At 64.4% G+C, this 226505-nt stretch carries 205 protein-coding genes, 2 other RNA genes and 1 pseudogene (2 of these 208 running past the window's edge); 71 read left to right on the forward strand and 137 right to left on the reverse strand.

The features are described 5' to 3' along the window. The 3 genes in view from ACLFLU_RS31100 to ACLFLU_RS31110 are tightly spaced (at most 38 nt apart) and all read right to left on the reverse strand, a layout consistent with a single transcriptional unit that may run on beyond the window. Positions 1-401, reverse strand: partial view of an MSMEG_0568 family radical SAM protein gene (locus ACLFLU_RS31100; protein ID WP_426408541.1) — the start only. The gene continues 718 nt to the left of window position 1, outside the view; the window shows 401 of its 1119 coding nt (coding positions 1-401); its start codon is at positions 399-401; its stop codon lies off the left edge, out of view. Continuing rightward, positions 328-1383, reverse strand: a complete 1056-nt coding sequence (locus tag ACLFLU_RS31105) for a Nit6803 family nitrilase (protein WP_426408542.1) — start codon at positions 1381-1383, stop codon at positions 328-330. The genes ACLFLU_RS31100 and ACLFLU_RS31105 overlap by 74 nt, the downstream gene beginning before the upstream one ends. 38 nt (positions 1384-1421) lie before the next feature. Continuing rightward, positions 1422-1904, reverse strand: a complete 483-nt coding sequence (locus ACLFLU_RS31110) for an MSMEG_0572/Sll0783 family nitrogen starvation response protein (protein ID WP_426408543.1) — start codon at positions 1902-1904, stop codon at positions 1422-1424. Positions 1905-2236: 332 nt separating this feature from the next. Between ACLFLU_RS31110 and ACLFLU_RS31115 the strand changes: the two genes are divergently transcribed. After that, positions 2237-3625 carry a PLP-dependent aminotransferase family protein gene (locus tag ACLFLU_RS31115; protein WP_426408544.1) on the forward strand — a complete coding sequence of 463 codons (1389 nt, stop codon included), beginning with the start codon at positions 2237-2239 and terminating at the stop codon, positions 3623-3625. Positions 3626-3651: 26 nt separating this feature from the next. On the opposite strand, the gene ACLFLU_RS31120 is transcribed toward ACLFLU_RS31115, so the two are convergent. The 4 genes from ACLFLU_RS31120 to ACLFLU_RS31135 all read right to left on the reverse strand — a co-directional run bounded on the left by ACLFLU_RS31120 (position 3652) and on the right by ACLFLU_RS31135 (position 8449). Further along, positions 3652-4611 (reverse strand): ABC transporter permease, encoded by a 960-nt coding sequence (locus ACLFLU_RS31120; RefSeq protein ID WP_426408545.1) that lies wholly within the window; start codon positions 4609-4611, stop codon positions 3652-3654. Next, positions 4608-5714, reverse strand: coding sequence for an ABC transporter permease (locus tag ACLFLU_RS31125; RefSeq protein WP_426408546.1), 1107 nt, complete (start codon positions 5712-5714; stop codon positions 4608-4610). The genes ACLFLU_RS31120 and ACLFLU_RS31125 overlap by 4 nt, the downstream gene beginning before the upstream one ends. After that, positions 5707-7254: a sugar ABC transporter ATP-binding protein gene (locus ACLFLU_RS31130; protein WP_426408547.1), complete on the reverse strand. Its 1548-nt coding sequence runs from the start codon at positions 7252-7254 to the stop codon at positions 5707-5709. Before ACLFLU_RS31130 ends, ACLFLU_RS31125 begins: the two co-directional genes overlap by 8 nt. Before the next feature lie 64 nt (positions 7255-7318). Then, on the reverse strand, positions 7319-8449 hold the full coding sequence (locus tag ACLFLU_RS31135; RefSeq protein ID WP_148755974.1) for a sugar ABC transporter substrate-binding protein: 1131 nt from the start codon (positions 8447-8449) through the stop codon (positions 7319-7321). A 467-nt stretch (positions 8450-8916) separates the two neighbouring features. Between ACLFLU_RS31135 and ACLFLU_RS31140 the strand changes: the two genes are divergently transcribed. Both ACLFLU_RS31140 and ACLFLU_RS31145 read left to right on the forward strand, forming a co-directional pair. Then, the gene (locus ACLFLU_RS31140) at positions 8917-10227 is read left to right on the forward strand and encodes an ABC transporter substrate-binding protein (protein WP_426408548.1); all 1311 of its coding nucleotides are present in this window, start codon (positions 8917-8919) and stop codon (positions 10225-10227) included. Positions 10228-10581: 354 nt separating this feature from the next. After that, complete coding sequence (locus ACLFLU_RS31145; protein WP_426408549.1) at positions 10582-10761, forward strand: hypothetical protein; 180 nt, start codon at positions 10582-10584, stop codon at positions 10759-10761. A gap of 215 nt (positions 10762-10976) precedes the next feature. Here the strand turns inward: ACLFLU_RS31145 and ACLFLU_RS31150 are convergent, their stop codons facing one another. The 8 genes from ACLFLU_RS31150 to ACLFLU_RS31185 form a co-directional block, all read right to left on the reverse strand. Beyond that, complete coding sequence (locus tag ACLFLU_RS31150; protein ID WP_426408550.1) at positions 10977-11291, reverse strand: septal ring lytic transglycosylase RlpA family protein; 315 nt, start codon at positions 11289-11291, stop codon at positions 10977-10979. Positions 11292-11392: 101 nt separating this feature from the next. Further along, positions 11393-12238, reverse strand: coding sequence for a CmcJ/NvfI family oxidoreductase (locus ACLFLU_RS31155; RefSeq protein ID WP_426408551.1), 846 nt, complete (start codon positions 12236-12238; stop codon positions 11393-11395). Between the two features lie 327 nt (positions 12239-12565). Then, a complete protein-coding gene (locus ACLFLU_RS31160; protein ID WP_426408552.1) occupies positions 12566-13504 on the reverse strand; it encodes an ABC transporter substrate-binding protein in 939 nt (312 codons plus the stop codon). Beyond that, on the reverse strand, positions 13501-14595 hold the full coding sequence (locus ACLFLU_RS31165) for an LLM class flavin-dependent oxidoreductase (RefSeq protein WP_426408553.1): 1095 nt from the start codon (positions 14593-14595) through the stop codon (positions 13501-13503). Before ACLFLU_RS31165 ends, ACLFLU_RS31160 begins: the two co-directional genes overlap by 4 nt. A gap of 27 nt (positions 14596-14622) precedes the next feature. Next, the gene (locus ACLFLU_RS31170; protein ID WP_426408554.1) at positions 14623-15795 is read right to left on the reverse strand and encodes an acyl-CoA dehydrogenase family protein; all 1173 of its coding nucleotides are present in this window, start codon (positions 15793-15795) and stop codon (positions 14623-14625) included. Further along, a complete protein-coding gene (locus ACLFLU_RS31175; protein ID WP_426408555.1) occupies positions 15789-16589 on the reverse strand; it encodes an ABC transporter ATP-binding protein in 801 nt (266 codons plus the stop codon). The genes ACLFLU_RS31170 and ACLFLU_RS31175 overlap by 7 nt, the downstream gene beginning before the upstream one ends. Beyond that, on the reverse strand, positions 16583-17605 hold the full coding sequence (locus ACLFLU_RS31180; RefSeq protein ID WP_426408556.1) for an ABC transporter permease: 1023 nt from the start codon (positions 17603-17605) through the stop codon (positions 16583-16585). Before ACLFLU_RS31180 ends, ACLFLU_RS31175 begins: the two co-directional genes overlap by 7 nt. Then, positions 17583-18683 (reverse strand): ABC transporter substrate-binding protein, encoded by a 1101-nt coding sequence (locus ACLFLU_RS31185; RefSeq protein WP_426408557.1) that lies wholly within the window; start codon positions 18681-18683, stop codon positions 17583-17585. The genes ACLFLU_RS31180 and ACLFLU_RS31185 overlap by 23 nt, the downstream gene beginning before the upstream one ends. Before the next feature lie 518 nt (positions 18684-19201). Between ACLFLU_RS31185 and ACLFLU_RS31190 the strand changes: the two are divergent. Further along, positions 19202-19330, forward strand: a pseudogene (locus ACLFLU_RS31190) (aliphatic sulfonates ABC transporter substrate-binding protein); the annotation flags it as partial. A gap of 115 nt (positions 19331-19445) precedes the next feature. Here ACLFLU_RS31190 and ACLFLU_RS31195 read toward each other — a convergent pair. After that, positions 19446-19865 carry a hypothetical protein gene (locus ACLFLU_RS31195; protein ID WP_426408558.1) on the reverse strand — a complete coding sequence of 140 codons (420 nt, stop codon included), beginning with the start codon at positions 19863-19865 and terminating at the stop codon, positions 19446-19448. A gap of 349 nt (positions 19866-20214) precedes the next feature. Between ACLFLU_RS31195 and glgC the strand changes: the two genes are divergently transcribed. From glgC to ACLFLU_RS31210, 3 genes are all read left to right on the forward strand, one after another. Next, positions 20215-21477 (forward strand): glucose-1-phosphate adenylyltransferase, encoded by a 1263-nt coding sequence (gene glgC, locus ACLFLU_RS31200; RefSeq protein WP_426408559.1) that lies wholly within the window; start codon positions 20215-20217, stop codon positions 21475-21477. Next, on the forward strand, positions 21474-22904 hold the full coding sequence (gene glgA / locus ACLFLU_RS31205) for a glycogen synthase GlgA (protein WP_426408560.1): 1431 nt from the start codon (positions 21474-21476) through the stop codon (positions 22902-22904). Before glgC ends, glgA begins: the two co-directional genes overlap by 4 nt. Before the next feature lie 208 nt (positions 22905-23112). Next, positions 23113-24855 carry a serine hydrolase gene (locus tag ACLFLU_RS31210; protein ID WP_426408561.1) on the forward strand — a complete coding sequence of 581 codons (1743 nt, stop codon included), beginning with the start codon at positions 23113-23115 and terminating at the stop codon, positions 24853-24855. A gap of 79 nt (positions 24856-24934) precedes the next feature. Here the strand turns inward: ACLFLU_RS31210 and ACLFLU_RS31215 are convergent, their stop codons facing one another. Then, the gene (locus tag ACLFLU_RS31215; RefSeq protein WP_426408562.1) at positions 24935-25729 is read right to left on the reverse strand and encodes a DODA-type extradiol aromatic ring-opening family dioxygenase; all 795 of its coding nucleotides are present in this window, start codon (positions 25727-25729) and stop codon (positions 24935-24937) included. A gap of 157 nt (positions 25730-25886) precedes the next feature. Here ACLFLU_RS31215 and ACLFLU_RS31220 point away from each other — a divergent pair, with 157 nt between their 5' ends. Continuing rightward, positions 25887-26066 (forward strand): hypothetical protein, encoded by a 180-nt coding sequence (locus ACLFLU_RS31220; protein ID WP_027519499.1) that lies wholly within the window; start codon positions 25887-25889, stop codon positions 26064-26066. Positions 26067-26073: 7 nt separating this feature from the next. Here the strand turns inward: ACLFLU_RS31220 and ACLFLU_RS31225 are convergent, their stop codons facing one another. Together ACLFLU_RS31225 and ACLFLU_RS31230 are read right to left on the reverse strand one after the other, a co-directional pair. Further along, on the reverse strand, positions 26074-27543 hold the full coding sequence (locus ACLFLU_RS31225; RefSeq protein ID WP_426408563.1) for a carboxylesterase/lipase family protein: 1470 nt from the start codon (positions 27541-27543) through the stop codon (positions 26074-26076). Between the two features lie 163 nt (positions 27544-27706). Then, positions 27707-27916 carry a hypothetical protein gene (locus tag ACLFLU_RS31230; RefSeq protein WP_426408564.1) on the reverse strand — a complete coding sequence of 70 codons (210 nt, stop codon included), beginning with the start codon at positions 27914-27916 and terminating at the stop codon, positions 27707-27709. Positions 27917-28143: 227 nt separating this feature from the next. Here ACLFLU_RS31230 and ACLFLU_RS31235 point away from each other — a divergent pair, with 227 nt between their 5' ends. The 3 genes from ACLFLU_RS31235 to ACLFLU_RS31245 all read left to right on the forward strand — a co-directional run bounded on the left by ACLFLU_RS31235 (position 28144) and on the right by ACLFLU_RS31245 (position 31658). Beyond that, on the forward strand, positions 28144-30834 hold the full coding sequence (locus tag ACLFLU_RS31235; protein ID WP_426408565.1) for a flavin-containing monooxygenase: 2691 nt from the start codon (positions 28144-28146) through the stop codon (positions 30832-30834). Positions 30835-30960: 126 nt separating this feature from the next. Next, a complete protein-coding gene (locus tag ACLFLU_RS31240; RefSeq protein WP_426408566.1) occupies positions 30961-31233 on the forward strand; it encodes a hypothetical protein in 273 nt (90 codons plus the stop codon). A 122-nt stretch (positions 31234-31355) separates the two neighbouring features. Beyond that, the gene (locus ACLFLU_RS31245; RefSeq protein ID WP_426408567.1) at positions 31356-31658 is read left to right on the forward strand and encodes a hypothetical protein; all 303 of its coding nucleotides are present in this window, start codon (positions 31356-31358) and stop codon (positions 31656-31658) included. 31 nt (positions 31659-31689) lie between these two features. On the opposite strand, the gene ACLFLU_RS31250 is transcribed toward ACLFLU_RS31245, so the two are convergent. From ACLFLU_RS31250 to ACLFLU_RS31285, 8 genes are all read right to left on the reverse strand, one after another. After that, complete coding sequence (locus ACLFLU_RS31250) at positions 31690-31842, reverse strand: hypothetical protein (RefSeq protein WP_212298790.1); 153 nt, start codon at positions 31840-31842, stop codon at positions 31690-31692. Positions 31843-31945: 103 nt separating this feature from the next. Next, positions 31946-32470 carry a septal ring lytic transglycosylase RlpA family protein gene (locus ACLFLU_RS31255; protein ID WP_426408568.1) on the reverse strand — a complete coding sequence of 175 codons (525 nt, stop codon included), beginning with the start codon at positions 32468-32470 and terminating at the stop codon, positions 31946-31948. A gap of 253 nt (positions 32471-32723) precedes the next feature. Continuing rightward, the gene (locus ACLFLU_RS31260) at positions 32724-32879 is read right to left on the reverse strand and encodes a hypothetical protein (RefSeq protein WP_426408569.1); all 156 of its coding nucleotides are present in this window, start codon (positions 32877-32879) and stop codon (positions 32724-32726) included. A 156-nt stretch (positions 32880-33035) separates the two neighbouring features. Beyond that, a complete protein-coding gene (locus ACLFLU_RS31265; protein ID WP_426408570.1) occupies positions 33036-35555 on the reverse strand; it encodes a M56 family metallopeptidase in 2520 nt (839 codons plus the stop codon). Further along, the gene (locus ACLFLU_RS31270) at positions 35552-35944 is read right to left on the reverse strand and encodes a BlaI/MecI/CopY family transcriptional regulator (protein ID WP_148753097.1); all 393 of its coding nucleotides are present in this window, start codon (positions 35942-35944) and stop codon (positions 35552-35554) included. The genes ACLFLU_RS31265 and ACLFLU_RS31270 overlap by 4 nt, the downstream gene beginning before the upstream one ends. A gap of 367 nt (positions 35945-36311) precedes the next feature. Then, positions 36312-37907, reverse strand: a complete 1596-nt coding sequence (locus ACLFLU_RS31275) for an NAD-dependent malic enzyme (RefSeq protein ID WP_426414114.1) — start codon at positions 37905-37907, stop codon at positions 36312-36314. A gap of 372 nt (positions 37908-38279) precedes the next feature. Next, the gene (locus ACLFLU_RS31280; protein ID WP_426414115.1) at positions 38280-39278 is read right to left on the reverse strand and encodes a tripartite tricarboxylate transporter substrate-binding protein; all 999 of its coding nucleotides are present in this window, start codon (positions 39276-39278) and stop codon (positions 38280-38282) included. A gap of 104 nt (positions 39279-39382) precedes the next feature. Beyond that, a complete protein-coding gene (locus ACLFLU_RS31285) occupies positions 39383-41722 on the reverse strand; it encodes a mechanosensitive ion channel family protein (protein ID WP_426408571.1) in 2340 nt (779 codons plus the stop codon). A 243-nt stretch (positions 41723-41965) separates the two neighbouring features. On the opposite strand from ACLFLU_RS31285, the gene ACLFLU_RS31290 reads away from it, so the two are divergent. After that, positions 41966-42589 carry a hypothetical protein gene (locus ACLFLU_RS31290; protein ID WP_426408572.1) on the forward strand — a complete coding sequence of 208 codons (624 nt, stop codon included), beginning with the start codon at positions 41966-41968 and terminating at the stop codon, positions 42587-42589. Between the two features lie 417 nt (positions 42590-43006). Further along, positions 43007-43891 (forward strand): MBL fold metallo-hydrolase, encoded by an 885-nt coding sequence (locus ACLFLU_RS31295; protein ID WP_426408573.1) that lies wholly within the window; start codon positions 43007-43009, stop codon positions 43889-43891. 181 nt (positions 43892-44072) lie between these two features. On the opposite strand, the gene ACLFLU_RS31300 is transcribed toward ACLFLU_RS31295, so the two are convergent. The 8 genes from ACLFLU_RS31300 to ACLFLU_RS31335 form a co-directional block, all read right to left on the reverse strand. Then, on the reverse strand, positions 44073-44990 hold the full coding sequence (locus ACLFLU_RS31300) for a polyphosphate kinase 2 family protein (RefSeq protein ID WP_426408574.1): 918 nt from the start codon (positions 44988-44990) through the stop codon (positions 44073-44075). Next, positions 44950-45969: a branched-chain amino acid ABC transporter permease gene (locus ACLFLU_RS31305; protein WP_426408575.1), complete on the reverse strand. Its 1020-nt coding sequence runs from the start codon at positions 45967-45969 to the stop codon at positions 44950-44952. Before ACLFLU_RS31305 ends, ACLFLU_RS31300 begins: the two co-directional genes overlap by 41 nt. After that, positions 45966-46847: a branched-chain amino acid ABC transporter permease gene (locus ACLFLU_RS31310; RefSeq protein ID WP_148754197.1), complete on the reverse strand. Its 882-nt coding sequence runs from the start codon at positions 46845-46847 to the stop codon at positions 45966-45968. Before ACLFLU_RS31310 ends, ACLFLU_RS31305 begins: the two co-directional genes overlap by 4 nt. A gap of 4 nt (positions 46848-46851) precedes the next feature. Then, positions 46852-47556 (reverse strand): ABC transporter ATP-binding protein, encoded by a 705-nt coding sequence (locus tag ACLFLU_RS31315; RefSeq protein ID WP_426408576.1) that lies wholly within the window; start codon positions 47554-47556, stop codon positions 46852-46854. Continuing rightward, positions 47556-48326 carry an ABC transporter ATP-binding protein gene (locus tag ACLFLU_RS31320; RefSeq protein WP_426408577.1) on the reverse strand — a complete coding sequence of 257 codons (771 nt, stop codon included), beginning with the start codon at positions 48324-48326 and terminating at the stop codon, positions 47556-47558. The genes ACLFLU_RS31315 and ACLFLU_RS31320 overlap by 1 nt, the downstream gene beginning before the upstream one ends. A gap of 15 nt (positions 48327-48341) precedes the next feature. Continuing rightward, entirely contained in the window at positions 48342-49652 is a 1311-nt protein-coding gene (locus tag ACLFLU_RS31325; RefSeq protein WP_426408578.1) for an ABC transporter substrate-binding protein, read from the reverse strand. A gap of 91 nt (positions 49653-49743) precedes the next feature. After that, complete coding sequence (locus ACLFLU_RS31330) at positions 49744-50448, reverse strand: NUDIX hydrolase (RefSeq protein WP_426408579.1); 705 nt, start codon at positions 50446-50448, stop codon at positions 49744-49746. A 29-nt stretch (positions 50449-50477) separates the two neighbouring features. Then, a complete protein-coding gene (locus ACLFLU_RS31335) occupies positions 50478-51503 on the reverse strand; it encodes an ABC transporter substrate-binding protein (protein ID WP_426408580.1) in 1026 nt (341 codons plus the stop codon). A 137-nt stretch (positions 51504-51640) separates the two neighbouring features. Here ACLFLU_RS31335 and ACLFLU_RS31340 point away from each other — a divergent pair, with 137 nt between their 5' ends. After that, the gene (locus ACLFLU_RS31340; RefSeq protein ID WP_426408581.1) at positions 51641-52090 is read left to right on the forward strand and encodes a cupin domain-containing protein; all 450 of its coding nucleotides are present in this window, start codon (positions 51641-51643) and stop codon (positions 52088-52090) included. A 70-nt stretch (positions 52091-52160) separates the two neighbouring features. On the opposite strand, the gene ACLFLU_RS31345 is transcribed toward ACLFLU_RS31340, so the two are convergent. The 6 genes from ACLFLU_RS31345 to ACLFLU_RS31370 form a co-directional block, all read right to left on the reverse strand. Then, entirely contained in the window at positions 52161-52934 is a 774-nt protein-coding gene (locus ACLFLU_RS31345; protein ID WP_426408582.1) for an anti-sigma factor family protein, read from the reverse strand. Next, positions 52931-53452, reverse strand: a complete 522-nt coding sequence (locus ACLFLU_RS31350; protein ID WP_426408583.1) for a sigma-70 family RNA polymerase sigma factor — start codon at positions 53450-53452, stop codon at positions 52931-52933. Before ACLFLU_RS31350 ends, ACLFLU_RS31345 begins: the two co-directional genes overlap by 4 nt. Before the next feature lie 40 nt (positions 53453-53492). Continuing rightward, positions 53493-54962: a YncE family protein gene (locus ACLFLU_RS31355; RefSeq protein ID WP_426408584.1), complete on the reverse strand. Its 1470-nt coding sequence runs from the start codon at positions 54960-54962 to the stop codon at positions 53493-53495. Between the two features lie 9 nt (positions 54963-54971). Continuing rightward, positions 54972-55508, reverse strand: a complete 537-nt coding sequence (locus ACLFLU_RS31360) for a DUF305 domain-containing protein (RefSeq protein ID WP_426408585.1) — start codon at positions 55506-55508, stop codon at positions 54972-54974. Between the two features lie 95 nt (positions 55509-55603). Beyond that, positions 55604-56389, reverse strand: coding sequence for an ABC transporter permease (locus ACLFLU_RS31365; RefSeq protein WP_426408586.1), 786 nt, complete (start codon positions 56387-56389; stop codon positions 55604-55606). Next, complete coding sequence (locus ACLFLU_RS31370; protein WP_426408587.1) at positions 56389-57207, reverse strand: ABC transporter ATP-binding protein; 819 nt, start codon at positions 57205-57207, stop codon at positions 56389-56391. The genes ACLFLU_RS31365 and ACLFLU_RS31370 overlap by 1 nt, the downstream gene beginning before the upstream one ends. Positions 57208-57326: 119 nt before the next feature. Between ACLFLU_RS31370 and ACLFLU_RS31375 the strand changes: the two genes are divergently transcribed. Both ACLFLU_RS31375 and ACLFLU_RS31380 read left to right on the forward strand, forming a co-directional pair. Beyond that, a complete protein-coding gene (locus ACLFLU_RS31375; protein ID WP_426408588.1) occupies positions 57327-58109 on the forward strand; it encodes an ATP-binding cassette domain-containing protein in 783 nt (260 codons plus the stop codon). Continuing rightward, entirely contained in the window at positions 58106-59659 is a 1554-nt protein-coding gene (locus tag ACLFLU_RS31380) for an ABC transporter permease/substrate-binding protein (RefSeq protein ID WP_426408589.1), read from the forward strand. The genes ACLFLU_RS31375 and ACLFLU_RS31380 overlap by 4 nt, the downstream gene beginning before the upstream one ends. Before the next feature lie 164 nt (positions 59660-59823). Here ACLFLU_RS31380 and ACLFLU_RS31385 read toward each other — a convergent pair whose 3' ends face one another. Together ACLFLU_RS31385 and ACLFLU_RS31390 are read right to left on the reverse strand one after the other, a co-directional pair. Beyond that, complete coding sequence (locus ACLFLU_RS31385; RefSeq protein WP_426408590.1) at positions 59824-61536, reverse strand: sulfatase-like hydrolase/transferase; 1713 nt, start codon at positions 61534-61536, stop codon at positions 59824-59826. A gap of 190 nt (positions 61537-61726) precedes the next feature. Beyond that, positions 61727-62395: a TetR/AcrR family transcriptional regulator gene (locus ACLFLU_RS31390; protein ID WP_426408591.1), complete on the reverse strand. Its 669-nt coding sequence runs from the start codon at positions 62393-62395 to the stop codon at positions 61727-61729. Positions 62396-62501: 106 nt separating this feature from the next. On the opposite strand from ACLFLU_RS31390, the gene ACLFLU_RS31395 reads away from it, so the two are divergent. Then, positions 62502-63122, forward strand: a complete 621-nt coding sequence (locus ACLFLU_RS31395; RefSeq protein WP_426408592.1) for a hypothetical protein — start codon at positions 62502-62504, stop codon at positions 63120-63122. A gap of 8 nt (positions 63123-63130) precedes the next feature. On the opposite strand, the gene ACLFLU_RS31400 is transcribed toward ACLFLU_RS31395, so the two are convergent. The 8 genes from ACLFLU_RS31400 to miaA form a co-directional block, all read right to left on the reverse strand. Continuing rightward, entirely contained in the window at positions 63131-63982 is an 852-nt protein-coding gene (locus ACLFLU_RS31400; RefSeq protein WP_426408593.1) for an SDR family oxidoreductase, read from the reverse strand. 524 nt (positions 63983-64506) lie between these two features. After that, positions 64507-65526 (reverse strand): ketol-acid reductoisomerase, encoded by a 1020-nt coding sequence (gene ilvC, locus ACLFLU_RS31405; protein WP_028145443.1) that lies wholly within the window; start codon positions 65524-65526, stop codon positions 64507-64509. Between the two features lie 132 nt (positions 65527-65658). Continuing rightward, positions 65659-66261 carry a LysE family translocator gene (locus tag ACLFLU_RS31410; protein ID WP_426408594.1) on the reverse strand — a complete coding sequence of 201 codons (603 nt, stop codon included), beginning with the start codon at positions 66259-66261 and terminating at the stop codon, positions 65659-65661. Positions 66262-66268: 7 nt separating this feature from the next. Continuing rightward, the gene (locus ACLFLU_RS31415) at positions 66269-67177 is read right to left on the reverse strand and encodes an EamA family transporter (RefSeq protein ID WP_426408595.1); all 909 of its coding nucleotides are present in this window, start codon (positions 67175-67177) and stop codon (positions 66269-66271) included. Between the two features lie 49 nt (positions 67178-67226). Next, positions 67227-67922 (reverse strand): class I SAM-dependent methyltransferase, encoded by a 696-nt coding sequence (locus tag ACLFLU_RS31420; protein WP_426408596.1) that lies wholly within the window; start codon positions 67920-67922, stop codon positions 67227-67229. A gap of 3 nt (positions 67923-67925) precedes the next feature. Next, the gene (gene ilvN / locus ACLFLU_RS31425) at positions 67926-68468 is read right to left on the reverse strand and encodes an acetolactate synthase small subunit (protein ID WP_426408597.1); all 543 of its coding nucleotides are present in this window, start codon (positions 68466-68468) and stop codon (positions 67926-67928) included. A gap of 59 nt (positions 68469-68527) precedes the next feature. Further along, positions 68528-70303, reverse strand: coding sequence for an acetolactate synthase 3 large subunit (locus ACLFLU_RS31430; protein WP_426408598.1), 1776 nt, complete (start codon positions 70301-70303; stop codon positions 68528-68530). Between the two features lie 327 nt (positions 70304-70630). Next, on the reverse strand, positions 70631-71572 hold the full coding sequence (gene miaA, locus ACLFLU_RS31435; protein ID WP_426408599.1) for a tRNA (adenosine(37)-N6)-dimethylallyltransferase MiaA: 942 nt from the start codon (positions 71570-71572) through the stop codon (positions 70631-70633). Positions 71573-71583: 11 nt separating this feature from the next. On the opposite strand from miaA, the gene serB reads away from it, so the two are divergent. Continuing rightward, on the forward strand, positions 71584-72489 hold the full coding sequence (serB, locus tag ACLFLU_RS31440; RefSeq protein WP_426408600.1) for a phosphoserine phosphatase SerB: 906 nt from the start codon (positions 71584-71586) through the stop codon (positions 72487-72489). A 143-nt stretch (positions 72490-72632) separates the two neighbouring features. On the opposite strand, the gene ACLFLU_RS31445 is transcribed toward serB, so the two are convergent. The 12 genes from ACLFLU_RS31445 to ACLFLU_RS31500 form a co-directional block, all read right to left on the reverse strand. Next, positions 72633-74144: a Do family serine endopeptidase gene (locus ACLFLU_RS31445; RefSeq protein WP_426408601.1), complete on the reverse strand. Its 1512-nt coding sequence runs from the start codon at positions 74142-74144 to the stop codon at positions 72633-72635. Positions 74145-74288: 144 nt separating this feature from the next. After that, positions 74289-74495: a DUF2065 domain-containing protein gene (locus ACLFLU_RS31450; protein ID WP_057747247.1), complete on the reverse strand. Its 207-nt coding sequence runs from the start codon at positions 74493-74495 to the stop codon at positions 74289-74291. Between the two features lie 70 nt (positions 74496-74565). Beyond that, positions 74566-75462 (reverse strand): protease modulator HflC, encoded by an 897-nt coding sequence (gene hflC, locus ACLFLU_RS31455; protein WP_426408602.1) that lies wholly within the window; start codon positions 75460-75462, stop codon positions 74566-74568. Beyond that, entirely contained in the window at positions 75459-76595 is a 1137-nt protein-coding gene (gene hflK, locus ACLFLU_RS31460; RefSeq protein WP_426408603.1) for an FtsH protease activity modulator HflK, read from the reverse strand. Before hflK ends, hflC begins: the two co-directional genes overlap by 4 nt. 160 nt (positions 76596-76755) lie before the next feature. Continuing rightward, on the reverse strand, positions 76756-77271 hold the full coding sequence (locus tag ACLFLU_RS31465) for a dihydrofolate reductase (protein WP_426408604.1): 516 nt from the start codon (positions 77269-77271) through the stop codon (positions 76756-76758). Next, positions 77271-77756, reverse strand: a complete 486-nt coding sequence (locus ACLFLU_RS31470; protein ID WP_426408605.1) for an N-acetyltransferase family protein — start codon at positions 77754-77756, stop codon at positions 77271-77273. The genes ACLFLU_RS31465 and ACLFLU_RS31470 overlap by 1 nt, the downstream gene beginning before the upstream one ends. A 4-nt stretch (positions 77757-77760) precedes the next feature. Further along, entirely contained in the window at positions 77761-78555 is a 795-nt protein-coding gene (locus tag ACLFLU_RS31475) for a thymidylate synthase (protein WP_074118390.1), read from the reverse strand. A gap of 171 nt (positions 78556-78726) precedes the next feature. Beyond that, entirely contained in the window at positions 78727-79707 is a 981-nt protein-coding gene (locus ACLFLU_RS31480; RefSeq protein WP_426408606.1) for a tripartite tricarboxylate transporter substrate-binding protein, read from the reverse strand. 154 nt (positions 79708-79861) lie between these two features. Further along, complete coding sequence (locus ACLFLU_RS31485) at positions 79862-81376, reverse strand: tripartite tricarboxylate transporter permease (RefSeq protein WP_426408607.1); 1515 nt, start codon at positions 81374-81376, stop codon at positions 79862-79864. Between the two features lie 7 nt (positions 81377-81383). Beyond that, positions 81384-82145 (reverse strand): tripartite tricarboxylate transporter TctB family protein, encoded by a 762-nt coding sequence (locus ACLFLU_RS31490; protein ID WP_426408608.1) that lies wholly within the window; start codon positions 82143-82145, stop codon positions 81384-81386. 93 nt (positions 82146-82238) lie between these two features. Continuing rightward, entirely contained in the window at positions 82239-82769 is a 531-nt protein-coding gene (locus ACLFLU_RS31495; RefSeq protein WP_426408609.1) for a chromate transporter, read from the reverse strand. Next, a complete protein-coding gene (locus ACLFLU_RS31500) occupies positions 82766-83371 on the reverse strand; it encodes a chromate transporter (protein WP_426408610.1) in 606 nt (201 codons plus the stop codon). Before ACLFLU_RS31500 ends, ACLFLU_RS31495 begins: the two co-directional genes overlap by 4 nt. 96 nt (positions 83372-83467) lie before the next feature. Between ACLFLU_RS31500 and ssrA the strand changes: the two genes are divergently transcribed. The 8 genes from ssrA to ACLFLU_RS31540 all read left to right on the forward strand — a co-directional run bounded on the left by ssrA (position 83468) and on the right by ACLFLU_RS31540 (position 89691). Then, positions 83468-83842: a transfer-messenger RNA gene (ssrA, locus tag ACLFLU_RS31505) on the forward strand. Positions 83843-83956: 114 nt separating this feature from the next. Then, positions 83957-84475, forward strand: a complete 519-nt coding sequence (locus tag ACLFLU_RS31510; protein WP_426408611.1) for an SspB family protein — start codon at positions 83957-83959, stop codon at positions 84473-84475. Between the two features lie 88 nt (positions 84476-84563). Beyond that, positions 84564-85997, forward strand: coding sequence for a class II fumarate hydratase (gene fumC / locus ACLFLU_RS31515; protein WP_426408612.1), 1434 nt, complete (start codon positions 84564-84566; stop codon positions 85995-85997). 275 nt (positions 85998-86272) lie between these two features. Continuing rightward, complete coding sequence (locus ACLFLU_RS31520; RefSeq protein ID WP_426408613.1) at positions 86273-86461, forward strand: DUF4169 family protein; 189 nt, start codon at positions 86273-86275, stop codon at positions 86459-86461. Then, entirely contained in the window at positions 86458-86712 is a 255-nt protein-coding gene (locus ACLFLU_RS31525; RefSeq protein ID WP_027529561.1) for a ribbon-helix-helix domain-containing protein, read from the forward strand. Before ACLFLU_RS31520 ends, ACLFLU_RS31525 begins: the two co-directional genes overlap by 4 nt. A 113-nt stretch (positions 86713-86825) precedes the next feature. Next, positions 86826-87101: a FeoA family protein gene (locus ACLFLU_RS31530; protein WP_426408614.1), complete on the forward strand. Its 276-nt coding sequence runs from the start codon at positions 86826-86828 to the stop codon at positions 87099-87101. Positions 87102-87125: 24 nt separating this feature from the next. After that, positions 87126-88997, forward strand: a complete 1872-nt coding sequence (feoB, locus tag ACLFLU_RS31535; RefSeq protein ID WP_426408615.1) for a ferrous iron transporter B — start codon at positions 87126-87128, stop codon at positions 88995-88997. A gap of 196 nt (positions 88998-89193) precedes the next feature. Then, a complete protein-coding gene (locus ACLFLU_RS31540) occupies positions 89194-89691 on the forward strand; it encodes a GNAT family N-acetyltransferase (protein WP_426408616.1) in 498 nt (165 codons plus the stop codon). Between the two features lie 158 nt (positions 89692-89849). Here ACLFLU_RS31540 and ACLFLU_RS31545 read toward each other — a convergent pair whose 3' ends face one another. Together ACLFLU_RS31545 and ACLFLU_RS31550 are read right to left on the reverse strand one after the other, a co-directional pair. Beyond that, positions 89850-90278 carry a universal stress protein gene (locus tag ACLFLU_RS31545; RefSeq protein WP_426408617.1) on the reverse strand — a complete coding sequence of 143 codons (429 nt, stop codon included), beginning with the start codon at positions 90276-90278 and terminating at the stop codon, positions 89850-89852. Between the two features lie 125 nt (positions 90279-90403). Beyond that, on the reverse strand, positions 90404-90772 hold the full coding sequence (locus ACLFLU_RS31550) for a cupin domain-containing protein (protein WP_426408618.1): 369 nt from the start codon (positions 90770-90772) through the stop codon (positions 90404-90406). 95 nt (positions 90773-90867) lie between these two features. Here ACLFLU_RS31550 and ACLFLU_RS31555 point away from each other — a divergent pair, with 95 nt between their 5' ends. Beyond that, positions 90868-91458 carry a hypothetical protein gene (locus tag ACLFLU_RS31555; protein WP_426408619.1) on the forward strand — a complete coding sequence of 197 codons (591 nt, stop codon included), beginning with the start codon at positions 90868-90870 and terminating at the stop codon, positions 91456-91458. Positions 91459-91696: 238 nt separating this feature from the next. Here the strand turns inward: ACLFLU_RS31555 and ACLFLU_RS31560 are convergent, their stop codons facing one another. Then, positions 91697-92917: an MFS transporter gene (locus ACLFLU_RS31560; protein WP_426408620.1), complete on the reverse strand. Its 1221-nt coding sequence runs from the start codon at positions 92915-92917 to the stop codon at positions 91697-91699. Between the two features lie 125 nt (positions 92918-93042). Here ACLFLU_RS31560 and ACLFLU_RS31565 point away from each other — a divergent pair, with 125 nt between their 5' ends. Continuing rightward, a complete protein-coding gene (locus ACLFLU_RS31565; protein WP_426408621.1) occupies positions 93043-93837 on the forward strand; it encodes an AraC family transcriptional regulator in 795 nt (264 codons plus the stop codon). 41 nt (positions 93838-93878) lie between these two features. Here the strand turns inward: ACLFLU_RS31565 and ACLFLU_RS31570 are convergent, their stop codons facing one another. Further along, the gene (locus ACLFLU_RS31570; protein WP_426408622.1) at positions 93879-94478 is read right to left on the reverse strand and encodes a TetR/AcrR family transcriptional regulator; all 600 of its coding nucleotides are present in this window, start codon (positions 94476-94478) and stop codon (positions 93879-93881) included. A gap of 98 nt (positions 94479-94576) precedes the next feature. Between ACLFLU_RS31570 and ACLFLU_RS31575 the strand changes: the two genes are divergently transcribed. Together ACLFLU_RS31575 and ACLFLU_RS31580 are read left to right on the forward strand one after the other, a co-directional pair. Beyond that, entirely contained in the window at positions 94577-95314 is a 738-nt protein-coding gene (locus ACLFLU_RS31575; protein WP_426408623.1) for a 3-oxoacyl-ACP reductase family protein, read from the forward strand. Positions 95315-95451: 137 nt separating this feature from the next. Then, positions 95452-95814, forward strand: coding sequence for a hypothetical protein (locus ACLFLU_RS31580; protein WP_426408624.1), 363 nt, complete (start codon positions 95452-95454; stop codon positions 95812-95814). 97 nt (positions 95815-95911) lie between these two features. On the opposite strand, the gene ACLFLU_RS31585 is transcribed toward ACLFLU_RS31580, so the two are convergent. The 4 genes from ACLFLU_RS31585 to ACLFLU_RS31600 form a co-directional block, all read right to left on the reverse strand. Beyond that, positions 95912-96157, reverse strand: coding sequence for a hypothetical protein (locus ACLFLU_RS31585; RefSeq protein ID WP_426408625.1), 246 nt, complete (start codon positions 96155-96157; stop codon positions 95912-95914). Positions 96158-96182: 25 nt separating this feature from the next. Then, positions 96183-97307: a DUF2336 domain-containing protein gene (locus ACLFLU_RS31590; RefSeq protein WP_426408626.1), complete on the reverse strand. Its 1125-nt coding sequence runs from the start codon at positions 97305-97307 to the stop codon at positions 96183-96185. Between the two features lie 391 nt (positions 97308-97698). Beyond that, complete coding sequence (locus tag ACLFLU_RS31595) at positions 97699-101331, reverse strand: AsmA family protein (protein WP_426408627.1); 3633 nt, start codon at positions 101329-101331, stop codon at positions 97699-97701. 158 nt (positions 101332-101489) lie between these two features. After that, positions 101490-102719: a cytochrome P450 gene (locus ACLFLU_RS31600; protein WP_426408628.1), complete on the reverse strand. Its 1230-nt coding sequence runs from the start codon at positions 102717-102719 to the stop codon at positions 101490-101492. A gap of 130 nt (positions 102720-102849) precedes the next feature. Between ACLFLU_RS31600 and ACLFLU_RS31605 the strand changes: the two genes are divergently transcribed. After that, a complete protein-coding gene (locus tag ACLFLU_RS31605) occupies positions 102850-103461 on the forward strand; it encodes a TetR/AcrR family transcriptional regulator (protein WP_426408629.1) in 612 nt (203 codons plus the stop codon). Positions 103462-103565: 104 nt separating this feature from the next. Next, positions 103566-103898: a hypothetical protein gene (locus ACLFLU_RS31610; RefSeq protein ID WP_426408630.1), complete on the forward strand. Its 333-nt coding sequence runs from the start codon at positions 103566-103568 to the stop codon at positions 103896-103898. 113 nt (positions 103899-104011) lie between these two features. Here ACLFLU_RS31610 and ACLFLU_RS31615 read toward each other — a convergent pair whose 3' ends face one another. The 4 genes from ACLFLU_RS31615 to ACLFLU_RS31630 form a co-directional block, all read right to left on the reverse strand. Beyond that, positions 104012-104311, reverse strand: a complete 300-nt coding sequence (locus ACLFLU_RS31615) for a hypothetical protein (RefSeq protein ID WP_426408631.1) — start codon at positions 104309-104311, stop codon at positions 104012-104014. A 219-nt stretch (positions 104312-104530) separates the two neighbouring features. Then, positions 104531-107116: an EAL domain-containing protein gene (locus tag ACLFLU_RS31620; RefSeq protein ID WP_426408632.1), complete on the reverse strand. Its 2586-nt coding sequence runs from the start codon at positions 107114-107116 to the stop codon at positions 104531-104533. Positions 107117-107273: 157 nt separating this feature from the next. Next, positions 107274-108566, reverse strand: a complete 1293-nt coding sequence (locus tag ACLFLU_RS31625; protein ID WP_426408633.1) for an MFS transporter — start codon at positions 108564-108566, stop codon at positions 107274-107276. Positions 108567-108657: 91 nt separating this feature from the next. Next, positions 108658-111048 carry a putative bifunctional diguanylate cyclase/phosphodiesterase gene (locus ACLFLU_RS31630; protein WP_426408634.1) on the reverse strand — a complete coding sequence of 797 codons (2391 nt, stop codon included), beginning with the start codon at positions 111046-111048 and terminating at the stop codon, positions 108658-108660. 325 nt (positions 111049-111373) lie between these two features. Between ACLFLU_RS31630 and ACLFLU_RS31635 the strand changes: the two genes are divergently transcribed. Then, on the forward strand, positions 111374-112540 hold the full coding sequence (locus tag ACLFLU_RS31635) for an ABC transporter substrate-binding protein (protein WP_426408635.1): 1167 nt from the start codon (positions 111374-111376) through the stop codon (positions 112538-112540). 6 nt (positions 112541-112546) lie between these two features. Here ACLFLU_RS31635 and ACLFLU_RS31640 read toward each other — a convergent pair whose 3' ends face one another. From ACLFLU_RS31640 to ACLFLU_RS31655, 4 genes are all read right to left on the reverse strand, one after another. Continuing rightward, the gene (locus ACLFLU_RS31640) at positions 112547-113524 is read right to left on the reverse strand and encodes an NAD(P)-dependent oxidoreductase (RefSeq protein WP_426408636.1); all 978 of its coding nucleotides are present in this window, start codon (positions 113522-113524) and stop codon (positions 112547-112549) included. Positions 113525-113537: 13 nt separating this feature from the next. Then, positions 113538-115412, reverse strand: coding sequence for a TRAP transporter large permease subunit (locus ACLFLU_RS31645; protein WP_426408637.1), 1875 nt, complete (start codon positions 115410-115412; stop codon positions 113538-113540). Position 115413: 1 nt separating this feature from the next. Further along, a complete protein-coding gene (locus ACLFLU_RS31650; RefSeq protein WP_426408638.1) occupies positions 115414-116445 on the reverse strand; it encodes a TRAP transporter substrate-binding protein in 1032 nt (343 codons plus the stop codon). Between the two features lie 363 nt (positions 116446-116808). Further along, positions 116809-117252, reverse strand: coding sequence for a DoxX family protein (locus ACLFLU_RS31655; RefSeq protein WP_426408639.1), 444 nt, complete (start codon positions 117250-117252; stop codon positions 116809-116811). A 95-nt stretch (positions 117253-117347) separates the two neighbouring features. Here ACLFLU_RS31655 and ACLFLU_RS31660 point away from each other — a divergent pair, with 95 nt between their 5' ends. The 3 genes from ACLFLU_RS31660 to ACLFLU_RS31670 all read left to right on the forward strand — a co-directional run bounded on the left by ACLFLU_RS31660 (position 117348) and on the right by ACLFLU_RS31670 (position 121747). Next, the gene (locus tag ACLFLU_RS31660; RefSeq protein ID WP_426408640.1) at positions 117348-118268 is read left to right on the forward strand and encodes a LysR substrate-binding domain-containing protein; all 921 of its coding nucleotides are present in this window, start codon (positions 117348-117350) and stop codon (positions 118266-118268) included. 144 nt (positions 118269-118412) lie between these two features. After that, a complete protein-coding gene (locus ACLFLU_RS31665) occupies positions 118413-119927 on the forward strand; it encodes a caspase family protein (protein WP_426408641.1) in 1515 nt (504 codons plus the stop codon). Positions 119928-120079: 152 nt separating this feature from the next. Beyond that, on the forward strand, positions 120080-121747 hold the full coding sequence (locus tag ACLFLU_RS31670; protein ID WP_426408642.1) for a SulP family inorganic anion transporter: 1668 nt from the start codon (positions 120080-120082) through the stop codon (positions 121745-121747). A 55-nt stretch (positions 121748-121802) separates the two neighbouring features. On the opposite strand, the gene ACLFLU_RS31675 is transcribed toward ACLFLU_RS31670, so the two are convergent. The 3 genes from ACLFLU_RS31675 to ACLFLU_RS31685 all read right to left on the reverse strand — a co-directional run bounded on the left by ACLFLU_RS31675 (position 121803) and on the right by ACLFLU_RS31685 (position 126425). Then, on the reverse strand, positions 121803-123056 hold the full coding sequence (locus ACLFLU_RS31675; protein ID WP_426408643.1) for a thiolase family protein: 1254 nt from the start codon (positions 123054-123056) through the stop codon (positions 121803-121805). Between the two features lie 32 nt (positions 123057-123088). Next, positions 123089-124312 (reverse strand): cytochrome P450, encoded by a 1224-nt coding sequence (locus ACLFLU_RS31680; protein WP_426408644.1) that lies wholly within the window; start codon positions 124310-124312, stop codon positions 123089-123091. Between the two features lie 91 nt (positions 124313-124403). Further along, a complete protein-coding gene (locus tag ACLFLU_RS31685; RefSeq protein WP_426408645.1) occupies positions 124404-126425 on the reverse strand; it encodes a class I adenylate-forming enzyme family protein in 2022 nt (673 codons plus the stop codon). Between the two features lie 69 nt (positions 126426-126494). Here ACLFLU_RS31685 and ACLFLU_RS31690 point away from each other — a divergent pair, with 69 nt between their 5' ends. Next, positions 126495-127127: a TetR/AcrR family transcriptional regulator gene (locus ACLFLU_RS31690; RefSeq protein ID WP_426408646.1), complete on the forward strand. Its 633-nt coding sequence runs from the start codon at positions 126495-126497 to the stop codon at positions 127125-127127. 58 nt (positions 127128-127185) lie between these two features. On the opposite strand, the gene ACLFLU_RS31695 is transcribed toward ACLFLU_RS31690, so the two are convergent. From ACLFLU_RS31695 to ACLFLU_RS31705, 3 genes are all read right to left on the reverse strand, one after another. Next, positions 127186-127545 carry a hypothetical protein gene (locus tag ACLFLU_RS31695; RefSeq protein WP_426414116.1) on the reverse strand — a complete coding sequence of 120 codons (360 nt, stop codon included), beginning with the start codon at positions 127543-127545 and terminating at the stop codon, positions 127186-127188. A gap of 123 nt (positions 127546-127668) precedes the next feature. Then, positions 127669-128961, reverse strand: coding sequence for a Spy/CpxP family protein refolding chaperone (locus ACLFLU_RS31700; protein ID WP_426408647.1), 1293 nt, complete (start codon positions 128959-128961; stop codon positions 127669-127671). Between the two features lie 105 nt (positions 128962-129066). Next, positions 129067-130491 (reverse strand): FAD-binding oxidoreductase, encoded by a 1425-nt coding sequence (locus tag ACLFLU_RS31705; protein WP_426408648.1) that lies wholly within the window; start codon positions 130489-130491, stop codon positions 129067-129069. Positions 130492-130579: 88 nt separating this feature from the next. Between ACLFLU_RS31705 and ACLFLU_RS31710 the strand changes: the two genes are divergently transcribed. Next, positions 130580-131086: a thioesterase family protein gene (locus tag ACLFLU_RS31710; RefSeq protein ID WP_426408649.1), complete on the forward strand. Its 507-nt coding sequence runs from the start codon at positions 130580-130582 to the stop codon at positions 131084-131086. Between the two features lie 2 nt (positions 131087-131088). Here the strand turns inward: ACLFLU_RS31710 and ACLFLU_RS31715 are convergent, their stop codons facing one another. Beyond that, complete coding sequence (locus tag ACLFLU_RS31715; RefSeq protein ID WP_148775805.1) at positions 131089-131259, reverse strand: DUF1328 domain-containing protein; 171 nt, start codon at positions 131257-131259, stop codon at positions 131089-131091. Positions 131260-131499: 240 nt separating this feature from the next. On the opposite strand from ACLFLU_RS31715, the gene ACLFLU_RS31720 reads away from it, so the two are divergent. From ACLFLU_RS31720 to ACLFLU_RS31755, 8 genes are all read left to right on the forward strand, one after another. Continuing rightward, complete coding sequence (locus ACLFLU_RS31720) at positions 131500-134142, forward strand: UvrD-helicase domain-containing protein (RefSeq protein ID WP_426408650.1); 2643 nt, start codon at positions 131500-131502, stop codon at positions 134140-134142. Positions 134143-134149: 7 nt separating this feature from the next. Next, positions 134150-134440 carry a type II toxin-antitoxin system HicB family antitoxin gene (locus tag ACLFLU_RS31725; RefSeq protein WP_426408651.1) on the forward strand — a complete coding sequence of 97 codons (291 nt, stop codon included), beginning with the start codon at positions 134150-134152 and terminating at the stop codon, positions 134438-134440. Positions 134441-134528: 88 nt separating this feature from the next. Then, positions 134529-134945 (forward strand): hypothetical protein, encoded by a 417-nt coding sequence (locus tag ACLFLU_RS31730; protein ID WP_426408652.1) that lies wholly within the window; start codon positions 134529-134531, stop codon positions 134943-134945. Beyond that, on the forward strand, positions 134945-135613 hold the full coding sequence (locus tag ACLFLU_RS31735; RefSeq protein ID WP_426414117.1) for an OmpA family protein: 669 nt from the start codon (positions 134945-134947) through the stop codon (positions 135611-135613). Before ACLFLU_RS31730 ends, ACLFLU_RS31735 begins: the two co-directional genes overlap by 1 nt. Positions 135614-135785: 172 nt before the next feature. Then, positions 135786-136304 carry a DUF962 domain-containing protein gene (locus tag ACLFLU_RS31740; RefSeq protein ID WP_426408653.1) on the forward strand — a complete coding sequence of 173 codons (519 nt, stop codon included), beginning with the start codon at positions 135786-135788 and terminating at the stop codon, positions 136302-136304. A 32-nt stretch (positions 136305-136336) separates the two neighbouring features. After that, on the forward strand, positions 136337-137368 hold the full coding sequence (locus ACLFLU_RS31745) for an NAD-dependent epimerase/dehydratase family protein (protein WP_426408654.1): 1032 nt from the start codon (positions 136337-136339) through the stop codon (positions 137366-137368). 30 nt (positions 137369-137398) lie between these two features. Then, positions 137399-138025: a methyltransferase family protein gene (locus tag ACLFLU_RS31750; protein ID WP_426408655.1), complete on the forward strand. Its 627-nt coding sequence runs from the start codon at positions 137399-137401 to the stop codon at positions 138023-138025. 424 nt (positions 138026-138449) lie between these two features. Then, positions 138450-139754: a PQQ-dependent sugar dehydrogenase gene (locus tag ACLFLU_RS31755; RefSeq protein ID WP_426408656.1), complete on the forward strand. Its 1305-nt coding sequence runs from the start codon at positions 138450-138452 to the stop codon at positions 139752-139754. Between the two features lie 3 nt (positions 139755-139757). Here ACLFLU_RS31755 and ACLFLU_RS31760 read toward each other — a convergent pair whose 3' ends face one another. Further along, positions 139758-140582, reverse strand: a complete 825-nt coding sequence (locus ACLFLU_RS31760) for an aspartate dehydrogenase (RefSeq protein ID WP_426408657.1) — start codon at positions 140580-140582, stop codon at positions 139758-139760. A gap of 37 nt (positions 140583-140619) precedes the next feature. After that, entirely contained in the window at positions 140620-141537 is a 918-nt protein-coding gene (locus tag ACLFLU_RS31765) for a LysR family transcriptional regulator (RefSeq protein WP_426408658.1), read from the reverse strand. A 135-nt stretch (positions 141538-141672) separates the two neighbouring features. On the opposite strand from ACLFLU_RS31765, the gene ACLFLU_RS31770 reads away from it, so the two are divergent. Together ACLFLU_RS31770 and ACLFLU_RS31775 are read left to right on the forward strand one after the other, a co-directional pair. Continuing rightward, complete coding sequence (locus ACLFLU_RS31770) at positions 141673-142971, forward strand: MFS transporter (protein ID WP_426408659.1); 1299 nt, start codon at positions 141673-141675, stop codon at positions 142969-142971. 20 nt (positions 142972-142991) lie between these two features. Beyond that, positions 142992-144065, forward strand: coding sequence for a tartrate dehydrogenase (locus tag ACLFLU_RS31775; protein WP_426408660.1), 1074 nt, complete (start codon positions 142992-142994; stop codon positions 144063-144065). A gap of 44 nt (positions 144066-144109) precedes the next feature. Here the strand turns inward: ACLFLU_RS31775 and ACLFLU_RS31780 are convergent, their stop codons facing one another. The 4 genes from ACLFLU_RS31780 to ACLFLU_RS31795 form a co-directional block, all read right to left on the reverse strand. Then, a complete protein-coding gene (locus ACLFLU_RS31780) occupies positions 144110-145060 on the reverse strand; it encodes a LysM peptidoglycan-binding domain-containing protein (RefSeq protein WP_426408661.1) in 951 nt (316 codons plus the stop codon). A gap of 145 nt (positions 145061-145205) precedes the next feature. Then, positions 145206-145532, reverse strand: a complete 327-nt coding sequence (locus ACLFLU_RS31785; RefSeq protein WP_426408662.1) for a hypothetical protein — start codon at positions 145530-145532, stop codon at positions 145206-145208. Between the two features lie 53 nt (positions 145533-145585). Continuing rightward, a complete protein-coding gene (locus tag ACLFLU_RS31790) occupies positions 145586-145849 on the reverse strand; it encodes a hypothetical protein (RefSeq protein WP_426408663.1) in 264 nt (87 codons plus the stop codon). Positions 145850-145905: 56 nt separating this feature from the next. After that, positions 145906-146757, reverse strand: a complete 852-nt coding sequence (locus ACLFLU_RS31795) for a DUF3313 domain-containing protein (protein ID WP_426414118.1) — start codon at positions 146755-146757, stop codon at positions 145906-145908. A 188-nt stretch (positions 146758-146945) separates the two neighbouring features. Here ACLFLU_RS31795 and ACLFLU_RS31800 point away from each other — a divergent pair, with 188 nt between their 5' ends. Further along, on the forward strand, positions 146946-147599 hold the full coding sequence (locus ACLFLU_RS31800) for a TetR/AcrR family transcriptional regulator (protein WP_426408664.1): 654 nt from the start codon (positions 146946-146948) through the stop codon (positions 147597-147599). A 20-nt stretch (positions 147600-147619) separates the two neighbouring features. On the opposite strand, the gene ACLFLU_RS31805 is transcribed toward ACLFLU_RS31800, so the two are convergent. Continuing rightward, positions 147620-148237, reverse strand: a complete 618-nt coding sequence (locus ACLFLU_RS31805; protein WP_426408665.1) for a CGNR zinc finger domain-containing protein — start codon at positions 148235-148237, stop codon at positions 147620-147622. Positions 148238-148363: 126 nt separating this feature from the next. Between ACLFLU_RS31805 and ACLFLU_RS31810 the strand changes: the two genes are divergently transcribed. Continuing rightward, on the forward strand, positions 148364-149215 hold the full coding sequence (locus ACLFLU_RS31810) for an alpha/beta fold hydrolase (RefSeq protein WP_426408666.1): 852 nt from the start codon (positions 148364-148366) through the stop codon (positions 149213-149215). A gap of 103 nt (positions 149216-149318) precedes the next feature. Here ACLFLU_RS31810 and ACLFLU_RS31815 read toward each other — a convergent pair whose 3' ends face one another. Next, on the reverse strand, positions 149319-150035 hold the full coding sequence (locus ACLFLU_RS31815) for a hypothetical protein (RefSeq protein ID WP_426408667.1): 717 nt from the start codon (positions 150033-150035) through the stop codon (positions 149319-149321). Positions 150036-150316: 281 nt separating this feature from the next. On the opposite strand from ACLFLU_RS31815, the gene ACLFLU_RS31820 reads away from it, so the two are divergent. Continuing rightward, positions 150317-151240, forward strand: a complete 924-nt coding sequence (locus ACLFLU_RS31820; RefSeq protein WP_426408668.1) for an ABC transporter ATP-binding protein — start codon at positions 150317-150319, stop codon at positions 151238-151240. Beyond that, positions 151237-151998: an ABC transporter permease gene (locus ACLFLU_RS31825; protein WP_426408669.1), complete on the forward strand. Its 762-nt coding sequence runs from the start codon at positions 151237-151239 to the stop codon at positions 151996-151998. Before ACLFLU_RS31820 ends, ACLFLU_RS31825 begins: the two co-directional genes overlap by 4 nt. A gap of 103 nt (positions 151999-152101) precedes the next feature. On the opposite strand, the gene ACLFLU_RS31830 is transcribed toward ACLFLU_RS31825, so the two are convergent. Further along, positions 152102-152425 (reverse strand): hypothetical protein, encoded by a 324-nt coding sequence (locus ACLFLU_RS31830; protein WP_426408670.1) that lies wholly within the window; start codon positions 152423-152425, stop codon positions 152102-152104. Between the two features lie 360 nt (positions 152426-152785). Here ACLFLU_RS31830 and ACLFLU_RS31835 point away from each other — a divergent pair, with 360 nt between their 5' ends. Continuing rightward, a complete protein-coding gene (locus tag ACLFLU_RS31835; protein ID WP_426408671.1) occupies positions 152786-153577 on the forward strand; it encodes a L,D-transpeptidase in 792 nt (263 codons plus the stop codon). A 2-nt stretch (positions 153578-153579) separates the two neighbouring features. On the opposite strand, the gene ACLFLU_RS31840 is transcribed toward ACLFLU_RS31835, so the two are convergent. Next, positions 153580-154842 carry a hypothetical protein gene (locus ACLFLU_RS31840; RefSeq protein ID WP_426408672.1) on the reverse strand — a complete coding sequence of 421 codons (1263 nt, stop codon included), beginning with the start codon at positions 154840-154842 and terminating at the stop codon, positions 153580-153582. Between the two features lie 53 nt (positions 154843-154895). Then, positions 154896-158087 (reverse strand): tetratricopeptide repeat protein, encoded by a 3192-nt coding sequence (locus tag ACLFLU_RS31845; protein WP_426408673.1) that lies wholly within the window; start codon positions 158085-158087, stop codon positions 154896-154898. 300 nt (positions 158088-158387) lie between these two features. Here ACLFLU_RS31845 and ACLFLU_RS31850 point away from each other — a divergent pair, with 300 nt between their 5' ends. After that, the gene (locus tag ACLFLU_RS31850; protein ID WP_426408674.1) at positions 158388-159245 is read left to right on the forward strand and encodes an alpha/beta fold hydrolase; all 858 of its coding nucleotides are present in this window, start codon (positions 158388-158390) and stop codon (positions 159243-159245) included. Between the two features lie 198 nt (positions 159246-159443). Next, on the forward strand, positions 159444-160379 hold the full coding sequence (locus ACLFLU_RS31855; RefSeq protein WP_426408675.1) for a glycerophosphodiester phosphodiesterase: 936 nt from the start codon (positions 159444-159446) through the stop codon (positions 160377-160379). Between the two features lie 136 nt (positions 160380-160515). Here the strand turns inward: ACLFLU_RS31855 and ACLFLU_RS31860 are convergent, their stop codons facing one another. Further along, on the reverse strand, positions 160516-162798 hold the full coding sequence (locus ACLFLU_RS31860; RefSeq protein WP_426408676.1) for a spermidine synthase: 2283 nt from the start codon (positions 162796-162798) through the stop codon (positions 160516-160518). Positions 162799-162970: 172 nt separating this feature from the next. Between ACLFLU_RS31860 and ACLFLU_RS31865 the strand changes: the two genes are divergently transcribed. Both ACLFLU_RS31865 and ACLFLU_RS31870 read left to right on the forward strand, forming a co-directional pair. Next, positions 162971-164581 (forward strand): phytoene desaturase family protein, encoded by a 1611-nt coding sequence (locus tag ACLFLU_RS31865; protein ID WP_426408677.1) that lies wholly within the window; start codon positions 162971-162973, stop codon positions 164579-164581. Positions 164582-164767: 186 nt separating this feature from the next. Then, positions 164768-164953 carry a hypothetical protein gene (locus ACLFLU_RS31870; protein ID WP_426408678.1) on the forward strand — a complete coding sequence of 62 codons (186 nt, stop codon included), beginning with the start codon at positions 164768-164770 and terminating at the stop codon, positions 164951-164953. Between the two features lie 110 nt (positions 164954-165063). Here ACLFLU_RS31870 and ACLFLU_RS31875 read toward each other — a convergent pair whose 3' ends face one another. Next, complete coding sequence (locus ACLFLU_RS31875; RefSeq protein ID WP_426414119.1) at positions 165064-165219, reverse strand: Flp family type IVb pilin; 156 nt, start codon at positions 165217-165219, stop codon at positions 165064-165066. Between the two features lie 164 nt (positions 165220-165383). Between ACLFLU_RS31875 and ACLFLU_RS31880 the strand changes: the two genes are divergently transcribed. Further along, the gene (locus ACLFLU_RS31880) at positions 165384-166271 is read left to right on the forward strand and encodes a 50S ribosomal protein L11 methyltransferase (RefSeq protein ID WP_426408679.1); all 888 of its coding nucleotides are present in this window, start codon (positions 165384-165386) and stop codon (positions 166269-166271) included. Positions 166272-166387: 116 nt separating this feature from the next. On the opposite strand, the gene ACLFLU_RS31885 is transcribed toward ACLFLU_RS31880, so the two are convergent. Continuing rightward, complete coding sequence (locus ACLFLU_RS31885; RefSeq protein ID WP_426408680.1) at positions 166388-166561, reverse strand: hypothetical protein; 174 nt, start codon at positions 166559-166561, stop codon at positions 166388-166390. Positions 166562-166746: 185 nt separating this feature from the next. Between ACLFLU_RS31885 and ACLFLU_RS31890 the strand changes: the two genes are divergently transcribed. Together ACLFLU_RS31890 and ACLFLU_RS31895 are read left to right on the forward strand one after the other, a co-directional pair. Then, positions 166747-168573 (forward strand): aminopeptidase P family protein, encoded by a 1827-nt coding sequence (locus ACLFLU_RS31890; protein ID WP_426408681.1) that lies wholly within the window; start codon positions 166747-166749, stop codon positions 168571-168573. Between the two features lie 218 nt (positions 168574-168791). Further along, entirely contained in the window at positions 168792-170072 is a 1281-nt protein-coding gene (locus tag ACLFLU_RS31895) for a multidrug effflux MFS transporter (protein ID WP_426408682.1), read from the forward strand. A gap of 141 nt (positions 170073-170213) precedes the next feature. Here ACLFLU_RS31895 and ligA read toward each other — a convergent pair whose 3' ends face one another. From ligA to rsmH, 20 genes are all read right to left on the reverse strand, one after another. Further along, complete coding sequence (gene ligA / locus ACLFLU_RS31900; RefSeq protein ID WP_426408683.1) at positions 170214-172361, reverse strand: NAD-dependent DNA ligase LigA; 2148 nt, start codon at positions 172359-172361, stop codon at positions 170214-170216. 161 nt (positions 172362-172522) lie between these two features. Then, on the reverse strand, positions 172523-174196 hold the full coding sequence (gene recN / locus ACLFLU_RS31905) for a DNA repair protein RecN (protein WP_426408684.1): 1674 nt from the start codon (positions 174194-174196) through the stop codon (positions 172523-172525). A 24-nt stretch (positions 174197-174220) separates the two neighbouring features. Continuing rightward, the gene (locus ACLFLU_RS31910) at positions 174221-175108 is read right to left on the reverse strand and encodes an outer membrane protein assembly factor BamD (RefSeq protein WP_426408685.1); all 888 of its coding nucleotides are present in this window, start codon (positions 175106-175108) and stop codon (positions 174221-174223) included. A 235-nt stretch (positions 175109-175343) separates the two neighbouring features. Then, entirely contained in the window at positions 175344-176306 is a 963-nt protein-coding gene (gene lpxC, locus ACLFLU_RS31915) for a UDP-3-O-acyl-N-acetylglucosamine deacetylase (RefSeq protein ID WP_426408686.1), read from the reverse strand. A gap of 363 nt (positions 176307-176669) precedes the next feature. Next, positions 176670-178457 (reverse strand): cell division protein FtsZ, encoded by a 1788-nt coding sequence (gene ftsZ / locus ACLFLU_RS31920; protein ID WP_426408687.1) that lies wholly within the window; start codon positions 178455-178457, stop codon positions 176670-176672. A gap of 87 nt (positions 178458-178544) precedes the next feature. After that, complete coding sequence (gene ftsA / locus ACLFLU_RS31925; protein WP_426408688.1) at positions 178545-179867, reverse strand: cell division protein FtsA; 1323 nt, start codon at positions 179865-179867, stop codon at positions 178545-178547. Then, positions 179864-180880, reverse strand: coding sequence for a cell division protein FtsQ/DivIB (locus ACLFLU_RS31930; RefSeq protein WP_426408689.1), 1017 nt, complete (start codon positions 180878-180880; stop codon positions 179864-179866). The genes ftsA and ACLFLU_RS31930 overlap by 4 nt, the downstream gene beginning before the upstream one ends. A 348-nt stretch (positions 180881-181228) precedes the next feature. Further along, positions 181229-182215 (reverse strand): D-alanine--D-alanine ligase family protein, encoded by a 987-nt coding sequence (locus ACLFLU_RS31935; RefSeq protein ID WP_426408690.1) that lies wholly within the window; start codon positions 182213-182215, stop codon positions 181229-181231. A gap of 21 nt (positions 182216-182236) precedes the next feature. Further along, positions 182237-183157: a UDP-N-acetylmuramate dehydrogenase gene (gene murB, locus ACLFLU_RS31940; protein WP_426408691.1), complete on the reverse strand. Its 921-nt coding sequence runs from the start codon at positions 183155-183157 to the stop codon at positions 182237-182239. Positions 183158-183161: 4 nt separating this feature from the next. Beyond that, positions 183162-184565, reverse strand: a complete 1404-nt coding sequence (murC, locus tag ACLFLU_RS31945; RefSeq protein WP_426408692.1) for a UDP-N-acetylmuramate--L-alanine ligase — start codon at positions 184563-184565, stop codon at positions 183162-183164. A 137-nt stretch (positions 184566-184702) separates the two neighbouring features. Further along, positions 184703-185803: an undecaprenyldiphospho-muramoylpentapeptide beta-N-acetylglucosaminyltransferase gene (gene murG / locus ACLFLU_RS31950; RefSeq protein WP_426408693.1), complete on the reverse strand. Its 1101-nt coding sequence runs from the start codon at positions 185801-185803 to the stop codon at positions 184703-184705. A gap of 177 nt (positions 185804-185980) precedes the next feature. After that, positions 185981-187132, reverse strand: coding sequence for a putative lipid II flippase FtsW (gene ftsW / locus ACLFLU_RS31955; protein ID WP_426408694.1), 1152 nt, complete (start codon positions 187130-187132; stop codon positions 185981-185983). Positions 187133-187377: 245 nt separating this feature from the next. Next, on the reverse strand, positions 187378-187776 hold the full coding sequence (locus ACLFLU_RS31960) for a hypothetical protein (RefSeq protein WP_426408695.1): 399 nt from the start codon (positions 187774-187776) through the stop codon (positions 187378-187380). A gap of 2 nt (positions 187777-187778) precedes the next feature. Further along, complete coding sequence (gene murD, locus ACLFLU_RS31965; protein ID WP_426408696.1) at positions 187779-189176, reverse strand: UDP-N-acetylmuramoyl-L-alanine--D-glutamate ligase; 1398 nt, start codon at positions 189174-189176, stop codon at positions 187779-187781. A gap of 11 nt (positions 189177-189187) precedes the next feature. Further along, positions 189188-190291, reverse strand: a complete 1104-nt coding sequence (gene mraY / locus ACLFLU_RS31970; RefSeq protein ID WP_426408697.1) for a phospho-N-acetylmuramoyl-pentapeptide-transferase — start codon at positions 190289-190291, stop codon at positions 189188-189190. A 176-nt stretch (positions 190292-190467) separates the two neighbouring features. Continuing rightward, positions 190468-191847 (reverse strand): UDP-N-acetylmuramoyl-tripeptide--D-alanyl-D-alanine ligase, encoded by a 1380-nt coding sequence (locus tag ACLFLU_RS31975; protein WP_426408698.1) that lies wholly within the window; start codon positions 191845-191847, stop codon positions 190468-190470. Beyond that, complete coding sequence (locus ACLFLU_RS31980) at positions 191844-193301, reverse strand: UDP-N-acetylmuramoyl-L-alanyl-D-glutamate--2,6-diaminopimelate ligase (RefSeq protein WP_426408699.1); 1458 nt, start codon at positions 193299-193301, stop codon at positions 191844-191846. Before ACLFLU_RS31980 ends, ACLFLU_RS31975 begins: the two co-directional genes overlap by 4 nt. Before the next feature lie 80 nt (positions 193302-193381). Further along, positions 193382-195133, reverse strand: a complete 1752-nt coding sequence (locus ACLFLU_RS31985) for a peptidoglycan D,D-transpeptidase FtsI family protein (protein ID WP_426408700.1) — start codon at positions 195131-195133, stop codon at positions 193382-193384. Continuing rightward, positions 195130-195522, reverse strand: coding sequence for a cell division protein FtsL (ftsL, locus tag ACLFLU_RS31990; RefSeq protein WP_426408701.1), 393 nt, complete (start codon positions 195520-195522; stop codon positions 195130-195132). The genes ACLFLU_RS31985 and ftsL overlap by 4 nt, the downstream gene beginning before the upstream one ends. Before the next feature lie 3 nt (positions 195523-195525). After that, positions 195526-196515, reverse strand: a complete 990-nt coding sequence (gene rsmH, locus ACLFLU_RS31995) for a 16S rRNA (cytosine(1402)-N(4))-methyltransferase RsmH (protein ID WP_426408702.1) — start codon at positions 196513-196515, stop codon at positions 195526-195528. 456 nt (positions 196516-196971) lie between these two features. Here rsmH and ACLFLU_RS32000 point away from each other — a divergent pair, with 456 nt between their 5' ends. Then, positions 196972-197835, forward strand: a complete 864-nt coding sequence (locus tag ACLFLU_RS32000) for an N-acetylmuramoyl-L-alanine amidase (protein ID WP_426408703.1) — start codon at positions 196972-196974, stop codon at positions 197833-197835. A gap of 113 nt (positions 197836-197948) precedes the next feature. Here ACLFLU_RS32000 and ACLFLU_RS32005 read toward each other — a convergent pair whose 3' ends face one another. The 3 genes from ACLFLU_RS32005 to ACLFLU_RS32015 all read right to left on the reverse strand — a co-directional run bounded on the left by ACLFLU_RS32005 (position 197949) and on the right by ACLFLU_RS32015 (position 199970). Then, positions 197949-199184 (reverse strand): RNA polymerase sigma factor, encoded by a 1236-nt coding sequence (locus tag ACLFLU_RS32005; protein ID WP_426408704.1) that lies wholly within the window; start codon positions 199182-199184, stop codon positions 197949-197951. After that, positions 199181-199531 (reverse strand): YciI family protein, encoded by a 351-nt coding sequence (locus tag ACLFLU_RS32010; protein ID WP_426408705.1) that lies wholly within the window; start codon positions 199529-199531, stop codon positions 199181-199183. Before ACLFLU_RS32010 ends, ACLFLU_RS32005 begins: the two co-directional genes overlap by 4 nt. An 88-nt stretch (positions 199532-199619) precedes the next feature. After that, positions 199620-199970: a YciI family protein gene (locus ACLFLU_RS32015; RefSeq protein WP_426408706.1), complete on the reverse strand. Its 351-nt coding sequence runs from the start codon at positions 199968-199970 to the stop codon at positions 199620-199622. Positions 199971-200120: 150 nt separating this feature from the next. On the opposite strand from ACLFLU_RS32015, the gene rnpB reads away from it, so the two are divergent. After that, an RNA gene (rnpB, locus tag ACLFLU_RS32020) (RNase P RNA component class A) lies at positions 200121-200551 on the forward strand. 63 nt (positions 200552-200614) lie between these two features. Here the strand turns inward: rnpB and ACLFLU_RS32025 are convergent. Next, complete coding sequence (locus tag ACLFLU_RS32025) at positions 200615-201328, reverse strand: alpha/beta fold hydrolase (RefSeq protein ID WP_426408707.1); 714 nt, start codon at positions 201326-201328, stop codon at positions 200615-200617. A gap of 74 nt (positions 201329-201402) precedes the next feature. Then, on the reverse strand, positions 201403-201834 hold the full coding sequence (locus tag ACLFLU_RS32030; RefSeq protein ID WP_426408708.1) for a DUF983 domain-containing protein: 432 nt from the start codon (positions 201832-201834) through the stop codon (positions 201403-201405). A gap of 79 nt (positions 201835-201913) precedes the next feature. Here ACLFLU_RS32030 and ACLFLU_RS32035 point away from each other — a divergent pair, with 79 nt between their 5' ends. After that, positions 201914-203284 carry a PLP-dependent aminotransferase family protein gene (locus tag ACLFLU_RS32035; RefSeq protein ID WP_426408709.1) on the forward strand — a complete coding sequence of 457 codons (1371 nt, stop codon included), beginning with the start codon at positions 201914-201916 and terminating at the stop codon, positions 203282-203284. A 99-nt stretch (positions 203285-203383) separates the two neighbouring features. Here the strand turns inward: ACLFLU_RS32035 and ACLFLU_RS32040 are convergent, their stop codons facing one another. After that, positions 203384-203719 carry a hypothetical protein gene (locus ACLFLU_RS32040; protein WP_426408710.1) on the reverse strand — a complete coding sequence of 112 codons (336 nt, stop codon included), beginning with the start codon at positions 203717-203719 and terminating at the stop codon, positions 203384-203386. 147 nt (positions 203720-203866) lie between these two features. On the opposite strand from ACLFLU_RS32040, the gene ACLFLU_RS32045 reads away from it, so the two are divergent. Then, complete coding sequence (locus ACLFLU_RS32045) at positions 203867-204610, forward strand: sulfite exporter TauE/SafE family protein (protein WP_426408711.1); 744 nt, start codon at positions 203867-203869, stop codon at positions 204608-204610. A gap of 53 nt (positions 204611-204663) precedes the next feature. Here ACLFLU_RS32045 and ACLFLU_RS32050 read toward each other — a convergent pair whose 3' ends face one another. From ACLFLU_RS32050 to ACLFLU_RS32065, 4 genes are all read right to left on the reverse strand, one after another. After that, complete coding sequence (locus ACLFLU_RS32050; protein WP_426408712.1) at positions 204664-206067, reverse strand: MATE family efflux transporter; 1404 nt, start codon at positions 206065-206067, stop codon at positions 204664-204666. A gap of 68 nt (positions 206068-206135) precedes the next feature. Further along, the gene (locus ACLFLU_RS32055; RefSeq protein WP_426408713.1) at positions 206136-207935 is read right to left on the reverse strand and encodes an ABC transporter ATP-binding protein; all 1800 of its coding nucleotides are present in this window, start codon (positions 207933-207935) and stop codon (positions 206136-206138) included. Positions 207936-208325: 390 nt separating this feature from the next. Next, complete coding sequence (locus tag ACLFLU_RS32060; RefSeq protein ID WP_426408714.1) at positions 208326-209912, reverse strand: DHA2 family efflux MFS transporter permease subunit; 1587 nt, start codon at positions 209910-209912, stop codon at positions 208326-208328. Between the two features lie 28 nt (positions 209913-209940). Beyond that, positions 209941-211248, reverse strand: coding sequence for an HlyD family efflux transporter periplasmic adaptor subunit (locus ACLFLU_RS32065; RefSeq protein WP_426408715.1), 1308 nt, complete (start codon positions 211246-211248; stop codon positions 209941-209943). Between the two features lie 196 nt (positions 211249-211444). Here ACLFLU_RS32065 and ACLFLU_RS32070 point away from each other — a divergent pair, with 196 nt between their 5' ends. Together ACLFLU_RS32070 and ACLFLU_RS32075 are read left to right on the forward strand one after the other, a co-directional pair. Then, entirely contained in the window at positions 211445-212080 is a 636-nt protein-coding gene (locus ACLFLU_RS32070) for a TetR/AcrR family transcriptional regulator (protein WP_426408716.1), read from the forward strand. 54 nt (positions 212081-212134) lie between these two features. After that, on the forward strand, positions 212135-212476 hold the full coding sequence (locus ACLFLU_RS32075) for a DUF6665 family protein (RefSeq protein WP_426408717.1): 342 nt from the start codon (positions 212135-212137) through the stop codon (positions 212474-212476). Positions 212477-212561: 85 nt separating this feature from the next. On the opposite strand, the gene ACLFLU_RS32080 is transcribed toward ACLFLU_RS32075, so the two are convergent. Beyond that, complete coding sequence (locus tag ACLFLU_RS32080; protein WP_426408718.1) at positions 212562-213758, reverse strand: extensin family protein; 1197 nt, start codon at positions 213756-213758, stop codon at positions 212562-212564. 408 nt (positions 213759-214166) lie between these two features. Beyond that, entirely contained in the window at positions 214167-214985 is an 819-nt protein-coding gene (locus tag ACLFLU_RS32085) for a DUF2147 domain-containing protein (RefSeq protein ID WP_426408719.1), read from the reverse strand. A 187-nt stretch (positions 214986-215172) separates the two neighbouring features. On the opposite strand from ACLFLU_RS32085, the gene ACLFLU_RS32090 reads away from it, so the two are divergent. Continuing rightward, the gene (locus ACLFLU_RS32090; protein ID WP_426408720.1) at positions 215173-215907 is read left to right on the forward strand and encodes a DUF2147 domain-containing protein; all 735 of its coding nucleotides are present in this window, start codon (positions 215173-215175) and stop codon (positions 215905-215907) included. 181 nt (positions 215908-216088) lie between these two features. Then, on the forward strand, positions 216089-217567 hold the full coding sequence (locus ACLFLU_RS32095) for a FecR domain-containing protein (RefSeq protein WP_426414120.1): 1479 nt from the start codon (positions 216089-216091) through the stop codon (positions 217565-217567). A 232-nt stretch (positions 217568-217799) separates the two neighbouring features. On the opposite strand, the gene ACLFLU_RS32100 is transcribed toward ACLFLU_RS32095, so the two are convergent. Both ACLFLU_RS32100 and asd read right to left on the reverse strand, forming a co-directional pair. Beyond that, positions 217800-218363 carry an NUDIX hydrolase gene (locus ACLFLU_RS32100; protein ID WP_426408721.1) on the reverse strand — a complete coding sequence of 188 codons (564 nt, stop codon included), beginning with the start codon at positions 218361-218363 and terminating at the stop codon, positions 217800-217802. Between the two features lie 63 nt (positions 218364-218426). Beyond that, positions 218427-219290 (reverse strand): archaetidylserine decarboxylase, encoded by an 864-nt coding sequence (asd, locus tag ACLFLU_RS32105; protein WP_426408722.1) that lies wholly within the window; start codon positions 219288-219290, stop codon positions 218427-218429. A gap of 35 nt (positions 219291-219325) precedes the next feature. Between asd and ACLFLU_RS32110 the strand changes: the two genes are divergently transcribed. Further along, on the forward strand, positions 219326-220990 hold the full coding sequence (locus ACLFLU_RS32110) for an aminotransferase class III-fold pyridoxal phosphate-dependent enzyme (protein WP_426408723.1): 1665 nt from the start codon (positions 219326-219328) through the stop codon (positions 220988-220990). A 263-nt stretch (positions 220991-221253) separates the two neighbouring features. Here ACLFLU_RS32110 and ACLFLU_RS32115 read toward each other — a convergent pair whose 3' ends face one another. From ACLFLU_RS32115 to ACLFLU_RS32125, 3 genes are all read right to left on the reverse strand, one after another. Next, positions 221254-221913, reverse strand: a complete 660-nt coding sequence (locus ACLFLU_RS32115) for a hypothetical protein (protein WP_426408724.1) — start codon at positions 221911-221913, stop codon at positions 221254-221256. Positions 221914-222063: 150 nt separating this feature from the next. Continuing rightward, the gene (locus ACLFLU_RS32120; protein WP_426408725.1) at positions 222064-222753 is read right to left on the reverse strand and encodes a methyltransferase domain-containing protein; all 690 of its coding nucleotides are present in this window, start codon (positions 222751-222753) and stop codon (positions 222064-222066) included. Positions 222754-222785: 32 nt separating this feature from the next. Further along, complete coding sequence (locus ACLFLU_RS32125) at positions 222786-223838, reverse strand: glycosyltransferase family 4 protein (protein ID WP_426408726.1); 1053 nt, start codon at positions 223836-223838, stop codon at positions 222786-222788. Positions 223839-224112: 274 nt separating this feature from the next. On the opposite strand from ACLFLU_RS32125, the gene ACLFLU_RS32130 reads away from it, so the two are divergent. Beyond that, positions 224113-224808: a L,D-transpeptidase gene (locus tag ACLFLU_RS32130; RefSeq protein WP_426408727.1), complete on the forward strand. Its 696-nt coding sequence runs from the start codon at positions 224113-224115 to the stop codon at positions 224806-224808. Between the two features lie 254 nt (positions 224809-225062). Continuing rightward, positions 225063-226505: the 5' portion of a hypothetical protein gene (locus ACLFLU_RS32135; protein WP_426408728.1), read on the forward strand. 132 nt of this gene lie beyond the right edge of the window; the window shows 1443 of its 1575 coding nt (coding positions 1-1443); it begins with the start codon at positions 225063-225065; its stop codon lies off the right edge, out of view.

Genomic DNA, 226505 nt, shown 5'->3' on the forward strand with positions numbered 1-226505 from the left:
CGGCTCTGGTAGCGGATGCAGGTCTGCAACACGGTGGTGGCGAGAACGTCGCGCCCGTGCAGGGTCGCAATCTTCCAATAGGGAACGCCGTCCTCGGTGGTGCGGTCGTAGAATTTGGGTCGCATCGGAAACGAGACGTCGGCAAGCACCACGCCGTCGCGCGAGATGCGGCTGCGCCCGGCTTCGTCCGGGCGCTCGACGAGATAGGGGCTCTCGAACGCCGGCGCGTTGTGAACCGGAATCATCACGGTCGCGCCGTCGATGGTGAACGGCGTGTGGTCCGACGGCCCGGCACCGCCGCGACGGCCGGTTCCCGCGGTCTTGGGATCAGCGAGCCGGACCCCGAAGGATTGCAACTCGTTGATCAGCTGCTCCGTCGGCATCGCCTTGGGTTGCGGCATCTGCGGTCTCATCTGATGGGTCTCCGGGAATGGGCGCGAGGCGGTTCGGGTGAAAGCCGTGCATCGGACGCGCGGCCTGGTCGTTCAGCACCAGCGAAAGCAGCTCCGGCCGGGCGTAGTGGCCGACCGAGTCCATCATCCGCTTGCGTTTGGTGATCAAAGCGAGATCGAGATCGGCGACAAGGATGCCCTCGCCGCTGGTCAGCGGCGGCACCAGATGATTTCCTTCGGGGGAGACGATCGCGGTCATGCAGCCGCCGCGCAGGCCTTTGCGCAGGCCTTCCTCGGGCGAGATTTTCGCAATCTGCTCCTCGGTCAGCCAGCCGGTGGCGTTGACGACGAAGCATCCGCTTTCAAGCGCATGATGCCGGATCGTCACCTCGATCTGGTCGGCAAAGACCTGCCCGACCAGCGATCCCGGAAACTGGGCCGCATGGATTTCTTCGTGCTGGGCCATCAGCGCGTAGCGGGCGAGCGGGTTGTAATGCTCCCAGCAGGCCAGCGCGCCGACCCGGCCGATCGCGGTCTCGACCACCTTCAGGCCGGCGCCATCGCCCTGCCCCCAGATCATGCGCTCATGAAATGTCGGCGTGATCTTGCGGCGCTTCAGGACGAGCGCGCCGTTCGCGTCGAACACGAGCTGGGTGTTGTAAAGCGAGCCGTGATCGCGCTCGTTGACGCCGAGCACCACCACCATGCCGTGACGCCTGGCCGCTTGCGCAACCGCATCCGTCACGGGACCCGGCACGACGACGGCGTTGTCGTAGAGCTGGATGTGCTCGGCGCCGCTCAGGACCGGCGGACGGACAAAGGAGAAATACGGGTACCAGGGAACGAACGTCTCCGGAAAAACGGCGAACTGGACTCCCTTGCCGGCCGCCTCCGCGATGGCCGCCAGGATCCGGTCGACCGTTCCGGTCGGCGTCTCCAGATCTGGCGCGATCTGAATCGCGCCAGCCCTGATCGTGCGCTTCGCTGTCACTGTGCTCCTCCCTCGTCCGTCGCGTGAGCCAACCGAGGTCAGACGGTCCAGGTGTGGATCATGAACGCGTCGTCCCTGCGATGAATCAGCATGAGGTCGAGCACATCGAGCGGATTGATCGGCCGGATGCCCGGAATCAGCGACGGTTCGCCATGGCCGTAGAGCGCCTGCAGCGCGAACCGGCAGGCATAGACCTTGCCGCCTTCATCCATGAACTTTGCGAGCTGGTTGTTGAAGTTCTGCGCGCCAGGGAAGGCTTCGTCGCCGATCTTCGGAAAGCCGCGCTGAATACCGAGCGTGACACCGGGACCGTAAAGCAGAACCGAGGTCTCGAAACCCTTCCGCTTCAGGCGCAGCGCCTGGAGAATATTGACGAGGCCGATGGAGCCCTCGAACGCGACGGTGTGGAAAGTGACGAGCGCTTTCTCACCGGGCCTTGCTTTGACGTCCTCGAAAACCTTCTCTTCGTAGTCGACAAGAAAGTCGCCCTTCTGACGCGCGGGCATGTTCACTGCTGGCATAGACATCTCCTGTTCACGTCCGGCCCTCCCGGATCGAGATCAGGTTTTGCAATCAATGTGCCAAGCGACGTTCTGCACTACAAATCATCAAACCATACAATTTGCAGTCATTGATGCATTCAATGTGGAATGGAGACCTGACTGGATCGGGATCGGCTTGCGCGATGGTCGAAAAATACTGCCTGATAAATGCTGGGCAGCGCGCTCGATCAGTGTGCAGCGCGCCCTGACAAACCCTCTTCCCCAAGCCACCAACAGCTGCGATGCAATTGCCTCGACGCTTGCAACAATATACAGTCAATTCTACTGACGTAACTTGACGGAACCGAGCAATGGCCGACTGGCGACCCGATCTATCGAACAGCGACAAGCCGCGCTATCTCGCAATCGCAGACGCGATTGCCGACGACATCGCGGCAGGACGGCTCGTGATCGGTGATCGTTTGCCGCCACAGCGGAAACTTGCCAAGCGCCTCGATGTCGATTTCACCACCGTCGCACGCGGCTATGTCGAGGCGCAGAAGCGCGGGCTGATCCAATCGAAGGTCGGACAGGGAACCTTCGTTCGCGACAAGCCGCGACCGCGGCGCGCGGCGACGAGCTTTCCGCCGCGTCCCGTCGACTTGTCCATGAACCTGCCGCCCGAGCCCGATGATCCCGAATTGATCGAGCGGATGCAGGCCGGCGCCGAACATGTGCTGCGCGACATCGCACCGCTGCTGCGCTACCAGGGCTTTGGCGGCACGCAGGCCGACAAGGATGCCGCGTCGAGCTGGCTCGGCCGCCGTGCGCTGGTGCCGGCACAGAGCCGCATTTTCGTCTCGCCGGGGGCACATCCGGCGCTGCTCGGCATTCTCTCGATCCTTGCGAAAGCAGGCGAAGTGGTGCTGTGCGAGGCCATCACCTATCCCGGGATCAGGTCCATCGCCGCGCAGCTCGGCATCACGCTCATCGGCCTGCCGATGGATGGCGACGGCATTGAGCCACAGGCGCTGACCGATGCCTGCAAGAAGCTGAAGCCCAAGGCCATCTACCTCAATCCGACGCTGCAAAATCCGACGACGCTGACGATTCCGGACTCGCGGCGGCGCGAGATCGTCGCGATCGCACGACGCTTCAAGCTGCCGATCATCGAGGACGATGCCTATGGCTTCATACCCGAGCACGGCCACGGCCACGCGCCCTTCGCTGCCATCGCGCCGGATCTGACCTGGCACGTCGCGGGACTGGCAAAATGCATCGGAGCGGGCTTGCGCGCCGCCTACGTCGTCGTGCCCGACACGCGCTCGGCCTGGCCGTTTGCCTCGGCGCTCCGTTCAGCGACCGTGATGGCATCACCCCTTACCGTGGCGATCGCGACGCGCTGGATCGAAGACGGCACCGCGGACACGATGTTGCGCTTCATCCGCGCCGAGACTTCGGCGCGGCAGAAGCTCGCCGCCGAAATCCTGCCCAAGGGGTCCTATCGCGGCGATCCCCTCAGCTTCAACCTGTGGGTTGAGCTGCCCACACCGTGGAGACGCTCGGCTTTCGTGGAGCATATGCGGCAGACCGGCATCGGTGTGGTCGCAAGCGACGCCTTTGTCGTGAGCGATCCGCCTCCCGAGGCCGTGAGAGTCTGCATCTGCGGTCCTTCAACGCGGGCACAGATCAGATCCGCGCTTGAATACGCCGCTCACGCGCTGGTCGAAACGCCGGCCTTGGCGTCGCCCTTTCTCTGATCCACCAGGAATTTGATAGCGCGGCGTCAACTCGTGACACGCTCGCCGCGCCCGTACACCAGCAGCATGAAGATGATGACGAGGCCGTAGATCACCTGGCGGCCGGCCTCGGGCATGTCCATGATCGACAGCACGCTGTTGAGCAGCACGATCAGCACGACGCCGATCAGCGTGCCGAGATAGCGGCCGCGACCGCCGAGGATGTTGGTGCCGCCGATCACGACGGCTGCGATCGACGGCAGCAGATAGGCATCTCCCATACCCTGATAGGCCTTGGTGGAGTAGCCGGCGAGCAGAACGCCGGCGAGCGCGGCTGCGACACCGCACAGGACGAAGCAGATCACGGTGATGCGGCGGGTGTCGACGCCGGCGAGATACGCGGCTGCCTCCTTGTTGCCGATGGCATAGACGTAGCGGCCGAGCGCCGTGCGCTGGAGAACGATCGTGACGAGCACCGACACGGCGGCCCAGACGAACAAGGCGTTGGGAATACCGAATGTGCGATCGCCGGCGAGCGTCCGCATCAGGTCGGTGGCGGCGGTCTGCGGCGCGTAGCCGCCGGTATGGGCGACCATCAGGCCGCGCATCACCGCGTTGACGCCAAGGGTGAAGATCATCGAGGGCACGCGCAGATACGCAACCCCGATGCCGTTGACGAGACCGACCAGAAGCCCGACCCCGAGCCCGACCGGAATTGCGAGCGGCCCGCCGATCGATGTCGCCATCATGGCGGCCGCCGCGAGCGTCCACGGTACCGACAGGTCGATCTGGGCGATCAGGATCACCATCATCATTCCGGCGGCCACGATGCCGAGGAAAGCGCCGATCTGAAGCTGCTGCAACAAATAGGTCGGTGACAACAGCGGCGCGCTGCCGAAGCGCGCAAAGGTATAGACCGTGCCCGCCACCAGGATGACGAGGATGAACAGTGCCGCGATCAGGATCGGGCGGTCATCGCGCGAGAGACTGAGTGAGGCCGAACTCATCGGAACAGCTCCAGCGTGTTCTTGACGCGCAGGACGCCCAGCGCGCCGATGCTAACTGCCGCCAGCAGGATCAGGCCCTCGAACAGCGGTTGCAACAGCGGTGCGATGTCGAAGATGCGGAAGAAGAACGAGATGACGCGCAGGACCATCGCGCCGAAGATCGAGCCGATCGCGCTGCCGGTCCCGCCGAGCAGCGAGGTTCCGCCGATGACGACGGAGGCGATCGAGTTGAGCGTGTAGGCGCCGGCCTGCGGGATGTCGGCATTCCCTGACGATGTCTGGATGGCGAGGAACAGGCCGCCACAGCCGGCGAAGAAGCCGGCGAGCGTGAAGGCCGCGATCTTGGCACGCTCGATCGGAAGGCCGGACATATAGGCCGCGCCTTCGGCCGAGCCGACCGCATAGACGGCCCGGCCGAGCACGGAGCGGCGGAACGGCACCCAGACCACAAGCGCGATCAGCACGAGCAGCACGAACGGCACCGGTATCCAGGCCACCGGCGCAAACCAGGGCGCTGCGCCATCATCGAAGATGTGGACGGTCGCGGCGAAATCGCCGAGCGAGTTGGTCAGCGCCCAGTTGAGATCCTCGTCGATCTTGCCGCCCGGTGTCGGCCGCAGGAACAGCGCGATGCCGATATAGATCGCGCCGGTCGCAAGCGTCGCGATGATCGGTTGAATGCGTCCATAAACGACGACGCAGCCATTGACGAAGCCTGCCAGCGCGCCGGTCGCAAGACACACGACGATCCCGAGCAGGATGCCGCTGACCCCGCCGGGAAAGGTGCCGAGGCCGAGATGCAGACCGAAGATGTCGAGATGCAACGCCGTGCCCGCCCCCGTGAGCAGATAGCTCGCAAAACACCCCACCATGGTCATGACAGCGCCGACGGAGAGGTCCAGCCCCGACGCCAGCACCGGCACGGTCTGGGCCATCGCCAGCATGGCGAGCGCAAAGATCTCGTCGCCGTTCTGCACCAGAACCGCTGACGAGAAGCCCTTGGGGTGGGCGAAGTTGTAGAGCAGATAGAGGATGGAGAACAACAGGACGGCGGTGACGATGCCGATGTTCTGGCGAATCCGGATGACGACATCGTCAAGCATGGGCGGCTCCGGGAATGTCCGGCGCCGCCGCGTCGATGTTCAGAGCGCTCGCGATGATGTTGGTCTCGGTGAGCTCGTCGCCTTGGAGCTCGCGCACGATGCGCCCGTCATACATGATCGCCACGCGGTCGCAGCAGCCAATGAGCTCGTCATAATCGGTCGAGTAGAACAGGATGGCGGCGCCCTGGTCGGCAAGCTCGCGCATCAGCCGGTAGAGCTCCTGCTTGGTGCCGACGTCGATGCCGCGCGTGGGATCGTTGAGCAGGATGAGCTTGGGATCGGTCATCAGCCATTTGGCGAGAACGACCTTCTGCTGATTACCGCCGGAGAGCGTGGCGACCGCGTCGCCGGGCGCGCCGATCTTGATCTGCAGCCGCGCGATGGCGCGCTTGATCGCCTCGGTCTCGCGCGCGCGGTCGACCAGAGGTCCGGTCGAGATCGCGTCGAGCGAGGCGATCACCAGATTGTCGGCGATCGACATCGGCAGCATCAGGCCTTCGGTCTTGCGATCCTCCGGCACGAGCGCGATGCCGACCGACTTGGCCGCCGCCGGAGATCCCGGACGCACCTCGCGGCCTTCAACGGTAACTTGCCCGGAGACGCCGCGCAGCACCCCGAACAGTGCCAACAGCAAGGATTTTTGCCCTTGGCCGTCGAGCCCGCCGAGGCCGACGATCTCGCCGGCGCCGACGCGGAGCGAGATGCGATCGAGACTCTTGTCCCAGCTCAGATTCTCGACAGCCAGCATCGGCTTCGGCGATCCGCGCGCGGGCTTAGGCGGATACTGGGTGGCGATGTCGCGCCCGATCATGAGCTGAACGATATCGGCGGTCGAGCGCCGGCCCTTGTCGAAGGTCTCGATATGGCGCCCGTTGCGGAACACCGAGGCGCGGTCGGCCAGCGCCTCGACCTCGTGCATCCGGTGCGAGATGTAGAGAATGGCAACGCCCTCGGCCTTGAGCCGCGCCAGCATGGCATACACCTTCTCGACGTCGGCGCTGGTGAGGGCCGATGTGGCTTCGTCGAGGATCAGGAGCTGCGGCCTCTTGCCGAGCGCCTTGGCGATCTCCACCACCTGGCGGCGCGACAGCGGCAGATCGCGCACCCGCATCAGGGGATTGACGTCCTCGCATCCGATCTCGGCCAGCAGCTGCTCGGCGCGGCGGCGCTGCGCCCGCGCGTCGATGAGGCCGAAGCGGCGCGGCGGCGACGCGATCGAGATGTTGTCCGCGACCGAGAGGTCGGGCATCAGCGACAATTCCTGGAAGATGCAGACGACGCCGGCTGCATTGGCCGCCGACGGCGTCGCGAAGCTCACATCGGATCCGCCCAGCCGCATGGTGCCGGTATCGGGCTGGACGACGCCGGCGATGATCTTGATCAGTGTCGACTTGCCGGCGCCGTTCTCGCCCAGCACCGCGTGGATCTTGCCGCGCTCGCATGCGAAGTCGACGCCTTCGAGCGCGCGCACGCCGGCGTAGCGCTTGGAGATTCCGGACAGGGTGAGGAAGGCGGATTGGCTCAAGGTGGCGTCCGGCATGGCCGCGCTCACGCCGCCGCGGCCCGGCCGAGGCCGGGCCGCAACCGGGGCATCTCCGGTGCGCTCACTGGGTGTTCTTCTCGCTCTGCGACATGATCTCCGGCGCCGTGAAATTGACGCCACAGGGCGCGAACTGGTTCGGCGCGAAGAAGTTTGCGTTGAGGTCCGGCCAGTAGTTGGTGCCGGGCTTCAGGTCCTTGTAGGTCGCGACCGGGATCGGGATCGAGATCAGCTGCGGCATCACATTGCCTTGCAGCGCGGAGATCGCCGCCTTGGTGGCGATGGCAACCAGCGCCGGAGACTGGCCGTAGGACATGCCCTTGAGCCCGTCCTTGGCGTGATCGGCAATCTGCTTGCGGTACTCGTTCTCGCCCTCGCCCGACATCGGGACGAACGGATGCTTTGCCGACATCATCGCCTGCACGGTGCCGTCGGAGCCGCCTTGCGTGAACACGCCGTCGAAATGGCCGTGCACCGCGAGCGCATCCGCCGTCACCTTCTGCGAGGTGCCGGTATCCCAATTGCCGACCACTTCGGTGATCTTGAAGCTGTTGCCCGGCGCTTCCATGACCTCGCGGAAGCCGAGATGGCGGTCCCGATCGACCGAATTGCCCGGCAGGCCGCGGACCTCGAGGATGTCGCCCGCCTTCTTGCCGCTCTCATCGATGAGCCACTTCGCCGACATGCGGCCCATCTCCTTCTGGTCCTCGTTGACCATCATCACCTTGTCGGTGTCGAGGACGTTGTCGAAGGGAACCACGACCACGTTGTTCTTGTCGGCGAGACGTATAATGCGATCGAAGCCATCCGGAGCCACCGCGATGGTGACAATGGCGTCGAAGCCCTGATTGATGAAGTCCTCCATCGCGCCGAGTTGCGCTGCAACATCGGTGCCGGTCGAGACGACCTTGAACTCCTTGATGTTCTCCTTGATGCCCGGCTGCGAGGCGAAGGCTTTTGCAGTCTTCACCATCTGAATGCGCCAGGTATTGCCGACGAAGCCGTTGACGAGCGCGATCTTGTAGGGACCGGGCTTCTTGTCCCACTGAAAGAACTTGGTTTGAGCAGACCAAGGCTTGAAGCAGCCGGGATCGGCGCCCGGACCGGACACGACCTTCGGCCCTGCCAAGGCACTGACCGGGGACAGCAACAGGCCAACGCAGGCGAGCCCCGCAAAACGAAGCGTCCACACCATGTCTCTTCTCCTGAGCTTTTGTTTTCCACCCTTAACGCGGCGCAATGGCCGAGCCGGGAATTGGGCTTCCCGTGCAATTTACCCCGCTAGGATGGCACGCAACCTCCGATGCGCACAAGCCGAATGCCGGTCGCAAGCCTGGCCGGCGGCGAACGCCCGGGAGCGAAACCATCACAATTGCGGGAGAGGATGAAGTGCCCGGGCGAAGCTGAAAGCACACGCACGACAAGCGGATGTTCGCGTCCGGCATGATGCAGGGCAATCGAACGATCCGTGGCGAGGGACAGCGGAGCGGTCTTGTCCTGAGCGCTCCGCAAAAAGAATGATACTCAGGGAAAAATGCCGGTCTGATCGCGCACGGCCGCGATATGCCTGGTGCGGTGCATGTTGACTTTCACAAGTGCCCTCCAAATACTCGAAAGAAACATAAAACCAGTCGCAAACGACGGTTCGGAGGGAGGGATAGGATGCCGACTTCACGCAGGCAGCTGCTGAAGGGTACGGCGGCTGCCGCCGCCACACTCAGCCTTGATTGGACCCGGGCCCAGGCGCAAGCCGAGACGTTACGCATGGGCGTGATCTACGATCTCACCGGCCCGTTTGCCGCGGGCGGCTCGGTCGCCTCGTCCGTCGGAACGCAGATCGCGATCGATCTCGTCAACGAGAAAGGCGGCATCGGCGGCAAGACCAAGATCGTGCCCGTCCCCGCCGACTCCCAGAGCAAGGCCGATGTTGCCATCAACGAGGCCGAACGGCTGATCAGCCAGGAGAAGATCGACATCATCAACGGGGTCTATTCGAGCGCGCACGCCGTGCCGATGGCGGCGAAGGTCGAGCAGCAGAAGAAGATCCTCTGGATCACGACCGCGGTGTCGACCGCCGTGTTCAAGGACAAGAACCTGCAATACGTCTTTCGCGCGCAGATCCATTCGGATCAATACGGCCAGGCGTTTGCCGGCTTCATCGCCGAGCACGCGAAAGCAAAACTCGGCATGGACCCCAAGGAGGTCAAGGTTGCGCTGATCCACGAGGACGGTCCTTACGGCGTCGGCGTCGCCGCAGCAGACGAGGCCTATGCCAGAGAGGCCGGCATCCAGGTCGTGTTGCGCGAGGGCTATTCGGCCTCCGCGCCCGATCTTTCGGTGCTCGTCACAAAGCTCAAGCGCGCCAAGGTCGATGTGATCTCGCACGCCGGCTACAATCCCGACATCACCCTGTTTCTGCGGCAGGCGCGCGAGAGCGGATTGCGTTTCAAGATGCTGTTCGGCGCCGGCGCCGGCTACAGCCAGCTCGACAAGCTGCGCACCGCCTTCGGTGCTGACATCGACAATTTCTGCAACATCGATCCGGTGCCTGCACAACTGCTCGATCCGTCGAAGCTCGCACCCGGCATGGGCGATCTGATCAAGATCATGGTCACGCGTTACCAGGCCAAGACCGGCGCGACCGACGTGCCGCCGCACTGCTCGATGGGTTTTAATCAGACCTGGGTGCTGCTCAACAACGTGCTGCCGAGGGCGAAAGAGAAATATGGCAGCTTCGAGCCGGAGGCCATTCGCAAGGCCGCGCTCGACGTCGACATTCCTCCCGGCGGCACCATCCAGGGCTACGGCGTGAAATTCTTCCCGCCGGGCACGCCTCTGTCCGGCCAGAACGAACGCTCGACGCCGGTGGTGATGCAGAACGCCGGCGAGCACATCTCGGTGGTATGGCCAACGAACATTCGAACACAAGACCCGGTGTTTCCGCTGCCGAAGGGTTCGACTTACGGGACGTAGCTAGAGCGCGACGATGACGGCGCGCTCCCTCGCCCCGCCCGTGCCTAATAACTCTACCCGCAGCAACAATCGCGTTGCAGATCAGAGCGTTTGCACCCACCGGTCATTCTTTTCGCGCTGTAGTTGGATTTTCGATGACCGAGCAACTCGTGCTGGTTGCGAGACGAAGTTTTTCTGAAACAAAAGCTTTCTAAAGTGTGATCTGGGTAACGAGCCCCGCTTCGTTTCATGCGTACAAGCCGATCAGCCGATCGCGCTCAGCACTGGCACAACCGGCAAACCGGCTCGCATTTCGAAGCCGTCCAGCGCGGATCAGACATTTTCAGATCGTGAATTCCAGCGATGGGGGTGACAATGCCCGCCATATTCGAATTGCTCTACAGGGAATTCTGCCGTGCTCGGCTTGCCGAGATGCGCAAGCAGCTTCTGCTCACGGGCAAACATCCAAAACTCTTTCTGCCGGATGACGATTCCGCCGAGCCGGATGGGATGGACCCGCAACACGAAGCCGAATCGAAGCGCGCGCGGGAATAATCCCGCCACAGCAACGGTATTTTAGAAAGGCAGTACATTTTCAGGAGGCGAGATTGAATACGCCCGAATTCTATACTGCGTCGATTGCCTGCCTCTCTTGCCTGACCATTGTCGTGATGATCGCGGTCGGAGCCTGGTAGGCGACGGCCGGCGAGTAGATCCAGTCCTCGGCATACATGAAGAGCTTTCCGGTGCGCTCGATTGCGCTGAAGGAGCTATTCCACCGAGACCCGCACCACGCCTGCGCTCATCATGCCGAGCGCGCGGGCGGCGGGCACCGAGAGATCGACGATGCGGCCGCGGATGAAGGGGCCACGATCATTGACGCGGCATTGAATCGTCCGCCCGCTGTAGGACACCCTGAGCACGCTGCCGAACGGGCGCGTCCGGTGCGCGCAGGTCAGCTCGCCGTTCCTCGCGGCTTTCCCGTATCCATAATATGAGGCAAGTCCGCTTTCGGCATTTGCAATGGAGATGAAGGCGAGAGAAGAAGTCGTTACACCAAACAATAATGTTGTCAGCGCTCGCACGGCACCGCTCCCGGTTGGCCCTGCCCCGCGCTGCAACGTCGCCCGGTTCCACTTGGTTCCGGGAACTGCCGGGCAACGCCCGGCAGTGCCATCACACATTGTTACTGTTTGTGAAAGACCAGCGTACGCACCTCGATGCTCTCGCGCGGCGCGGCATCGGCCGGCGTGGTCGGATCGATGAAGGCGGTGTGCGGCCCGAAACGGGTGCGTCCGTCGGTTGCTGAATCATAGCATTTGAGCAGCAGCGCCTCGTCCGCCGTCATCTCCGGGAAATAGAACCAGCGGTGGTTCGGATTGTATTTCACCGAATAGGTTTCGCCGCGACGATTGGGATAGATCAGGTCGGAGGCGACGAAGTCGTCGGGCGACACCGTGGTGCCGTCGACCATCGCCAGCGGTGAATCGCGCAAGGGACCGCGGATCGGCCGCCAGAGGTTGATCACCTGGACGCGGCCCTTGAGCAGCTCTTCGGCCTCGTCAGGCACATGCTCGCGCACGCGGTTGGCGCCGGAGACGGCAGTCTGGTCGACGTGGACGCGCGTCGCAGGCTGGCGCGGACCACCGTCGCGAATATCCGCGGCGCCCTCGACGCGCCTGCGCACCGTGTGATCGAAGATCACGACGCGATCGGCTTTCAACGTCGCGCGAAGGAAGGCCTCGACAGCGGGATAGTAGACCGCACGTATCTCTTCGTCGTTGTAAAAGTCTTTCACCTGGTTTGGGTGGCGCACCAGCGCAAAGCCCTCGCGATCAAGCGAGATATTGTTTGCGATCAAGCGCGCATCGAAGATCGGGACCTGATGCGGCTCGGGCAGCGATGTGCTCTTCGGTTCGCCCAGCGGCGGATCGAAGGCGTAAGTGCGTGGCTTGCCGGACACCGGCGCGAGGTAGTTGAGTTCAGCAGTGACGAAGGGAAGCGATTCGATTTTTGTTTCTTGCAGGCCCATGGCCGGTCTCCCGATGTGGTCGTCTGGATGATCTTTGACGGGACGGACGGCGGTGCAAGAGGAGCGATACAAATAGCAATGAGGGTGTTGTCGCGACGCGGGAATGCAGAAGGAACGTTTCGAGTATGGCAATCGAATAGAGAATGCTCTTCCGGCCTCACGATTGCTTGAATGCTTGTGAGGTCTCGTGCCCCGGACGCAGCGCATCACGCAGTGGTGCGCTGCTGAGTCGGAGCCCATATGACTGAAAGCAACATGTGCGGCCTGGGTCCCGGCTCTGCGGAGCAGCGCTACGCGCTGCACTGCGTCCGGGACACGAGGGCACCGCTAAAGGCCCGCCTTCGCGATCGCATCCGCAAAGGTGCGGTCGACAATCTCCGCCGCAACGAGCTTCTGCTTGATCAGGCCCCAGCGGAAATAGAGATCAATCGTGCTCTGCTCGTCCGCGACCACGCCGTCGTCGATCGGCGCGATACGGATTTTTGCGCGCGAGAGCCAGTTTTGCGGGATCGCGGTCGGGATGTTCATCAGCCTGCCCCAGGTTTCCGCATAACCGTTGGCATTGGTCTGCGACCACGCGCGCGCCACCGTGAGGCGGCGGATGAAGTCGGTCAGCTCTGCGCGCTTGTCACGGATTGCGTCCGGCCGCGCCACCTGAAAGCTCAGCCCCGGCGTCAGGCCATCCGCTGTGATGATACGGCGCGACTTGAACAGCACCTCCTCCTGGCTCACGTAAGGCTCCCAGGTCGACCACGCATCGACCGAGCCTTGCGTGTAGGCGATCTTGGCATCCGACGGCGCCAGGAACGCGATCTGCACGTCGTTCGCGGCCCAGCCGTTCTTTTCCAGTGCGGCGAGGATCAGCTGATGGCCGATCGACCCGCGGCCGGTCGCGATCTTCTTGCCGCGCAGATCGGCAAAACTCTTGATCGGCGATTTTTCGGGCACGAGGATCGCGAGCCCCTCGCCGGTCTGCCGGATCGCGGCGATCGCCTTCACCGGCGCGCCCGAGGCGTCGGCGAAGGTGAAGGGCGCGTCGCCGACGAGCCCGGTCTCGATCGCGCCGGCGCTCAGCGCCTCCAGCAGCGGTGCGGCCGCCGGAAACTCCTTCCACTCGATCTTGTAGGGAAGATCCTTGAGCACGCCTGCGGCTTCCATCACCGCCTGCGAATTGCCCTTCTGGTCGCCGACGCGCAGCGTTGTCTGCGCGGCCGCGAGATCAGCGCCCGCAAATGCGAGCGCTGCAGCAATGACGAGCCGGATCATTCCGCCGCGATCCCGCGCTGCTGGTCGCGTTCGGCGATCAGCTTGCGCGTCAGCGGGATCAGCTCGCGGCCGTAGTCGATGGCATCGGGAAGCGGATCGAAGCCGCGGATCAGGAAATGGCTGACGCCGAGATCGTAATAGTCGGCGAAGACCTCGGCGACCTGCTCCGGCGTGCCGACCAGCGCGGTGGTGTTGCTGTTGGCGCCGGTGAGCTTTGCGATCTCCGTCCACAGCCGCTTGTCGATGCGCGCGCCCTGGTCGGCCGCCGCCAGCAGCCGCTTGGCGCCCTCGGTCGCGTGATTGGGCCGGCGATAACCGGTCTGGTCCTGCAGCGCGGTGGCGCGCTCGAGGATCCCTTCGGCCTTCTTCCAGGCCTTCTCCTCGGTGTCGGCAAGGATCGGCCGCACCGACAGGCTGAAGCGTGGGCTTGGCCGCCCGTGCTTCGCGGCTGCCGCACGCACCCTCGCGGTGACGTCACGCACCTGGGCATAGGATTCGCCCCACAGCGCAAAAGTGTCGGCATGCTTGCCCGAGACCTCGATCGCGGCATCGGAGCCGCCGCCGACGAAGGTGTAGATGCCGCCCTTCTGCAGCGGCTTCACCTGCGAGAAGCCGTTCTCGACGGTGTAGTACTTGCCGCTGTAGTTGAACGGCTTCTCGCTGGTCCATTCCAGCCGCACCACATCAAGGAATTCGCTGGTGCGGGCGTAACGCTCATCCTTGTCATCGAGCGTGTTGCCGTCCTGCCGCAGCTCGATGGCGTTGCCGCCGGTGATGACGTGCAGGGAGACGCGGCCGTCATAGAGCTGGTCGAGCGTGGCGAGCTGGCGCGCCAGCAGCGTCGGCGCCGTAAAACCCGGGCGCTGCGCGATCATCACCTTGAGCTGCCTGGTGACGGTCAGCACGTGCTGCGCGATCTGGAGCGCATCCGGCGTGGTCGAATGGAACGCGAGCAGCGCACGGTCGAAGCCGGCAAGCTCATGCGCCTTCGCCACCGTCTCGATATAATGTGGATCGAGCACCGGCCCCTGGCGCACGATGGTCTCGGAAGCGTTGCTGTTTGCGATAAAGCCGATGAACTCGACCGACATGATGGTCTCCCTGTTGTTTTCTGAAAGCTAGAGGCCCAATGCGGCGCGGCCGAGGCCGGTGCGCGTCGCATCGTCCTGCGGCGTATGCACGCGTCCGCACAGGACATCGCGATAATGCCGCTCCAGCGGATTGCTGCGGGACAGGCCGTGATTGCCGGTCAGGGACAAGGCATCCTCGACCGCGGCGACGGCATTATTGGTCACCGTCAGCTTGACGACGTTGGATTCGCCGGTGGAAAGATCGACGCCGTCGTCGAAATCGCGGGCGAAGGTGTCGAGCAGCCGCGCATTGACCGCGAGCCGGGCCTCGATGGCACCGAGGATCTCCTGCGCGCGCGGCAAGGTCGCAAGCGGCGCGCCGAGGCTGGCGGGAACGCGCTGCTTCAGGAACTGAACGAACCAGTCCCGTGCTGCACGGGCGATACCGTCATAGATCGCAGCGACGAAAACCGTATGGACAGTCGCCTGCGCGACGTCGGGCGCACGCCAGTCAGCGGGCTTGCGAACATCGACCTCGGCATCGAGCGGGATCACGACGTCGTCGAAGATGACATCGTGGCTGCCGCTGGCACGCAGGCCGTGATGATCCCAGGTCTCGACGATGCGCGTGCCCGGCAGGCCCGCCGGCACCAGGAACTGGCCGACGCGCGGCTCGACCTCGTCGGTCCGGGCCCAGACCAGGTACCATTTCAGGATCGGCGATCCCGTCGAATAGATCTTATGGCCGGTCAGGCGCCAGCCGGTTTCGGTGCGGCGCACGATCGTCGCCGGGAGGCCGCCGCGCGACGGCGAGCCGAGCTCGGGCTCGACGCGCAATGCGTTGATCAGCGCGACGCCTTCGATCGTCTCGCGCGCAAGCTTGCGCGACAGCTTTGCCGGCCAAGTCGGGCTCCGCCCCATCACCAGGTGGTTGATGTAGTGCATCGACAACACCAGCGCGGTCGACGGATCGGCGTTGCCGATGATGCCGAGGACGCGCGCGGTGTATCGCGCCCCCGCGCCGGCCCCGCCGAGCGCCGCCGGCACCGTCAGCGAGAGCAGGCCGGCCTCGGACAGCTCGCGAAAATTCTCGAAGGGAAAGCTGCCGGTGCGGTCATGCGCGGCCGCTCGCACAGCAAAGCCTGGCGCAAGCGCCTCGGCGCGCGCGATGTAATCGGGCTCGCTATGGGCCACCCGTCCCTGAACTGCTGAAGTCACCATGTCGCATCCAATCCCAAGAGGCCAAGAATCTGACGGCGCAGATCGGCCAGATACGGGTCGCCGCGATGACGCGGATAGGGCCGATCGACGCGGATGTCGGCCTTCACGCGCGCGGGGCGTTCGCTGAAGACGATGACTCGGTTGGCGAGCACCAGCGCCTCCTCGGCATCATGCGTGACGAGCAGCGTGGTAAAGCCCTTGCGCTGCCACAGCGACACCAGCTCGGCCTGCATGGTGATGCGCGTGAGCGAGTCGAGCTTTCCCAACGGCTCGTCCAGGATCAGGATTTTGGGATCGTTGACCAGCGCGCGCGCCAGCGCCACGCGCTGCGCCATGCCGCCGGAGAGCTGATGCGGATAGGCGGTACGGAAGTCTGACAGCCCGACGAGATCGAGCGCGGCATCGACGCGGTGGCGCTGGCTCTTCAAAACGCCCTGCGCCTCCAGCCCCAGCGCGACATTGTCCCAGACCGTGCGCCACGGAAACAGCGTCGGGTCCTGGAATACGACGACGCGCGACGGATGCGGCCGGGTGATGCGGACTTCGTCTTCGCGCAGGCTTCCGGCTTTGGGCTTGTCGAGGCCCGCCACGAGCCGCAGCAAGGTCGACTTGCCGCAGCCGGACGGGCCGAGCAACGCGACGAATTCGCCGGGCTCGACGGCGATGCTGACGTCGCTGAGCACGGGGAGCTCGGCGCCGTCGATGTCGAAGGCGTGGCTGACCTGCTCGATGTCGAGCGCGGCACCGGCGGCCGAATGAGTGGCGACTTCGGCCAGTGCGGCTGCGGCTACCATTTCACGGTACCCTTCTGCCAGACCAGCAGGCGGTCGCGGATCGCAAACAGCAACGTGATTGCGCCGGAGCAGAGCAGCGACATCACGATCAGCGCCGCATACATGTTGGCGTAGGCCGCCCACCCCTGCGCCCATTGGAGGTACCAGCCGAGCCCGGCCTTGACCCCGATCATCTCGGCGACGACGAGCACGGCAAAGGACGCGCCGAGCCCCATGAACAGGCCGACGAAGACATGTGGGAGCGCGGCGGGAATCGCGACCTTCAGAACCAGGAAGGACGGCTTTGCGCCGAGCGTGCGGGCGACGTCGTAATAGGCCGTGCTGACACTCGCGACGCCCGACCAGGTCAGCACGGTGACGGGGAAGCCGGTTGCCAGCGCGATCAGGAAGGTCGAGGCACTCCAACTCGACGGAAAGGTGAAGAAGGCGATCGGCAGCCAGGCGGTCGCCGGCAGCGGGCCGATGAAACGCAGCACCGGATGCACCCAATAGCCGACCGCACGCGACCAGCCGATCGAGACGCCGGTCAGGAAGCCGACCGTGGCGCCGATGAGATAACCGCCGAGTTGAAGCTTGACCGAGGCGAACACGCTGTCGAGCAGCTTTGGCAGATCGTCGGTATAGACCTCGATGATCGATTGCGGCGGCGGGAAAAACGGCAGCGGCAGCCAGGCAAATTTGGCGGTCGCGACCTCCCACAACGTCAGGAACGCTCCGAGCGCAATCAGCCACGGCGCACGCTGGCGCAAGGCCCGGCCGGCCGAGCCGAGATAGTCCGCACCGGCGGTCCCGAACAGGGCGATGGCGGCAATGACGAAGGCGGCGATGCCGAGCGAATGCGTGCGCGACCAGTCGCCGACATCCTCCCACCACAGGCAGGAGAGACCGAAGGCGATCCAGGCGGCGCTGGCGGCCACGCCCGCTCCGGATTCCCGTAGCCACGTCGCAAACCATGGCGCGCGCGAGAGCCGCGGCGCACCGGATGCGAGCCGGTCAGACAGAGAATACGTCGACATAGATGCGCTCCGCGAATTTCGTCGTGTCAGTGCTCTGCTTGAAGACCTGCACGCTCTTGAGATCGTCGGCATAGGCCTTCAATTCGCGCTTCAACACCTCACCGGTGGGGTGATGATGGTGCGTGTGGTAGCGCACCATGCCCTCAATATCGGCGAGCGATGCGGCCTTCGGCGCGTAGGGCTGGAACGATTTTGCAGCGACAGCCGGGTTCTGCGAGGTGAACATCGCGGCATCGAGCAGCGCCTGCGTGATGGCGCGGGCGACCTGCGGCTCCTCACGCACCAGGCTGCCGCGCAGGCCGACGATGCAGCAGCTCTTGTCGCGATAGTCGCCGTCGAGATTGGAGGCGACCTCCTTATACTGAGTGTCCTTCAGCCAGAGATAGGCGAGCGGATCGGACGACAGGAAGGCCTGCACCTCGCCCTTCTCGACCGCGACGTTGAGGAGGTTCCCGGGATAGGCGCGCCAGTCGACGTCCTTGTTCGGATCGATGCCGAGCTTTGCAAGCTGGATCGAAAAGAAGTTCTTGTCGGGCCCGGCGAGATCACCGACCGCAACGACCTTGCCCTTGAGATCGGCGAGCCTGGTCACGCCGGAATCGGCGCGGCTCAGCACGCGCATGCAGCCGCCATGGGTGCCGGCGGCGATCTTGACGTCAAAGCCCTGCTCCAGCGGCTTGAGCCAGCGCAGCGCCATGCCGAGACCGGCGTCGCTCTTTCCGGTGGCGATCGCCTCGAGCAGCTGGTCGGTCGAGCCGGAATAATTGACGAGCTCGACGTCGAGATTCTGCTTCTGGAAGAAGCCGTGCTCGATCGCGACCGGCAGCGGCGCGAGGCAGACCGCGCCGGCATTCCACGACAGCTTGAGCTTGCGTGGCGCGCCTGATAGCACCGGGCCATCCGCAGCCGTCCGGCAGAGCGGGAATTCCGAGAAGTCGATGCCGGACGCGGGCGCCTGCGGCACAAACGCCTGCGCGCCCAACGCGCCGAGCGGCGCCGCGAAGGCGGCTGCAAGCCCCGCCCGCAGCAAATGGCGCCGATCGAGGCCCGAGCCGCCGCGCTTGTTGTCGTTGCCCATCAGTCCCACTCCTGCATTGGCACGGCTCCGCTATTCGCGCGACGCTTCGCGTTGCGCATGTTCCGTACGGAGCTGCGTTGAGAGAATAATTTTCGCCGGCGCTTTCCGCGCCGCTTTGATGCGATGCGCAAATCATGCGGCGCGGGTGCCGCATCGTCAATGAAATGGAATTTCGAATGTGGCGCGATGCGAAGTCATTCTCTCCATCAGCGCGCGGAACAACGATGAAACGATTTTCGTGGATGCATCATCCGCAATCACACGCTGCGGCTACGCCGACTGCCGGATTCTTGCGCAACTTCGGCCGCACACGCCGCACATTCTCGAAAGCGTCGCCGCGCTGAAACGTCATTGCCCGACGCATCCGCAATACGGATAGCCATTTCATTGACTGCGCACCGCGCGATCATAGACTTGCAAATGTAGACTTGAATCTCTCGCTGCATCACGCGCTCACGTGTCGTGAGCCAGGGTAACAAGCAGGCAACAAGACAGATCACATGAGCATCAATTCCCACGAGAGCGTGGTGAAGGAGGTGCAGGAAGCATCCGACCGCTCGACGCGCTACGGCATCCTGCCGAAGGCGCTCGACGTAAGCAAAGCCGTCGACCGCAGCTTCACCGCCGCGGCCGCGGGATCGAACTAAGGCGGAGCGGGCGAGATGCGCAGGCTTCGCCTCAAAGCCGGCCCGCTGCATCTCGCCGTGATCGTGCTCGGGCACCTCGCCTGCATGAGCTTGATCGTGTGGCTATCGCTCTAACTTACCAATAGCCGCGGTAATAAGGACGGTAGTATGGGCGGTACGGCCGGTAGTAGCCGTAGCCATAGCCGTAATACGGACGGTAGGGCCGATAGTATCGCGGATAGGCCGGCCCGTAGCCGTAACCATAATAGGCCGGCGCATAGCCATAGCCCGGCCCGTAGCCGCCACCGTAATACGGCCCACCGCCGTAATAGCCGTAAGGCGCGCTGGCGATGGCGCTGCCGATGATCGCGCCGGCCGCAAGGCCGCCAAAGCCCCATCCCCAGCCACGCCAATAGACCTGCTTGACGTCATCGCCGGCCGCGGCCTTCATGGTCGCGACATTGGTCGGCAGCGGGGCCGCTGTCGCCTGTCCGACCTGGCCCGCCACGACCGCAGCCGTGAGCGAACAGGCAATTGCCGTTTTCCAGATATTCATCGCCTTCCTCCCTGTCTGACCTTTCGTTTAGGAAAAGGATCGCAAGCCATGATTTAGGCATCCCGGCGTTGAGTCAAAGCGTCGACCTTGCGTGCAGCGCACAAGATGCCGCGCGCGCCTGAAATGTGATCATCCGCCACGCCGATATGACGCCGGGACGACGGCGCGGCAGAGGTGAGATCGGCGGCAAAGCGTTAAGCTTCCCACGCGTTCGCAACCAACAAGCACCTTCCCGATTACCTATTCGTACCGTTACTATCGGTTCCAATGATGCGCGGCCGGAAGGCACTTCGCGAAGGCCTTGGTTTACGCCAGAATTTGGCTTGCGCCAGACGAGTGGGAGGATGACATGAGTGCCGCCGGAAATGAGCCGCTTGCCCGCCAGGCTTTGGCGTTTGTCCTGGCCGGCGGTCGCGGCAGCCGGCTGCTGGAATTGACCGACCGGCGCGCCAAGCCCGCGGTCTATTTCGGCGGCAAATCCCGCATCATCGATTTCGCGCTGTCGAACGCGGTGAACTCCGGCATCCGCCGTATCGCGGTTGCCACCCAGTACAAGGCGCACAGCCTGATCCGGCATCTCCAGATGGGCTGGAACTTCTTCCGCCCCGAACGCAACGAGAGCTTTGACATCCTGCCTGCGAGCCAGCGCGTCTCGGAGAACATGTGGTATGTCGGCACGGCGGATGCGATCTACCAGAACATCGACATCATCGAGTCGCACAACGCCCGCTTCATCGTGGTGCTCGCCGGCGACCACATCTATAAAATGGATTACGAGGTGATGCTGCGACAGCACGTCGACAGCGGCGCCGACGTCACCGTCGGCTGCCTCGAAATGCCGCGCGCGGAATCCTCCGGCTTCGGCATCATGCATATCGACGAGAACGGCTGGATCCAGCAGTTCCTCGAGAAGCCCAAGGATCCGCCGCCGATGCCCGGCAAGCCGGACGTCTCGCTGGCCAGCATGGGCATCTACGTGTTCGATGCAAAATTCCTGTTCGATCAATTGAAGCGCGACGCGGAAGACCCGAACTCGAGCCACGATTTCGGCAAGGACATCATCCCGTACATCGTCAAGAACGGCCGCGCCATCGCGCACCAGTTCTCGACCTCCTGCGTCCGCTCCGGCGACGACCCCCGCTCCTACTGGCGCGACGTCGGCACTGTCGACGCCTATTGGGCTGCCAATATCGACCTCACTGACGTGGTGCCGGAACTCGATTTGTTCGACCGCGCCTGGCCGATCTGGTCCTATTCGGAGATCACCCCGCCTGCGAAATTCGTCCATGACGAGGAAAGCCGGCGCGGTTCGGCCGTGAGCTCGCTGGTCTCCGGCGGCTGCATCATTTCTGGCGCCGCGCTGCGCCGCTCGCTGCTGTTCACCGGAGTGCGCATCAACTCCTATGCCAATGTCGAGAACGCCGTGATCATGCCTTACGTCAACGTCGGGCGCGGCGCGCGGCTCAAGAACGTCGTGATCGATCGCGGCATCGAAATCCCCGAGGGGCTTGTCGTTGGCGAGGATCCCGAGCTCGACGCAAAACGCTTCCGCACCACCGAGCAGGGCATCTCGCTCATTACCCAGACGATGATCGACAGGCTCAATACATGACGCCTGTTCGCGTCCTCGCGGTCGCTTCTGAGGTCTACCCCATCGTCAAGACCGGCGGCCTCGCGGATGTCGCCGGTGCGCTGCCGATCGCGCTGAAAGCGCACGGCGTCGAGATGCGCACGCTGATGCCGGGCTATCCGGACGTGATGCGGCGGCTCTCAGGCGCGGACGAAATCCGGCGCTGGCCGGATTATTACGGCGGTCCGGGCCGGCTACTCGCCGGCTCGCACGATGGGCTCGACCTGTTCGTGCTCGACGTGCCGCATCTCTATGCGCGGCCGGGCAATCCCTACGTCACCACCGAGGGTGTGGATTGGCCGGACAACGGCGTGCGCTTCGCAGCGCTGTCGCGCATCGCGGCCGATATCGGCCACGGTCTCGTCGCAAGCTTCGTGCCCGATGTCGTGCATGCCCATGACTGGCAGGCCGGGCTGGCGCCGGCATATCTGCACTACGATGGCGGGGCGCGGCCCAGCACCGTCATGACCATTCACAACATGGCCTATCAAGGCAAGTTCGACCGCACGCTCGCGGGCGCGATCGGCTTGCCCCGGGACGCGTCGTTCGACGTCCACGGCCTCGAATATTTCGGCGGCATCAGCTTTTTGAAAGCCGGGCTTCAGCTGGCCGATCGCATCACCACGGTGTCGCCGACCTATGCGCAGGAGATCCAAAGCGACGAGGGCGGCATGGGGCTCGGCGGCCTGCTGCGCGAGCGCGCCAGCGTGCTGAGCGGCATCCTCAACGGCATCGACACCTCGGTGTGGAATCCACACACCGATCCGCACATCGCCTATCGCTTCAGCGCCGAGGAGCTGTCTTTTCGCTCGGCCAACAAGGCGGCGCTGCAGCAGCGGCTCGGCCTCGATCCGCGGCCGGATGCGCTGCTGCTCGGCGTTATCAGCCGCCTGTCATGGCAGAAAGGGCTCGATCTGTTGCTCGATTCCATGCCCACCATCCTGGGCGATGGGATGCAATTGGCGCTGCTCGGCAGCGGCGATGCCGAACTGCAGGATCGCTACCAGGGAACTGCACGCGGACATCCGGGCCGGATCGCGGCCGTGATCGGCTATGACGAGGCGCTCGCGCATCTGTTCCAGGCCGGCTCGGATGCCCTGATTGTGCCATCGCGGTTCGAGCCGTGCGGGCTAACCCAGCTCTGCGCGCTACGCTATGGCGCCGTGCCAATCGTGTCGCGCGTCGGCGGCCTCGCGGATACCGTGAATGAGACGACCGGCTTCACATTCGGGCCCGTGACATCGGCAAATCTCTCGGCAGCGCTGGGGCGCGCGAGCATCATCTTCCACGACAAGGCGGCGTGGCGGCAATTGCAGCTCGCGGGCCTTGCGACCGACGTGTCCTGGCGCAACCGGGCGGGCGAGTACGCAGCGCTCTATCGCGGCCTGATGGCATCCCGCCGCGCGTAGGGCGGATTAGTTTTGTTGCATCATGGGTTCTCCGCGCGCGCGTTGCACGAGGCGGACTTGTCCGCCGTAGCTCGAAGAGCGAAGGCGGAAGCGACGACCCGTGTCGCCTCGCCCGCAGCTTGCATCGGTCAGCCGCAAGTGCTACAGCTTGTAACATTACGGGTCCTCATCCAGTCGTTGTGGAGACGAGCGGAAGAAAGAGTGTGCCATGTCCAACCGATCTACCCGAAGCGACATGACCATCACAGCCCTCATCCCCGAGCTCGACGCGCTGGTCACGGAGGCGATGGCGGAGTGGCAGGTGCCGGCCGTGACGCTCGCCGTCGTGCAGAACGGCGAGACGGAGCTGCTCAGGGCATGGGGTCAGCGCGACGTCGAGTCCGGGCTGCCCGCGACGCCGGAGACGCAGTTCCTGATCTGCTCGATCACAAAAACGTTCACCGCCACGGCGTTGGCGCTGCTGGTGGACGAGGGACGGCTCGACTGGACAAAGCCGGTCCGCGACGCCATTCCCGAATTCCGCCTGCATGACGCGATCGCGACCGAGCGCGTCACCGTGCGCGACCTGCTCAGCCACCACTCCGGCCTGCCTCGACACGACTGGATATGGATTCCAGCCGATCTCTCGCGCAGCGAGATGATGACGGCGCTGCGTCACCTTGAGCCGGCCCGGGACATCCGCACCGAATTTCAATACAACAATCTCGCCTACAATGCCGCCAGCCTTGTCGTCGAGCGCATCAGTGGTCAGAGCTATGAAGATTTCATTCGCACCCGGCTGACCGATAAATTGCGGATGCCGGTCGGCTTTTCGGCCGAGGAGTACACCGCGGCAACTGACGCCGCCGTTCCCTACCTGGTGGAACGCGGCGACGTGCGCTCGCGCAGCAAATTCTTTCCCATCACCACGACGGGCGCCGGCGCCATCGTCACCTCGGTTGCCGCCCTCGCCAACTGGATGAAATTCTTGTTGGCAGAAGGCGAATTCGCCGGCGAGCGCCTGCTGTCGTCCACGCTGATCCGGCAGATGCAATCGCCGCGCGTCTTCGCAGGCGCTGCCGAGTGGGAGGAGTTCGGCCATTCGCATTACGGGCTGGGCTTCAACCACACCAGCTACCGCGGCGAGCCCGTGGTCGGACACTCTGGCGGCTGGCTCGGCTGGAGCACGCTGATGCGCCTTATCCCGGCGCGAAGCACCGGTATCGCTGTCTTCACCAACACCGGCGGCAATCCGGTGTCCAGCATCCTGATCAACCGAGTTCACGATCATCTCGCCGGCAACGAGCCCGTGCCATGGCTGGATCGCCTGCGCGATATGCGCCGCAAGGCGCTGGCGCAACAGAAGACCGACGAGGCGGCGAAGCCGACGGCGCGCAAGCTGAACACGAAGCCCAGCCATGATCTCGCAGATTTTTGCGGCGCCTATGAACACCCGGCCTATGGCCGGGTGGTCATCACGCAAGACGGCGACAGCCTGCAATGGGCCTGGCGCGGCACGAAGGCGAAGCTCGCACACCGGCACTACGATTCGTTCCAGCTGCCGTACGTTTTCGGAGACCTCAATCCGGACGATCTCGTGATTACCTTTGCGACCGACCGCGACGGCAACATTGCGAGTCTTTCGGCCCAGCTCGAGGTGCTGGTGCCGGACATCGTCTTCACGCGCGCCGCCGCCGGCGAATGCATGGACCCTGCGTTCCGGTTAGCTTGCGTCGGCGAATACATTCGCGGCGATCAGACCCACGTCGTCACCAAGGATGCCGAGGGCCAGCTTACGCTGAAAATCCCGTTCGTGCCGCTCTACCAGTTGCGGCCCTACCAGGCCACGACGTTCAGCATCGTCCCGCTCGACGGCTATCGCACCGAATTCCGCCGCGGCCCGTCCGGCGCGATCGAGGAACTCGTGTATCACCAGCCGAACGGCACCTTCATCGCGAAGCGCAGCCGGTAGGGCGGATCGGCTAGCGATGCGTAATCCGCCACCTACGTCTTAGCCCGAGGATTACGCTTCGCTAATCCGCCCTACGAATTCATCCAAACACGTACGACGCCATCGCCACATTCGCGACCTCGTCGACGAAGACGCGCTTGCCGACGTCGCTGCCGGCGGCGCCTGCCGCGACCATCAGCGGCAGCAGATGATCCTCGCGCGGATGGGCGAGACGCGCGCTCGGCGCATTCTCCCAGTCGACCAGCATCGCGTTGCGGCGCGCGGCATCCGGGTTGCCGATCGCCTCGTTCAGATAGGCCTCGAAATCGTACGAGACGGGCTTGGACTCCGCACGGCCAAAGCCGCGCATGTTGTGATAGGTCAGCCCGCTGCCGACGATCAGAATGCCCTCGTCGCGCAACGAGGCGATCGCCTGCCCGACCTTGATGTGCTCGGCCGCGTCGTAGCTCGACTTCAGCGACAGCAGCACGATCGGCATGTCGGCATTCGGATACATCAGCCCAAGCGGCACGAAGGTGCCGTGGTCAAAACCCTGATTGGGATCTTCCCGGCAATCGAGGCCCGCGCGCGTGAGCAGCGCCCTCACCTCCGCAGCCAGCGCGGGCTGGCCCGGCGCCGGATATGTGATGTGGTAGGTATGCTCGGGGAAACCGTAATAGTCGTACACCATCGGCGGATGCGCCGAGGTCGACACGGTGAAGGCGTCAGCCTCCCAATGGCCGGTGATGACGAGCACGGCCTTCGGCTTTGCAGGCAGAAGCTGCGGCAGCCGTCCGAACTCCGCGGCGGTCTTGGCATATTGCACCCGCCGGTCCTCCATGAAGGGCCAGGGGCCGCCGCCGTGGGACAGGAACAGGGTCGGAAATCGCGTCATTTGTGCCAGCTCGTTTCGTTGACAACATGCGCGTGTACCAGCCGCGCAATCGGCGGCGAGCATAGGCAAACCGGTATGGTTAGCAAGTCGTTAACGATTTGCCGCCCACAATCCGGCGTGGCCGAAGGAATCGGCCTGAAGACATGTGAGACGTGAGATGAAGAAGTTTGCGCTGGGGGACGTCGTCAACAGTGACAAGGGCCGGCGCGGCGTCGTTCGCGCCGCCTACCGCTCGAAGGAAGGCCAGCAATTCTATGCCGTCGAGAAGGACGGCGCGATGGACTATCTGGAAGAAGACCGGCTGAGCCCGGCGCCGCGCGTCGAGCTCGCGGCCTAAGTCCACCTCATTTTTTGCTCTCGCGCGCGAGCCGGTCCAGACGCTCCACCCAGGGGTCGGCGCCGCTCGCAATGCGATCATTCGTGATCAGCAGCAGATGGTCGTGGTCCGCGGCCACATCCCAATGCGGCAGCTCCGCGCCGTTGGGGTCGCCGCTCCTGGCAAAGTTGATCCAGTAGGCCCGCATGCGATTTGCGACCTCGCGGTCCCGTCGCGAGAAGATGCCAGCACCGGGCACGCCCTCCACACCGAAGATGAACTGCAACTCCCGCCCGTGTCCTTCGTCGGGATTGCCGCGCCGTGCTTCCGGGACATAGGCAAAGCGATAGCGGAAGGTCGGCGCGCCGGTCGCGGCATGAAGCCGGGCGAGCATTCGCACCGGCTCGGAGAAAATCTTGTCGGTGTAGAAGCTCGCCGCAACGTCTGACGGCCTCGCGGCACGGGGGTAGAGCTTGCGCAGCTCATCGATGCTCTCGCCGGAGGCGGCCAGCATCTCCTTGACCTCCAACTCGCTGTCGAAGCGGGTCTCGTCGTCGTTCGAGCCGATGATCAGGGGGATGTGGCTCTCATGTGCTGCCATAAATCCCGCAGCGATGTCTTCCGTCACCAGATGTCCATCCATCGCGGGCGCAAAGCTGCGTGGCGATTTCTCGAGCAGACGCTTTTCGGCAGCAAGCAGACGCACCGGTTGGACGGCGCGCAGATCCGCCTCCTGCCCGAGCGCGGCGGCAAATTGCCGGCCTGCGGCCTCGGCCTCCTGCAATGACGGCAGGCGCGCGCGGCCGGGTACTGATTGCAGAATGGCTTTCTGGAAGAGACCGCTGGATTGGGCGCATAGCATCAGCAGCGCGATCGACGTTGCGCCGGCGCCGTTGCCGAATAGCGTGACGTTGTTCGCATCGCCGCCGAAGGCCGCGATGTTGTCGTGCACCCAGCGCAGCGCCGTGACCTGGTCCATCAGGCCGAAATTGCCGGAGCCGCCGTCCGACAGCGCGGGATGCGTCAGCCAGCCCAGCGCGCCGAGACGATAATTCAAGGTCACGACGATCAGCCCGGCTTGCGCAAGCCTTGAGCCGTCGAACAGCGGATCGCTGGCGGTGCCCGTAACGAAACCGCCACCATGGATGAACACCATCACCGGCAGCGGCCCGTCGACGCCGAAGGGACGAAACACGTTGAGCGTGAGGCAATCCTCGCCGGCGGCCGGCAGCGATGGCTGGAGACAGGGCGCGCCATAGTCGTAGGCCATGCTCATCTCCGAGCTCTCGGGCAATGACTGCGGCGGACGCCAGCGCAGGCTGCTGACCGGCGGCGCTGCATAGGCAAGCCCCTTGAACGACGCCACCTCGCCTTCGACGGCGCCGAGCATCTGGCCTTCGCGCGTCAACGCAAATGGAAACTGGCCGACCGGCTGCGCCACGGCCGCGCCGGTGCAGAGCGATACAAGGACTGCAATGAGCGCAAGCAGGGATCGCATCTTCGGAGGATCTCGATGCGCGGAAATGTTCCCCGGCAGGTTACGTCCGAGCCCCGCAGCGAGGCAAGCTATCTTACCTCGCCCCGCTTGCAACAGTCGTCATGCCCGGGCTTGTCCCGGGCATCCACTTCAGCGCACCAAACGTGCGGCCAAATTGATCTGCCTAACCGTCCTTGGCAATAATCTCCGCCAGCGCACGTCGCGCGATGATGCCGAGTTCGCCGAGCGTGGAGTGGCCGGATTGCGCCGCCTCGATCAGGCGCTCGGCGATGAGCCTGCGGCTGTCGTGATCGCCGCCATGCGGCAATTGGCGGCACGTCTCCTCCAGGACGACGTCCATGTTGGCTTTGGTTCGCTCACTCAACTCTGTCATGGCGCCTTGGGTACGCGTGGCTTGTAGCCGCAAGCATACACAGACGGATCGCGCATGATTAGCCCGGGCAATCACGGCCATTGTGCATCGCGATGCGTGCATTGAAGCAGGGTTCGCGCCGCCACGATGACGCCGCAAACGACTACCGAAGATTGCACATGCTCTGATGACAATCCGGGCCTGCAGGACTAGCCTGCCGGCAAAACAAAATACACGGGAGGAATACCATGCCTGAAGCGATGGTCGCCGCACGTGAGTCCAAGGCGGCGAATGGAACAGCCCAACAGGTCGATGTTGCCGTGGTCGGCGCCGGGTTTGCCGGCCTCTATCTTCTCCATCGCCTGCGCAAGGCCGGCCTCTCGGCCGTCGGCCTCGACGAAGCCGGCGACGTCGGCGGCACCTGGTACTGGAACCGCTATCCCGGCGCGCGCTGCGATATCCAGACCATCGACTACAGCTACACATTCGATCCGGAACTCGACAAGGTCTGGACCTGGTCGGAGAAATACGCGACCCAGCCCGAGATCCTGCGCTATCTCGGCTTCATCGCCGACCGCTACGATCTGCGCCGCGACATCCGCTTCAAGACCAAGGTCACCGAAGCCAGATGGGACGAGATGGCCGAGCGCTGGCAGCTCACCACCGACAACGGCGCGCCGGTCTCCTGCCGCCATTACATCATGGCCACCGGCTGCCTCTCCGCGCCAAAACCGCCGGAGATCGACGGCGTCAAGGACTTCAAGGGCGAGGTCTACTTCACCGGACGCTGGCCGCATGACGGCGTCAATCTCGCCGGAAAACGCGTCGCCGTGATCGGCACCGGCTCGTCGGGCATTCAATCGATCCCGCTGATCGCCGAGCAGGCGGCACATTTGACCGTATTCCAGCGCACGCCGAATTTCGCGCTGCCCGCGCATAACGGCCCCTCGCCGGCCGATCGCAGGGATATGTTCCACAGCGACCGCGCCGCCTATCGCGAACAGGCGCGCCAGTCGATGACAGGTGTGCCCTATCCGCAGCAAACCGTCGTGAGCTGGCAATTGAGCGATGCCGAGCGTCGTGAGCGGTTCGAACGTGCTTGGGCAGCCGGCGACCTCGTCCACATCTTGACGCAGCTCTGGGCCGATCAGGGCGTCGATGTCGACGGCAACAAGATCGTCCAGGATCTCATCCGCGAAAAGATCTCGGCGGCCGTGAAGGATCCGGAGACCGCAGCAGCGCTGATGCCGCACGATCATCCCTTTGGCGCCAAGCGTCCATGCCTCGATACCAATTACTACGCGACCTACAACCGGCCGAACGTGACGCTGGTCAATCTGCGCCAGGAGCCGATCAAGGCGATCACCGCAGGCGGCATCACCACCGGCAAACGCAATGTCGACGTCGACGTCATCGTGTTCGCGACCGGCTTCGACGCCATGACCGGCGCGATCCGCGCCGTGCATCCGATCACCGGGCGCGGCGGCAAGTCGCTCACCGATGTCTGGGCGCAGGGACCGCAGAGCTATCTCGGTCTCACGGTCGAGGGCTTCCCGAACTTCTTCATGATCACCGGACCCGGCAGCCCGTCGGTGCTGTCGAACATGGCGGTGTCGATCGAGCAGCATGTCGACTGGGTCGTGCATCGTCTGGCAGCGCTCCGCGACGCCGGCTTCACCACGATCGAGCCGACCGAGACGGCGCAGGCTGGCTGGGGCCGGCACATGGCCGACTGCTCGATGGTGACGCTGCATCGGCTCGCCAACACCTGGTACACGGGCGCCAACGTGCCCGGCAAGGTGCAGGGCCTGATGCCCTACACCGGCGGTGTCGGTCCCTATCGCAGCATCTGCGACGAGGTCACGAGCCGCGGCATGCTCGGCTTCAGGCTCACTGGGCCGGACGTCGCCGCGCAATGCAATGACGGCGAGGTGGTGCGGCTGCAGCCGGACGTTCGGCTGGTGCTGAACCTGCTGGCGTCGCTGAACCTGCCGCCGATCGAGTCGATGGGCGCGATCGGCGCGCGCGCCTTCGTCAACGAGTTCAACAAGGGCCGGCCCGCGGGACGGCCGGTCGGCGACATCGTCGACGGCACGCTGCCCGGCGCGGATGGCCCGCTGCCTTATCGCGTCTACAAGCCGGCAACGCCGGGGCCGCATCAGGTCGTGGTCTATTTCCACGGCGGCGGCTGGGTGCTCGGCGACGAGCAGACGGACGAACCGTTCTGCCGCGACATGGTGCGGCGAAGCGGCATGACCTTTGTCAGCGTCGGCTATCGCCATGCGCCGGAGCATCGCTTCCCCGCCGCGGCCGAAGACGGCTATGCAGCGACGCGCTGGATCGCCGAGCATCTCACCGAACTCGGCGGCAAGCCGGGCCCGGTGCTGGTCGCAGGCTGGAGCGCCGGCGGCAACATCGCCGCGGTCACCTGCCAGCTCGCGCGCGACCGCGGCGGGCCTGAGATCGCAGGCCAGCTGCTGGTGTGTCCGGTCACCGACTGCAGCTTCGACCGTCCCTCCTACAACGACAATGCAATCGGCTACTTCCTGACGCGGTCGCTGATGTACTGGTTCTGGGACCTCTACTGCTCGCCGGCCGACCGCACCGATCCGCGCGTCTCGCCGCTGCGCGGCAAGGTCGCCGGCCTGCCGCCGGCCTTCGTCGTCACCTGCGAGTTCGATCCGCTGCGCGACGAGGGCATCGCCTATGCCGAGGCGATGGCGGCCGCCGGCGTCCCGGTCGAGCAGCTCAAGGCTCACGGCCATTTCCACTCGTCCTTTCCAATGGTCGACGTGGTGATCACCGGGGTCCAGGGTCGGCTACAGATGGCCGAGGCCTTGCGGCGCTTTGCAGGGCTTCCGCCCGAGGTCAGCCGCGGCGACGACACCAACCATGGCCATGCCAGCCCGGGGCACAGGATCGCAGCGGCCGCGAGTTAAGCCGCCATCGGCCGGGAACCTTTTCCCGGCCACCGCGTTGGTTCGCGTGGCTTTAAGATGCAGCGATGGGTGTGGGCCCCGGCACGCGAGTTTGTGTGCTGGGGTTCTTTTGCGTGAGGCGGGACGATGGGTGGCGTATCAGTTGTTTCAAAGGTCGATTTCAGCGCGCGCGCCGCGCTACATAAATGGCCGTCGCTCGGAAACCAGCGCCGGCCGGACCGCGCATCTTATCAGGTGAGCGAAGGCACGCTCGACGAATGCATCTCGGCCTTCATGGAGAAGCCCGCGCCGACCCGGCATCTCTATGATATCCACACGGCGCCGCAGCCGCCGCTGGTCACGGACATCCTCTCGCCAGAGCACATCATCGAGCTATCGCGGCTACGTGAATATCTCTGACGGCATCGTCGCGGCGGGCTTCTCAAAAAGGCAGGAACCTTCTTCCGGTTGTTCCCGTTGTTGGGGATCGGAAGCCAGGAATCCAAAGCCAAGAATCCGACCCCAAGGCGTGAGTGCCTCAGATGCTTGAAGCCGTGCCAAGTCAAAACGTGCCCTATGGCGCAGACCAGACCCTGTTCGTGGTGATCGATCGCCGCGACAAGGGCACTGAAATTCGCGTCGAACGGAGCGACCTCGAAGCCACGATCGGCGAACTCGTGGCCGGCTGCTTCAACGACCCCATCAAGGTGATCTCGTTCAACACGCTCGAGCACTGGATGAAGGACATCTCGACCGACGTTGCCGGCGAGATCCGGGCGCGCTGCGATCTCGATGGCGTGACGCTGCCCGACTATCTCAGCGATTTTGTCGAGAGCCACAGCTGAGCGCGCTTCGTGCTCATCGCACTGACAGTCGCTAGCCGCGTCGCCTGCCGGCGATGACCTCGATCTCGCGGCGGCGTTCGCCGGCGAAGGTCAGGAGCTTTTCGATCGTCGGCGTATCCGTGATCCGTTTGGCAAGTCGCTCGGCGCGCGCCGCCTGATCTTCGAGATACTGGATCGTGTTCAAGCGCCGTCTCCCCCAAAGCCCCGATTGGCCGGGCACTCATGGTGCGTGACAGCAGCTAACAGCCGGTTAAGCGCGGCGTGTCGATCTCACAACGAGCGGCGCTTTATTGCACGACGTCGAGCCGGACGTTGGCGAGGCCCTTGTCGACCATGCCGAGCGCCTCGGCCGCGGAGGGCGAGATGTCGACCACGCGGCCGCGGACGAAGGGCCCGCGATCGTTGACCCTGACGGTCACGAAGCGGCCGGAGGAGACATCGGTCACGCGCAGCTTGGTGCCGAACGGCAGGGTCGGATGGGCCGCGGTCAATTCGCTCTTGTCGAACTTCTCGCCGCTTGCGGTCTCCGTATCCGAGTAGAAGCTCGCAACGCCATGCGACGCCGTCTGCTTCGCGCTCGCTACGTCATGAGACGGACGTGGCCTGTAGATCGGATGCGAATGCAGCGCCGCAACCCTATGCGGACGCTCGATCGCGGCTTGCCTTGTGGTCGAAGCGAGATCGGCCCGTTGCCGGCCAGAAGGTGATTGCGCGCACGCGGCGAGCGAGGCGGCGCCGATGATGGCGAGCAGCAACCGGCTCGAGGTTGCCAGCGAAATCCGGGCAGTTTCGGCACTTGCAAAGCGAGACATGATGCGCCCTCCGAACAACCCTGAGTTTCGGTGGGCAATGAGGGCAGAACCTTGGCTGAACAAAAGCGGCCTTGCGGCCACCATCGTTTCGCGCCGGCTGTGATGAATCCATCACAGTCGATGTCCTGAATCGATACAGATTCGCGGGGAGTTAGAGCGTTTTCGAGCGAAGTGGGTACCGGTTCGCGTAAAGAAAACGCGTTAAAACAAGAATCTAGAGCCCCGTTCCGATTCCATCGGAACGGAAAGGGCGTTAGTTCGATACGACGCGCCAGATGATCGGGCGTGCCTCCGGCCGCGCCTCGCTCTCGACGCCGCCCCTGATGAGCCGCATCAGCTCGCGCCGATAGAGCAGCCGCCAGCCGGTTTTCAGGCTGGCGAGAAAGTCGAGCTCCCGTTGCGTCAGCATGCACATCATGGACCCGGTCAGCTTGCGAGGGCCGCGCCGAATTCCCAGGGCCCACGGCCGGCTACCTAATGTAATGTTACATATCGTAGCGTTCGCAGCGCTCATGCGCAAGCCGCGATTGGCGCAATCGCGGCGCCGTCCCGGCACGCCGCGCTGCTAGAAATTCGGCCCCAGCGCGATCTTGGTGATCGTTCCGTTCCTGACGCCGATGCGCCATTCCGCCGAGCCGTTGGCGAACTGTGCGACATAGATGTCGCTGTCGAGCGCGGTGACGCCGCGGAACGAGACCGCGCGCAACGCGCCGAGCCGCGCCAGAATGGCCTGGTCGAACGGAAGCTGCGCACGCGTGATGTTGGCCACCTCTGTCGTCATGTGGTCGTAGTCGGGCTGTCCCTTGCCGATGCCCGCGAGATATTGCCGCAGCATCGCCTCGCCATTGGCGATCGGGACGGCGCGACGCGCCGCGCGCACCGGCCGTGCCGCGACGTTCGCGGCCTCGACATTATGGAAGCGCGTCTGCCGGCCCGGCACCAGGATCTCCATGCACTTCCCCGACTTGTCGGCAATGACCCATGGACTGTTCACGGTGGTCAGCGCGGCCCAGCTCATGTCTGACCTGACGACGCTCTGCGCCTTGCGCTCGCCGTTCGCACCGAGATTGAAGACCTTAATATCGTCCTCCGTCTCGTTGTAGAGCATGATCCTGATCGGCGAGGTGCCGGCACGGCCGCGCAAATTCGTCTCTTCCGCGCAGGAGACGATGCCGCCGAGTTCGTCATTGCCGTCGGGCCGGAAGATCACGTCGCCGGCCTTGCCGTCGGGCTCGAGCAGCAGGCGGAATTCCGCCGTGCCGTTCTCGAACTTGGCGCCATAGATGTCGTAGCCGCCGGGCCCGACGCCGCGGAAGAAGATCGTCTCGACCGCACCAAGCGCTGCGACGGTCGCGCGCAATTCGTCGACCTGACGGTGGATTTTCGCTGCGAGCGGCGCGCTCATGCGATCGTAGTTCGGTGTACCGCGGCGCAAATCCTCGATCCCGGTCAGGATCGCTTCCTTGCCGCCGGCAACCGGGACCTGCTCCCTGAATCGATCAGGCACTTCCGCCAGGCGGCGCGCGAAGTCGGCCTCGATCGCCTGAGCCTGCGCCGCATCGATCCGCTGCGCGAGACGTGCGCCGGAGCTGGCGTTCTGGACCAGCACATGCGAGACGCTGGCCGCATCATCGCGCAGGAAGATCAGGAGATGATCGCCGTGGAGGGAAAAGGCATCAGCGCCTTCGGCGAGAATCTTCGATCCACCCTGCCCGGTCTCCTGCACCTGCAGACGATCGCCATCGCGCCGCACGGTGAGCACGCGGTTCGACGCGACCTTGTACCAGCCGACATATGGATCGAGCGACATCGGATCGGTGGCCGGCTCCGGCATCTCGGCAACGCGCACGGCGCGCACGTCGCGGCCATTCATGCGCAGCGTCAACTCGGACGAGCGACGCTCCGCATCGATCGGGAACGTGACCTCACCGAACGACGCCGCATAGGACGCAGTGCCGTCGTTGGCGACGGTCAGGCGCAGCCTGCGTTGCCCGGTGAGCTGCCCGTAGATGTCGTCGCCCTCGCGGAAGATGGCGAACACCGAGGCGGGACCCATGGCGTAGAAATTGACGAACGGACGGTAATGCTGGGCCGGCACATCGCCGAGATCTGCGCCGGCGGGCACGGGATCCGGCGTGCGATAGGCAATCATGCCGGCCGACACGATGACCACCGGCACGATCGCGGCCGCGATCCACAGCCGCTTGCGCCAGCCGACCGCCACGGGCATGGCGGCGGCTGCGATGATGCGTTCGACCCGCGCGCGCACGGTCGACACCTGCGCCATCGCAAGCTCCATCGGCCGCGGCTTCACGGAGGAAGCAACGTCGAGCAGGATCTCGGCATAGGACAGCCGGTCGTCGATCATCTCGATCGCCCGGGCATCGCTGATGATCTCGGCAAGCTCGGCAAGCCGCGCCAGCTGCCACCAGGAGAACGGGCTGAACCAGAATACCGCGCGGTTGAGCGAGGCGAGCAAGAGGACGTAGAAATCGCCATTGGCGACATGCGCGCCCTCATGGGCGAGCACCGCCAGGCGCTTCTTCGCGTCCCAGCCGAAAAACTGCGGCGGCACCAGGATGGTCGAGCCGAAAGTGACGGGGCCGCCGACGTCGCCGCTGACGCGCACATCGGCATCGATCATCTCACGGCTCTTCACCGGCTTCGCCGCGCGCGCAAGACGCCAGGTCAGGCAGAGGCCGATGGCCAGCCGCAGCAGCAACAGGCCGGCGACGCAGGCATAGGTGGTGGTCGCGACCATCCACCAGTCGATCGAGACACCTCGCTTCACCATCGGCGCGATAACCGTAGCGGCCGCGATCGGCAGGGACGGCTGCGGTCGCTCCAGCATCGCGAAGTCGGCCGGCCACGCGTCGTCCGGCACCGGCACGGACAAGGGCATCCGGTCGATGGTGAGCGTCGGCCAATGCATCACGAACGGCATCGCCAGCGATGCCAGCAGCACGACCACCCACGCCGTCATGTGGACGTGCGGATTGCGCACACGAAACAGGATGAGACCGATCCAGACGACGCCTCCCAGCGCGAAGGAGCGTAACGCCGCCTCAGCCAGAGCCGCGATCATTCTTTCTTCACTCCCCTCGCCTTCTTCGCCTTGGCCACCTGGTCCGCCAGCGCACGCAATTGCTGCTGGTCGAGCATCGCATTGTCCACCATGCCGACGAGGACCTCCTCCATCGAGCCGTTGCAGAACCAGTCGACGATGCGCTGCACCGCCTTGGCCGCAACGCGGGCCCGCTCTTCGGCGGCGTGGTAGACGTAGGTGCGGCCGTCCACGGTGTGGCGAGCATAGCCCTTTTCTTCCAGCCGGCGCAGCACCGTCCGCACCGTCGATTCCTTCAGGCGTCGCGATAGCCGCTCGCGCACGATTTCGGCCGTGACCGGCCCATGGGCCCATACCAATTGCATGACCTCGTGCTCGAGATCGCCCAGGTCGGGCAAACGATCGTCCATGGTGGCTTACCTAGCGGCTTGAGTTTCTTGTAACGCTACGAACCGTCGCACATCAGGCGGCGGCAAACAACGGCTATTCCGGCTGAACCAGGATCGCCGTGCGCGGCCGGAAAAAGGCGCTTGCGAGTCGGATAGGCTCTTGATCTGGCAGGCAGGGTGCCTCGCCCCTCACCCGGATTGCCCCGGACGATGCTTCGCATCGCCGAGTTAATCCGACCTCTCCCCGCAAAGAGCGGGGAGAGGTTAAGCACATCAATTCGGCTCTCCCAGTAAGGGGCGCACCGCTCTCTCACTCCCTCGCCCCGTTCTTACGGGGAGAGGGTGGGGTGAGGGGCTGCCTCCGCAGATTCGACCGGCATTGTGAGCGTCAATACTTCGGCTCGTACATCTGCGACTGGATCAGGCCCTTGACGTCGTTGGGCGCGGGTCCGTCGGCGAGCCCGCGTTGATAGGCAACGTCAGCGACGGCCACCGCGATGCGGGCCGAAACCTCCCGGATGCGGGGCAGCGCGGGATAGAGGCTGCCCTGATCCAAATCCTCCTTGCCGACGCAATTGGCGAGCGTGTGGGCGGCCGCCATGAACATCTCGTCGGTCACAAGCCGCGAGCGGCTGGCGATGACGCCGAGGCCGACGCCGGGGAAGATGTAGGAGTTGTTGCCCTGGCGCGGCACGAAGGTGCGGCCGTTGAGCTTGACCGGATCATAGGGGCTGCCGCAGGCGAACAGCGCGCGGCCGGCGGTGTAGCGATAGGCATCCTCCGCCGAGCACTCGGCCTTCGAGGTCGGGTTGGACAGCGCGAACACGATCGGCTGCTCGTTGAGCTCGGCCATCGCCTTGAGCACCTCGGGCGTGAAGGCGCCACCCACCGCGGCAACGCCGATGATCGCCGTCGGCTTCAGCGTCTTGATCGCGGTGAGGAAGTCGGCGATCGGCGCCTGATCCTTATGCGCATAACGGAGCTTGTGGCCGTGCAAACCATCACGGCCGCTGACGACGAGGCCGCGGGAATCCACCAGCCAGTTGCGCCGGAGCGCATCGGCTTCCGTTGCGCCCTCCGCCATCATGGCGGAGACGACGAGATCGGCGATGCCGGTCGCAGCCTCGCCTGCACCGAGAAACAGGATGCGCTGATCCCGAAGCTTGCCGCCGCTCACCCGCAGCGCCGAGAACAGGCCGGCGAGCGCGACCGCCGCGGTGCCCTGAATGTCGTCGTTGAAGACGCAGGCTTCGTCGCGGTATTTGTGCAGCAGCTTGAACGCGGAATGGTTGGCGAAATCCTCGAACTGGATCAGCACATCGGGAAACGTCTTTCGCGCGGCCGTCATGAACTCGTCGACGAAGCTGTCATAGGCCTCGCCGGTGAGCCGCCGCTCGCGCAGGCCGAGATAATAGGGATCGTTCAACAGCTCTTCGTTGTTGGTGCCGACGTCGAGCACGATCGGCAGACAATGCTCGGGATGCACACCGGCACAGGCCGAATAGAGCGAGAGTTTTCCAACGGGAATGCCCATGCCGTTGGCGCCGAGATCGCCGAGGCCGAGAATCCGTTCGCCGTCGGTGACGACGATGAGCTTTGCGGGATTGGGCCAGTTCTTCAGGATGTCCGCGATCTGGCCGCGATCGCGCGAGGAGATGAACATGCCGCGCGGTCGCTGGTAGATCAGGCCGTATTTCTGGCAGGCAAGCCCGACCGTCGGGGTGTAGATGATCGGCTGGATCTCGTCGATATTGTCGACCACGACGCGGAAGAACAGCGCCTCGTTGCGGTCATGCAGTGCGTTCAGCGCGACGAATTTTTCGAGGTCCGTCGGCAGCGTGCGCAGATTGGTCAGCACGCGCTCGACCTGTGTCTCCATCGTCAGCACGCAGGGCGGCAGCAGGCCGCGCAAGCCAAGCGTATCGCGCTCCGCTTCGGTGAAGGCCGTACCCCTGTTGAGCAGGGGGTCGCGCAGCAAGGCCATGCCGTGCGCGGAATCGGATGATGTCGAATGGGTGCTGACCCGAGCAGGTCTATTCACGAATTCCCCCAGGGAGTTTCTTATTGAAGGGCAATCATTGTCGGCCAGCGCATGCTCGAGATCAAGGACGTTGCCCCTTGCGCTGCGATTGTGATCTCGCACCGCAGCGAGACTTTCGCGAACTATCCGCAGGTTGCTCTCTCCCCTCGTCATTCCGGGGCGCGACGAAGTCGCGAGCCCGGAATCCATCGAGCCGCAGCTACCGCCGCACAATGGATTCTCAGGTGCGCAATTGCGCACCGTAGTTCGCGCTGACGCGCGCCCCGGAATGACGAGAAATCCTCAGGGATGAGGGAGTGATATGCCGCAATAGCCCTATTCCGGCTTGATGTCCGCAGCCTTCACGACCGGCCACCATTTCTCGGTCTCGGCCTTCTGGAAGGCGGCAAGCGCTGCGGGCGATTGCTGGTCCGCCGGCAGAATCTCCTGGCCCAGTTCGGCAAAGCGCTGCTTGACGGAGGGATCGGCAAGGGCCGCGACAATGGCCGTGTTGAGCCTTGTGACGATCTCCTTCGGCGTGTTCTTCGGTGCCCAGATGCCGTGCCAGTAGGCGATGTACAGGCCCGGCAGGCCCGCTTCGTCGACGGTCGGAATGTCGGGCGCGGACGCAAGCCGCGTCGGTGATGTCACCGCGAATGCCTTGATCGCACCGTTCTTGTATTGCGGCAGCGAGTTCGAGGCCTGGTCGAACATGATGTCGATCTGTCCCGCGACGAGGTCGATCATCGCGGGCCCCGCACCGCGATAGGGCACGAACTGGAAGTCGGTGCCGGTCTTCTCCTTGAAGAAGACACCCGCAACATGCGCGCCGCTGCCGGCGCCGGCGGTCCCAGCAGTGGCCTTGCCGGGATTGGCCTTCAGCCACGCGATCATCTCCTTCAGATTGTTGGCCTCGAGCGACTTTCGCCCGACGATCAGTTGCGTGCCCATCGCGACCAGTGCGACCGGCTCGAAATCGGAGACCACATCATACGGCAGCTTGAAGATCCCGCCATTGAGCACATGGGTGCCCCAATGGCCGATGGTGATGGTCGTGCCGTCGGGCGTTGCACGTGCGACGCGGGCGCCGGCGATGCTGCCGGACGCACCGGCGACGTTCTCGACCACGATGGTCGCATGCAGCTCGGCTGCGATCCGTTCCGACAGGATCCGCGCCAGCGTATCGGTCGGCCCGCCGGCCGCGAACGGCACCACCAGCGTGATCGGACGGGACGGGAACGGCTGGGTGTGGCCGGGTGCGCTCCACGCCGCACATCCGATCAACGCGCAAATGACGATTACATGACCGCGCAACCCGGCCCACAGCCCCCGCACCATTCTCTTCCCACCCTTTTTGTTGCCCGCATGTCATCAGCGGACTGGAGGGCGAGTGAACGCTGCCGCGTGAGCGGAGGCAAGCCGGAAATTTTGCGGCGCGGCTATCCCGCCGCCCGCCGCGGCGTCAGATTCGCAGCGACATCGGCTGGCGGCGCGACATGCATCAAGATCGTCTGGGTGGCGGATGCGACCTCGATGCCGTTTTGCTGGAAGCGCTGCTTCATGCGGCGGTTGAATTCGCGCTGAACCGGCCAGCGGCCGGCCTCGGTGCAGCGGATCTGGCCAACGATCGACACCATGGCACCATCGACCTTGTCGATGCCCCAGAGATCGAGGTCGCCGCGGATCAACGGGCGGAATTCCGTCTCGCGGCGCATCTCCTCGACGATATCCTTGAGGATCTGGCCGGCGCGGTCGGTGTCTACCTTGTAGGCGACATTGACACTGACGGAGGCATTGCCGGCACCACGGCTGGCATTGGTGATGGTCGTCACCGCGCTGAACGGCACGATATGCACGGCGCCGTCGCCGGCGCGCAGCCGAATGGTGCGGATCGAGACGTTCTCGACCACACCTGACAGGCCTGACACGCTGACGGTATCGCCGACCTGAACCGTGTTCTCCAGCAGCAAAAACAGGCCGGTGATGAGGTCCTGCACCAGCTTTTGCGAACCGAAGCCGATGGCAATGCCGACGATGCCGGCCCCTGCGAGCAGCGGCGCGACATTGACGCCGATTTCGCTCAGCGCCGTGAGGCCGACGACCGTGGCGATCATGCACAACAGCGCCGTGCGCAGCATCGGCTGGAAGGTGCGCAGGCGTGCCGCGCGGGCATAATGTCCGTCGCGCGACAGCGTGTTGATCTGCCGGTCCAGCAGCGCATTGCTGGCCTCCCAGATCGCCGCAGCGATGGCGACAGCGACGCCGATCGTCGCCACCGCTGCGAGCAGCCGGCTGCCGATCTGGCCACCATAGAACCAGACGATGGCATCGACGCCCCAGACCTCGAGCACGGCCACGAAGCCGATGAAGGCAATCACGCCGGAGACGATCTTGCGCAGCAGCGGCAGATAGCGGTTGGCGCGGATCTCCAGTCCCGGAAAGCGGTGGAGGATTTCCGGCTGGATCCGGAAGCCGCGGTCGATCAGGCTCAGCGTTACCATGATCGCGACCCGCGTGATCAGCACCACCGCTATGGTGCCGACGAAATATTGCAGCAGCAACGAATAGCCGTTGCGGATGTTCAGCGCCCAGACCGCCCACAGCGCCAGATCGAGCGCAATGGCCAGATAATGCCAGCCGCCGGCGATGCGATTGCGCAGCCGCGCCGCAATCCCCTGCCGGTCCGCAGGCGCGCGGATGGCGTCGGCGACCTGGCGGCGGCACTGCAGGATAATGACGACGACGAAGAGATGCACGACCAGCATCACCATGCGTATGAGCGCGGCATAGCCGGCACGATGCAGGCCGAGCAGCAGCGCCACGTTGGCGAACGCAATGCCGGTTACACCGACGCCGACGATGCGGCGCGCCCAGATCTCGATATAGGCTGCCGTCTCTGCGCGCACCGGAAACAGGCCGAACGGGCCGGCCAGCGCACGGACGACGCAAATCAGCCCGCGTGAGAACGCATAGGCGTTGACGACGGCAAGGATCACGAGGCGGACAGTCGCGGGCTCGCCGATCTCCGTTCCGAGCAGTGCGGTCGCGATGCCAACGAAAACGACCACTGGAAGCAGTTCGAGCAACAGCCGCCCCAGCACAAACGGTAACCGCAGCAACAACTGCCAGACCCGCGCGAGGCTGTGCCTGCGCTTGTGCAATTCCGGCGACGGGGTGACATCGGCGACCGATGACGGGGGATCGGCAATAGGCAGCACCTGCGCCGGCAGCCGCGCGGTTTGCGGCGCGCGCCCTTCGAGGAAGGCGACCGGACGCCGGATCAGGCGGACAATCACCCATTCGGCCGCAAGCGCGCAGCCGAACACCAGCGCCAGCTTCCAGGCGATCTCGATCAGGAGATTATAGGCGTCGGGATCATTCGCGGTCTGCACGATCCAGTAATAGAACGCCGGAAAATGCGTGAGCGTCCGCGCCATGTCGGCGACATCGCGCGAGATCTCGCCGATCTCCTCTGACACGGTGAGCAGAAGCTGCGCGCCGAGGCCGTCAGCCGACAGCGGGATCGGTGACTTCTGCTCGGGCGCGGGGGCCGGCTGCTGCGGACCGGACGCATTCGCGATCGCGCGCAGCGTATCGATCATCTGAGCGCGCTTCTTGTCGTCCTGAAGCGTCTCCAGCGCCCGCCTGGCCTCGTCAGGCGACAGCGCGGCCGCGCTACTGGTGGCGGCCGGCGCAGGCGGCTCTGCGTGGGCTGGGGAGAAAGAAGAAATGGCGAGGAAGAGCGCTGCGGAAAGCGCGGAGACAAACTTATGCGACACGCGGATTCCCCAAAATAAATGAAATGCGCCGGCGGAATCGGGACCGCGCGAAGCACTGCGTCATGTCGGATGGGGCTATTCGCCCCGATCATGTGTCGGAAGTTTGCCGATCAGGCGACCATCTCTTGGCATTTCCGCTGGCATTCTCTTGGGCATTTCCCGCAACGCAGATGTGATGGAACCGCACCGTGGTCAATGTCGCAAAAGCATGCGAGATTACAGGCGGGAACTTGGGGGCATCACATGACAGATTTCGACCGGCGCCAGCTCATGCTTGCGGGGGCTGCCGTCCTGCTCGGCACGCGATCGGCGATCGCACAGAGCGGACCCACCTTCACCTATCGGGGCATCACGGCCGACACCAGCGCCGCGCAGAGCCAGCCTAACATCAAGGAGGTCGTCGCGTCGCTGAAGCATCAGATCGACATTGTCGTCGAATGCGGCGCGAAGCCCGAGATCATGACCTTCTTCAAAAGCCAGCCTGTCTCGGTCAAGCCCGGACAGGGCGACGGCGGCGGGCACTTCTCGACCAAGGTCGCGGGCGTCACGGTTGACGCGGCGGTCGATGCGCCGGAGAAGCCGGTGCTGCTGCACGAGCTGCTCCACGCCTATCATTTTCGCGTCCTGCCGGGCGCGCTGCAGAACCCTGACCTCGTTCGCTTCTACGGCATCGCCAGGCAGAACGAGCTTTATCCACCGGACTCTTATGTGCTGAAGAACGTGCAGGAGTTCTTTGCCGTGACCGGAAGTCTCTATCTCTGGGGCAATGTCGACCGTCCCCCCAACAACCGCGCCACGCTGCATGACAAGCAGCCGGTCTACTATCAATGGCTCGGTGATCTCTTCGGCGTGCAGAAGAAGGCATGATTCACGCGGCGGGCGCAAAACGCACAGCGCCGGGTAGGTAGGGGCTATGCCACACTGATGCAGCCCTCTAGACCTTTACCCGGCGTGCCGTTCGCGGTTTTTGCCGCTATGCGATAGTCCGAACGAGCTCCATCGCACTTAACGCGGCTGGATCTGCGGAGGTGGAGTCATAGACCTCCCCTTGCTCATGAGGTGGACGTTACGCGTCGCTTGTTTGCGACCATGTGCATGCTCCTCCCGTGACATAAAACTGTCAAGCAGGATCGATGTCTTTCAAATCACATTTGGCGATGTGTTCCATGTTGTTCCCGCGATAGATTGGCTGCTTGCAACGATGGAATAAATCGTTGGCGGCAGCGTTTGTGTCGAGGAGAACACCCGCCTTCTCCGTCCTCATCCATTTCCAGAAAGCGAGAGATGAAAGCATCATTTTGCATCGCCGTGCTCGCGGCCCTCGTAACCGGATCTGCGTTCGCGCAGACGCCGCCGCAGACCTCGACCAAGAAGGTCGACGGCACCGAGAACGTCTATATTTTCCGCTATGGCAACCATCAGTCGATGTTCGTGGTGACACCGCAAGGCGTGATCGCGACCGATCCAATCTCTTACTTGCGTCCCGCAAAACCCTACATCGACGCGATCAAGGCCGTGACCGACAAGCCGATCAAATACGTCATCTACAGCCACCACCACTACGACCACATCGCCGGCGGCCAGCCTTTCAAGGATCTCGGCGCCACCTTCATCGCGCATCGCCGCGCCAAGGAGCGGCTGCTCGAGATGAAGAAGCAGAATGCGCTTCTGGCTGATGTCGTGATGCCGGACCAGGTGGTCGACGACCAGAAGATCATCAAGCTCGGCGGCACCACGCTGGAGCTCGACTATGTCGGCCGCAACCATTCCGACAATTCGCTGGTGATGCGGCTGCCGAAGGAGAAGATCGTCTTCGTGGTCGACTTCGCGCCGATCGAATCGGTCCAGTTCCGCAACATTCCCGACAACGCCTCGCCGCTGGAATATATCGCCTCGCTGAAGAAGCTGGCTTCGCTGGACTGGGAGCGGATGATCCCCGGCCATCCCTATGCCGGCGGCCGGCTCGGCACCAAGAAGGATGTCGAGAACGACATCGCCTACATGGAAGATCGCTCGGCCGAGGTGAAGAAGGCGGCCGATGCCGGCAAATGCTTCGATACCGCGATGAAGGAAGTGAAGCTGCCGAAATACGAGAAGTGGGCGAATTACGAGGCGGGCCTGCCCGCCAATGTCGAGCGCTTCTGCTACTGGTGGGGCCGCGGGTATTGAGGGGCGGCTTGCGCGATGGTGACATCATGCCCCTGTTTTGCCCGACGGGTCAAGTAAATTTCGTAAATCCCGAATGATGTTTGCGCCGGCGGTCAAGCCATTGATTTCTCGACCGTCGGCTACTGTGCATGGGGTTGTTTTCGAGGAACCGCGCGCATTAGCGGCTTGCTCGGAGATCGCCTTACTTTTTCGCCTTCCCTTCCAGCTCCAGCGCCTTGCGCACGTTCTCGAACTCCGCCGCCGAGGCCTTGTCGGCGCGCGGAAAGCGCAGGTCCAGTTTTTCGAGCTCGGCAACGATGACGGAGCCGATCACCACGCGGGCGAACCATTTGTGGTCGGCGGGCACGACGTACCAGGGCGCGTGCGGCGTGGCGGTGTGGCGCACGATGTCCTGATAGACCGCCTGGTAACGCGACCACAGCGCGCGCTCCTTGATGTCATCCATCGAGAACTTCCACTGCTTGGCCGGCTCCTCCAGCCGGCCGAGAAAGCGCTGGCGCTGCTCTTCCTTGGAGAGATTGAGGAAGAACTTCAGCACAAGGGTGCCGTTGCGGCAGAGATAGCGCTCGAACGCCGAGATGTCCTCGAACCGCTCCTTCCAGATGTTCTTGGTGACGAGCTTTTGCGGCAGCTTCTCCTTGGCGAGGATATCCGGGTGCACGCGTGTCACCAGGCACTCCTCGTAATGCGAGCGATTGAATATGCCGATATGGCCGCGCTCCGGCAGCGCGATGACGTGGCGCCAGAGGAAATCGTGATCGAGCTCCTTGCTGCTCGGTGCCTTGAAGGAAGACACCTCGCAGCCCTGCGGATTGATGCCCTCGAAGATCGCCTTGATCGCGCTGTCCTTGCCGGCGGCGTCCATGGCCTGGAACACGATCAGCACGGACCAGCGGTCCTGGGCGTAGAGCTTCTCCTGGAACGCGACCAGCCGCTTCTTGTTGGCGTCGAGAATCTCCAGCGCCTTCTCCTTGTCCAGATCGCCCTTCTCGTCGGTCTTGTAATTCTTCAGGTGAAACTTGCCGGATCCGTCATGCCGGAATGGCGTGATGTAGCGGTCAAGTTCCTGGGCGAGCGATTTGGACGGCTTTTTGCTCATGAGCGCGGGGCACCTTGCGTTGCGACTTCAATCGGTCGAGCAGGCTACCAAGTATGCCCTTCGGAAGGAATATGATGAAAAGCACCAGCAGCACGCCGTAGACGAGGTTATCCCAGCCGACCGCCCGGGTGCCGAAGCCGATGCGCAGGGTCTCCGCAAGCAGGATGGTGATGACGGCGCCGACGGTCGGCCCGAGCGAGACGAACAGGCCGCCGACGATGGCCGCGAACACCATCTGGAGCGACACCGCGATGCCGGAGACCGTGTCGGGCGTGATGAACATCTGGTACTGGCAGTAGATCGCGCCGGCCAGCGCCGTCATCACAGCGCTGATCAAGGTGATCTTCAGTTTCTCCGCGGTGACGTTGACGCCGGCGGCAGCGGCCGCGTCCTCGTCCTCCGAGATCGCCTCGAGCGCGTAGCGGCTCATGCTGCGATCGATCAGGTGCCAGACGACGATGCCGCTGAGCCACACCGCAAGCGCGATCAAATACCAGGTCGTCTTGTCGTCGAATTGCAACGCCAGCAGCTTGTTGCCGGAAGCACGGTTCGGCGTATAGCCGAGCGAGCCGCCGGTATAGTCGCGCGTGGCCGTGATGACCTGGAGCACAATGCCGGACAGCGCCAGCGTCACCAGCACGAAGTAGTGCCCGGTGATGCGGAAGCGGAAGCAGGGATAACCGACGATCAGCGCCAGCGCGCCGGCCACGGCCATGCCGACGGGAATGCCGATCCATGGCGACAGGCCGAGATGATTCCACAGCAGCGCGGTGACATAGGCGCCGATCCCCATGAAGCCGCCATGGCCGAGTGAGACCAGGCCGAACCGCCCCATCATCGACCACGACGTATAGGCGAACGACCAGATCAGGATCAGCACCAGAATGTGCAGGTGATAGGGATCGCGATAGACGAAAGGCAGCGCGACGAGCGCGGCCAGTCCTGTTCCCCAAGCTACGAGCCGGCCCTGCCCCATCATCGGCGCCTCGCGAGCAGGCCCGCGGGCCGGATGAACATCATGACGATGAAGAAGGCGAAGGCGAGCACATAGCCCCATTCGAGATCGGAGAACAGGCCGCCGAGCGAGATGATCTCGGCAAACACGAAGGCCGCGATGAAGCCGCCGATGAAATTGCCCAAGCCCCCGAGCACGCAGATCAGGAAGGTGATCGGCCCGAAGGAGAGGCCGACGAAGGGGTGCACGTCATATTGCAACACCAGCAAACAGGCGGCGAGCCCGGCCAGCCCCCCGCCGATCGCGGAGGTGATCAGATAGATCCTCTTCGTATCGACACCCATCAGCGCCATGATCTGGCGGTCCTGCGAGATGGCGCGGATCGCCGTGCCGGTGAAGGTGCGGGTCATGAACAGATAGACCGCGACCATACCGACCAGCGCCGCCAGGAACGACAAAAGCCGCGCGTAACTAAAATTCATGTCGCCGAAGGCGAGCACCGGCAGGCGGATGCCGAGGTTGCGGAAGTCGATGCCGAAGGCGACGGTGGCAAAGCTCTGCAGCACGAACAGCACGCCGCCGGTCGCGAGCAGCTGGTTGATCGGCGGCGCGGTCAGCAGCGGCGCGATCACGAGATAATGTAGAAGAGCGCCGAGGATCGCGACCAGCAGAATGGTCAGTGGCGCCGCGATGAAATAGCTGATGCCGTAATACTGGACCAAGAAATACATGGCGTACATGCCGATCATCACGAGCTCGGCGTAGCAGATCCAGGTCACGTCGATGACACCGAAGATCAGGTTCAGCCCGAGCGCGAGCAGCGCCAGCACGCCGCCGAGCAGGATACCGTTGATGACGGCTTCCAGCAGATAGATGTCGAAAATGTCCAAGAATGCCTGCATGCCCTCACACCCCGAGATACGCTTGCTTGACCGTGTCGCTCGCCAGCATCTCGGCCGAGGTGCCCGAGGCGCGGATCGTCCCCGCCTCGATCAGATAGGCCCGGTCGACCACGCGCAGCACCTGCTGCACGTTCTGTTCGACGATCAGCACCGTCAGCCCGCGGCTGCGAATCCGCTTCACCAGCTCGAACACCTGCTGCACCACGACCGGCGCCAGCCCCGCCGATGGCTCGTCGAGCAGCAGAAGCTTTGGATTGGACATCAGCGCGCGGCCGATCGCGCACATCTGCTGCTCGCCGCCCGACATGGTGCCGGCCATCTGATGGCGGCGTTCCTTCAGGCGAGGAAACAGGTCGAACACGACCTCCAGCCGCTCGGCGTATTTCCCGCGCGCCTCCTTCATGAAGGCGCCCATCTTGAGATTGTCGTCGACCGTGAGCTGCGGAAACAGCCGCCGGTTCTCCGGAACATGCGCGATGCCGAGGCTGACGATCTTGTGGGCGGGTGTCGCGACGACGTCGACGCCCTCCATCGTGATTGATCCGCGCGAGGGGCGGATCAGGCCGGAGATGACGCGCATCAAGGTGGTCTTGCCGGCGCCGTTCGGGCCGATGACGCCGACGGCCTCACCGGCCTTCACGTCGAGGTTGACGTCGAACAGCGCCTGGAACGTGCCATAGCCGGCATTGACGCCGCGAAGCTCCAGCATCATTGGCCTCCCGCGCGGCGGCGCGCTTCGGCGGCCGCAGCCTGCGTGGTCTCGGCATCGGTGCCGAGATAGACCTCGATGACGCGCGGATCGCCCGCAACCGCGCTCGGCAGGCCTTCCGATATCTTGTCGCCGTGATCGAGCACCATGACGCGGTCGACGACGCGCATCAAGACGCCCATGATGTGCTCGACCCAGATGATGGTGATGCCGAGCTCGTCGCGGATGTTGCGCAGCATGTCGGCCGCCTGACCCATCTCGGTCTCGTCGAGACCGCCGAGGCTCTCATCGGCAAGCAGAAGTTTTGGCGCGGTGGCGAGCGCTTTCGCGAGCTCCAGCTTCTTCAGGCCGGCCGCGCCGAGGCCGTCGACGCTGGCATGACGATCAGTCGGCAAGCCCACCATCGCGAGCGAGCGCTCCGCCGCCTCCTCGGCCTTGACACGGCTGTGGCGGCCTTGGCCGTAGAAGCCAGCCAGCGCGACGTTCTCGAAAATGGTCAGCCGCCGAAACGGCCGCGGGATCTGGAAAGTGCGACCGATGCCGCGGTTGATGATCCGGTGCGACGCCAGCCCCGCGATCTCCGAGCCATCGAACAGGATTGATCCGGAGCTTGGCGCCAGCGTGCCGGAGAGCATGTTGAAGATCGTGCTCTTGCCCGAGCCGTTGGGACCGATCAGGCCAAGGATCTCGCCCTGATCTACCTTGAACGCCACGTTGTTGACAGCGGTGAATCCGCCAAACCGCTTCACCAGCCCGCTGACCTCCAGCACTGCCCCGCTCCGCCGCTACTGGTTGCTGTAGGTGGTGCCCTTCGGCAGCGGCAACACGGCTTCGCGCTGCGCCTGGCTCTTGGGCCATACCACCGACGACTTGTCGTCGATGTACTGGATCACGACCGGGAACGAGCGCTCGTTCTGGCCCGCCATCGGTGTGCCCTCGCCGTAGAACTTGACGCCGAAGCCGAGCATGGTGCCACCCTCCGGAATGTCGGTGTCGAGCGACGCCTTGCGCAGCGCCTCGGGATCGACCCCGCCATACTTTTTGATCGCGCGCGGCAGGACGTCATCCATGAACACGTAGGTGTTGGACGCGCCGATGCCGACATGGGCGGAGCGGATGGCAACGCCCGGTCTGATCTTGTCGTACTCCTCGCCGACCATCTTGATAACGGGTGCAAGCTTCGGGTCCATGGTCTTCTGGTTGGCGAGCCAGATCGAGATCGGATCGGTGTCGAAGATGTAGCTCGCGTCGGCACCCATCCCTTCCTTGAGCTTCTCGTAGACGCCGTAGCCGGCACCATGGCCGAGGAGGGCTGCGAACTTCAGGCCCTGCTCGCGCGCTTGCCGCAGCAACAGCGTGATGTCGGGGTTGTAGCCTGTGTGGAAGATCACGTCGGGCTTGGCGCGCTTCAGCTTGGTCACCAGCGCGGAGAGGTCCGGCGCGGTGGCCGAATAGCCTTCCTTCAGCACGACATTGAATCCGGCCTTCTTCGCGCCGGCCTCGTTGCCCTTGGAGACGTCGACACCATAGGCGCCGTCCTCGTGGATGATGGCGACGCGGAGATCCTTCGGCTCCTTGCCCAGCTTGTCTTTCGCATTCTGCGCGATGAAATCCATCGTCATCGTACCGAACTGGTCGCCGCTGGCCTGCGGGCGGAACACGTATTTGTAGTTCTTGTCGGCGAACACGGCGGACGAGATGCAGGTCGTCATCCACATGAACTTCTTCAGCTGCTCGACACGTGCGGCAACCGGCACGCATTGCGCCGAGGAGAAGAAGCCGAGCAGCATGTCGACCTTCTCCTGCTCGAGCAGGCGGACGGATTCGTTGATGGCAATGTCGGGCTTGCTCTGCGCGTCGGCGTAGACCGCCTCGACCTTGTAGCCCTCGACGCCGGTCTTGCTGAAATGATCGAGGATGATCTTGGTGCCGAGATATTCGAGCTCGGAGCCGCCGCCGGCGAGCGGGCCGGTCAGGTCGAAAATCACGCCGATCTTGATCTTCTTCTCTTGGGCCTGGACCGAAACGGTCAAGCCCATCGCTGCAATCGCGATCAATGGCCCACGTACCAAGCGGGCAGCCATGCGCAGGCGCATCTAAACCTCCCTGGACGATTGTGCATTGCAGTTTTTGTTTTGCTTTTCGCCCATCACATGGGTTGGGCGTCGCGATGTCAAGCGTCGCGCATCAGCGCGAGGTGAACTGCTGCGCGATGAAGGCCGTGACAAACCGCGGCATGGCCGGCATGAGATCATCCATTCCGCGCACGAGATGGATGGCCGAAAGCTCCGGCTCGTCCTGGCGTGCCAGATTGGCTTCGATCCGCGCGCGAGCCGCCTCACCCGGCATGTCCAGGTTGAGGATCTGTATCATTGCAAGTGCGCTGCCGGTGACGACACAGTGCCAGTCCGCCTCCGCGGAATAATCGGCAGGCGACAGGCCGGTCTCCTCCTCGAGCTCGCGGATGACGCTGCCGGGAATGTCGAGCGTGCCATCCCTGACATCATCGAGATCGGGCGTGCCCGACGCGAAATAGATGCGTCCCGCATTGGCGGTGTGATGTGCCATCTCGCCCATCACGAAGGCGCCATCGGAGGTGCGGAGCGCGCCCATGCCGAAGCCGTTGAACACGCCCGGATCGGGAAAGCCCCAGTCGCGCCAGGCAAGGAAGCTGGCGAAATCCGTCTCGAAATAGGTCGCAGCGAGATGCCCGTCGGTGAAGACGGCATCACGCCCGAGCAGGACCCGGCCGTTCCAGAGTTTCGGTCGCGCGCGTTGCTGCTCGGCGAAATGCGCCGCGATCTCGGCGCGCCGCTCCTCGGCGAACGGCCAGGCGGCGGTGCGCACCGCAAGTTCCAGCGTCGAGACGCGATGAATAGTCAGTGACGTCATGACGCCTGATTACCAAGCCTTCGCGTCAGTTATTTGGCGCTCCCCGTGGTCTTCTTGGCCTGGTCGACAAACTTGTTGGTAAAAGTCTTGCTGACGTCGATCTTGGCGTTGGCCACCTCGGGCGAACCGATGCTGAACACCGCCAGCACCGCGTCGGCACCCTTGGGATCCATCTTGCCGGTCTCGGAGAACATCGGGATCGTGTTCTTTAGCGCGGCGAGATAAAGGTCCTTGTTCTTGCCGACCATCTCGTCCGGCATCTTGGCCATGATCTCTTCGGGCGAATGTGAATGGATCCAGGCGATGGTGGCGAGCATTGCGTTGGTCAGCGCCTGCGTCTCCTTCTCGTGTCCATTAATCCAGGCCACGGTCGAGTACAGCGCGCCGCCCGGATATTCGCCGCCGAACGTCTCGAGCGTGTCCTTTTGCGTGCGGGTGTCGCTGAGAATGCGCAAATCCTTGTGGCTGCCCTGGAGCACGGTGACGGAGGGATCGAGCATCACGGCGGCGTCGATCTGCCCCTGCTCCATCGCAGCGACGGCCGTGGCGCCGAGGCCGACGCCGATCACGGCGGTGCCGGCCGGATCAAGCCCGTTCTTCTTCAGAAGATATTTCAGGAAGAAGTCGGTGGAGGAGCCGGGCGCGCTGACGCCGACCTTCTTGCCGGCCAGGTCCTTGACCGACTTGATGTCGCCGGTGTGAGACGGTGCGACGACCAGCACAAGGCCGGGATAGCGGTCATAGACGACGAAAGCCTGCAGCTCCTGCTTCTTGGCCGCCAGATTGACGCAATGGTCGAAATAGCCGGAAACCACGTCGGCGCTGCCGCCGAGCACGGCCTTGAGCGCGTCCGAGCCGCCCTTGAGGTCGACGAGGTCGACATTGAGGCCGGCCTTCTCGTACTCGCCGAGCTGCTTGGCCAGCACCGTCGGCAGATAGCACAGGCAGGCGCCGCCGCCGATCGCGATGGTCACCTTGCTTTGCGCTGCGGCAAGACCGGCGGTGAGCGTCAGCGCAAGCAGCGCGCCGGCGAGCCTGGCAATCGTGTTCTTCATTGGTTTCCTCCGTTCGGCTGGCGGCACCATAGAGCAGCGGGACTGGCTTGAGAAGCACCGCTTAAGTGGCACTGGCCATTGACCTTTCGGCGCAATAGCATGCGCGCACAACAACAATCTGATGGGGAGGATCATCCATGAATCGCCTTGCTGCCGGGCTGTCAATCACTGCCGCCTTTGTCGCCGGATGCGGCGCGACCTACCTGCTCGGACCGGCTCTCGCCGCCGAAAGCATCACCGCGCAGATCATCCATACCGGCGAGATGGAAGGCGATGCGCTCGGCCCCGCCAACAAGGTCGGCTACCGGTCCAAGACCTTCATGACCGCGGATGGCTCGACCGTCTCGATCCAGGTCGGCAATGTGCCGAAGCACCTGCATGCCAACACCAACGAGATCCAGTACATCCTGGACGGCACAGGGACGATCTGGCTCGGCGACAAGGAAGTGACGGTGAAGCCGGGCGACCTCGTCATCATCCCCAAGGGCACGCCGCATGGCGGCACCAAGCCGATCAGCGGCCAGGTCAAGGCGATCGCGATCAAGACGCCGCCGCAGGCGCCTGATGACGTCAAGCTGCTGGATTGAGCCTCTTCGCGATCTTGCGCAAGTGTTCGGGCTCGCACTGCCGTGCGCGCCCGTTTCATGAAATCTGGGGCTAGATCGGGCGGGTCTGCTTCCGGATCTCGTTCGCGATCGGCTTGAGGGTGTCCCCCGGAAGCTGGCCGACGAGGGTATAGCCCATGCCACCATCCGCCCACACGAAGCCTGCGACATCGCCGGCCGATTGCGGCATCATCGGTGTAGCAAGATTGCGGTTGCTCATCGGGCGCGTCAGCACAACGAGACGGTCACCATGATCGTCATCGTACATGAACATCGCGGCCGGGCCATGCGACGTCGCAACCAGGCGCCCTCCCATCAGCCGATAACCGGACACGGAGAGATCAGGCACCTTGACCGGCTGCTTCAGCCGATTTGTGACCCATTGCGTGAGCTCGGCACTGTCGGACGCTCGTATCTCGACCGGCCGCACGCGATCGGGCGCATAGACGTTATAGGAGTAGGCGGCCTCCTGCGCCAACGAAGACAGTCCGTTCGATCCCTCCTGCAGCAAGCTGCGCATGGTCCAGCCGCCGAGACCGCCGATACCGAGGAGCAACAGCGCCGCAATCGCGCCCCACGCCCGAAGAGGACGCCGCTTCCGGTTGTCGATGATGTGCGACAAATTCAGCTCGGCCGGCAATGGCTCGTCAGCGATTGACGCAAGCGCGCCACGCAACTGCTCGCGCTGGGTGGCGAAGGCCGCGACACGTTTGCCGACATCGGGATGATCGTCCAGATAGGATGCGACCTCCGCGCGCCGTTCAGGCTCGAGCGCCTGGTCCACATAGGCGTGGAGATCGTCCTCGGTGATCGGCCGCTGGCTCATTTCACGCTCCGCAATGCCACGACGTTCCCCGGTGTAACGCCGTCCATTTCCTGCTGTAACCTTTCCCGCGCGCGTGACAGGCGCGACATCACGGTGCCAACCGGGACGTTGAGTACTGCCGCAGCGTCGGCGTAGGAGAGGTCCTCGACCGCAACCAGCAACAGCACAGCCCGCTGCTCTTCCGGCAGTCTCGCAAGCTTGCTCAGGACATCCTGATAGATCAGCCTTTGCTCCTGCGCTGCCGCGCTGACAAGCTCCCGCTCGCCTGCTGCATCGTCGATCGGCATATGCCTGCCCCGCACTGTCGCCTGGCGGAATTGCGTGACCGCCAGATTGTGGAGGATTGTGAACAGCCAGGCCCGCAGGCTGCCGTCACGCCGTTGATGCCAGCGGCTGACAGCGCGCTCCAGGCAATCCTGGACGAGGTCGTCAGCCGCAGCTCGATCGCGCATGAGCGCGCGCGCATAGCGGCGGAGCGCGGGGATCAGCGGCTCGACTTGAGCCAGCATATCCTTCATGAGTCGCTCCGCCTGTTCTTCGTTGCCGCTCGGCCGGGCGTCATTGCACCTCGATCTGGACCGCCTCACCGGGCATGGCCGCGTCGCCGGACGCAATCACCAGATACCGCTTTGCAGCCGCGGCAGACCGGTCGACGATCTGCCGGATCGGACCGGCCGCGTTGACGATAGCAGATCCGGCCGGATTGGCCATGAACGCCGCCAAGGGCTGCAACGTACCACTTCCATCGCCATGCTCCGCGAGCGCCAGCACATATTTCTGCTTGGGCTGAAGTCCCGTCACCGAGGCCTGCAGGACCTGAATCAGGCCCTGATCGAACAGCGACACGCTGGTCGGCGGCTTACCGTCCCTGGCGCCTTCCTTCGACACGAGCGCCAGATGAGCAACCTGCCCGGCAACGCCGAGTGCCTGCAAATTCTGGCGGTCATCCGGGTTGGGCGCAGCATTCGGAACATAGGCGATCGCCTGCGGCGCCTGGCCGATCGGAACGTTGGCAACCACTTTATTGGTCGCCGTATCGATGACCGCAAGGGCGTCGGCGTTCTCCAGCCCCACATAGATGCGCGTGCCGTCGCCCGACGGCCATATACCGTGCGGCAGATTGCCGACCGGGATTGTCGCGACCTGCGAGAAGTCGTCGGTGCGGAACACCTTCACTTCGTTCAGGCCGCCGATGGTGACATAGGCGAACGTGCCCTTGGCGGTGTGTGCGAAGTTGACGTGATTGGTGATCGGACCGGTGTCGATCGTCTTGATCGCGTTGAACGGCGGCTTGGCATTGAACACCTGGGTCCGGCCGATGTCCTTCAGCGTGAACCAGACCTGATTTCCGTCCGGCGTCACCGCGATGTTCGGACAAAACGGGCTCTCCTGCTTCACCTTGGCGATGATCTTGTGCTCGGCGACCGCGACCACGTCGGTCTCGGGATTGAAGGACGAGCAGATGTAGCCGTATTTGCCATCGGGTGAGAAAATCTGCATGCCCGGCCCGTTCGGAGTCGTGATGCGGGTTTTCTCTTCGAAGCTCACAGGATCGATGACGGAGATGTAGTTCTCACCGCGAACGGTGACCCAGACCTCCTTGCCATCCGGCGTGAAGAACGCTTCGTGCGGCGATCGCCCAACATAGGTGATGTGCTTGACCGCGTTGGTCGCGGTGTCGATGAAGGTCACCGAATTGGAGCCGATCGACACCACGGCGAGCGTCTTGTGATCGGGCGAGAAGCCCATGCCGTGCACGAGCACCTGCCCCTTGTAGAGCGGGCTGAAATTGCCGGGCTGCGGGTCGCCCAGCCGGATCACGCCAAGCAGCTTGTTGTCGACGGGGTCGGTGACGGAAACCGTATTCGAGAACTGTTCCGCGGCGTAGACGCGGTCGTGGTGGCTGATCGGAATATCCGGGGCGGACAGCGCGCCCGGCGCCTGCCCTGCCCATGCGGCGGGGCCGGTGGCGAGCATGGTGGCTGCCAGAAGAACGCTCTTGCCGATCGTATTTCTCAAGGTCTTCATGCGTGGCTCCTACTTCTTCATTCCGGCAGACATATCCATCTGCATGCCCGGATGGTGATGGACGGTGGCGACTGGAACGGATTGCGACTGGGTCGGAGCTGGCATGGTGTCCGTCGCCGGCTCGCCGATCGCGAGCTTCATGGCCGCGATCTCCTGCATCTGGTCGACGATGATCTCCTGGGCGATACGCCGCAGCTGCTCGTTCTTGCCGTAGCGCAATTCGATCACGGCCATGTCGATTGCACCTTGATGATGCGGGTTCATCATCGCGACGAAGTCGCGATCGACGTCGCCGGTCGGCTTGGCCGCCATGTCGTTCATCATCTTGGTCATTGCGGCATCGTTTTCTTGCAGGAAAGCGCTCTCCTCGGCACTCAGGGCAGCCTGGGGAGCGGCCGGGTGCGCTTCATGCGCGAATACGAGCGGAGGCGCCGCGAAGGCGACGAAAATGCGCGCGGCGAGGAACGCGGTGCCGAGTCCGGGCTTCGGCCATCGGCATCTGCCTGCGAGCGCAGCAACTGCGCGACGAAACTGTGACGGGTGCATCCCTGGAAACTCCCATGCAGGTGGTTGCATGGGGGTATGACGCGAGGCCGCGCGTTCTATTCCGGTCGGTCAATCACATAAATGTCAGAAGGCGCCTAGCCGCGCCCGTCCACCGTCGGTCGCCAGACCAGTAGCCTGCGCTCCACCAGCGTCACCCCGAAGTCGATCAGGATCACGAAGGCCGACAACACGAACATGCCGGCGAATACGCCGGCGACGTCGAACACGCCTTCGGCCTGCTGGATCAGATAGCCGAGCCCTGCGGCCGATCCCAGATATTCGCCGACGACGGCGCCGACCACAGCGAAGCCGACCGAGGTGTGCAGCGACGAGAACATCCACGACAGCGCCGAGGGCCAATAGACGTGCCGCATCAGCTGCCCTTCGCTCATGCCGAGCATGCGGCCATTGTCGAGCACGGTGCGGCTGACTTCCTTGACGCCCTGGTAGACGTTGAAGAACACGATGAAGAACACCAACGTCACGCCGAGCGCGACCTTGGACCAGATGCCGAGACCCAGCCACAGCGCGAAGATCGGCGCCAGCACGACGCGCGGCAGCGCGTTGACCATCTTCACGTAGGGATCGAACACCGCTGCGACCAGCGGCTGGCGCGCGAACCAGAAGCCGATGAGGACGCCGCCGAGCGAGCCGATCACGAAAGCCAGGATCGACTCCACCAGCGTGATCCAGAGATGCTTCCAGATCACGCCAGAGACGAACCATTTGACGATCTGATCGAACACGTCGACCGGATTGGAGAAGAAGAACGGCGGCAGCAGGATCTTGCCGAAGATGGGAAAGGTCGACAGCAACTGCCACAGCACGATGCAGACAATTGCGACCAGGATTTGCAGCGCAAGCAGCGTGACGCGCGACATCAGACCGCCTCCGCCGCATGGGTGGATTGGGCGTAGCCCTTCATCACCTCGTCCTTGAGCACGCTCCAGATCTCCCGGTGCAGCGCATGGAAATCCTTGTCCATCCGCACCTCGAAAATGTCGCGCGGGCGCGGCAACGTCACGCGCCAGTCGCCGATGATGCGCGAGGACGGCCCCGCCGACATGATCACGACGCGGTCAGCAAGTGCGATCGCCTCCTCGAGATCATGAGTGACGAACAGCACAGCCTTGCGGTCGGCATTCCACAAGTCGAGCAGCAGGTTGCCCATCACCTGGCGCGTCTGCGCATCAAGCGGCCCGAACGGCTCGTCCATCAGCAGGATCTTTGGGTCGCGGATCAACACCTGCGCCAGCGCCACGCGCTTGCGCTGACCGCCGGAGAGCATGTGCGGATAGCGGCCCGCAAAGGCGCCGAGGCCGACCGAGGTGAGCCATTTCTGCGCCCGCGGCAGGGCCTCGGCGCGCGGTGTGCCCTTGATCTCGAGCCCGATCGCGACATTGTCGAGCGCCGTCTTCCAGGGGAACAGCGCATCGGCCTGGAACAGATAACCGGCGTCCCGGTTCAGCCCGGCGAGCGGCCGGTCAAAAATCTTGATGCTGCCAGCGGCCGGCTTGAGCAGCCCGGCCGCGACATTGAGCAGCGTGGATTTTCCGCAGCCGGTCGGGCCGACAATGGCGACGAACTCGCCCTGCGCGACCGCAAGATGGGCCTTCTCCACCGCCGTATAGACCCGCCCGTCCCCCAGCCGGAACGCAACCTTGGCATCTTCCAGCGCCACCGCCGTTGGCGTTGTCATGTGTTTCCTCCGAACCCTGGCGATGCCTTAGCCGCTCGCGCGATCAAGTTCAATCAACCGGCCAAGCGTGCTACGCATGGGGCTGGCCGCCCTCTTACCGTCCCTTGAGCCCACCCGCGATGCCCTCCAAGCTGGCGATCAGCTACCGAAACGTCACCAAGAGCTTCGGCCCCCTCAGGGCCGTCGACGACGTCTCGCTCGACATCCCCGAGGGCGAATTTCTGGCCATCGTCGGCGGCTCGGGCTCGGGCAAGACGACGCTGCTACGGCTTGCCAACCGGCTGATCGAGGCCGATGGCGGCACCATCACGGTCGAGGGCGAGGACGTCCAGAACATCGATCCGGTCGCGCTGCGGCGCCGGATCGGCTACGTCTTCCAGAGCGGCGGACTATTTCCGCATTTGAGCGTCGCCGACAATATCGGGATCACGCCAAAGCTGCTCGGCCAGCCTATGGCCGACATTGCCGCGCGCGTCGACGAACTCATCGAGCTGGTGCAGCTCGACCGTGCCTCCCATCGTGACAGGCTGCCGGAGGCGCTTTCGGGTGGGCAGCGCCAGCGCGTCGGCGTGGCGCGGGCGCTGGCGGCAAGGCCTCGCATCGTGCTGATGGACGAGCCGTTCGGCGCGCTCGATCCCATCACGCGCGATGCGCTCGGCGAGGATTTTCGCGAGCTGCACCACAAGCTCGGCCTGACCACCGTGATGATCACGCACGACATGACGGAGGCGATCTTGCTCGCCGACCGCATCGCGGTGATGCGCGGCGGCAAGCTGCTCGCGCTGGGCACGCCGTCGGAGCTCTCGGCAAGCAGCGATGCCTACGTGCTGGAGCTGCTGCGCACGCCGCGGCGCCAGGTCGAGCGGCTGAACGCGCTGCTGCCACAAAGCGGTGCCGCATGATAACCGATCCGCGCTGGGGCGAGGCGCTGTCGCATTTGCCCGACTATCTCGGCAACCATGTGCGGGTGAGTCTCGCCGCGCTCGCGCTTGGCCTGATCGTCAGCCTACCGCTCGCAATCCTCACACGCAATCGCCCGGCGCCGCGCGCCATCCTGCTCGCGCTCGCCAGCATCGTGCAGACTGTGCCGGGGCTGGCGCTGCTCGCGCTGTTCTATCCGCTGCTGCTGCTCGCAGCGTCGGTGACGCTGAAATGGTTCGGCGTCTCCTTCTCCGCATTCGGCTTCCTGCCGGCGATGCTGGCACTGGCGCTCTATTCGATGCTGCCGGTGCTGCGCAACGGCATCACCGGGCTCAACGGCATCGACCCCGCGCTGATCGAAGCCGCCAAAGGCGTCGGCATGACGGAGCGGCAGTCGCTGGTCATGGTCGAGCTTCCGCTGGCGCTGCCGGTGATGATGGCGGGCATCCGCACCGCCGCCGTGTGGGTGATCGGCACCGCGACGCTGTCGACGCCGATCGGTCAGACCAGCCTCGGCAATTATATTTTTGCAGGGCTGCAGACCCAGAACTGGGTGTTCGTGCTGTTCGGCTGCCTTGCCTCGGCCCTGCTCGCGCTCGCCGTCGATCAGCTGCTCGGCCTGATCGAGAGCGGCCTGCGCAATCGCAGCCGCCTGGGCGCCGGGCTCGGTGCGATCGGGATCGCGGCGCTGGTTGCGGCGACCCTGGTGCCGACGATGGGGCGTTCGTCGTCCGGCTATGTGGTCGGTGCAAAAACCTTTGCCGAGCAATATGTGCTCTCGGCCCTGCTTCGAGACCGCCTCCAGGCGGCCGGCCTCTCCGCCACGGCGCGGTCGGGTCTCGGCTCGAGCGTGATCTTCGAGGCGCTGAAGGCCGGCGACATCGATCTCTATGTCGACTATTCCGGCACGCTCTGGGCCAACCAGTTGCACCGCACCGACATCAAGCCGCGCGCGGAGCTGGTAGCAGATTTGAAGACGGCGCTCGCCAGGGACAACATCACGCTGCTCGGCGAGCTCGGTTTCGAGAATGCCTATGCGCTGGTGCTCCCGAAGAAGCGTGCCGACGCGCTTGGCATCCACACCATCGCCGATCTCGCCGCGCACGCATCAACGATGTCGATCGCAGGCGACTATGAATTCTTCTCGCGACCGGAATGGGCGGCGCTGCAGAAAGCCTATGGCCTTCAGTTCAGCGCGCAGCGCCAGATGCAGCCGGACTTCATGTATGCGGCGGTGGCGAGCGGCGAGGTCGATGTCATCGCGGGCTACACCAGCGACGGGCTGATCGCGAAGTACGAATTGGTGGCGCTCGACGATCCCAAGCAAGCGATCCCGCCTTACGATGCCATCCTGCTGCTGGCGCCGAAACGTGCCGGTGACGAGCGATTGCAGGCCGCGTTGAAGCCGTTGCTGGGGAAGATCGATATTGCCACGATGCGAGAGGCGAATTTGCGCGCCGCCGGTAATGATGCGATTTCGTCGCCGGATTCGGTGGCGAAGTGGCTGTGGGGGAAGGTCGGTAAGCAGTAGGCCGCACTCGACGTACGCTTAATCCGTCATCCTGAGGTGCGAGTGTTGCGATGCAAGCGCATCGCAACACGAGCCTCGAAGGATGCACGGCCGGGATGCAGCCGGGCCGTCGCCCTTCGAGGCCTCCGCTTCGCTCCGGCACCTCAGGGTGACGGTGATGAAGACTAAAGCCCGTGAATCATCCCGGCATTGATCAGCAGACGGTTTAGCCGCCGCGCCTCGGCGCCGTCCTTGCAGCCGTAGAAGATGCCCTTGCAGCGGAGCATGATCTCCTTCTGCTCCGTGAAGGACGGATCGAGCGGAATGCCGGCGGCTTCCTGGATCACCAGCGGCAGATAGGGACCGTCGACCGTGTCCATCACTGCATCGCTTTTCACCGGCTCGAAATTGACGGCGTCGATCGCGTAATAGGTCGCATAAAGACGCGGATCGTAAGCGTCGAGCTTCTTGCCGATCGCCCCCTCGTCGAGCCCGGGCTCGAGCAGATTGGGCGCGAACTCAGGCTGGTGATCGCCATAGCGCACGATCAGGAAGGGCTCGCCCGGAAAATTCTTCTTCAAGCCCGCAATGAAGGCCTTGTATTGCTCGGCGCTCATCGCCTGCCGGCGCAGATATTCGTCGATGGACGGCACGTTGCCCGGCGCGCGCCAATTCGGCACCAGATCGGGGCGGAAGCGCGTCTCCCAGGGGAAATGATTGGCGCCGAGATAGATGAAGGTGAACAGCGGCTTGTTGGGCGTCCGCTCGCCCATCAGCCGCAGCGCCTTGTCGTAGAAGAAGCTGTCGGGCTCGACGTCCTTCGCGCCGAGATCCCGGGAGTCGAGGAAGCGCTCGACGCCGGTCGTCACCTGAAAGCTGCGCGCGCCCATGAAGCCGCCATAGGCGGGATAGAGCGACATGGTGTCGTAGCCGCAACGGCGCAATGCCAGCGGCAGGCCGCGCTCGACGCGGCCCGAGGCGATGCGCGTCACGAAATAGGCAAAGCGGCCGAACGAGCGCGAGGAGAGACCGGCCAGCACGTTGTATTCGGTGAACCAGCTCGGCCCGCCATTGCTCTCGGCCAGGAATGTGCGCTCCTTGCCGTCCCAGGACTTGAAGTGGCTGCCATAGCCCGACGGCACCTTGATGCCCTGTGCGGCGCGGATGTCAAAACTCGATTCATCATGGATCATGATGATGTTCGGCCGGCGGCCGGCCGGATGGCAAGCGTCGACCAGCGGGATGTTGAGCCGCTCGTCGGTCGAGGCGGCCGACTCCATAAAACCGTACTGCACGAAATCGGAGACCGCAGTGACGCCGGAGCGGAAGAACTTTGAGAGATAGCCGTCGTCGTAATAGCCGCGCCAGGCTTCGTCGGGATGGTAGACGGAATAGCCGACAAGCCCGGCGAGACATGCGAGCATCGACGCCAGCGCAGGCAGGCGGCGGATGCGGAACGGATCGAGCCACCACAGCGCATACATCAGCGGCAGCGTGACCAGGCCGGCCCCGATCACCGACCAGCGCAAATTCGGGAAGATCGTGAACAAGAACGCGACCGTGTCGCGGTCGATCATCATCAAATCGATGAAGTTAACCGTCATCTGCACGACGTCGTGCTTGAGCCGCGACAGCAGCACCAGCACCACGACCATGGTCAGCGATAGCGCGCCCGACAGGGCCGGCCGGCGCAACAGCGTGATCCAGAAGAAGTTGAGGATGCCCCAGGCGAGCAGGAAGGACAGGCGCGAACCGAAATCGGTCTCGGTCTCGTACATCAGCGCAAGCGCTGCGAAATGCGGCGCGGCAACTGCGAGCAGCCGCCAGATGCCGAGCGCGGCAACGCTCGCCAGAACGGCGGTGGTGGCGGAAGGACCTGAATTGGGCGCGGACGCCATCGACGACACGCAACTTCTGGTCCGGCGGGTGATGCCAAGCCGTCTGACCGGCCTGCGGCGTTCGACGCAGCCGGAAAGCCTGCGCCGTGTCATAAAACTGTAATGGAATGGTCACGGGCAGGCAACGCGATCGGCCATCCGACCTTCGCTTAATGTTAGCGGGTGGCGAAAGGCCGCACTTCAGGTGACGCTAGGGCTTGGCGATCCCCGCGATGAACAGATCGATCACCCCCTCCGCCATTCGCTCGATTTCGTCCTCCGCCACGCCCCAGCGCGGAAAATGGCCGTCGAGATTCATCCGGGCAAAGCCGTAAACCAGAGCACGGCCGGCGATCAGGATGCCTTTGATATCCGTCGATCGCAGCAGGCCCTGCTCGGCCGCCTCGGCCAGCATCCGGTCGGTGAGCGCGACCAGCTCGGCATTGTCCCGCGTCAGCTCGGCCGAACTGCCATGGGCGAAATAGCGCCCCGTGGAGATGATCTCGAAGTGCGCGGGGTTGCGCATCGCCCAGCGCACATAGGCGACGCCGAAGGCGCGGAAGCGGGCCAGCGGGTCGGCCGACGGCGCATCCACCAGTGCGGCCTCGATCTCGGCACGAAAGCGCCGCTGCGCCTCCTCGGCCACCGCCGCCATCAGCGCGTCGCGATTGGGGAAGTGCCGGAACGGCGCCCCCGGCGACACCGCGGCCCGGCGCGCGGCCTCGCGCACGGACACCTCGGCACCCTCAGCCGCCAGTTGCAGCGCAGCATCGATCAGCACCCGGCGGAGGTCGCCGTGATGATAGGGCCGGGCTTCCAGTGTCCGGCGACGGGCGCGAGGTTTTGAGGTCTGAGGCTTGGAGGTCTGACGGGCGGGCATGGCGCCTTCTAGCATCACCCGAACGTGAATGTAAGCAGCGATTACACCATTGACGATCCTGTTAGAGCCAAATGTAATCGATGATTACATAAGGAAGGAGACCACCATGTCGCAACGTCAAAGCTGGTTCGAAGGCTGGCGGCTGCTTGCCGTCCTCACGCTGAGCCTGATTGCCTTAAGCCTCTGGATCGCCTCGATGCGGCAGTTCGAGGTCGAGGGCGTGCGCATGGTGATCCGCTTCACGGCACGCAGCTCGCTCTTGCTGTTCTGCCTGGCCTTCGGTGCCGCGGCGCTGGCGCGGCTCTGGCCAAACGCCTGGACACGCTGGCAGCGCCGCAACCGCCGCTATCTGGGCCTCAGTTTTGCGGCCTCCCACGCCATCCATGCGGTTGCGATCGTCGCGTTCGCCAAGATGGACCCGGCCGGCTTTGCGGAGGCCACCTCGCCGGCCTCCTACATCTTCGGCGCCATCGGTTATGCCGTGATCATCGCCATGAGCGCGACCTCATTCGACCGCACGGCGGCGCTGATCGGACCGCGCGTCTGGCGCGCGCTGCACCTCATCGGCGGCTACTACCTCTGGTTCCAGTTCATGGTATCGTTCGGCAAGCGCGTGCCGGCCATGCCGGCCTACGCGGCGTTCCTTGTTCCGCTGCTCGCCGTGATGGCGCTGCGCATGCTCGCGATGGCTGCCCATCCGCGCGGACGGACGGCTGCGGCAGGCTGAGCGGCGCTTCAGCCTTGAGGCAGCAGCCCGAGCCGCTTGGCAATGATGCGGTCGACCGTGCGCTTGGGCAGCGCAGTGGTCATGAAGTGCCGCAGCCAGTCCGGCGTGATCTGGTAGCGCACCTTGGGACTTGGCGCCGTGAGCGCCTCGAAGACCACTTCGGCGATTCGCTCAGCCGGCAGCCCGGTCTCACCGAGCTTCATCATGAACGCCATGACCTTGTTGAGCGCCGGGAGATAGGGCGAGTTCTGGTAGACCGACATATCGAACTGCTCGGCCTTGCTCCAGATCGGCGTCTTCACCGCGCCGGGCGCGACGATGATGACGTCGATGCCGAACAACATCAGCTCGCGGCGCAGGCTTTCCGACAGGCCCTCGATCGCATGCTTGGAGGCGCAATAGGGTGCCGACAACGGATTGCCGTTCTTGCCTGCAACCGAGCTGATCATCACGATCCGCCCTTTCGGCCCTTTCAGCGACGGATCGGCGCCGAGCAACGGTCCGAACGCCTGCGTCGAGATCACAGGGCCGATGACGTTCACGTCCATCTGGCGGCGGAAATCATCCGCCGACAATTCGAGCACGGGGCCAGCGACGGCAACGCCGGCATTGTTGACGAGACCAGCCAGCGTCTCGCCGCCCAGCGCCTCGCGCACCTGCCGCGCGGCCGCCAGCACGGCGGCCTCGTCGGTGACGTCGAACAGCAGCGGCGTGAAGTTTTGGCCGAACTCACCCTTCAGCCGGTCGGCGTCGGCCTGCTTGCGGACGCTGCCGAAGACGCGATAGCCGCGCCCAATCAGAAATTTCGCAATGGCCCAGCCGATGCCGGTGGATGCACCGGTGATGACGACAGATCGCATGGTCTTCCCCCCCTTTTGTGCCCCGCGATCAATGTAAGGGGAGGCCGCGCCAGCGCAATGCCATCAGGTTCTCAAGCCGCGCAGCGGTGAGCTTTTTCGAGAACTTGGCGTATTGCAAGAACGGGCAGCAGGTGTCGGTTCTTAAGATGAAGCGGCGTGCGAACATCGAAACATGCGCTTGATCGCGCGCTGAGAGCGCGGATGAAGAGTCGAATCCTAAACTCTGAGGACACAGAGCTTTTGACGCTCGCGACTTCTGGAAAAGTTCTGAAGAACGACGCGAACTCAAGAATGTGGTTTAAGCGTCAGTTCTTGGCTCTCTGAGAGCACATCAACTCGCGAAGAATTTGAATGAAGCCGCAATGCTTCGCGCGAGATGAAAAGAGCGAGACCGCTGTTTGCGATCTCGCTCAGATATAGTCGCTAAGATTTAAGATTTGGTTTGGCGAGCGACGCTTTTTGTTTTCGCATCCGCGTCCAGAACGTAGCGCGTCACCGACGCGCCACGTCCGGAGATCGCCGCCTTAGTTCTTCGACTTGTCGACCAGCGCGCCCTTCTTGATCCAGGGCATCATGTCGCGCAGCTTGGCGCCGACTTCCTCGATCGGGTGCTGGGCGAGCTTGGCGCGGGTCGCCTTGAACGAGGTCTGGTTGACCTTGTTCTCGAGCATCCAGTCGCGAGCGAACTTGCCGCCCTGGATGTCGGCGAGAACGCGCTTCATCTCGGCCTTGGTCTCGGCGGTGACGATGCGAGGACCGGTGACGTACTCGCCGTACTCGGCCGTGTTGGAGATCGAGTAGTTCATGTTGGCGATGCCGCCTTCATAGATCAGGTCGACGATCAGCTTCACTTCGTGCAGGCACTCGAAATAGGCCATCTCCGGCGCGTAGCCGGCTTCGACCAGGGTCTCGTAGCCGCCCTTGATCAGCTCGACCAGGCCGCCGCAGAGCACGACCTGCTCGCCGAACAAATCGGTCTCGCACTCTTCCTTGAAGGTGGTCTCGATGATGCCGGCGCGGCCACCACCGACAGCCGAAGCGTAGGACAGGCCGAGGTCATGGGCGTTGCCCGAGACGTCCTTGGCGATCGCGATCAGGCAGGGCACGCCGCCGCCGCGCTGGTACTCCGAACGCACGGTGTGGCCGGGGCCTTTCGGCGCGATCATCAGCACGTCGAGGTCAGCGCGCGGATCGAGCAGGTTGAAGTGGACGTTGAGACCGTGCGCGAAGACGAGGGCGGCGCCCTTCTTCATGTTGTCGTGCAGGTGCTCGCGATAGATGTCGCCCTGGAGCTCGTCCGGGGTCAGCATCATGACGAGGTCGGCCCATTTGGCGGCTTCGGCAACTTCCATCACCTTGAAGCCAGCGGCCTCCGCCTTCTTGACCGAGCCCGAGTCCTTGCGCAGCGCAATGGCGACGTCCTTGACGCCGGAGTCCTTCAGATTGAGCGCATGGGCGTGACCCTGGCTGCCATAGCCGACGATGGCGACCTTCTTGCCCTTGATCAGGTTCAGGTCGGCGTCGCGATCGTAATAAACACGCATAGTCGTTTCCTCGTTCAGGGCCAGAATCGGCCGATAGTCAGTGTCCGAAGGGTGAAATTTGCGGATTTCGGGGGCTGTCTAGAGCATTTTCAGCCCTTAGGGAAACCCGTTTCTGCATGGAAATCCGCGACATCATGCATCCATGAAAACGGGGTAGAGGGAGGCGAGCAGCAGCAGCGCCATCAGGATATTGAAGGCGCGGACCAGCCGCTCAGAGGTCAGCACCGGTCGTAGTGCGGTGCCGAAGAAGGCCCAGACCACGGTCGAGACCGTGCCGACCAGCAGGCTGATCAGGGTCTGGATGGCGATGTTGATCGGGAACTGGGCAATCGCCGCGTAGGCGGTGATGGTGCCGATCACGATCACCCAGCCCTTGGCATTGATCCACTGGAACATGGCGGCGCCCCAGAAGGTCATCGGGCCGCGGCCGTCCCCCTCACCCGGCTTGGCAGGGCCGGAGAAGGCGATGACGGCGGCCAAGTAAATCAGATAGGCCGCACCGGCATATTTCAGGATGGTTTGGAGGATCGGATAGGCCAGAAACACCGTGCCGAGCCCGAGGCCGACCGCGCCGACCATGAAAGCAAAACCGATGACGATGCCGGCGATGTGGGGGATGGTGCGCCGGAAGCCGTAGGTCAGCCCCGAGGCCAGCAGCATGATGTTGTTCGGCCCGGGGGTGAAGTACATCACCACCATGAAGGCGAGGAAGGCGTAGAAGAGCGAGTTGGCCATGTTCACCTCACGCAGTCTTCGCAAGCGATTCTTTGGGTAACGCCTTTTCTTTGGGTAACGCCCTGGGCCGCTTCACCAGCACCATCACCGCGATGCCACCGATCACGGTCAGCATGCCGGCGAGGCGCAGCGGCCCGAACCGCTCGCCGAACACGATGCTGGACGCAGCCGAGCCGACGAACGGCACCAAGAGCGCGAACGGCACGACTTGCGCAGCGGGATAATCGCGCAGCAGCCGGCCCCACAGCCAATAGGCGATGCTGGTCGAGATTGCTCCGATCACCAGCAGGCAGATCAGGCCGGTGAGCGACATATGGATCAGCGACTGGAAGGTCGGCGCCGGCCCGTTCACGACGAGCGCGAGTGCGAACAGCGGCACCGCGGCGGTGAGGCAGAGCCAGGCGAACAGATCGAACATTGGCGCGCCGCGAGCACCGCGCAGCAGGAGATTGCCGACAGCAAAGCAGATCGGTGCGATCATCAGCACCGCGAAGGCGCCGACGCTGAAATCATAACCGACGGTGCCGCAGATCATGAGCAGCCCGATGGCTGCGATGACGATGCCGAGTGTCTGCGCTGGCGTCGGACGCTCGCCGAAGACGAGCGCCGCAAAGCCGATCGTGAACAGCGCCTGGCTCTGCACGACGACGGAAGTCAGCCCCACCGGCACGCCATGGGCGATGCCGTAGGCCTGGCTCAGGAACTGGCCGAGGAACAGCGTGAAACTGATCGCGATCAGGAGCGACCAGGCGACCTTCGGCTTGGGAATGAACAGGCACGGCACCGCAGCAATGGAAAAACGCATCGCTGTCATCAGCTCCGGCGAAAACTCGTCGAGCGCGATCCGGCTCGCCACAAAGGCAAGCCCCCAGATGATCGCCACCATGAGGGCGATGAGGATGTCGGCCGGCTTCATTGTTGTTTCCGGTTCTGCCCTGTCGTGCAGCCCTGCTTGTTCTTCTGGTCTAGCCTTGCTCGCCGGCTTTCGGTTTGCGGAGGAGATAAGTGCCGTGCATCGGTGCGTGATAGTCGGCCGAGACCAGCGTGAAGCCGACATCGGTCAGCATCCGCTCCATCACCCAGCCGAAGGTGGAGTATTCGTCGCGCATATGTGTCACCACGCTCTCGCGCGAGAAATCGTGGTTCTTGATGTGGTAGTCGGCCCATTGCTCGACATCGCGCTCGACGGCGTCGGGCATCGACGCGTAGACGATGTCGCGCAGGTAAAAGGTCGCACCCGGCTTGAGCGCGCGAAAGATCCGCGACATTGCGACCGCCTTCCAGAAATCCGGCAGATGATGCAGCGTGAACTCGCTGACGATCAGATCGTAGGATTCCGCCTGGTAAGCAAAACTGAGCAGGCCGGCCGATTGCGTGCGGACAGGCGCCTTGCGGTCGCGGGCATAGATCTCGGCCAGCGCCAGCATCGCCGGCGAGATATCGATGGCATCAACTTGGGCACCCATCAGCGCGGCTTCGGTCGCCAGCACGCCGTTGCCGCAGCCGATGTCGGCAATGCGCCAGCCCCGCTGTACGCCCAGCATCTTCAGCGCGGCGCGCGCCCGCAGATCGGCATCGTCGTGGGCGTCGTAGATCGACGCCACCGCGGGCTCGATGCCCATCCGGTTCCGCTCGTTATAATACCAGTCGCGCGCCAGCATGGTTCACATCCCTTCGGGCCCGCGGCCGATCGCGGCAACGCCGGTGCGCGACACCTCGACAAGGCCGAGCGGGCGCATCAGGTCGATAAACTGGTTGATCTTGTCCGTATTGCCCGTGATCTCGAACACGAAGCTCTCGGTGGTGGCGTCGATGACGCGGGCGCGGAAGGCATCCGCCAGCCGCAACGCCTCGACCCGATGCTCGCCCTGCCCGCGCACCTTGACCATCGCGAGCTCGCGTTCGATCGAGCGCTTGGTCTGGGTCATGTCGACGACCTGGTAGACCGGGATCATGCGATCGAGCTGGTGCTTGATCTGCTGGATCACCATCGGCGTCCCCGTGGTGACGATGGTGATGCGGGAGAGATGCTTCTGGCTCTCGGTCTCCGAGACTGTGAGGCTCTCGATGTTGTAGCCGCGGCCGGAGAACAGGCCGATGACCCGGGCGAGCACGCCGGGCTCGTTCTGCACGAGCACCGCAAGCGTGTGCGTCTCGTTGGGATCGTGACGGTCCTCGATGAAGTAGGCGGATGCGGGCTGGTTCATTGTCGTCCCCTTCAAATCTTCTTTGTCATGTCGGCGAAGGCGGCTGCGTCATCGCCGGCTCACACCAGCGCCTTGCCGCCGGCGAACGCCTTGGCGGTGGCTTCGTCGTTGGCCTGCTCGGGCAACAGCATCTCGTTGTGCGCCTTGCCGGAGGGGATCATCGGGAAGCAGTTTTCCAGCGCCGCAACACGGCAGTCGAACAGCACCGGGCGCTTGACCGAGATCATCTCCTTGATGGCGCCTTCGAGATCGGCAGGCCTGGTGACCTGGAGACCGACGCCGCCATAGGCTTCCGCGAGCTTGACGAAATCCGGCAACGCCTCCGAGTAGGAATGCGACAGCCGGTTGCCGTGGAGCAGCTGCTGCCACTGCCGCACCATGCCCATATACTGGTTGTTCAGGATGAAGATCTTGATCGGCAGCTCGTACTGAACCGCCGTCGACATCTCCTGCATCGTCATCTGCACCGAGGCGTCGCCCGCGATGTCGATGACGAGGCTGTCGGGATGGGCGACCTGCACGCCGATCGCGGCCGGCAGGCCGTAGCCCATCGTGCCGAGACCGCCCGACGTCATCCAGCGATGCGGCTCCTCGAAGCCGTAGAACTGCGCCGCCCACATCTGATGCTGGCCGACTTCGGTCGTGATGTAGGTGTCCTTGCCGCGCGTCGCTTCGAACAGGCTTTGGATCGCATGCTGCGGCAGGATGACGTCGTTGCTCTTCCTGTAATAGAGCGAGTTGCGGGCACGCCACTGCGCGATCTGCTGCCACCAGGTCTTGATGTCGGGCTTCTTCGCCTCGGCCTTGAACACCTGGAGGATGTCACCGAGGATATTGCCGCAATCGCCGATGATCGGCACGTCGACACGGATGTTCTTGTTGATCGAGGACGGATCGATGTCGATGTGGATCTTCTTCGAATTCGGCGAGAACGCATCGAGACGGCCGGTGATGCGGTCGTCGAAGCGCGCGCCGACGCACAGCATGACGTCGCAATCATGCATGGTCATGTTGGCTTCGTAGGTACCATGCATGCCGAGCATGCCGAGCCAGTTCTTGCCCGACGCCGGATACGCACCCAGGCCCATCAGCGTCGAGGTGATCGGGAAGCCCGTGACCTCGACCAGCTCGCGCAGCAACTTGGTCGCCTCGGGACCGGAATTGATGACACCGCCGCCGCTGTAGATCACCGGGCGCTTGGCGCCCGCGAGCAGCGACACGGCCTTGCGGATCTGCGTCGCATCGCCCTTCACGCGCGGCGCGTAGGAGCGATGCACGTCGGATTTGCGCGGCGGATGATAGGTGCCGGTCGCGAACTGCACGTCCTTGGGAACGTCGACCAGCACCGGGCCCGGACGGCCCGTGGTCGCAACGTAGAAGGCCTCGTGCAGCACCTTGGCGAGATCGTTGACGTCGCGCACCAGCCAATTGTGCTTGGTGCAGGGGCGTGTGATGCCGACGGTGTCGCATTCCTGGAACGCGTCGTTGCCGATCAGATGCGTCGGCACCTGGCCGGAGATGCAGACCAGCGGGATCGAGTCCATCAGTGCGTCGGTCAACGGCGTCACCATGTTGGTGGCGCCGGGGCCGGAGGTCACCAGCGCAACGCCCGGCTTGCCGGTCGAGCGCGCATAGCCCTCGGCGGCATGACCCGCGCCCTGCTCGTGGCGGACCAGGATGTGCTGGACCTCGCTCTGCTGGAAGATCTCGTCATAGATCGGAAGCACCGCGCCGCCGGGATAGCCGAAAATGTCGGTCACGCCGTGATCGATGAGCGCGCGGACGATCATCGCAGCGCCGGTCATCTGGTTCGGATCGTGGCTCTTGTCGGTCATTGGCTTGCTCCGGATGCGCTGTTGCCAGCGGCTTCGTTCTGGTCGGGTTCGAGAAATAAAAAAGGCCCCGAAGAGGGACCCTGCACACCGCCTGTCATGTGGATGGCAGCTAGCCACCCCCGGCGGTGTGCCTGGGTACGACGGCGATAAGGAGGTTGGTAATAATGTTACGCATGGCAGGTGCTCGGCTTCCCAAAGGTTGCGCGAAACATAACGACCAGAGCCTCGATGTCAAGGCAAAGCGGCCGCTTCCGCGATTTTGGCAGTGTAGCGGTGTTCCCAGGGTTCGGCGAGAGGTAAAATCGGGAACCCGCGCACAAAAGCGCGTCATCTACGATGCCGACCCGCGTTGACGGCGGCTGCCAGCCATTCCCTCGCCTCCTCCGGCTTCACCCATTCGAACTCCGGCAATTGGTGCCGGAACCAGGTGAATTGCCGTTTGGCGTAGTGGCGGGTGTCGGCCCGGCCGATCGTGGCGGCCTCCTCCAGGCTGAGCTCACCGCGCAGATGCCGGATCAGGGCCGGCACACCGTGGGCCTTCATGGCCGGCAGCAGCGGATCGAGGCTGCGGGCGGCGAGCCGCTCAACCTCGGTCAGGGCGCCGGCGCCCAGCATGGCGTCGAAGCGGGCGTCGATACGGGCATAGAGCTCGTCACGCTCGGGCGCGAGAAACACCGCGCGGAAACTGTCCTTCGGCAGCAGCGGCGGCTGGCCCTCATGGTGCCAGTCCAGCAGCGAACGGCCGGTCGCCTCGATCACTTCGAGCGCACGCGCGATCCGCGTGCGGTCGCGGAGATTCAGTCGCTCGGCCGCACTCGGGTCCCGACGCGCAAGTTCCGCATGCAGCGCCTCGACGCCATTCCGCTCCAGCCGGGCACGTACGTCCTCACGTATTTCCGCAGGGATCGGCGGCACGACCGAGAGACCCGCCGTCAGCGCCTTGAAATACAGCCCGGTGCCGCCAATGAAGATCGGCAGGCGGCCCTCGGCCTTCGCCTCTTCCAGCATCTTCGCGGCGTCGGCCACCCAGGCGCCGGCGGAAAAGTTCACGGCCGCATCGACATGGCCATAGAGGCGATGGGGAACGCGTGCCTCCTCATCCTGCGTGGGACGCGCAGTGATGACGCGGAGGTCGCGATAGACCTGCATGGAATCGGCATTGATGACGATTCCGCCCGCACTCAGCGCAAGCTCCAGCGCCAGCGCCGACTTGCCGCTGGCGGTCGGGCCTGCGATAAGCACGGCCTTGCTCGAATGCCACTCGCTCACGAAAACCTCAAATGTCCCTCGTCGCTACGCTGATCTGCAATCCCGCCAATCCCGCCCTCGACTCGACCATCGTCGACGGCGCCCGCGCCGTGTTGCCGCAAGCGGCCCCCGCGCACTGGCTGTTCGACGGGGTCGCGGTCGACATTCCCTTCGGTGCCGACAGTAACCTCGAAGGCGACCGTCACGCCATCGAAGAGCGGTTGCGCGAGCTTCGCGGCGATCTGCCCATCGATATCGTGGTGCAGCCTGCCGGCGTCCGGCGCAAGAAGCTTTTTCTCGCCGACATGGATTCCACCATGATCGGCCAGGAATGCATCGACGAGCTCGCGGATCTCGTCGGGATGAAGGCGCATGTGGCGGCCATCACCGAACGCGCGATGCGCGGCGAGATCGAGTTCGAGCCGGCACTGCGCGAGCGCGTCGCGCTCCTGAAGGATCTCCCTGCCAGCGTTGTCGACGAGGTGCTGGCCAAGCGCATCACGCTGACCCCGGGCGGCCGCGAATTGGTCGCGACCATGCGCGCGCAAGGCGCCTACACCTGCCTCGTCTCCGGCGGCTTTACGCTGTTCACCAGCGCGGTCGCCGCCAAGATCGGCTTCCAGGAGAACCGCGCCAACGAGCTCGTCGTGCGCGACGGCAAGTTCACCGGCGAAGTGAAGGAGCCGATCCTGGGTCGCGCCGCCAAGCTCGCGACGCTGGTGGATTTGATGGAGTCGTTCGATCTCGACGACATCGACTCAATCGTCGTCGGCGACGGCGCCAATGACCTCGCGATGATCCAGGCGGCGGGACTGGGCGTGGCGTATCACGCCAAGCCGGCCGTCGCGGCCGCCGCGGCCGCACGGATCGACCACGGCGATCTCACCGCGCTGCTGTATGCACAGGGCTATAAGCGCGACGAGTTCGTCGAGGGGTAGCTTCCCCCTCCGCCGTCATCACCCGCGAAAGCGGGTGATCCAGTATTCCAGAGACACCGCGAGGATGCGGAGATGCTGCGGCGTACTGGATGCCCCGGTCGAGCCGGGGCATGACAGTGAGTGCGTGGCTGAGAGCGCGGGCCTTACTGCACGCTCAGCGCCACAAACCGCAGCTCGCCGTCGCCGTTCGAGACCAGCAGCAGCACGGACTTCTTGCCGTCCTTCTTGAGCTGGTCCACCCGCTTCTGGATGTCGGCGCCGCTCGCGACCGCTTCCTGCGCGACTTCGACGATGACGTCGCCGGCGGAGAGCCGCTTCTCGGCAGCGTCCGAATTGGCATCGACATTGGTGACGACAACGCCCTTGACGGTGTCCTTGATCTTGTAGCGCGTGCGCAGATCCTTGTTCAGCACGGCGAGATCGAGGCCGAGCGCCTTCTGCGTCACCGGCTTCTCAGGCGGCGGCTCGTCGGTCTTCACCGCGGCCTGCACCTTGTCGGGATCCTGCAGGCGGCCGAGCGTGACCTTCTTGGTCTGCTCCTCGCCCTTGCGGATGATGACGACGTCGACCTCCTTGCCGACCGCGGTGTCGGCGACGACGCGGGACAGATCCTTCGGGTCCTTGACGTCCTTGCCGTCGAACTTGACGACGACGTCGCCGGGCTCGATGCCGGCCGGCTTGGCCGGGCCCTTGTCGTCGACGCCGGCCACCAGCGCGCCGCGCGCCGGCTTGATGTTGAGGCTCTCGGCAATCTCGTCGGTGACGCTCTGGATGCGCACGCCGAGCCAGCCGCGACGCAATTCGCCGAACTGGCGGAGCTGGTCGACGACGCCTGCGACCGTCTTCGACGGCACGGCGAAGCCGATGCCGATCGAGCCGCCGGAGGGCGAGATGATCAGGGTGTTGACACCGATGACGTCGCCTTCAAGATTGAACAGCGGGCCACCGGAATTACCGCGATTGATGGCGGCGTCGGTCTGGATGTAGCTGTCATACGGCCCCGAGGAGATGTCGCGGTTCTTGGCCGAGACGATGCCCGCGGTCACCGTGCCGCCGAGGCTGAAGGGGTTGCCGATCGCGACCACCCAGTCACCCAGACGCAGCTTGTCGGAGTCGCCGAACTTCACCGAAACAAGCGGCTTCGGCGGCTTGAACTTCAAGACGGCAAGATCGGTCTTCTTGTCGACACCGACGAGATCAGCCTTGATCTTGGTGCCGTCGTTGAGAATGACGTTGATCTCGTCGGCATCGGCGATGACGTGATTGTTGGTCACGACGACGCCGGAGGTGTCGATGATGAAGCCGCTTCCGAGCGAGTTGGTCTTGCGCGGCGGACCATTGCCGTTATCGCCGCCCTTGCTGCCGCCGCCGGGCCCTTTGCGGTTCTTGAAGAAGTCGTCGAAGAATTCCTCGAACGGCGAGCCGGGCGGCAGTTGCGGCATGGTGTTGCTGCCGCCGCCTTTGGCCTCGACCGTCTGCGAGGTCGAGATGTTGACGACCGCGTCGATCACCTTCTCGGCGACGTCGGCGATGCCCTCCGGTCCGCGTGCCTGCGCCGGCGAGCCGAACACACTGAAAGCACTGAGCGCGAGCGCGGCCAGCCCAAATCGCGCATGTTGGCGCAAGCGGGTCGGGACAATGGTGGCAGCGGTCATTGTGGTCTCCAGAGAATAAGGATTCGGCCTCAAGACTGCGCTCGAACGGGGGCACGGCGCAAGCGCGGAGCTTAGCGGGCCTCAAGACCTGGATAATACGGCGAAACCCCGCCTCTCGCCTTCACTTTGGCGTTGGCTGTGCGGCTAGATCGGACGTCGCATCACCCAGATCAGGATCAGGCCGGCCACGGCCGAGCCGATCCCGACCGCCCGCAGGATGTTGTCCGGCGTGGCGATGGCGCTCTTCATGGCCTTGCGCATCCAGTTCGGACTGGCCGCGAACATCAAGCCTTCCAGCACGAACAGAATGCCTAAGCCGATGAGGAAGTCGGCGAACGCAATGGACCTCATCGGATTGGAACCTCCCGTGGTGCTGTTTTTGTCTGGACGAAGGGCGGCCAACCAGCCGCCCTTGTCTAGCTTACGGTTTCGCCAGCGTCTCGGTTGCCGTCTTGCCCGACGGGTTACCAAAATACCGGAAGAAATCCGAGTCCGGCCGCAGCAGGAAGCGGGTGTCGTCCTTCTTCAGCCCGGTCTCATAGGCCGTCATCGACCGGTAGAAGGCGAAGAAGTCAGCATCCTTGCCATAGGCCTCGGCGAACAGGCGATTGCGCTCGGCGTCGCCGACACCACGCGTCTGCTCGGCGGTCGAGTTCGCTTCGGCAATGATAACCGTCACGTCGCGGTCGGCCTTCGAACGAATTTCCTGCGCCTTCTGGCCGCCCTGCGCACGGAATTCGGCCGCCTCACGCTGGCGCTCAGACTTCATCCGGTCGTACACCGCCTGGCTGTTCTGCTCGGGCAGATCGGCGCGACGGATCCGGACATCGACAACCTCGATGCCGTAACCACCGGCCTCCCTGTCGAGCTGCTCGCGGATGCGCCCCATCAGCTTCTCGCGCTCGTCACGCACCACAGTGATGAAGTTGACTTCACCGAGCACGCGGCGCAGCGCCGCATTCAACAGCGAGGTGAGCTGGAGGTTCGCCGCCTGGATCGAGCCGACGCTCTGATAGAAGCGCAGCGCATCCTTGATGCGATAGCGCGCAAAGGCGTCGACCACGAGCCGCTTCTGATCGGAGGCAATGACCTCCTGCGACGGGTTCTCGAGGTCGAGGATCCGCTTGTCGACGTTGATCACGGAGTTCCAGGGCGCCTTGAAGTGCAGCCCGGGGTCAATGACGACGTCGACCGGCTTGCCGAATTGCAGCACGATGGTCTGCTCGGTCTGCTGCACCGTGAACAGCGACATGTAGGCGACAATCGCGACCAGAAGCGCTGCGAGCAGCGCGACAATGCCAGTAACCGGAGACCTCATCGCGTGCCTCCGCTCGGCTGCTGGCCGGTCGTCGTGGGCCTCCTGGCCGACAATTCGCTGAGCGGCAGATAGGGCACGACGCCCTGGCCCGAGGGGCCACCGTCATAAATCAGCTTGTCCGAGCCGCCGAGCACGCGCTCCATCGTCTCCAGATAGATCCGTTCACGCGTCACGTCGGGCGCCTTCTTGTATTCCTCGTACACTTTCAGGAAGCGAGAGCTCTGGCCCTTGGCCTCGGCGACCGCCTGCTCCTTGTAGCCTTCGGCGGCCTGCAGAATCTGCGCCGCGCGGCCGCGCGCTTCAGGCACGACCTTGTTGGCGTAGGTCTGCGCCTCGTTCTGCAGCTGCTCCAGATTGGCGCGCGCCGCCTGCACGTCGCGGAAGGCGTCGATCACCTGCGCTGGCGGGTCGACCTTCTGCATCTGCACCTGGGTGATCTGGATGCCGGCGCCGTAGCCGTCGAGCGTCTTCTGCATCAGATCCTGCACGGTGGTCTCGGTCTGCGTCCGGGCTCCGGTCAGGATCGGCTGGATGTCGGAACGGCCGATCACCTCGCGCATCGCGCTTTCGGCGACCGCCTTCACGGTGCCCTCGGGGTTCTGGATGTTGAACAGGAAGTTGCCGACGCCGTTGGGCTTGATGCGCCACAGCACGGTGAAGTCGACATCGACGATGTTCTCGTCGCCGGTCAGCATCAGGCTCTCTTCCGGCACATCACGGATCGAGCGGCCGCGGCGCGCCGGATCGTCGATCAGCGTCATGCCGATGGAAATAGTGGACACGCGCAGTGCCTTCGGCAGCAGCACTGTCTCGATCGGATAGGGCAGATGATAGTTCAGGCCCGGATCCACGGTGCGCACATGCTTGCCGAAGCGCAGCACGACGCCCTGCTCTTCGGACTGCACGCGGAAGAAGCCCGACAACAGCCAGAGTGCGACGACGATAAGCAGGATCAGCGTGATGCCGATGCCGGAGAAATAGCCACCGGGCATGATCTGCTGCAGCCGGTCCTGGCCACGCCGCAGAAGGTCCTCCAGATCCGGCGGCCTCGGCCCGACCGGTTGCGGGCCTGTGCCCCATGGTCCTTTCGGACCCGAGCCCCACGGGCCACCGCCCTGATTCTTCCACGGCATTCGACGCTCTCCTCGGCAGACCGGGACTAGAACTTAAGCCGGCCCGCATTGTCCGGTCCGGCTTTATAGGGGACCGAAAGGACCCTTACAACGCAAGCCTGACCGACCCACGAGCTATGCTCGGGGGCGGAAAAGTCAATGTAAACATTGGCGAATGCAGTTAATGGGGCGCCCGCCGACGATATGTCACATAGGAGTAGTCGGCGCTGTCGTCGGGACCGGCGGGATGGCGGACGCGCGCCACCTCGTCCCATTGCGCCTTGTCGATGTCGAAATGCGTGTCGCCGTCCGGCCGCGCATGCACTTCCGTGATCTCGAGGCGATCGGCGCGATCGAGCCATTGCCGGTAGATTTCGGCGCCGCCGATCACGGCGATTTCAGCGGCTGAACGCCGCAGGGCATCACCAAGCGCAACCGCGCCCGCATCCGCTGCCGATGTCGTAACGACAGCGCCGGCGGCGCGATAGGCCGCATCGCGCGTGATCACGATGTTGGTGCGGTTCGGAAGCGGCCGGCGCCCGGGCAAGGATTCGAAGGTCTTGCGACCCATGATCACGGGCTTGCCGATGGTAAGCGCCTTGAAGCGCGCCATGTCGGATTTCAAGCGCCACGGGATCGCGTTGCCGGCGCCGATGATGCCGTTCTCCGCAATCGCAACGACAAAGACGATCTCCATCAGGAAGCGCTCCCAGCAAGGCGCGTCAGCGCAGGACCGGAAACGCGGCACAGCGTCCAGTCGTCCAGCATCGCGGCGCCGAGCGATTTGTAGAACGCGATCGACGGCGCGTTCCAGTCGAGCACCGCCCATTGCAGGCGCGACCAGCCGTTGTCGACGCATTCCTTCGCCAGATAGACCAGCAGCGCCTTGCCGAGGCCTTTGCCCCGATGCGACGGCCGCACATACAGATCTTCGAGATAGATGCCGTGGCGGCCGCTGAAGGTCGAGAAATTCAGGAACCACACCGCAAAGCCCACGGGCTCGCCGTTCCACTCGGCGATCGCACAAAACAGCCGCGGATCGTTGCCGAACAGCGCGTCGGCAATGTCAGCCTCGGTTGCCTCGACCTCATGCGAGAGCTTTTCGTACTCGGCGAGCTCGCGGACGAAATCAAGAACGAGCCTGGCTTCGCCAGGACGTGCGCGGCGGATGTTCAGCGACATCGCGCTAGACCGCGACTTCCGCCTTGATGTGCGGATGCGGATCGTAGCCGACGAGCTCAAAGTCCTCGTAGCGGAAGGAGAAGATGTCCTTCACGTCAGGATTGATCCGCATCACCGGCAGCGCGCGCGGCGCGCGCGTGAGCTGGAGCCGGGCCTGCTCCAGATGGTTGGAATAGAGATGGGTGTCGCCGAACGAATGCACGAAGTCGCCGGGCTTCAGGCCGGTGACCTGCGCCACCATCATGGTGAGCAGCGCATAGGAGGCGATGTTGAAGGGCACGCCGAGGAACACGTCGGCCGAGCGCTGATACAGCTGGCACGACAGCTTGCCGTTGGCGACGTAGAACTGGAACAAGCAGTGGCACGGCGGCAGCGCCATCTTGTCGACCTCGGCCGGATTCCAGGCCGAGACAATCAGGCGCCGCGAGTCCGGATTGCGCTTGATCATGTCGACGACGTTGGCGATCTGGTCGATGCTGCGTCCGTCCGGCGCAGGCCACGAGCGCCACTGATGCCCGTAGACTGGGCCAAGATCGCCATTGGCGTCCGCCCACTCGTCCCAGATGGTGACGCCGTTGTCGCGCAGATATTTGATGTTGGTGTCGCCCTTCAGGAACCACAACAGCTCATGCACGATCGCCTTCAGCGGCAGCCGCTTGGTGGTCAGCATCGGGAAGCCGGCGGACAGATTGAAGCGCATCTGATGGCCGAACACCGACAGCGTGCCGGTACCGGTCCGATCCGTCTTCTCGGCGCCGTCTGAAAGAATCCGCTCGAGCAGGTCCTGATACTGGTGCATGTGCGATAGAGCCTTTGGGGAGGCGGCGAACTTAACGGCGCCCCCGGCGCTGCGACAGCGGCGATTCGCTGCCTCCACCGATTATACCCGGAAAAGTGAGCGCTCTTGGCGCAAACGACAAGGGGCGGAACTCGCGTTCCGCCCCTCTCCTATCGGCTTGATTGTGCTGGCTTAACTTGCCGGCTTGAGCACCGGGGTCCACTTCGCGATCTCGCTTTTCACGAGGGCGGCCAGCGCCTCCGGCGTCCGCTCCGCAGGGGTGGGGATGACGCTGCCGAGCTCGAGCAGGCGCTTCTTCACGGTCTCGTCGTCGAGCGCCTTGGCGGCAGCGGCGTTCAGGCTCGCCAGGATCGCGGGCGAGGTTCCCTTCGGCGCGAAACTCGCGTTCCAGGCTTGGGCCTGGAATGCGGGCAGCCCCGCTTCCGCCGTCGTCGGCACGTTCGGCAGCGACGGATTGCGTTCCGGCGTTGCGATCGCATAGGCCTTGATAGTGCCGGCATTGATCTGCGGCACGGCGTTGACGATCTGGTCGCACATGTAATCGACCTGGCCCGCCACCAGCGCATTCATCGCAGGTCCGGTGCCGTTGAAGGGCACGCCGACCGGCTTGACGTCGAGGATGGAGTGCAGGAGCTCGCAGGACACGTGCGAGACCGAGCCGACACCGGCATGCGCCGCGTTCACCTTCTCCGCGTTCGCCTTCACATAGGCGACGAACTCCTTGAGGTCCTTCGGCGGAAAGTCCTTGCGCGCCAGGATCAGGATCGGCGTGCCCGCGAGCAGCGCGATCGGCTCGAAGTCTTTCTCGGGATGGTAGGCGAGCTTCGGATAGAGCGGCACGGACGCGGCGTGCGTGCCCATATGCCCGGTGATCAACGTATAGCCGTCATTGGCCGCACGCGCGGCGCGCGTGGTCGCGGTGGTTCCGCCGGCGCCGACCACGTTCTCGATGATGATGCTCTGACCGAGCGTCTGAGCCATGTGCGAGGTGACGATGCGCGCGACGACGTCGGTCGGGCCGCCCGCCGCGAACGGCACGATCATGGTGATGCTGCGCGTCGGATAGGTCTGCGCTTCGCCTGGTGCGACAAAGCCGCACAGCGATGCGAGCACGGCTGCACATGCGCCGGTGAGCGCGCGAATGGAGGTCATCTCGATCTTCTCCGACATAAACAAAAATGCCGGCCACAAGGCCGGCATTTTCATTTCACGAAGCGGTCACGCAAGTCGATTGGACTTCCGAATGCGGCGCGCCGACGCAGGACATGCCGACGCAGGCGCGACGCCGACGCTGCGCGCGGCGAGATCAGCTCTCGGATTCGGTGAACACCTCGTCGCGCTTGCTCCGCAAGAACGGCAACACCGTGAGCACCAGAAGGAAGGCCGCGATCGCCAGCAGTACGGCCGACAACGGACGCGTCAGGAACACCGTCCAGTCACCGCGCGAGATCAGCAGCGCGCGGCGCAGGTTCTCTTCCATCAGCGGTCCGAGCACCATGCCGAGCAGCAGCGGTGCCGGCTCGAAATCGTGCTTGATCAGCCAGTAGCCGACAAGACCGAACACGCCCGCGAGGATGACGTCGACCGGCGCGTTGTTCACCGAGTAGATGCCGATCGCGCAGAAGATCACGATCGAGGGGAACATCAGCCGGTACGGCACGCGCAACAGCCGCACCCAGATGCCGACCAGCGGCAGGTTGATGATGATCAGCATCAGATTGCCGATCCACATCGAGGCGATCATGCCCCAGACGAGGTCGGGCTGCTTCTGCATCACCTGCGGGCCCGGCACGATGCCATGAATGGTCATCGCGCCCACCATCAGCGCCATCACCGCGTTCGGCGGGATGCCGAGCGTCAGCAGCGGGATGAAGGACGTCTGGGCAGCTGCGTTGTTGGCGCTTTCCGGTGCCGCCACGCCCTCGATCGCGCCGCGGCCGAACCGCGACGGGTCCTTGGCGAGCTTCTTCTCGAGCGTGTAGGCCGCGAACGACGCGATCACCGCGCCGCCGCCGGGCAGAATGCCGAGGATCGAGCCTAGCACGGTGCCGCGCAGGATCGCCGGCGTCGAGTCGATCAGGTCCTTCCTGGTCGGCATCAGGCCGGTGATCTTCTGCTGCACGAGATCGCGATTCATCTCGGCGCCGGCGTCGAGATTGCGGATGATCTCTGCAAAGCCGAACACGCCCATCGCCACCGTCGCAAAGCCGAGACCGTCGGCGAGCTCCGGAATGTTGAAGGCCATGCGCGAGGCGCCGGTCTCGATGTCCGAGCCGACCATCGACAGCAACAGGCCGAACACGATCATCGCGATCGCCTTCAGCACCGAGCCCTTGGCCAGCACGACCGCGAAGATCAGGCCGAGCACCATCAGCGAGAAATATTCGGCCGGACCGAACGCCAGCGCGAGTTTTGTGAGTGGCGCGCCGAGGACAGCGATCAAAACGGTTGCGACGCAGCCGGCGAAGAACGAGCCGATCGCCGCGATCGCCAGCGCCGGGCCGGCGCGGCCCTGCTTGGCCATCGCGTGGCCGTCGATGGCGGTGACGACCGATGTCGCCTCTCCGGGTATGTTGACCAGGATCGACGTGGTCGAGCCGCCATACTGGGCGCCGTAATAAATGCCGGCGAGCATGATCAACGCGCCGACCGGCGGCAGTCCGAAGGTGATCGGCAGCAGCATCGCGACGGTTGCGATGGTGCCGATGCCCGGCAGCACGCCGACCAGCGTGCCGACGAGAGCGCCGATCAGGCACATCAAAAGGTTGATTGGAGAGAACGCGACGGCAAAACCGTGAGCGAGGTTGGCAAAGAGCTCCATGACAGCCTCACTGAGCCAGGAAACGCGGGAACATCGGCATCGGCAGCCCGAGCACGTACGGGAATAGAAGTGCGCAGCCGAGCGTCAGGCAGGCGCCGACGATGATTGTCTCGACCCAACGCGTCTCATGCGTCCCCATCGCCGCGATCAGGAAGCTCACGAACGCCGAAACCACCACCCCAAGCGGACGGATCGCCAAAGCGAAGAAGACGATCGAGGCCATCACGAACAGCGGTCCGCGCCAGGAATAATGCGCCATCGCCGGTCCGTCGGCCAACAGTCCCGTCAATGCGATGCCGGCGCCAAGCGCGACGAGCAGCCCGCCGAACATCCGCGGCGCCGTGCCTGCGCCAAAGGAGAAGCCGCGCATCCCCTGCAAATCGCTCGAGGCCCACAGCGCGAACAAGGCGAGCGCCATCAGAACGATCCCGCCGACATAGTCCTGTGCGGACCTGATCGTCATGAAGATCGTGAGGATCGCAACCGCAAACAGCGGATAGGAATAGATCAGCGCCAGCAGCACATCCGATGACGCCTTCTTGGTGTCACCACCGACTGCGCCGAGCAACGCAGCGGGGCCGCCAACAACCAGCGCGGTGGCGTGGCTGATCACGACGGTGGCCGGGCCGCGCCCGACGCCCCAGCCAAAGATCGTCCCGATCGACCAGATGAATTCGAAAATCTGCGGCGCGATGGCCAGCAGGCAGAAACCGATCGCCACCGATGTGTTTCGTGTGGCTGTCGCCGAGTGGCCCATTGTATCGGCCATGCATGTCTCCTCCGCGACCTGTAAGTCACGAGCACTGTTGTTCTAATCGGCTGGAAGGGATCCCCGGCCCAGATCATTGCCTAGCGATTTTCATCACACAATGCCAGCAAAACCCAACAGCCCCCCTGCGAGCAGAAGCCACAGTGGATTGATGCGCGAGACAGAGGCGATCACTGCAACCGTCGCGGTCAGAAGCAGTGCGGCAATGGTGCGATCGGTCGACTGGGCCAGGATCAGAGCACTCGCCGCCATCAATCCGATCGACAGCGGAACCAGTGCAGCCTGGATCAGGCCGGGCCAGCGCGATTGGCTCGGCCGGTTCAGCAATCGGCTGACATAATAGGCAAGCAGCGCCGTCGGCAGGCACATCGCCAGCGTTGCGGCCAGCGCGCCGGGAATGCCGGCAACGGCATAGCCGATCAAGGTGACGATAAGCACGTTGGGACCAGGCGAGAGCTGCGCGATCGCATAGGCATCCGCGAACTGCTTGTCGGTCATCCAGTGATGCACCTCGACGGCGATGCGGTGCATCTCGGGCACCGCGGCCGCGGCGCCGCCGACCGCGAACAACGACATTAGACCAAAGGTGGAGATCAGCGCCCAGATCGGGTTCTCGCTGCTCATGCTGCTACCTTCCGTCGCATCAGATAGGTGACGCCGATGCTGAGCGGGATCGCGACCAGCAGCACCGCCTGCAACGGCCAGCGAAGCACGCCGATGGCTGTGAACACGCCGAGCATCAGGATGAGCACGACGACGTCCATCCGCTTGAGCAGCGGCGTCATCATACGGAAGACCACCGCGATCAGCAGACCGACCGCGGCGCAGGAGATGCCTGCCAGAATACGACGCAGCACTTCCACGTCCCCAAACCGGGCGTAGATGATCGCGAGCACGGTCATGATCAACGTCGGCGGCAGCAACAGCCCGGTGAAGGCCGCGACACCGCCGGCGATCCCGCGCAACCGCGACCCGAACACCATCGACAGATTGACGATGTTGGGTCCGGGCAGGAAATGGCAGAGCGCAAAGGTCTCGTTGAACTCGTCCGCGGTCATCCAGCGGTGCTGATCGACGATGGCGTGCCGGGCAAACACCAGGACGCCGCCGAAACCGGCCAGCGACATCCGGGCAAATGCCAGGAACAACGCGAGCAGGTTGGGCGGAGGGGCGTGGGCGGCGGGAATATCCGGCTCTTGGGCGGCCGGTGCTGAATCCGGGGACATGCCAACAGCTTAGAACGCGGTCCGCCGCGGGGCCAAGATCAGACAGGAGACCGGTCGGAACCTATCCAAAGGGAACCTCGGCCCGCCCGCGCCAAACCCCTGTCTTTCTAAACCTTTGCCCCCTATATTGGGGTTGCCGGTTCGCCGGCTATGGAAATAAACGGTCGTCGCAATAAACCATTCGGACCCGGGGGCGGTACCCGGCGCCTCCACCAAAGCTCATCGTTCGGCGGGCTTGGCCCACTGGCAAGTGAGCTTCGGCGGGGGCGAAATAGGATCGACGAGGGCGTAAAGGGCGAACTTTTTCCCGGTATTGTTCCGCCGTTATCGGGCTATGCAATAGTTGCCAACGACAACTTTGCTCCGGTTGCTCAGGCTGCGTAACGCAGTTTGAAAGACCATCTTAAAGTCCTAACGGGTTAAGCTCCGTTAGGCGGGGTTCGGAGGCACCTGGCAACAGAAGCCTCCACTTACCTCTGATTTCCTTCCCGGCGGGGACTCCTGCTGACCCGTCAGGCGCGGTACTATTGCGGCTTGGCGAGTTGGGCCGGCAGGGCCCGTCTCCTGGAATGCAACAGGACCACCATGGCGACCGATCATATCCGATACGATGTGCTGGCCCGCGACGCGCTGCGCGGCGTGCTGCGCAAGGTGCTGACCGACGCCGCCGCCCATGGCCTGCCGGGCGAGCATCATTTCTTCATCACCTTCGTATCGAAGGCCGAGGGCGTGAAGCTGTCGAGCCGGTTGCTTGCGCAATATCCGGAAGAGATGACGATCATCCTCCAGCACCAGTTCTGGGACCTGACCGTGCTTGAGGACCGTTTCGAGGTCGGCCTGTCCTTTGGCGGCATCCCGGAGCGGCTGATCGTGCCGTTCAGCGCCATCAAGAGCTTCCTCGATCCGTCCGTGAAGTTCGGCCTCCAGTTCGACACCTCTGACGTCGCCGAGGTGGCGGGCGAGAATTTGCCGGCGCCCCCGGCCCCATCAGCCACGGCAGCACCCGCGCCGGCCACCGAAGCCGCGGAGACCGCGGAAGAGCCGACCCCGCCGAACCAGGGCGGCGCCGAGGTCGTGCGGCTCGATCGTTTCCGCAAGAAATGATCTAGGTTGGCCGCGAGACCGTCGCGCCCGGCCAAACTCCCTATATAGAAGAGCACATGAAGAGGCCGCGCGGCGTTCGTGCGGCAGAATGGATGTGCTCATGGCCAAAGCTGCCCGCGCGAAGACCGCCCGCCCCGCGACCCGCATCGAGACCGACAGTTTCGGTCCCATCGAGGTCCCCGCCGATCGCTATTGGGGGGCGCAAACCGAACGCTCGCGCCAGAATTTCCGCATCGGCATCGATCGCATGCCGATCGCGCTCGTGCATGCGCTCGGCATCGTCAAGCTTGCGGCGGCACAGTCCAACCTCGAGCTCGGCCTGCTCGACAAGCGCCGCGCCAACGCCATCATCCGCGCCGCGCACGAGGTGATCGAGGGCAAGCTCGACGATCATTTCCCGCTTGTCGTATGGCAGACGGGCTCGGGCACCCAGAGCAATATGAACCTCAACGAGGTCATCGCCAACCGCGCCAACGAGCTGCTCGGAGGCGAGCTCGGCAGCAAGAAGCCGGTGCATCCCAACGACCACGTCAACATGAGCCAGTCGTCGAACGACTCTTTCCCGACCGCGATGCACATCGCGGCCGCAAGCCGCGTCACCGCCGATCTCGTCCCTGCGCTTGGCGAGCTGCACCGCGCGCTGCGCAAGAAAGAGAAGGAGTTCGCCAAGATCGTGAAGATCGGCCGCACCCACACCCAGGATGCGACGCCGCTGACGCTCGGCCAGGAGTTTTCGGGCTATGCCGCGCAGGTCGAGAGCGGCATCGCGCGGCTCAAGGTCGCAGTGAAGGATCTCTATCCGCTGGCGCAGGGCGGCACCGCCGTCGGCACCGGCCTCAATTCCAAGCCGCGCTTCGCAAAGCTGTTCGCAAAGCACGTCGCCGGGATCACGAAACTTCCCTTCACCAGCGCCGCCAACAAATTCGAGGCGCTGGCCTCCAATGATGCCTATGTGCTTGCGCACGGCGCCATCAATTCCGTCGCGACAGGCCTGTTCAAGATCGCCAACGACATCCGCCTCTTGGGATCGGGTCCGCGCTCGGGCCTCGGCGAATTGATCCTGCCGGAGAACGAGCCGGGCTCATCGATCATGCCGGGCAAGGTCAATCCGACACAATGCGAGGCGATGACCATGGTGTGCTGCCAGGTGTTCGGCAATCACACCGCCATCACGGTCGCCGGCAGCCAGGGCCATTTCGAGCTCAACGTCTACAAGCCCGTGCTCGCCTACAACATGCTGCACTCGATCCGCCTGATGGCGGACGCGGCGCGCTCCTTCACCGAGCATTGCGTCAGCGGCATCCGCGCCGACGAAAAGCACATCAAGGAGTTGATGGAGCGTTCGCTGATGCTGGTGACCGCGCTCGCACCGAAGATCGGCTACGACAACGCAGCCAAGGTGGCCAAGACCGCGCACGCCAACGGCACCACGCTGAAGGAGGAGGCACTGCGGCTCGGCTTCGTCTCGGCCGACGAATTCGACCGCCTGGTGCAGCCGGAGAAGATGACGAAACCGGGGTAATTCCGAATTCCGATAGTCATCCGTAATGATACGGAGCCCTAAAGCTCATAAATATAAGGCTAAAAGGGCAGGATTTGATTACCGTCAATGTCGTGGCGAGGATGCGTGTTACGCAAGCCTCTCTGGCCTCGACGGGGCGAATTCATCGTTTGATGGCCGACAGGCCGATTGACGAGGACGAGCGAATGACGATCAAGTCTTGCGGGGCGCGACGCGGCGCCCTGTTTCTGGAAGTTTCATCCAGCCTGAAGAGGAGCGGATGATGGAGACGCGGCATGGGGAACGTCATCAACCTGAATCGTTTCAGGAAGCGCGCCGAGCGGGAGGCTTCGGCGAAGCAGGCGGACGCCAACCGAACGAAGTTCGGCCGCACGAAGGCCGAGCGATCGGCGGAGGAGAAGCAGGCGGACCAGGCGAAGGAGCATCTGGACCAGCATCGGATCGACCGCGAGGAGCAGCCATGAAGTCGCCCGTCGTGAAGCGCTCGATCGTGGTCGCCGGCCACAAGACCAGCGTCAGCCTGGAAGAGGCGTTCTGGAACGGCATGAAGGAGATCTCGGGCCTGCGCAACATGACGCTGTCCGAGCTCGTCGGCGAAATCGACGGCGCCCGCCAGCAGGGCAATCTGTCCTCGGCGATCCGCCTGTTCGTGCTCGACTACTTCAAGAGCCGCGCCATGGCCGCCATCCAGCCGGAAAAGGTCCCGGCGCAATAGCGCCGGGGCGCTGTGCCCACGGCTTCGTGATCTGCACTTTAAAATCGCTCTAAGGTGCAGTTTCAGCGCGCGTGCGCGCTTGACCTCCATGCTCTGCGTTGAAAATACAGGGCATGACCGACACCCATGATACGCGCCGCGAGATGCCGCTGGGCCTGGCCAAGCGCGGCTATACCGGCGTCATTCAGCACCTCTCCGCCAAGGACTCCGACTCGGCACTCTCGGACATCGAGCTCGAGAGCCGGCTGATCGAGCTCGGCTTCGTCGAGGGCGCCCGGGTCGAGATCCTGCACGAGGGGCTGGTCGGGCGCGACCCGATCGCCGTGCGTGTCGACAACATCACCATCGCGGTGCGCCGCCGCGAAGCCATGGCCATCATCGTCGCCTGAGATTGCGGCCGGACATCTGATCCCATGGAATTACCCCTTCTGCATCTCGCCCTGGTGGGCACGCCAAACAGCGGCAAGACCTCGCTGTTCAATGCGCTGACCGGCAGCCGGCAGAAGGTGGCGAACTATCCGGGCGTCACCGTCGAGCGCAAGGAAGGTTTTTTCGTCACCCCGCAGGGGCGGCAGGTCTCCGTCGTCGACCTGCCCGGCACCTATTCGCTGCGGGGCCGCAGCCCGGACGAGGAGATCACCCGCGACTTCGTGCTCGGCAAGGCCTCCGGCGAGGCCCTGCCCGACCTCGTGCTGTGCGTGGCCGACTCCACCAATCTGCGCCTGACCATCCGCCTGCTGCTCGAGCTGAAGCGCACCGGGCGCCCGATGATCCTCGTGCTCAACATGTTCGACATCGCGAGCCGCCGCGGCATCTCGGTCGACGTCGCGCGGCTCGCCAAGGAGCTCGGCGTGCCCGTGGTCACCTCGATCGCGGTGCGCAAGGGCGGTACCGCGGATCTGTTGGCGCTGACCGACGAGATCTCGGCGAAGCTTTCCGCCGAACCGGCCGAGAACAGCTGGCGCGCGCTCAGCGTCGCCGAATTGCGCGCGACCCAGCGCGAGGCCGACCGCATCATCTCGGACTGCGTCAGCCTGCCTGCTAGACCCGACACCTGGACCGCGCGCATCGACGCGATCGTGCTGCATCCGGTCGGCGGCCTCATCGTGCTCGCGCTTATCCTGTTCGTGATGTTCCAGGCGGTGTTCGCCTGGGCCCATCCGCTGATGGAGTTGCTCCAATCGGGCTTCGACGCGCTCGGCGACTTCGTCCACGCCACCCTGCCCGGGGGCCTGCTGCAGAGCTTCCTGCAGAACGGTGTGATCTCCGGCGTCGGCAGCGTCATCGTGTTCCTGCCGCAGATCATCATCATCTTCCTGTTCATCCTGCTGCTGGAAGATTTCGGCTACATGGCGCGCGCGGCGTTCCTGATGGACCGTATCATGGGCGGCGCGGGGCTGCATGGCCGCGCCTTCATTCCACTGCTGTCGAGCTTTGCCTGCGCCATTCCCGGCATCATGGCGACGCGCGTGATCGACAACAAGCGCGACCGCCTGACCACGATCCTGATCGCGCCGCTAATGACCTGCTCGGCGCGCATCCCCGTCTATACGCTGATCATCTCGGCCTTCATTCCGGCCAGGGACGTCTGGGGCTTCATCAACCTGCAGGGCCTCGTGATGTTCGGGCTCTATGCGGCCGGCATCACCAGCGCGCTTGCCGTCTCGTTCCTGATCAAGTTCTTCATGTTGCGCGACTATGCACCGGCACCGTTCATGCTGGAGCTGCCGGACTACAAGATGCCGCGGCTGAAATCGATCGCGATCGGCATCTACACGCGGGCAAAAATGTTCCTGCAGCGCGCCGGCACCACGATCTTCTCGATGATGGTGCTGATCTGGTTTCTGGCCTCATTCCCGCAACCGCCCGCGGGCAGTACGGAGCCCGCCATCGGCTTCAGCCTGGCTGCAATCATTGGCAAGGCGATCGAGCCGCTGCTCGCCCCCGTCGGCTTCAACTGGCAGATCGCGGTGGCGCTGATCCCGGGCATGGCGGCGCGCGAGGTCGCGGTCGCAGCGCTCGGCACCGTCTATGCGATCGAAGGCGGCAAGGAAGCGGCCGAGCAGATCGGTCAGGTGCTGGCGACGAAATGGTCGCTCGCCACCGCGCTGTCGCTGCTCGCCTGGTACATCTTCGCCCCGCAATGCGCCTCCACGCTCGCCGTGATCCGGCGCGAGACCGGAAGCTGGGGCTGGATGGCGGCGACCTTCGCCTACATGCTGGTGCTGGCCTATGCCGCGAGCCTTTTGACGTACAACGTCGCGGTCGCGTTGGGGGCCGGCTAGCCTCTCGCAACACCAAAACTGCGAAAACAACCCCATGCACAGTAGACGGGGGGTGTGAAATCAATGGCTTGCGCGTTTGCAAAATCATCCGGGCTACGAACTCCGATCGCCGCTTGACCCGTCGGGCAAAACAGGAGCACGATGGCACTATCGCCCTCGTCGGCATCGCAATCGTCGGAAGCGCGCAACCGACTCCATGGATCATTTCAGCACTGACAGATTGACCGCTGAAAAACTGCGCGCAGATCACCTCGCCGACCTTGTCGCACTCCATCTCGATCCCGACGTCTCCCGCTATCTCGGCGGCGTGCGATCGGCCGAGGTGACGAAGACCTATCTCGCGACCAACATCGCGCATTGGGACCAGTACGGCTTTGGGCTGTGGGTGCTGCGGACGAAAGACGGCGCCTTCGCCGGACGGGCGGGCATCCGGCACATCCTCGTGGACGGCATCGGTGAGATCGAGATTGCCTACACGTTCAAGCGCGATGTCTGGGGCCAGGGGCTTGCGAGCGAGATCGCGACTGCAATGACCGACATCGGGCTGTCGCAACTCAAGCTGCCATCGCTCATCGGCCTGGTCTTTGTCGGACACGGCGCGTCCCGCCGCGTGCTGGAGAAGGCGAACTATCTGCTGGAGAAGAGTACGACGCATCACGGCGAGGACGTCGTGATCTACCGCGCCCAACGGTGAGTATAAATCCGGATTGCCCGCTTCCAGGGTGCCGGGCCGACGAAGCCTAACCGGCACGCAAGGCCTGCAATGACGCAAAGCAGACAAGGCGCTCCGTGCGGCTGATGAGTTTTCCAACCCTCGTCGCGAGCGAGAGCTCCGTCACCAGATCGACGCATTCACTGACAAATCAGCACGGGAGTTTTCGCCTGCGTCAGCACCTTGTTGGTCACGCTACCGATCAGAAGCATCGAGAGTCCGCTGCGCCCATGGGATGACATGACGATGAGATCGCAACCTTTATTCTCGGCTGCTGCGATGATGGCTTGATGAGGTTGCCCGTGCTCCACTTGAATCGGCTCACAGGCGACGCCGGCCTCCTTGGCCGCCTTTGCCGCGCGATCCAATGCGCTCTTGGCCTGTTCCCTGCGCAGTTCGGCATATGTTGCGACTGCTTCACGGAACCGCCCCGTCATTTCTGAAAACGGCTCCACAACGAAGATTACAGATACCTTGGCTCCAAGGGATTTCGCCAGCGCCAACCCGTGCGTCACTCCATGCTCCGCCAGCTCGGACCCGTCAGTCGGAATGAGAATATGCCGGTACATGCTTCGCCTCCCGCTCCTCTGGATGCATCACTGCCTTCCGTACATAAGCTGAGCCCGGATTTCGGATATAGTCTTGAGATAGATCAATCTCCCGGCCTAGCGCCGTAACACCGCACTGTCATCGCTCACGGCTCCATCGTGTAGGAGCGCCCGGGTTCGAGCACATAGATGGTCAGAAAGCGGAGCGGACGGTCCGGGTCGCAGTTGCGAAAGTGCGTATGTGGAAGATCCGCCCGGTCCTGCAACGTCTCGCCTGCGCGATACACTCTCGGCTCGTCGCTGCCATAAGCGGACTCGGCGACGCCTTCGACGATGTAAATCGCGCCCGCGACGGGATGGCGATGAAGCGGTGCAACGCCGCCCGGCGGATAGGTGACCTCGACGACCATGAGTTCCTGATTGCCGGGCAATGGAAGACATTCGAGGATTTTGCGGGTGACGCCGGCAAAGCCTGCTTGTTGCGTGCTTGCGTGAGGGTCGGGACGTTCGACCATGGGGCACCTCCTTCGTCTCGCCTTGAGGTATAGCTATCGCCAAATCGCGGCGAATGCGAAACTAGATCACGGGAAAACGCTTTGAGAATTGGTAAATGAGCGAACCACCTCAAATCATCGCCACTATCGAAGACGCCTGCTCGTTCATCGCCGACTGGTTTGGCTTGAAGGACGATCCGGCCGGTTCGCCGATTGCTCTCCCTTTCGAAATGCCGCAGGCCATCCAAGTCGTCAATCGCCGGCTAGGCCGCCTGTGGCTGGAACATGGAAATGTGCGCATCTTCGACAGCCAGGACACTCTGATATCGCCGCATCGTTACGAGGTGCAACCTGACGGTATCGTTCCCGTGATCCTGGAAAATCAAGGCGTATGGGCGTGTGGGTTCAAACCGGAAACGGGCGCACAATTGTGGGTTACTGGCGATTGGCCCGGCGACCAGGTTGGTTCAAACGCTTGGAGGCTAACGCAGGACGTGGTCGATACTGCAATTGTCTTCGTCATGCTCGCGAATGCCGTATGGACTTCCGCCGGCTGTCAGCTGGATGAAAACGAAAAGGCGACGGAGTTCCGCCGACGTCTATGGACGTTTGCACCGTGGACAGGATTTTCCGGCTTCTGGACGAACGAGGACCGAACTTTGATGCGCATGCAGGGATCGGGTTGGGGCGTCAGCGCGCACCGGTAACTTGGTTATCTGATCCGTCGCAATACCAACGAAACGACGCCCTTACATCACCCCATTCCCGGCCACACCGCCAGCGTGGCTTCGCCCGCCGCAGCTGACTGCCCGCCAGGGTGATCGTCAGTGCACAAGCGCCCCTGGCTGTACAGAGGTGAGCGAGATACTGCGGGGCATGCGGCTGCACGACTGACCGCTGCAGCATCGCCCCCGGATCGGGTCCGGAGGCGATGTTGTCATCGACCTATGTTGCCGTTGCCTTGTCCACCTTCAGGTTCGGCAGGAATGCCGTGAGGATGCCGAGCGCGGGCAGGAACGCGCAGACCTTGAAGACGAACTGGATGCCGGTCCAATCTGCCAGCGTGCCGAGCATCGCGGCGCCGATGCCGCCGATGCCGAAGATGAATCCAAAGAACAGTCCGGCGACCATTCCGACGCGGCCCGGCATCAACTCTTGTCCGTAGACGACGATTGCGGGAAAGGCCGAGGCGAGCACGAAGCCGATCACGACGCTCAACGCGGCGGTCGGCACCGGACCGACATAGGGCAGCATCAGCGTGAAGGGCAGCACGCCGAGAATCGATACCCAGATGACGAACTTGCGCCCCAGCCTGTCTCCGATCGGACCGCCGGCGACGGTACCCGCCGCGACGGCCGCGAAGAACAGGAACTGATAGATCTGCGCATCCTTCGTCTGCAAACCGAAACGATCCATGAGATAGAACGTGTAGTAGCTGGTGAAGCTCGCGAGGTAGATGTACTTCGAAAACAGCAGCGCAATGAGGATGGCCATCGCCTTCGACACCTGGCCTTTTGACAGAGAGGGATGATGCACGGGCGCGTTGCCGGATGGCTTCTTGGCGTGGCCGTTCGCACTGTACCAGCGGCCCAGGCCGGTCAGGATGACGATGCCGGCCATCGCGGCGAGCGCGAACCAGGCGAGCCCGTGCTGACCGCGCGGCAACACGAAGTAGGCCGCAGCCAGCGGACCAAGCGCCGAACCGAAATTGCCGCCAACCTGAAACAGCGATTGCGCCAGACCGTGCGAGCCGCCGGATGCGAGACGCGCGATGCGCGATGATTCCGGATGGAAGATCGACGAGCCCAAGCCCAGCAGCATGCCGCCGACGAGCAGCATTGCGTAGTTCGGCGCGAAGGCAAGCGTCAGCAATCCGATCAGCGACGATGCCATGCCGAACGGCAGCGAATAGGGCAGCGGGTGGCGATCCGTGTAGGAGCCGATGAAGGGCTGAAACAGCGATGCCGTCACGTTGTAGACCAAGGTGAGAAAGCCGATCTGCGCGAAGCTCAGGTCGAAGTCGCCTCGCAGGATGGGATACACCGCCGGCAACAGAGCCTGCATCAGATCGTTGAGCAGATGGCAGAAGCTGGCGGCCCATAGGACTGGGAAAACCGTCTTGGAGGCGGTGCGCCGGAGCGGAATGGTTTGAGCTTGGACGGACACGTCGAATTCCTTCGATCTTCAGCGGTTCGAGGCGAGGCGATTGCGTCAGAATTGATCTGGGAGTATTTGACGCCTGCTTGGCCCGCAACCACTTCTGGGCCTAATTACTACTAGAGTGGGCCAAGATGCGGGAACTTCACATCGACAGCGTGGACCACTTGCCCCGGTCGATCATCGCGATTGGCACCCGCTATCCAGACGGACACGTCATCCAGCCCCACCACCATCGAAGGGGCCAACTCATCTCCGGAGCGACGGGTGTGGTCGTGCTGGCTACGCCTGAGGGCACCTACGTCATGCCTCCGCAGCGGGGCATGTGGATCCCACCGGCGACCGAACATCACGTACGGATGGTCGGTGCAGTACGGATGCAGAGCCTGTACCTGGAGCCGGGCGCGGTACCAGCGATGCCTGCGCATTGCCAGGTCGTTGCAATCTCGCCCTTCATGCGCGGCTTGATGACCGAAGCACTGAGCCTGCCGATCGAGACAGAGCTCGACGGTCGCGGCCGCGCTCTAATGGAATTGATCGGTCACGAACTGCAAAAGCTGCCCGTGCTGCCGCTCTCACTACGATACCCGAGCGAAGGCGCGTTGGCGGCGCGCTGCCGCGCGTTCGTCCGCAAGCCGGCGATCCATGAAACGATCAACGACTGGGCGGAAGATCTCCACATGAGCCGCCGCGCGTTCACGCGCCTGTTCCGACGCGAGACAGGATTCAGCTTCGTGGCGTGGCGCCAACAAGCTTGCCTGATTAGCGCGCTGCCGAGGCTCGCAGCGGGCGAGCCGGTCACCACAGTCGCAATGGATTTAGGTTACGAGAACCCCGCCGCGTTCACGCTCATGTTCAAGCGTGCTTTCGGAAGTCCTCCTCTGAAATATCTCGGAGCTGGAGGCGGCGGCGAGCATAGCGCGACCTGACGCGGAAAAACCAAGCGCCGGTTTCTGCCCGAATTGCAGCACTACCTTTTCCCCTCGCCCGGCCACGCCGCCATCGCCACCTTAGCAGTACCTCGCAGCTCGGCCTGCGTGGCGCCGTCCTTGGCCTGGATGGCCATGCCCTGGAAGACGCCGAGATAGAACCGGCTTAGCGCATCGACGTCGGTCGCATCGGGCAATTCGCCGTTGGCGACTGCCGCGTCTAACCGTGTGCGCAGATCGTCCAGCAGTTCGAGCCTCACCTTTCTCACCTCGCGCGCGATGGTGGCCGGCCATTCGTCGCTGACGGCGCCCAACGCGATCATGCAGCCGGCGGGGGCCGTGCGGGATTTCGGCAAGTTGTCGGCCGCCGCGATCAGCAAATTCTCAACGCCGGCGCGCACCGTTGTCCCCTCCGCAAGCTTGTCCCAGACCGCCTGTCCCTCGGTGACGACGTAATGCTGGAAAGCCGCCAGATAGAGCGCCTCCTTGCTGTCGAACGCGGCGTAAAGGCTCGGCGAGCGGACGCCCATGGCCTCGCACAGATCGTTCATCGAGGCGCTGGCAAAACCCTTGCGCCAGAACAGCAGCATCGCGGCCTCCAGCGCCGCGTCGCGATCAAATTCCCGTGGCCGTCCCGCCATGACGTCCCTTTCTGTAATGATCAACACATAATTCACTTGACGGGGCCGATCAAGATCCCAGATATTCTGTGTCGATCGTTACAGAATAGGAGATCACGATGACACTGGCAGGAAAACGGGCCCTGGTGACGGGCGCAAGCAGGGGTATCGGCGCGGCCATTGCAAAGGCGCTCGCTGCGGAAGGCGCCGATGTCGCCATCACTTACGAAAAGTCCGCAGATAGCGCCGCCAAGGTTGTCGACGCGATCAAGGCGACGGGACGGAAAGCGATCGCGATCCAGGCCGACAGCGCCGATGTCGCCGCCGTCCAGGCCTCGGTCGACAAGACCGTTGCCGCCTTGGGCGGGCTCGATATCCTGGTCAACAACGCCGGCATTTTGCGCCTGGGCGGCCTCAATGACATATCGCTCGCCGACGTCGATGCGCTGCTGAACGTCAACGTCCGTTCGCCGATCGTGGCGAGCAAGGCGGCGCTCGCCCATCTCGGCAAAGGCGGCCGCATCATCACCATCGGCAGCTATTTCGCCGATCGCGTGCCCGCGCCCGTGCTCGGCGTCTACGCGGCATCGAAATCGGCGCTGATCGCGTTCAACAAGGCGTTGGCGCGCGAGCTCGGCCCCAAGGATATCACGGTCAATCTGGTGCAGCCGGGCTCGATCGACACCGACATGAACCCGGCCCACGGCCCGACCGCGGAGACGCTGAAGCAGTTCATGGCGCTCGGCCGCTATGGCGCGCCGGACGACATCGCCAATGCGGTGGCGTTCCTGGCGAGTGAGAAGGCGAAATACATCACCGGCTCGGCGTTGACCGTCGACGGCGGCGCGAACGCGTAGGCTTTAGGGGAGAGCGCAGCCGGACAATGATCCGGCTGCGCTTTCGGCATTTCTCAGTCCATCTTCGCGCGAATGACAGGAACCGTCCCACTCGAATTTGAATGGCGTTCCCGCGACCGGCTGTCTATGCTCGATTCATGTCGCGCATCTTATGTCTATTTGTTGCTGTCATCCTGTCGCTGCTGCCGGCCACAGCGCCTGCCGAGCCCGTCGCAAAGAAGCCCAAGCAAGCCTGGCACGGCTACGGCTTCCTGCCGGGCTATCGCCAGCCGCTGAGCAACAGCCAGCCGATCTTCATGCAGAAAAACGGGTTCAAGCGTTACGCGCGCGAGAACCAGCGTCCCTGGTACATCGATCCCGTGCCGAGCTATTACCGCTACATTGACGGCGAATGGCGCTATTTCGGCCGGCCCGGTTTTGGCGGCTCCCGCTACAATGGCGGCAGTTTCGGCCCGTGCTGGACGCGGACGCCGATCGGCGCGATCTGGAATTGCGGCTGACCGGTCGGTCGCGCTTCAACCTGACGTACGGCGCAGGGGAGCGATGGGTATCGCGAGAGCTCCACCCATGCGGCCAATTCAACGCATTCGACGTTCGTTACCGGAAGTACCCCAGCACGAGATCGGTATCCGCGCTGGCGGCGACCGTGCCGTTCAGCTCGGCATCGATGACGCGGCGGCAGGCTTCGATCGCGGCGTGGTCGCCGAGATCGTTGGCGGCTTCCAGCACCAGCCACGCGGCGTCGACCGTGGCCTTCTCCGGAGCCGCTCCGCCGGTCTCGGCGGGGAGGTTCTTGGTGAGGCTCTTGTTCTTGCGAACTGCGGTACCGAATTGAGGCAACATTGCAAATACTCCCTCGATGTCCCGTTCAGTGAACCTGGAGCTCGGGCTGACGACCCGTCGCGGGATCGGTGCCGGCGCTGTTCTTGCGCGACTGGTAGAATTTCAGAATGCTGCGTGACGTCTCGATATTGAGCCGGCCGAAATCGCGCTCGTTGTCGTGGAGCTCGCGCGCCGTGATCAGATGATCCTTGGCGCCGAGGAACAGCAGCGACATCGTCGTGTCCCAGGAAAAGTCGAGCGCCTTGCACAGCACCAGGATCATCTCCCGGTTGCGGTCCATCAGCGCGCGTTCGATCACGTCGACCGGCAGCGACGACAGCAGCGACAGGCCGATCTGCACCTCGTCGAAACGATGCTGGCGCGCATAGTTCGAGATCGAGACCTGGTTGAGGTTGCCCTGCCGGTACTGCGTCGTCACCACGCGCTTGGCGACGAAATAGCTGCGCGAGGACGGGCCGAACTTGGACTGCAAATCGCCGGTGACCTCGGTCACCGAGCTTTGGATCTGCGACATCATTTCGGGGCGCTCGGTCTCGAGCCGGCGGCGGACGTCTTCCGACGCCTTGGAGATGAGCTGCTGGAAGATGTGGCGCGGCACGTCCTTGCGCAGGCCGAGCTGCTCGGCGAGGATCGAGTCACCCTCGGCGCGGCGGACCATGTGCAGCAGGCCAGAGCCGGAGAAGCGCGCGCCCTCGTTCCTGGCCACCGAGGTGACAACCTCCTGGTTACCACGCTTGACGAGAACGTCGGTCACCGCCTCGCCGATCGCCTCACGCTGGGAGATCGCGAGCAGATGCGCCTGGCCCTTGGTCATGGCGCTCTCGACCAGCACCTTCTCGTTGATCCGGGTCGAGTCGCGCAGCACGGGGCCGGCAACCTCGATCTCGTCGTCCAGAGCGAGCTTCTCGATGACGTTGAGCGGAGCATGATCGCAGCCCGCCATCAATTCGGAGAGCTGCACCCGTGCGGCGACCTCGATCTCGTCGGCAAGCCGCCCGATGACCTCGCCGAACATGCTGATCTCGTCGTCGACGTAGCGACCGGTGATCAAAAGATCGGTCGCATGCCACAACGCCTTCACCCGGCTTTCGTCGGTGCCGCGCGCGATTGCGTCGTCCAGATCCTGCAGAAGCGTTTTCGCCCCGTTCATCTCGATAACCCCCAGTTCTTGGTCGTTCTTTTTTCGAGCCGTCCTGCTTGTGCGAGCAGGACTCCGAATTCCTCTTGGAGCCGAGACTAGGGATCAAACGCGAGAATCCAGTAAAATCGTCACATCAGTTTTGCCGGGCAAAATTCGTTCAAATGCGAGCGAATGCGTTTACCGTTGCGTGACGTAGACGGTTCGCCCCCTCTCCCGCTTGCGGGAGAGGGTTGGGGTGAGGGTGTCCCAACAAAGGGATTCCCCCAGAGGAAAGAGCCCTCACCCGCGCCTTCGGCATAGCCGAGGCTTCGCCTCGGCTTTCTCAAGAGACGACCGCCCCAGGCGGCCTGTGCTCTCCCGCAAGCGGGAGAGGCGGAGCAAGCCAGCAGACACTTCGTCCTTAAGGATTCGACGGCGTCAGGACCAGCGGCGGCTTCGGCCGGGGCTTTGCGGGCGGCGGGCCGGGGGCGGGCCGCACGTCGATCGGCGGCGGCAGGGGCGCGACCTGCTGGCTTGCAAGCGGCGGGCTCGCCACAGCAGGGGCGGCAAGCGGCGCCTTCGGCATCGGTGCGACCTTGGGCGGTTCAACTTTTGCCTTCGGCGGCGGGCGGCGCGGATCGCGGCCGGGCATCGGCACATCGGTCAGCGCCGGCGCGGGCTCAGGCTCGGGCGAGACCAGCGTCGGCAGCGCGGCGGTCGCCGGCGGCGGCTCGCCGCGTTCGATGGCATCGAGCCTTCTCGTCTCGCGATCGATCGTGCGCACCGCAAGCCACGACGACAGCGGCGTGAGATCGACGGTACGGCTGAGCTTGTCGGGCGGGCCTGCCGCAAACAGCTGGATCTCCGGCGGCGCGCCGGAGAGACCCGTCATGATCGGCGTCAGGCTGGCGCGGATGTCGGCCTGATCGGCGGGAATGTCGTAACCGCCGGACACCATCGCGCGGGCGTTCTTCGCTTCAAGCGGGGTTGCGCCGACGCGCAGGCGGCCGTCACGGATCGTGAACGCGATCTGCGCCGAGGCGACAGCAATGGGAGCCGCCGACAATGCAGGCTCGACCAGCTGACGCAATCGGTTGTCGTCGCTGACCTGCCCGCCGTCGCTGGCGCGGATGGCGATCTCGAAGGCCCGCGGATTGAGCCCGCTGATTTCAGCCGCGTCCAGCGTCACCGTGCCATTGCCGGCGAGCGCGCCGGTCAGCGCCGAGACACTGCGGCCCTGGCTCGTCAGCGTCATCTGCGCCGAGGCGCGCCCCTTGGGCAGAGCGAGATCGCGGTAGCGCAGCGAGGCCGCATCGACATTGGTGAGATCGAGATGCACGTTCAGCGCCAGCCCATTGGCGCCATTGCGCGCATCGAGGTTTGCGGTCATCTCGCCGCCACCGATGCCGCCCTTGAGCGCATCGAGCGCGAGCGACTGACCGTCGCTCCTGATCGTGCCGCTGAACGGACGCATCTCGATTCCACCCGGCAGATTGCCACGCAACGCCTGGAACGCGATGCGACCACGCCAGCCGCTGACAAGACCTGCACTCAGCGGCTCGCCGCTGTCACGTCCGGCAGCGCCGACGGCAAGCGCAAGCGCGGGCGCCAGATCGAGCGTGTCGAGCCCGACCTCGCCGTCAACGCCCTTCTCCTGATCGAGCGTCACGGCGAGACGGCCGCGCAGATGCGAGCCGGATGCGGTGCTGTCGAGATCGTCGAAGGTCAGGCGATTGCCTGATAGTCCGACGCGGGAGGACAGGCTGACATTCTGCGCCGATTTGTCCGCCGTACCCGTCCCGAACAGCGGCCCCAGATTGGCGTTGCGTACACGCAGATTGACGCTGGCCTTCGGCTCCGGCAATTCGACGCTGCCCTGGGCATCCGCATCCAGCCCGCCGCCGCTGAGCTTTGCGTTCAGCTGCATCGGCTTGCGCCATGCGCCGCTCAACCGCCCTTCGAAGCGGGATGTGCCCTCACCTGCGGCAACCGCGCGATTGAGACCGAATAGCGCGAGCAAGGTGCTGCCGCGCTCGGCCGACATCCGGGCATCGACGGCGAACTCGTTGCGAGACAGGGCTTCGAGATCAAGACCGCGAAGGTCGGACAGCGGAGGCGCAGCGCCTGCCTGAAGATGCCCAGTCAGCTGCGGCGTCGCGAAGTCGAACTGGGCCAGGGCCGAGCGGCGGCCACCATCCCCCTTCTTGTCAGCTCCGAGATCGAGGACCAGACTTGCGGTGGAAGGTCCTGCGGCGGAATCGATCGCCAGAAGACGCTGGGCCCATGCGGGCGAAAGCGTTTCGGCGATGGTGGCCATCGGCTGCAGCGAGGCGGCTGTCAGGTCCAGCACGAACCGCCCTTGCAAACGAACCCGATCGAGATTTCCGCCGCCGTCGACGGACACGCCTCCTGCCTGATCGAACTTCAGACGATCGAGAGCAATGCTGTTCGGATCGTAGGCGAGTCCGACCGAAAACCCTTGCAGCTCCTGTCCGGCCGAAATCGCGCGACCGATGTCGAGCGAGAGCTTTACCTCCTCCGGCCATTCGCCCTGCGGTCCGGCGAGCGCGCGGACAAAACTCGCGGCGGTATCGAGATCGAGACGGTCGGCCTTGAGCTCGGCATCGATCCGCGAGCCTTTGCTGGCGCCGGTCTGCACGAAGGCGATGCGGCCCTCGACGGCACCGCCTTCGATGTCGGCTTTCAATTTGTCGATGGCAAGATGATTGGCGGCGATCGTCACGTCGCCGGCAAGGCGGAGCGGCCGCGTGCTGCGGCGGTTGATCTCGCTACGGCCCTGGAGCCAGGCCACCAGCGTATCGGGATCGGAGGACTCGACGCTGAGGCGGCCGCTAAAACTGTCGGCACCGGGCGTGGCGCCGTTGAGCGACAACTGCGTCATGCCCGGTGCGCGCAGCTCGAGCCGCTGGAAGGTCCAGGACCGGCCGTCGGTCTGAAGCTCCGCCGTGATGTTCTGGAGCGGACGGCCACCCAGCATGATCTGGTCGGAGCTGAACTCGATCTGCGCCGGAATCGGCGCCTGCGGGATCGCGGCGAGACCGGCGCGCAAGCTGGGCAGGATGCGCAGCGGCTCGGCGTCGTCGCGGCCGGCGAGCTTGTCGACATCGACCTGCCGCGCCGACAGCACTGCGCGCAGCAATGGCGAAGCGCCAAACTTGAGATCGCCGACGCCGCCGAGCTTCAGCGCGGTGTCCTCGGGGCCGAAGCTCGCGTCGACCTGGTCGAGTTTGGCACCGGCCGGATCCGCCTTGAGTTTCGCGGTGAGCTTCCAGGGCATCGGCCCCGCCTCGCCCGGCTTCTTGGTTGGCGGCACAGCCAGCGTCAGAGCGCCGTCGAATTTCGGCTGGCGGTTGTCGAAAGCGAGGACGCCTTCGAGGTCGGCCAGGATGGCACGCTCGCCGGGGTCGATGTTGACGTGAAGACGGGTGGCGCTGCCGTCGGGGCTCGGGCCGGAGGAGACGCGGAACGGATAGCGCGTGCCTGCGGCGGTGAAACTGCCGTCACCGCGCACGGAGCCCGCGAGCGAGCGCACGTCGCCGGAGAAGACGATGTCGTTGAGCTCCAGCGTCGAGCGGCTGGCGGCGTCATGAAGCGCGATGCGGCCGGTGAGGTTCAGCCGTTCGATCGCGAGCGAAGCCAGGTTGAAGGTGCCGCTCGCGGTGGACGGCAAATCGACCTTGCCCCTGGCGTCGAGGCCGAGATCCACCGCCATGCCACCGACCGAAAGCTCGGTGGCGCGCCATTCGCCCCGCATCAGCGAGCTCAGGCTGAACTCGACGTCGAGCTTGTCGGCACGCAGCCGGCCGAGATCGTTGTTGCCGCCGAAGGTGACCGAGCGCAGCCGCAGGGTCGGCGCAGGCAGCAGCCGCGCATCGAGCTCGCCCGCCACGCGCACGGGCACGCCGATGATCCGGCTCGCCTCCGCCTCGAACTGGGGCCTGAACTGGTTCCAGTCGACGAAATAAGGCCCGACCAGCGCGGCCAGCAGCGCTAAGATAAAGGCAATTGCCAATCCGAGCAGCGTCGTCTGCACGGGTCTCCCCTCGGCCAAGCCGGCACCCGGGTCAAACCCAAGCCTACAACCAAGCTTCAGGCGCGCCGGAACTGCCCCTTATATAAAGGGAAGTGTGGCGAAGTCACAGCGACTGTTGCGCACGGAGGTTAACGCGCCCAGCTATCACCAGCTTGCTATCACCAGCTCGCCGGCAGATGCTTCAGCCCGCGCAGCACGAAGGTCGGGCGCCATGCCGGGTTTTCGACGTCGTCGATGCGCAAATCCGGCAGTCGCCGCAGCAGCGTGGCGATGGCGATCTCGGCCTCGATGCGCGCCAACTGGGCCCCCAGGCAGAAATGGATGCCGCCGCCGAACGACAGCGGCCGGACGTTGGGCCGGGTGATATCGAGCCTGTCAGGGTGATCGGGATAGACCGCCGGATCGTGATTGGCCGAGCCGAGCAGGCAGAGCACGCTCTCGCCCTTGGGGATCCGCTTGCCGCCGAGATCGTCGATCTCCTCCAGCGTGACGCGCCCGGTCATCTGCACCGACGAGTCGTAGCGCAGGAATTCCTCGATCGCATTGGTGATCAGGTCCGGCCGCGCCTTCAGCAAAGCGAGCTGGTCCGGATTGCGATGGAGCGCGAGCAGGCCGTTGCCGATCAGATTGACGGTGGTCTCGTGGCCGGCGCCGAACAGCAGGATGATGTTGGCCGTCAGCTCCTCGTTGGTGAGCTTGTTGCCGTCCTCCTCGGCTTGCACCAATTGGGTGGTGAGATCATCGGCGGGACTGCGGCGGCGCAACTCGAACAGCTGCTGGAAGTACATCTGCGCCATCATGTTGGCGGCGTTGCCCTTCGCGATCTCCTCGGGCGTCATCGGCACCGGATCGAGCAGCCGGCCGCCCTCGCGCGAGCTCTTGTAGAAGACCTCGCGATGCTCCTCGGGGATGCCGAGCATGTCGCAGATGATGGTCACGGGCAGGCGGAAGGCGAAATCCTCGATCAGGTCCATGTGGCCGCGGTCGATCACCGCATCGATGGTCTGGTCGACGATCTGCTGAATGCGCGGCCGCATGTCCTCGACGCGGCGGGCGGTGAACGCCTTCACGACGAGGCCGCGCAGGCGGGTGTGGTCGGGCGGATCGGCCTGCAGCATCCAGTAGCTCATGCTGCGGAACACCGGCTCGTTCATGATCGCGGGGCCGTAGCGTCGCGTCGTGCGCTCGACGAAATCCTTGCCGAAACGCTTGTCGCGCATGACGAGGCTGACATCGGCGTGACGGCTGGCGACGAACTGGCCGAACGGCGTCTCATGGATCGGATCGATCGTGCGCAGCCGGTCGTAATGCGGATAGGGATTGCGGATGAAATCCGGCGCCAGCGGATTGAACAGCGGATCGCCTGCGGGTTGCATTTGCTCGTTCATGGTGACCTCGACATCGGTTGCCGCATGACACGATTCGCGAGGCCGCCCTGGAGCCCTGCGTAACCATCCCCGTAAATTATCAACTCGATACATTGTTGTATCGAGTTGCATTCTGCCCTAAACTGGCCGGATGTCAAGGGTGAGAACCAGGCCGACCAGGGACGACACGCGCGACAAGCTGTTCGAGGCGGCTGCCCGCGTGTTCGAGCAAGACGGCATCGGCGGCGCCAGCATCGAGGCGATCGCGGCGGAGGCCGGCTTCACGCGCGGCGCGTTCTATTCGAACTTCGGGAGCAAGGACGAATTGATCTTCGCCATGCTCGAGGATCACGTCGAGCAATCGATCCGGCGCAACATGGAGATCCTCGCGCAGCACAAGAATCTCGACGATTTCATCGCGGCCTTGAAGACCATGGACCGCGGCCGGCAGGATCCCCTCGCCCGCTCGCCGCTGCTGCATATCGAGATGATCCTGTTCGTCGCGCGCGCCGAGAAGCGCCGGCCCGAGCTCGCCAAGCGCCTGCGCGCACGGCGCAAGCTGATCGCCGACATCGTCGAGGCGACATTGAAGGACACCGCCAAGGGCGAGACGCTGAACCCGCCCTGGATGGCGTCTGTGGTGCTGGCGCTGGAGGACGGCTTCCGCCTGCACCGGCTGATCGATCCGGAGACCACGCCAGCCGATAGCTTTTTGCGCGCGATCACGGATCTGCGGCGCAGGACGGGATTGGCGTCGGAGTGAGGCGTCTTCATCCCAAGACTCGCACGATCCGCAGCAGGAAAAGTCGTGTGTTCTCGCAAACGTAGATGCATCTTCGAAAGAACAGGGCTTTGTCGCAGACGATAATGGTGCTGACGTCGTTGCGTGTCCGGCTTCCTGAATTTCAAATAGGTATTCCGATGGGTCTCCTATCAAAAACCACCATGGCAACGGTTGTGTTTGCCGTCGTTTCAGGTCAGGCGCTGTCGCAGGCTTGCTGGGACTTCAAGTCAGACATGGCCTTCATGTATCGCGGGCCAGGGAACATGACCGCCGGCGCATTTGGAGAAGGTCATCGCAACGCGGTCATGAAGTACGCAGCAAAGGTTCCGAAGAACACCATCATCTTCATGAAGGATGGCGAGCTCTATTCAGCATCGGGAATGCCGGATTCATTGAACGAACTTCATCTGGAATGAGCTGCCGGCGACAGCGACCAGATTGCGAGTGCAATCTATCAGAATTGGGAAGGCCGCCGGCCTATGTCCGGCGGCCTTCGTGCGCAACGTCGTTTTGCGAGGCGGCGCCCCGACTAGAGATCGATGCTGGCAGCGATGTTACGACTCTGTAGTTCGGAAATCTTCATTCCGTCAGCCTGCACCTGCGCGAACTCCGGGTCCTTCGCCACGGCCTCCTGCACTTTGCCGTAAACTTCCCAACTGGAGTAGCGCGTGGTCACCAGCAATTCCCCTGCCCAGGGGCCAGTGTGGAAACGAGAGAGCCGAAGAAATTCGGCACCGTGCTTTTCGAAGATTTTCTTCGCCTGCCTGATAATTTTGACCATTTCCTCGGTCTTGTCAGTCTTGAAGCGAGTAAATTGAACGATCGGCATGGGGTTACCTCCATCATGATGTAAGATATCCAAGAGGCATTTATCGAGCGGCGTTTTGAAGAGCGAATCTCAACGCGATCTCGATGAACGTTAGTCTGCATCGACCGTTGTTGGTTCAGGCCTCATCTTGGTTGAGGCTTCGCAAGCGGCAACAACTCTGCCCTTTCGCGGTGGATGCGCACACGCATTCGCGTGCGTATCGCATCCAGCACTACCCCGTTAAGCCGACCGCTTCACCGCAGCCGTATCCGCCGGCTTGACGTCGAGCCGGTCCAGCATTGCCCTCGCCTGTTCGGCGCAATGCTCGATCAGCCAGCGCTCGAACGCGACCGGCGCGAGCGCGGGGGCATAGAGGAAGCCCTGCACGACATCGCAGCCGAGCTCGGCCAGCATCTTGCGCTGGCCTTCGGTCTCGACGCCTTCAGCAACGACGGTCATGCCGAGGCCCTGGCCGACGCGCACCACAGCGGTGGCGATGGCGAGTGCGCCAGCATCTTTCTCGATGTCGCGCATAAAACTGCGGTCGATCTTCAGCTCGCGGATCGGCAGATGCGCGAGGCGACTGAGGCTGGAATAACCGGTGCCGAAATCATCCACGGACAGGCCGATGCCGAGCGCGCGAATCGCGTGCATCGTCTCCAGCGCAGTGGCACCGTCCTGCATGAAGGTGCCTTCGGTGATCTCCAGCATCAGCGCATCCGGCGGCAGCTGGTATTCGGCGAGGACATCCGCGAGCCGCGCCGCCAGCGTGACGTTGCGGAAATTGATCGGCGACAAATTCACCGAGACGGAGGGAATGTTGAGCCCGGCGCGGCGCCAGCTCGCCATCTGCCGGCAGGCCTCGCGCACCGACCACAGGCCGATCTGCTCGATCAGGCCACATTCCTCGGCGAGCGGAATGAATTTCGCCGGCGAGACGTCGCCGAGCGCGGCATCGTGCCAGCGCGCCAGCGCCTCGACGCCGTGGATGGCGCCGTCGCCGCTGCGGATCTGTGGCTGATAGCTGAGGCTCAGCGCATTGTCGGCGATGGCGCGGCGGAGCGCTGCGATCATCGCCAGCCGCTGTTCAGCCAGCCCGTTCATCTCGGCGCTGAACATGCGATGGGTCGATCGGCCCGCCTGCTTGGCCATGTACATGGCGGCGTCGGCCTGCTGCATCAGCGTGTCGATGTCGGTGGCATGGTCGGGATAGAGGCTGATGCCGATGCTGGCCGACATCGGCATCAGCTTCGATCCGAGCCGTAACGGCGCGGCCAGCGCCTGGGTGACGTCGGCCGCGACGCGCGCGGCGCTTTCGGCGTTGCGGTTCGGCAGCAGGATGACGAACTCGTCGCCGCCGAGCCGGCCCAGCATGTCTTCGGGCCCGATCTGCTCGCGCAGACGCTGCGCGAGCTGAATAAGCAGCTCGTCGCCCGCGGCGTGGCCGAGCGTGTCGTTGACGTCCTTGAAATGGTCGACGTCGAGGAAGGCGAGCGCGACATGGCCCCCGGTCGGACAGGCATTGATCGCAGTCGTGATCAGGTGCCGCAATTGCGCGCGGTTGGGCAGGCCGGTGAGGATGTCGTGATAGGCAAGCCGCGCGATCTCGGCGCGCGCTTCCTTGCGCTCGATCGCGAAAGCCCCGAGGTTGACGCAGGCATCGACGATGCGCCGGTGCCAGTTGCTCGGCGCACGCGGCTCACGGAAGTAGAACGCGAAGGTGGCGATGACGCGGCCGTCCTTGGACTTGATCGGCGTTGACCAGCAGGCGCGCAGGCCGATGTCGAGCGGCATGGCCTTGTAGGGCTGCCAGCGCGGATCGGTGTCGAGATCTTCCGCCAGCACCGGCTCGCCGTAGAAAGCGGCGGTGCCGCAGGAGCCGACATTAGGGCCGATCGCGACGCCGTCCAGCGCGCGGGAATAGTCCTCCGGCAGGCTTGGCCCGCCGAGCGGATGAATCAAGCCGGCGGAATCGATATGGAGCAGCGAGCAGACGACATCGGGCGCGATCTCCTCGACACGGCGGCACAGCCGATCGGCGATCCCGGTGATCGGCACCTCGTCGGCCAGCGCGCTCATGATGAGCTGCTGGAGCGAACGCAGCTGCCGGGACTCGGTGATGTCCTCGAGCAGCGCGAAGATGTGTTTGACGCGGCCCTTCTTGTCGCGGAAGGCGTCGACCCGGGCACAGACCCAGATCTCCTCGCCGTCCTTGGTGTAGACCATCGTCTCGACCTCGCCGCGCCGGCCGCCATCGAGCAGCCGCTTGACCAGCTTCGCAATGGCGGTGCGATTGGTATGGCAGCCGGCGATGAGCTCGCCCGCGCGCCGTCCTTCGGCTTCCTCGCTGGTGTAGCCGAACAGCGTCGTGAAGGACGAATTGACGTAGCGGATGTTCTGCTCGACATCGGTGATGATCACCACGCGATTGGTCTGGTCGGAGACCGCGTTGAGCAGTCCGATCCTGACGCGACGTTCGGCATCGGCGGTGACGTCACGCGCAAACACGATGTGATGGGTCGCGCCGTCGATCGCCGCCGATGACAGCACGATCGCCGCCTTGATCCGGCTGCCGTCGCGCCGCACCAGGCTGATCTCGTCGCGAAAGTCCGCGACCGGATCGGCCTGAAGGCATCTCAACGAGAGGATTTCGGCATCGCGGCCGAGCACGTCGGCGCGCGCAAGCTTCCAGATCCGCTCCGCACCGGCGTTGAAATGCGTGATGCGATGCGCACCATCGACAATGACGATGCCATCGTCGGCGCATTCGAGCGCCGCGCGCAGCACGTCCGGCATTACGGTCACGGGGCAGTCGGAGACAGACATCGTTGGGCTCGGCAGCATCAGGAAAATGCGGCAATCGGCCCCAGGCTAACGCTCCGATGGTGTCCAAGACGTTTTTGCAACCGGCTCGCGCGCCGCCAAGCCGCGACATGCTTAACATTCCGCAAAAGATGCGTAGGTGATCCGGTGCAGACGGAACCTATTTTGTAGCCTGAAGCTTGTGCAGCCGGCCCGCGACGGCTCTCACCTTGCGCGGCGAGGCCTGCCAGATCGACAGCGCCGACAGGAGGCTGACGGCGATAGCGATACCGAAGGCGAGCGTGTAGTCGCCGACGCGATCGTAGAGCAAGCCGGTCACCCACGGGCCGGCTGCGCCACCCGCCAAGCCCGCGAGCATGATCACGCCAAAAATGCTGCCCTGGTGCCGGCCCCCGAAAATCTCGAACACCACCGCGCCCATGATCGAGGTGAGGCCGTAACCGAGCGCGCCTTGCGTGAACACCATCAGCCAGACCAGCCAGAACGAGGGTTGGAACTTCAGCGCCATCAGCGCCGCGAAGCAGATCGCAAAGCCGGCGCAGCTGGTGGCCCAGACCCATTCCCGCCCGATCCGGTCGGAGATATGGCCGAGGAGAATCTGGCCGGGGATGCCGAGCAGGCTGACGGCGCCGAGCGCCCAGACCGCAACGCTCGGGCTGAAGCCGATGTCGAGCAGGAACTTGGTCTGGTGCACCTGCACCGCGTACCAGATGTACAGGCCGCAGAAATAGCCGAGCGCGATCCACCAGAAGCGCGACGTCGCAATCGCGCGCCGCAGCGTCCAGTCGGTGGCGGCCCAGACGGGATCGACGATGTTGGAGACCGGCTTTGCGCTGCCCGCAGCCCTCGCGCCGTCGCCGTCGGGCTGGAGGCCGATGTCTTCGGGGCGCTTGTGCAGCAGCAGATTGATTGGCGCCAGCACGATCAGGATCATCAGGCCCATCGCGGTGCAGGCGGTGCGCCAGCCGGTCTGCTCGATCAAGTGCTGCACCCATGGCAGCAGCGTCATCGAACCGATGCCGACGCCGGCAAAAGCAATGCCGATGGCAAAGCCGCGCTTGCGGATGAACCAGTTCGGCAGAAACAACGATTGGCCGGAATAGCCGAGACACACCGAGCCGGCGCCGACCATGACGCCGATCGTCAGATAGAGATGCCAGGGCTGGCTGGTGAGCGGCGCGAGCAACAGCCCGCCGGCCATCAGCAACACGCCAAGCTCCATCACTGCGCGCGGTCCCGCGCGATCCATCAGCCGTCCGATCAACGGACTGGCAACAGCGGACGCAACGAACCCGAAGGAGAAGGCGCCGGCGGTGACGCCGCGTTCCCAGCCGAATTCGGAGAGAATGGGCGGATAGAACAATGAGAAGGCGGTGCGCGCGTTGACGCCGATGGCCATGGTGACGAACGTGACCGCGACCACGACCCAGCCGTAGAAGAACGGAAGCCGCATTTTTGTTTATTTCATCCCTGGACGATCACTACCGATCATCCGGGATTGCCTGGGTCAAGCGATTTTCGCGAATGCCTCCCGAGCGGTCGGCTCAGGCAGCGTCGCGCTGCGAAGGCTCGGTGGCCCCGTCGAGCTCGATCTTGTCGACCGGCAGCGGGCGGCCGAACAGATAACCTTGCGCAAAATTGACGCCGAGCGCCTTCAGCCGCTCGAACTCCTCAGCCGTCTCGACGCCTTCGGCGGTGACCGACATGTCGAGACCGCGCGCCAGTGTCAGGATCGAGGAGATGATGGCGGAAGAGCGCGGCTGGTGCGTGAGGTTACGGATGAACGATTTGTCGATCTTGATCTTGTCGAATGGAAACGCGGTGAGATAGCTGAGCGAGGAATAGCCGGTGCCGAAATCGTCGAGCGCGAGCTCGATGCCGATGTTCTTCAATCGCTCCATGAAGGCGTGGTTCTCGGCACCGCGCTCCAGCAGGACGGATTCGGTGATCTCGATCTCGAGCCGTCGCGGCGACAGGCCGGAGTCCCGCAAGGCCGCGCAGATGACGTCGAACAGATCGGCTTCCTTGAACTGGATCGGCGACAGGTTCACCGCGACCATCAGATCGAACGGCCAGTTTGCAGCATCCGCGCAGGCGCGACGCAACACGAATTCACCGAGCGGCACGATCAGCCCGGTCTCCTCGGCGAGCGCGATGAACTGATCCGGCGGGATCAGGCCGCGGGCCGGATGCCGCCAGCGCACCAGCGCCTCGAAGCCGCGCCGCGCGCCGGTGGTGGCATCCATGAACGGCTGGTAGTGCACCTCGAGCTGACAGCGCGCGATGGCGTCGCGCAGATCGCCTTCCAGCGTGTTGCGCGCCTCGAGCTCGGCCGACATCGCCTCGTCGTAGATGGTGAAGCAGTTGCGGCCCGCCGATTTCGAGCGGTAGAGCGCAAGGTCGGCCTTCTTCAGCAGCTGCTCCTGATCACGGCCATGATCCGGCGCGATCGCGATGCCGATGCTGGTGCCGATTTCGACGCGATGCCCGGGCAGCAGGAACGGCTCGGCCACGAGCTTGGCGATCCGCGCCGCGAGCTCGGTCGAACAGCCACGCTGGTCCTCGCAGTCCTCCTGGATGACGGCGAATTCGTCGCCGCCGAGCCGCGCCAGCACGTCGGTGGCCCGCACCGCGGATTTCAGCCGCTGCGCCACCAACCGCAGCAGCGCATCGCCGGCGCCATGACCGAGGGAATCGTTGACGTTCTTGAAGCGGTCGAGATCGAGCATCAGGATCGAGAAGGTCGGACCGCGGTCTTTCAGCTGGCTGTTGAGCTCGTCGAGCCGGGCAAGGAAGAAGGCGCGATTCGGCAATCCGGTCAGGACGTCGGTCTGCGCAAGCTCGAGCACGCGGCGGTTGGCCAGCGACAACCGCCGCGAGTTGCGGCTGGCGAGCATCAGATAGGTCGCCAGCGACAGCGTCAGCAGCATGCCGACAACGAGGACCGCGCCCGCGCGGTCATACGTCGTCTCCAGCGGACCACCGGCGGTCGGAACCGCCCGCACCTGCCAATCGGTGTCGCCGATCTTGAGACCGCCCGACCAGTGCCGGCCCCGCGCGACATCGCGCATCGATTGCGGCGCGGCGGCTGCGGAGGCGTAGTCGGGCAACATGCCTTCCAGGCTGACGATGCGTGCGCTGAAGGGCTGATAGACGTTCATGCTGACGGCGGGGCTCGCCCCGGTCCTGACGCGGATGGCCTGCATCAGCAAAGGCAGGTCGAAAATGCCGACAACGAAGCCCGAGATGTTGCGACGCCGGTCGGCGACGGCGTCGCGCGAGGTGCCCTTGGCGTAAACGGGCACGACCACGAGCACGTTCGGCAACTGGCCCGCGTTATTTGGGACATAGAGCTCGGTGCGGATCGCCGCGATCTGGTCATTGTCACGGGCACGCTCGAGCGCCACCCTGCGGTCCGGCACGCTCATGTAGTCGATGCCGTAGACACGCGATGTCTTCGACTGCGTCGAGTAGAAGATGGGGTAATATTCCTCGCCCTGCGGCGCGGTCACGAAGCCACTGCCTTCGAGCGCCTTGATGCGATAGCCCGATACGCCGTCGGCAATCGCTGCAGCCTCGTATTCGGCACGCTCCTTGCGGGTGATCCGCGGCAGCCAGCCGACGCGCAACAAGCCGGGATAACGCTCGAACAGCCGGCCGCTGAAGGTCTCGAACTCGCTGCGCGTGACGCCCTCGTTGGAAGATTCGAACAGGGTTCGCAGCGCCACCAGCCGGCTGATATATTCGTTCATGCCGTTCTGCATGACGATGGACTGAGTCTCGGCCGCGTTCTCGAACTCGATCTTGTTGACGCGGTCTTCCCAGCGCGCCACCGCGGCGGCGCCCGCGATCGAGAACAGCAGGCCGACGGCAACCGCGACCAGCGCAGGGCGATACAGGCCGAGCAGCGGCGCAATGCGCCGCCGTCCAGTCATACGCCTTCGATCCTGATCATTCTGATCGCGATCGCCCATCTTGAATCCGCACGTCCCCTCGGCGCGGCGGCCTGAACTCAGGGTTGAGCCACCGTGGCGACTATCGGACAAGGATCGGGGTTAAGAACTGCACAATATCGGAACCAAGCCGCGTCCCGTTGCGAGGCGTAGTTAACGATTGACCTGCGCATTCCCGAAAATGCGGTCGCCAATTGCCGGATGACCCCGGAATCCTACGGACCGCTCTCGCAGCGCCGGTTAGCGCCCTGTTCAGCCTGCGGACCTATCGTGGCCGCTGGTTTTCCTGCATCCGGCGAGCTCTCTCATGAAACGATCGCGCGCAGCGACATGCATCGCGCTTGCCGCCGCGTTGCTGGCAGCGGCGACGCTGACGGCAAAGGGCGACGAGGTCGGCGTCAGCGAGGACGCGATCCTGTTCGGCCAGGCCGCGGCGCTCGAAGGTCCCTCCTCCGTGCTCGGTCAGCGCATGAGGCAGGGCATCGTCGCGGCGTTCACCGAGATCAATGCCAAGGGCGGCGTCCACGGCCGCAAGCTGCAACTCATCAGCCGCGACGACGGCTACGATCCCGATCGTTCGCTGGTGCAGACGCTACGGCTGATCGAGGACGACAAGGTGTTCGCGCTGATCGGCGCAGTCGGCACCGCGACCGCAATGGCGACCATCCCGATCACGAACGCCCGCGATGTGCCCTTCATCGGACCGCTCAGCGGCGCGGAACTCCTGCGCGACCTCGAACTGACAAATGTCGTGAACATTCGCCCAAGCTACGGCGCGGAAGCGGAGACGCTCATCAAGCATCTCACCGAAGATCGCCACTTCACCCGGATCGCCATTTTCTACCAGGACGATTCCTTCGGCCGCGACGGCCTCACTGGTGTGAAGACCGCCCTCGCCAAACGCGGTCTCGAACTCGCCGCCGAAGGCACCTTCGAACGCAACACCCGTGTGGTCGGCGCGGCCTGGCGCACCATCAAGCGCGCCGAGCCCGAGGCGATCGTCATGGTCGGCACGTATGGTCCGAGCGCCGAGTTCATCAAACTCGCGCGCCGCAGCGGCGTCTCACCGACCTTCGTCAACATCTCCTTCGTCGGCGCCACCGCGCTTGCCAAGGAGCTGGGCCCGGACGGCGAAGGCGTCGTCGTCGCGCAGGTCGTGCCGTTTCCCTGGGATCGTTCGATCAAGCTCGTCGCCGACTACCAGGCCGCGCAGAAGGCGTTCGACCCGACGCTGACGCCGGACTTCGTGTCGCTCGAAGGCTATCTCTCCGCCCGCCTCGCGGCAGCGGCGCTGGAGAAAGCCGGACCGAACCCGACGCGCGCGGGCCTGCTGCGTGCGATCAACGACACCGGCCGCTTCGACATCAGCGGCAGCATCGTCACCGTCGGTGTGCGTGCGATCGAGGCGCCGCCAAAGGTGTTTTTGACGGTGATCCAGAAAGACGGATCGTTCAAGGCGATCGACCGACTGTAGGGCAACTCATGGCCGCCGCGTCCACCGGTCGGCGTTGACGGCACCCTGCGGGGCCTCGCCCTTGATGATGGCGTCGACCTGCCGCACCGTTTCGAGCGACTGATATTCGATCGCCTGCGGCGTCAGGCCGCCGACATGCGGGGTTGCGACGACGTTGGCAAGCTTTGCCAGCTCCGGCGTCGGCATCTGGTCGGGGGCGCGGCCGACATCCATCGCCGCACCGGCGATGCGGTTCTCCAGCAGCGCCTTCGCGAGCGCAGCCTCGTCGACGAGATTGCCGCGCGAGAGATTGATGAAGACGGCATGCTTCTGCATGCGCGCCAGCGCCGCCTCCCCGATCAGCTTTTCGGTTTGCTCGTTGGCGATCGCGAGACAGATGACGTAGTCGGAAGCCGCCAGGAGCTCATCGAGACCGACCTGTTTGATCGCGCTGTCGTTGACATCAGCGAAAGGATCGGAGACCAGCACCTCCATGCGCATCACCTTGGCGATCTCGGCGAGGTAGCGACCGATGCTGCCATAGCCGATGATGCCGATTGTGCTGCCGGCGAGCTGCCGGCCCATCCGTGCCTCCGGCTTGCGGCCGGCGTGGTAGTCGGCTGTGGCCCGCGACACGCCGCGCGACAGGTCAACCATGAAGCCGACCGCGAGCTCTGCAACCGCCTGCACGAAGCCGGGACCGGCGCGCGTCACCAGCACGCCGGCTTGCGAGGCGGCATCGACGTCGATATTGCGGATGTCGACGGCGCAGCGAACGAAGGCACACAGGCGCGGCAATTGCGCGAAGATTTCGCCGCGCCCTTCCGTCATGCGATCGGCGACGATGATGTCGGCGTCCTTGGCCGCATGCACGAGGCTTGCGGAATCCAGCGCCTGGTCGCCCTCGTACAGGATCACGTCCGCAATCGCCCGCAGGCCGTTCAGGCTGCGGTCGCCGTAATAATTGCGGCGCATCTCCGGCGTGTGGGCCAGCAGGACTTTCACGGCAACACTCCCTTCAGTAGCCGAATGCGCGCGGCAAGGCAGTGCTCAGCCATGGCACGAAGGCGATGACGAGCAGGCAAAGGAACAACAGGCCGAGATAGCCCAGGATCGGCTTCACCGTCTGCTCGATCGGCACATTGCCGATCAGGCAGGCGCCGTAGAGCCCAAGCCCGAGCGGCGGCGCGAACAGGCCGACGCCCATCGCGATCACCAGCACAACGCCGAAATGCAGGGGATCGATCCCGAGCTGCACCGCCACCGGCAACAGCAACGGCCCGAAGATGATGAGCGCAGCCGCGCCTTCCAGCACCGAGCCCATCACGATCAGCACGCCGATCGCGAGCAGGATGAACAGCCAGGTGCCGCTCGTCTTGGACAGTCCCAGCATGAAGTCGCCGACCGCATGCGGCACTTGCTGCAAGGTCAGCGTGAACGCCAGCGATTGCGCGGCGGCGACGATGAACAGCACCAGCCCCGCACGCGTCGCCGCCTGAACGAAACTATGCGTCGCCGATCTGAAGCTGAGTTCGCGGAACACTACGCTGCCGACGATGAGCGCATATGCCACGGCAAAGGCGGAAATTTCGGTTGCCGTGGCAAAGCCGCTCTTGAAGCCGAAGAAGATCATGAAGATCAGGCCGAACGAGGCGATCGCGCCGCTCCATAGGCCCGAGACCGGCACCTGCGGCTCGACCTCCTCGGCGGCCGCCGGTGTCTTGCCGAAGATGATGGAGAAGGCGATCAGCACCGCCGCCATCAGCGCCGCCGGCAGCAGCCCTGCCATGAACAGGCCGCCGATCGACAGGTTCGCTACAAAACCCAGAATGATCAGATTGATGCAGGGCGGAATCGTCTCCGCCATCACCGCGGACGCCGCGAGCAATGCCACCGCACTGCCCGGATTCTGCTTCGAGCGGCGCGCCGCGGGGATCAGCACGGAGCCTACGGCCGCGACGTCGGCCATCTTCGAACCCGAGATGCCGGAGAACAGCACCATCGAGGCCACCATCACGACGTTGAGCCCGCCGCGCATGCGGCCCACGGCGCGCTGCAGCAGCTCGATCAGGCGCACCGACATGCCGTTGGCTTCCATGAGGTAGCCGACGAGGATGAAGAACGGGATCGCGAGCAGCACGAAATTGTCGATGCCACGCGCCATCTGCTGGGCGAAGATGACGCCGGGCAGCGCGCCCTCGCCCCAGATAAAGATCAGGGCGGCCAGCGCCAGCGCAAAACCGATCGGCAAGCCACCAAACAGCGTGGCGAAGAAGCCGATCAGCATCAGCACGCCCGCCGACGGCACCGAGGACGGCGACAGATAGTCCCAGGCGAGATAGAGGACGGTCACGACGGCGACCGCAACAAGGCCTCTCATGATGTCAGGCAGCGGTCGCGCGCAGAGATGGTCGATCGCGAACACCGTCATGAACAGCGCGCCGACGCCCATCGGATAGAAGGTCAGCTCCAAAGGCAGGCCGGAGCCGGTGGTCTGTCCCGCCGTCAGCGAGCCCAGCTTGATCGCGTTATAGGCGACGTAGCCGGAGATCAGCACGACGAGCACGGCGCTGGCGGCGTCGACCAGGGTACGCAGCCGCAACGCCAGCAGATCGCGGAAGAAGGACACACCGACATTCTCGCCGCGCGCAAGCGCACTTGCTGCGCCGAAGAAGGCCGATCCGACCATCAATCCGCGTGCGACGTCATCCGACCATTCGACCGGCGCGTTGAAGCAGAAGCGCAGCAGCACGGAGCCGCAGACGACCGCGAGATCGGCGGCCAGAAGAATGGCCGCGATCGCGTCGCTCAGGCGAAGCAGAAGGGCGACGCTGCCGCGGCGACCGCCCGAGAGCGGCACAGCCTCTGTGATCGCCAACCCGGATTTGGCCATCTCAGGCTTGCGTCGAACGAATGATATCGATGACGGCCTTGGACTCCGGGCGCGCCTTGATGAAATTCTCGGTCTGCGGCGCCACGCGCTTCTTGAACGCCTCGCGATCGCATTCGGCCACCGTCACGCCCTTCTCGGTCAGAGCCGCCAGCGCTTCCTTCTCGACTGCGAGCCCATGGGCCCGCGTGTCGACCGCGGCCTTCTTCGCGGCGTCGAGAAAGCCCTCGCGCAGCTTCGGATCCATGCGGGTGAAGGTCATGTCGCTGAAGTAGACTGCGAGCGGCGAGAAATTGTGCTGCGTCAGGGCGTAGAACTTCGCCGTTTCGAAGAACTTGCTGGCGAGGATCGTCGGCGGATCGTGCTCGAGGCCATCGAGCACGCCGGCCTGCAATGCCGTGTAGATTTCGCCGAACGCCAGCGGCGTCGCGGCCGCACCCATCAGCCGCAGACATTCCGTGATGACGGGATTCGGCAGGGTGCGGATCTTGAGACCGGCCAGATCCTCCGGTGTCTTCACCGGCTTCCTCGCCAGCACGCTGCGCGAGCCGAAATTGTAGGCCCAGGCGATGATACGGATGTTGCTGCCCTTGAGCAGGGCGTCCTCGATCGGCTTGGCGGCACCGGCGTCGAACGCCTTGGTCTGCTGCGGAAAGCTCGAGAAGAGAAAGCCGAGGTCGAAGGTGCCGACCAGCGGCACCAGATTGGCCGAGATCGACGAGCCCGACACCATGAGGTCGATGACGCCGAGCTTCACCGAATTGATGACGTCGATTTCCTGACCGAGCTGGTTGTCCGGGAAGAAGGCGACCTCGACCTGCTCGCCGAGCCCGTTGCCCTTCAAATTCTTGACGAGGTTGTCGTAATAGACGCGGCCGTTGGCGAATTTGGGATCGTTCGGCAGCGAGGAGGAGCATTTCAGCTTCAGCGTCGCGGCTTCGGCGCGGCCGATGATGGCGGGAGAGAGCACGAGGCCGGCGGTCACGGCCGTGGACGACTTGATGAACGTGCGACGGCTGACGGGCACGATAGTCATGGTGTCTCTCCCCAGTATTTTTTGTTCGCGGCCGCGGTCGTCGCCACGGCTTGTTGCGCGGACTGTATGGCCAAAGCGACGGGGCAGGCAAGGGTTGCGGCCAGCTCGGCGGAGACGGGACGAGAGCAAGCCGCGCCGGCAGAGACTGCAGCGAGATGCCTGCATTTGCCGATGTTTTCGATCATGCCGCATCGCGACCGAACGGCGGGCTATGCAAGTTTGACGCGGATCGATCCAATTCAGGTATGGATCAATGCCGAACGCAGATTGATGGGCTTTTGGCTGGTCACTGCGCGTTGGCACACAGCAAAAAGCTGCGGGACCGTGATCCCGCAGCTCTCACGTTTCAATGTTGCGACGATGTCAGCGCGACGACGCGACGCTCAACTGTCCATTCGCCGCCTCGACATCACGAGAGGGCCGCAGCGCGAAGGCGCCATCGCCGAGCAGCGCCTGCGCGACCAGCGCGATCGCCCAGAACGCGGGGTATTCCCAGCCGCCCTTCGGGTTGGTGAAGAAGAAGCCGGCGGCACCATGCACGGTGAAGATCGCGCCGAGCAGGATCGGGATGCCGGCCAGCGCCGCATAGCGGGTCCAGACGCCGAGGATCAGCGCAATGCCGCTGAGGACTTCGACAGTCATCACGAGGTAGGCCAGCTCAGGCGGGAAGCCGAGGCTGCCGAAGAATTTTGCCGTGCCGGCCGGGGTGAAAACGAACAATTTCAGGCTGGCATGGGCCAGGAACAGCACACCCAGCGTCACGCGCAGCACCAGCGCGGCGTAGGGAGCGGTACGGGAATCGATCATGGCGGTCTCCATTGTTGGTGCAGCTATGATCTATTCTCAAAAGAATGATAATCAGCTATTCTGGAAATATAGATCACACCCATAGAGTGAGATGAATGCTCGACCGGCTGACCAGCCTTGAAGTCTTCGCCAAGGTGGCAGCGAACGGCAGCCTGTCCGGTGCGGCCCGGGCGATGGGCCTGTCGCAGACCATGGTCACCAAGCACGTGGCCTCGCTGGAGGCACGGCTCGGCATCAAGCTGTTCCACCGCACCACGCGGCGGCTGTCGATCACCGAAGCCGGCCGCCTCTATCTGGAATCCTCCGAGCGGATCCTTGCCGACATGGAGACGGCCGATGCCGCGGTGGCGCGGGAGCGCGCCGAGCCGCGCGGATTATTGCGGGTCAACGTGCCCGTCGTGTTCGGCACGCGGCAGATTGCGCCGCTCATTGCAGACTTCTCGGAACGCTACCCCGAGGTCACCATCGAGCTGGGCCTCAACGATCGACTCGTCGATCTCGCCGAGGAAGGCTGGGACCTCGCGATCCGCATCGGACGCTTACGCGACTCCAGCATGGTGGCGCGAAAGCTCGCGCCGAACCGGCTGGTGGTCTGTGCCGCCCCGTCCTATCTGGCAAAGCACGGCACGCCGCGCACCGTCGCCGACCTCGCCGCGCATAATTGCCTCGGCTACACGCTCACGCAACAGGGCAGCGCCGCGGAATGGCCGTTCGGCGTCGACGGCGAGATCCGCATCCAGATCAGCGGCACCTTGCGCGCCAACAATGGCGATGCGCTGCGCGCCGCGACGCTGGCCGGCCTCGGCCTCGCGCGGCAGCCGACCTTCATCATCGCTGACGATCTGCGCGCCGGCACGCTGGTCGCGCTTTCGCTCGATCAGCCGGAAATGCAGTCCTCCGCGGTGCATGCGGTCTACCTGCCCGATCGCCGGCCACCGGCGAAGGTGCGTGCCTTCATCGATTTCCTCGCCTCACGCTTTGCACCTGTTACGCCCTGGGACCGCGGACTGTTCTGAAGGCACGACTCGAGGCGTCGGCTCCGGCAGATCTCCTGCCCCATTTTGCCGCACGCGAGAGAGTGAGATAGCGCACAGACAGAGTCATGGCGCGCGATTAGAAAAGGTGACATCCTCGCGCCATTTCCAAATGGAGGTGACACCATGCGCCGTCCAGTTCTTTGTCATTTGATTGTTGCCTCCGGCCTACTCGCACTCACGCAATTGACGGCGCCGACGCAGGCTGCGGCCGAAGCGCGGCTTGCGCTGGTGATCGGCCAGTCCGCCTATCGCACGGTGCCGGAACTGCCCAACGCCGCCAACGACGCCAAGGGCATGGCGGAGCTGCTCGGCAATGCCGGCTTCAACGTCACAGCGGCACCGAACCTGTCGCAGAATGAGATGCGCCAGACGATTTCCGATTTTGCGGGCAAGGTGAGCGCCAGCGGCGCCGACACGGTTGCGCTGGTGTTCTATGCCGGCCACGGCCTGCAGATCGACGGCGAGAACTATCTCGTGCCGGTCGATCTCGATCCCAAACGCGAGGCCGACATCCCGCTCCAGGGCGTGCGGCTGAACGACCTGCTCAATACGCTCGGCGCGCTGCCGACGCGGGCGCGCATCTTCATGCTCGATGCCTGCCGCAACAATCCGTTCCCGGCACTGAGCGGCGCCGGCCACGGACTCGCGATCGTCGACACCAAGGCAGGCGCGCCTGGCTCCTTCATCTCGTACTCGACCTCGCCCGGTGCCGAAGCCGAGGACGGATCCGGTGCCGACAGTCCTTACACCACGGCGGCGCTGACCGTCGCCAAGCAACCGAACGTCCCGATCGAGGAAGTGTTCAAGCGCATCCGCATCTCGGTGGCGCAATCGACCGACGGGCGGCAGATCCCGTGGGAAAGCTCGTCGCTGACGACCGACTTCAAATTCTTCGGTGGTGATAGCAGCGGCGGTCAGCCCCCTGCTCCGGGCGCGAACTCGATGGCCCTCGCCAGCGCCACGCGCAGCGTCGAGGATTGGCGCAAGGATTTGCAAGGCAAGGACGCCAGGGCCGCCTATCAACTCGTGATCGCCGACGACACCGTGCCCGCCTATCAGGCCTATATCGAGCTCTACGCGCAGGACGCCCAAACGCCGCGCTTGCGCACGGTGCTGGAGCGGCGGCGCCAGATGCTGGCGTGGGACCGCGCGGTGGCGATCAACACCCGCGCTTCGTACGAGGCCTATCTCGCGAACTGGGACACCAGCGATCTCGCGGCGACCGCGCGCCGGCTGCTGCTCCGCGTGCAGAACCGCAATTACGTCTTGCCGGTCGCGGCCGCTGCGGTCCCGGTCGCCGTCGCGATGGCGCCGACCTGCCCGTGCTCGACACCGTCAACGCCGGCGACGCCGATCAACCCGAAGGTTGCGCCTGTCATCAAGAAGCGCGTCGACGACACGCCGCCGCCGACAAAGCGCAAGGTCGTCGACACGCCGCCCAAGCGCCGGCCGCCGCCTGACGAGGTCGTCGTCGACCGTGCACCGCCGCCTTCCGGCCCGCCGCCCGCCGCCATCATGCAAGGCATCGGTGTCGGGATCGGCATGGGAATGGGAATGGGAATGGGCATGGGCGGCCGCGGCGGTGGCGGTGGCAGCGAGATGGGACACGGCGACTACGGCCACGGCACCAGATACTGAGGTTGCCGCACTGCGATAGACACGAATGTCCGCAAGCCTCGCTTGCGGACATTTCTGTTGATGGCGCCGGGCCTTCGCTGTCTGCCGTCCTCGAAGCTGGAAATGCTGTAGTCTGGCCGCCCAACGCAGATTTTCCGGGGGACTTCGCATCGATGCCGCAAGACGCTCACTCCAAAAAAACATGGCCGCTGTTCGGCTCGCTCGCCTCCTATTCCCTGCCCGGCGATCTCATGGCGGGGCTGACGCTGGCGGCGATTGCGATCCCGGAGCAGATGGCGACGGCCCGGCTCGGTGGCTTCGCGCCGCAGATCGGCTTCTTCGCCTTCATGGCGGGCTCGCTCGGCTTTGCGCTGCTCGGCGGCAACCGCTTCCTGTCCTGCGGCGCCGATTCCACGATCACGCCGATCTTTGCCGGCGGGCTTGCGGCGCTCGCCACGGCCGGCTCACCCGAATATCAGGGGCTCGCGATCGCGCTGGCCCTGATGGTGGGCGCGATGATGCTCGCCAGCGGCGCATTCCGGCTTGGCGGCATCGCCAACCTCCTGTCGATGCCGGTGATGGTCGGCTTCCTCGCCGGCATCTCCGTCCACATCATCGTGTCGCAATTGCCGGGCGTGCTGGGACTGGAATCGCCAAGCGGGCCGACGCTGGATCGTATCGGCGTGCTCGCAACCGAGATCGGCCGCACCAATCCCATCACCTTTTGCATCGGCTTCGGCGTGCTCGCGGTGGTCTTCATCTGCGAGAAGATCAGCGCAAAGATTCCCGGCGCGCTGATCGGGCTCGTCGCCGCGACGCTGGCCACGATCGCGCTTGGCCTCGAGAGCAAGGGCGTCAACGTCGTCGGCACAGTGCCGGGCACGCTGCCGCGACCGACCTTCCCCGCGCTTGCGCCGGAACTCTGGGTGCGGCTGGTGCCGCTCGCCTTCGTGGTCACAGTGGTCGTGATGGTGCAGACCGCGGCCACTACGCGATCCTTCCCGTCCGATCCCGACAAGCCCGCCGATGTCGATCGCGACTTCCTCGGCGCCGGCGCCGGCAGCGTGCTGTCAGGCCTGTTCGGCGCGTTTCCGGTCAATGCCAGTCCGCCGCGCACCGGCATCGTCGCCGAGACCGGCGGACAATCGCAGCTTGCGGGCCTTGCGGCTGCGGTGATTGTCTTGTTGTTGCTCGCCTTCGGAACGGGACTGCTGCAGCACGTTCCGGATGCGGCGCTCGGCGGCATCCTGCTGTTCGTGGCGCTGCGCATCATCCGCACCAAGCAGATCGTGACGATCTATCGCCAGTCGTTCAGCGAGTTTCTGCTGATCGTCGCCACCGCCGCGCTGATCATCGCGCTGCCGATCCAGCAGGGCGCGTTCCTCGGCATCGTGTTGTCGCTGCTACACGGCATCTGGAGCACCACGCGCGCGCGGCTCGTCGAGTTCGAGCGCGTGCCGGGCACCACGATCTGGTGGCCGGCGCACCCGCACATCACCGGCGAGCGCATCGCCGGCGTTGCCGTGATCGGGCTTCAGGCGCCGCTGTCCTTCCTCAATGCGCCCGGCTTCCGCAGCGACGTGACGACGGTCCTTGGCACGGCGACTCCGCAATTGCTGGTGCTGGAGGCGAGCGGCATGGTCGAGATCGACTTCACCGCCGCGCAGATCCTGCTCGACGTCTTCAAGGCATGCCGCGAACAGGGCGTCACGGTCGCGCTGGCGCGGCTGGAATCGGTGCGCGCGCAGGACGCCTTCGAGCGCTTCAAATTGTTCGATGCGCTGCCCCGCGAGCACGTCTTCCACAGCGTGGACGAGGCCGTGCGCAAGCTGGCGAAATAGCGGCCTTCAGCGTGCTATTTTTGAGCATCGGAGGGTATGACTTCTCTGATCGAATCTACTTCTCCAGTATCGTGATCGCGCAGGCCGCCTCGTCGAAGCCAATCACACCGCCTCCATTCTCTGCGAGCGCGATTCGCACATTTTTTGCCTGTCGTTCGCCGGCCTCTCCACGCAACTGCAGAACAAGCTCATGGATCATCGACAGGCCGGTAGCGCCCACGGGATGCCCCTTGGAAACGAGCCCGCCGGAGAGGTTTATGGGGCGTTCTCCACCCAGCGCGGTCGCACCGGAAGCGACATAGGCACCACCCTGTCCGTCGGCACAGAATCTCAGCATCTCGACCTGATAGATCTCACAGAACGATGTCGCGTCGTGCACTTCCGCTATATCGATTTCTGACGGTGAAAGTCCCGCCATCTTGTAGGCCTTGTCAGCAGCGATGCGTGATAATCCGGGCTCGTCGAGCGACCGATATTTTCCGCCTGACATGCTGCTGGCCCTCACCTTGACCGCACGCTCGCGCACCCGGCTCGGCAACGCTGCGAGGTATTCTCGCGAACAAACAAGAGCTGCCGCCGCTCCATCCCCAATCGGAGCACACATGCTTCGGGTCAGCGGATAGCTGATCTCCCGATCTGCCAGCACCTCGTCGACAGTCATCCTGAAACGGTATTGCGCAAGCGGATTGAGACTTCCGTGCTCGTGATTCTTTGCAGCACCTGCCGCGATCTGACGTCGCGTCGTGCCGTGACGCCTCATGTGATACGCCGCCTGCATCGCGTAAGTATCCATGAAGATCGTGCCGCGCTTTTCACCGGGCACGAAAGGTTTGCCACAGGCTCTTCCGGCTTCACCGTAATAGGCCAGCCACTCGTTCGGATCCAGTTGGTCGATGCCGCCGTCGAATATCTCCTGTGTTCGCTCAGGGGCATCCGGAACGAATGTTTTCTCGACCCCAATGGCCAACGAAAGCTGCGTGTCGCCGGACGCGATGTCCTTCCAGGCGCCATGGAAGGCTTGAGACGCCGTGGCACAGCCACCTTCGACGTTCATCATCGGGACTCGCTCGGGAAACAGGCCCTCCCGCACCAATGGAGAGAAACAGACCTGTCCGCGGATGCTGCGCTGTCCGAACGAGCTCATACCGCAGTTTCCGAACCACGCCATTGCAATGTCGCGTCCATCCTCCATCCCTGCATCGGCGAGGACAGCATGGTAGACCTCGCGCGTCAGCGCCTTGAAGCTCGTTTGCGGCTTCTTAGCGAACGAAGTACATGCGGTTCCAATAACGTAGACTTCCGGCATCATCTGTTGCACCAGTATCAAATACGGCAGGCGGATTAGCGCAGACGCACGGGGAGCGACTGCAGGCCCCGGAGAATGAGCGAGTCTTTCCACTCCGGAGCTCCGGCGGTCGCCAGTGAGATGTCAGGAAAGCGCTCGATCAATGAGCGAAGCGCGATCTGCCCCTCGAGTCTGGCGAGTTGCGCGCCAAGGCAAAAGTGAATGCCATGACCGAAAGTCAGATGCGCGTTCGGCGATCGGCTGACATCGAACCGATCCGCATCCGCAAACTGTTCGGGATCTCGATTGGCGGCATTGATGAACGCAAACAGACGCTGCCCCCGCAACAGACGCTTGCCCCCGAAATCGACGTCCGCAGTGACGACGCGCGCCAAAGCGCCGCTTGGACCGTCGTATCTCAACCATTCCTCCACAGCCGGTTCGACCAGGGAGGACTCGTCTTTGAGGCGCCTCCATTGCTCCGGCGACTTCATGGTGTAATAGAGTCCGTTGCCGATCAGATTGGTCGTCGTTTCATGTCCTGCAAACAACAGCAGGATACAGGTCGCGATCACCTCATCATCGGTCAGCGCCTCGCGATCGTCGCGCGACGACACGAGCTGACTGATCATATCGGCCTGCGGATCAGCAACACGCTTGGCGAGGACGCCGCGAAAGTAGTCCGCCATGGCTTTGGCCCCGGCCTCGGCGCGCAGATATTTGTCGGCTGTCGCGCGGGAGGTTCCGATGAACAGCGCGATGTCATCGGACCAGTCCTTGACCAGATGCAAGTCCTCCCGCGGCACGCCAAGCAAGTCCATCATGACAGTGGCTGGCAGCGGGTAAGCGAAATCGGCGATCCAGTCGACCACTCCTGTCGAGCGCGACTTTTTCTCCATCTCGTCGAACAAGAGCCCGACGATCTGCTCGACATTCGGCTCCAGCAGCTTGACCGACCGCGAGGTGAAGGCCTTGGTGAATAGCCGGCGCAGGCGCGTGTGCTCGGGCGGATCACGAAAGACCATCCACTTGCCGAGATAGGTCATTAGATGGGCATAGCTGCCCTGACTGTCAGCAGGCACGGTTGCGAAGAATGGCGCCAATCGCTCGGCGGAGATGCCGGTGTTGGCCACGGCCACGCGCTTCACGTCGTCATAGCGCGTGATGACCCACGCCTTCATGGCAGACGACCAATGCACCGGATCACGCTGACGCAGTTGTGCGTACAGCGGGAACGGATCGGCATTTGTCTTGGGATCAGCGAAATCCAGGTTCAACATTGAGGAAATTCCCTATCCTCTCGGCGCGAGGAAACTTGACGCGCCGGGCCCGATCGCCGGGCCAAGGCCACGCTGGCGGCAGTGAAGCGGCTCATTTACGGAATCGGGCTTCGTTTGGCGTCGTCAGCCCACAAACACCCTGCTCTTCGATAATTCGCGCGATGTATCGTCCCCTCTCCGTGCCCTTTTCGAGCTCCAGGAGCACTTCCCGCGGCGTGGCCGGGTCTCCATCGATCTTTAGGTGCTGCATGTCGAAGAGCCCGGGCGGCATGCTCTGACAGAACCCGGTAAATCGTTCGAGTGCCGTGCTCACCGTATCGCCCCAGAAGTCGACCAGGGGCCGCTTGAGAGTCTTTCCCGCGGCGTTGGCCGGCAAAGTGGTCGCGAAGACCACATACTCGGGGGTCTCGTATCTCGCCAGATGCTTCGCACAATGGTCGCGGATTTCCTCCACCGTCACGCTCTGCCCGGGCTTGAGCACCACCACCGCCTTCAGGCGTTCCGAGAATACATGGTCGGGTACTCCGACCACCGCTGCCCGCAGAACTTTCGGGTGCAGATACAGCTTGTTCTCCACCTCGATGCAGTAGACGTTTTGGCCACCACGCACGATCATATCTTTCTTGCGATCCAGCAGCCAGAGGTAGCCTTCCTCATCGATCTTGGCCCAGTCACCAGACAGGACGAAGCCGTCGCGCCGGAACACTTCGGCTGTCTTGCCGGGCTCCTCCCAGTATCCCGCATTGGTCTGTTGGCCGCGGTAAGCGACTTCGCCGATGACATTGGGCTCGAGGATTTCGTTGCCGTTATCGTCGAAGATCGCAATGTCGGTGTTCGGGGTTGCCAGGCCGCAACTCGTGATCTTGCGGATCGCATCTTCGGTGGGCAGCGCAAAGCCAAGCGCCGTGCTTTCCGAGACCGAGCCCGCATTCACCATCGCGATGGGCGCGAACTCCCGCTTGAGCTGATTGATGAACGTCTCCGCGGACGCATGACCGCCAAAGATGATCTTCTTGAGAGTCGAGCAGTCATGGTTCCGGAATTCCGGATGGTTCATCATCATCCAGAGCATGATCGGCGCCGCAACCGCCCATGTTGCCCGCTCCGCCTCGATGAGCTTGATGGCGTCGAGCGGCGAAAATGCCGCCATGACCACACATTTTCCGCCGCTCAGGAGCGCGGGCAGGAAGTCCGCGTAAACAGCGGTGTTGTGATAGAGCGGCGGCATACAGAGATTAACGTCGTCAGCATTCAGCTCCCTGGCTGCCATCACGACGTTCTGGGCGCAGCCGAGCGCGTTGATGTGCATGGCCATGGTGCCCTTCGGCACCCCGGTCGTGCCGGAGGTGAACGAGATCGCGCAGAGGTCCCACTCGTCGACGGTCTCGTGTTCGGCGGCCGTCGTCCCGGCACGCGTTAGCTCGGCGAAGGGGCGCGTACCTGGCGCCGCATCTGCGCCAATGAGGAACACGGCCTGCACGCTCTCGAGGCTGGCTCGCACCGAGGCGATCTTGCCGTTCCAGACTTCGGAGGAGACTACGAGCCCTCTGGCACCGACCTTGTTGATCTGCGCCGCCAGTCCCTCCGCGTGCAGACCGAGGTTGACCGGAACCGCGACCCCGCCGAGCTGGATGATTGCAAGGTAGCTGATGACATACTCCGGGCATCCGCTCGTCAGCAGGCACAGCCGATCACGCTTCCGGAATCCGAAGTCCTGACGAAGCCGTGCGGCAACGCGGTCAACCTGGCTGCCGACATCGCCCCACGTCATCCTGTCGCCACTGGGATGGAAGACATAGGCCTCGCGATCGGGCCACCGCGCCACATTGGCGGCCAGGCATTCCGAAATACTGCGCGGCCGGTCGCGATAGGCCCAGATTTCCGTGCCTTCCCAAGCGATGCCACGCCCGCGCGGAGCCGCAATCCTGACGACCTGCTCGGCAAGCTCCGGATAGACGTCGCGCCACGACTTGCACGCGCCTTTGGCGGGGCCTTTGACCTCCCAAGCTCCCATATTCCCTCCTTGTTGATCCGGGTAAGCCATACCGCCCGGTGCCGGGTCGTTCGTCGGATCTCGCATGATTGGACTACCAAACAACTGTTTGTTTGGCAAGCTCACCCTCCTCGACGAAGCGCAGCGCGTCAGGTAAGAGAGGCATTAGCCCGCACACGAACCGATCAAATGATTGCGAAAAGACGCGCCCGACCCGCACCGCAAGCCCAGCCCACAAAGGCAAGACACCGGCCCCGCAAGAACAACGAACAGCAAGAACTTTCAGAAGATCGTCGGCAGGTGCTGATCAACGAGGCCGCCCGACTGTTCGGCAGCAAGGGTTACGAAAACACGTCAATGCGCGACATCGCGGCGGCTGTCGGTATCCTGCCGGGATCGCTGTATCATCACTTTGCCTCCAAGGAGGAGTTGTTCGTCGCCGTCTATTCCTTTGCTGTATCGCAGTCGGGTGACGCATTGAGGGCGGCGATCGAGGGCAAAATAGATCCCTGGGCTCGCCTGGAAGCGGCCTGTATCGCGCATGCGCAAGGCTTGCTGGAGAGAAATCGCTTCGCCGCAGTACTGGTCTCACACCTCTCGGTCACGAGCCTGCCGGAAGCGGTCGTTACCTTGCGCGACAGCTATGAATCCGTCTTCAAGGAGCTGATCGCGGACCTTGAGCTACCGGCAGGAGTTGATCAACGCATCTTCAGACTTGCACTGCTGGGAGCGATGAACTGGGCGATCACCTGGTATCGCCCCGGCGGCGAGACACCCGCGAGCATCGTGCGGAAAATGCTGACGATCATTCGGCGGAAGTAAGCGGCTCGGTCGCAGCCGGCTCTCACGATGCATAGGTTGAGCACAGGCAGCTTCCCAACTAGGCCAGCGTCGGATGATCCCGCTGCACCGCCTCGCGGATCCAGCTTGCATGGATCGCGCGAAACAGGATCTGCGCGGTCTTGAGGTCATTAGCCTTCATGCAGAGATCGACGATGCGATGCACCGCGTCGTCGCGCATCAATCCGTCTGAGATATTCATCGCGATCTCCATCGCGACCTTCGCCGCCCGCTCGTAGCGCTCATTTTCGCGCTTGTCGTTGCGCGCGGATCCCGCTGCGCTTGCGGCGGCAGCCTCACAGATGGCACGAATGCGCTCGGCGGCTTCGATGTCACCGAGCGGCCCCTCGATCGCTTCGTCCCAGATGTCCTCCGGCTTCTTCCTTGCGAACAACTTCATCGCCTCGCCACCCGTGGTGTTCCGGCCATCCATTGTTGAGCTTCAGCTCCACCCAGCATAGAGAACCGTCGTGGGATCGGCGAGGCGGTTTTTTCCGCCACATTTCCGTGGCTCGCGACACGCTCAGGACGTCCGACGTGGCCCGATCGCCTCGAACTGCGCCTTCTGCTCGTCGTTCAGCGTGGCGTAAAAATCCTCCAGCGCCGCGCGAACCGACTTGACGCCGTCGAGCATTACGTCGAGCCGCTTGCGGACCGCGGCCATTCGGGACGGCGGCGTCATCACGTCGTTGGGTTGGCAGGCCGCCTTGAGCGATGCGCTGACCTTGCCGCTGGTGTCCTGGAGCACCTGTAGCGCAGCGCGCTGGGTGTCGTTGGGATGAAGCCTCGCCTCGATGTCGGCGCCGGGCCAATCGAGCGCAGCAGACGCACCGCAATTCTGGACCAGCGATCCATTGGCATTGCCGGAAGCCGTCGCGCGACGCTGATCTTCGGCCAGTGCATTGAAGCGCGCCTTCTGCTCGTCCGTGAGCGAGCCATAGAATTTGTCCAGCGCCGGCTGAACGAGATCGACGGCTTTCGCCATCGCCTCGATGCGCTGCTGCATCGCCGCCAGCCGACCGGGCGCCGTCGCCGCAACCTGCGCCGGACAGGACGCGCGGATCATCTCCGCCGCCTGGATCGAGGCATTGCCGAGTTCGTCGAGGCTTGCACCTTGCGTCTCCGTCGGCTGCACCGCAGCTGCGATCTGGTCGATCGGCAGGCCGACGATCTCGCGGCGGTCGCTGCCGCAAAGCTGATCGAGCGCAAAGCCTCTCGCTTGCCGCCGTCCCTGCGGCCGTTGCGGCAGATAGGCCGAGAGGCCGTCATAGCCATAGGGCCCGAAGATGCCGGCATAGATGTCCGGATAGCCGTAGCCCCAGAAGCCGAGACCGTCGCCCCAGATCGTGTAGTCGTAGAGGTCGTTATAGGCGAACGGCCAGAACAACGGTCCGACCCAACCATAGCCGCCCCCGGCATGTTGCCACCATCCGCTGCTTGCGCCATGCCAGCCGGCAAGTGCGGCCGCGGCTGCGATCTGGGCGCGCGCCGCCGGATTGCTGATCAGTCGGCCGTTGCGGAACGCGCTGGAGTGCACGTTGCGGAAATTCGCAGGACGGACGCCCGCATTGCGGATCTGGCCGAAGTTCGGACCACCATGTCGAACTCCTGTTGCGAACCGCACCCCGCCATGATGCCCGCCGCCGCCATGCGCGTGCCCGAAGCCATGACCGCCAAAATGGCCGCCACCATGATGGCCACCGCCGTGACCGCCTCCGTGCCCCCCGCCATGTCCACCGCCGCCCTTTCCCAGAGCCGAGCCTGCCAGCATGCAGGCGAGCGCCATCACGGCAATTCCAATGACCGGTCGCAACATCGTATCCTCCCAGCAAAGCCGCGCCATCGAGGCATCGGAAGTTGACAGGAATTGGAACCTGCGCGGTGACCGAAAGTTCCGCGACTGCGACACAGCAGGCGCGCGCTACGCCTCCGGCACGATCTTGCCGGGGTTGAAGATGTTTTGCGGATCGAGTGCCTTTTTCAGCGCACGCATCGCATCGATCGCCTCGGGGCCAAGCTCGGCCTTGAGATATTTCTGCTTGCCCTGGCCGATGCCGTGCTCGCCGGTGCAGGTGCCGTCCATTGCCTGCGCGCGCTCGACGAGGCGGTGCATGAACTCCTCACCGCGCGCCATCTCGGCCGCGTCGTTGGTGTCACACACCAGCGAGCAGTGGAAATTGCCGTCGCCGACATGGCCGACGATCGGCGACAGCAGGTTGAGCCGCTTGAGATCTTCCTCGGTCTCGCTGACGCAATCGGCAAGCCGCGAGATCGGCACGCAGACGTCGGTTGCGACCACGCCGATGCTGTCGCCGGGCCGCAGCGCCTTGACGGACCAATAGGCATCGTGCCGCGCCTGCCACAGCTTTGTGCGATCCTCAGGCTTGGTGGTCCAGGAGAAATCGCCGCCGCCACACTCCTTTGCGATCTCGCCGAACGCCTTCGACTGTGCATCGACCTCGATCTCGCTGCCGTGGAATTCCATCAGCAGCAGCGGCGTCTCCGGCAGCGTCAGCTTCGAATAGGAATTGCAGGCCTTCACCTGCGCGGCATTGAGCAACTCGATGCGCGCCACGGGAATACCGGTCTGGATCGCCAGGATCACGGCCTGACACGCTCCATGCACGGTCTCGAACGACACCGCGGCCGCCGCGATCGTCTCGGGAATGCCGCGCAGCCGAATGGTCAGCTCGGAGATGATGCCGAGCGTGCCTTCGGCGCCGACGAACAGATGCGTCAGGTCGTAGCCGGCCGAGGACTTCTTCGCACGCGTGCCCGTGGTGATGATCTCGCCATCGCCGCGCACGACTTTCAGCGCCAGCACGCTGTCGCGCATGGTGCCGTAGCGCACCGCGTTGGTGCCCGAGGCGCGCGTCGAGGCCATGCCGCCCAGTGAGGCGTCCGCGCCGGGATCGATCGGGAAGAACAGGCCCTGGTCGCGCAGATGCTCGTTGAGCGCCTTGCGGGTGACGCCGGGCTGGATCACGCAGTCGAGATCCTCGGCATGTACCGCGAGCACCTTATTCATGTCGCGCAAATCGATCGAGATGCCGCCGGCGGGCGCGTTGACCTGGCCCTCGAGCGAGGTGCCGGTGCCGAAGGGAATGACGGGCACGCCATTCCGAGCGCAGATCCGCACCACATCCTGGATGTCGGCAGTCTCCTGCGCCATCACCACACCGTCCGGCGGCTGGTTGACGATCCATGTCGTGGTATGGCCGTGCTGCTCGCGGACGGCCTGCGAGGTGATGAGACGGTTACCGAAGCGTGCGGCAAGCTGCTCCAGCGCGCTCGCCAGGGCTTTCGGCTCCGGCCGCGGCGGATTATTGGTGATGGTCGTACCCACGGAAAGTCCTCCCGACGAGAAGAAACCGTGGCAAAGGACATCTCACCGGTCAAGTCAAGCGACCGGACGCATAGCCAGGGAATGAGACATGCCGGAGAGTGCCGCCACCGCCCCTACGCCTAAACCGTTCCGCAGCTCGATCATGCAGATCGAGCCGCAATGGATCGACTATAACGGCCATCTCAACATGGCCTATTACAACGTGATGTTCGACCGGGCGATCGACCAGATGTGGCTGCAGCTCGGGATCGGGCCGGGATACATGAAAGAGCGCAACGGCTCGACCTTCACCGCCGAATGTCACGTACGGTATCTTCGTGAGATCCACCTCGGCGATCCCGTGCAGGTCTCGGTCTGGTTGCTGGAGGCGGACGACAAGCGCCTACACACGTTCCAGGAGCTGCGACACGCCACCGAGGGCTGGCTGTCGGCAACTTCCGAGAACATGTCGCTGCACATCGACATGGGTTCGCGCAAGGTGGCGGCGTTTCCGCCTGACATCAGCGAGCGCATCACGGCCGTCGTCGAGGCTCACAGCGCCGTGCCGCGGCCCGAGGGCATCGGCCGAAACGTGGCGATGCCCTCGAAGAGATAACGCTAGATCCTGCGGCCGCGGGCAAGGCCGACCACGGCCGAGACCAGGAACAGGACGATCGCGACAAAGAAGATGATCTTGGCGATTTCGATCGAGGCGCCGGCGAGGCCGCCGAAGCCCAAGATGGCGGCGATCAGCGCGATAACCAGAAATGTCACAACCCAGCTAAGCATGATCCGAACCTCCGTTTGAATGACTGTCTGCGATCGGCGCGGCTGGCGCGCCTCACTTGCCCAGACAATCTCGACGTGGGAACGAAGGTTCCTGCCCGCGCAAGGTGGAAATTCGCAGCGAGCGCGGGAACAAATCGGCGCGCCGCGCACGTGGAAAACCCGTCCCCGCGACCCCATATAGCCACCAATCCCTGTTATGAAGGCTCCCTTCCACCACCCCGCGGTGCCATCGTGGGGCCAATGATTCGCATGACCGAGCCGAGCAAGATCACCAGCGTACCTGACCACCAGCCCGCAGCCGGCGGCATCGCCGCGCGTGCGCGCGCCTCCGTGGGCCCGAAATATTTGACCGGGCTCAATCCCGAGCAGCGCGACGCTGTGGAGACGCTGGATGGCCCGGTCCTGGTGCTGGCCGGCGCCGGCACCGGCAAGACCCGCGTGCTGACCACCCGCATCGCCCATATCCTGAGCCAGGGCCGCGCGCGCCCCGCCGAGATCCTGTCGGTGACCTTCACCAACAAGGCCGCGCGCGAGATGAAGCATCGGCTCGGCCAGATGCTCGGCCAGGCCGTCGAGGGCATGCCGTGGCTCGGCACCTTCCACTCCATCGGCGGCCGCATCCTGCGCACCCATGCGGAGCTGGCGCAGCTCAAGTCGAATTTCACCGTGCTCGACACCGACGACCAGGTGCGGCTGCTGAAGCAGCTGCTGCAGGCCGACAACATCGACGACAAGCGCTGGCCCGCGCGCATGCTGGCCGGGCTGATCGACGGCTGGAAGAACCGCGGCCTGTCGCCGTCGCAGGTGCCATCAGGCGAAGCCGCTGTCTTCGCCAACGGCAAGGGCGGCAAGCTCTATGCGAGCTACCAGGAGCGGCTGAAGATTTTGAACGCCGCCGATTTCGGCGACCTGCTGCTCGAGGACATCCGCATCTTCCGCGAGCATCCGGATATCCTCCGTCAGTACCAGCAGCGCTTCAAATTCATCCTGGTGGACGAATACCAGGACACCAACGTCGCGCAGTATCTGTGGCTACGGCTGCTGTCGCAGGCACCTTCTCTCACCTCTCCCCGCGTGCGGGGGGAGGTCGCATCGCAGAATGATGCGGATGAGGCGGACTCTCCGAGCACCGCGCTCGTGGAGACTCCCTCTCACCCCGCCCCTCCTGGCGCGAGCGAAGCTCGTCGCGACCCCGCATCCGCCTTCGCCAAGGCTTCGGCGGACATGAGCGGGGAGAAGGAGAAGACATCCCACGTCAAAAACATCTGCTGCGTTGGTGACGACGACCAGTCGATCTATGGCTGGCGCGGCGCGGAGGTCGACAACATCCTGCGCTTCGAGCACGACTTTCCCGGCGCCAAGGTGATCCGCCTCGAGCGCAACTACCGCTCGACCGGCCACATCCTCGCGGCCGCATCGCACCTGATCGCGCATAACGAAGGCCGGCTCGGCAAGACGCTGCGCACCGAAGACCAGGACGGCGAGAAGGTCACGGTGACGGGATCGTGGGATTCGGAAGAGGAAGCCCGCGGCATCGGCGAGGAGATCGAGCAGATCCAGCGCAAGGGCGAGAAGCTCAACGAGGTCGCCATTCTCGTGCGCGCGTCCTACCAGATGCGCGAGTTCGAAGACCGTTTTGTCACGCTCGGCCTGCCCTATCGCGTCATCGGCGGCCCACGCTTCTACGAGCGCGCCGAAATCCGCGATGCGCTGGCGTACTTGCGCGTCATCAACTCGCCCGCCGACGATCTCGCCTTCGAGCGCATCGTCAACGTGCCCAAGCGCGGGCTCGGCGATGCCACCGTGCAGATGCTGCACGACCACGCCCGCAAGCGCCGCATTCCGCTGTTCGAGGCGGCGCGCGCGGTGATCGAGACCGATGAGCTGAAGCCGAAGGCGCGCGGGTCGTTGCGCGACGTCGTCGCCCAGTTCGACCGCTGGCGCGCGCAGCGCGAGGTTACCGCGCACACCGACCTCGCCCAGATCGTGCTCGACGAGAGCGGCTACACCGAGATGTGGCAGAAGGACCGTTCGGCGGATGCCGCCGGCCGGCTGGAGAACCTGAAAGAGCTCGTGCGCTCGATGGAAGAGTTCGAGAACCTGCAAGGGTTTTTGGAGCACATCTCGCTGGTGATGGACCGCGACAACGGCGCCGAGGAAGACGCGGTGTCCTTGATGACGCTGCACTCGGCCAAGGGTCTCGAATTCGACAACGTGTTTCTGCCCGGCTGGGAGGAAGGCCTGTTCCCGAGCCAGCGCACGCTGGACGAACAGGGCCGTGCCGGCCTCGAGGAAGAGCGCCGGCTCGGCCATGTCGGCCTGACGCGGGCGAGGCGGCGCGCGAAAATCTATTTTGCGACCAACCGCCGGATCCATGGCACCTGGTCGACCACGATCCCGTCGCGCTTCCTCGACGAATTGCCGGCGGCCAATGTCGAGATCACGGAATCCAAGGGCGGCTCGGCCTGGGGCGGCACCGGCGGCTATGGCGCCTCGCGCTTCGACGACATGGAAGCCTTTGGCTCGACCTATTCGACGCCGGGCTGGCAGCGCGCCCAGGCCAACCGCAACCGCGGCGGCGGACGCAATGGCGGTGGCGGGCGTGGCGGCTTCGAGGAAGAGGCCTCGAATTTCTCGTCGTCTTCGTCATCCGGACCCGATTTCGGCAGCTTCTCCTCGCGCCGCCGCGGGCCGATGACGATCGAGGGCGAGCTGGTCGCCAAATCAACCGGCACGACGTCGGAATTCTCGCTCTCCGACCGCGTCTTCCACCAGAAATTCGGCTACGGCCGCGTCACCAAGATCGACGGCAACAAGCTCACCATCGCCTTCGACAAGGCCGGCGAGAAGAAGGTCGTGGATAGTTTCGTGCAGCGGGCGTGAGGCAGATATGCCTCACTACGTCGCCGTCATCGAAGACAACGGCCCGGACGAGGCCGTTGGCATGTGGTTTCCGGACCTGCCCGGTTGCATGTCCGGCGGCGACGACGTCGACGAGGCCTTGGAAAATGCGCCCGAGGCGATTGCGTTCTACGCGCAGGAGCTGATCGAGGACGGCCGCGCGCTTCCCACGCCGCGGACCTTGGACGAGCTCAAGGCCGATCCCGAATTTGCCGACGACATCAGGAACCACACGACCGTCCTGATCGAATTTCCTCCCAGCACCGACGCCGAGGAGTGAGGACTGTTCGCCGCACCGGCCGGACTCTCGACAATTCCGGGGCGAACAGCCCTTGACCATGGCGAACTTCCCCGTATCAGATGCAGCCATGGTCCGGGGCTCCATCACACTGATCGTGCTTGCATTGGGGATGCCGTCGCTCGCGACGGCGGAGACCATGAGCTTTGGCGATTCGATCGGGCTGCTGGCAAAAAGTTGCGGTGCGGAAATCGTCGCCAATTGCCGTGGCGTCAATCCGGACTCCACCCGCCTGAAGGAGTGTCTGTCCCGCAACCGGGACGTGCTCTCACAGCGGTGCCAGAGCGACTACCTCACCGTGTTCGACGCCATCCAGAAGCGCGTCGCCGCCCGCGTCACGGTCGCGAACGCCTGCCAGCGCGAGATCGTCAAGGTCTGCGGCGGCTCGACCAAGGAGACCAGCAAGTCGATCCCGTGCCTGATCTCGACGCCCAAGGGCATCAGCAACAACTGCCTGAAGGCCGTCGACGACGCGGGGTATCGATGATGCGGGCAACCGGGCACATCACCGCCGGACTCGGTTTCGCGTTGGGCCTTGCTCTGCTCGCGGGCGCGGCCGGCGCACAGACGGCGCCGACCCGCGACGACATCGTCGGCAAGCTCAATCATTTCGAGGAGGCCCCCGAGGTCGACCTCCCCGCGCTGAAGCAGCAGGTGATGGAGCGGGCCAAGGCCAGGATCAAGAACGATCCGGGTCCGGTGAACCGGCCGCTGATCGCGCCTGATCTGGCCAAGCTGCCCGCCTTCAACGCCCAGATCCAGTTCGACGCCGACACGCCGATCATCCAGCCGGACTCCTACCAGACCGTCGGCCGGATCGCCGACGCAATGGTTCACGCCTCGCTGCTGCCCTACACGTTCCTGATCGTCGGCCATGTCGAGTCCAATCAGAAGACGCGGGAAGCCAACGCGATCCTGAGCCAGCGCCGGGCGGATGCGATCCGCGATGTGCTGGTGAACACGTTCAAGATTTCGACCAAGCGGCTGCAGCCGGTCGGCCTCGGCGAGGAGCAGTTCCTCGACCGCGCCAAGCCGACCTCGGCAGTCAACGGCCAGTTGCAAATCCTGACCTTTGCCAAAGTGCCCGAAGATGCGCCTGCGCATCCCGCAGCAGCCCCTGCGCCTGCTGCGAAAAAGCCCGCCAAGAAGCATTGAGCGCGCGACCTTCGTGCCCAGCGGAACCCGTTGAAGTCTTGACTATTTTGTGACCTGTCTCACAGCGCGACAGCATGGTCCTGCGCGACACTAGCGCCGGTTTGTGCAGTGCCCTATCAGGTGCTATAGGCTGTCTTCGCCCTTCCCCGACCCCGTGACGCACGAGACCGAGATGGCTGGCTATTTTCAACGCCAACTGGCCGATTATGTCGAATACCATCGCGATCCCTGGAATTGCGCGATGCATGTGGTCGGCATTCTCCTGCTCTTCACCGGCGCGACACTGCCGCTGACGCTGGTCCATTTCTCCGTGTTCGGGGTCGAGGTCAGCCTGGCGGTGATTTTGGCCGTGCCCGTGCTGGTATACTGGCTGATGCTGGACGCCGGGGTCGGGCTCGGCATCCTCGTGTCGATGATCGTGCTGCTTTCGGTCGCAACCGCGATCGGCAATCAGGTCTCGATTGCCATGATGTGGTCGATTTTTGCGGTGCTGATCGTGCTCGGCGTCGCATCGCAGATTGTCGGCCACAAGGTATTTGAGGAGCGGCAGCCGTCGATGGTGGACCACCCCACGCATTTCCTGCTTGGACCGATGTTCGTCATGGCAAAATTTTACATTGCATTGGGTTTTCGTCGCGACCTCGCCGCGATTCTCGCGCCTCTTCCGAGCAACTCCCTTTCAACCCGATAGCTTTCTCGAAGCGGAACAGCAAAACCTACTTCATGACTCTCGTACTGGTTACCGGTGGCAGCGGTTTCATCGGACAGCATCTTGTCGAAGCGCTCCGCGCCCGTGGGCAGCGGGTACGTGTTCTCGATGTGCGGCCGCCGGCCGCCGCGAACGCGGACGTTGAATATGTGCACGGCTCGGTGCTGGACGGTGCTGCGGTCGATGCTGCGCTTTCCGGGGTAGATCAGGTCTATCACCTCGCCGGCCTGCCCGGCATGTGGGTCGCCAACAAGCGGGATTTCCACAACGTCAATTTCCGCGGAACCGAGGTCGTGCTTGGGGCTGCGATGAAGCGCGGTGTGTCGCGTTTCCTGCACTGCTCGACGGAATCGATCCTGTTCCCTTATGCGAACCTCAACGGCGTTGCCGCCGAGGAGGCACTGCAGCCGGCCGACGCGATGCCCGGCGCATACACGCGGTCGAAGTCCCTCGCCGAGCACCACGCCGCCAAGGCCGCGGCCAGCGGCTTCCCGCTCGTGATCGGCACGCCGACCATGCCGATCGGCCCCGCCGACCACAATCTGACGCCGCCCACCGCAATGCTGTGGTACTTCCTGCAGAAGAAAGTGCAGCCGCATCTCGATTTCCTGGTCAACCTCGTCGACGTCCGCGACGTCGCCATGGGCCTGGTGCTGACAATGGAGCGCGGCCGCATCGGCCAGCGCTACATCCTCGGCGGCGATTGCGTCCGGCTCGGCCAGATCCTGCGGATGATGTCGGCGATGAGCGGACGGCGGCAATATCCGGTCGTCGTTCCCGGCAAGATCGCCGAGCTCTCCGCCATCATGCTGGAATCGATCTCCGATCGCATCACGCACCGTCCGCCCAACGGCACCGCCGAGGGCGTGCGCATCGCGCTTGCCGCGAGCGACCTTTCAATCGGCAAGGCCCGCAGCGAGCTCGGCTATACGCCGCGCCCGATCGAGCCGGTGCTGCGCGAAACCATCACCCATCTGCTCGCCCGCGGCGGCCAGGCCGCGTCCAATGCCATCGAGCATCACGCGCTGTCGTCGCGCGCGAGCTGATCTGCTCCCCAAAGCAAAGAACCTTTCCTTATGTCCTTCGATTTCAGCAAGCTTCTTTCTGTCGCCTGGGGCGGCTGGACCACGACCTGGCCGACCGAACTCCTGGCCCTGATCTGGCTCGCCTTTCTCGCCAGCTGGGTGGGCGCCTCGTTCTGGCAGGGGCGGACCCAGAAGCAGGTGATGACGCTGGAGTCCGGCCGCTATCGCATCCCGATCCTAGTCGGCGGCATCCTGTACACGCCGTGGATTGCGGAGGTCCTGGGCTGGAAGCCGCTCTGGGTGCTCGGCAACACCGGCATCTTTATCGCCGCGGTTCTCTCGGTCTTCGGCATCGCCTTCGCATGGTGGGGACGGCTGCATCTTGGAAAATTCTGGTCCAACACCATCACCCACAAGGAAGACCACCGCGTCATCGACACCGGCCCTTACGGCATCGTGCGGCACCCGATCTACACTGGGCTGATCTTCGGCATGCTCGTCACCGGCATCGCCGTCGGCACCGTGACGACGATCCTCGGCGCGATCCTGATCTCGCTCGGCATGTGGCAGAAGGGCCGGATGGAAGAGGTGTTTTTGTCGAAAGAGCTCGGCGAGGACGCCTACGGCGCCTATTGCCGCCGCGTGCCGATGATCATCCCGTTCCTGTCGCCGCGGTGATGCCCGAGCGCCTGCGCCAAATACCGGCACAACGCTGACACCAAATCCGTCATCCTGAGGTGCGAGGTTTGCGATGCGAATGCATCGCGAGCCGAGCCTCGAAGGATGCACGGCCGAGATGCAGCAGCCGGGCCGTCCATCCTTCGAGGCCTCCGCTACGCTCCGGCAACTCAGGATGACGGTGACGGACCTTGCCATGCAAATTCGGCGTGCAGCTATTTGCGCCGTGAACGGCCCGATCCGAGCCCGCACAGGTTGACCTTTTTACCGCCACCCAGTTGGATGCGCGCGCAAAACGGCACGACGACGTTCGATCGTCGATCTGGAGAGGTCGACGATCCGGCAGGAATTAGGTCTTGGGCCCGCACGGGGCGTTGGACGATCCGCCGTTGGACAGTGCCTTAGGGTTCGACAGGGGATTTTCATGACATTTTCCAGCATCTTTGCGCAGTTCGTCGCGTTCGTGGGCGGCATCGCGTTGCAATGGCGAAAGCTGTCGGGCGCCACACCCGCGCCGGCCTGGGGTCAGGCCCCCTCGATTCCCGAAGCGAAGCCGCAAGGCGCGCTGCCGACGCTGAAGATGCCGACCGCCCGCGGCTGGAGCGAGGGCCGGAAGCCGACGGTCGCGCCCGGGCTCAAGGTCAACGCGTTTGCGAGCGGCCTCGACCACCCACGCTGGATCGAGGTGCTACCCAATGGCGACGTGCTGATCGCGGAGGCGACGCAGATCGCGGGCGCCCCGAGGTCGGTGTTCCACTACGCGATGCAGGCGACGATGCGGCGCGCCGCAGCGCTTGGCGAGTCCGCCAACCGCATCACGCTTCTGCGCGACAAGGACGGCGACGGCGTCGCTGAACATCGCGGCGCCTTCATGGAGAACCTCAGCCAGCCGTTCGGCATGGCGCTGGTCGGCGACACATTCTATGTCGGCAACACCGACGGCGTGATGGCCTTTCCCTACGTCGCCAATGCCGATCGCATCACCGCGCCGGGCAAGCGGCTCACCACCTTCAAGCCCAGCGGCCACTGGACGCGCAGCCTGCTCGCGAGCCCCGACGGCAAGAAGCTCTATGCCGGCGTCGGCTCGCTCAGCAATATCGCCGAGATGGGCATGGAGGTCGAGGAAGGTCGCGCCGCGGTCTACGAGCTCGACCTCGCCGCCGGCACGCATCGCATTTTTGGTGCGGGACTGCGCAACCCGGTTGGACTCGCGTGGGAGCCCAACACCAATGTGCTCTGGACCGTCGTCAACGAGCGCGACGGGCTCGGCGACGAGACGCCGCCGGACTATCTGACCTCGGTGCGCGACGGCGGCTTCTACGGCTGGCCCTATTGCTACTGGGGCAAGACGGTGGACGACCGCGTGCCGCAGGATGCAGCGATGGTTGCCAAGGCGCTTCAACCCGACTACGCGCTCGGTGGTCACACCGCTTCACTCGGCCTGTGCTGGATGCCTGCCGGCACCCTGCCGGGCTTCCCCGACGGCATGGTGATCGGCCAGCACGGCTCGTGGAATCGCAGCACACTGTCCGGCTACAAGCTGGTGTTCATCCCGTTCGAGAACGGAAAGCCGTCCGGCCCCGGTCGCGACATCCTGTCGGGCTTCCTGTCCCCGGACGAGAAGGAATCCTACGGCCGCCCGGTTGGCGTCGTGATCGGCCCCGACAAGAAGTCGCTGCTGATGGCCGACGACGTTGGCAACGTGATCTGGCGCGTGACAGGCGCTTAAGAATTACGTCCCCACACACAACGTGGCGCGCTGCTTGCGCAGCAGCGCGATTACGGACAGCGCGGTGATCATCCCGGTCTTGGGATTTTCCGACGGGATGTTCTCGATGCCCATCGAGAACCGCGCCGAATCCGCCTCGACCTCGATGCGGTGAACATTGCGCGTCACAGTGGGGTCGGCCCAAACCTGCATCTGGGTGCGATCGGGCCCGATGCCCGCCAGCGACAGCGCAACGGCGACATTGACGTTGGCCGGAAAGCCCTTCGCCGCGTCGCGCGCGCTGCCCTCGAACAGTTTGAGCGGCTCGCGCAGATTGTCGATATCGATGTTGTTCTGAACGATGAACGGTGCGCCCTTCAGCCCGTCGATCGGCTTGCGCGTGACCATCTTCACCGAATGAATGGTGCCGACCGCAGCCGCGTTGACCGCATCAAGCCCGATCAGCGCGCCGGTCGGGACGAGGATGCGGCCGCCATTGGCGCGGGCAAGATCGACCAGATCAAAATTGTCGAGCAATCCGCCAACGCTGACCACCACCGCGGACCTGCCGCGCTTCACCGCCGGCTCGACGATCGCGCGCAGCTGACTGCTCGGCGCGCATTCGACCACGAGGTCGGCCGCGTCGCCGAGCTGGTCGATCGGCAAAACTTTCGGCGGGCGGCGCAGGCCGCTCAGGAAGCTCTGGTGTTTCGCGGGATCGCGTACCGCTACAGCGGAGAGCGTCAGCCCCTCAATGCCCTGATCGAGCGCCGTTGCAATCTTGCTGCCGATCGAGCCCAGGCCTGCAATGGCAACCCGCAGTTCGTTCTGAGCCTTCTGATCCGTCATCGTATCCACCATTTGTCCAGGCCACCGTCATATCCGCTCACGCTTCCCGCGCATAGCTGCGCAGGCGCGCCTCCAGCACCGACAGCATCGCATCGCGAGCCGGGTCGCGCGAGCCGCGCAACCAGGCCGCTGCCAGCGGCAGCCGCCCGACAGGGCCGCTCTGCTTTGGCCGCAGCCGCACGAAGCGCACGCCGGAGACCGCCATTCGCGTGGTCCAGCGCGGTACGATCGCGACGCCGAGCTTCGTTGCCACCAGGTGGATGATGGTCTGCTTCTCGTCGGCCACCTGCATGATGCGCGGCATCAAGCCGGCCTGCTCGAACAGCTTCATCGTGAGGTCGTGGCTGTGCGGCCGCGAGCGACGGTCCGGGACGAGCATCGGCTCGTCGGCGATGTCGGCCAAGGTGATGAACTTGCGCGCTGCGAGCGCATGCCGCTGCGGGAAAGCAACGATTGCGGTCTCCTGGAGCAAAGCGCGGAACTCCAGCCGCTTGTCCGGCCGGTCGGGCGGGCGGACGAAGGCGAGATCGAGTGCACCGGTCAAGATCTTTGGCAACAGCCGGACGGTCTTGTCCTCCAGCAGCTGCACCGCGACCTCGGGATGTCCGGCGCGGAAGTCACGCAGCAGCGGTGGCAGCAACCCCGCCGCCGCGCTGTCGATGGCACCGACCCGCAGCCGCCGCACCGCACCCGCGCGCGAACGATTGCGCAGGTTGCTCTCCACGGCTTCGACCCGGGCGAGGATGGCGCGGGCGTCGCGCAGCAGCATCGTTCCGTCCTCGGTGAGCGAGACGGCGCGGGTCGTGCGCGCGAACAACCGCGTTCCCAGATCCTCTTCCAGGAGCCTGATCTGGCGCCCGAGCGCGGACGGCAGCATCTGGAGATGCTGCGCCGCGCGGCCGAAATGCAGCTGCTCGGCCGCCGCCACGAAGCATCGGAGCTGATGCAATTCCATCTCTTCCGGTCCTCTCGTCTCGCTCGCAAGGATTATATCATTTTTTTGTATAAACCAGCGCCAATTGAGTCCGCCTCATGCTGCCGCCTAGGCTCGCTGCCACACAACGAAAATCAGGACTTGAGGGAGGCCAGAGTGGCGAGCGAGATTCAGACGCGCGTGCTGCGCAAGATCAGCTGGCGCATCGTTCCCTTCATCATGCTGCTCTACTTCGTGGCCTTCATCGATCGCGTCAATATCGGCTTCGCCTCGTTGACGATGAACAAGGACATCGGCTTGTCGCCGACTGTCTACGGTTTTGGCGCCGGCATCTTCTTCTGGGGTTATTTCCTGTTCGAAGTGCCCTCCAACATCATCCTGCACAAGGTCGGCGCGCGGATCTGGATCGCGCGCGTGATGATCACCTGGGGCCTGGTCTCAGCGGCGATGGCGTTCGTGCAAGGTGCGACCAGCTTCTACATCCTGCGCTTCCTGCTCGGCGTCGCCGAAGCCGGCTTCTTTCCCGGCATCATCCTCTATCTCTCCTACTGGTTCCCGGCACGCCAGCGCGCAGCGGTCACCGCATTGTTCATGGCGGCAGCACCACTCTCGACCGTGCTGGGCTCGCCGGTCTCCGGAGCGCTGCTGGAGATGGACGGCCTGCTCGGCTTCAAGGGCTGGCAATGGCTGTTCGTGCTGGAGGCAGTGCCGGCCGTGCTGCTCGGCTTCGTCGTGCTGGCCTTCCTGACCGATCGCCCGGAGAAAGCAACATGGCTCACCGACGACGAGCGCCGTTGGCTGGTCGAGACCATGAACGAAGAAACCACCAGCAAGGCCGCGACCGCGAGCCACAGCATCTGGCGTGGCCTTGCCGATCCGCGCGTGCTGGCGCTGTCGCTGATCTATTTCGGCACGTCGGCCGGCCTCTATACGCTCGGCGTCTGGGCGCCGCAGATCATCAAGCAGTTCGGCCTGTCCACGCTTCAAGTCGGCTTCCTCAATGCGCTGCCGGCAACAGCGGCCGTCGTCGCCATGGTGCTGTGGGCACGGCATTCGGATCGCACCGGCGAGCGCACCTGGCACGTCGTGCTCGCCTGCCTGATCGCAGCGGTCGGGCTTGCCTATGCCGGCCTTGCATCCGGCGTCGTCGCGGTCCTCGTCGCGCTGACGCTCGTCAATATCGGTATCTCCTCCGCAAAACCGCCGCTGTGGAGCCTGCCGACGCTGTTCCTCTCCGGTCCCGCGGCCGCCGCCGGCATCGCCACCATCAACTCGATCGGCAATCTCGGCGGTTTCGTCGGCCCCGCCATGATCGGCTGGATCAAGGACCAGACCGGCAGCTTTGTCGGCGGACTTTACTTCGTCAGCGGCCTGCTCGTTCTCTCGGCGGTCCTGACCCTGCTATTGTCGCGCGCGCAAACCGCACGCGTCGAACCTCTCACGCAATCCCACTGATCTCTCAAACGGAGCTTCTCATGCGCACCCATTCGATCGCAGCCATTCCCGCCGACGGCATCGGCCCCGAGGTCATCTCGGCCGGCGTCCGCGTGCTGGAGGCGCTGGCAAAGCGCAGCGGCGACCTCGCCTTCACCATCAAGACGTTCGACTGGGGCTCGGACTACTACAAGAAGCACGGCGTGATGATGCCGGCCGACGGCCTCACCGAGCTGAAGACATTCGACGCCATCTATTTCGGCGCGGTCGGCGCCCCTGATGTGCCCGACCACATCACGCTGTGGGGCCTGCGCCTGCCGATCTGCCAGGGCTTCGACCAATACGCCAATGTGCGGCCGACCAAGATTTTGCCCGGCGTCGCCTCGCCGCTGCGCAATGTCGGCGTCGGCGATCTCGACTGGGTCATCGTGCGTGAGAATTCGGAAGGCGAATATGCCGGCATGGGCGGCCGCGCCCACAGGGGCTTGCCGGAAGAGGTCGGCACCGAAGTGGCGGTCTTCACCCGCGTCGGCGTGACCCGGATCATGCGCTATGCGTTCCAGCTCGCGCAGTCACGTCCGCGCAAATTCCTGACCGTCGTGACCAAGTCGAACGCGCAGCGCCACGGCATGGTGATGTGGGACGAAATCGCCGCCGAAGTCGCCAGTGAATTCCCAGACGTCACCTGGGACAAAATGCTGGTCGACGCCATGACGGTGCGCATGACGCTGCATCCGAAGAGCCTCGACACCATCGTGGCGACCAACCTCCATGCCGACATTCTCTCCGACCTCGCCGGCGCGCTTGCCGGAAGCCTCGGCGTGGCGCCGACCGGCAACATCGATCCGCAGCGCCGCTTCCCCTCGATGTTCGAGCCGATCCACGGCTCGGCCTTCGACATCACCGGCAAGGGCATTGCCAACCCCGTCGCGACGTTCTGGACCGGCGCGCAGATGCTCGAGCATCTCGGCGAGAAGGATGCAGCCGCACGGTTGATGGCGGCGGTGGAGAAAGTGTGTGCCGCCGGCGTGCTGACGCCAGATGTCGGCGGCAAGGCGACGACGAAGGAAGTGACGGACGCCGTGATCGACGCGATCCACGGCTCGAACGTGTGATCTTCTCCCTCTCCCCTTTCTTACGGGGAGAGGTGAAGAAAGGACTACTTCCGCCGCGAAGGTGCCGCCGCCGGCGGCACTACCATCGCGGCCGCGGCGTCCGGCGGTGTCAAATGCCGCGGGACAATGATGGACTGGCCCGGAGTGAGCGTTGCGTTCTCCGGCAGCGAGTTGCTCTGCGCGAGCGACCACAACGGCACGCGGTTGGCTGCGGCGATGCTCTCCATGGTGTCGCCGCGGCGGACCGGCATGCGCGCGCCGCTGTCCCACAATTCGACCAGCGTGTCTCCGGGGACGAGGTAGCGCAGCGGCACCGCATCGGCCTCGGTCTGCGTCGCCTGGATCCGCGGCAACTGCGTCACCATCTCGACGATCTGTCGGTGGATGTCGTCCGACTTCTCGATGTTGATGTGCGAGACGCGGCTGTTCTCCTTCAGATCATAGCTCGCATAATGGCCACGGAAGCCCGGCACCGCGACCACATTGCCGCCGCCGAGCACGCTGTCGGAGAGGAAGATGTTGATGAAGCGTTCGACATTGAGCGGCACGTCGTCGGTCGCATGGGCGGGGTCGATGGTGATGACGAGGCTGATCGGGATGTTCTCCTTGGCCGCCATCTCGGAGATGATGACCGAGCACAGTCCACCCATGGAATGGCCGATCAGCACGATTGGCGCCGGGCTCTCCTTGTAGCTGGAGATGGCGCGATCGCCGATCCATCGGCAGATGGTGAATTCGTAGACATCGGCCGAAAAGCCCGCCTTTGTCAGCTTCTCGCTAAGCCGGTCCATGCCGGTCGAGAAGATCGGCCCCATCGCGCCACGAAACAGATAGATCTTCGGCGGCGGTAGCGGCTCGGCCGGAGGGGATGGCGGCGGCGCGACAGTCGGGGCCACAGCCGGCTTCGTCTTGGCCGGCGAGGCTGCGGCCAGACCGGGATTCAAGGCGAGCAGCGCAAGCGCCGCCAACACCACAAGTCGCCTTGGATCAATCATCAAGTCCTGCAGTCCCGCCACAGGAGGCAGAGGCCTCCACCGCGGCGCTTAGTGACCCCCGATTGGGTGGTTTTTGGGGCACGGAACCAAGGCCGAGGCTTCGGTCAGCGGGGCTGCTCATTCTGACCAATTCGACATTCCGGCCTCATTTGAAGGGAACCAATGATTCGGCTTCGCATGCTTCAGACAATACCGAACTCTGGATTCCCTTGTACTCGTCATTGTCGAAGAAAGCCGAATAAATGGGCCGTCCGCCCGCCGATGGGCCTGTCTGCCTCAGGCAGACGAAATACGATCCCGGCCCGTGGTCGCTGTGACGGACGGCCGATGTCTCGAGGCCACCGGTCAGCCTGGCTTCAGCGGCTGCCTTCTTGACACCCTCCTGCACCGCCTTGGCGCTCGGTGCACGCGAAGGATGATAGGCAGGCGGGAGGTTCGCGCTCGACGCGCATCCCGCCAGCAGCAGCGCCAAGACAGCGGCCAACGCCCGCGGGGATGCGCGGTGGCGCGTTCGATACGGACGTGTCATCCTTGGGTCAGAAAGAGATAGAGGCAGCCTGCGACCGTCGGCAGGAACGCAACCAGGGCCGTCATCCAGAAGCCGGGCTCAAGGGTCGACTCCCGGTCATCCTTCTCGCTCTTCTCGCTCGCTGCGTGGCGATCCGCGTTGGTTCGGCTCCACGCCTCATCCGCCGTGAACAGAGGAACGCTCCTCGCGTGCACATCGGCGCGCGTTGCACTTTGGCGCAAAGCGCGTTGGAAAGGGCGAGTTGTTCCGGATGTCAGCATGTCATCTACTCTAAACGGCTACCATTATGTTGGGCTTGGACGTGAAGGCAGCCACGTCACTGTGTGAGCGTCTGTCCTGAAGGCACTTCGGGCGCCGGTGGCGCGACCGGAGCGTCCTTGGCACCTGAATCAGTCCAGCTTGGCGGCAGGCCGAGCTTCTCTCCCGCAAAGCCGGTCACCCCTGGAAACCGTCCGAACGCCTCGCACGCGACATATTTGGGCGCGCCGCCGAACCGCACGGGAATGCTCTCGATGGGGGGCAGCGCGGGGATGCCGCCAAACGGAGAGTCTCCGGTGGTAACCAGCTTGGCGAAGTCGGCGCCGAAATCGGCGGCGAGATCGTATGCATCGCCCTCATTGGCGACCCGCGCAGAGTTCGCGATGGAGTTGGCGCTGCGCGCCCAGACCATGGCCGCCTTCTGAAATCCGGCGAAGTCGCGCGCTTCCGCCTCGACCGACAGGCTTCCGAGCCCAACTGGAAGCCTTGGTACCGGCACAGGCACGCCGGGAAGGGCAACAGTCTTCGCGATCGACAGAGCTTGCGATGCGCCGGAGGCGGTCGGGCTGGTCGGCGTGGCATGCGTGACCGTCGCCTGCACCGTGAGGTCGGCGTCGTCATCGCCGGCGACGATGCGGAAGCGCTCACTCAATCGAAGACACAACTCGCGGCTGATGGCGTTCGCGACCAGACGCCGTTCCTTTTCGGTCAAGGGGACGTCGGCCCGCGCGGGAAAGACGGTCGATGCGATCCGGATCGTCTTCGCAGCCAGCACGTCCTTCTTGTTGACGCGGATCTGCGATCGCGTGACCAGCCCGTTCGCGTCCGACATCCGGTCGTAGCTCCTGAGCGAGCCGGCCCGCTCGAGCGGCGCGGTCGCGCAGCCCCCGAGCGCCAGCGTGACACACATCAGGGTCGCCCGTTGAAAACGCATGGTCTCACTCGCGCCCGGACATTTTATTAGAGAGATTACTCTAGTAATCATTCTCACGCCCCTCGCCGCCCGTCAATATAAATAGATGGAACTCTCTAATTTAGATTTTCTCATGGCGGACCGCCGTGCTAAATCGGGCGATCAGGGGAAGGGAGACGCGCGCCTTGAGGAAAGTCGACCCCGTCAAGCACGAGCAGAAGCGCGGAGAGATCCTCGGGGCGGCGATCCGCTGCTTCACCAGGGACGGCTTCCGCGGCGCCAGCACGACGGACATCTGCGCCGAGGCCGGGATCAGTCCGGGCCACCTCTATCACTACTTCGCGAGCAAGGAGGCGATCATCGAGGCGATGATCGACCTGGGTCTCGCGCGCTCGGCGGAGCGGTTTGAAAAGATCCTGGCCGCCCCCGATGTGATCGAGGCGCTGCTCGCCGATATCGAGGAAACCTGCCTGCGGCTCCGTCTCGCCCAGGTCCTCAACATGGATGCGCTCGCGGAGGCCGCCCGCAATCCGGAGTTCGCCAGAATCATCGAACGCCACACCGGGGCGTTCCGCCGGATGTGGGCCAGTTTCCTGCGCCAGGCGCAAAGCCAGGGGCGGGTGGATCCAGGACTGGACCCGGACGCAACGGCGAACATCCTGATCGCCCTCATAGACGGATCCCGCGCCATGCCGATCCGCAATCCCAAGCTGGATGTCAGGCAGCAGGTGGAGCATCTCAGAACGATGCTCGTCCGCTTCCTGAGGCCGCCGGAAGCACAGAGCAAGCCGCGCAATCAGGCGGCCGTCCGGCCGCTGAAGCTGGTCAAGAAGCGATAGGACGACTGCCCTACCGCACGTTACTGCTTCTCTTTGAGCCGGTTGCGATGTGCGGCCTGCTTGGCGCGGTTGCCGCAGACCGCCATGATGCACCATCGCCGCGCGCGCCTGCGGGTGTGGTCGGCGAACAGCATCGTGCAATTATGGCCCTCGCATGCTTTCACGTCGGCGAAATCCTCCTCGCAGACGAACTTCGCCATCGCTTCGCCAACTGGCAGCAGCAACGCGTCAGGCGATCGCCATCGCCGCTTCCTGTGCAGCGACAGAGCGCCGCCGTCATCATGTCCGGGTTCGATCCGACTGAATGTCTCGTCGCGCTCCAGCAGGTTGTTCAACGGATCGAGCTCTTTCAGCGCCTCCGCTGGAAGCGGCGCGCCCGCATGCTTGCGAACAACCCCCCTGAACCATTCGCGCAGTGCGCGCGCCTGATCCGCGACCTTGTCCAACTCGCCCGGTGTCGCGCGTGCCTTGAGCGCGTTCAGTTCGTCCATCGGCACGAGCTTCGCCTGGGCGAGCCAGTCGATCAGGCCATTGCCGTCGTCGAGCCAGTCGACGGGCGTATCGACCGGCGTCGCGACCGAGTTGAGGAAATCGAGGCCGAGCGAGTCGGCGATGAACATGGCAGGCGGTTTGTCCATGGCAGCCCCTGACCGATCCGAGAGGGTCAAATTGAAGTAACCTCTAAAAATGCGCTTTACAAGTTACTCAACGAGACGTAACCTCAATAAAGCCAATTAACAGGTTACAATAAAATGGAGACGGTCATGACCCTGACCACCTACCGCACCGCCGATGTCGATGGATTCAAGGTCTTCTATCGCGAGGCCGGCCGCGTCGGCGCACCGAAGCTCCTGCTGCTGCACGGCTTCCCGAGCGCGGGCCACATGTTCCGCGACCTCATCCCGCTGCTGGCCGACAAGTTTCACATCGTCGCGCCCGACCTCCCCGGCTTCGGCCAGTCCGACATGCCGTCGCGCGAAACCTTCAGCTACACCTTCGACAATATCGCGCGGGTGATCGAGCGCTTCACCGAGGTGATCGGCTTTGATCGTTTTGCGGTCTACGTCTTCGACTACGGCGCGCCGACGGGCTTGCGGCTTGCGCTCAACCATCCCGAACGGATCACGGCCATCATCTCGCAGAACGGCAACGCCTATGAGGAAGGGCTGAGTGAGGACTGGACTCCGGTCCGGGCCTATTGGCAGGATCCCTCGCCGGCCAATCGCGAGGCGTTGCGCGCCATGCAGACGCCGGAGGCGACACGCTGGCAGTACACGCATGGCGTTTCCGACGTGACGCTGGTGTCACCGGACGGCCAGAACCTCGACAATTTCTACCTGGCGCGGCCGGGCTCCGACGAGGTGCAGCTCGATCTGATCGGCGACTACAAGAGCAATGTCGCGCTCTATCCGTCATTCCAGAATTACTTCCGCACGCACAAGCCGCCGTTCCTGGCGGTCTGGGGCAAGAACGATCCGTTCTTCATTCCGCCCGGTGCCGAAGCGTTCAAGCGCGACAATCCCAACGCGGTGGTCAAATTCTTCGACACCGGACATTTCGCGCTGGAAACGCACGCAAGGGAGATTGCGGACGCCATTCGCAATTTCCTCGGCTGAGCCGCCCTCCCACATCCCGGCAGCAGTGCGGATAAGACAATGCCGCCGTCGACAATCAAGTCGACGGCGGCATGATGACATCAGCCGTTACAGGCGAAAATCTTCAATTCCTCGCCGGAGCCGCTGCCGCCGCCGAGTGCGCAGCCCGCGGCGCGCGGGGTTCGGCGATCGGTCCAGCCGGACCGCGCGAGCGGGAGATCGCGGCGTCGATCTCGGCGATCACGCGGCGCTGGATTGCCTCGTTCTTGTCGATGGTGATGTGGCCAACGCCGCTGCCGCGCACATCGACATTGTCGAGCTTGCCGCGCAGGCCGTTCGCGGCCCGCACCGGCTCACCCGGACCGTCGCCGATATAGATGTTGATGTAGCGCTCGGCGCCGGTCGACAGCTTGGTCTTGAACACGGAGTCGAGCCCGATCGCGAGCTTCACGGGCACGCCGAGCTGGTTGAGCTTGGCGATCATGTCGGGCAGCGCAGTCGCGCCGGAGGAATGTCCGACCAGGATGATGGTCTTGAGCCGCCCGGCCTTGTAGTTGGTTGCGGCCTCATCGGCGAGCGAGGACCAGGACACGAAGTTCGCGACGGTCACCGGGATGCCCTGCGCCTGGAGGCGGGCGCCGATCGTGTCGAGCCCTAGCGAGAAGATGTTGAGCACGCCGCGGAGCAGATAGACATGCGTCGTCGCGGTGGCCTGGCTCGGCGCCGCCTTGGCGGTGGTCGGGCTCATGGCAATAACTGACAGCAGCAGCAGGCAGGCCGCCCACATGCGGAGAGTAGACAACTGGCTGGCGCCGGCGGTGTGACGGCCGTTCGGTCTCATCGATCTTTTCCCTGGGGACATACGCTTCGCGATTGGCCGGAATCGTAGCCACGGCCTGCTCGCAGACGCAACAAAGAGCCGCGTGAACAGCGATCTTAGCCGCAATCCGTGACCATCGCGCAACACCTGCCCGAAACCTGCCATTGAAGCGCCTGTTTTGAGACCATTTTTCTCTCGCCAATTGCGACCGGGCAAGGCCATTCCTATTTCAGGGCTCCGCCGGTCTTCCGCCCGCCAAGGTGCGGGTTCCGGCGCATCCCCCCCACCCCCGACCGGCCATCATGTCCTCCATCATCTCCGTCGCCAATTTGTCGAAGACCTATGGGTCCGGCTTCAAGGCGCTCAAAAACGTCAATCTCGACATCAAGCGCGGCGAGATTTTTGCGCTGCTCGGTCCGAACGGCGCGGGCAAGACCACGCTGATCTCCATCATTTGCGGCATCGCCAATCCGAGCGAGGGCAAGGTCCTCGTCGGCGGCGAGGACATCCAGACCTCCTATCGCAAGGCGCGCTCGCTGATTGGCCTCGTGCCGCAGGAACTGCACACCGACGCGTTCGAAAGCGTGTGGGCAACGGTGAGCTTCTCCCGCGGCCTGTTCGGCAAGCCGAAGAACCCGGCCCATATCGAGAAGGTACTGAAGGACCTGTCGCTCTGGGACAAGAAGGACAACAAGATCATCACGCTCTCCGGCGGCATGAAGCGCCGCGTGATGATTGCGAAAGCGCTCTCGCACGAGCCGCAGATCCTGTTCCTGGACGAGCCGACCGCGGGCGTCGACGTCGAGCTGCGCAAGGGAATGTGGGAGGTGGTCCGTACGCTTCAGCAATCCGGCGTCACCATCATCCTCACCACGCACTACATCGAGGAGGCCGAGGAGATGGCCGACCGCATCGGCGTCATCAACAAGGGCGAGATCGTGCTGGTCGAGGACAAGGCGACCCTGATGCAGAAGCTCGGCAAGAAGCGGCTGACGCTGCATTTGCAAGGCAAGCTCAGCGCGCTGCCGGAAAGCCTCGTTCAATACGAGCTCGACCTCTGCGACAGCGGCGCGACGCTGGTCTACGACTACGACACCAAGGGCGAGCGCACCGGCATCACCAGCCTGCTCAGTGACCTCCGCAATGCCGGCATCCGCTTCAACGATCTCGACACGACCCAATCGTCGCTCGAGGACATCTTCGTCGACCTCGTGAGGACGTCATGAACTACCGCGCTGTCCGCGCCATCTATCTGTTCGAAATGGCACGCACCTGGCGCACGCTGCTCCAAAGCATCGTCTCGCCGGTGGTTTCGACCTCGCTCTATTTCGTGGTGTTCGGTGCCGCGATCGGCTCGCGCATCAGCCAGGTCGAGGGCGTCAGCTACGGCACTTTCATCGTGCCTGGCCTGATCATGCTCTCGGTGCTGACGCAGAGCATCGCGAACGCCTCGTTCGGCATCTACTTCCCGAAATTCGTCGGCACGATCTACGAGATCCTGTCGGCGCCGATCTCCTATTTCGAGATCGTGCTGGGCTATGTCGGCGCTGCCGCGACCAAGTCGATCATTTTGGGCCTGATCATTCTGGCAACAGCCGGCCTGTTCGTGCCGCTGCACATCCATCATCCGGTCTGGATGCTGGTCTTCCTGGTGCTGACGGCTGTGACCTTCAGCCTGTTCGGCTTCATCATCGGCATCTGGGCCGACGGGTTCGAAAAACTCCAGATGATCCCGATGCTGGTGGTGACGCCGCTGACCTTCCTCGGCGGCAGCTTCTATTCCATCGACATGCTGCCGCAGACCTGGCGCACGGTGGCACTGCTCAACCCGGTCGTCTACCTGATCTCCGGTTTCCGCTGGAGCTTCTACGAGATCGCCGACGTCAGCGTCGCCGTCAGCATCGGCATGACGCTGGCGTTCCTGGTGATCTGCCTGGCCGTGATCTGGTGGATTTTCCGGACCGGGTATCGGCTGAAGAACTGACGGACGACCCGTAGCCCGGATGGAGCGCAGCGAAATCCGGGACCGCCGCCACCTCAGGCAAGAGCCCCGGATTGCGCTTCACTCCATCCGGGCTACAGCGACATCACCGATAGCAGCGGAAGTGGTGATAGCCGTCGTAGTACCCGCGGCAATGGCGGTGGCCGTGATAGGGGATCCCCAAAATGCCGTCGACGGCGCCAACCGCGCCACCGACACCGGCGCCAACGACACCACCGACCGCGCCACCCACGGGACCGGCGATGCGGTTACCTTCGTAAGAACCTTCCTGGGCGCCACGCACGATGCCCTGGGTGTGGCCGGCTTGCGGCAGGCAAGCCAGGGCAATAAGGACGGCGGCGCCCGCGAAGAGCAGGCGAACGGGCAGACCCGCCGGCAATTGCGCGGCGGCGATATGGGCTTTGTTCATCTTGAGTCCCCGGGACTAGACGGCTGTGACAGCCGCAAATTGGTAGGCCGTGTTCAACGCCCCAAGCGGCCGAATGGTTGCGCCTTTGTGACGAATTGTCGGCGTTGTGAATGCAGCTCCCGCTCGCGAAAATGTCAGCATCGCGAGAGCCGACGTGGCACAAAGCGGCCTTGCTTACGCCCGGCATGACGTTAACGATGGGTGGGCAGGCCGCTGGAACGAAAGCCGGATTGCAGGCATAGTGCACGCCGGGGGACGGAGAGCCGCGGTGTTATTGTTTGAACATGATCTTTTCGGAAAACCGCTACACACTTTTCCGGATCATGCTCTAGCGCGAACAGGCCGGAGGCCGGAATTCAAATGCGTTCCTTTTTCATTGCGTTCACTTCCCTGATGCTTTTGAGCGCGGGCACCGCGCAGGCCAAGGTCGACATTACCGTCGACAAGGACAATCAGCAGATGACCGTCGTGGTCGACGGTGTCACCCGCTACCACTGGCCGGTGTCGACCGGCATCCCCTCGCGCGAGACGCCGGGCGGTTCGTTCCGTGCCTTCCGCATGGAAGAGGATCACTACTCCAAGGAATTCGACGACGCGCCGATGCCGCACTCGATCTTCTTCACCAAGGTCGGGCACGCCATCCACGGCACCGACTCGGTCGGACGATTGGGCACACCCGCCTCGCACGGCTGCGTGCGACTGTCACGCCAGAACGCCTCGACGCTCTACGCGCTGGTGCAGGAGCAGGGCGTACTCAACACCACGGTGACGCTGACAGGCTCGGCACAGGTGGCACTGGCCCGCAACCCGCGGGGCCGGGCCAATAATGCGGTGGCCCGCGCCCAGCAGCCGGCTGAGGAGCAGTACGCGACGACAGGCGATCCCGTGAATCTGACACCGCCGATGCAGCCCGCCCGCCGCTACATGCCGCAGGACAACAACTACATCTATCCCGCCGACGGCAGCGACACCGGCGCACGTTACCCGGCGCCGCGCCCGGTCGCCCGCCCCTATGGCACGCAGGTCTACCAGCAGCTGCCGCAACCGCAGCCGAACTACGGCTACGATCCGGCGTATGGCCAGCAGGGCTACTATCAGCAGCAGCAACAGCCGCGCCAGTACTATCAGCCGCGCAATTATTACCAAAACTGAGGTTATCTGAACGCGGCGTCGCCGCGTTCGACAATCTTCCGCACAGCATCGACGAAGGCACGGGCGACCGGCTCGAGGATATCGGGCCCGGTCGCGGTAAGATCGTCTGCAGGCGTGTGGAAGGTCTGATGGCGGCCGGCCATGCCGAGGAAATTGGCGTAGCCCGCCGCATGCACGTCGCGCAGCTCGCCGACCGCCTGCTTCTCCGTCACCAGACGTTTTGCCGCGACCGCGACAAAGGTCTCATCGGTCAGCACGACGGATGACTTGCTCAACACGAGATAGCGCTCCTCCTCGGGCCGTTTGGTGCGCACGCCTTCTGCAAAGCCGTAGCACGCGTTCGACGAGCCGAAGTGGATCCAGGCCAGCGTGTCCTTCGGCGCAGGGGCGCCGTCTTTCAAGAACAACTCCATGCCGCCATGGCCAATCTCGTGGCCGGCGGTCGCGATGAAGACGAAATGCGCCGGCCATTTCTCCGCCGCCGCGGTTCGCGCCAGCGCGAGGAAATTGGCAATGCCGGGACCGCGCTCGCAGACGCAGCTGTACCAGCCGGTCATCGGCGTGGAGACGACGATGGTCGGTCCGCGGCCGATGCCGGTCTCGGCGATGACGTTGCGGCCGGAGACGTTGCGCTCGTAGTGTCCGGCAACGTCGAGCGTCACTGGCGCGCCCGACGCGAGCGCACGCTCGAACGTACCGCGGGCCTTGGCACCGACCACCATCACCGGCACCGGCCAGGGTGCGTCTTCCTGGGTGACGTTGTAGGCAAAGCGGTCGTCGGCGGGATTGCCGATCATCAGCAGGATGGCGGCGGGTTTCCTGGCGGCGGCCTCAGCGATCGCCGCGCGATGAGCGGGACCGAGATAGGCGCCACGATCGAACGGCAGATCGACCCAGAGAATTTTGCCGGCGACGTCACCATCGCGTGCGAGCGGCGCGGAGAGATGGAAGCTCGCCCTGTCCTCGGGCGGCCACCAGAACGGCGTCGCCTCCACGGCCGTGCCGGCCGTCTCCGCGCTCGCCCGTTCCGCGACATATTGTCGGCCGAGCACGACCGGTTGGAACTTGATCGCGAAGCCGGCCTCCGATAGCTCGCCTGCGATCCAGTCGGCCGTAGCGCGATCGCCGGGCGAGCCGAAGCGGTGCAGGCCGAAGGAGGCGTAGCGCGCCACATCGGCATACAGGCTCTCGCCCGATAGCACATCCTTGGCCGCCGCCTGTCCAACCATCAGAGCCGCCATCGTTGCAATGAGGATGAGCCGCATGTGAATCGCTCCCGGTCTTTTTGCAAACCAGTTTCGCCTCTTCGCGGCCGCCGTCAACCGCCCTCGCCGACCAGCACGAAGGGCGCCCATACGGCCGGGTCGGCGTTACGCGGTGACGACCGATCCGCAATCAGCGATTTCATCGAGCGCCGCAGCGCTTCGGCGCGGCCGATGCCGGGATGTGCGCTGAGCTCGGAGAAGGCGCCGGTGGTCAGGCGCACCGCCGCATCGGAATCGACCGGCCAGTGCGAAACCAGCAGCGCGCGTGCACCAGCATAGAAAAAGGCGCGCGCAAGACCCGACAAGCCTTCTGCGCCGGGCTTGTCGCCCGCGGCCGTGTTGCAGGCCGACAGCACAGCCCAGTCGGCATCGAGCTTGAGCTTAGCAATCCGGCTTGCCGTGAGCAGACCGTCGTCGTCGCTGGTTGGCCGGTCCGGCAGCGTGAGAACCAGCGCGGGCTCGCTGAGACCATTGACCTCGCCCGCGACGAGCCCATGAGTGGCGAAATCGACGACGCGGTACTGATCGAGCGCGAGCTGATTGACGCTGGTCACGGTCGCAGCCGCACCGAGCTTGACGTCGTCCTGCGGCGAGGCACCGAGCGCCTTCGCCACGGCCCGGAGCTCGCCCGCAGTTTCCGGCAGCGCCGGCAGTCCCGTGCGCAGGCGGTCGAGATCGACGGCGGTGCCGTCATAGTAGTTCTGGTAGGGCTGCACATTGCGCCCTGGCCGCTTGTCGCCGGGCGATCGCTGCAACACGGGATCGCCGAAGCCGATGAATGGCTTTTGCGCCCGCGAGTCCTTGGCCAGGCTGCGCAGCGCGCGCAGGCTCGGCACCGAGGGCAGCACCGTGATGGCGCGCTCGTCGAGTAGCCACGCCGCCTGTCGGTAGCGATCCGCGGACGCCCTATCGGGCTTCTTCGTCACCAGCACCTGAAACGGCAGGCTGGTCAGCGCACCCGCCGGGACGATCAGCAGTTTCGGCTTGCCGGCGATATCCGCCGCGATCGGACCGAACAACCCATTGTAAAGTTCGAAGGACGCGTCGAGGTCGAATGACGATTGGGCCGTCTCGGGATCGCTGAGCCCCTGCCGCAAATGCGCGACGCGGTCGCTGACCTCACGGCTACCAAGCACGATCTGACGCAGCGCACTCGCCTCGCGCGTCACTGCGAAGACGTAGGTCTTGTCGCCGAGCACGATGAACACGACCAGCGCTTCATCCAGCTTCAACAACCCCTGCGTTTGGGCAAGCGACAGTGGCTGCGGATTGGACAAATCGGCATAGGCGGGAAAGCTGCGGTCGAGCTGGGCCGTGACATCGTCGAGCGACTTCTGCGTTTGCGCCGTCTGCGCGCGCAGGTTCGCAAGCAAGGTATCGTTGCGCCTACCGTCGGCCTGCCCAAGCTCGGATGTGACGCGTTTGTCGAGCGTGTCGAGGCTCGCCTTCAGATCCTGCTGCCGCCGCACCAGTGCGGCGATCGCGTCATTGCCGGCCCCGAAGCGGGCCGCCATCTGCGACAATGCGGCCCCCGCTTTGGTCTCATGCGCGCGCTGCGCCGCGCCGAAAGCTTCATCCCTGGCCGCAGCATCGGGTTTGCCGTCGGCAACGCGCCAGATCGCATCGATCAGCCACGGATCGACCTCGGTGAAACGGGTGAATTGCGCATTGCGCTGCGCGTTGAGCGCGGTCGCGGCGAGCTGCAGCCGCGCCAGACTGTCCGCCCACTTGCCCTCGCGGCGATCGATGTCGGCCAGATTAATCAGGGTCGCGATGGTGTCCTGGTGATGAAGCCCGAGCTTGTCCTGCGCGATCGCAAGCGCCCGGTCGAGCCGGTTGCGCGCCTCAGCCAGGTTACCCGCCTTGAGGTCAAGCAGCGCGACGGCGCGCAGATCCTTGATCAGTTGCGGGTGCGTCCCGCCAAGTACGCGCTCGTCGATCTCGAGGCAACGCACCAGGTACGGCCGGGCTTCGTCCGTCTTGCCGGCATCCATCAAGGCCTGTCCCAGCGAGCCGGCCGCCAGCGCGCTCGGGCCGCTGCCTTCGCCGAACTTGCGCTCCATCACTGCAAGCGAGCGGCGGTAGAGGCCGAGCGCCTGATCGTTGCGCCCGAGGCTCGCATAGCTGTTGGCGAGATTGTTGAGGGCGCGTCCAACATCAGGGCTATCGGGGCCGAAGGCTTTCTCTTCGATCGCGAGCACACGCTCCTGTAGCCCGGCGGCCGCCTCGTTCTTGCCCTGCGCCGAATAGACGTTGGCGAGATTGTTCAACCCGATCGCCGTGGTCGGATGGTTCGGCCCGTAGATCCGCTCATAGGCCTGCAGCGTCTGCTGGTAGAGCTTTTCGGCCTCTCCATAGCGCGCCTCGTGCTCCAGCACCGTCGCGAGATTGCCCATGGTGGCGGCGACATTCGGATGCGCGTCGCCGCTGCGCGCCCGCGTGATCGCCAGTGCGCGCCGCATCGTGGCTTCGGCATCGGTCAGACGACCTGCATCCAGATAGAGGTTGCCGAGATCGTTGAGCATCTTGTCGTAGTTCGCCGCGGCCTCGGCATTGCCGCCGAAGCTGCGGTCGAGCAGATCAAGTCCCTGCTTCAGCATCCGCTCGCCGTCGCTGAAGCGCCCCTGCAAGCCGTAAACATCGCCGAGATTGTCCAGGGCGGACGCAATGTCGAGCGGCGGCGCATTCGCGGCCTGCAGGCCGGCGAGCACGCGTTCGAAATAGCCGGCGGCTTCCGTGTAGTTCTCCTTGTCGCGCGCCAATCCACCGAGCGCCGCCAGAGTGTCCGAAAGACGGACATCATTGGCGCCGAACGCACTGGTGCCGAGCGCCAGCGCCCGCTCGGCCACCGTCGTCGCCTCCGCCCGCCGGTCGAGCATGCCAAGCGATCCGACCAGAATGTTGGAGGTGCGCAGCGTCGAGGCGACGTCGCTGTTGCGGAGCTTGATGGCAAGCGCAGCGTTGAGCTTGTCGACGGCTTCGCCGAAGCGGCCGAGATTGTGCAGGAACATGCCCTCATTATGCAGCACGCCGGCATAATTCATGTTGTCGGCACCCTGGCGGCGGCGCACCAGGTATTCGAGCTTCTGGGCGGCAGCAAGCCCCTCGGCCCAATGCCCTCCTTGCGTCGCGGTATTCATCTGAGCCAGCAGCGAGTCAAAATCGCTGCCGCGCTGGGCGGTGGCTGGCTTCGATACGGTCAGGGCCGCGAGCAAAAGGGCGGCGAACAAGCGGGCGCGGCTCATGCGAAAATCCGGTCACGCGCGTCAAATCGCAATTTTCGGACCATACGGGCGCCCGCCGGCCCTGTCGACGGTAAGTCATCGCGGCAACGTGCCCACGACATGTCGCCTCAGGCGAAAACGGCTGGCCCAAGCGGCGCTTCCCTCACTTTTGCGAGAGCAGGCGGTGGCTCGGCTTCGGGTGGACGGCCAGTCATCCAATTGTAAAAGGCCGGCAATAGCGTCGAGCACGGACGACCATCGGCATGTGCAAGACACGGCGTCCCACCCCGCGCGATTTGAACTGTGGATGCGGAGACTGTCATGAAGCGAGGCATTGCCGTTTTCGCCTCAGCCGCGGCGCTGATGGGCTTCTTCTATTTTATTGCAGGCAAATGGGCGATCCACCACAGCACCATGGCGTTCGCCGACATTCTGCGCGGCGACCGCGACGTGACCGTGGAGGTCTCCGTCCGGCGCGACCGCGAAATGGAAGCGATCGCGGAAATGATCGAGCTTCCGGTCGTGATCCTCAGCCACGGCAACACGGTCAGGCACACCGAGTATTCGTTCCTCACCAACACATTCGCCGCCCGCGGCTATCTGGTCGTCAGCATCCAGCACGATCTTTCGACCGACGATCCGATGGTGACAAAGGCCAGCGAGGAATATGTCGGCCGCCGCTCGCAATACAACCGCGGCATCGCCAACATCCTTTTCACGATCGACGAGTTGAAGAAGCTGTACCCGAATGCGGATTACCGCCATCTGACCCTGGTGGGACATTCCAATGGCGGCGACATCTCGATGTATTTCGCCAAGCTGCATCCCGATCTCGTGAAGAAGGTCGTCACGCTCGACAATCTGCGCGTGCCCTTCGTCACCGACGGCAAGGTCAAGATCCTGTCCTTCCGCTCGAAGGATCCGCAATTCAAGGCCGATCCCGGCGTCGTCCCCGACGATGAAACCTGCGCCAAGGCCGGCATCCAGGTGGTCAGGACCGAATTCCAGCACAATGATCTCAGCGACCGCGGCTCGGACCAGGTCAAGGGCTTCATCGGCAGCGCGGTCGACGATTTCCTGAACGACCTCGGCGAAGACGACAGCCCTTTCAACATGCCGCGCCTGTCGAAGCCGCACCCCACCATCGACCAGCTTGCGGCCTCGGTGCCCGACCGCTGAGCGCACGACCGCCCTGCGCAATTCGCTGCCTTCGCCCTGCCCTCCGCCCTCGCCGGGTGGACGGCGCAGCTGATGCCGACTATTGGTCGATATGGCATTGCGGCGGAAGCCGCTCCCTCTTGCCCGGCGCGGTTCACGATGTCATTCCGTCTTGCGCTATTGCTCGGCACAATTTGTCTTCTCGGTGCAGGAGGGGCCATGGCTCTTGATTCGGCTTTCGATCTCGAGGCGCATCGCGGCGGGCGGGCGCTGATGCCGGAAAACACCCTGCCGGCCTTCGCCAACGCGCTCACGATGGGCGTGGACACGCTCGAGCTCGACGTTGGCGTGACCGCCGACGGCGAGGTCGTCGTGTCGCATGAGCGCGGGCTCAATCCCGATCTCGCCAGGGATGCGAATGGCGCCTATGTCGCCGCGCCCGGCACGCCTTTCGTGAAGTTGCGGTTCGCCGATGTCAGGACCTACGACGTCGGCCAAATCCGGCCGGACAGTGCCTATGCGAAGCAATTTTCCGACCAGCGCGCCGTGCCGGGGACCCGCATTCCCACGCTGAAGGAGCTGTTCGCGCTGGTGCGCAAATCCGGCAACGAACGCGTGCGCTTCAATATCGAGACCAAGATCGATCCGGATCATCCGGATGAGTCGCTGGAGCCGCAGGCCTTCGTCGCGAAGCTGCTCGGGGTGATCCGAGATGAAAAGTTTTCCGACCGCGTCATGATCCAGTCGTTCGACTGGCGAACCCTGCTGCTGGTCCAGCAGCAGGCCCCGACGATTCCAACCGTATATCTGACGCTCGAGCGCGGCTCGGCGCCGACCATCGTCCTCGACAAGGCAACCAGCTGGACGGCGGGTTACAGCCCGGCCGATCACGGCGGCTCGCTGCCACGCACGATCAAGGCCGCAGGCGGCGCGGTGTGGTCACCCTATTTCGGCGACGTCACCGCAGCGCTTGTCGCTGAAGCCCATACGCTAGGGTTGCGCGTGGTGGTCTGGACCGTCAACAAGCCGGACGACATGGCGCGGATGATCGAGATCGGCGTCGACGGCATCATCTCGGACCGGCCGGACCTGTTGCGGCAGATCGCCGGCGAGAAGGGAATTGCGTTGCCGGCAGGGACACCGGTCGAGCCGTAGCCCTTAGATGATCTCATGTCCCGGACGCGGCGCGGCATGAAATGACGCGACGCAGAGCCGGGACCCAGCAGACATGGGCCCCGGCTCTGCAGCGCACCGCTGAAGAAGCGCTGCGCTGCGTCCGGGGCACGAAGAGCTACTGCTCGCCGAACCGCAAACGCCGGTATAACGCTCCGAGGATGTTCGAATAGTCGTCGGTCCAGACCCGCACCTTCTCGTCCGCGTCGGTCTCCTCCCACTGCTTGGAGGAGGCGAGCTTGCCGACGTCATCAGCCTCGCGCGCAGAGATGACGACATCGGTGGAGAAGATGTAGTCGGCGTCGCGGCCAGAATCCTCATCGTAGACCCAGCTCTTCAGATCGTTGGCATCGGCAATGCCGACCACGACGGGCTCGAGATCGAGATGCCGGTTGGAGACGTGCATCACCACGGCACCATGTGGCGCGAGCTTGTCCTTGTAGATCTTCATCGCCTCTTCGGTCGCCAGATGAATCGGGATCGCATCCGACGAATAGGCATCGACGATGATGAGATCGTAGACGCCGTCGGGCTCTCTGGCGAAGGTGAGGCGCGCGTCCCCGATCACCGGCTTCAAATCCGGCAGGCAGCTCGAGATGTACCGGAAATTCTTCGGATCACGCGCTGCGTCGACCATGGATTGGTCAATCTCGAAGAATTTCCAGTCCTCGCCGGGCTCCGCGGCGCAGGCGAGCGTGCCCGAGCCGACACCGATCGCCGCGACCTTCAACGGCGCGCCCTTGCGCTCGCGAATCGCGGTGATGGCCTGACCGATGCCACCGTCCTTGTGGTAATAGGTGATCGGCTCGGGCCGGCCGGTGACCGGCGTGCCGTCATTGTTAAGGAAACGCTCGGCGCCGTGAATGGTGGTGCCGTGCATCAGCACGTGGAAATAGCCGCCGGGCGTCACCACGATCTTGTGGACGCCGAAGAAGCTGCGCACGGTCGTGACGCGACCTTCGTCCGCAGGATAGAACCGGATCAATGCGAGCGCGAGCGCGACAGTGGCAAAGATCTTCCAGCGATCGGCGTTGACCGCGAGCGCCAGAAGCGCTGCCAGCACGCCGACGGCGCCGGCAACCCAGACACGGTGATCTTCGAACCAGGCTGAAATATCCCCGGTCATGTAAGAAGGCGCAACAAGCGCCACCGCGAGCACGGCAAGCGCCAGCCAGTACCATCTCACGATGGCCGCAAGACGCTCGTTCACTGAAGGCCGGCACAGCGCGGCGAGCGCGACCAGGATCGGATATTCGGCGATCCAGGAGAAGGTGAAGGGCGCGACGAGGCCGGCAAAGAGGCCGCCGACCATGCCGCCGAACGACAGCGCGACATAGAAGCCGGTGAGATACTTGGCTGCGGGCCGCGTCCGCGCCAGTTCGCCGTGACAGGCCATGGCAATGACGAAGAAGCAGAGCTGGTGGCCGCCGAGCGTGAGCAGCAAATTCTGCTCGCCGCCGAAGGCGAGTAGCAAGACGATTCCCGCGATCGCGACCGGCTGGAGCATCAGCATCCATTTGTGCGGCAACAGCGGCCGCGACTGGAACACCACCACCCAGGTGAGCAGATACAGTGACAGCGGCAGCACCCACAGCAGCGGCGCCGCCGCGACGTCGGTCGAGATATGCGCGGTGACTGCGATCAGCAGGCCGGACGGCACCGCGGCGAGGAAGATCCAGCGCAGCCGCGTCACCAGCGTCGGCGCCGGCGCGTTTGCGTCCTCGGTTCGCGCGTCGGCCACCGCCAGCTTCGGCGAACGCAGCAACAGCACGCCGCAGGCCGCGATCAGCAGGATCAAAAGGCCATAGCCGCTAGTCCACAGCCGATTCTGCGTATGCAGCGTGAACATCGGCTCCAGCAGGAACGGATAGGACAACAGCGCGAGGAAGCTGCCGATGTTGGAAGAGGCATAAAGAAAGTAGGGATCGTGCCCGTCGGGATGGCCGGTGCGGACGAACCAGGCTTGCAGCAGCGGATTGTTGGCGGCGAGCGCGAAGAACGGCAGCCCGATCGACATCACGAACAGGCCGAGCAGCCAGAATGCGTAGCCTGACGCCGGCGGCTCGCCATAGCCGACGGCGATGCCAAGCGGCAGCGTGGCGAAGGCCGCGATCAGCAGCACCAGATGCACCACGACGGGAACGATCCGGTTTTTGACCTGCATCAGCAGATGCGCATAGGCGTAGCCTGCGAGCAGCAGCGACTGGAAGAACACCATGGCCACCGACCACACCGCCGGCGAGCCGCCGAGCCGCGGCAGCACCATTTTCGTGAACAGCGGCTGCACCGAGAACAGCAGGAGCGCGCTGACGAAGATCGCAGCGGTGTAGACCGTCAGCAACAGCCGGTTGCGCGACGAGGACGGCTGCTCCGTGGCGGCGGGTTGCACGATCGAATCCATGGGAGCTCCGGCTTACTTCCGGCGGGCGCCGGCCGCGCGCAATGGAGCACACCGCGCCTGAACGGGCAATAAATGGTCTTGTGATGTTGCGTCGAGAAACGCCTGATATAGAACGTCATTCCGGGTCCTTCGGGCGATCCCGGAACGACCACGGAACATTCTGAAATCAATCATGAGCGAAACCGACGTCGTCATCATCGGCGCTGGCCACAACGGCCTCACCTGCGCGGCCTATCTCGCAATGGCGGGCTTGCGCGTGCACGTCGTCGAGCGCCGCAAGGTGGTCGGCGGGGCGGCGGTCACAGAGGAGTTTCATCCGGGCTTCCGCAATTCCGTCGCGGCTTACACCGTGAGCCTGCTCAACCCGCAGGTGGTCCGCGATCTGGGCCTTGCCGAACAGGGCTTGCGCGTGGTCGAGCGGCGCGCGCAGAATTTCCTGCCAGCCCCTGACGGCAATTATCTCCTCACCGGCGAGGGCCGGACAAAAGCGGCCGTGGCGCGGCTCAGCGCGCGCGATGCCGATGCGCTCGACGGATTTTCGCGCGAACTTGAAGACATCGCCGACGTGCTGCGGCAATTCGTGCTGCGCGCGCCACCGAACCTGCTCGGCAGTTTTGGCATTGGCGCCATCCGCGAGGCCGCAAATGCATTGACGACGGCCAACATCCTGCGCGGCCTGACGCTAGAGAGAAGCCGCAGCCTGCTCGATCTCTTCACCCGCTCGGCCGGCGAGATGCTGGACGAGCGCTTCGAGCACGATCTGGTCAAGGCGCTGTTCGGCTTCGATGCCATCGTCGGCAATTATGCGAGCCCCTACGCCGCCGGCTCGGCCTATGTCATGCTGCATCACGCCTTCGGCGAGGTGAACGGCAAGAAGGGCGTCTGGGGCCATGCCATCGGCGGCATGGGCGCGATCACGCAGGCGATGGCGCGCGCCGCGCGCGGGCGCGGCGTCACGATCGACCTTGATGCCGGCGTGCGCGAGGTGATCGTCGAGCGCGACCGCGCGGTCGGCGTGGTGCTGGAGAACGGCTCAACCATTCGCGCAAAATATGTCGCGGCCAACGTCAATCCAAAACTGCTCTACACGCGGCTGATCGCTGCCGACGCCCTGCCCGCAGATTTCCTCACCCGCATCCGCCACTGGAAGAACGGCTCCGGCGCGTTCCGCATGAACGTGGCGCTCGACCGCCTGCCCTCGTTCACGGCACTGCCGGGCGACGGCGATCACCTCACCTCCGGCATCATCCTGGCGCCTGATCTCGGCTATATGGACCGTGCGTATTTCGATGCGCGGGCGCAGGGCTGGAGCAGATCACCCATCGTCGAGATGCTGATCCCCTCGACCCTCGACGACACGCTGGCACCCGAAGGAAAGCACGTCGCAAGCCTGTTCTGCCAGCACGTCGCGCCGGAGCTGCCCGACGGCAAGTCCTGGGACGACTATCGCGACGAGGTCGCCGATCTCATGATCGCGACGGTGGACAGCTACGCGCCCGGCTTTGCGGCAAGCGTGCTCGGCCGCCAGATCCTTTCCCCGCTCGACCTCGAGCGGCAATTCGGCCTGCTCGGCGGCGACATTTTTCATGGCGCGCTGACACTGAACCAGCTGTTCTCGGCGCGACCGATGCTGGGCCATGCCGATTATCGCGGGCCCCTGAAGGGCCTCTATCACTGCGGCTCCGGCGCCCATCCCGGCGGCGGCGTCACCGGCGCGCCCGGCCACAACGCGGCGCAAGCGATCTTGCGGGATCACCGCGGCCTGTTCGCAAGCCGTGGATAGGGCTGTGGATGGGCTGTGGACAGGCATGTTGGCAGAGCTGTGTTTCGGGAGTGAACATCGGAGACAGACTGACCAGGAAAGGTTCGGGACAAGCTGTGGACAAGCGTTGAGCAAATGATGGGATAAGTCGGTAGACAACACGCGGGCAACAGGCTGACGGATTGTGGAGATTGGGGAGCGCCTCGCATGATCGATGAAAAGCAAAACGCAGAGGATATCCGCTGGAGCGAGCAAGTGGCCGCCTCGATTGTCGACGAGTTGCTGGTCGCAAAACTGATAGCGGAAGATCAGGCTGGATGGGCGCGCCAGATAATCGCCCAAGATATTCATATCCAATTGGTCTCTGGCTTTAGGCCACCCAATTCAAACTGAGCCTCCCCCCAAAACGGCATCGCCCGCCAGAGGGCAATTCCCCAGCGGGCGGTCGTCGAAAAAGCCGTCTATGAAGAAAGTGGCCCCCGCTGGGAAATGGGAGGCAGAAATTACTTCAAGGAGCTGCTAATCGAACCGAACTTGTCGTTCATGCTGGTGCCCAGGCTGTTCACCACGGTGATGATCGCCAGCGCGATACCGGCCGCGATCAGGCCGTATTCGATCGCGGTCGCGCCGGACTCATCGGACCAGAACTTCGAAACCATGCGCTTCAAGATTCGCCTCCATTTCTATTCCAGGGTGTGTTGGTTGGTTCCAACATCCGGCAAAGTACGGGGGCACAACCTACGGTCAAGTTAACCCCGAAATTGCAAGTTATGCGGAAATTTGGAACAAAAGCTTCAAAAATTGAACTCGACGGAACCCTAGAATGCAGCCTTCCCCTACCCATCGCGCCAGCTTTTCGGTCGGCAACGAGGCTACCGCCAAGCGCGTCGTCGATGTCCTGACCGAGGTCATTTTCGAGGGCGATGCTGCCGTTGCCGCCTTCGAGCGGCCGGATGGACAATGGGACGTCACGCTGCATTTTGCCGAGGCGCCGGATCAGGAATTGCTCCGCGAACTCGTTACGAACTCAGCAGGAAATGACATCGCGGCCACGCTTGTCTTCGACACAATCGAGGCCAAGGACTGGGTCAAGGCGAGCCTCGAAGACCTCGTCCCGGTCCCGGCCGGGCGCTTCGTCGTCCATGGCAGCCATGACCGCGACCGCGTGGCACCAAACAAGCTCGCCATCGAGATCGAGGCGGCGCTCGCGTTCGGAACCGGCCACCACGGCACCACGCGTGGCTGTTTACTTCTGCTTGACCATGTCCTGAAACACGCGCGGCCGAAGCACGTGCTCGACGTCGGCACCGGTACTGGCGTGCTGGGGATCGCGGCGGCGAAGGCACTGCATCGTGTGGTGCTCGCCTCCGACATCGACCCGCCTTCCGTGCGGGTCGCCGCCGAGAATGCGGCCCTGAACGAAGCCGGCCAATATGTGCGGGTGATCCGGGCCACTGGCTTTGCTGCGCCGGACTTTGCCAAAAGCGGCCCGTTCGACCTCGTGCTGGCCAACATCCTTGCCAATCCGTTACGCCAATTGGCAGGTCCGATGACGCGACATCTTGCGCCTGGCGCGCGCGTCATCCTCTCGGGCCTGTTGACCCACCAGGCCCCCGCCGTAATTGCCGCCTACCGCGCGCGCGGCCTGGTGCCGTTGCGGCATCTGCGGATCGAGGGGTGGAGCAGTCTGTTGCTGCGGAAGATGGGGTGAGCGAGGTGCCGTAAGGTGGGCAAAGCGAAGCGTGCCCACCATCGCAACGGCAATCCGAGAGAGATCGTGGGCCTGGCGCGTTGCGCCTTGCCCACCCTACGGCATCGTCGACTTGGCTACTTTGACGGCTTCTCGTCAGAGCGCGCCGGAGGTCGCAAAGCACGCCTCGCGCGACGCTCGGCGACACGGTCCATCATCTGGCTGATGAGGCCGCGCGGCTTCTTCGGTGTCGCAGCTGCGGGTGCGCGGCGCACCGGCGGCGAAATCTTCTCAAACGTGAACGCTGGCATCGTGTGTCCCCTCGCCGTTGAGATGAACCACTTGCTCGAATTTCCCTGTTATTCGGACGAAGCGCAACTGCTGCATCCTTTACTCCACTCAATTCGAATGGCACTTTTTCAAGCACAGTCCATGCCAGTTGAGATGGCAAATGCGTCTACATTGCGGACTGATCTCCATGATCCTAAACTGAGCCATGTTCGAAGCACACTTCCAGACATTCGAGGAGGCTGAGGCCGGCGTCGCATTGACGGCGCGGCTCGCCGCACTCCGTGAAGAACTCGCCCGCCGCAAGCTGACCGGATTCGTGATTCCACGCGCCGATCAGCAGCAGAATGAGTATGTGGCGCCCTCCGAAGAGCGGCTTGCCTGGCTGACCGGCTTTACCGGCTCGGCGGGACTCGCAGTCGTGCTGACCCAGGAAGCCGCATTGTTCGTCGACGGCCGCTACACGATCCAGGCGGCCAAGCAGGTCGACGCCAAGGCTTGGGCGGTGGAGTCGCTGATCGATCCGCCGCCGGAGAACTGGGTCTCGGCGCATCTCAAGTCCGGCGATCGCCTAGGATTTGATCCGTGGCTGCACACTTTTGCAGCAGCCGAGCGCCTCTCGGCCGCCTGCGCCAAGGCCGGTGCCGAACTGGTGGCGGTCGACAGCAATCCGGTCGACGCGGTCTGGCAGGATCGGCCGCAGCCGCCGGTCGCACCGGTCGCGGTCCACGGCCTGCAATATGCCGGTGTCGCCGAGGCCGAGAAGATCGCCCAGATCAAGGGCGAGATCGACAAGCTGGCCGTCGACGCGCTGGTTCTGTCGGACAGCCATGCAGTCGCCTGGACCTTCAACATCCGCGGCGCCGATGTCGCGCACACGCCGCTGCCGCTGTCCTACGCGCTGGTGCCCAAGATCGGCCGGCCGACCGTGTTCATCGACCACCGCAAGCTCTCCAACCTCTCGCGTGACCATCTCGAGCAATCGGCCGACGTCCGCGAACCCGATGCGCTGACGCCGACGCTGATGGCACTCGCCAAGAGCGGCGCCGCGATTGCGCTCGACAACGCCACCGCGGCCGACGCGCTGAGCCGGCTGATCACAGGCGGCGGCGGCAAGCCTGTGCGGGGCAGCGATCCGATCGCGCTCCTGAAGGCCGTGAAGAACGCGACCGAGATCAAGGGGACGCAGACGGCACACCGCCGCGATGCGATCGCGCTCGCGCGCTTCCTCGCCTTCATCGATCGCGAGGCACCAAGCGGCAAGCTCACCGAGATCGACGCGGTCGAGGCGCTGGAGACGTTCCGCCGCGACACCGGCGCACTGAAGGACGTGTCGTTCCCGACCATCTCCGGCACCGGTCCGAACGGCGCCATCGTGCACTACCGCGTCACCCGCAAGAGCAACCGGCGGATTGCGCGCGGCGATCTCTTGTTGATCGATTCCGGCGCGCAATATGAAGACGGCACCACCGACGTCACCCGCACCGTGGCAGTGGGCGAGCCGACGGATGAGATGCGCGACCGCTTCACCCGCGTGCTGCGCGGCCATATCGCGATCGCGCGCGCGGTGTTTCCCGACGGCACCACCGGCGCGCAGCTCGACACGCTGGCGCGGCAATATCTCTGGGCCGCCGGCGTCGATTTCGAGCACGGCACCGGCCACGGCGTCGGCAGCTATCTCAGTGTGCACGAAGGCCCGGCGCGGATCTCGAAACTCGGCACCACGCCGCTGAAGCGCGGCATGATCCTCTCCAACGAGCCGGGCTATTACAAGACAGACGGTTTTGGCATCCGCATCGAGAACCTCGAGCTGGTAGTCGCCGCCGACATCAAGGGTGCCGAGAAATCGATGAATGCGTTCGAGACGCTGACACTGGCGCCGATCGACCGCCGGCTCATCGACGCAGCGATGTTGAGCAAGGAAGAGCTCGCCTGGCTCAATGCCTACCACGCGCGCGTCCGCGCCGAGGTGGGACCCGCGCTGGATGAGACGACGAAAGCGTGGCTCGATCAGGCCACGGCGGAGCTGACGTAGCGCGCATGGCGCTACGCGATTTGCGCAAGGCTTGACCACTTTCGCCGCAACCGCCACGGGCTTTGCACGCTCCTGACGCTGTTTGCCCGTAAAACAACGGCCTCCTGCACACTGTTATGATAACAGTCCCGGAATCGGTATAGCCGCATTCCGAAACGCCGATATCCGTCTTGTGCGAGCCCGCTACAGTCCGATTCGACTTCGAAAGACGGACACGCATGCACGGCATGATCAGCAGGCCGCCGGAGACGGCGACGACAAACATCGCGACCTCGCGCGTGGTGTTGCTGCTGCTGGTCGTCATGACCGGGATCGCGCCGATCTCGCTCTACATCCTGGTTCCGGCGCTGCCCGTGCTGGCGATGACGTTCGGCCGCGACATCTCGATCGCGCAGATGACGGTTTCGCTCTACATGGTCGGCATCGCGCTGTCGCAGCTGACCATGGGGCCGCTATCGGACAAGTTCGGCCGGCGCCCGGTGCTGCTTGGCGGCCTCGCGCTCATGGTCGCGGCGAGCGTCGCCTGCATCTTCGCCGAGACCCTGCCGCAGCTGATCGCGGCGCGCTTCTTCCAGGCGCTCGGCGGCGCTTCCGGCATGGTGGTCAGCCGCGCCATCATCCGCGACATCTACGAGCGCGACCGTGTGGCCTCCATGATCAGCCTCGTGGTCGCCGCCCTGATGATCGGCCAGATGGTCTCGCCACTCACCGGCGGCTTGATCGAGACCGCATTCGGCTGGCGCGCGATCTTCTACGCCGTCACCATCGCCGCGATCGCGGTTGCGATCGGCATCGCGATCGCGTTGCCCGAAACGCGCCGCGACCGCGCGGTCGGCAGCGGCGGCTTTCGCAGCGACGTCGGCGTACTGATCAAGAGCCGCGCCTTCATCGGCTATGTGATGTGCCAGGTTCTGGCGTCGCAGATCATCTTCACTTTCGCCGGCGGTGGCCCCTATATCGTCGTGACGCAAATGGGGCGGACCAGCGCCGAATACGGCGCGTGGTTCGCCACGACCGGATTTGCGTATCTGGTCGGCAATCTGCTCTGCGTGCGCTTTGCGCCACGGCACTCGCTGGAAAAGCTGATCTGGTTCGGGCTCGGCCTGCAGCTCTGCGGCAGCCTGTTGAACCTGCTCTGGAGCTTTACCGGCTGGAACGAGGCGCCGGCCTGGCTGTTCGGCACGCAGATGATCGTGATGGTCGGCAATGCCTTCGTGATGGCGAATTCCGCCGCCGGCGCCATCAGCATCCGTCCCGAGGCCGCCGGCACCGCGTCAGGCGCGATGGGCTTTCTGCAACAGGGGATAGGCGCGCTGATGTCGCAATTCGGCGCCTATCTCGGCGGCCATTCCGCCACGACGCTGCCGCTGACCTCGGCCGTGCTTGCGGTCTCGCTGCTCTGCGCCTCGACAATGCTCTTCATCGTCCCCCGTCGGGAAATGGTGGTGAGCGACGAATTGATCGAACAGGCGGAGGAAGAAGAGACGGGGATGATGTGAGAGGCCGCGCCTCCCCGTCGTTCTGTTTCGTAGCCCGGATGGAGCGAAGCGCAATCCGGGTCAGTGCGCATTGCGGCGGCACCAGCCCCGGATTTCACTTCGCTCCATCCGGGCTACGCTCGCAAATGACGCCGAGAGACCTCACTCCCCGATCAGCGTCAGCCACTCGTCCTCGGTCAGCACCTTGACGCCGTGCTTGTTGGCCTCCGCGAGCTTCGAGCCCGCGCCGGGGCCGGCGACCACGAGGTCCGTCTTCTTCGACACCGAGCCGGACACTTTCGCGCCTAACCGCTCCGCCGTCGCCTTGGCCTCGTCGCGCGTCATCTTCTCCAGCGAGCCCGTGAACACCACCGTCTTGCCGGCAACGGCCGAATTGCTCTTCGGCTTCTCGGCGTCGACGATCTCGACCTCCTTCGTCAGCCGCTCGACGATGCCGCGATTGTGGCTCTCGCCGAAATAATCGGCGATGCTCTTGATCACGGTGTCGCCGATCTGGTCGAGCGCGTCCATCTCCGCCACAGCCTCCTCGTCGCCCTTGGCGACCTTGAGGCAGGCGTCGTGGAAGGCATCCCAGGAGCCGTAGCCACGCGCCAGCGCCAGCGCCGTGGTCTCGCCGACATGGCGCATGCCGAGCGCATAGACGAACCGCTCCAGCGCGATTCTGCGCCGGCTCTCGATGGCGCCGAACAGATTGCGCACTGAGGTCGCGCCGTAGCCCTCGATCTCCTCGAGCTTGAGCCTCGCGTTGCGCTTCTCCAGCGTGAAGATGTCGGACGGCTCTTTCACCCATCCTTCATCGAAGAAATACTGCAGCTGCTTCTCGCCGAGACCGTCGATGTCGAAGGCGCGCCGCGACACGAACAGTTTTAGATGCTCGATCTTCTGATAGGGGCAGGCAAACTCGCCGGTGCAGCGGGCACGGGATTCCTCTTCGCCGGCGGCTGTCTCCCCGCGCACGACGTCGGTGTGCAGCGGACACGGACATTTCTTCGGGAACTGGAATTCCTTGGCGCTCTTCGGCCGCTTGTCGAGGACGACGTCGACGATCTGCGGAATCACGTCGCCGGCGCGCTGGACCACGACGGTGTCGCCGATGCGGATGTCGCGCCCTTCGCGCAGCACCTCGCCCTTGTTGCCGATGCCCTTGATGTAGTCCTCGTTGTGCAGCGTGACATTCTGCACGATCACGCCGCCGACGCCGATCGGCTCGAGCTTGCCGACCGGCGTGAACGATCCGGTGCGTCCGACCTGGATCTCGATGTCGCGGAGCACCGTCATGGCGCGCTCGGCTGGGAATTTGTGCGCGATGCCCCAGCGCGGCGTGCGCGAGACGAAGCCGAGCCGCTCCTGCCAGTCGATGCGGTCGACCTTGTAGACGACGCCATCGATATCGTAGTCGAGCTCGGCGCGCTCTTCCTCGATGCTCTGGTGGAACGCGATCAGCTCCTCCACGGAGTGACAGAGCTTGGTCAGCGGATTGGTCTTGAAGCCGCAGCGCTCGAACCAGTGGATCATGCCGGTCTGCGTCTCTTCCGGCATCGCGCTCATCTCGCCCCAGGCGTAGGCGAAAAAGCCGAGCGGACGCGAGGCGGTGATGGCCGGATCCTTCTGCCGCAACGAGCCCGCGGCCGAATTGCGCGGATTGGCGAAGATGGTGTCGCCGGCCGCCTTCTGCCGTTCGTTGAGAGCGAGGAAGGCCTTCTTGGTCATGTAGACCTCGCCGCGCACCTCGCAGATATCAGGGACGTTGCGGCCTTTCAGCTTCTGCGGCACGTCTTCGAGTGTTCGGATATTGGCAGTGACGTCCTCGCCGACCGCCCCGTCGCCGCGCGTCGCCGCGGTGACAAGTTCGCCCCCCTCGTAACGCAACGACATCGACAGGCCGTCGATCTTTGGCTCGGCAGAGAAATTGATCTTGTCGTCGTCGAGCTTCAGGAAGCGCACGATGCGGCCGACGAAGTCGCGCACGTCCTCCTCGGCAAAGGCGTTGTCGAGCGACAGCATCGGAACGGAATGCGGCACCTTCCTGAAGCGCCCTGAAGGCGCCGCGCCGACCTTCTGTGAGGGCGAATCCCCGCTGACGAATTCCGGAAAGCGCTTTTCGATCGCATCAAGGCGATGACGCAGCGCGTCGTACTCGGCGTCGGTCACGGTCGGCGCGTCGTCCTGGTAGTAGCGCTCGTTGTGTCCCTCGATCTCGAGCGACAGCCGCATGTGCTCGATCTTGGCCTGCGCCTTGGTGAGGTCGGCGACGTCACGAAGCGTTTTGGATTTTGCTGCTCTTGCCATGATGCTTGGATACGACGGAGCGGGCGGGAGGGTAAAGATGGGCGGAGGTGTTGTTCCCCGGATGCAGTGCAGCGCTTCTTTAGCGGTGCATTGCAGAGCCGGGGCCCATGGAGCAGCATTTCTGGGTCCCGGCTCGCGCTACGCGCGTCCGGGACACACACTTAAGCCGTCGCGGCCTTGAGCAGCCGGTCCGCAGCCGCCCTCGCCTCGGCCGTGATCTCGGCGCCGGCGAGCATGCGCGCGATCTCCTCGCGGCGGAGGTCGGCGGCGAGCGCGTTGACGCGGGTGGCGACGCGTTTGCCCTTGTCCAGTGCATCCTTGGAGATCAAGAGATGCTGGTCGGCGCGGGCCGCGACCTGTGGGGCGTGGGTCACGGCCATAACCTGAACCTTGCCGGCAAGCCGACCCAGCCGCGCGCCGATGGCATCCGCGACCGCGCCGCCGACGCCGGTGTCGATTTCGTCGAAGACGAGCGTCGGGGCGGAGCCGCGATCGGACAGCACGACCTTGAGCGCCAGGAGGAAGCGCGAGAGCTCGCCTCCGGAGGCGACCTTCATCATCGGCCCGGCCTTGGTGCCGGGATTGGTCTGCACCCAGAACTCGACGCGATCAAAACCTTGCGGGCCTGGAGCTGCCTCGTCGGTGGCGACTTGCGTCATGAATTTCGCGCGTTCGAGCTTGAGCGGGGCGAGCTCGGCATTGACGGCCTTGTTGAGCTTCTCGGCCGACTTCTGCCGCGCGGCCGAGAGCTTTTTCGCCGCCGCCGCATAGCGCGCATCGGCCTCGATTGCGGCCTGCTCCAGCTTCTTCAAGCGCGAGGCTCCGGCATCGATCAGCACGACGTCGGCGGCATATTTGGCGGCCAGCGCCGCCAGGCCATCGACCGGCGTCGAATATTTGCGCGAGGCGGCGCGCAACGCGAACAGCCGCTCCTCGATGCGTTCGAGCTCGGCCGGGTCGAAGTCGGTCGCAGCCAAGGCCGCCTGGAGATGCTGGTCGGCCTCCTCCAGCGCGTTGATCGCGATATCGATCGCCTTCACCGCGGGCTCGACCAGCGCCGGCGAGTTGACGCCGCGGCGCTCGAGCCGGCGCACGGCGGCCGACAGCGCAGCGACCGGCGAATTATGGCCGCCGACGACCTCCTGCGCCTCGCGCAAATCGGAGGCGATTTTCTCGCCCTGCATCATGGTGGTGCGGCGCGAGGCGAGCGAGGTCTCCTCACCGTCCTTCGGCGCGAGCTGCTTCAATTCGCCGGAGGCGTGGCGCAAATAATCCGCCTCGCGCGCGGCGCGCTCCATGCCGGCGCGATGCTCTTCCAGCTCGGCGTTGGCCGTGCGGCGCGCGTCCCAGAGGGCCTCAACCGCGGCGACGTCCCTCTCGAGGCCGGCAAAGGCATCGAGCAGGCGGCGATGGGTGGCGGCATCGACCAGCGCGCGCTCGTCATGCTGGCCGTGAATCTCGACCAGCGCTGCGCCGACCGCCTTCAGCGTCTGCACGCTGATCGCCTGGTCGTTGATGAAGGCGCGGGTGCGGCCGTCGGCGAGCTGGACGCGGCGGAGAATCATCTCGCCGGTGTCGTCGAGCCCGTTCTCGGCGAGGATATTCGTCGCAGGATGATTCTTCGCGATATCGAAGACGGCGGTGACCTGCCCCTGCTCCGCGCCATGGCGCACGAGGCCGGCGTCGCCGCGGCCACCGAGCGCCAGCGCAAAGGCATCGAGCAGGATGGATTTGCCCGCACCGGTCTCGCCGGTCAGAACCGCAAGTCCGGTGGCGAATTCGATATCGAGCCGTTCGATCAGGACGATGTCACGGATCGACAGACGCGCCAGCATGGAACCAGATTTCCTAGCCGAGACCTAGAGGCCTATCCCCTTGAAGGTCCGGCTGATCCAGGACCCCTGATTCTCGCTCGGCTCGAGACCGCCGGATTTTACAAGATTATAGGCGTCCTTGTACCACCGGCTGTCGGGAAAATTATGCCCGAGCACGGCGGCCGCGGTCTGGGCCTCGCCGACAATGCCGATCGACATATAGGCTTCGGTGAGACGGTAGAGCGCCTCCTCGACGTGGCGCGTGGTCTGGTACTGCGTCACCACGGCCTTGTAGCGGTTGATCGCCGCCGTGTAGTCGCGCTTCTGCATGTAGTAGCGGCCGACATTCATTTCCTTGCCGGCGAGCTGGTCGCGCGCGCCCTCGATCTTGGCCTTGGCGGAGGTCGCATATTCGGACGTCGGATATTTGCGCACCACCTCTTCCAGCGAGGCGATCGCCTTCTCGGTGCGGGCCTGGTCGCGGCTGATGTCCGGGATCTGATCGTAATGCGAGGCGGCGATCAGGTATTGCGCGTAAGCGGCGTCCGGGCTGCCGGGATGCAGGGTGACGTAGCGGGTGGCGGCGCCGATGCAGCTGTCATAGTCGCCGCCCTGGTAGGACGCGTAGGCCGACATCAGCAGCGATTTGCGCGCCCAGTCGGAATAAGGATGCTGGCGGTCGACCTCTTCGAACTTCTTGTTCGCCGCCTTCATGTCCTTCTTTTCGTTCATGAGGTACAAGCCCTCATTGTAGATCTTGTCGGCAGGCTCCTCGACGAAGGTATCGTCCTTGTTGGTGAACTTGTCCCAGAGCGAGCCGGTGCCGCAGCCGGCCAGCGGCAACGCGAGCGCGAAGAGGGCCGCGGCCTGAAGCAGCCCACGGGCTCGCGGTGAAACCAAGAGATATCCGCGCGTCATACGCTCTGCCGACATGAATTTAAGACCTGACGCCCTGTGATGCGGTGCCCGCCAGCCCATGATCCCCGTCACGGGCGCGGAATGTGACCGTGGTGCCTGCCATGATGCGACCACGTCGGTGTAACCGAAAAACGATTGTTAACCCATCGGATAGGCAGGCATTCCGCCCGGATTAAGGCGAAAACGCCGCAATCCTAGTCGATCATGGTTACCAGGAGTTTCCTGGGTAAAACGCCCGGCGCAGCAGGCTTCAGGACACGTCTGGCCCATAGGCCGCGGCGACCCGGCCACCAACGATACCGCTGCCGACCTCGGCCACGCCACGCGTAGTGCGGCGGGCCACTTCGCCCTCGACCACCCGCCAGGCGGTTCGGTCGGCGAGCAATGCGGTCAGGACGGCGTGGTTGAGCTTGTGGCCGCCACGCACCGAGCGATAGGCGCCGAGCAGCGGCAGGCCGGCCAGCGCGAGATCGCCGATCACGTCCAGCACCTTGTGGCGGGCGCATTCGTCGGCGTAACGCAGGCCCTCGGTGTTGAGCAGCCGCTCGTCGTCGAACACGACGGTATTTTCAAAGGAGGCGCCGAGCGCATAGCCGGCGCTCCAAAGCCGGGCAACATCGCCCATCAGACCGAAGGTCCGGGCACGGCCAACTTCGCGGCGGAAGCGCTCGGGGCTCACGTCGAAGCCGTAGCTCTGTTGGCCGATGACGGGATTGGTGAAGTCGATCTCGACCTCGGCGCGGAAGCCGTTGGCGTAGGGCCGGATCTCGCCGAAGGAGTCGCCGATCTTGACCGAGATCGGCTTCAAAACCTGGATGAACCGGCGCTGCGCCGACTGGGTGACGATGCCGGCCTGATCAATCGCCGCAATGAACGCAGCGGCGCTGCCGTCCATGATCGGTACTTCGGGACCGTCGACCTCGATGGTGGCGTTGTCGACACCCATGCCCCGCAGCGCAGCCAGTACGTGCTCGGCAGTGGAGATCAGCGGACCGCTGCGATCCCCGAGGACGGTTGCGAGGTCGGTCGCGACCACATGCTCGGCGGTCGCCTGAATCTCGCGGTCACATCCCTCGAGCCCGGTGCGGACAAAAATGAGACCTGCATCGACAGGTGCAGGTCCGAGCGTGAGAGTGACGGGAAGACCGGAATGAACGCCGACGCCGGCCACGGTGGCTTGCGCACGAAGCGTTGTTTGCCGGCTAAATTTCATCAGGAACCCGCCCCACTACGACCCACTGCGACTTATACTGAACCCGACTGATCGATCGAGATCGACCGTCCGAATCTCCGTATCCCCAAGTCACGCTGAACCATAGTCACTGCCTTAAACAGCGCCAACTCACGCTTTTTTACCGATTGTTACCCCAAACCGGCCGTATTCGCGCCAAGGCTTAACCAAATTGCGCCGGGGTTTGGGGCACTTATCGGCAGCCTTACTGAAGCACCGAACCGGTAATTAATGATTTAAAATCAGTTGCTTGAACGCGCAATCCGGATACGCGCGGGCCAAAAGGAAAGGCCCCGGCAAGCTTCCCGCCGGGGCCTCTCTGCGTCTGCCTTATTGTAACAATTCTCAGGTCGCCTGCCGGCGCAGGAAGGCCGGGATATCAAGATGGTCGTCTCCCTGTGGCGCCGGCGCAACAGGTGCCGGGCGGCCATGGGCGTCGAGACCTTGCGGCGCGGGCCGGCGGGCATATTCCGACACCGGTTCGCTGGCGGCGATCTGCTGCTGTACCGTCCGCTGCGCCTTACGCTCGGGCAGCGCCGGCATGGCGGGACCGGCGGTGCGGGCGGCGATCGGGGCCTCGGTCTCCTCGTCGCGACGGCCGAGGCCGACATTGGCGAGGCGCTGCAGCAGTGACAGGCGGGTCTTCTGCGGCGTTTCCTCCTCAACCTCACCACGGGCCTGACGCAGCTCGGCCTGGGCCGGCATCGGCAGCTCCTCAAGGCGCGGCATGCGCGGGGCGCGGGCCGGGGCACGCTCGGCCTGCGGCGGGATGAAGGTTTCCGGCGTCATCGGCTCATGCATGGCAACCGGCGCCTGCTCGGGGTCCGGAAACAGCGTGGGCTTCTGCGCGATCGGGCGCACGGTGACGTCACCATAGGTCTGCATCGGCGCGGGCGCCTGCGGGCCTTCGGAAACGGCAGCCGCGATGGCCGCAAGCGCCGCACGTTCGACATTGGGACGTGGCGCGACGGGCGCGGCCGGTGCTGCGCCCGGGACCTGCGATTCCAGCTTCTGGGCGCGCTCGGCCAAACGCTGGTTGTCGGCGCGGAGCCGCGCGGTCAGGTCGGCGAGACGGCTCTCGGCAGCTGCGGCCGGAGGCGCGGGAGCCTGCTGCGGCGCGGCGTTTGCGACCGGCGCGCTGGTGCCCTGGGTGGTGCGGGCGATCGCGGCCTGCTCAATGCCGGTGGCGACGACCGAGACGCGGATCAGGCCGTCGAGCGCTTCGTCGAAGGTGGCGCCGACAATGATATTGGCGTCCTGGTCGACTTCCTCGCGGATGCGGGTCGCAGCTTCGTCGACCTCGAACAGGGTGAGGTCCTTGCCGCCGGTGATAGAGATGAGGAGGCCCTTGGCGCCCTTCATCGAAGAGTCGTCGATCAGCGGGTTGGCGATCGCGGCCTCAGCGGCGGTCAGCGCGCGCTTGTCGCCGGAGGCTTCGCCGGTACCCATCATCGCCTTGCCCATCTCGCGCATGACGGCGCGGACGTCGGCGAAGTCGAGGTTGATCAGGCCTTCCTTGACCATCAAATCGGTGATGCAGGCGACGCCCGAGTAGAGCACCTGGTCGGCCATCGCGAAGGCGTCGGCGAAGGTGGTCTTCTCGTTGGCAACCCGGAACAGGTTCTGGTTCGGGATGATCAGGAGCGTGTCGACGACCTTGTGAAGCTCGTTGATGCCGGCTTCGGCGGTGCGCATGCGGCGGCCGCCCTCGAAGTGGAACGGCTTGGTCACGACGCCGACGGTGAGGATGCCCATGTCGCGCGCGGTCTTGGCGATGACCGGAGCAGCGCCGGTGCCGGTGCCGCCGCCCATGCCGGCGGTGACGAACACCATGTTGGCGCCCGAGAGATGGTCGCGCAGCTCGTCGATGACTTCTTCCGCTGCGGCAGCGCCGACGTTCGGCTGCGAGCCGGCGCCGAGGCCCTGCGTCACCGCGGTGCCCATCTGCACGATGCGCTGCGCCTTCGACATCGTCAGCGCCTGCGCGTCGGTGTTGGCGACCACGAAGTCGACGCCCTGGAGGCCGGCCGTGATCATGTTGTTGACGGCGTTGCCACCGGCGCCGCCGACGCCGAACACGGTGATGCGGGGCTTCAACTCGTGAATATCAGGAACGTTGATGCTGATGGTCATGTTTGCCTCTCGATCACGCGCGCGTGGGTTCGCCCCGGCCTGCGGCCGCGGGAGTTGGTGAAAATCGACAATTGCGGAAAACGGTCATCAGAAGCCCTCGCGTAGCCATCGTCCGACCTTTCCGAAATAACCGCCCGTTCCTGTCTTGACCTGCTGCCGCGTATGCCGCGGTTCGACATGTTCGTGGTGAACATATTGCGGGTAGACGAGAAGTCCGGCCGGCACCGCGAACGCGGCGTTCTTCGCCTCGTTGGGCAGCCGGCCAAAGCCGAGCGGACGTCCGACCCGCACGGGCCGGCCGAGAATCTGGGTGCCGAGTTCGACGAGGCCGGTGAGCTGCGAGGCGCCGCCGGAGAGCACGACACGGCCCTTGGGCTCTGCCGCGAAGGGCGAATCCTTCAGCTTGTCCCGAACCATTTCGAAGACTTCCTCGGCACGGTGCTTGACGATGTTGGCGATGGTGGCGCGTGAAACGATCTGCGGCAGATCCTGGTCGTCACCGGCTGTCGGTACAGACATCAGCTCACGCGAGTCCGATCCGCCGGTGATGACGGTGCCGTATAACGTCTTGATTCGCTCGGCGTCGGCAATGGTCGCCGAGAGTCCGCGCGCGAGATCCATCGTGATATGTTGCCCGCCGACCGCAAATCCGGCCGCGTGCACGAAGCGGCCGCCGGCATAGACCGCGATGGTGGTGGTGCCCGCGCCCATCTCGACCACGGCAGCGCCGAGATCGGCCTCGTCGTCGGTCAGCACCGACAGGCCGGCCACATAAGGGCTCGCTGCCATGGCTTCGACGTTGATGTGGCAGCGTTCCACCGCCAGCATCAGGTTCCGCGCCACGGTGGCGTCGCAGGTGACGACGTTCATGTCGACGCCGAATTGATGCGCGACCATGCCGCGGGGATCGCGGATGCCCTTGACGCCATCGAGCGTGTAACCAACCGGCAGCGCGTGCAGCACGGTGCGGCCTTCGCCGGTGGCGTGGCGCATGCCGGTGGAGGTGACGCGGCTGACATCGGCCGGCGTCACCGCGCCGCCACGGATATCGGCTGCGGCTTCGACCAGCTGGCCCGCGAGACGACCGCCGGAGACCGACAGCAAAACCGACTCGACCCGGACCTTGGCCATTTTCTCGGCAAGGCCTACGGCCTGGCGCACCGCCTGCTCGCATTCGGCGAGATCGACCACCGCGCCGGCCTTCATGCCGCGCGACTGGATCTGGCTGTAACCGATCAGTTCCACCGCATGGGTGCGGTCGCGCAGGGCCTCGCTCGGCGCCGACGGCTTCAGCCGCGCGATCATGCAGGCGATCTTGCTGGTGCCGATGTCGAGGCAGGCAACGAGGCCGCCGCGCTTGTGCGGCATCGGGCGCGTCTTCGGCGTCTGGGTGCGATCAAGACCGGTCATGCGGCGTCCCCGGCCTTCTTTTTCTTCTTGTCCTTGAACAGGTCTTCGCGCGCCTTGGCGGCGTCATCGGACAGCTGCACCACCAGACGGTCGGGCAGCCGCATGTCGATCGCGACGATATCCTTCGAGAACAGCCTGTCGTCCTTATCGAGCTTGGAGAGCGCGGCGAGTGCGTTGCCGACATCCTGCTCCGGAAGGCGGATGTCGAGGCCGTCCTTCAGCCTCAGGTTCCAGCGCCGCTCTCCGACGTAGATCGCGGCTTTGGTCACCGAGTTCACCTGCGGATAACGGGCAAGCAGCGCGAGGAAGTCGCGGGCCTGCGTCTCGGCGCCCTTGCCGACCACGAGCGGCAGCGACAGGAACCGGCGCGAGACATAGGGCTCAAGCAGCGCGCCGTCGTCGGCGATGACGGAGAGCCGGCCGGCCTCCTGCCACAGCGCGAACGCCTTGCGCTCGGTGATCTCGATCATGAGCTGGCCCGGATAGAGCTTCAGCACGGTCGCGTCAGCAATCCAGGGATTGGCCTTGAGCTTGTCGCGAACGTCGTCGGCATCGAGGAACAGCAGCGACGAGCGGCCGCTGACACCGCCGATCGCGAGGATCTCGTCCTGGCTGAGCTGCTTGCGGCCGTTGATCACGACCGAGGTGATGCGGAAGCCGGCCGAATTGGCCATGGCGTTGCGCGCGTCGCTGACCGCGGTGATGAAATCCTGGAGATGGCCGCCCTTGACGATGCCGAGGCCGCAGCTTCCGATCAGCAGCAGCACAGTCATGGTGATCCCGACCCGGCGCGGCAGATAGCGCTCGACCAGCGCGACCAGGCGCGGCGGTGGCTCGCGCTCGACGACGGCCTTGGCCTTGATTTTTTGCTTGGCAGCAGCGCGCGTCTCAGCGCGCTTGTCCTGGACCCACTCGCGCAGAAGCACGACCGCTCCGATAGCGGCCGCCTTCAGGTCAGCTTGGGGCCTCAGCGATCTCAAATACGACCGAGTGAGGCTTCCTGCACCATCCATTGCACGAGCTCGTCAACAGTTTGCCCACGACACCGCGCGGGTCCTGGCGAACATGACGTCTCGGACTTGCCGGGCCGGGTACTGGTCTTCGGCAGAAGAAACCGCTCCCCTTCAAAGCGTTCGCCGGTCGGATACATCCCGAAACGGCTCACGCGCCGGCAGCCCAAACGCCATATGCGCCGCCAGCGTTAACCTTCGGACTTCCTGGTAAACAAAAGGTAAAGTTCGTTAACGAAGAATGCTTTTTGCCCAGCTCTGTGAGGCAGTTGTGCCACGATGTCCGGCATTTTACCGGTTTTGGGCAGCAAACCGGCCGTTTTCGCCCGTTCAGCCGTTAACCAATCCTAACTATTTCCGCACCCGCCGCACCGCCAGCTCGATCAGGTCGCGGAGGAAGTCGACGAATGCGATGCCCTCGGCTTTCAGCGCCTTGGGGTAGAGCGAGGACTTGGTCAGCCCGGGCAGCGTGTTGGTCTCGAGATAGACCAGCCCTTTCTCCGAGACGATGAAGTCGGAGCGGGAGTAGCCGGTGCAGGACATCGCACGATGCGCCAGCATCGCCTGGGTCTTGAGCGCAGCGGTGACCTCGGCGGTGAAGCGGCCCGGGCAGATCTCCTGGGTCGACTTCAAAAGATATTTTGCGGCGTAGTCGAAATTGCCCTCACCGGGAATGATCTCGATCGGCGGCAGCGAGATGATTGACCCGTCGGTGCGCTCCAGCACGCCGCAGGTCGCCTCGACGCCGGCGATGTAGGGCTCGATCACATACTCTTCGTGCTTGGCCGCATTGCGGACGGCGACGAGATCCTGCCTGGCGTTGACGAAGATCAGGCCATAGCTGGAGCCGTCGCGCGCCGGCTTTGCGATCAGCCTTCCATATTCGGCGAAGGCATCATCGATATTCTCGAGCGCGATGCCCTCAGGCGGCATCACACCACCGAGCGCGGCAAAGCGCTTGGCGGCGATCTTGTCGAAGGCGAGATGCGAGGAGGCCGAGCCGGAGCCGGTGAACGGCACGCCGCGCACTTCACACATCACCTGCAATTCACCGTTCTCGGCGCTGCCGCCATGCAGGCTGAGCACGAGAACGCGGTCTTCCGCCTTGGCCTTGTCGAGCGCTTGCGCCAGCGGAATGCCTGATGTGCCCGGCTTGAACTCGTCCTCAAAGGGCCGGGAATGTTCGAGCAGCTGCTTGGACTGCACGACGTGCACCTTGTCCTCGACGTCCCACCACCAGAGATCGGCCTCGGGCAGCGCCAGATGCAGCGCCTGGGCTGAGGCGACGGAAACCAGACGTTCGCGGTTGGAGCCGCCGAAGAGGATGGTGATGCGCATATTCTCTCGTCGCCTGTCCAATTAGCCGGGAATTCCAATCCGCTTGATTTCCCAGTGCAGCTCAATTCCGGAATTCGCCTTCACGCGTTCGCGCACGGTCTCGCCCAGCGTCTCGATGTCGTGCGCGGTGGCATCGCCCGTGTTGATCAGGAAATTGCAGTGCATCTCGGAGACCCGCGCGCCGCCGATGCGCAGGCCGCGGCAGCCGGCGGCGTCGACCAGCCTCCAGGCGGAATGGCCGGGCGGGTTCTTGAAGGTCGACCCGCCGGTCTTTTCACGGATCGGCTGTGCGGTCTCGCGATGGGTCTGCACCTCCGCCATCCGCGCGCGGATGACTTCCGCATCCCTGATCTCGCCGCGAAAGCGGGCGGAGGTGAAGATGATGGAGGGGTCGACGCCGCTGTTGCGGTAGACGAATTTCATGTCGGCGTTGGAGAAGATTTGCTTCGCGCCGTCGCGGCCAACGCCGCGCGCCTCGATCAGCACGTCCTTGGTCTCGCCGCCATTGGCGCCCGCGTTCATGCGCAGCGCACCGCCGATCGTGCCGGGAATGCCGAAATAGAATTCGAGCCCGCCGATACTGGCAGAGGCCGCGACCTCCGCGACACGCTTATCCAGGGCGGCCGCGCCCGCGGTCACGACATCACCGCTCGCAGTGGCCTCACCAAAAGCGCGCGGCGCCAGCCGGATCACCACGCCGGCAATGCCGCCGTCGCGCACGATGAGGTTGGAGCCGACACCGACGACATAGACCGGGATGTCGCCAGCGAGATGCGCGAGGAAATAAGCGAGATCATCCTCATCCGCCGGCGTGAACAGCACCTGCGCCGGACCGCCGACGCGAAACCAGGTGAGCTCGGCCAGCGACTGGTTGGCAAGCAACCGCCCGCGAAGGTCCGGCATCGCGGCTTTGAGCTCGGGCGTGATGTCGGGGAAGCTCACCGCCCTACCCCAGCGCCTTCAATTGGTCCGGCAGTGCGTACGCCCATTGCGTGATGTTGCCGGCACCCAAGCACACGACGAGATCACCCGACTTGGCGAGCCCTTTGACGATGCCCGCGAGCTCCGTCGCCCCCGGCAGCGGGATCACCTCGCGGTGGCCATGTGCGCGCAGGCCCGCGACGAAATGATCGCGGTCGATGCCGTCGATCGGCGTCTCGCCCGCGGCATAGACGTCGGCGACGACCACTGCATCGGCGTCGTTGAAGCAGGTGCAGAACTCCTCGAACAGCGATTGCAGCCGGGTGTAGCGATGCGGCTGCACCACGGCAACGATCTTGCCGTTGGTGGATTCCCGCGCCGCCTTTAGCACCGCTGCGATCTCGACCGGATGATGACCGTAATCGTCGATCACGGTGACGCCGTTCCATTCGCCTGTCTTGGTGAAACGACGCTTGACGCCGCCGAAGCCGGCGATCGCCTTGCGGATCGCATCGTCGGACACGCCAAGCTCGCGCGCGACCGCGATCGCAGCCGTCGCGTTCGAGGCGTTGTGGCGCCCCGGCATCGGCAGCATGAGATCGGCGATCTCGTGCACGGCTCCGGTCTTGCGATTGTGGAACGCGACCTTGAACTTCGATCCGCCGCCCATCGGGGTGAGATCGACGAGCCGCGCGTCGGCCTGCGGATTTTCGCCGTAAGTGATGATGCGACGATCCTCGATCTTGCCGACGAGGTTCTGCACGACGGGATGATCGATGCACATCACGGCGAAGCCGTAGAACGGCAGGTTCTCGACGAAATGGCGGAAGGCGTCCTGTACGGCGTCAAATGTCTTGAAGTGATCGAGATGCTCGGGATCGACATTGGTGACGATCGCGACATCGGTCGGCAGCTTCAGGAACGTGCCGTCGCTCTCGTCGGCTTCCACCACCATCCAGTCGCCGGCGCCGAGACGTGCGTTGGAGCCGTAGGCGTTGATGATGCCGCCGTTGATCACGGTGGGATCGAGCCCGCCGGCATCGAGCAGGGTTGCGACCATCGTCGTCGTCGTGGTCTTGCCATGCGTGCCGGCAATCGCGACGCAGCTCTTCAGCCGCATCAATTCGGCCAGCATCTCGGCACGGCGTACCACGGGAATGCGCCGCTCGCGTGCCGCCATCAATTCCGGATTGTCGCGCTTGATCGCGGTGGACACGACGACGACTTCAGCGCCGTCGACATTCTCCGCCTTGTGGCCGACCGAAACCTTTGCGCCCTTCTTGCGCAGGCGATCGAGATTGTAATTGTCGGAGGCATCCGAGCCCTGCACGGCATAGCCGAGATTGACCAGCACCTCGGCGATACCGCTCATGCCGATCCCGCCGATCCCGACGAAGTGGATGGGTCCGATCTCCCGCGGCAGTCTCATGCTTTATCCTATGGTTCCGTCGTCATGCCCGGGCTTGTCCCGGGCATCCACGAATCCTAGCGTCTTTCTTGCAAGACGTGGATGGCCGGGACAAGCCCGGCCATGACGGTAAAACTATGGAAATTGCCCGTTTCGCGTCAGATTCCCGCGACTTTGACCACCAGATCGGCCAGCCGCTCGGCGGCATCGAGCCGGCCTGCCCCTTTCGCCGCGGCCGCCATGGCGCCAAGGCGCGCGGGCTCGGCCGCGAAACCGGAGATCTCCGCCGCGAGACGATCCGGGGTGAACTCGGTCTGCGGGATGCGGATGGCGCCGTCGACCTTGGCCAGCACGCCGGCATTGGCGAACTGGTCCTGGTCGATCGCACCCGGCAGCGGCACCAGGATCGAAGGCCGCCCGATCGCCGCGAGCTCGGCGACGGTGCCGGCGCCGGAGCGCGACACCACCAGATGGTTGGAGGCCAGCCGCGCCGGCAAATCCGCGAAGAACGGCGCGAGCTCGGCCTTGATCTTGAGCTTGTCGTAGACCGCACGCACGCGGGTCATGTCCTCGTCCCGGACCTGCTGGGTGACGATGAGCCGGCTCCACAGCGCGGGCTCGAGCCGCTCGATCGCACCCGGCACGATGTCGGCCATGATACGCGCGCCCTGGCTGCCGCCGACGACGAGCAGGCGGAGCGGGCCATTCACTTCAGGTGCGGCATAGGGCACGGCCGCAGCGGCAAGGACCGCCGGCCGCATCGGCGTGCCGACCGTCGTGGTCTTGGCTGCCAGCGCCGGATCGCGGTCGAGCACGCCCGGCAATGACGTCGCGATGGCGCGGACGCGGCTCGACAAGAAACGATTGGCACGGCCGAGCACGGCATTGGCGTCGTGGATGATGCCGGGCACGCCGGCGAATTTGGCCGCGACCAGCGGCGGCAATGTCGGATAGCCGCCGAAGCCGATCACGGCAGCAGGCTTCAACCGCTTGATCAGGCGGTAAGCGGACAGCGTGCCGGTGGCGAGCGTGAGGCCGGCATAAGCGAGCTGAAGCGGATTGCGGCCGCGCGCGGTCTCGCTCGCGACGACGTCGATCATGTCCTTGGTGAACAGCCCGCTGTAGCGCAGCGCGCGCTCATCGGTGACGAGGCGCACGCGAAAGCCGCGCCGGATCAACTCGACGCCGAGCGCCTCGGCCGGAAACAGATGGCCGCCGGTGCCGCCCGCGGCGAGAAGAATCAAGGGGGAATTGTCCATGGAGAGGCCTTTTACAAGGTCTTTCTCGTCATTGCGAGCCGGCTACACAATGCGTGTGCCCCGGGCGCGGCGCAGCGCGTCGCCCTTCGCGACGTGGTGCGCTGCTGAACCGGGGCCCATGACTGCGACACTCTGGGTCCCGGATCTGCGCTTCGCTTGTCCGGGACACAAGACCTGTTACGCGTAACTCCGCATCGCCTCGGCGCGGCCGCTGGCCTCGACCTCGGTGCGCGGGCGCAGCCGCGTCAGGGCCAGCATCATGCCGACGCCGTAAGCCAACGACACGATCGAGGAGCCGCCATAGGAGATGAAGGGCAGCGTCATGCCCTTGGCGGGAATGAGCTGGAGATTGACCGACATGTTGATCGCAGCCTGCACGCCGAACAGGATCGCCAGCCCAGAGGCCGCAAAGCGCGAGAACATGTCCTCATTGGCGTAGGCGCGCGACAGCGTACGAATGACGACGAAGGCGAACAGCGCCAGCATGGCGAGGCACAGGATGATGCCGAACTCTTCGGCGGCGACCGCGAACACGAAGTCGGTATGGCTGTCCGGCAGGCTACGCTTGGCGATGCCCTCGCCCGGCCCGAGGCCGAACCAGCCGCCGTTGTAGAAGGCCTCCATCGCGGTATCGACCTGAAAAGTGTCGCCGGAGGCCGGATTCATGAATCGCTTGATGCGTCCGGCCACGTGGGGAACAAAGAGATAGGCGCTGAACAGGCCGGCCGCACCGAGGCCCGCAAGACCGAACACCCAGATCATGCGCATGCCCGCGATGAAGAACAGCGAGCCCCACACCATCAGGATCAGCATGGTCTGGCCGAAGTCCGGTTCCATCACCAGCAGCGAGACCAGCATCAGCAGCAGCACCAGCGCCATCGAGGTCGCGGGCATCTCCGGCCGCTTGGTCGATTCAGCGAACAGCCAGGCGGCGATGACGACGAACGACGGCTTTGCGATTTCGGAGGCCTGGATGTTGACGCCGAGCAGCGTGATCCAGCGCCGCGAACCCTTCACCTCGGGGCCGATGGCGAGCGTCACCACGATCAGGATGATGCTGATGGTGAAGATGATCAGCGCGCTTCGCCGGATCGAGCGCGGCGATAGGAAGGAGACCCCGAGCAGCACCATGAAGGACGGCGCCAGGAACATCACGTGACGGCTGAAGAAGTGGAAGGGATCGAGCCCGATGCGGGTCGCAACCGGCGGGCTCGCCGCCAGCGACAGGATGACCCCGGTCAGCATCAACACCAGGATCGCGCCGAACAGCGGCTTGTCGACGGTCCACCACCACTCGGAAAAGGGGGTGCGTTCTTCACGGGAGAGCATGGGCGGCCGCTTTCGGACAGAGGTCGGTCCATTGGTCGCCGAGGTTGGTTACCGCAGGGTTAATAGATCGTTCAAGTTTTGAAGAGTCTCGTGCCCCGGACGCAGCGCAGCGCCCTTGCGGTGCGCTGCAGAGCCGGGGCCCATTGTCGCTCCTGGATCCCGGCTCTGCGGAGCGTCACCATAGCGCGCCGAAGACGCGCGTAAACGCGCTTATGGTGCCGCACCGCGTCCGGGACATGAGCACCCTATTCGTAGCTGATCGTGACATCCCCCGCGCGCTGATCGCGCTTGTAGACCTCGCCGGCCTCGGGAATGAAACCGATCCTGACCGCCCGCTCGCTGCTCCAGGCGACAACCGTATCAAGGTGCCCTCGCACGCTGACAAAGGTCGGCGTGCTCTCGGGCGAGAACGTCCGACCGCACGCCACGATGCTGGCTTGCGTGCTGTCGGGCATCGTCGCCCCGCACGACTTCCAGACCACAACAACCAATTGACTGCCGCTTGGGGAAGCAAATGCCCGCTGGCGAACGACGCGGCATGCGCCGAACTCGTGCAAGACGTTGTCGATGAGAACAACACAGAGGAAACCGACCGGGACAGCAAGAGCGGCGACGGCAAGTCCGATCCAGCGTCGCCGCGACATTCTCACACCACCGGCTTCACACCCGGCAGCGCCTGCACTAGCTCGCGGAATTTTGTGCCGCGGATCTCGAAGTTGCGGTACTGGTCGAACGAGGCACAGGCAGGCGACAGAAGTACGACCGCATCCTGCAGGCCCGAAGCTTCCGCGTCGCGCGCGGCATGCTCGACGGCCACATCGAGCGTCTGGCTGATCTCATGTGCAACCGAGCCGAGCGTACCCGAAAATTCCTGCGCGGCCTCACCGATCAGATAGGCCTTGCGGATTCGCGGGAAGAAGCCGGTCAAGCCAGTGATGCCGCCCGCCTTCGGCTTGCCGCCGGCGATCCAGAAGATGTCGGCAAAGGACGACAGCGCATGCGCGGTGGCGTCGGCGTTGGTGCCCTTGGAGTCGTTGACGAACAGCACATTGCCGCGGCGGCCGACCTGCTCCATGCGATGCGCGAGACCCGGAAAGCTGCGCAACCCGTTCTGCAGCACGTCCAGGCCGATGCCCATCGCGAGCGCGGCAGCGGCCGCGCACGCCGCGTTCTGCGCATTGTGCAGGCCGCGCAGCGAACCGATGCCGCCGAGCTTTGCCACCTCGCTGCGGGCGCCGCCGGAGGTGCGCACGATTGTGCCATGCTCGACATGGATACCGCTCGCCAGCGGATTCCTGACGGAGATGCGCACCACGTTCTTGCCGGCGCGATCGAGCCGATCGGCGATGTCGCGGCAATAGCCGTCATCGACGCCGACGATCGACGTACCGCCTGCCTGCACGCCTGCAACCAGGCGCTCCTTCACCGCAGCATAATGTTCGATGGTGCCGTGACGATCGATGTGGTCTTCGCTGACATTGAGCAGGATGCCGACGGAGGGATCGAGCGAGGGCGTGAGGTCGATCTGGTAGGACGACATCTCGATGACGTGGACGCGGCCTGTGCGCGGCGGCTCCAGCGACAGGATCGCGGTGCCGATATTTCCGCCCATCTGGGTGTCGTAGCCCGCAACCTTTGTGAGATGCGCGATCAGAGCCGTCGTGGTCGATTTGCCGTTGGTGCCGGTGATCGCAATGAACGGCGCGTTCGGCGCGTGCCGTCGGCGCTCACGGCAGAACAGCTCGATATCGCCGATCACCTCGACGCCAGCCTCGCGCGCTTTCAGCACGCTCCAGTGCGGCACCGGGTGGGTCAGCGGCACGCCGGGCGCGAGTACGAGCGCAGCGAAATTGCCCCAGGAAACGTTGCGCAAATCTGCGGTGATGAACCCGGCCTGCGCCGCCTTGGCGACGTTCTCGGCATTGTCGTCGGCGGCGATCACCTCGGCGCCGCCGGCCTTCAACGCGTGGCAGGAGGCGAGCCCCGAGCCGCCGAGGCCGAACACTGCGACTGTCTTGCCGGCAAAGGATGTAACCGGGATCATCGCGGGAACCGTCAGCGCAGCTTCAGCGTGGAGAGGCCGGCGAGCGCCAGCATCACCGAGATGATCCAGAAGCGGATCACGATCTGTGGCTCGGTCCAGCCGAGCTGCTCGAAATGGTGGTGGATCGGCGCCATCCGGAAGATGCGCTTGCCCGTGAGCTTGAACGACACCACCTGCACGATGACCGAGACCGCCTCCAGCACGAACAGGCCGCCTATCACCGCGAGCACGATCTCGTGCTTCACCGCGACCGCGATCGAGCCCAACATGCCGCCGAGCGCGAGCGAGCCGGTGTCGCCCATGAAGATCGAGGCCGGCGGCGCGTTGAACCAGAGGAAGCCGAGGCCGGCGCCCAAGAGCGCGCCGCAGAGCACCGCAAGCTCGCCGGTGCCCGCGACATATTTGATCTGGAGATAGTCGGCGAACACCGCGTTGCCGGCGAGATAGGCGATCATCGCAAAGCTCGCGGTCGCGATCATCACGGGCACGATGGCGAGGCCGTCGAGACCGTCGGTGAGGTTCACCGCATTGCCGGCGCCGACGATGACGAAGGCGCCGAACACGACGAAGAACCAGCCGAAATGCAGCACCGTGTCCTTCAGGAAGGGAATCGTCAGCGCGGTCGACGCAGGATCGCGGTTCAACCGCACCAGCGCATAGCAGGCGACCAGCGCGATGACCCCTTCGATCAGCAGACGCAGCTTGCCGCCGAACCCGCTCGTGGTCTGCTTGGTCACCTTGAGGTAATCGTCATAGAAGCCGACGAAGCCGAAGCCGAGCGTCACCGCCAGCACGATCCAGACATAGGGATTGAGCGGGTTGGCCCACAGCACCGTGCCGACCGTGAGGCCGGACAGAATCATCAGCCCACCCATGGTGGGCGTGCCCTTCTTGGCCAGATGCGATTGCGGGCCGTCGGTGCGGATCGGCTGGCCCTTGCCCTGGCGGATGCGCAGATGATCGATGATCCAGGGCCCGAACAGGAACACGAACAGCGCGCCTGTGACGACGGCGCCGCCGGTGCGGAAGGTGATGTAGCGGAAGACGTTCAGAACGGTGCGCACTGCACCGAAGCCCGGAAATGTGTTGGAGAGCTCGATCAGCCAGTAAAACATTCAGACGGTCCTATGGCGCCTTTCGCACGCAGGCTTGTTCAGACGCAGATTTCGCCTCACGCGCATTCGCTGGTCTTCATCATCGGTCGGGTGACCTCAAAGAAACCTGCCGGCAAGAAGCCTGCCGGGTTGGCGCCGCAAACGGTGGGATTCGGGAACAGCGCCTTCCAAGCAGTTTACGCCTTTGCCTGCAAGGCGGCCACTAGGCCCGGCACAAACTTGTTGACCCAGAACATCTTCTTGCTGCCCTTGACAACCACGACATCGCCTGCCTTCAGCAGGCTCGCGACCTCACCCGGCTTCAGCGTGGCAGGGTCGTCGTGCCAGCCGAGCCCTTTGCCGGCGGGAAGCGCGTCATAGAGGTGCCGCATCAAGGGCCCGACGCAATAGATGCCGTCGATGCCGTCGAGATGCGTGCTCAGCGCGGTGTGGTAGCTTGGTGCGTCGTCGCCCAGTTCCAGCATGTCGCCGAGCACCGCAATGCGGCGGCCGCCGGTCATATTGCGCGCCTGCAGACTCTGCAGCGCGGCAGCAACGCTCGCCGGATTACCGTTAAAGCTGTCGTCGATCACGGTGACGCCGCCGACCGCCTGCTCGACGCCGCGGCCGGTCATGATGCCGACGCGATCGAGCTTGATCGCCAGCGTCGCGACATCGAGATGCGCAGCATGAACCGAGGCGAGCGCGGCGAGCGCATTCTGCACGCGGTGCGGTGCACCCGGCGTGAGGCTGAAGGCGATCTCCTTCTTGCCGATCGCGGCCACGACCTGCCAGCTCTCGCCATGCGGGGCGTGGGCGACCTCGTGCACCTCGGCCTTCTCGCCGAAGCGCACCACCTTGCCCTTCCAGTCGGGCGCCTTGATCCCGGCCGGCAGCACCAGCACGCCATCCGAGGGCAGGCCGAGCGCGATCGACACCTTCTCGCGCCTGATAGCATCGAGCGAGCCGAGCTTTTCCAGATGCACCGGCTGGACATTGACGACGAGCGCAACTGTCGGCCGCGTCAATTCGCTGAGCCGCGCGATCTCACCCGTCTGATTCATGCCCATCTCGACGACCCAGAGGCTGGCATCGGGCCGGGCGTTGCACAATGTCAGCGGCACGCCCCAGAAATTGTTGAAGCTCGACGGGCTCGCATAGGCGTTGGGATAGGCCGCAATGAATTCCTTGGTGCTGGTCTTGCCGGCACTGCCGGTCAGCCCGATCACCGGCCCGTTGAAGCGCGCGCGTGCGGCGCGCGCAAGGCCCCAGAGGCCGTCGATCAGCGTGTCCTTCACGACGATCTGCGGAATGCGAACGCCCGCGATCTCATGCGGCACGATCATCGCGACCGCGCCAGAGGCTTCCGCCTTGTCCGCGAACTCCCAGCCGTCGCGCGCGCTGGCGAAGGCCGAGATGAAGCCGCCGCTCGGGGTACCACTCAACGCCACGAACAGGCTGCCCGGCTTTACCAGGCGGCTGTCCTGGGTGACGAAGTCGATGGGGGTGTCCGGGAATGATCCGGTCGCGCCAAGCGCGCGCGCCACCTCGGCAACCGTCCATATTGGCGCGCTCATGCGACCCTCGATGCTAGTGCGGCGGCGACCGCTTCGTGATCACTGAACGGCAGCACCTCGCCGCCGACGATCTGCCCGGTCTCGTGGCCCTTGCCGGCGACGAGCAGCGCATCGCCATCTTCCAGTTCCTCGATCGCGGCGCGGATCGCGGCTGCGCGGTCGCCGATTTCGCGCGCGCCCTTTGCAGTCGCGAGGATCGCGGCGCGAATGGCTTCCGGTTTCTCGCTGCGCGGATTGTCGTCAGTGATGATGACGCGATCGGCATTCTCAGCCGCGATCTCGCCCATGATCGGCCGCTTGCCGGCGTCGCGATCGCCGCCGGCGCCGAATACGACGATCAGTCTTCGTTTGGCGTAAGGACGCAGCGCCTGCAACGCTTTCGCCAGCGCATCGGGCTTGTGCGCATAGTCGACGAAGATCGGCGCGCCGTTGCGCTCGCCGACGCGCTCGAGCCGGCCCTTGGCACCTTCGAGATGTTCGAGGCTCGCAAACACGTCTGTTGCATTGCTGCCAGTGCCGATCGCAAGACCTGCTGACACCAGCGCGTTCTCGATCTGGAATTCGCCGACCAGCGGCAGCCGGACCGCATAGCGCTTGCCACGATGTTCGAGCGCCAGCGTCTGCGAAAAGCCTTCGACCACGGCGTCGGTGAGACGAATACCCTCACCTGCCCCGTCGCCGTGACGGCCGACCGCCATCACATGCAGGCCGCGCCTGGTCGCGGCATCGATCGCTTCGGCCGAGCAATCATGATCGGCCGAGATCACCGCAGCGCCGCCCGGCGGCACGAGTTCGCGAAACAGCCTGAGTTTTGCTGCGAGATAATGCGCGACTGTCGGATGATAATCCATGTGGTCGCGCGAGAGATTGGTGAAGCCTCCGGCGGAGACGCGCACACCGTCGAGGCGATATTGATCGAGGCCGTGCGACGACGCTTCGAAGGCGAGATGCGTCACGCCCTCGCGCGCGATCTCATCGAGCTGCCGGTGCAACGCGATCGGATCCGGCGTCGTCAGCGAACCGTAGACGGTGCGTTTCGGCGAGACGAGGCCGATGGTGCCGATGCTGGCCGAGGCGTGTCCCAGCCGCTCCCAGATCTGGCGCGTGAACGCGGCAACGGAAGTCTTGCCGCTGGTTCCGGTCACAGCCGCGATCGTCGCGGGCTGGGCCGGGAAAAATCTTGCGGCAGCCAGCGCGAGGGCGCGGCGCGGATTGACGACAGAGACGAACGGCACCTTGCAGGCATCTGGCGCATGATCGCCGACCACGGCCACCGCGCCGGCCGCAATCGCAGCATCGACGAAGCGCGCGCCGTCAGTCTTGCTGCCGGCGAGCGCAAAGAAGAGATCGCCGGGCTTGACCACGCGGCTGTCGAGGGCAATGCCGATCACGTCGAGCGCAGCAACAGCGGGCTCGATCGCGGCATCATTGCCTAAGAGGTCACGCAGCTTCATGGTCTTCCAGTCGCCGTGCCGGAAAGCCGAATCTTGAGGGAAATCCTCGACTCAGCAGCGGCCACGGCCTACCCGATTGATTACTGGGTTGTCCTGGATGCTGCAAGAATAAGGCGGTCCGCAGGCGGCAGGTCGTAGCGGGGCTCGATACCGAGGAGCGGTCCGATACGGGTAATGACGTTGCCTGCGGTGGGAACAGCGTTCCAGCCCGACGTGATGAAGCCGTAGGTTTCCTTCAGCGGCTGCGGCTCGTCGAGCATGATCAGCAGCTGATATTTCGGCTTGTCCGCCGGCAGGATCGCGGTGAACGCCGTCAGCACCCGCTTCTTGGCATAGCGGCCGTTGACCACCTTTTCCGCGGTGCCGGTCTTGCCGCCGATATAATAGCCCTTCACGTCGGCCTTGCGCGCCGTGCCGATCTCTGCGTTCAGCCGCATCAAGAAGCGCATCTTGTCCGACGTCTCGGGCTTGATCACGCGCTTTGCGATCGCCCGCGCCTCCTCCTCGGAGCGCTTGAGGAAGGTCGGAGGAATCAGCAGGCCGCCATTCGCGAGCGCGCTGACGCCCATCACGGCCTGCAGCGGCGCGACCGCCATGCCGTGGCCGAACGCGATGGTGATGGTGTTCAGCTCGCTCCAGCGCCGCGGCAGGATCGGCGAGGCGCTCTCCGGCAGCTCGGTGCGCAGCCGCTCGAGCTGCCCCATCTTGCGCAGGAACGCCTTGTGCCCTTCAACCCCCTGCGACAGCGCGATCCGCGCCGCGCCGACGTTGGAGGAGAAGGTGAACACTTCTTTCATCGTCAGGAAGCGGCCTTTCGGCTCGTCGTCATGGATCGCGAACTTGCCGTAGTGCAGCGGCCCGCGCGCATCCCACAGCGAGTCGAGACCGTACTTGCCGGTGTCGAGCGCCATTGCGAGGGTGAAGGCCTTGAAGGTCGAGCCCATCTCGTAAACGCCGGTGGTCAGGCGGTTGATGCGGTCGGGGTCGTGCGCTTCCTTCGGATTGTTCGGATCGAAATCCGGCACCGAGACCATCGCGATGATCTCGCCGGTGTTGACGTTGGTGACAAGCCCGGAGGCCGCCTTGGTGTGGAACTTCTCCTTGGCCTTCAAGAGCTCGTCGCGCAGCGCGTGCTCGACACGCAAATCGACCGACAGCTCGATCGGCTTCTGCAGGCGGTCGGTGGCAAAGCCTGCACGGTGGAGATCGGCGAGCCCTTGATTGTCGAGCCACTTCTCCATGCCGGCGATGCCCTGGTTGTCGATGTTGACCAGACCGATGAGGTGGGCGACCTCGTTGCCGGTCGGGTAGACGCGCTTGTTCTCGCGCAGGAAGCCGATGCCGGGAATGCCGAGCTTATGGATGTCCACCTGCTGCTTCGCCGTGATCTCGCGCTTGAGCCAGACGAAACCCTTGCGCGACGACAGGCGCTCGCGCACTTCGGCCTCGTCGAGGTCGGGCACGGTCGCGGTCAGAAGCTCGATCGCCTCGTCCTTGTCGATGATGCGGCGTGGCTCGCCGAACAGGCTCGACGCCTTGACGTCGGTCGCCAGGATCGCGCCGTTGCGGTCGACGATGTCGGGCCGTGCGGTCGCGACCACTTCCTGCGAAGCGGCACGACGCGCACTGTGGGCGTCGGCGCCGATCGCGAACATCACGAGCCGCCCGCCGATCATGGCGTAGACCGCAGCAAAGGCCAGCATTGCGAGGCCGACACGTGCGCGCGCCTTGGCGGCGCGATCGACATTGCGCCCGTAGAGCAGGCTGCGGATCAGACGCTGACGCCAGGGCTCAGCTGGCCGCGCGGCGGGTTTGGCCGGAACGGCGCTCATTGCTTGTCCTCGGGCCGAGGCACGGAGCCCGTCACGCTATCCGGATCGCTCGCAGCTTCGATGGTATTGATCATGGACCCGATCGGATCAGGCTCGCCCGGCCTGAACATCCGCGGCGGACGATCCGGCAGATTCTTCATTGAATCATATTGCGTGCCGTTGACGGGCTTGAGCGGCAGATGCCGCTCGGAGAGGCCCTGTAGCCGCAGGGGCGCATCGAGCTTGGCCCATTCGGAGCGCAGCTGCGCGATCGCGTCACGCTGCTCGCGGATCTCCGCGTGCAGCCGCAGCACCTTCTCGGTGCGTGCGGTGGAGTCCATCTTGATCCGGTAGACATAGGCGGCCGCGAAGATCAGCGCGCCGATGACGAGAAGGTGGATGAAGCGCATCTGCTAGCCGCCTCTCATCACGTCGGAGAGTTTTGGCCAGGACGATTGCTCGCCATCGTGATGCGCCGGCGCCGAGGTCCGCTCGGCGGCGCGCAGCTTTGCGGAACGGGCGCGCGGATTGTGCGCAACCTCTGCCTCGCCGGCGATCACAGGCCGCCGCGTCAAAAGCTGGAAGCTCGGCGCGCCCTGCGCCACTTCCGGCAGATGACGCGAGCCGCCGCCGGTCTTCGACCGCTCGGAGAAGAAATTCTTGACGATGCGGTCTTCCAGCGAATGGAACGAGACCACGACCAGATGGCCGCCGGGCTTGAGCACGCGCTCGGCTGCCGCGAGCGCGGTCTGGAGTTCCCCGAGCTCTTCATTGACGAAGATGCGCAGGGCCTGGAACGTCCGCGTCGCCGGATGAATGTCGCCGGGCTTCGAGCGCACCACCCTGCCGACGAGATCGGCGAGCGCGCGCGTGGTGGTGAACGGCGTCTCCTGCCGATCAGCCACGATCGCGCGGGCAACGCGGCGCGAATGCCGCTCTTCGCCGAAGAGGTAGATGATGTCGGCGAGATCGCTTTCCGAGGCGCGCGCGACGATGTCAGCGGCCGTCGGCCCGGCTTGCCCCATGCGCATGTCGAGCGGACCGTCGAGGCGGAACGAAAAGCCGCGACCAGCCTGGTCGAGCTGCATCGAGGACACCCCGACATCCATCACGACGCCGTCGACCGCATCGACGCCGTGCGCGGCACAGACTTCGGCGAGATTCGAGAAGCGGTCTTCGACCAGCGTCAACCGGCCCGCGGCATTCTCGACCAGCTCGGCGCCGCCGGCGATCGCGGTGCGGTCGCGATCGATCGCGATGACGCGAGTTCCCGCCACATCGAGGATGGCGCGGCTGTAGCCGCCGGCCCCGAAGGTGGCATCGACATAGATGCCGCCCTCGCGCGGCGCGAGATGCTCGATCGCCTCGCGGCCAAGCACGGGAATGTGCGGCGCGTCGCTCATGCGTCGCGCCTGCCGAGCGCGCAGGTCAACAGACAGGTAAAATCGGGGGCGAAGCAGCCCATCACGCCTCGAATAATTCCGCGTCGCGGCGGTTCCACGACCCAACCCCTCTCCAGCATACTTGCCAGCATGCGCGCCGAGCCCGGTCGTCCCAGGCGGCAGACCCGGTGTTCCCAGTGGAATATGTCGGGCAGCCATGGGATTTCGAGCCAAAATCGCTTCTGGCCGCCTCCGGACGCGGGTCGGCTCTTCACCCCTCAGTAACGGCCCTTAGCGTTAAGAAAGCGTTGATCGGCTCATTACAAGTCGAAAAGGCGGCTTGGCGGTGATGCGTCATCCACACACATGCGCCAAAATGCACCCCGTTAACCGCTCCGCGCGATTGCGCGGACCTGACAGTAAAGAAATAGTAAAGAGAAGGGCTTGGCCCACTCTCATGTCCGACTTGAGCTGCTTATGCCGTCCGGTCCGTCAACGCCGTCTGGAACTGATTCGAAGCGTCAGCGCGTTCTCCCGGTTCCCAAGGCCGCGGCGAGCCTGCGGACGTTCGAGCCGGATTCGTCGATCGTCTCCGACATCATCCCTTCGCCCAATCATGGCGAGCGCAGCAAGGGACGGCAGCCCGACATGATCGTGCTGCACTACACCGGCATGCCCGACGTCGAGGGCGCGCTGGCGCGGCTGTGCACGGCAGGCACCGAGGTGTCGGCCCATTATGTCGTGCTGGAAGACGGCCGCATCGTGCAGTGCGTTCCGGAGGCGCGGCGCGCCTGGCACTCTGGCGTCTCGTCCTGGGCCGGCGAAGACGACATCAACTCCTGCTCGATCGGGATCGAGATCATCAATCGCGGCCACGATTGGGGCTATCCGGAATATCCGCTGCGCCAGATCGCCGCCGTGATCGCGCTGTGCCGCGGCATCATGCTCCGCCGCAAGGTCGCGCCGCAACGGGTGCTCGGCCATTCCGACGTCGCGCCCGCGCGCAAGAAGGATCCCGGCGAAAAATTTCCCTGGCATTCGCTGGCCAATTCCGGCGTCGGTCACTGGGTGACGCCGGCGCCGGTCGTGCGCGGCGAAACCCTGATGCTCGGCACCATCAGCGACGAGGTGCTGAGCCTGCAGCAGGCGCTGGCACGCTATGGCTATGGCGTGCCGCTGACCGGGAAGTACGATGCTTCGACGATGGAGGTCGTCACCGCATTCCAGCGCCACTTCCGCCCTGCACGCCTGGATGGTGTTGCCGATCACTCGACGCTGTCGACCTTGCAGGCGCTGCTGGCGAGCCTGCCGACGGAAGGGACGACAGTGGCGTCGAAGTAACGGCGAAGCCCTCTCGTCATTGCGAGCGCAGCGAAGCAATCCAGGCTGCCACCGCAGAAGCAGTCTGGATTGCTTCGTCGCTTTGCTCCTCGCAATGACTGAGTCTGCAGCGGCTACTCCATCTCCCGCACCCGCCGCGCATACAGCCGCTGCAACGGCGCGAGCTGCGTCGCCTCCGTCGCCACACGATAGGCCTCGCGCGCTTCGTCCTTGCGGCCGAGCCGCCGCAACAGATCGGCACGCACCGCCGGCAACATCTCATACCCGTCCAGCCCGCCGCGCGCGGTGATCGCGTCGACCAGACCGAGCGCGCGCGCCGGACCGTCGACCATCGAGATTGCGGCAGCATGGTTGAGCTCGATCACCGGAGACGGGCTGATGCGCAGCAGCACTTCGTAGAGCCCGGCGATCTGCGGCCAATCAGTCTCCTCAAAGCTCGGTGCGCGGGCATGCAGCGCGGCGATCGCGGCCTGCACCGCATAAGGCTGCGGCCGGCCCGGCACGCGCAGCGCGTCGTCGACGAGACGCAGGCCTTCCTCGATCTGCACGCGATCCCAGAGCGAGCGGTCCTGCTCTTCAAGAAGAACGATGTCGCCGGCAGCTGTCTCGCGACCGGCGCGGCGCGCATCATGCAGCAACATCAGCGCGAGCAGCCCCTTGATCCCCGCGCGGTCGGGCATCAGCCGGTCAAGCAAACGGCCGAGCCTGATCGCCTCGACCGCAAGGTCGCGCCGCATCAGGTCTGCGCCCGAGGTTGCGACATAGCCTTCGGTGAAGACAAGATAGATGACGGCGAGCACGCCATCGAGCCGCGGCGCCAGCGCGGCGCGCTCGGGCACCTCATAGGGAATGCCGGCGAGCCTGATCTTCTGCTTGGCGCGAACGAGCCGCTGCGCCATCGCGTCCTCGCCGATCAGGAAAGCGCGCGCGACCTGCGCGGTGGAGAGGCCGCAGACCGTGCGCAGCGTCAGCGCGACCTGCACCTCAGCCGCGAACGCCGGATGGCAGCAGGTGAAGATCAGCCGCAGCATGTCGTCGTCGAGCATCGCCGGCGGCTCGGCCGGCGCATCTGCATTGAGCTCGAGCTCGTGCAGCAGCGCCTGCTGCTTGCCGCGGAAAGCGACCTGGCGACGCACACGGTCGATCGCCTTGTTGCGACCGACATTGACCAGCCAGGCGCGCGGATTGTCAGGGATCTCGCCCGCCGCCCAGCGCTCCAGCGCGACCGCGAACGCATCCTGGAGCGCATCCTCGGCCAGATCGAAATCACCGACGAGGCGGATCAGGGTGGCCAGCGCCCGCCCCGCCTCGTCGCGAAAGATCCTGTCGATGTCGGCCGAACAGATCACTTGTAGATCATGACCGGCCTGACCTCGATCGATCCGCGCTTGGCTTCGGGAATGCGCGCCGCCAGCGCAACCGCGTCGTCGAGATCCTTGGCTTCGACCAGGTAGTAGCCGCCGAGCTGCTCGCGCGTTTCCGCGAACGGACCGTCGGTGGTCATGGTCTTGCCGTCGCGCACGCGCACCGTGGTCGCCGTCGTCGTCGGCTGCAGTCCGTCGCCGGCCTTGAAATGGCCGCTCTGGATGATCGACTGCGTGTAGGCGCCGTATTCTCCCGCCAGCTTCTGGCGGTCGGTGGCGCTCATCTCGGTCATGTAGCTTTCGTTCCGGTAGATCAGCAACAGATACTGCATCGCTTAACTCCTGTGGTTCGGCTGGATCGCCGACATCAGTCGAACGAGCCAAGCTCCAAACGACATCCTCGCGGAATTATTTTCGAGATCATTTGTAGATCATGACGGGCCGGACTTCGATCGATCCATTCCTGGCGCCGGGAATGCGCGCGGCAAGCGCGATCGCCGCGTCGAGATCCTTCGCCTCGACGAGATAGTAGCCGCCAAGCTGCTCGCGGGTTTCCGCGAAGGGACCATCGGTCGTCAGAGTCTTACCCTCGCGCACGCGAACAGTGGTCGCGGTCGAGGTCGGCTGTAATCCGTCGCCGGCCTTGAAATGGCCGCTCTCGACGATCGACTGGGTGTAGGCGGAATACTCCGCCAGCAGCTTCTGGTAATCTGCGGGCCCCATTTGGCCCTGTTGCGCTTCGTTCCGGTAGATCAGCAGCAGATATTGCATCGCTCAACTCCTGTTGTTCGGCTGGATTGCCGGCATCCAGTCGAACGGGGTCCGCGCCCAACGACATCTTCAGGATAAATTATTTACACTGCTGCGTGCGCGACGATCTCCGCTTGACGAAACCGTCACAAATGCCCATTGCCTAGGCCGTCAGTCGGCCGGACGGCCGCTCCGGCAGGTGCCGAAAGGCCGCCGGGGAGGAAAGTCCGGGCTCCCTTGACATACGGTGCCGGATAACGTCCGGCGGGGGTAACCCCAGGGAAAGTGCCACAGAGAACGAACCGCCCGCCGTAGCAGCGCAAGCTGCGTAGGCAGGTAAGGGTGAAAAGGTGCGGTAAGAGCGCACCGCGGGTCCGGCAACGGAGCCGGCATGGTAAACCCCACCGGGAGCAAAACCGAATAGGGACGGCGTAGCGGGCTGTTCGCGCAAGCGATAACGCCGCGGGGCGATGTCAGGCCCGCCGTCCGGGTAGGTTGCTCGAGGCCATGTGCAAACATGGTCCCAGAGGAATGGCCGTCACGTATCGCTTGCGCAAGCAGGCGGTGCCCTACAGAACCCGGCTTACAGGCCGGCTGATGTCTTGCAACGAGGGGTTCGATGCTAACGCATCGGACCCCTCACCATTTTGAATGACACGCGCGAGTTAGGCGACAATCTCTTGCAGCACGCCCATCAGCGCCTCCGGCGCCGTCACGTTCGGCGCATGGCTGGCGTCGAGCTCGAAATAGCGCCAGCCCTCCTCGCTCTTGGCCCGCTTCGCGAACTGCCCGAACACATCGCCCGGAGGAGTGCGCTTGCAGTAGATGTAGCTCCGCGGCATGGCCGGCTCGCCGTGCGGAAGCTTCAGTTTCGTCTCAAAGCATTTGATCGGCATGTTGATGCGGCGCGCGTTGAGCCAGTCGAGATCGGCCTGCGGCGTGTCCGGTGGCGGCGGATTTGGCGGGATGCGGTAGCCGTCGCCAGCGGCTGCAGCCTTGCGCATCGGTTCGCGCCCGGCCTCGTTGAGATCGAGCAGCGACTGGCCATCGCGCGGCACGAAGGCGTCGAGATAGATCAGTTGCGAAATGCGCTCACGCGCGCGATCGGCAACGCCGGCGGCGACCATGCCGCCATAGCTGTGGCCGAGCAGCACGATGTCGCTGAGATCCTCGAATGTGATGACGTTGAGGATGTCCTGGATATGCGTCTCGAGATCGATCGCGGCACTGGCGAGATGCGATCGCTCGCCAAGCCCGGTATAGGTTGGCGCGACCAGGCGGTGGCCGGCCTGCGCCATCAGCGGATGCATCTTCTTCCAGGCCCATCCGCCAGACCACGCGCCATGACAGAGCAGGAAGGTCTTTGCGCGTGTGGCCATCGGCGTTTCCATCGTTCTTGTTTTGATACGACGGAGTGTAGCGGGCAGCCGCGCGATGTAAACGCCGCCGGGCGTCAAGCCGCGCGCGGCGCTTTCACCAGCACGGGCGCAAGCTGACCGGCTTGCCGGCGCAACTTGCTCGCCTCAAAGCCGTGCATACCGATCTGCCATTGCAGGCCGACGATGGCGCCCTTGGTCGGTTGCAGCAAAGCGAGCGAAGCAAACAGCGTCACCGGCAGCCACACGGACAGTTGCAGCCACACCGGTGGCGCATAAGCGGTCTCGACCATGAGGATCGCCGGCACCACGAGATGACCGACCACGACCATCACCAGATAGGCCGGGAAGTCATCGGCGCGCTGGTGAAACAGCTCCTCGCCGCAATGATCGCAGCTATCGGCGACCTTCAGGAAGCGCCCGAACATATGCCCTTCGCCGCAGTTCGGGCATTTGCCGCGAAAACCGCGCCACATCGCCTTTGCCAGAGAGACTGAACCGGTCGCCATGACGACACCTCTTCCGTTTTCCTGATCCATACAATAGTATCTTGCATCCATACATTCAAAGGATATGGGCCTAAATTGCATGGATTGGACTCCTACAATCTCCGAGCTGAGCGGGCCGCGTTACCAGCGCATCGTCGAGGCCATGGAGGCCGACATCGCCGCCGGCCGGCTGGTGCGCGGACAGCAATTGCCGACCCAGCGTGCGCTCGCCAAGGCGCTCGGCATCGACCTGACCACCGTGACGCGCGCCTACACCGAGGCGCGGCGCCGCGGCATCATGGAGGCTCGCGTCGGCCAGGGATCGTTCGTGTCGGAGACCAGCGCACGCCGCGCGGTCGACCTGCCGCATCCGGTGGCGATCGACCTCTCGATGAACGTGCCGCCGCATCCGCTCGAAGCGCAGCTCGACGAGCGCATCATCGCCGGCCTCGAAGCCGTTCGCGCGCAATCGGGCCTGACCGCATTCCTGAATTACCAGCCACCCGGTGGCAGCGCGCATGAGCGCGAGGTCGCCGCACGCTGGATGCGAACGCGCGTTCCGCATGCGCATGCCGACAAGCTCGTGATATTTCCCGGCGCGCAGACGATCCTGTTCAACCTGCTCGCCTATCTCGCGCAGCCCGGCGACATCGTGCTGACGGAAGCCCTCACCTTCCCCGGCATCAAGGCCGCAGCAGCGCAGCTCGGCGTCAAGCTCGTCGGCGTCGCCATGGATGACGGCGGCATTCTGCCCGATGCGCTGGCGAAAGCCTGCCGCACGCACAGGCCGAAGGCCGTCTATCTCATTCCGACGCTGCACAATCCGACCACGGCGACGCTTGTCCCCGAGCGGCGCAGCGCGATCGCCAAGATCGTCCGCGATGCCGATACGGTGCTGATCGAGGACGATGCCTACGGGCTGCTCGACCGCTCGGCGTCGCCGATCGCCAACCTCATCCCGGAGCGGACATATCTTGCGACCACACTGTCAAAATGCATCGCGCCGGCGCTGCGCGTCGCTTATCTGCTCGCGCCCGACAGCGGTGCGCAGCTTCAGATGCGCGGCCATCTCCAGGCGACCGTGCAGATGCCCGCACCGCTGATGGTCGCGCTGGTGACGCACTGGCTCGAGACCGGCGTCGCCGACCGCATCATCACCGCGATCCGAAACGAGGCCGTCGGCCGTCAGCAGTTGGCACGGCGCGCATTGAAGGGTTTTCAGTTCCAGGCCAAGCCCGCCGCGCATCATTTGTGGCTGCACTTGCCGGAGGGGCGACCGGACGTCGCCGCGCGTCTGCTGCGCAACGGGCTCGCGATCGTTGCCGGCGACGCCTTCACCGTCGACGGAACCTCGCCGCATGCGGCGCGCGTCTCACTCGGCGCGGCGCGCAACAGATCGGAATTGACCGAGGCACTTCGGATCCTGATCGCCGCGCTGCAGAGGCCCGCCCATACCAGGCAGATCGTCTAGGGCGCGGCGTCATAAAGGGCCCGCGGCTCGCGTCGGTGAGACCTAGGTATGTACCTCGGCGATCGCAGTTGACTAGGCCATCCGCCATGTTTGGGCGATCTAACCACCTTGTCTTACACTGTCGAGAAATTCCTCGCGTTCGCCGGGCGCGTAACCCTGGGAAGCTCCCGGATACGGTTCGTTGTTTTCACCGTACGGTGCCGGGCGGTGGTAGATCGCCGGCCCGGATGGGGTGTAAGCAAAACTCGAAGCGGGGCCTGAGGTGACTCCTCCCTGATCGGGACGAATAACGTGCTGCCGGTGCGCGTGGTGCACCGTAGCCGCGTTCGCAGAGCCCGCCAGGGCGATCAGAAGGTTCAACGCCAAAAGAGAACGCATCGCTTTTCTCCCATCGAGACTGCGGATCAGCGTGCTGCGGTCGTCGAGCCGCGACACCCGAATCCTGTGCGGGTTATCTAGGCGTGTCGTTCGAAAATGCCCGACTTTGCAGGTCACGCTTGTGTGCAGCATTGACCGCCACGCCCGCGGCTGTGCTATGCCCGGTGAGGTCATCACGAACTCGCGACAACAGGAACTCCAGGGGTGGAAACCTTCACGATTGCGCTGCTGCTGTTCGGCGCGCTGGCCGGCGGCTTCGTCTCGGGGCTGGCAGGATTCGGCACGGCGCTGATGGCGCTCGGCATCTGGCTCTACGTGCTGCCGCCCTCGCTCGCGGTGCCCCTGGTTCTGATCTGCTCGGTGATCGCGCAGACCTCGACGCTGCCCTCGATGTGGAAGAGCTTTGACCTGTCGCTGGTGTGGCCGTTCCTGATCGGCGGATTGATCGGCGTACCGCTCGGGACCATGCTGGTCGCCTCAGCCGATCCAAAAGTGTTCAAGCTCAGCGTCGGCGTGCTGCTGCTGATCTTCTCGAGTGCGCTGTACCTCAACAAGAAGCCGCTCGCCGTCACCTTCGGCGGCCGCATCGCCGACGGTGCGATCGGATTTGCCGGCGGCATTCTGGGCGGCCTCGCTGGACTGTCCGGGCCGCTGCCGATCCTGTGGGCCAACATCCGTGGCTGGAACAAGCACGAGCGGCGCGGCATCTTCCAGCTCTTCAATTTCACGGTGCTCGCCGCCGCGCTGGTGTTGCAGACGGCATCGGGCCTGGTCGAGCTGAAAGTGGTTTGGCTCGCGATGGTCGCATTCCCGGGAACGCTGATCGGCGCCTGGGCCGGCGCGCGCGTCTATCACGCGCTGAGCGACAAGCATTTCGGCGATGTCGTGCTCGGCCTGCTGTTCCTGTCGGGCGCCACCCTGGTCTGGAACAGCATCAGCTCGCTTTAGCTGTTTGCAGCCCGGCAAATGAGCCGGTGCTGCAGAGATGAAACATGCTGTCGTTACGCGGGCTCGCGCGCGAGCGGCACGACGGGCTCGGGGCTCGCCGGTTCTGCAACTTTCTCCTTCGGAGGCACCAGCCGCTTCCTGAACTCGCGGCGCAGCAACCACAGGCTCTGGACCGCCTGCAGCGTTGTCGCCGCGTTCGACAGGTACCAGACGTACTCGATCCGAAAGCCTGGCCGCGTCGAGAGCCAGATCGCCGGCAGGGAATAGGTGAGGACGCGCGTCGCCGAGCTCCACAACACCGGCTTGGTGTTGCCGAGGCCCTGGAACATGCTGGAGCAGGTGAAGATCAATCCCTGCGCCACCATGTTCAGCGAGATCATCTTCAGGAACAGCAACGCGACGCTCATCGTCTCCGGATCATTCGAGAAGCCGGCGAGCAACAATCCGGGCGCGAGCTGCGCGAGAATCGTCAGCGCGATCATCACGGCGGTCGCGATCAGCGCCGCCTTGACGAAGGTCTCCCGCACCCGCTCGTAATTGCCCGCACCGAAGTTCTGTCCGGCAATGGGCCCCGCTGCCAGGGAGACGGCAAGGGCCGGCATCTGGATCAAGCCCACGACGCGTGTCCCGATGCCAAAGCCCGCCTGGGCCGCTGGACCGAGATCGCGCAGCACGTAATAAATCGCCGCCATGAAGATAAAGATCATCGCGAACTCGCCGCCCGCGGGCAGGCCAACGTTGAGGATCCTTCTCCATTGCCGCAGCTGCGGACGCCATTGCGCAGGATGGAAGGCGACGTAGCGCTCCAGCCTGCGAAAATAGGTGAACAGCATCAGCACGCCGATGAAAACGGCGATCGTGCTTGCCAGGCCCGCTCCGGCGACACCGAGCGCATATCCGGTGCCCCAGCCCGTGATCAGGACCGGCGCCAGCGCGATATTGATGATGACCGCAAGCACCTGCACCAGCATGCTCGGCCGCACGATGCCGGTGGCGCGCAGCGCGGCCGCCATCACCTGCGTGACGAATTGCAGCGCCAGCGCCGGCATGAACCACAGAAAATAGGTGGTGCCGGCATTGATAGCGGCCTCATCGGCGGCAATCGCGCCCATATAAGGACGCGCGAGCGCAAAGCCGCCGAGCAGCGTCAACAGCCCGAACAGCACCGACAGGACGACCGCCTGGTTGAACACGAGATTGGCGTCGTCGCGATCCTTGCGGCCGACGGCATGCGAGACCAGCGCCACCGTGCCGACCCCGAGCATCTGCATCAGCGCGTTGACGAGGAAGCCGGCGTTGCCGGCCGCAGCGACGCCGGCAACCGCGGCATCGCCGAGCCCGGACACGAAGTACAGGTCGACCAGCTGGCAGATCATGATCGTGATCATGCCGACCACGATCGGTGGCGCCATGCTCAGGATGTGGCTCACGATGGAGCCGCGCGTCAGATCCTTCATCTCATTCCACCCTTGACGGATTCCTTGGGCCGCGTGACGGCGGGGCTTTCGCCCTGCCGCCGCGCGCCTCATTCCGCTGCTGCGATATGCCCGAGCTCCACCACCTGGCGCTCGAACAGGCTGCGATAGATTCCGCGAGGCTTGCCCGCGAGCATGGCATGCGTGCCCTGCTCGGCGATCTCGCCGCGTTCGAACACCAGGATGCGATCGAGGCTGCGCACCGTCGACAGCCGGTGTGCGATCACGATCGAGGTACGGCCTTTCATCAGCCGCTCCATCGCCTGCTGGATCAGCGCCTCCGATTCCGAATCGAGGCTCGAGGTCGCCTCGTCCAGGATCAGCACCGGCGCATCGGCCAGGAAGGCGCGCGCCAGCGCCACGCGCTGCCGTTCGCCGCCCGACAGTTTGACGCCGCGCTCGCCGACCAGCGTGCCGTAGCCCTTCGGCAGGCGCAGGATGAAGTCGTGCGCATTCGCCAGCCGCGCCGCCTGCTCGATCGCCTCGAGGCTGGCACCGGGCCGGCCATAGGCGATGTTCTCGGCGAGCGAGCGGTGAAACAGGATCGGGTCCTGCTGCACGATCGCGATCTGGCTGCGCAGCGATTGCTGCGTGGCCAGCGCGATGTCCTGCCCGTCGATCAGCACGCGACCGGCGGTGACGTCGTAGAGCCGCTGCACCAGCTTGACGAACGTCGTCTTGCCGGAGCCGGAGCGGCCGACGAGACCGACACGCTCGCCGGCGCGGATCCTGACCGACAGCCCGTCATACAGCGGCGCGCGATGGCCACCATAATGGAACGTGACGTCGTCGAACACGATCTCGCCGCCCTCGATCGCGATCGGCCGTGCGTCCGCGGCATCGGCGATGCCGATCGGCTCGTCATGGATCGCCACCAGCTCCTCCATGTCGTTGACCGAGCGCTGGAGATTGTTGATGTGCATGCCGACGTCACGCAAATAGGCGTGGATGACGTAGTAGCTCGTCAGCACATAGGTGACGTCGCCGGGCGAGGCATGCCCGTACATCCACAGCAGCACCGAGCCGCCGATCACCGATGCACGCAGGCACAGCAGCAGCGAGAGCTGCGCCATGGCGGTGTAGTTGTAGCGGAACCAGGTCCGCCGCACCCGCACGCGCCAACGCTTGATGACACGGGCCAGCCGCGCATCCTCACGGACTTCCGCGCCGAAGGATTTCACCACCGCGTTGCATGTCAGCGCATCCGCCAGCGTGCCGCCGACCTTGGTATCCCAGGCGTTGGACACACGCGCAGCCGGCGCGATATAGCGCGTCGAGAACAGCACCGTCATCGTGACATAGATAGCTGCGCCGAGCGCGATCACCGCACCTAGCGAGGCCCAGTGCACGCCGAGCAGGATCATCGACCCGATCAGAACGGCCAGCGACGGCAGCAACGCCAGCAGAATGGTGTCGTTCAACAGATCGAGCGCCCACATGCCGCGCGTGATCTTGCGCACGGTCGAGCCCGCGAAGGAGTTGGCGTGCCAGTCGGTCGAGAAGCGCTGCACGCGCAGAAATGCGTCCTGCGCCACGTCCGACATGATCTTCAGCGTGAACGGTACGATCACCTGCAGCCCGGTCAGGCGCAGCACCATCGACGCCGCGCCCAGCACGACGATGCCGCCAAACGCCACCAGCGCGGCGTGACGGGCGGCAGGATCGGACGGGCCGCGCGTCAGCGCGTCGACCAGATGTCCCGAAAATACCGGCATGAACAGGTCGGCGACGGTGGCGCCGAGCAGACCGACGGCAATAGCGAGCGTACGCCCTGGCTGATTCAGCCAGTGCCGGAACACGAAGGGCAGGACCACACGAATAGCCGCGGGCTTCTTTGAGAGAGCGGTCATGGCGTCATCCGGCCGCTTTGCCGCGGGCCGGCTCCATCGATGGACGCAGGCCGGCCGCGAGGGCCGGGACGGCGTCACTTGAAACTGATTTTGACTTGGGAAGCGGAGCGATCGGGGCGTTTGGTCGAAACCCTGGCCCAATCGAAGCTGGCGGAAGTGGCCTCTAACAGGCCGAGAACGTACCGAGCCAGACCATCATCGAGCGCGGAAACGCGATCTGCGAATGCGACGAAATCATGCAAATCTCTCCCCGGTTCGAATGAATGAGATGCGCTTTATAGATGTGTGATTCGCGATTTGCAACGGGCCCCGCGCGAGTTCACAGACGAGTGTTGCATTTTGGTGCGCGGGGTCACCCGGTCAAGCCGGGCGATGACAGCGAGCTTGGAGCTAATGCGCGTCGCCGGCGGCGCCGAACGGCGAAGCCGGCTTGTTCAACAGCATGACCAGGAGGCTGAGGCTCAGGTAGAACAAGGTCAGGATGAAGAACGCGTCGCCAAAGCTCATCACCACGGCCTGGCGGTGCACGATCTGGCTGAGCTGCTTCATCGCCATCAGCGTCGAGTCCCCGAGCCCCTGGAACTTCTGCTGGAGCATGGTCAGGGTTTCGGTCGCGGTGGCATTGCCCCAAGTCACGCGCTCCTGGAGGCGCGTGATGTGCAGGTCGGCGCGATCGTTGAGCACGGTGTTGATGACGGCAAGCCCGACCGCGCCGCCGAGATTGCGCATCAAATTGAACAGGCCGCTCGCATTCTTCACCTTGTCAGGCGGCAGCGTGCCGAGCGCGATGTTGTTGGTCGGCACCATCGCGAACATCATGCCGATGCCGCGCAGGATCTGCGGAATCAGGAGCTCGTAGAAATCAAAGTCGCGCGTGATCCAGGTCATCTGGTAGGAGCCGATCGCGAACACGATCAGGCCGAACGCGATCATGTAGCGCATGTCGAGGCTCGCCATCAGCCGGCCGACCAGCGGCGCGACCAGGAACATGGTGATACCCGAGACGAACATGGTCTCGCCGATCATCAGCGCGCTGTAGCCGCGCACCTCGGCGAGATAGCGCGGATAGATGTAGGTCAGGCCGTAGAGGCCGATGCCGATGCAGAACTGCAGCGTAGAGCCGACCGCGAAATTGCGGTTGGTGAAGGCACGCAGATTGACGATCGGCTCCGCCGCGGTGAAGACGCGCACGAAGAAGGCAATCGCCGAGATGGCGCCGATCCAGGCGCAGATCGCCACCGATGTGTCCTGCAGCCATTCATATTGCGGGCCTTCTTCCAGCACATATTCCAGCGTGCCGAGGAAGCCGGCCATGAAGATCAGGCCCCACCAGTCGAAGCGGTCGAGCAGCTCGAAATGCGGCTCGTCGAAATCGACCAGCGCCAGCACGCCGAGGGTGATGCCGATGCCGGGGACGACGTTGATGAAGAACAGCCAGTTCCACGACATCAGATCGGTGATGTACCCGCCGACCGTCGGGCCGATCGTGGGAGCCAGGGTCGCGACAAGGCCGATGATGGGACCGACGATGTGGAATTTCGTACGCGGGAACACGGTGTAGGCCGAGGCGAACACCGTCGGGATCATGCCGGCACCGAGAAAGCCCTGGAGCGCGCGCCAGAGGATCATCTCCTCGATGGTCGTGGCGAAGCCGCAAAGCAGGCTCGAAATCGTGAAGCCGGCCGCCGAGATCGCGAACAGCAGCCGCGTACCGAAGGCGCGCGACAAAAATCCCGACAGCGGGATCGCGATCACCTCGGCGATCAGATAAGCGGTCTGGACCCAGGAGACCTCGCTCGAGCTTGCCGACAGGCCGGCCTGGATCTCGCTCAAGGACGCCGAGACGATCTGGATGTCCAGGATCGACATGAACATCCCGAACACCATGATGATGAAGGCGATCAGCCGCTTCGGCGCGATGCGCTCCGAATCGGCGGCCGCCATCATCGCAGGTGAAGCAGTCGTGGCGTTCGCCATGGTCTGACCTCGCAGCGCTGGGGCGCGCTTACTGCGGATGGATCATGGTGGGGTCGTCGAGATCGATCTCGCTGTCGGCGTCGGCGGCACCCTTGTTGGTGTCGACGGTCGCATAAACCGACATGCCGGCGCGGAGCAGGTTCTGCCTGGCAACCGCTTTGGGCACGCGGATGCGGACCGGCACGCGCTGCACGATCTTGGTGAAGTTGCCGGTGGCGTTGTCAGGCGGCAGCAGCGTGAACACCGAGCCGGAGCCCGCCGCGATGCTGTCGACGATGCCGGAGAACTTGCGCATGCCGTAAGCATCGACCTTGATCGTCACCGGCTGGCCCGGGCGAATGCGCTTGAGCTGAGTCTCCTTGAAATTGGCGTCGATATAAACGTCGTCGAGCGGCACGACATTGCCGAGACGCTGGCCGACGGCAACGAAGTCGCCGGCGCTGACGAGACGGTTGGAGAAGGTTCCGTCGACCGGCGCGCGCACGGCCGTGAAGGCAAGGTCGCGCTCGGCCTTGGCGAGCGTGGTCTTGAGTTCGGCGAGCTGCGCCTGGGCTTCGGCCTGCTGCGCCTTGGCGACATCGACATTGCTCACCGCGACGTCGTAGGCGGCCTGCGCGGCCTTGACCGCGGCGGCGCCCTGGTCGCGACCGGCTTCCGAGGTCTCGAACGTGGCGCGCGAGGCAAAGCCCTTGTTGCTCAGCGCCTGCTGGCGCTCATAGTCGAGATCGGCGCGCTTGAGGCCGGCCTCTGCAGAGACGAGCTGCGCCTTGGCCTGTGCGACCTGGCTGTCGAGCGCTGCGATCTGGCGGCCGATGCGATCGATGGTGGCCTGCTGGGTCGCGATCCGGGTCGCGGCCGCGTCGACGGCGATCTTGTAGTCGCCGTCGTCGATGCGCAGCACCGTGTCGCCGGCATGCACCAGCGTGTTGTCAGCGGCAAGGATCGAGGAGATATGGCCAGCCACGCGCGCGCCCAGCATGGTGTTGTTGGCGCGGACGTAAGCGTCGTCGGTGGAGACGTAGAAGCGGCCGACCAGCGTGTAGTAGCCGGCATAGCTTGCCGCCGCGAGCGCCAGCACGAGGCCGATGCCCATCATGACGAATTTCCGCTTGCCGGATTTTGGCGCGGCAGCGGCGGGTGCGGTCGGGGCCGGCTGGTCGGTCACAGGCTTCTCCGGCGCCTCGCTGGGGCGGCGCTTGGTCTCTTCGGCCACATGAGACCTTAGCTGCTCGGCGAGGACTGCGGATGTCCCGGTCGCAGCTTCACCGTTCGCCGACGTCGTCTCCCCCGCTTCCTGGCGAAGGACGCGCGCAGCCTGGTCTCTCGATGTGGCCATAAAGGCCTCCCCAACAAAAACGCGATCCGGGGCAGCCGTCGCACGGCCGCTACCCAGCTCGCCTATCCTAAATACCATTGACCGAACGGTTCGGTCAATATACTTGTATTCGCGGGTGGGACCCTACTGGCCCGAATCCCTTCTTTACGTTTCATCGCGCAAGCCCCGGTCCAAAACCTTCCGAGACCCTAAACCAATGGTTGCACCCAACCGCGAACAACTGCACGCCGTACCGGACGAGGACAGCTCCAAGCGGCGCCAGATCCTGGCCGGCGCCCGCAAGGTGTTCATGGATCTGGGTTTTGACGGGGCCAGCATGGGCGAGATCGCGCGCGCGGCAGGAGTCTCCAAGGGCACGCTCTACGTCTACTTCGCCGACAAGAGCGCGCTGTTCGAAGCCATCCTCGAGGAGGAAGCGCTCCAGCACGGCCAGGTCGTGTTCAACTTCGACCCCGCGCGCGACGCCGAGACCACGCTGAGGGATTTCGGCGCGGCCTATCTTCATCTGCTCTGCCGGCCCGGCGGCGGATCGGCGATCCGCACCGTGATGGCGATTGCCGAGCGCATGCCCGACGTCGGCCGCCGCTATTACCTGCGCGTGCTGGACAAGACCATCAACCGCCTCTCCGACTATCTCAAAGCCCATGTCGCCTCCGGCGAACTCAAGATCGACGATTGCGACCTCGCCGCCTCGCAGTTCATGGAACTGTGCAAGGCCTCCCTCTTCCTGCCTTTCGTCTTCCAGGCCGCGCCGCCGCCGTCGGAAGAGCGCATGATGGAAGTGATCGACAGCGCGACGCGGATGTTCCTCGCCGCGTACAAGGCGAAGTAACGGCGGCAGGCCACGCGTTGCGCATGCGGTTCGCGCCGCATTATATTGAGCGCCATGTCCCGTGATCTTCGCCCGCCTGTCGATATCCTCCATTACGAGATCGTCCAGGAACAGGCCTCAGCGCTTGGACGAATGGGCCGCGCGCTCGAACAGGCGCTCGCACAATTGCGCGAATTCGACGCCAGGCACGCAGTCCCGGAGACGCCGGCCGAGACGCAGCCGGCCCGGCGCAAGCTGGTGATGGCAGCCGGCCAGGCGCTCTGGATGTTCGTGGTGCAACGCGAGGCAACAGGCCTGCGCGACAGCCGCCATATCATGCGGACCTACAACGTCCCGGCCGAGGTGCAGCAGTGCATGGGGCTGGCGCCGTCGCCGTCGAAGCCGGCATCGAGATGACGTCCTAGCTCCGCGGCGCTACGCCCCGCCCTCTTTCATTGTGAGATAGCGGACGATGTCAGCGGGCATTTTGGATCGTGTCCGGCTAGTCGTCCGAGAACTCGTCTTCCTCGTTGACCTTCTCGTGCTTGCTCTTGTGCGCGCCGAGCGCGCCGGTCACGGAGGGATCGCGCGCGCTTGCGTAAGGAGTGCGCCGCTGCGCGCGCGCCGCGACCTCTTCGCCGGAGACCGCGGCCGGTTGGCAGATCAGGCGGCGGCTGGCGCGGCGCATCAGGTCGACGTGAATGTGATCGTAGTGATAGACGTTCGAGCCCGGCGCGAGCACGGTGGTGAAATGCGCGCACGCGCCCGACTGGACGTCGCGCAGAAATCCCTGCTCTTCCGGCATTCCGCGCCAGCCGTCCTTCACACTGATGCGGCGGCCATCGGCGAGCACGAAGGCGGCGACGTCGAGCGCATTGCCGAAGGCGTGCTCCGAGATATGGGCGCTCGGGTTACCGTTCATGCCGCGGCAGGAATAGGCGGAGATCTGCTTGATCTCGACCACGCGGGCGCCGAACCAGCGCATCGCGGACGGCTGCACGCTGTCGGCAAACCAGCGATCGAGTTCAGACACAATTGGACAGGCGAGCGTCGCCGTTGGCTTCACCGCGACGGGACCGACGGCGGTGACGGGATTGCCCTGCGCGGGACCCAGCCGCGGCGGCTGTTGGGCCGGGGCCTGCGAATACGGCGCCGGACCGGGCTGCCGCGCCGGATAGCTCGGCGCATTCATGTAGCGCGCCGCACCCGCGGCATCGGTGCCCTCGGGCGGCAGATCGATCTCGTCGTCCTGCGGCGCCACGCCGGGCGCACTGAGCGACACCGGGCCGGAGGAGGCGCCATAGCCGGAGGGCTGGCGTACCGCGCTCTCGGGATAGTTCGACCGCTGCGGATAGGAGGATGCCGGATAATTCGATTGCGGCTGCGTCACCGGCCAGCGCGGCTGGTTGCCGATGCTGCCGGGTGGGCGTGGTTCCTCGTCAGCGAAACCGTAGCTGCTTGTGCCTTCGCCGATGGCGGCAACTTTCAGCGGAAACTCGGCGCCGCACATGCCGGGGCCGGAGATCGGCTCGATCCGGACGATGTCAGGGCTCTCTTTCACGGCGCCCGATTTCAGGCACGCCGCTTCCGCCTCGGCCCGCCACGGTTCGCGTTCGGCCTGGAACAAGCCGCGTCCGCAACCCGCGAGCGAAACGAGGACGATGGAGCCGACGAGATACAAACGAACTCCGCGCGTCATGCGCGCACGTTCGGTGAATTTACTTAAAGACTCTTCAACGTGTCGATTTCAGCTTTCCTTTACCATGTCGCGTCCGCGGCCCCGGATGAACGGCAGCGAGGCTGACTTTCTTGAACGGTGAGTTTCTGTTAACCATAACGATTGCGCGCAAAGCGCGCGCGCAGAGGGATCGATCCCAAGCGGGATTTCAGGGAGCAACGTCATGACGTTCGTCGGAAGACTGAGCGTTGTTACCGCGTACCTTGCCATGGCCTTTGTCGGCGCCATCGTGCTCGGCATCATCTAGCAGCGTCCACCGACCCTATCGCAGGGCTCGCCCGGCGGCGCCGGATCATTCGGCGACCGGGCATTCTGTCGTGCTCAGAACCCCGCGCCGCACCGCCGCGATGTCGTGATCAGCTTCTCCGGTCACTCCTCGAGCCGCGTCCAGTCATTGCCGGAACACCAGAAATGGCCGAACGCGCAGGCCTCGACGTAGAGCTTGCCCCAGCTCTTCAGTGTCATCGTCGCATAATAGGTTTTGCCGCTGGATTGATTGTAGATCGTGCCGCTCCACGCGTCGTGCGCTTTCGGCTTCATGTTGACCAGCACGCTTTCGCCACGGGTCGAGGCCTCGGTCAGCGCAAAACCGCACAGCAGGGGGCCACAGCGTTCGATGCGGACCGTGCCCTTGGCGCTGTCGCTTTCCCATTCGCCGAGCGGCATATAGCTCGACTCGTCGTCACGCCGCGGCGCGATCCCTACGGTCTGCTTGATCTCGGGCGGCGGAGCCACGACCGGCGGCGCCGCGCTCGGCGGGTCTGCACGCGACAGATCAACCCGTGGCGGGTTGGGGCTCAGAGCCTCGAATTTCGGTGTTTCGGGTTTTGGCACAGGCGGCAACACGACGGGCCGAGAACTCGTCGCGGCGACAACGGGGGCGGTCGGCGCTGGAGGCGGCGCGACCACGGTCGCTTGCGGCGGCCTGACCGGCGTTGCGGCTTGGACTGGCTGCGGCGGCACGACGACCGGCGCGGGCAGCGGGGCCGGCGCCGTGGCGACATCTTCGAACCGCCGTGTGTTTCGATCGGTGGAGATCGAAACACAAGACGTAAATCGGCAGTTGCGCGGAGCCTCGACTTCGAACCGGTGACCGCCAATCGTAAAGGCGTAGGAACCAGCCTGCGCAGCAGGCGCGATCGCCGTTAGCATGATCAAGGTGCCGAATGTAATCGCAAGCCGCTTCATCGACGCCTCCCTCCTTATGGCAGCGACGTTACGCAGATGAATGGTCGCTGAATGTGCGCTGGCTCACCCAGGCAACCGTTGTGAGGTCCATCACAGAAGGCCGGACGCATCGGGCATAGGGTCGAACCACATCCGGGCCACGACCGACTTCAGTCCATATCGGGACCCACGCCATTTCGGAGTTGTCATGAACAAGCTCGCCATCGCGGCCACCGCCCTCTTCCTCGCATCGACCGCCACAGCCTATGCCGGCAATTCGATCTCGTTCGAGATCGATGGCCAGCACATCCGCATCGAGACGCCACGCAACTGTGCCTCTCTCAACTGTGTGACCATCGTCGCGCCGGGCCTGTCCGACAAGCCGATCAAGCTGAGCAACATCAACCTCAACGGCCTTGGTAACTCCAAGGACGATGACAGCACCACGACGAGCACCACAACTGCGCCGCCCGCGCCAGCTCCGGTGCAACAGCAACCCGCGCAGCAGGCGACGACTGTTCCGGCAGCTCCTGTCGTTGCTCCCGCCGCCCCGGCCACAACGGTTGCCACCGCGCCGTCCGTCGACGCGACCACTCAGCCCGCGCCGGCTGCAGCTGCCCCCGCTCCGGCCCCGGCGGCCGCCGCTCCCGTACAGTCCGCAAACACGCCGATCGGCGTGTGGGCCGTCGAGGATAACAAGGGCAATGTCCGCGTCGAGCCATGCGGCTCCAATCTCTGCGGCTATGCCGAGAAGAACAACGAGCTGATCCTGGTCAACATGAAGCCCGACGGCGGCAAGTGGAGCGGCCGGATCCACGATCCTGAATCCGGCAAGAACTACGACTCCACGATCGCCATGAAGAGTCCGAATGCAATGCGGGTGCAGGGCTGCGCCTTCGGCGGCATGTTCTGCGGCGGCCAGACCTGGAAGCGGGTGAGCTGACGCCGACGCCACTGCCAGGCATTCTTGTTCCCATGATGACGCCACGTCCCCGATGCAGGGACGTGGCGTTTGAACGTTCGCCCGTCCCGTGCGACAGACGTTCATCCGCCATTCAGCCAGCACCGGCTGATATCGGCTGATCTCGCCTCGTGTTCTCACCGGGACCTCATTCGTGGCTTTGATGGTGGCTTGGCGCCGCGTCGTGTTTGCTTTGCCGCTGCTGGCGCTGCCGCTGGCCGGCGCCGACAATGCGTGCGCGTCCGACGCAATCGAGCTCGCGCAAGCGCAGCCACAGACACAAGCGCAGCCGCAGGCTCAACCAACGCCCGCCCCCTCCCCCGCGCCATCGGCCTCGCCGGCGCCCGCCGCCGATGCGCAGCCCTCCACCGTTGAGCCGATCGGCAACGTCGCGACCGTGACGGGGATCGCGACCGTGATTCGCGACAAGAACTCCTATCCGGTGAAAGTGCGCGACGACATCTATCTCAACGACGTCGTGCAGACGTCCTCGAACTCCTCGCTCGGCATCACCTTCAACGACGCCACCACGTTCAACCTCTCCGCCAGCTCCAAGATCGCCATCGACAATTACGTCTATGAGGACGGCGGCAAGCAGAACTCGGCGATCTTCGACATCGGCAAGGGTACGGTCGCGTTCGTCGCGGCGGCGGTGGCAAAGACCGGCGACATGAAGATCGCAACGCCGACCGCAACGCTCGGCATTCGCGGCACCACCGGCGTCGTCGACGTGCCTGAGAACGCGACCGCGAACAGCACAAAAAACGTCAACATCAAACTCTATCCCGACGCCGACGGCCGGGTCGGCCATATCGACGTCAACGACCGCGCCAGCGGCACGCGGCTCGGCGCGCTGACGCAAGCCTCGAGCGGCTTTGCGATCCGGCCGGGCGCGGCCGGCCCGGGCGGCATGCGCTTTGCCGCGGTGCCGATCACAATTCCACCGCAGCAGATTGCGCGCGACCGCGGCTTCGTCAGCCAGGTGCATGCGGCGCAGACCACGGGACGACAGATCGTCACCGAGCAGCGCGACTTCCGCCGCGCCAATCCGGCCGCGATCAGCCGCATTCCGCGACCGGCACAGCCGCCGCAGCAACAGCAATTGCGTCCGAACACGGCGCCGAACCAGCAGCCGCAGCCTCAGCGGCCGAATGGCCAGCCGGGTCAGAACAACCGTCCGGGTCAGCAGCAGCCGGGTGCGCCGAACCGCCCGGGAACGCCAGGCACGCAACAGCCGCAGCGCCAGGGACAAGGCGGTGCTGCGCAGCCGGGCACGCCGCGCGCGGGTCAGGGTCAGCAGAAGCCGGGCCAGCAGCAGGGTACGGGACAGCCGGCCGCCCAGCCCCGCACAGGACAGGGCACGCAGCCCGGCGGCGCACCGCCGACGCAGCCACACCGCAGCGGGCAATCTCCGCAGCAGCCTGGCGCGGTCACGCCGGCGCAGCCGAACGGCACCACGCCGCAAACGCCGCGCACGGGAATGCAACCCGGTCAGCCCGGCGCGCAGCCGCCCGTCCCGCCGCAACAAGGCGCTGCACCGCGCCCGCCGGGCCTGCAACAACGCCTGCCCGGCGCACAACGCCCCGCCGCACCACGCAGACCCGCGCCAGCTCCGGCGCCGAGGGAAAAGAAGAAGCGATAGCGCCGAAGCACGCGGTGCGCTCCCTCGCCCCGTTCTTACGGGGAGAGGGTTGGGGTGAGGGGCTGCTTCCGTAGCTTTGATTTGAATCGTGGATCGAGGATCCAACTCCACGGTCGTGATGCGGGTCGGATGGACTTCCATCTTGGCAACGACGTGCCATGCCCCTCACCCGGATCGCTTGCGCGATCCGACCTCTCCCCGCAGAAGAGCGGGGAGAGGCGAAAGAGAAACCTCACGCCTCGCCGCGCAGCCAGGCTCGCACCTTCTGCAACAGGCCGTGCCTGAGTTTATCGACCGACGCGGCTTCAGCGGGTGTCAGCGTCTGCAAGGCCGCATCGATCTCGTAGCCTGCCAGCGTCGGCTCGGGCGCCGGCGAAGTTGCAAGCCCGGCCGCGGCGATCGCGATCGGGCCGACCTGGGTGAGGAAGGCGCGCTCATATTCGCGCGACAGGCGCGCGAGCGCCTCGTCCAGCGTCAGCCAGTCGACCGCCTTGATGTCGTTCATCAGCTTGCGGACGGGACCGCCCTCGGCCTCCATCCGCCAGAAATGCACGATCTTGATGGGGCCGCCGGACTGGTAGGCGATCGTGCCCAGAAACTCGTGCACGATCACGTCGTGGCCGGTCTCCTCCAGCACCTCGCGGTGCGCGGCCTCCTTCGGCGTTTCGCCGACGTCGAGCTTGCCCTTGGGCAAAACCCATTCATTGCGCTTGCGCTGGCGCACGATGGCAATCAGCGGCGTGTCGCCACGCCGCAGCACAATACCACCCGCCGCCATCACCGGCGCCCGCGCCATCACTTACGTCCAGTATCATCGCCCCCGCCCGACATATACGCGGCGGGCACGGCAGATTGAAGGCTAGTTTCTTCGCAGCAGCGCCTGGCCTGCACGAATGCGCGTCCCCTCAGTGATACCGTCGCAAAACGAAAAGTCACCCGGCGCGAGGATGATGATGGTCGAGCCGTGCTCGAACCAGCCGAGCTCCTCGCCCTTGGTCACGTTGACGTCGCAGGGAAAGTTGACCGGCCCCTTGGTCTGCGCGTTCAGCACCGTGTCGAGGAAGTGCAACCGGATGCTGGCGACCAGGATCGCGGCGACCGGCACCAACGTCACGGCCTCGCCCGTCGACAAATGCGTGCGGATCACCGCGCGCTCGTTCTTGCAGAAGAGACGCTCAACCCGCTTCAGCGCGATCGGGTTGACGTTCCAGACGTCGCCGTGAATCAGCGTGACGCGCTCGATATGCGCATCAAACGGTGCGTGGAAGCGGTGATACATGCTCGAGGTCAGCCGCAGCGTCACGAAGGAGCCGTTGCGGTGCTGCTCGACCAGCGCGGGGTCGCCAAGCAGGTCAAGCAGCGAATAGGGCGCGCCCTTGACCTGGAACAGCTCGGTATCGACAATCCGGCCATGGGCGCCGACGATGCCGTCCGAGGGGCTAGCAACCACCGAAGGATCCGGATCAAACGCTCGCAGACCCGGCTTGAGTTCACGGGTGAAGCAATCGTGCAGACTCCTGAAATGGTCCTTCTTGGCTTCCGACAGATCGAGGTCGGAGAACAGCTTCCATAGCGCGATGGAGCCGTCCCGCACCAGCGGGTTCTCGATCTTGGAGAACCAGCCCATGAAGCGCGTCAGTGCCGCGCGGGGGATGCGGTTGGTCAACAGGAAGTTGAGGTCTTCCTGCTGGGTGAAAGAGGCGATGAGGGCTTTGACTGTCATGAATCTGTCAGCTCGCAGTATTAGCGCTTGTTGTCATGGAAACGACACTCCCGATTCTCTCATTTTCCGTGGCCGCCGCAGCGTCCGCTGCCGCCGCCTTCCCGAAGCTCAAGGCGCGGCTCGAACTGTCCCGCGCCAAGCATCGCTCGCTCGCCGGGCACTCCAAGATGTCGCGCCGGGTGGCAAAGCTGCTCCCGTTCTACGAGTTCGAGGGCGACAAGTATTTCGGCTGCGATGGCGCGCCGGCGAATGTGGTGATGCAGCGCAAGGAGGCCTTCTTCCGGCTCGCGCGAATCTACGCCGATCGCTACCCCAAGGGCCGCGCGATGACGAAGGAAGCGGCGGAGACGATCTCCGACCTCAACTTCACCGAAACCTACCGCGTGCCGTTCCAGTTCTCGCGCCTCGCCCGCGAGCATCTGGGCACCTCGACCTTCATGGAATCGTCGAGCGGCGTCACCGTCACGGATGTCGATGGCAACACCTCCTACGACCTCACCGGGTCCTATGGCGTCAACATCTTCGGCAACGACTTCTACAAGGAGTGCATCGAGGGCTCCGAGAAGCGGGCGCACGCGCTCGGCCCGGTGCTCGGCCCCTACCACCCCGTCATCCTCGAGAACGTGCAGCGGCTCTGCCAGATCTCGGGCCTCGACGAGGTCTCGTTCCACATGTCCGGCACCGAAGCGGTGATGCAGGCGGTGCGGCTCGCGCGTTATCACACCAAGCGCACGCATCTGGTTCGCTTCGCCGGCGCCTATCACGGCTGGTGGGGCGACGTGCAGCCGGGTGTCGGCAATCCGATCAATGCGCACGAGACCTACACCCTCTCCGAGATGTCGGAGAAGACGCTGCACGTGCTGCGCACGCGCAAGGACATCGCCTGCGTGCTGGTCAATCCGCTGCAAGGCCTGCATCCGAACGTCAACGCGCCCGGCGATTCTTCGCTGGTGGATTCTTCGCGCGGCGGCAATTTCGATCGCGCCGCCTACACCGAATGGCTGAAGAAGCTGCGCGAGGTCTGCACCGAGCGCGGCATCGTGCTGATCTTCGACGAGGTCTTCGTCGGCTTCCGTCTCGCCCCCGGCGGCGCCCAGGAATATTTCGGCGTCAGGGCCGACATGGTGACCTATGGCAAGAGCCTCGCCGGCGGCCTGCCGGTCGGTGTGGTCTGCGGCAGACGCGAGCTGATGCGCCGCTTCCGCGACGACCGTCCCGCCGACATCTGCTTCGCCCGCGGCACCTTCAACTCGCATCCCTACGTCATGACGGCGATGGACGAGTTCTTGAGCCGGCTCGCCAGCCCGAACTTCCGCGCCATCTATGACGGCCTGGATGCGACCTGGAACGGCCGCGTCGAGAGGCTCAACCAGATGATGACGGATGCCAAGCTGCCGGTGCAGTTCGCCAACTTCTCGTCGATCTGGACGGTGAAATATACCACCCCGTCCCGCTACAACTGGATGCTGCAATATTACCTGCGTGCCGAAGGCCTGTCGCTGAGTTGGGTCGGCACGGGACGGCTGATCTTCAGCCTGAACTATACCGACGCCGACTTCACTGAGGTCGCCGACCGCTTCGTCCGCGCCGCCGGGAAGATGAAGGCCGACGGCTTCTGGTGGCACGACGGCGCGCTCACCAACAAGAACATCAAGCGGCAGATCCTGAAAGAGATGCTGGCCAAGCGTCTTGGGCGCTGAGGCTACATTACCCTTCACTCCGAACGCCGCCCTCTCCTCTCCCTCGCCCCGCTCTTCGCGGGGAGAGGGTCGGGGTGAGGGGCTGTTTCCGCAATCACGGTGAGAGCTGCCCCCGCGGAGAGCCCCCCTCACCCGCCGCGCTACGCGCGTCGGCCTCTCCCCGCACGCGGGGAGAGGCAAAGACGCCCCCAAGACGTGGATGCCCGGCGCAAGGCCGGGCATGACGTAACCATCAGACATCGGAGTGACGTGTGGCAGCGCGCTCAGGCGTGCTGCTCTTCGAGCGTGGGCTCGGAGATGAGGCCCAGCGTGTGCTCGGGGTTGAGATGCAGGCCGGGATCCATCAGCTCGCCGCGCATCAAAGCGAGTGGAGCGCTGCGATAGAGCATCAGATCGTGGAAGGGGTCGGTCAGGATCTTGGTCATCCAGACAAGGCCGGTCTCGACGTCCCGGATGAAGAACAGGTGCACGGTGCGGAACAGGAGACCGCCGCCGCCGATCACGAGCCAGATCTTGGCGACCTGCCGCATGAAATCGGCCGCAGTCGCCCAGGGGGTAAACAGGCCGAACAGCGTCGGATCGACCAGCAGCATCAGCGGCGACAGCGCCCAGATCGCCATCAGCACCACCTTGCGCTGAAGGTTGTAGCCGACCTTGATGTCTTCCTTGTACTCGTGCGTCGCCTGGTTGATGTGGTCGTAATCGTGCGGTTCGAAGAAGAAGTGACCGGCCTGGCGCGAGGTCATCGAGACCAGCCAGCCGACCAGCGCCGAGATCATCGGATCGACGAACAGCCAGACATAGGCAAAGAGGAAGCTCAGCGCGCTGACGAAGTGCAGGCTCTGATTGATGCGGCTGTGGTGATAGTAGCGATGGTCGTCCCAGCGCTGGATCCGCAGCTGCTCGAGATAATTCTTGATCATGCTATTCCCCAAAATGCTTTCGGGTAAGGGATTTACAGGGATTCGATGTACGCCGTGTGACATCATCATTTTGTCATATGACAATGTGCAGCGACGCGATGACGCACGACAACGCGCGAGCGGCGGCTCAGGCCGCCGCCCTCACCTTGCTCAGGCTGCCTTGGCGATTTCGACCTTGCGGAAACGCACCAGCGAGAAATGGCCGAGCGGCGGAATCAGGCGACGTTCGGCGAGCTCGATGCCCTTGGCGCCGGCGAGCCATTTGGCATAGCGCGACCAGGCGAACTCGGCGGTGCGGAAGCCGAGCGGACGCACCACCGGCTGCAGTTTCTGCTCGATGAAGCGGCGCATGCCGGTATCGGCGCTGACGCGGGTGAGAATGATCAGCTCACCGCCCGGACGCAGCACGCGGGCGAATTCGTCGAGCGCCGTCTCCGGATTCGGCACCGCGGTGACGACATACTGCGCCATCACGACGTCGAAGGAATTGTCGGGGAATTCGAGCTTCTCGGCATCCATCACCGCGAGGCCTTCGACGTTCTTGAGGTTGCCTTCGCTGACGCGGCGGCGCGCCTTGTCGAGCATCGCTTCCGAAATGTCGGTGCCGAAGATGCGGAGGTTCGGGGCATAGAGCGGCAGCGAGATGCCGGTGCCGACGCCGACCTCGAGCACGCGCCCGCCGATCTTGTTGGTGGCTGCGATCGCGGCCTGACGGCCTTTGGCGAACACGCCTCCGAACACGAGATCGTAGACCGGCGCCCAGCGATCATAGGCCTGCTCGACCGTACCGCGGGTGAGGTCTAGCTGCTGGGTGCCGTCAAGGTTCATGATCTTAGCCATCGATGAGGTTCTCGCTGTGGGTCAAAGTATGATCAGCCGCGCACCGGCCGCCGCGCCATCACAGGCGAGGCGCGCAGGACGCGGCTGGGCTGGAGTGAGGTGAGGTTGCCGACGAACTGGCGCGCGCTGTTCTCCCAGGAGCGCTCCAGCGCGAAGTTGCGGCAGGTCTCGCGCGACATGGTGAGCGCGCGCAGACAGGCGGCGCGGAGATCGTTGTCGATCGCGCCGATCGGGTGATCGGCAATGACGTCCTTCGGTCCGGTCACCGGAAACGCAGCAACAGGCGTGCCGCAGGCGAGCGCCTCCAGCTGCACCACGCCGAACGTGTCGGTGAGACTCGGAAACACGAAGACGTCGGCGGCGGCGAGATGCGCAGTCAGATCCGCGCCCTTCTTCTCGCCGAGGAAGACGGCATCCGGATATTTCTTCTCGAGCGCCGCCTTCTGCGGGCCGTCGCCGACGACGACCTTGGTGCCGGGCAAGTCGAGCGAGAGGAACGCCTCGAGGTTCTTCTCCACCGCGACGCGGCCCATCGTCATGAAGATCGGACCGGGAAGATCGAGCCTGGCCGGAGCATCCGGATGGAACAGCTCGGTGTTGACGCCGCGCCCCCAGAAGCCGAGCCGCTTGAAGCCGCGTCCCGAAAGCTCCTGCCGCAGCGACGGCGTCGCCACCATGGTCATGGCGGCGGCATCGTGGAAATGGCGCAGCACGGCATAGCCGACGGCATCAGGAATGCCGGTCCGCACCGAGACGTATTCCGGAAAGCGCGTCGTGTAGGAGGTGGTGAAGGCGAGACCGTTGCGGCGGCAATAGGCGCGCGCAGCCCAGCCGATCGGGCCTTCGGTTGCGATATGCAGCGCCTCGGGCGCGGCCTTCTCGATCCGCCGCGCGATCTCTTTTCCGCTCGGCAGCGCAAAGCGCAGGCCCGGATAGGTCGGCAGCGGCCACGACCGGAAGCCGTCCGGCGTCAGGAAGTCGATCTCGACATCGAGGGCCTTGGCGGCGGCCGCCAGCGAAGTCAGCGTCCGGACCACACCGTTGACCTGCGGATGCCAGGCGTCAGTCGCGATTAATACCCGCATGGGGAAATCCCGAGAGTTTGATGATTCTCGGCTTAGGACCATCAACCACGGATATTTCAGGCGTGTGACGTCACATAAGTGTCGGCGCACTGTTTTGTTCGTTAACGGGCGCGCTAGGCCACGAAACTGTCATGAAACAATCCTTGCCACGACGAAACCGTTTTCGGTTTTCCGAGCAAACGTCCCGAAACTTCTTTCCGTTAGGACTTCAAGCAACGGAGCACCGAAACGGTGCCGGGGTGACCAAGAAACACCACGCAAACAGGGGCGACCAATGTTCAATCTGGACACATTCAAGACGTATTCGCGCGCCGTTGCCGTCAGTGCAGTGGCCGTGACCGCAATCGCATTTGCCGGCCCGGCCAAGGCCGCGCCCGTGCAGCTGTTTCCGTTCTTCCAGCCGCTGCCGACGATGACTGCGCCGCAGCCGTACCAGCCGTATCAGGCGCCGACCTATCAGACCGCGCCGTCCGAGGATCAGGACGCCGTCGAGACGCCGGCCCGCTTCCGCCGCCAGGCCGTCAGCTATTCAACACGTGAAGCCCCGGGCACCATCATCATCGATACGCCCAACACCTATCTCTATTATGTGCTCGGTAACGGCCAGGCGATCCGCTACGGCATCGGCGTCGGCCGCGATGGCTTCACCTGGTCGGGCACGCAGTCGGTGACCAAGAAGGCCGAGTGGCCGGACTGGACCCCGCCGCCGGAAATGATTCAGCGCCAGCCCTACCTGCCGCGCCACATGGCCGGCGGCCCCGGCAACCCGCTCGGCGCCCGCGCCATGTATCTCGGCGGCACCGTCTACCGCATCCACGGCACCAACGCCCCCGACACCATCGGCAAGCACGTCTCCTCCGGCTGCATTCGCCTGACCAATGACGACGTCTCCGACCTCTACTCCCGCGTCAACGTCGGCACCAAGGTGATCGTGCTGCCGATGACCGAGCGCCGCGCCGAGCTTCGCTAGCGCGAGGCGGTAAGTAGCGACGAACGCGATTGAGATACGAACGGCCCCGGCGAGACCGGGGCTGTTTTCGTTTGCGGCGGCGAATGCGGGACAAATCCGCTTCGATCGCACCCTGACATGCCGGTGTCACAGATCTGTTGGAGCCGGATGTTAGGGAACGAGTGAGGCCCGCAGCGTCTCGCATTGTTTCGCGTGTCGCGCCGCGCAGCGCCTGTCGACCGAACTGCTCCCTTCCAAACAAAAGGCATTCCATCATGACGCGCTTGCTCCATGGCACCGCTGCCGCGTGTGTCCTGCTGGCGGCTGCATCCACCGCTGATGCCGGCCCCGCGATCTCCTACATTCCCAACAGTTTGACCCAGTCGACGATCGAACAGGGACCGTGGGCCCTGCATCAGTCGGGAGCTTTTCATCATCACGACGCTTCCGGCATCGTGCCGCCAAGCAGTCTGACGCCGCCCTACGATCCGACGCTCTACGGAACGCCCTACGCCGACTACTGCTCGGCCGCCGGAGAGCCGACGGTCAATCACGGCAAGAGCGTGATGCAGCCCTACTACTTCCCGTTCGTGCGCCGCCGCGGCAATCTGCTCGAAGGCCTGTTCGACTACCGCCCGCGGAACGAGCAGGAGACAACCGTCGCCGCGATTTCGCTGGACTGGGGCGCGAGCTGGATCTTCAGGGACAAGGCCTTGGCGCTCAACCCCTACTGCCCGTGGGACGCGACCGACCCCGACAATCTGAACGTCAATGTCAACGGAACGAAGACGCCGTATGGCTCTTCGAACGCGAATGCGGCCGACAACGGACTTGGTCACGCCTTCGCCCTCAGCGTAAAAGGCAAGCAACGCGTCTACCATCTCAACCGCGCCAATGGTCATATCGACAGCGATCAGCTGGTCGTTCACCCGCTTCACCGCGGAGAAGACTTCTCGTTGTACGGTCTGCCCGAGCTCGGTTACGTGAGCCCGCTCGCGTCCGGAGGCTATCCCAAGCTTGAGGCCACGGCCGGCGCGACGACGGGCCTGACGGACCCCGATGCCATCCTGGGCGCTGTGCACCTGGGCGAAAGCACCGCGGTCCTCTACGTCTCCAAGGACATCAGCACGGGAGACAAGAACTTCCCGCCAAATCAGGTGTGCCCGGCGACGCCCGCCTTTGCTCTGACCAACCTCGTGAACAAGAAGCCGCGAAAGACCAATCACGACGTGATTACGATTCGCGTCGCAACGACGGCGGACGGCCTGAACTTCACCGACGTCGGCGCCGCCACCGGCCTCAGCGACCAGACGACCGTCGCGCTGAACGGCATCCGCTGGCTCGGCAGTGGCAGCATCCTGCGGATCCATGACGGACGGTACGGCCTGTTCTTCGGCGCCGGAAATTGTCTGGACAATGATTCCGACGGCTTCCACTTCATCGGCTATGCCGAGACCGACAACCCGGTGCGCGCACCCGGCGATCTCATGAAGTGGCATGTGGTCAACGGTTTCGACAATCCGATCCTGTCGACGGACACCGTCGTCGATCCGTCAGGCCCGCGATCCTATCCGCTGAATGCACCGCTGGTGAATCTCCATGGTGTCGATGCGCTGAGCGCGGCACAGGTCGCACCTTTCAAGGCGCCGGCTCCGGGTTACACCACGAACTTCTTCAGTGGCCGGGTCTACGATCCGCAGGCCGTCCAGAGCGATGAG

Source organism: Bradyrhizobium ganzhouense (genome assembly GCF_049949285.1).
GTDB lineage: Bacteria > Pseudomonadota > Alphaproteobacteria > Rhizobiales > Xanthobacteraceae > Bradyrhizobium > Bradyrhizobium ganzhouense.

Bases quoted from the DNA above. Each gene is read 5' to 3' on its own strand.
- ACLFLU_RS31110 (WP_426408543.1), bottom strand. From the start codon at position 1,904: ATGCCAGCAGTGAACATGCCCGCGCGTCAGAAGGGCGACTTTCTTGTC.
- ACLFLU_RS31115 (WP_426408544.1), top strand. From the start codon at position 2,237: ATGGCCGACTGGCGACCCGATCTATCGAACAGCGACAAGCCGCGCTAT.
- ACLFLU_RS31120 (WP_426408545.1), bottom strand. From the start codon at position 4,611: ATGAGTTCGGCCTCACTCAGTCTCTCGCGCGATGACCGCCCGATCCTG.
- ACLFLU_RS31125 (WP_426408546.1), bottom strand. From the start codon at position 5,714: ATGCTTGACGATGTCGTCATCCGGATTCGCCAGAACATCGGCATCGTC.
- ACLFLU_RS31130 (WP_426408547.1), bottom strand. From the start codon at position 7,254: ATGCCGGACGCCACCTTGAGCCAATCCGCCTTCCTCACCCTGTCCGGA.
- ACLFLU_RS31135 (WP_148755974.1), bottom strand. From the start codon at position 8,449: ATGGTGTGGACGCTTCGTTTTGCGGGGCTCGCCTGCGTTGGCCTGTTG.
- ACLFLU_RS31140 (WP_426408548.1), top strand. From the start codon at position 8,917: ATGCCGACTTCACGCAGGCAGCTGCTGAAGGGTACGGCGGCTGCCGCC.
- ACLFLU_RS31145 (WP_426408549.1), top strand. From the start codon at position 10,582: ATGCCCGCCATATTCGAATTGCTCTACAGGGAATTCTGCCGTGCTCGG.
- ACLFLU_RS31155 (WP_426408551.1), bottom strand. From the start codon at position 12,238: ATGGGCCTGCAAGAAACAAAAATCGAATCGCTTCCCTTCGTCACTGCT.
- ACLFLU_RS31160 (WP_426408552.1), bottom strand. From the start codon at position 13,504: ATGATCCGGCTCGTCATTGCTGCAGCGCTCGCATTTGCGGGCGCTGAT.
- ACLFLU_RS31165 (WP_426408553.1), bottom strand. From the start codon at position 14,595: ATGTCGGTCGAGTTCATCGGCTTTATCGCAAACAGCAACGCTTCCGAG.
- ACLFLU_RS31170 (WP_426408554.1), bottom strand. From the start codon at position 15,795: ATGGTGACTTCAGCAGTTCAGGGACGGGTGGCCCATAGCGAGCCCGAT.
- ACLFLU_RS31175 (WP_426408555.1), bottom strand. From the start codon at position 16,589: ATGGTAGCCGCAGCCGCACTGGCCGAAGTCGCCACTCATTCGGCCGCC.
- ACLFLU_RS31180 (WP_426408556.1), bottom strand. From the start codon at position 17,605: ATGTCGACGTATTCTCTGTCTGACCGGCTCGCATCCGGTGCGCCGCGG.
- ACLFLU_RS31185 (WP_426408557.1), bottom strand. From the start codon at position 18,683: ATGGGCAACGACAACAAGCGCGGCGGCTCGGGCCTCGATCGGCGCCAT.
- ACLFLU_RS31195 (WP_426408558.1), bottom strand. From the start codon at position 19,865: ATGAATATCTGGAAAACGGCAATTGCCTGTTCGCTCACGGCTGCGGTC.
- glgC (WP_426408559.1), top strand. From the start codon at position 20,215: ATGAGTGCCGCCGGAAATGAGCCGCTTGCCCGCCAGGCTTTGGCGTTT.
- glgA (WP_426408560.1), top strand. From the start codon at position 21,474: ATGACGCCTGTTCGCGTCCTCGCGGTCGCTTCTGAGGTCTACCCCATC.
- ACLFLU_RS31210 (WP_426408561.1), top strand. From the start codon at position 23,113: ATGTCCAACCGATCTACCCGAAGCGACATGACCATCACAGCCCTCATC.
- ACLFLU_RS31215 (WP_426408562.1), bottom strand. From the start codon at position 25,729: ATGACGCGATTTCCGACCCTGTTCCTGTCCCACGGCGGCGGCCCCTGG.
- ACLFLU_RS31220 (WP_027519499.1), top strand. From the start codon at position 25,887: ATGAAGAAGTTTGCGCTGGGGGACGTCGTCAACAGTGACAAGGGCCGG.
- ACLFLU_RS31225 (WP_426408563.1), bottom strand. From the start codon at position 27,543: ATGCGATCCCTGCTTGCGCTCATTGCAGTCCTTGTATCGCTCTGCACC.
- ACLFLU_RS31230 (WP_426408564.1), bottom strand. From the start codon at position 27,916: ATGACAGAGTTGAGTGAGCGAACCAAAGCCAACATGGACGTCGTCCTG.
- ACLFLU_RS31235 (WP_426408565.1), top strand. From the start codon at position 28,144: ATGCCTGAAGCGATGGTCGCCGCACGTGAGTCCAAGGCGGCGAATGGA.
- ACLFLU_RS31240 (WP_426408566.1), top strand. From the start codon at position 30,961: ATGGGTGGCGTATCAGTTGTTTCAAAGGTCGATTTCAGCGCGCGCGCC.
- ACLFLU_RS31245 (WP_426408567.1), top strand. From the start codon at position 31,356: ATGCTTGAAGCCGTGCCAAGTCAAAACGTGCCCTATGGCGCAGACCAG.
- ACLFLU_RS31255 (WP_426408568.1), bottom strand. From the start codon at position 32,470: ATGTCTCGCTTTGCAAGTGCCGAAACTGCCCGGATTTCGCTGGCAACC.
- ACLFLU_RS31260 (WP_426408569.1), bottom strand. From the start codon at position 32,879: ATGCTGACGCAACGGGAGCTCGACTTTCTCGCCAGCCTGAAAACCGGC.
- ACLFLU_RS31265 (WP_426408570.1), bottom strand. From the start codon at position 35,555: ATGATCGCGGCTCTGGCTGAGGCGGCGTTACGCTCCTTCGCGCTGGGA.
- ACLFLU_RS31270 (WP_148753097.1), bottom strand. From the start codon at position 35,944: ATGGACGATCGTTTGCCCGACCTGGGCGATCTCGAGCACGAGGTCATG.
- ACLFLU_RS31275 (WP_426414114.1), bottom strand. From the start codon at position 37,907: ATGGCCTTGCTGCGCGACCCCCTGCTCAACAGGGGTACGGCCTTCACC.
- ACLFLU_RS31290 (WP_426408572.1), top strand. From the start codon at position 41,966: ATGACAGATTTCGACCGGCGCCAGCTCATGCTTGCGGGGGCTGCCGTC.
- ACLFLU_RS31295 (WP_426408573.1), top strand. From the start codon at position 43,007: ATGAAAGCATCATTTTGCATCGCCGTGCTCGCGGCCCTCGTAACCGGA.
- ACLFLU_RS31300 (WP_426408574.1), bottom strand. From the start codon at position 44,990: ATGAGCAAAAAGCCGTCCAAATCGCTCGCCCAGGAACTTGACCGCTAC.
- ACLFLU_RS31305 (WP_426408575.1), bottom strand. From the start codon at position 45,969: ATGATGGGGCAGGGCCGGCTCGTAGCTTGGGGAACAGGACTGGCCGCG.
- ACLFLU_RS31310 (WP_148754197.1), bottom strand. From the start codon at position 46,847: ATGCAGGCATTCTTGGACATTTTCGACATCTATCTGCTGGAAGCCGTC.
- ACLFLU_RS31315 (WP_426408576.1), bottom strand. From the start codon at position 47,556: ATGCTGGAGCTTCGCGGCGTCAATGCCGGCTATGGCACGTTCCAGGCG.
- ACLFLU_RS31325 (WP_426408578.1), bottom strand. From the start codon at position 49,652: ATGCGCCTGCGCATGGCTGCCCGCTTGGTACGTGGGCCATTGATCGCG.
- ACLFLU_RS31330 (WP_426408579.1), bottom strand. From the start codon at position 50,448: ATGACGTCACTGACTATTCATCGCGTCTCGACGCTGGAACTTGCGGTG.
- ACLFLU_RS31335 (WP_426408580.1), bottom strand. From the start codon at position 51,503: ATGAAGAACACGATTGCCAGGCTCGCCGGCGCGCTGCTTGCGCTGACG.
- ACLFLU_RS31340 (WP_426408581.1), top strand. From the start codon at position 51,641: ATGAATCGCCTTGCTGCCGGGCTGTCAATCACTGCCGCCTTTGTCGCC.
- ACLFLU_RS31345 (WP_426408582.1), bottom strand. From the start codon at position 52,934: ATGAGCCAGCGGCCGATCACCGAGGACGATCTCCACGCCTATGTGGAC.
- ACLFLU_RS31350 (WP_426408583.1), bottom strand. From the start codon at position 53,452: ATGAAGGATATGCTGGCTCAAGTCGAGCCGCTGATCCCCGCGCTCCGC.
- ACLFLU_RS31355 (WP_426408584.1), bottom strand. From the start codon at position 54,962: ATGAAGACCTTGAGAAATACGATCGGCAAGAGCGTTCTTCTGGCAGCC.
- ACLFLU_RS31360 (WP_426408585.1), bottom strand. From the start codon at position 55,508: ATGCACCCGTCACAGTTTCGTCGCGCAGTTGCTGCGCTCGCAGGCAGA.
- ACLFLU_RS31365 (WP_426408586.1), bottom strand. From the start codon at position 56,389: ATGTCGCGCGTCACGCTGCTTGCGCTGCAAATCCTGGTCGCAATTGTC.
- ACLFLU_RS31370 (WP_426408587.1), bottom strand. From the start codon at position 57,207: ATGACAACGCCAACGGCGGTGGCGCTGGAAGATGCCAAGGTTGCGTTC.
- ACLFLU_RS31375 (WP_426408588.1), top strand. From the start codon at position 57,327: ATGCCCTCCAAGCTGGCGATCAGCTACCGAAACGTCACCAAGAGCTTC.
- ACLFLU_RS31380 (WP_426408589.1), top strand. From the start codon at position 58,106: ATGATAACCGATCCGCGCTGGGGCGAGGCGCTGTCGCATTTGCCCGAC.
- ACLFLU_RS31385 (WP_426408590.1), bottom strand. From the start codon at position 61,536: ATGGCGTCCGCGCCCAATTCAGGTCCTTCCGCCACCACCGCCGTTCTG.
- ACLFLU_RS31390 (WP_426408591.1), bottom strand. From the start codon at position 62,395: ATGCCCGCCCGTCAGACCTCCAAGCCTCAGACCTCAAAACCTCGCGCC.
- ACLFLU_RS31395 (WP_426408592.1), top strand. From the start codon at position 62,502: ATGTCGCAACGTCAAAGCTGGTTCGAAGGCTGGCGGCTGCTTGCCGTC.
- ACLFLU_RS31400 (WP_426408593.1), bottom strand. From the start codon at position 63,982: ATGCGATCTGTCGTCATCACCGGTGCATCCACCGGCATCGGCTGGGCC.
- ilvC (WP_028145443.1), bottom strand. From the start codon at position 65,526: ATGCGTGTTTATTACGATCGCGACGCCGACCTGAACCTGATCAAGGGC.
- ACLFLU_RS31410 (WP_426408594.1), bottom strand. From the start codon at position 66,261: ATGGCCAACTCGCTCTTCTACGCCTTCCTCGCCTTCATGGTGGTGATG.
- ACLFLU_RS31415 (WP_426408595.1), bottom strand. From the start codon at position 67,177: ATGAAGCCGGCCGACATCCTCATCGCCCTCATGGTGGCGATCATCTGG.
- ACLFLU_RS31420 (WP_426408596.1), bottom strand. From the start codon at position 67,922: ATGCTGGCGCGCGACTGGTATTATAACGAGCGGAACCGGATGGGCATC.
- ilvN (WP_426408597.1), bottom strand. From the start codon at position 68,468: ATGAACCAGCCCGCATCCGCCTACTTCATCGAGGACCGTCACGATCCC.
- ACLFLU_RS31430 (WP_426408598.1), bottom strand. From the start codon at position 70,303: ATGACCGACAAGAGCCACGATCCGAACCAGATGACCGGCGCTGCGATG.
- serB (WP_426408600.1), top strand. From the start codon at position 71,584: ATGTCCCTCGTCGCTACGCTGATCTGCAATCCCGCCAATCCCGCCCTC.
- ACLFLU_RS31445 (WP_426408601.1), bottom strand. From the start codon at position 74,144: ATGACCGCTGCCACCATTGTCCCGACCCGCTTGCGCCAACATGCGCGA.
- ACLFLU_RS31450 (WP_057747247.1), bottom strand. From the start codon at position 74,495: ATGAGGTCCATTGCGTTCGCCGACTTCCTCATCGGCTTAGGCATTCTG.
- hflC (WP_426408602.1), bottom strand. From the start codon at position 75,462: ATGAGGTCTCCGGTTACTGGCATTGTCGCGCTGCTCGCAGCGCTTCTG.
- hflK (WP_426408603.1), bottom strand. From the start codon at position 76,595: ATGCCGTGGAAGAATCAGGGCGGTGGCCCGTGGGGCTCGGGTCCGAAA.
- ACLFLU_RS31465 (WP_426408604.1), bottom strand. From the start codon at position 77,271: ATGGAGATCGTCTTTGTCGTTGCGATTGCGGAGAACGGCATCATCGGC.
- ACLFLU_RS31470 (WP_426408605.1), bottom strand. From the start codon at position 77,756: ATGTCGCTGAACATCCGCCGCGCACGTCCTGGCGAAGCCAGGCTCGTT.
- ACLFLU_RS31475 (WP_074118390.1), bottom strand. From the start codon at position 78,555: ATGCACCAGTATCAGGACCTGCTCGAGCGGATTCTTTCAGACGGCGCC.
- ACLFLU_RS31480 (WP_426408606.1), bottom strand. From the start codon at position 79,707: ATGACCTCCATTCGCGCGCTCACCGGCGCATGTGCAGCCGTGCTCGCA.
- ACLFLU_RS31485 (WP_426408607.1), bottom strand. From the start codon at position 81,376: ATGGAGCTCTTTGCCAACCTCGCTCACGGTTTTGCCGTCGCGTTCTCT.
- ACLFLU_RS31490 (WP_426408608.1), bottom strand. From the start codon at position 82,145: ATGGCCGATACAATGGGCCACTCGGCGACAGCCACACGAAACACATCG.
- ACLFLU_RS31495 (WP_426408609.1), bottom strand. From the start codon at position 82,769: ATGAGCAGCGAGAACCCGATCTGGGCGCTGATCTCCACCTTTGGTCTA.
- ACLFLU_RS31500 (WP_426408610.1), bottom strand. From the start codon at position 83,371: ATGTCCCCGGATTCAGCACCGGCCGCCCAAGAGCCGGATATTCCCGCC.
- ACLFLU_RS31510 (WP_426408611.1), top strand. From the start codon at position 83,957: ATGGCGACCGATCATATCCGATACGATGTGCTGGCCCGCGACGCGCTG.
- fumC (WP_426408612.1), top strand. From the start codon at position 84,564: ATGGATGTGCTCATGGCCAAAGCTGCCCGCGCGAAGACCGCCCGCCCC.
- ACLFLU_RS31520 (WP_426408613.1), top strand. From the start codon at position 86,273: ATGGGGAACGTCATCAACCTGAATCGTTTCAGGAAGCGCGCCGAGCGG.
- ACLFLU_RS31525 (WP_027529561.1), top strand. From the start codon at position 86,458: ATGAAGTCGCCCGTCGTGAAGCGCTCGATCGTGGTCGCCGGCCACAAG.
- ACLFLU_RS31530 (WP_426408614.1), top strand. From the start codon at position 86,826: ATGACCGACACCCATGATACGCGCCGCGAGATGCCGCTGGGCCTGGCC.
- feoB (WP_426408615.1), top strand. From the start codon at position 87,126: ATGGAATTACCCCTTCTGCATCTCGCCCTGGTGGGCACGCCAAACAGC.
- ACLFLU_RS31540 (WP_426408616.1), top strand. From the start codon at position 89,194: ATGGATCATTTCAGCACTGACAGATTGACCGCTGAAAAACTGCGCGCA.
- ACLFLU_RS31545 (WP_426408617.1), bottom strand. From the start codon at position 90,278: ATGTACCGGCATATTCTCATTCCGACTGACGGGTCCGAGCTGGCGGAG.
- ACLFLU_RS31550 (WP_426408618.1), bottom strand. From the start codon at position 90,772: ATGGTCGAACGTCCCGACCCTCACGCAAGCACGCAACAAGCAGGCTTT.
- ACLFLU_RS31555 (WP_426408619.1), top strand. From the start codon at position 90,868: ATGAGCGAACCACCTCAAATCATCGCCACTATCGAAGACGCCTGCTCG.
- ACLFLU_RS31565 (WP_426408621.1), top strand. From the start codon at position 93,043: ATGCGGGAACTTCACATCGACAGCGTGGACCACTTGCCCCGGTCGATC.
- ACLFLU_RS31570 (WP_426408622.1), bottom strand. From the start codon at position 94,478: ATGGCGGGACGGCCACGGGAATTTGATCGCGACGCGGCGCTGGAGGCC.
- ACLFLU_RS31575 (WP_426408623.1), top strand. From the start codon at position 94,577: ATGACACTGGCAGGAAAACGGGCCCTGGTGACGGGCGCAAGCAGGGGT.
- ACLFLU_RS31580 (WP_426408624.1), top strand. From the start codon at position 95,452: ATGTCGCGCATCTTATGTCTATTTGTTGCTGTCATCCTGTCGCTGCTG.
- ACLFLU_RS31585 (WP_426408625.1), bottom strand. From the start codon at position 96,157: ATGTTGCCTCAATTCGGTACCGCAGTTCGCAAGAACAAGAGCCTCACC.
- ACLFLU_RS31590 (WP_426408626.1), bottom strand. From the start codon at position 97,307: ATGAACGGGGCGAAAACGCTTCTGCAGGATCTGGACGACGCAATCGCG.
- ACLFLU_RS31600 (WP_426408628.1), bottom strand. From the start codon at position 102,719: ATGAACGAGCAAATGCAACCCGCAGGCGATCCGCTGTTCAATCCGCTG.
- ACLFLU_RS31605 (WP_426408629.1), top strand. From the start codon at position 102,850: ATGTCAAGGGTGAGAACCAGGCCGACCAGGGACGACACGCGCGACAAG.
- ACLFLU_RS31610 (WP_426408630.1), top strand. From the start codon at position 103,566: ATGGTGCTGACGTCGTTGCGTGTCCGGCTTCCTGAATTTCAAATAGGT.
- ACLFLU_RS31615 (WP_426408631.1), bottom strand. From the start codon at position 104,311: ATGCCGATCGTTCAATTTACTCGCTTCAAGACTGACAAGACCGAGGAA.
- ACLFLU_RS31620 (WP_426408632.1), bottom strand. From the start codon at position 107,116: ATGTCTGTCTCCGACTGCCCCGTGACCGTAATGCCGGACGTGCTGCGC.
- ACLFLU_RS31625 (WP_426408633.1), bottom strand. From the start codon at position 108,566: ATGCGGCTTCCGTTCTTCTACGGCTGGGTCGTGGTCGCGGTCACGTTC.
- ACLFLU_RS31630 (WP_426408634.1), bottom strand. From the start codon at position 111,048: ATGACTGGACGGCGGCGCATTGCGCCGCTGCTCGGCCTGTATCGCCCT.
- ACLFLU_RS31635 (WP_426408635.1), top strand. From the start codon at position 111,374: ATGAAACGATCGCGCGCAGCGACATGCATCGCGCTTGCCGCCGCGTTG.
- ACLFLU_RS31645 (WP_426408637.1), bottom strand. From the start codon at position 115,412: ATGGCCAAATCCGGGTTGGCGATCACAGAGGCTGTGCCGCTCTCGGGC.
- ACLFLU_RS31650 (WP_426408638.1), bottom strand. From the start codon at position 116,445: ATGACTATCGTGCCCGTCAGCCGTCGCACGTTCATCAAGTCGTCCACG.
- ACLFLU_RS31655 (WP_426408639.1), bottom strand. From the start codon at position 117,252: ATGATCGATTCCCGTACCGCTCCCTACGCCGCGCTGGTGCTGCGCGTG.
- ACLFLU_RS31660 (WP_426408640.1), top strand. From the start codon at position 117,348: ATGCTCGACCGGCTGACCAGCCTTGAAGTCTTCGCCAAGGTGGCAGCG.
- ACLFLU_RS31665 (WP_426408641.1), top strand. From the start codon at position 118,413: ATGCGCCGTCCAGTTCTTTGTCATTTGATTGTTGCCTCCGGCCTACTC.
- ACLFLU_RS31670 (WP_426408642.1), top strand. From the start codon at position 120,080: ATGCCGCAAGACGCTCACTCCAAAAAAACATGGCCGCTGTTCGGCTCG.
- ACLFLU_RS31675 (WP_426408643.1), bottom strand. From the start codon at position 123,056: ATGATGCCGGAAGTCTACGTTATTGGAACCGCATGTACTTCGTTCGCT.
- ACLFLU_RS31680 (WP_426408644.1), bottom strand. From the start codon at position 124,312: ATGTTGAACCTGGATTTCGCTGATCCCAAGACAAATGCCGATCCGTTC.
- ACLFLU_RS31690 (WP_426408646.1), top strand. From the start codon at position 126,495: ATGATTGCGAAAAGACGCGCCCGACCCGCACCGCAAGCCCAGCCCACA.
- ACLFLU_RS31695 (WP_426414116.1), bottom strand. From the start codon at position 127,545: ATGAAGTTGTTCGCAAGGAAGAAGCCGGAGGACATCTGGGACGAAGCG.
- ACLFLU_RS31700 (WP_426408647.1), bottom strand. From the start codon at position 128,961: ATGTTGCGACCGGTCATTGGAATTGCCGTGATGGCGCTCGCCTGCATG.
- ACLFLU_RS31710 (WP_426408649.1), top strand. From the start codon at position 130,580: ATGCCGGAGAGTGCCGCCACCGCCCCTACGCCTAAACCGTTCCGCAGC.
- ACLFLU_RS31715 (WP_148775805.1), bottom strand. From the start codon at position 131,259: ATGCTTAGCTGGGTTGTGACATTTCTGGTTATCGCGCTGATCGCCGCC.
- ACLFLU_RS31720 (WP_426408650.1), top strand. From the start codon at position 131,500: ATGATTCGCATGACCGAGCCGAGCAAGATCACCAGCGTACCTGACCAC.
- ACLFLU_RS31725 (WP_426408651.1), top strand. From the start codon at position 134,150: ATGCCTCACTACGTCGCCGTCATCGAAGACAACGGCCCGGACGAGGCC.
- ACLFLU_RS31730 (WP_426408652.1), top strand. From the start codon at position 134,529: ATGGTCCGGGGCTCCATCACACTGATCGTGCTTGCATTGGGGATGCCG.
- ACLFLU_RS31735 (WP_426414117.1), top strand. From the start codon at position 134,945: ATGCGGGCAACCGGGCACATCACCGCCGGACTCGGTTTCGCGTTGGGC.
- ACLFLU_RS31740 (WP_426408653.1), top strand. From the start codon at position 135,786: ATGGCTGGCTATTTTCAACGCCAACTGGCCGATTATGTCGAATACCAT.
- ACLFLU_RS31745 (WP_426408654.1), top strand. From the start codon at position 136,337: ATGACTCTCGTACTGGTTACCGGTGGCAGCGGTTTCATCGGACAGCAT.
- ACLFLU_RS31750 (WP_426408655.1), top strand. From the start codon at position 137,399: ATGTCCTTCGATTTCAGCAAGCTTCTTTCTGTCGCCTGGGGCGGCTGG.
- ACLFLU_RS31755 (WP_426408656.1), top strand. From the start codon at position 138,450: ATGACATTTTCCAGCATCTTTGCGCAGTTCGTCGCGTTCGTGGGCGGC.
- ACLFLU_RS31760 (WP_426408657.1), bottom strand. From the start codon at position 140,582: ATGACGGATCAGAAGGCTCAGAACGAACTGCGGGTTGCCATTGCAGGC.
- ACLFLU_RS31765 (WP_426408658.1), bottom strand. From the start codon at position 141,537: ATGGAATTGCATCAGCTCCGATGCTTCGTGGCGGCGGCCGAGCAGCTG.
- ACLFLU_RS31775 (WP_426408660.1), top strand. From the start codon at position 142,992: ATGCGCACCCATTCGATCGCAGCCATTCCCGCCGACGGCATCGGCCCC.
- ACLFLU_RS31780 (WP_426408661.1), bottom strand. From the start codon at position 145,060: ATGATTGATCCAAGGCGACTTGTGGTGTTGGCGGCGCTTGCGCTGCTC.
- ACLFLU_RS31790 (WP_426408663.1), bottom strand. From the start codon at position 145,849: ATGCTGACATCCGGAACAACTCGCCCTTTCCAACGCGCTTTGCGCCAA.
- ACLFLU_RS31795 (WP_426414118.1), bottom strand. From the start codon at position 146,757: ATGTGTGTCACGCTGGCGCTCGGGGGCTGCGCGACCGCGCCGCTCGAG.
- ACLFLU_RS31805 (WP_426408665.1), bottom strand. From the start codon at position 148,237: ATGGACAAACCGCCTGCCATGTTCATCGCCGACTCGCTCGGCCTCGAT.
- ACLFLU_RS31810 (WP_426408666.1), top strand. From the start codon at position 148,364: ATGACCCTGACCACCTACCGCACCGCCGATGTCGATGGATTCAAGGTC.
- ACLFLU_RS31815 (WP_426408667.1), bottom strand. From the start codon at position 150,035: ATGAGACCGAACGGCCGTCACACCGCCGGCGCCAGCCAGTTGTCTACT.
- ACLFLU_RS31820 (WP_426408668.1), top strand. From the start codon at position 150,317: ATGTCCTCCATCATCTCCGTCGCCAATTTGTCGAAGACCTATGGGTCC.
- ACLFLU_RS31825 (WP_426408669.1), top strand. From the start codon at position 151,237: ATGAACTACCGCGCTGTCCGCGCCATCTATCTGTTCGAAATGGCACGC.
- ACLFLU_RS31830 (WP_426408670.1), bottom strand. From the start codon at position 152,425: ATGAACAAAGCCCATATCGCCGCCGCGCAATTGCCGGCGGGTCTGCCC.
- ACLFLU_RS31835 (WP_426408671.1), top strand. From the start codon at position 152,786: ATGCGTTCCTTTTTCATTGCGTTCACTTCCCTGATGCTTTTGAGCGCG.
- ACLFLU_RS31840 (WP_426408672.1), bottom strand. From the start codon at position 154,842: ATGCGGCTCATCCTCATTGCAACGATGGCGGCTCTGATGGTTGGACAG.
- ACLFLU_RS31845 (WP_426408673.1), bottom strand. From the start codon at position 158,087: ATGAGCCGCGCCCGCTTGTTCGCCGCCCTTTTGCTCGCGGCCCTGACC.
- ACLFLU_RS31850 (WP_426408674.1), top strand. From the start codon at position 158,388: ATGAAGCGAGGCATTGCCGTTTTCGCCTCAGCCGCGGCGCTGATGGGC.
- ACLFLU_RS31855 (WP_426408675.1), top strand. From the start codon at position 159,444: ATGGCTCTTGATTCGGCTTTCGATCTCGAGGCGCATCGCGGCGGGCGG.
- ACLFLU_RS31860 (WP_426408676.1), bottom strand. From the start codon at position 162,798: ATGGATTCGATCGTGCAACCCGCCGCCACGGAGCAGCCGTCCTCGTCG.
- ACLFLU_RS31865 (WP_426408677.1), top strand. From the start codon at position 162,971: ATGAGCGAAACCGACGTCGTCATCATCGGCGCTGGCCACAACGGCCTC.
- ACLFLU_RS31870 (WP_426408678.1), top strand. From the start codon at position 164,768: ATGATCGATGAAAAGCAAAACGCAGAGGATATCCGCTGGAGCGAGCAA.
- ACLFLU_RS31875 (WP_426414119.1), bottom strand. From the start codon at position 165,219: ATGGTTTCGAAGTTCTGGTCCGATGAGTCCGGCGCGACCGCGATCGAA.
- ACLFLU_RS31880 (WP_426408679.1), top strand. From the start codon at position 165,384: ATGCAGCCTTCCCCTACCCATCGCGCCAGCTTTTCGGTCGGCAACGAG.
- ACLFLU_RS31885 (WP_426408680.1), bottom strand. From the start codon at position 166,561: ATGCCAGCGTTCACGTTTGAGAAGATTTCGCCGCCGGTGCGCCGCGCA.
- ACLFLU_RS31890 (WP_426408681.1), top strand. From the start codon at position 166,747: ATGTTCGAAGCACACTTCCAGACATTCGAGGAGGCTGAGGCCGGCGTC.
- ACLFLU_RS31895 (WP_426408682.1), top strand. From the start codon at position 168,792: ATGCACGGCATGATCAGCAGGCCGCCGGAGACGGCGACGACAAACATC.
- ligA (WP_426408683.1), bottom strand. From the start codon at position 172,361: ATGGCAAGAGCAGCAAAATCCAAAACGCTTCGTGACGTCGCCGACCTC.
- recN (WP_426408684.1), bottom strand. From the start codon at position 174,196: ATGCTGGCGCGTCTGTCGATCCGTGACATCGTCCTGATCGAACGGCTC.
- ACLFLU_RS31910 (WP_426408685.1), bottom strand. From the start codon at position 175,108: ATGTCGGCAGAGCGTATGACGCGCGGATATCTCTTGGTTTCACCGCGA.
- lpxC (WP_426408686.1), bottom strand. From the start codon at position 176,306: ATGAAATTTAGCCGGCAAACAACGCTTCGTGCGCAAGCCACCGTGGCC.
- ftsZ (WP_426408687.1), bottom strand. From the start codon at position 178,457: ATGACCATCAGCATCAACGTTCCTGATATTCACGAGTTGAAGCCCCGC.
- ftsA (WP_426408688.1), bottom strand. From the start codon at position 179,867: ATGACCGGTCTTGATCGCACCCAGACGCCGAAGACGCGCCCGATGCCG.
- ACLFLU_RS31930 (WP_426408689.1), bottom strand. From the start codon at position 180,880: ATGGATGGTGCAGGAAGCCTCACTCGGTCGTATTTGAGATCGCTGAGG.
- ACLFLU_RS31935 (WP_426408690.1), bottom strand. From the start codon at position 182,215: ATGCGCATCACCATCCTCTTCGGCGGCTCCAACCGCGAACGTCTGGTT.
- murC (WP_426408692.1), bottom strand. From the start codon at position 184,565: ATGAGACTGCCGCGGGAGATCGGACCCATCCACTTCGTCGGGATCGGC.
- murG (WP_426408693.1), bottom strand. From the start codon at position 185,803: ATGGACAATTCCCCCTTGATTCTTCTCGCCGCGGGCGGCACCGGCGGC.
- ftsW (WP_426408694.1), bottom strand. From the start codon at position 187,132: ATGCTCTCCCGTGAAGAACGCACCCCCTTTTCCGAGTGGTGGTGGACC.
- ACLFLU_RS31960 (WP_426408695.1), bottom strand. From the start codon at position 187,776: ATGTCGCGGCGACGCTGGATCGGACTTGCCGTCGCCGCTCTTGCTGTC.
- murD (WP_426408696.1), bottom strand. From the start codon at position 189,176: ATGATCCCGGTTACATCCTTTGCCGGCAAGACAGTCGCAGTGTTCGGC.
- mraY (WP_426408697.1), bottom strand. From the start codon at position 190,291: ATGTTTTACTGGCTGATCGAGCTCTCCAACACATTTCCGGGCTTCGGT.
- ACLFLU_RS31975 (WP_426408698.1), bottom strand. From the start codon at position 191,847: ATGAGCGCGCCAATATGGACGGTTGCCGAGGTGGCGCGCGCGCTTGGC.
- ACLFLU_RS31980 (WP_426408699.1), bottom strand. From the start codon at position 193,301: ATGAAGCTGCGTGACCTCTTAGGCAATGATGCCGCGATCGAGCCCGCT.
- ACLFLU_RS31985 (WP_426408700.1), bottom strand. From the start codon at position 195,133: ATGAGCGCCGTTCCGGCCAAACCCGCCGCGCGGCCAGCTGAGCCCTGG.
- ftsL (WP_426408701.1), bottom strand. From the start codon at position 195,522: ATGCGCTTCATCCACCTTCTCGTCATCGGCGCGCTGATCTTCGCGGCC.
- rsmH (WP_426408702.1), bottom strand. From the start codon at position 196,515: ATGAGCGACGCGCCGCACATTCCCGTGCTTGGCCGCGAGGCGATCGAG.
- ACLFLU_RS32000 (WP_426408703.1), top strand. From the start codon at position 196,972: ATGCCGTCCGGTCCGTCAACGCCGTCTGGAACTGATTCGAAGCGTCAG.
- ACLFLU_RS32010 (WP_426408705.1), bottom strand. From the start codon at position 199,531: ATGCAGTATCTGTTGCTGATCTACCGGAACGAAAGCTACATGACCGAG.
- ACLFLU_RS32015 (WP_426408706.1), bottom strand. From the start codon at position 199,970: ATGCAATATCTGCTGCTGATCTACCGGAACGAAGCGCAACAGGGCCAA.
- ACLFLU_RS32025 (WP_426408707.1), bottom strand. From the start codon at position 201,328: ATGGCCACACGCGCAAAGACCTTCCTGCTCTGTCATGGCGCGTGGTCT.
- ACLFLU_RS32030 (WP_426408708.1), bottom strand. From the start codon at position 201,834: ATGGCGACCGGTTCAGTCTCTCTGGCAAAGGCGATGTGGCGCGGTTTT.
- ACLFLU_RS32035 (WP_426408709.1), top strand. From the start codon at position 201,914: ATGGATTGGACTCCTACAATCTCCGAGCTGAGCGGGCCGCGTTACCAG.
- ACLFLU_RS32050 (WP_426408712.1), bottom strand. From the start codon at position 206,067: ATGAAGGATCTGACGCGCGGCTCCATCGTGAGCCACATCCTGAGCATG.
- ACLFLU_RS32055 (WP_426408713.1), bottom strand. From the start codon at position 207,935: ATGACCGCTCTCTCAAAGAAGCCCGCGGCTATTCGTGTGGTCCTGCCC.
- ACLFLU_RS32060 (WP_426408714.1), bottom strand. From the start codon at position 209,912: ATGGCGAACGCCACGACTGCTTCACCTGCGATGATGGCGGCCGCCGAT.
- ACLFLU_RS32065 (WP_426408715.1), bottom strand. From the start codon at position 211,248: ATGGCCACATCGAGAGACCAGGCTGCGCGCGTCCTTCGCCAGGAAGCG.
- ACLFLU_RS32070 (WP_426408716.1), top strand. From the start codon at position 211,445: ATGGTTGCACCCAACCGCGAACAACTGCACGCCGTACCGGACGAGGAC.
- ACLFLU_RS32075 (WP_426408717.1), top strand. From the start codon at position 212,135: ATGTCCCGTGATCTTCGCCCGCCTGTCGATATCCTCCATTACGAGATC.
- ACLFLU_RS32080 (WP_426408718.1), bottom strand. From the start codon at position 213,758: ATGACGCGCGGAGTTCGTTTGTATCTCGTCGGCTCCATCGTCCTCGTT.
- ACLFLU_RS32085 (WP_426408719.1), bottom strand. From the start codon at position 214,985: ATGAAGCGGCTTGCGATTACATTCGGCACCTTGATCATGCTAACGGCG.
- ACLFLU_RS32090 (WP_426408720.1), top strand. From the start codon at position 215,173: ATGAACAAGCTCGCCATCGCGGCCACCGCCCTCTTCCTCGCATCGACC.
- ACLFLU_RS32095 (WP_426414120.1), top strand. From the start codon at position 216,089: ATGGTGGCTTGGCGCCGCGTCGTGTTTGCTTTGCCGCTGCTGGCGCTG.
- ACLFLU_RS32100 (WP_426408721.1), bottom strand. From the start codon at position 218,363: ATGGCGCGGGCGCCGGTGATGGCGGCGGGTGGTATTGTGCTGCGGCGT.
- asd (WP_426408722.1), bottom strand. From the start codon at position 219,290: ATGACAGTCAAAGCCCTCATCGCCTCTTTCACCCAGCAGGAAGACCTC.
- ACLFLU_RS32110 (WP_426408723.1), top strand. From the start codon at position 219,326: ATGGAAACGACACTCCCGATTCTCTCATTTTCCGTGGCCGCCGCAGCG.
- ACLFLU_RS32115 (WP_426408724.1), bottom strand. From the start codon at position 221,913: ATGATCAAGAATTATCTCGAGCAGCTGCGGATCCAGCGCTGGGACGAC.
- ACLFLU_RS32120 (WP_426408725.1), bottom strand. From the start codon at position 222,753: ATGGCTAAGATCATGAACCTTGACGGCACCCAGCAGCTAGACCTCACC.
- ACLFLU_RS32125 (WP_426408726.1), bottom strand. From the start codon at position 223,838: ATGCGGGTATTAATCGCGACTGACGCCTGGCATCCGCAGGTCAACGGT.
- ACLFLU_RS32130 (WP_426408727.1), top strand. From the start codon at position 224,113: ATGTTCAATCTGGACACATTCAAGACGTATTCGCGCGCCGTTGCCGTC.